This window comes from Streptomyces sp. NPDC002886, assembly GCF_042888445.1.
GTDB lineage: Bacteria > Actinomycetota > Actinomycetes > Streptomycetales > Streptomycetaceae > Streptomyces.
The window spans coordinates 959,722-1,184,943 of record NZ_JBIAPV010000001.1 but is presented as its reverse complement, the minus strand read 5'-3'; the positions used below and the strand labels follow the sequence as shown (position 1 = coordinate 1,184,943).

Annotated in this window: 201 protein-coding genes, 1 tRNA gene, 6 pseudogenes and 1 riboswitch (2 of these 209 cut by a window edge); of the genes and pseudogenes, 103 read left to right on the top strand and 105 right to left on the bottom strand. The window is 72.6% G+C overall.

The annotated features are described in order from the left end of the window. Positions 1-566: the end of an alginate lyase family protein gene (locus tag ACFYYB_RS05350; RefSeq protein ID WP_389433297.1), read on the top strand. 649 nt of this gene lie to the left of the window's left edge; 566 of the gene's 1,215 nt are visible here — the last part of the coding sequence; the start codon falls outside the window, past its left edge; it ends in the stop codon at positions 564-566. 9 nt (positions 567-575) lie between these two features. Here ACFYYB_RS05350 and ACFYYB_RS05345 read toward each other — a convergent pair whose 3' ends face one another. Next, the gene (locus tag ACFYYB_RS05345; RefSeq protein WP_389433296.1) at positions 576-1,499 is read right to left on the bottom strand and encodes an MBL fold metallo-hydrolase; all 924 of its coding nucleotides are present in this window, start codon (positions 1,497-1,499) and stop codon (positions 576-578) included. A 134-nt stretch (positions 1,500-1,633) separates the two neighbouring features. Here ACFYYB_RS05345 and ACFYYB_RS05340 point away from each other — a divergent pair, with 134 nt between their 5' ends. From ACFYYB_RS05340 to ACFYYB_RS05290, 11 genes are all read left to right on the top strand, one after another. After that, on the top strand, positions 1,634-2,062 hold the full coding sequence (locus ACFYYB_RS05340) for a MarR family winged helix-turn-helix transcriptional regulator (protein WP_389433295.1): 429 nt from the start codon (positions 1,634-1,636) through the stop codon (positions 2,060-2,062). 23 nt (positions 2,063-2,085) lie between these two features. Beyond that, entirely contained in the window at positions 2,086-2,484 is a 399-nt protein-coding gene (locus ACFYYB_RS05335; RefSeq protein ID WP_389433294.1) for a PPOX class F420-dependent oxidoreductase, read from the top strand. Between the two features lie 45 nt (positions 2,485-2,529). Further along, a complete protein-coding gene (locus ACFYYB_RS05330; protein ID WP_389433293.1) occupies positions 2,530-4,725 on the top strand; it encodes a hypothetical protein in 2,196 nt (731 codons plus the stop codon). 174 nt (positions 4,726-4,899) lie between these two features. After that, positions 4,900-5,742 (top strand): nitrilase-related carbon-nitrogen hydrolase, encoded by an 843-nt coding sequence (locus tag ACFYYB_RS05325; protein WP_389433292.1) that lies wholly within the window; start codon positions 4,900-4,902, stop codon positions 5,740-5,742. Next, a complete protein-coding gene (locus ACFYYB_RS05320) occupies positions 5,739-7,034 on the top strand; it encodes an aspartate aminotransferase family protein (protein WP_389433291.1) in 1,296 nt (431 codons plus the stop codon). The genes ACFYYB_RS05325 and ACFYYB_RS05320 overlap by 4 nt, the downstream gene beginning before the upstream one ends. 17 nt (positions 7,035-7,051) lie before the next feature. Next, positions 7,052-8,455: a dihydropyrimidinase gene (gene hydA / locus ACFYYB_RS05315; RefSeq protein ID WP_389433290.1), complete on the top strand. Its 1,404-nt coding sequence runs from the start codon at positions 7,052-7,054 to the stop codon at positions 8,453-8,455. Positions 8,456-8,490: 35 nt separating this feature from the next. After that, positions 8,491-9,504: a TIGR03842 family LLM class F420-dependent oxidoreductase gene (locus ACFYYB_RS05310; protein ID WP_389433289.1), complete on the top strand. Its 1,014-nt coding sequence runs from the start codon at positions 8,491-8,493 to the stop codon at positions 9,502-9,504. A gap of 129 nt (positions 9,505-9,633) precedes the next feature. Next, a complete protein-coding gene (locus ACFYYB_RS05305) occupies positions 9,634-10,920 on the top strand; it encodes an MFS transporter (RefSeq protein ID WP_389433288.1) in 1,287 nt (428 codons plus the stop codon). Positions 10,921-10,968: 48 nt separating this feature from the next. After that, complete coding sequence (locus ACFYYB_RS05300; protein WP_389433287.1) at positions 10,969-11,256, top strand: hypothetical protein; 288 nt, start codon at positions 10,969-10,971, stop codon at positions 11,254-11,256. Positions 11,257-11,512: 256 nt separating this feature from the next. After that, positions 11,513-12,991, top strand: a complete 1,479-nt coding sequence (locus ACFYYB_RS05295) for a cytochrome ubiquinol oxidase subunit I (protein WP_389433286.1) — start codon at positions 11,513-11,515, stop codon at positions 12,989-12,991. Continuing rightward, positions 12,988-14,040 carry a cytochrome d ubiquinol oxidase subunit II gene (locus tag ACFYYB_RS05290; RefSeq protein WP_389433285.1) on the top strand — a complete coding sequence of 351 codons (1,053 nt, stop codon included), beginning with the start codon at positions 12,988-12,990 and terminating at the stop codon, positions 14,038-14,040. The genes ACFYYB_RS05295 and ACFYYB_RS05290 overlap by 4 nt, the downstream gene beginning before the upstream one ends. Positions 14,041-14,100: 60 nt before the next feature. On the opposite strand, the gene ACFYYB_RS05285 is transcribed toward ACFYYB_RS05290, so the two are convergent. The 5 genes from ACFYYB_RS05285 to ACFYYB_RS05265 all read right to left on the bottom strand — a co-directional run bounded on the left by ACFYYB_RS05285 (position 14,101) and on the right by ACFYYB_RS05265 (position 18,300). Continuing rightward, positions 14,101-15,261: a 2-oxo acid dehydrogenase subunit E2 gene (locus tag ACFYYB_RS05285; RefSeq protein ID WP_389433284.1), complete on the bottom strand. Its 1,161-nt coding sequence runs from the start codon at positions 15,259-15,261 to the stop codon at positions 14,101-14,103. Continuing rightward, a complete protein-coding gene (locus ACFYYB_RS05280; RefSeq protein ID WP_389433283.1) occupies positions 15,258-16,271 on the bottom strand; it encodes an alpha-ketoacid dehydrogenase subunit beta in 1,014 nt (337 codons plus the stop codon). The genes ACFYYB_RS05285 and ACFYYB_RS05280 overlap by 4 nt, the downstream gene beginning before the upstream one ends. Continuing rightward, positions 16,268-17,221: a thiamine pyrophosphate-dependent dehydrogenase E1 component subunit alpha gene (locus ACFYYB_RS05275; RefSeq protein WP_389433282.1), complete on the bottom strand. Its 954-nt coding sequence runs from the start codon at positions 17,219-17,221 to the stop codon at positions 16,268-16,270. Before ACFYYB_RS05275 ends, ACFYYB_RS05280 begins: the two co-directional genes overlap by 4 nt. Next, entirely contained in the window at positions 17,218-17,445 is a 228-nt protein-coding gene (locus ACFYYB_RS05270) for an acyl carrier protein (protein WP_389433281.1), read from the bottom strand. The genes ACFYYB_RS05275 and ACFYYB_RS05270 overlap by 4 nt, the downstream gene beginning before the upstream one ends. Before the next feature lie 213 nt (positions 17,446-17,658). Next, on the bottom strand, positions 17,659-18,300 hold the full coding sequence (locus tag ACFYYB_RS05265; protein WP_389433280.1) for a ScbR family autoregulator-binding transcription factor: 642 nt from the start codon (positions 18,298-18,300) through the stop codon (positions 17,659-17,661). A gap of 154 nt (positions 18,301-18,454) precedes the next feature. Between ACFYYB_RS05265 and ACFYYB_RS05260 the strand changes: the two genes are divergently transcribed. Genes ACFYYB_RS05260 through ACFYYB_RS05250 form a run of 3 tightly spaced genes read left to right on the top strand, consistent with a single transcriptional unit; the run spans position 18,455 to position 20,667 of the window. Further along, positions 18,455-19,600 (top strand): ScbA/BarX family gamma-butyrolactone biosynthesis protein, encoded by a 1,146-nt coding sequence (locus ACFYYB_RS05260; protein WP_389433279.1) that lies wholly within the window; start codon positions 18,455-18,457, stop codon positions 19,598-19,600. Then, on the top strand, positions 19,564-19,881 hold the full coding sequence (locus ACFYYB_RS05255) for a LysR family transcriptional regulator (RefSeq protein ID WP_389433278.1): 318 nt from the start codon (positions 19,564-19,566) through the stop codon (positions 19,879-19,881). Before ACFYYB_RS05260 ends, ACFYYB_RS05255 begins: the two co-directional genes overlap by 37 nt. Before the next feature lie 3 nt (positions 19,882-19,884). Continuing rightward, positions 19,885-20,667: an HAD family hydrolase gene (locus ACFYYB_RS05250; protein WP_389433277.1), complete on the top strand. Its 783-nt coding sequence runs from the start codon at positions 19,885-19,887 to the stop codon at positions 20,665-20,667. Here ACFYYB_RS05250 and ACFYYB_RS05245 read toward each other — a convergent pair. After that, on the bottom strand, positions 20,645-21,232 hold the full coding sequence (locus ACFYYB_RS05245; RefSeq protein ID WP_389433276.1) for a TetR family transcriptional regulator: 588 nt from the start codon (positions 21,230-21,232) through the stop codon (positions 20,645-20,647). The genes ACFYYB_RS05250 and ACFYYB_RS05245 overlap by 23 nt on opposite strands. Positions 21,233-21,349: 117 nt before the next feature. Between ACFYYB_RS05245 and ACFYYB_RS05240 the strand changes: the two genes are divergently transcribed. From ACFYYB_RS05240 to aroC, 9 genes are all read left to right on the top strand, one after another. Further along, entirely contained in the window at positions 21,350-22,501 is a 1,152-nt protein-coding gene (locus tag ACFYYB_RS05240) for an acyl-CoA dehydrogenase family protein (RefSeq protein ID WP_389433275.1), read from the top strand. Positions 22,502-22,711: 210 nt separating this feature from the next. Further along, complete coding sequence (locus ACFYYB_RS05235; RefSeq protein ID WP_389433274.1) at positions 22,712-25,921, top strand: amino acid adenylation domain-containing protein; 3,210 nt, start codon at positions 22,712-22,714, stop codon at positions 25,919-25,921. Continuing rightward, positions 25,918-26,652, top strand: a complete 735-nt coding sequence (locus ACFYYB_RS05230; RefSeq protein WP_389433273.1) for an alpha/beta fold hydrolase — start codon at positions 25,918-25,920, stop codon at positions 26,650-26,652. The genes ACFYYB_RS05235 and ACFYYB_RS05230 overlap by 4 nt, the downstream gene beginning before the upstream one ends. A 24-nt stretch (positions 26,653-26,676) precedes the next feature. Then, a complete protein-coding gene (locus ACFYYB_RS05225) occupies positions 26,677-28,692 on the top strand; it encodes an anthranilate synthase family protein (protein ID WP_389433272.1) in 2,016 nt (671 codons plus the stop codon). Positions 28,693-28,748: 56 nt separating this feature from the next. After that, positions 28,749-29,927 carry a 3-deoxy-7-phosphoheptulonate synthase gene (locus ACFYYB_RS05220; RefSeq protein ID WP_389433471.1) on the top strand — a complete coding sequence of 393 codons (1,179 nt, stop codon included), beginning with the start codon at positions 28,749-28,751 and terminating at the stop codon, positions 29,925-29,927. Between the two features lie 46 nt (positions 29,928-29,973). Beyond that, positions 29,974-30,633 (top strand): isochorismatase family protein, encoded by a 660-nt coding sequence (locus ACFYYB_RS05215; protein ID WP_389433271.1) that lies wholly within the window; start codon positions 29,974-29,976, stop codon positions 30,631-30,633. Further along, positions 30,630-31,949, top strand: a complete 1,320-nt coding sequence (locus ACFYYB_RS05210) for a peptide ligase PGM1-related protein (protein ID WP_389433270.1) — start codon at positions 30,630-30,632, stop codon at positions 31,947-31,949. Before ACFYYB_RS05215 ends, ACFYYB_RS05210 begins: the two co-directional genes overlap by 4 nt. A gap of 109 nt (positions 31,950-32,058) precedes the next feature. Next, entirely contained in the window at positions 32,059-33,312 is a 1,254-nt protein-coding gene (locus ACFYYB_RS05205) for an MFS transporter (RefSeq protein ID WP_389433269.1), read from the top strand. Beyond that, positions 33,309-34,493 (top strand): chorismate synthase, encoded by a 1,185-nt coding sequence (gene aroC / locus ACFYYB_RS05200; RefSeq protein ID WP_389433268.1) that lies wholly within the window; start codon positions 33,309-33,311, stop codon positions 34,491-34,493. Before ACFYYB_RS05205 ends, aroC begins: the two co-directional genes overlap by 4 nt. A 152-nt stretch (positions 34,494-34,645) precedes the next feature. Here the strand turns inward: aroC and ACFYYB_RS05195 are convergent, their stop codons facing one another. Together ACFYYB_RS05195 and ACFYYB_RS05190 are read right to left on the bottom strand one after the other, a co-directional pair. Continuing rightward, a complete protein-coding gene (locus tag ACFYYB_RS05195; RefSeq protein WP_389433267.1) occupies positions 34,646-35,932 on the bottom strand; it encodes an ABC transporter substrate-binding protein in 1,287 nt (428 codons plus the stop codon). A 252-nt stretch (positions 35,933-36,184) separates the two neighbouring features. Next, positions 36,185-36,508, bottom strand: a complete 324-nt coding sequence (locus tag ACFYYB_RS05190) for a plasmid stabilization protein (protein WP_389433266.1) — start codon at positions 36,506-36,508, stop codon at positions 36,185-36,187. Between the two features lie 287 nt (positions 36,509-36,795). Between ACFYYB_RS05190 and ACFYYB_RS05185 the strand changes: the two genes are divergently transcribed. Beyond that, on the top strand, positions 36,796-37,158 hold the full coding sequence (locus ACFYYB_RS05185) for a hypothetical protein (RefSeq protein ID WP_389433265.1): 363 nt from the start codon (positions 36,796-36,798) through the stop codon (positions 37,156-37,158). Continuing rightward, positions 37,139-37,321 (top strand): hypothetical protein, encoded by a 183-nt coding sequence (locus tag ACFYYB_RS05180; protein ID WP_389433264.1) that lies wholly within the window; start codon positions 37,139-37,141, stop codon positions 37,319-37,321. Before ACFYYB_RS05185 ends, ACFYYB_RS05180 begins: the two co-directional genes overlap by 20 nt. Positions 37,322-37,417: 96 nt before the next feature. Here the strand turns inward: ACFYYB_RS05180 and ACFYYB_RS05175 are convergent, their stop codons facing one another. The 3 genes from ACFYYB_RS05175 to ACFYYB_RS05165 all read right to left on the bottom strand — a co-directional run bounded on the left by ACFYYB_RS05175 (position 37,418) and on the right by ACFYYB_RS05165 (position 44,762). Beyond that, entirely contained in the window at positions 37,418-39,853 is a 2,436-nt protein-coding gene (locus ACFYYB_RS05175; RefSeq protein ID WP_389433470.1) for a glycoside hydrolase family 3 C-terminal domain-containing protein, read from the bottom strand. A 291-nt stretch (positions 39,854-40,144) separates the two neighbouring features. After that, entirely contained in the window at positions 40,145-42,319 is a 2,175-nt protein-coding gene (locus ACFYYB_RS05170; protein ID WP_389433263.1) for a discoidin domain-containing protein, read from the bottom strand. Between the two features lie 232 nt (positions 42,320-42,551). Further along, positions 42,552-44,762 carry a discoidin domain-containing protein gene (locus ACFYYB_RS05165; protein WP_389433262.1) on the bottom strand — a complete coding sequence of 737 codons (2,211 nt, stop codon included), beginning with the start codon at positions 44,760-44,762 and terminating at the stop codon, positions 42,552-42,554. A 163-nt stretch (positions 44,763-44,925) separates the two neighbouring features. On the opposite strand from ACFYYB_RS05165, the gene ACFYYB_RS05160 reads away from it, so the two are divergent. Beyond that, positions 44,926-45,150 carry a hypothetical protein gene (locus ACFYYB_RS05160; RefSeq protein WP_389433261.1) on the top strand — a complete coding sequence of 75 codons (225 nt, stop codon included), beginning with the start codon at positions 44,926-44,928 and terminating at the stop codon, positions 45,148-45,150. A 970-nt stretch (positions 45,151-46,120) separates the two neighbouring features. On the opposite strand, the gene ACFYYB_RS05155 is transcribed toward ACFYYB_RS05160, so the two are convergent. Genes ACFYYB_RS05155 through ACFYYB_RS05140 form a run of 4 tightly spaced genes read right to left on the bottom strand, consistent with a single transcriptional unit; the run spans position 46,121 to position 50,739 of the window. Next, positions 46,121-47,476 carry a GH1 family beta-glucosidase gene (locus ACFYYB_RS05155; RefSeq protein ID WP_389433260.1) on the bottom strand — a complete coding sequence of 452 codons (1,356 nt, stop codon included), beginning with the start codon at positions 47,474-47,476 and terminating at the stop codon, positions 46,121-46,123. 32 nt (positions 47,477-47,508) lie between these two features. Further along, entirely contained in the window at positions 47,509-48,348 is an 840-nt protein-coding gene (locus ACFYYB_RS05150; protein WP_327309184.1) for a carbohydrate ABC transporter permease, read from the bottom strand. A gap of 55 nt (positions 48,349-48,403) precedes the next feature. Continuing rightward, complete coding sequence (locus tag ACFYYB_RS05145; RefSeq protein ID WP_389433259.1) at positions 48,404-49,399, bottom strand: carbohydrate ABC transporter permease; 996 nt, start codon at positions 49,397-49,399, stop codon at positions 48,404-48,406. Between the two features lie 20 nt (positions 49,400-49,419). Beyond that, the gene (locus ACFYYB_RS05140; RefSeq protein WP_389433258.1) at positions 49,420-50,739 is read right to left on the bottom strand and encodes an ABC transporter substrate-binding protein; all 1,320 of its coding nucleotides are present in this window, start codon (positions 50,737-50,739) and stop codon (positions 49,420-49,422) included. 183 nt (positions 50,740-50,922) lie between these two features. On the opposite strand from ACFYYB_RS05140, the gene ACFYYB_RS05135 reads away from it, so the two are divergent. Continuing rightward, on the top strand, positions 50,923-52,242 hold the full coding sequence (locus tag ACFYYB_RS05135) for an ROK family protein (protein WP_389433257.1): 1,320 nt from the start codon (positions 50,923-50,925) through the stop codon (positions 52,240-52,242). Between the two features lie 123 nt (positions 52,243-52,365). On the opposite strand, the gene ACFYYB_RS05130 is transcribed toward ACFYYB_RS05135, so the two are convergent. Continuing rightward, a complete protein-coding gene (locus tag ACFYYB_RS05130; RefSeq protein ID WP_389433256.1) occupies positions 52,366-53,742 on the bottom strand; it encodes an ABC transporter ATP-binding protein in 1,377 nt (458 codons plus the stop codon). A gap of 301 nt (positions 53,743-54,043) precedes the next feature. Between ACFYYB_RS05130 and ACFYYB_RS05125 the strand changes: the two genes are divergently transcribed. Continuing rightward, on the top strand, positions 54,044-55,081 hold the full coding sequence (locus tag ACFYYB_RS05125; protein WP_389433255.1) for a phosphotransferase family protein: 1,038 nt from the start codon (positions 54,044-54,046) through the stop codon (positions 55,079-55,081). Positions 55,082-55,107: 26 nt separating this feature from the next. Here the strand turns inward: ACFYYB_RS05125 and ACFYYB_RS05120 are convergent, their stop codons facing one another. From ACFYYB_RS05120 to ACFYYB_RS05110, 3 genes are all read right to left on the bottom strand, one after another. Beyond that, positions 55,108-55,815: a 4'-phosphopantetheinyl transferase family protein gene (locus ACFYYB_RS05120; RefSeq protein WP_389433254.1), complete on the bottom strand. Its 708-nt coding sequence runs from the start codon at positions 55,813-55,815 to the stop codon at positions 55,108-55,110. A 48-nt stretch (positions 55,816-55,863) separates the two neighbouring features. After that, positions 55,864-56,328: an iron chaperone gene (locus tag ACFYYB_RS05115; protein WP_389433253.1), complete on the bottom strand. Its 465-nt coding sequence runs from the start codon at positions 56,326-56,328 to the stop codon at positions 55,864-55,866. A 140-nt stretch (positions 56,329-56,468) separates the two neighbouring features. Beyond that, positions 56,469-56,924 carry a carboxymuconolactone decarboxylase family protein gene (locus ACFYYB_RS05110; protein ID WP_327303441.1) on the bottom strand — a complete coding sequence of 152 codons (456 nt, stop codon included), beginning with the start codon at positions 56,922-56,924 and terminating at the stop codon, positions 56,469-56,471. Between the two features lie 205 nt (positions 56,925-57,129). On the opposite strand from ACFYYB_RS05110, the gene ACFYYB_RS05105 reads away from it, so the two are divergent. From ACFYYB_RS05105 to ACFYYB_RS05090, 4 genes are all read left to right on the top strand, one after another. Next, on the top strand, positions 57,130-59,589 hold the full coding sequence (locus tag ACFYYB_RS05105; RefSeq protein WP_389433252.1) for a tetratricopeptide repeat protein: 2,460 nt from the start codon (positions 57,130-57,132) through the stop codon (positions 59,587-59,589). A 251-nt stretch (positions 59,590-59,840) separates the two neighbouring features. Continuing rightward, complete coding sequence (locus ACFYYB_RS05100; protein ID WP_389433251.1) at positions 59,841-60,050, top strand: hypothetical protein; 210 nt, start codon at positions 59,841-59,843, stop codon at positions 60,048-60,050. A gap of 191 nt (positions 60,051-60,241) precedes the next feature. Next, complete coding sequence (locus ACFYYB_RS05095) at positions 60,242-61,066, top strand: inositol monophosphatase family protein (RefSeq protein ID WP_389433250.1); 825 nt, start codon at positions 60,242-60,244, stop codon at positions 61,064-61,066. Positions 61,067-61,277: 211 nt separating this feature from the next. After that, entirely contained in the window at positions 61,278-62,699 is a 1,422-nt protein-coding gene (locus tag ACFYYB_RS05090) for a phytoene desaturase family protein (RefSeq protein ID WP_389433249.1), read from the top strand. A gap of 37 nt (positions 62,700-62,736) precedes the next feature. On the opposite strand, the gene ACFYYB_RS05085 is transcribed toward ACFYYB_RS05090, so the two are convergent. Together ACFYYB_RS05085 and ACFYYB_RS05080 are read right to left on the bottom strand one after the other, a co-directional pair. Then, positions 62,737-63,879 carry an aromatic acid exporter family protein gene (locus tag ACFYYB_RS05085; RefSeq protein WP_389433248.1) on the bottom strand — a complete coding sequence of 381 codons (1,143 nt, stop codon included), beginning with the start codon at positions 63,877-63,879 and terminating at the stop codon, positions 62,737-62,739. A gap of 57 nt (positions 63,880-63,936) precedes the next feature. Continuing rightward, positions 63,937-65,136 carry an anion permease gene (locus ACFYYB_RS05080; protein ID WP_389433247.1) on the bottom strand — a complete coding sequence of 400 codons (1,200 nt, stop codon included), beginning with the start codon at positions 65,134-65,136 and terminating at the stop codon, positions 63,937-63,939. Between the two features lie 380 nt (positions 65,137-65,516). Between ACFYYB_RS05080 and ACFYYB_RS05075 the strand changes: the two genes are divergently transcribed. Beyond that, complete coding sequence (locus ACFYYB_RS05075; protein ID WP_389433246.1) at positions 65,517-66,020, top strand: MarR family winged helix-turn-helix transcriptional regulator; 504 nt, start codon at positions 65,517-65,519, stop codon at positions 66,018-66,020. 41 nt (positions 66,021-66,061) lie between these two features. Here ACFYYB_RS05075 and ACFYYB_RS05070 read toward each other — a convergent pair whose 3' ends face one another. Then, on the bottom strand, positions 66,062-66,241 hold the full coding sequence (locus tag ACFYYB_RS05070; protein ID WP_389433245.1) for a hypothetical protein: 180 nt from the start codon (positions 66,239-66,241) through the stop codon (positions 66,062-66,064). 199 nt (positions 66,242-66,440) lie between these two features. On the opposite strand from ACFYYB_RS05070, the gene ACFYYB_RS05065 reads away from it, so the two are divergent. The 4 genes from ACFYYB_RS05065 to ACFYYB_RS05050 all read left to right on the top strand — a co-directional run bounded on the left by ACFYYB_RS05065 (position 66,441) and on the right by ACFYYB_RS05050 (position 70,750). Beyond that, entirely contained in the window at positions 66,441-67,781 is a 1,341-nt protein-coding gene (locus ACFYYB_RS05065) for a cation:proton antiporter (protein WP_389433244.1), read from the top strand. A gap of 61 nt (positions 67,782-67,842) precedes the next feature. Beyond that, positions 67,843-68,355 (top strand): O-acetyl-ADP-ribose deacetylase, encoded by a 513-nt coding sequence (locus tag ACFYYB_RS05060; protein WP_389433243.1) that lies wholly within the window; start codon positions 67,843-67,845, stop codon positions 68,353-68,355. A 62-nt stretch (positions 68,356-68,417) separates the two neighbouring features. Beyond that, positions 68,418-68,975, top strand: a complete 558-nt coding sequence (locus ACFYYB_RS05055; RefSeq protein WP_389433242.1) for a TetR/AcrR family transcriptional regulator — start codon at positions 68,418-68,420, stop codon at positions 68,973-68,975. Between the two features lie 89 nt (positions 68,976-69,064). Further along, positions 69,065-70,750, top strand: coding sequence for an alpha/beta fold hydrolase (locus ACFYYB_RS05050; protein ID WP_389433241.1), 1,686 nt, complete (start codon positions 69,065-69,067; stop codon positions 70,748-70,750). A gap of 39 nt (positions 70,751-70,789) precedes the next feature. On the opposite strand, the gene ACFYYB_RS05045 is transcribed toward ACFYYB_RS05050, so the two are convergent. Beyond that, the gene (locus ACFYYB_RS05045; RefSeq protein ID WP_389433240.1) at positions 70,790-71,278 is read right to left on the bottom strand and encodes an Lrp/AsnC family transcriptional regulator; all 489 of its coding nucleotides are present in this window, start codon (positions 71,276-71,278) and stop codon (positions 70,790-70,792) included. Positions 71,279-71,413: 135 nt separating this feature from the next. Here ACFYYB_RS05045 and ACFYYB_RS05040 point away from each other — a divergent pair, with 135 nt between their 5' ends. Continuing rightward, positions 71,414-72,391, top strand: a complete 978-nt coding sequence (locus ACFYYB_RS05040; RefSeq protein ID WP_389433239.1) for a DMT family transporter — start codon at positions 71,414-71,416, stop codon at positions 72,389-72,391. Next, complete coding sequence (locus ACFYYB_RS05035) at positions 72,384-73,598, top strand: aromatic amino acid transaminase (RefSeq protein WP_389433238.1); 1,215 nt, start codon at positions 72,384-72,386, stop codon at positions 73,596-73,598. The genes ACFYYB_RS05040 and ACFYYB_RS05035 overlap by 8 nt, the downstream gene beginning before the upstream one ends. Before the next feature lie 24 nt (positions 73,599-73,622). On the opposite strand, the gene ACFYYB_RS05030 is transcribed toward ACFYYB_RS05035, so the two are convergent. The 3 genes from ACFYYB_RS05030 to ACFYYB_RS05020 all read right to left on the bottom strand — a co-directional run bounded on the left by ACFYYB_RS05030 (position 73,623) and on the right by ACFYYB_RS05020 (position 76,385). Further along, positions 73,623-74,570 carry an MASE1 domain-containing protein gene (locus ACFYYB_RS05030; protein WP_389433237.1) on the bottom strand — a complete coding sequence of 316 codons (948 nt, stop codon included), beginning with the start codon at positions 74,568-74,570 and terminating at the stop codon, positions 73,623-73,625. 103 nt (positions 74,571-74,673) lie between these two features. Next, on the bottom strand, positions 74,674-75,498 hold the full coding sequence (locus tag ACFYYB_RS05025) for a PP2C family protein-serine/threonine phosphatase (protein WP_389433236.1): 825 nt from the start codon (positions 75,496-75,498) through the stop codon (positions 74,674-74,676). Positions 75,499-75,614: 116 nt separating this feature from the next. Continuing rightward, entirely contained in the window at positions 75,615-76,385 is a 771-nt protein-coding gene (locus ACFYYB_RS05020) for a maleate cis-trans isomerase (protein ID WP_389433235.1), read from the bottom strand. A 201-nt stretch (positions 76,386-76,586) separates the two neighbouring features. On the opposite strand from ACFYYB_RS05020, the gene recQ reads away from it, so the two are divergent. The 3 genes from recQ (at position 76,587) to ACFYYB_RS05005 (ending at position 81,477) form a co-directional block, all read left to right on the top strand. Continuing rightward, the gene (gene recQ, locus ACFYYB_RS05015) at positions 76,587-78,647 is read left to right on the top strand and encodes a DNA helicase RecQ (protein WP_389433234.1); all 2,061 of its coding nucleotides are present in this window, start codon (positions 76,587-76,589) and stop codon (positions 78,645-78,647) included. Between the two features lie 139 nt (positions 78,648-78,786). After that, positions 78,787-80,838: a SpoIIE family protein phosphatase gene (locus tag ACFYYB_RS05010; protein ID WP_389433233.1), complete on the top strand. Its 2,052-nt coding sequence runs from the start codon at positions 78,787-78,789 to the stop codon at positions 80,836-80,838. 57 nt (positions 80,839-80,895) lie between these two features. Further along, entirely contained in the window at positions 80,896-81,477 is a 582-nt protein-coding gene (locus tag ACFYYB_RS05005; RefSeq protein WP_389433232.1) for a GNAT family N-acetyltransferase, read from the top strand. A gap of 68 nt (positions 81,478-81,545) precedes the next feature. On the opposite strand, the gene ACFYYB_RS05000 is transcribed toward ACFYYB_RS05005, so the two are convergent. Together ACFYYB_RS05000 and ACFYYB_RS04995 are read right to left on the bottom strand one after the other, a co-directional pair. Continuing rightward, entirely contained in the window at positions 81,546-84,380 is a 2,835-nt protein-coding gene (locus ACFYYB_RS05000; protein WP_389433231.1) for a SpoIIE family protein phosphatase, read from the bottom strand. Beyond that, positions 84,377-85,381, bottom strand: a complete 1,005-nt coding sequence (locus ACFYYB_RS04995) for a GlxA family transcriptional regulator (protein WP_389433230.1) — start codon at positions 85,379-85,381, stop codon at positions 84,377-84,379. The genes ACFYYB_RS05000 and ACFYYB_RS04995 overlap by 4 nt, the downstream gene beginning before the upstream one ends. A gap of 196 nt (positions 85,382-85,577) precedes the next feature. Between ACFYYB_RS04995 and ACFYYB_RS04990 the strand changes: the two genes are divergently transcribed. After that, on the top strand, positions 85,578-86,270 hold the full coding sequence (locus tag ACFYYB_RS04990; RefSeq protein ID WP_389433229.1) for a cysteine hydrolase family protein: 693 nt from the start codon (positions 85,578-85,580) through the stop codon (positions 86,268-86,270). A gap of 98 nt (positions 86,271-86,368) precedes the next feature. Here ACFYYB_RS04990 and ACFYYB_RS04985 read toward each other — a convergent pair whose 3' ends face one another. Then, a complete protein-coding gene (locus ACFYYB_RS04985) occupies positions 86,369-87,517 on the bottom strand; it encodes a glycerate kinase (protein ID WP_389433228.1) in 1,149 nt (382 codons plus the stop codon). Between the two features lie 144 nt (positions 87,518-87,661). Between ACFYYB_RS04985 and ACFYYB_RS04980 the strand changes: the two genes are divergently transcribed. The 4 genes from ACFYYB_RS04980 to ACFYYB_RS04965 all read left to right on the top strand — a co-directional run bounded on the left by ACFYYB_RS04980 (position 87,662) and on the right by ACFYYB_RS04965 (position 91,355). After that, entirely contained in the window at positions 87,662-89,449 is a 1,788-nt protein-coding gene (locus ACFYYB_RS04980; protein WP_389433227.1) for a BCCT family transporter, read from the top strand. Between the two features lie 37 nt (positions 89,450-89,486). After that, positions 89,487-89,990 (top strand): NUDIX domain-containing protein, encoded by a 504-nt coding sequence (locus ACFYYB_RS04975; RefSeq protein ID WP_389433226.1) that lies wholly within the window; start codon positions 89,487-89,489, stop codon positions 89,988-89,990. A 52-nt stretch (positions 89,991-90,042) separates the two neighbouring features. Continuing rightward, positions 90,043-90,471: a hypothetical protein gene (locus tag ACFYYB_RS04970; protein WP_389433225.1), complete on the top strand. Its 429-nt coding sequence runs from the start codon at positions 90,043-90,045 to the stop codon at positions 90,469-90,471. 62 nt (positions 90,472-90,533) lie between these two features. Further along, positions 90,534-91,355 (top strand): class I SAM-dependent methyltransferase, encoded by an 822-nt coding sequence (locus ACFYYB_RS04965; protein ID WP_389433224.1) that lies wholly within the window; start codon positions 90,534-90,536, stop codon positions 91,353-91,355. 15 nt (positions 91,356-91,370) lie between these two features. Here the strand turns inward: ACFYYB_RS04965 and ACFYYB_RS04960 are convergent, their stop codons facing one another. The 11 genes from ACFYYB_RS04960 to ACFYYB_RS04910 all read right to left on the bottom strand — a co-directional run bounded on the left by ACFYYB_RS04960 (position 91,371) and on the right by ACFYYB_RS04910 (position 104,812). Then, positions 91,371-91,892, bottom strand: a complete 522-nt coding sequence (locus tag ACFYYB_RS04960; protein ID WP_389433223.1) for a methylated-DNA--[protein]-cysteine S-methyltransferase — start codon at positions 91,890-91,892, stop codon at positions 91,371-91,373. Positions 91,893-91,928: 36 nt separating this feature from the next. Next, positions 91,929-93,428: an AlkA N-terminal domain-containing protein gene (locus tag ACFYYB_RS04955; protein ID WP_389433222.1), complete on the bottom strand. Its 1,500-nt coding sequence runs from the start codon at positions 93,426-93,428 to the stop codon at positions 91,929-91,931. Positions 93,429-93,680: 252 nt separating this feature from the next. Beyond that, positions 93,681-94,463: a CDP-diacylglycerol--serine O-phosphatidyltransferase gene (gene pssA / locus ACFYYB_RS04950; protein ID WP_266912559.1), complete on the bottom strand. Its 783-nt coding sequence runs from the start codon at positions 94,461-94,463 to the stop codon at positions 93,681-93,683. A 73-nt stretch (positions 94,464-94,536) separates the two neighbouring features. Continuing rightward, positions 94,537-95,193 (bottom strand): phosphatidylserine decarboxylase, encoded by a 657-nt coding sequence (locus ACFYYB_RS04945; RefSeq protein ID WP_266885018.1) that lies wholly within the window; start codon positions 95,191-95,193, stop codon positions 94,537-94,539. 185 nt (positions 95,194-95,378) lie between these two features. Continuing rightward, the gene (locus ACFYYB_RS04940) at positions 95,379-96,584 is read right to left on the bottom strand and encodes an acyl-CoA dehydrogenase family protein (protein ID WP_327303412.1); all 1,206 of its coding nucleotides are present in this window, start codon (positions 96,582-96,584) and stop codon (positions 95,379-95,381) included. A 4-nt stretch (positions 96,585-96,588) separates the two neighbouring features. Then, entirely contained in the window at positions 96,589-97,101 is a 513-nt protein-coding gene (locus ACFYYB_RS04935; protein ID WP_053681718.1) for a MaoC family dehydratase, read from the bottom strand. 5 nt (positions 97,102-97,106) lie between these two features. Continuing rightward, positions 97,107-98,081: an HpcH/HpaI aldolase/citrate lyase family protein gene (locus ACFYYB_RS04930; RefSeq protein ID WP_389433221.1), complete on the bottom strand. Its 975-nt coding sequence runs from the start codon at positions 98,079-98,081 to the stop codon at positions 97,107-97,109. Continuing rightward, positions 98,078-100,174, bottom strand: coding sequence for a protein meaA (locus ACFYYB_RS04925; protein ID WP_389433220.1), 2,097 nt, complete (start codon positions 100,172-100,174; stop codon positions 98,078-98,080). The genes ACFYYB_RS04930 and ACFYYB_RS04925 overlap by 4 nt, the downstream gene beginning before the upstream one ends. 31 nt (positions 100,175-100,205) lie before the next feature. Beyond that, positions 100,206-101,543 (bottom strand): crotonyl-CoA carboxylase/reductase, encoded by a 1,338-nt coding sequence (ccrA, locus tag ACFYYB_RS04920; protein WP_389433219.1) that lies wholly within the window; start codon positions 101,541-101,543, stop codon positions 100,206-100,208. A 421-nt stretch (positions 101,544-101,964) separates the two neighbouring features. Beyond that, positions 101,965-102,792, bottom strand: coding sequence for a TetR family transcriptional regulator (locus ACFYYB_RS04915; RefSeq protein ID WP_327303409.1), 828 nt, complete (start codon positions 102,790-102,792; stop codon positions 101,965-101,967). A gap of 187 nt (positions 102,793-102,979) precedes the next feature. Next, a complete protein-coding gene (locus ACFYYB_RS04910; protein WP_389433218.1) occupies positions 102,980-104,812 on the bottom strand; it encodes a 3-hydroxyacyl-CoA dehydrogenase family protein in 1,833 nt (610 codons plus the stop codon). 567 nt (positions 104,813-105,379) lie between these two features. Between ACFYYB_RS04910 and ACFYYB_RS04905 the strand changes: the two genes are divergently transcribed. Then, a complete protein-coding gene (locus ACFYYB_RS04905) occupies positions 105,380-105,952 on the top strand; it encodes a HEAT repeat domain-containing protein (protein ID WP_389433217.1) in 573 nt (190 codons plus the stop codon). A gap of 132 nt (positions 105,953-106,084) precedes the next feature. On the opposite strand, the pseudogene ACFYYB_RS04900 reads toward ACFYYB_RS04905, so the two are convergent. The 3 genes and pseudogenes from ACFYYB_RS04900 to ACFYYB_RS04890 form a co-directional block, all read right to left on the bottom strand. Further along, positions 106,085-106,495 (bottom strand): annotated as a pseudogene (locus ACFYYB_RS04900) (RidA family protein); the annotation flags it as partial. 24 nt (positions 106,496-106,519) lie between these two features. Further along, complete coding sequence (locus ACFYYB_RS04895) at positions 106,520-108,127, bottom strand: alpha/beta hydrolase (protein ID WP_389433216.1); 1,608 nt, start codon at positions 108,125-108,127, stop codon at positions 106,520-106,522. A 124-nt stretch (positions 108,128-108,251) separates the two neighbouring features. Beyond that, a complete protein-coding gene (locus ACFYYB_RS04890) occupies positions 108,252-109,286 on the bottom strand; it encodes an Rv2578c family radical SAM protein (protein ID WP_389433215.1) in 1,035 nt (344 codons plus the stop codon). 118 nt (positions 109,287-109,404) lie between these two features. On the opposite strand from ACFYYB_RS04890, the gene ACFYYB_RS04885 reads away from it, so the two are divergent. From ACFYYB_RS04885 to ACFYYB_RS04860, 6 genes are all read left to right on the top strand, one after another. Beyond that, a complete protein-coding gene (locus tag ACFYYB_RS04885; protein ID WP_389433214.1) occupies positions 109,405-110,193 on the top strand; it encodes a hypothetical protein in 789 nt (262 codons plus the stop codon). 74 nt (positions 110,194-110,267) lie between these two features. Then, on the top strand, positions 110,268-110,711 hold the full coding sequence (locus tag ACFYYB_RS04880) for an SRPBCC family protein (protein ID WP_389433213.1): 444 nt from the start codon (positions 110,268-110,270) through the stop codon (positions 110,709-110,711). A gap of 173 nt (positions 110,712-110,884) precedes the next feature. Continuing rightward, the gene (locus tag ACFYYB_RS04875) at positions 110,885-111,718 is read left to right on the top strand and encodes a M55 family metallopeptidase (RefSeq protein WP_389433212.1); all 834 of its coding nucleotides are present in this window, start codon (positions 110,885-110,887) and stop codon (positions 111,716-111,718) included. A 1-nt stretch (position 111,719) separates the two neighbouring features. Then, positions 111,720-113,087: a M20/M25/M40 family metallo-hydrolase gene (locus ACFYYB_RS04870; protein ID WP_389433469.1), complete on the top strand. Its 1,368-nt coding sequence runs from the start codon at positions 111,720-111,722 to the stop codon at positions 113,085-113,087. Beyond that, positions 113,084-115,156, top strand: coding sequence for a prolyl oligopeptidase family serine peptidase (locus ACFYYB_RS04865; RefSeq protein WP_389433211.1), 2,073 nt, complete (start codon positions 113,084-113,086; stop codon positions 115,154-115,156). Before ACFYYB_RS04870 ends, ACFYYB_RS04865 begins: the two co-directional genes overlap by 4 nt. A 33-nt stretch (positions 115,157-115,189) precedes the next feature. Further along, on the top strand, positions 115,190-115,429 hold the full coding sequence (locus tag ACFYYB_RS04860) for a DUF1049 domain-containing protein (RefSeq protein ID WP_389433210.1): 240 nt from the start codon (positions 115,190-115,192) through the stop codon (positions 115,427-115,429). Positions 115,430-115,478: 49 nt separating this feature from the next. On the opposite strand, the gene ACFYYB_RS04855 is transcribed toward ACFYYB_RS04860, so the two are convergent. Then, complete coding sequence (locus ACFYYB_RS04855) at positions 115,479-116,195, bottom strand: hypothetical protein (protein WP_389433468.1); 717 nt, start codon at positions 116,193-116,195, stop codon at positions 115,479-115,481. Positions 116,196-116,235: 40 nt separating this feature from the next. Between ACFYYB_RS04855 and ACFYYB_RS04850 the strand changes: the two genes are divergently transcribed. Both ACFYYB_RS04850 and ACFYYB_RS04845 read left to right on the top strand, forming a co-directional pair. Beyond that, positions 116,236-116,805 carry a GNAT family N-acetyltransferase gene (locus tag ACFYYB_RS04850; RefSeq protein WP_389433209.1) on the top strand — a complete coding sequence of 190 codons (570 nt, stop codon included), beginning with the start codon at positions 116,236-116,238 and terminating at the stop codon, positions 116,803-116,805. A gap of 4 nt (positions 116,806-116,809) precedes the next feature. Next, positions 116,810-117,709 carry an arginase family protein gene (locus ACFYYB_RS04845; protein ID WP_389433208.1) on the top strand — a complete coding sequence of 300 codons (900 nt, stop codon included), beginning with the start codon at positions 116,810-116,812 and terminating at the stop codon, positions 117,707-117,709. A 94-nt stretch (positions 117,710-117,803) separates the two neighbouring features. Here ACFYYB_RS04845 and ACFYYB_RS04840 read toward each other — a convergent pair whose 3' ends face one another. Further along, positions 117,804-118,355 (bottom strand): DinB family protein, encoded by a 552-nt coding sequence (locus ACFYYB_RS04840; protein ID WP_389433207.1) that lies wholly within the window; start codon positions 118,353-118,355, stop codon positions 117,804-117,806. Positions 118,356-118,468: 113 nt separating this feature from the next. On the opposite strand from ACFYYB_RS04840, the gene ACFYYB_RS04835 reads away from it, so the two are divergent. From ACFYYB_RS04835 to ACFYYB_RS04810, 6 genes are all read left to right on the top strand, one after another. Next, entirely contained in the window at positions 118,469-120,451 is a 1,983-nt protein-coding gene (locus tag ACFYYB_RS04835; protein ID WP_389433206.1) for a DUF5107 domain-containing protein, read from the top strand. Between the two features lie 190 nt (positions 120,452-120,641). After that, positions 120,642-121,970: a sensor histidine kinase gene (locus tag ACFYYB_RS04830; protein WP_389433205.1), complete on the top strand. Its 1,329-nt coding sequence runs from the start codon at positions 120,642-120,644 to the stop codon at positions 121,968-121,970. Beyond that, the gene (locus ACFYYB_RS04825; protein ID WP_389433204.1) at positions 121,967-122,641 is read left to right on the top strand and encodes a response regulator; all 675 of its coding nucleotides are present in this window, start codon (positions 121,967-121,969) and stop codon (positions 122,639-122,641) included. The genes ACFYYB_RS04830 and ACFYYB_RS04825 overlap by 4 nt, the downstream gene beginning before the upstream one ends. A gap of 183 nt (positions 122,642-122,824) precedes the next feature. Next, positions 122,825-123,115 (top strand): SHOCT domain-containing protein, encoded by a 291-nt coding sequence (locus ACFYYB_RS04820; RefSeq protein WP_389433203.1) that lies wholly within the window; start codon positions 122,825-122,827, stop codon positions 123,113-123,115. After that, the gene (locus ACFYYB_RS04815; RefSeq protein ID WP_389433202.1) at positions 123,112-123,903 is read left to right on the top strand and encodes an ABC transporter ATP-binding protein; all 792 of its coding nucleotides are present in this window, start codon (positions 123,112-123,114) and stop codon (positions 123,901-123,903) included. Before ACFYYB_RS04820 ends, ACFYYB_RS04815 begins: the two co-directional genes overlap by 4 nt. Further along, positions 123,900-126,476, top strand: coding sequence for an ABC transporter permease (locus ACFYYB_RS04810; RefSeq protein WP_389433201.1), 2,577 nt, complete (start codon positions 123,900-123,902; stop codon positions 126,474-126,476). The genes ACFYYB_RS04815 and ACFYYB_RS04810 overlap by 4 nt, the downstream gene beginning before the upstream one ends. A 31-nt stretch (positions 126,477-126,507) precedes the next feature. Here ACFYYB_RS04810 and ACFYYB_RS04805 read toward each other — a convergent pair whose 3' ends face one another. From ACFYYB_RS04805 to ACFYYB_RS04795, 3 genes are all read right to left on the bottom strand, one after another. Further along, positions 126,508-127,023: a dihydrofolate reductase gene (locus ACFYYB_RS04805; RefSeq protein ID WP_389433467.1), complete on the bottom strand. Its 516-nt coding sequence runs from the start codon at positions 127,021-127,023 to the stop codon at positions 126,508-126,510. Between the two features lie 104 nt (positions 127,024-127,127). Continuing rightward, entirely contained in the window at positions 127,128-127,925 is a 798-nt protein-coding gene (locus tag ACFYYB_RS04800; protein ID WP_389433200.1) for a thymidylate synthase, read from the bottom strand. A 63-nt stretch (positions 127,926-127,988) separates the two neighbouring features. Beyond that, entirely contained in the window at positions 127,989-128,435 is a 447-nt protein-coding gene (locus ACFYYB_RS04795) for a nuclear transport factor 2 family protein (RefSeq protein ID WP_327303386.1), read from the bottom strand. Between the two features lie 170 nt (positions 128,436-128,605). Here ACFYYB_RS04795 and ACFYYB_RS04790 point away from each other — a divergent pair, with 170 nt between their 5' ends. Together ACFYYB_RS04790 and ACFYYB_RS04785 are read left to right on the top strand one after the other, a co-directional pair. Further along, a complete protein-coding gene (locus ACFYYB_RS04790) occupies positions 128,606-129,175 on the top strand; it encodes a PadR family transcriptional regulator (RefSeq protein WP_327303385.1) in 570 nt (189 codons plus the stop codon). Further along, positions 129,162-129,977, top strand: a complete 816-nt coding sequence (locus ACFYYB_RS04785) for an SGNH/GDSL hydrolase family protein (protein WP_389433199.1) — start codon at positions 129,162-129,164, stop codon at positions 129,975-129,977. The genes ACFYYB_RS04790 and ACFYYB_RS04785 overlap by 14 nt, the downstream gene beginning before the upstream one ends. Before the next feature lie 18 nt (positions 129,978-129,995). On the opposite strand, the gene ACFYYB_RS04780 is transcribed toward ACFYYB_RS04785, so the two are convergent. Further along, the gene (locus tag ACFYYB_RS04780) at positions 129,996-130,874 is read right to left on the bottom strand and encodes a methyltransferase domain-containing protein (RefSeq protein ID WP_389433198.1); all 879 of its coding nucleotides are present in this window, start codon (positions 130,872-130,874) and stop codon (positions 129,996-129,998) included. 212 nt (positions 130,875-131,086) lie between these two features. Here ACFYYB_RS04780 and ACFYYB_RS04775 point away from each other — a divergent pair, with 212 nt between their 5' ends. The 3 genes from ACFYYB_RS04775 (at position 131,087) to ACFYYB_RS04765 (ending at position 134,290) form a co-directional block, all read left to right on the top strand. Next, a complete protein-coding gene (locus ACFYYB_RS04775; RefSeq protein WP_389433197.1) occupies positions 131,087-131,659 on the top strand; it encodes a TIGR03086 family metal-binding protein in 573 nt (190 codons plus the stop codon). 118 nt (positions 131,660-131,777) lie between these two features. Next, complete coding sequence (locus tag ACFYYB_RS04770; protein WP_389433466.1) at positions 131,778-133,085, top strand: aminotransferase class I/II-fold pyridoxal phosphate-dependent enzyme; 1,308 nt, start codon at positions 131,778-131,780, stop codon at positions 133,083-133,085. Positions 133,086-133,171: 86 nt separating this feature from the next. Then, positions 133,172-134,290 carry an MBL fold metallo-hydrolase gene (locus tag ACFYYB_RS04765; RefSeq protein ID WP_389433196.1) on the top strand — a complete coding sequence of 373 codons (1,119 nt, stop codon included), beginning with the start codon at positions 133,172-133,174 and terminating at the stop codon, positions 134,288-134,290. A 134-nt stretch (positions 134,291-134,424) separates the two neighbouring features. Here the strand turns inward: ACFYYB_RS04765 and ACFYYB_RS04760 are convergent, their stop codons facing one another. Beyond that, positions 134,425-135,072 carry a DedA family protein gene (locus ACFYYB_RS04760; protein WP_389433465.1) on the bottom strand — a complete coding sequence of 216 codons (648 nt, stop codon included), beginning with the start codon at positions 135,070-135,072 and terminating at the stop codon, positions 134,425-134,427. Between the two features lie 5 nt (positions 135,073-135,077). Further along, the gene (locus ACFYYB_RS04755; RefSeq protein ID WP_389433195.1) at positions 135,078-135,848 is read right to left on the bottom strand and encodes an MBL fold metallo-hydrolase; all 771 of its coding nucleotides are present in this window, start codon (positions 135,846-135,848) and stop codon (positions 135,078-135,080) included. 145 nt (positions 135,849-135,993) lie between these two features. Here ACFYYB_RS04755 and ACFYYB_RS04750 point away from each other — a divergent pair, with 145 nt between their 5' ends. The 5 genes from ACFYYB_RS04750 (at position 135,994) to ACFYYB_RS04730 (ending at position 142,253) form a co-directional block, all read left to right on the top strand. Next, positions 135,994-136,398, top strand: coding sequence for a hypothetical protein (locus tag ACFYYB_RS04750; protein ID WP_389433194.1), 405 nt, complete (start codon positions 135,994-135,996; stop codon positions 136,396-136,398). 168 nt (positions 136,399-136,566) lie between these two features. After that, entirely contained in the window at positions 136,567-138,678 is a 2,112-nt protein-coding gene (locus ACFYYB_RS04745; protein WP_389433193.1) for an alkaline phosphatase family protein, read from the top strand. A gap of 65 nt (positions 138,679-138,743) precedes the next feature. After that, positions 138,744-139,193, top strand: coding sequence for an SRPBCC family protein (locus ACFYYB_RS04740; protein ID WP_389433192.1), 450 nt, complete (start codon positions 138,744-138,746; stop codon positions 139,191-139,193). Positions 139,194-139,371: 178 nt separating this feature from the next. Next, entirely contained in the window at positions 139,372-140,433 is a 1,062-nt protein-coding gene (locus ACFYYB_RS04735) for an ATP-binding protein (RefSeq protein ID WP_389433191.1), read from the top strand. Beyond that, positions 140,430-142,253 (top strand): hypothetical protein, encoded by a 1,824-nt coding sequence (locus ACFYYB_RS04730; protein ID WP_389433190.1) that lies wholly within the window; start codon positions 140,430-140,432, stop codon positions 142,251-142,253. The genes ACFYYB_RS04735 and ACFYYB_RS04730 overlap by 4 nt, the downstream gene beginning before the upstream one ends. Positions 142,254-142,271: 18 nt before the next feature. Here ACFYYB_RS04730 and ACFYYB_RS04725 read toward each other — a convergent pair whose 3' ends face one another. Further along, positions 142,272-143,843, bottom strand: coding sequence for an RNA polymerase sigma factor (locus ACFYYB_RS04725; protein WP_389433189.1), 1,572 nt, complete (start codon positions 143,841-143,843; stop codon positions 142,272-142,274). A 213-nt stretch (positions 143,844-144,056) separates the two neighbouring features. Beyond that, complete coding sequence (locus tag ACFYYB_RS04720) at positions 144,057-144,818, bottom strand: class I SAM-dependent methyltransferase (protein WP_389433188.1); 762 nt, start codon at positions 144,816-144,818, stop codon at positions 144,057-144,059. Between the two features lie 89 nt (positions 144,819-144,907). Then, positions 144,908-145,008, top strand: a riboswitch (ZMP/ZTP riboswitch). A 100-nt stretch (positions 145,009-145,108) separates the two neighbouring features. Here ACFYYB_RS04720 and ACFYYB_RS04715 point away from each other — a divergent pair. Together ACFYYB_RS04715 and ACFYYB_RS04710 are read left to right on the top strand one after the other, a co-directional pair. Further along, positions 145,109-145,954, top strand: a complete 846-nt coding sequence (locus tag ACFYYB_RS04715; protein ID WP_356507154.1) for a bifunctional 5,10-methylenetetrahydrofolate dehydrogenase/5,10-methenyltetrahydrofolate cyclohydrolase — start codon at positions 145,109-145,111, stop codon at positions 145,952-145,954. Positions 145,955-146,090: 136 nt separating this feature from the next. Continuing rightward, positions 146,091-147,617, top strand: coding sequence for a peptide MFS transporter (locus tag ACFYYB_RS04710; protein WP_389433187.1), 1,527 nt, complete (start codon positions 146,091-146,093; stop codon positions 147,615-147,617). Positions 147,618-147,696: 79 nt separating this feature from the next. Here ACFYYB_RS04710 and ACFYYB_RS04705 read toward each other — a convergent pair whose 3' ends face one another. The 4 genes from ACFYYB_RS04705 to ACFYYB_RS04690 form a co-directional block, all read right to left on the bottom strand. Beyond that, positions 147,697-148,875, bottom strand: coding sequence for an MAB_1171c family putative transporter (locus ACFYYB_RS04705; RefSeq protein ID WP_389433186.1), 1,179 nt, complete (start codon positions 148,873-148,875; stop codon positions 147,697-147,699). A 7-nt stretch (positions 148,876-148,882) separates the two neighbouring features. Next, entirely contained in the window at positions 148,883-150,331 is a 1,449-nt protein-coding gene (locus ACFYYB_RS04700) for an NAD(P)/FAD-dependent oxidoreductase (RefSeq protein WP_389433185.1), read from the bottom strand. 104 nt (positions 150,332-150,435) lie between these two features. Next, positions 150,436-151,002, bottom strand: coding sequence for a toxin-antitoxin system, toxin component (locus ACFYYB_RS04695; protein WP_389433184.1), 567 nt, complete (start codon positions 151,000-151,002; stop codon positions 150,436-150,438). Further along, positions 150,999-152,060: a hypothetical protein gene (locus ACFYYB_RS04690; RefSeq protein WP_389433183.1), complete on the bottom strand. Its 1,062-nt coding sequence runs from the start codon at positions 152,058-152,060 to the stop codon at positions 150,999-151,001. Before ACFYYB_RS04690 ends, ACFYYB_RS04695 begins: the two co-directional genes overlap by 4 nt. A gap of 281 nt (positions 152,061-152,341) precedes the next feature. Between ACFYYB_RS04690 and ACFYYB_RS04685 the strand changes: the two genes are divergently transcribed. Further along, positions 152,342-152,761 (top strand): hypothetical protein, encoded by a 420-nt coding sequence (locus ACFYYB_RS04685; protein WP_389433182.1) that lies wholly within the window; start codon positions 152,342-152,344, stop codon positions 152,759-152,761. Here the strand turns inward: ACFYYB_RS04685 and ACFYYB_RS04680 are convergent. Both ACFYYB_RS04680 and ACFYYB_RS04675 read right to left on the bottom strand, forming a co-directional pair. Continuing rightward, the gene (locus ACFYYB_RS04680; protein ID WP_389433181.1) at positions 152,750-153,601 is read right to left on the bottom strand and encodes a helix-turn-helix domain-containing protein; all 852 of its coding nucleotides are present in this window, start codon (positions 153,599-153,601) and stop codon (positions 152,750-152,752) included. The genes ACFYYB_RS04685 and ACFYYB_RS04680 overlap by 12 nt on opposite strands. Positions 153,602-153,638: 37 nt before the next feature. Further along, positions 153,639-155,444 (bottom strand): FAD-dependent oxidoreductase, encoded by a 1,806-nt coding sequence (locus ACFYYB_RS04675; RefSeq protein ID WP_389433180.1) that lies wholly within the window; start codon positions 155,442-155,444, stop codon positions 153,639-153,641. Positions 155,445-155,654: 210 nt separating this feature from the next. Here ACFYYB_RS04675 and ACFYYB_RS04670 point away from each other — a divergent pair, with 210 nt between their 5' ends. Beyond that, positions 155,655-155,960 (top strand): 4a-hydroxytetrahydrobiopterin dehydratase, encoded by a 306-nt coding sequence (locus tag ACFYYB_RS04670; RefSeq protein WP_327303364.1) that lies wholly within the window; start codon positions 155,655-155,657, stop codon positions 155,958-155,960. Between the two features lie 19 nt (positions 155,961-155,979). Further along, entirely contained in the window at positions 155,980-156,738 is a 759-nt protein-coding gene (locus tag ACFYYB_RS04665) for a class I SAM-dependent methyltransferase (protein ID WP_389433179.1), read from the top strand. Positions 156,739-156,855: 117 nt separating this feature from the next. Here ACFYYB_RS04665 and ACFYYB_RS04660 read toward each other — a convergent pair whose 3' ends face one another. The 9 genes and pseudogenes from ACFYYB_RS04660 to ACFYYB_RS04620 all read right to left on the bottom strand — a co-directional run bounded on the left by ACFYYB_RS04660 (position 156,856) and on the right by ACFYYB_RS04620 (position 168,236). Continuing rightward, positions 156,856-157,323 carry an RICIN domain-containing protein gene (locus tag ACFYYB_RS04660; RefSeq protein ID WP_389433178.1) on the bottom strand — a complete coding sequence of 156 codons (468 nt, stop codon included), beginning with the start codon at positions 157,321-157,323 and terminating at the stop codon, positions 156,856-156,858. Positions 157,324-157,330: 7 nt separating this feature from the next. Then, positions 157,331-158,179: an aldo/keto reductase gene (locus ACFYYB_RS04655; RefSeq protein WP_327303361.1), complete on the bottom strand. Its 849-nt coding sequence runs from the start codon at positions 158,177-158,179 to the stop codon at positions 157,331-157,333. A 141-nt stretch (positions 158,180-158,320) separates the two neighbouring features. After that, positions 158,321-159,094, bottom strand: coding sequence for an ABC transporter ATP-binding protein (locus tag ACFYYB_RS04650; RefSeq protein ID WP_389433177.1), 774 nt, complete (start codon positions 159,092-159,094; stop codon positions 158,321-158,323). Continuing rightward, positions 159,091-161,871 (bottom strand): ATP-binding cassette domain-containing protein, encoded by a 2,781-nt coding sequence (locus ACFYYB_RS04645; RefSeq protein WP_389433176.1) that lies wholly within the window; start codon positions 161,869-161,871, stop codon positions 159,091-159,093. Before ACFYYB_RS04645 ends, ACFYYB_RS04650 begins: the two co-directional genes overlap by 4 nt. Positions 161,872-161,887: 16 nt before the next feature. Continuing rightward, positions 161,888-163,153 (bottom strand): ABC transporter substrate-binding protein, encoded by a 1,266-nt coding sequence (locus ACFYYB_RS04640; protein ID WP_389433175.1) that lies wholly within the window; start codon positions 163,151-163,153, stop codon positions 161,888-161,890. A 145-nt stretch (positions 163,154-163,298) separates the two neighbouring features. Further along, positions 163,299-165,122 (bottom strand): AMP-dependent synthetase/ligase, encoded by a 1,824-nt coding sequence (locus tag ACFYYB_RS04635; protein WP_389433174.1) that lies wholly within the window; start codon positions 165,120-165,122, stop codon positions 163,299-163,301. A 149-nt stretch (positions 165,123-165,271) separates the two neighbouring features. Then, the gene (locus ACFYYB_RS04630; protein WP_389433173.1) at positions 165,272-165,931 is read right to left on the bottom strand and encodes an NADPH-dependent F420 reductase; all 660 of its coding nucleotides are present in this window, start codon (positions 165,929-165,931) and stop codon (positions 165,272-165,274) included. 83 nt (positions 165,932-166,014) lie between these two features. Then, positions 166,015-166,911, bottom strand: a pseudogene (locus tag ACFYYB_RS04625) (LLM class flavin-dependent oxidoreductase). Between the two features lie 473 nt (positions 166,912-167,384). Then, on the bottom strand, positions 167,385-168,236 hold the full coding sequence (locus tag ACFYYB_RS04620; RefSeq protein ID WP_250740698.1) for a LysR substrate-binding domain-containing protein: 852 nt from the start codon (positions 168,234-168,236) through the stop codon (positions 167,385-167,387). Between the two features lie 212 nt (positions 168,237-168,448). Between ACFYYB_RS04620 and ACFYYB_RS04615 the strand changes: the two genes are divergently transcribed. From ACFYYB_RS04615 to ACFYYB_RS04605, 3 genes are all read left to right on the top strand, one after another. Beyond that, positions 168,449-169,501: a bile acid:sodium symporter family protein gene (locus ACFYYB_RS04615; RefSeq protein ID WP_389433464.1), complete on the top strand. Its 1,053-nt coding sequence runs from the start codon at positions 168,449-168,451 to the stop codon at positions 169,499-169,501. A 9-nt stretch (positions 169,502-169,510) separates the two neighbouring features. Further along, entirely contained in the window at positions 169,511-169,942 is a 432-nt protein-coding gene (locus tag ACFYYB_RS04610) for a (2Fe-2S) ferredoxin domain-containing protein (protein WP_389433172.1), read from the top strand. 118 nt (positions 169,943-170,060) lie between these two features. Next, positions 170,061-170,330: a hypothetical protein gene (locus ACFYYB_RS04605; RefSeq protein ID WP_389433171.1), complete on the top strand. Its 270-nt coding sequence runs from the start codon at positions 170,061-170,063 to the stop codon at positions 170,328-170,330. 90 nt (positions 170,331-170,420) lie between these two features. Here the strand turns inward: ACFYYB_RS04605 and fdhD are convergent, their stop codons facing one another. Next, positions 170,421-171,254 carry a formate dehydrogenase accessory sulfurtransferase FdhD gene (gene fdhD, locus ACFYYB_RS04600; RefSeq protein ID WP_389433170.1) on the bottom strand — a complete coding sequence of 278 codons (834 nt, stop codon included), beginning with the start codon at positions 171,252-171,254 and terminating at the stop codon, positions 170,421-170,423. A gap of 205 nt (positions 171,255-171,459) precedes the next feature. Between fdhD and ACFYYB_RS04595 the strand changes: the two genes are divergently transcribed. Further along, positions 171,460-172,401 carry a beta-ketoacyl-ACP synthase III gene (locus ACFYYB_RS04595; RefSeq protein ID WP_389433169.1) on the top strand — a complete coding sequence of 314 codons (942 nt, stop codon included), beginning with the start codon at positions 171,460-171,462 and terminating at the stop codon, positions 172,399-172,401. On the opposite strand, the gene ACFYYB_RS04590 is transcribed toward ACFYYB_RS04595, so the two are convergent. Then, the gene (locus ACFYYB_RS04590) at positions 172,388-173,605 is read right to left on the bottom strand and encodes a low temperature requirement protein A (protein ID WP_389433168.1); all 1,218 of its coding nucleotides are present in this window, start codon (positions 173,603-173,605) and stop codon (positions 172,388-172,390) included. The genes ACFYYB_RS04595 and ACFYYB_RS04590 overlap by 14 nt on opposite strands. 260 nt (positions 173,606-173,865) lie before the next feature. On the opposite strand from ACFYYB_RS04590, the gene ACFYYB_RS04585 reads away from it, so the two are divergent. Next, positions 173,866-173,950, top strand: a tRNA-Leu gene (locus tag ACFYYB_RS04585). 159 nt (positions 173,951-174,109) lie between these two features. Here ACFYYB_RS04585 and ACFYYB_RS04580 read toward each other — a convergent pair. Continuing rightward, positions 174,110-174,844: a pyridoxamine 5'-phosphate oxidase family protein gene (locus ACFYYB_RS04580; protein ID WP_389433167.1), complete on the bottom strand. Its 735-nt coding sequence runs from the start codon at positions 174,842-174,844 to the stop codon at positions 174,110-174,112. A gap of 35 nt (positions 174,845-174,879) precedes the next feature. On the opposite strand from ACFYYB_RS04580, the gene ACFYYB_RS04575 reads away from it, so the two are divergent. Both ACFYYB_RS04575 and ACFYYB_RS04570 read left to right on the top strand, forming a co-directional pair. Then, complete coding sequence (locus ACFYYB_RS04575) at positions 174,880-175,470, top strand: MepB family protein (RefSeq protein WP_389433166.1); 591 nt, start codon at positions 174,880-174,882, stop codon at positions 175,468-175,470. Between the two features lie 39 nt (positions 175,471-175,509). Next, entirely contained in the window at positions 175,510-175,920 is a 411-nt protein-coding gene (locus ACFYYB_RS04570) for a DUF4440 domain-containing protein (protein ID WP_389433165.1), read from the top strand. A gap of 91 nt (positions 175,921-176,011) precedes the next feature. Here ACFYYB_RS04570 and ACFYYB_RS04565 read toward each other — a convergent pair whose 3' ends face one another. The 7 genes and pseudogenes from ACFYYB_RS04565 to ACFYYB_RS04535 form a co-directional block, all read right to left on the bottom strand. Then, on the bottom strand, positions 176,012-177,154 hold the full coding sequence (locus tag ACFYYB_RS04565) for an agmatine/peptidylarginine deiminase (protein WP_389433164.1): 1,143 nt from the start codon (positions 177,152-177,154) through the stop codon (positions 176,012-176,014). A gap of 91 nt (positions 177,155-177,245) precedes the next feature. Then, positions 177,246-178,081: pseudogene (locus ACFYYB_RS04560) on the bottom strand (ABC transporter ATP-binding protein). Beyond that, entirely contained in the window at positions 178,078-179,145 is a 1,068-nt protein-coding gene (locus tag ACFYYB_RS04555; RefSeq protein ID WP_389433163.1) for an ABC transporter ATP-binding protein, read from the bottom strand. Before ACFYYB_RS04555 ends, ACFYYB_RS04560 begins: the two are co-directional and overlap by 4 nt. Continuing rightward, complete coding sequence (locus ACFYYB_RS04550) at positions 179,142-179,996, bottom strand: ABC transporter permease (RefSeq protein ID WP_389433162.1); 855 nt, start codon at positions 179,994-179,996, stop codon at positions 179,142-179,144. The genes ACFYYB_RS04555 and ACFYYB_RS04550 overlap by 4 nt, the downstream gene beginning before the upstream one ends. After that, positions 179,993-180,952, bottom strand: coding sequence for an ABC transporter permease (locus ACFYYB_RS04545; protein WP_389433161.1), 960 nt, complete (start codon positions 180,950-180,952; stop codon positions 179,993-179,995). Before ACFYYB_RS04545 ends, ACFYYB_RS04550 begins: the two co-directional genes overlap by 4 nt. Then, positions 180,949-182,643 carry an ABC transporter substrate-binding protein gene (locus ACFYYB_RS04540; protein ID WP_389433160.1) on the bottom strand — a complete coding sequence of 565 codons (1,695 nt, stop codon included), beginning with the start codon at positions 182,641-182,643 and terminating at the stop codon, positions 180,949-180,951. Before ACFYYB_RS04540 ends, ACFYYB_RS04545 begins: the two co-directional genes overlap by 4 nt. A 113-nt stretch (positions 182,644-182,756) precedes the next feature. Beyond that, entirely contained in the window at positions 182,757-183,770 is a 1,014-nt protein-coding gene (locus tag ACFYYB_RS04535) for an agmatine/peptidylarginine deiminase (protein ID WP_389433159.1), read from the bottom strand. Positions 183,771-184,013: 243 nt separating this feature from the next. Here ACFYYB_RS04535 and ACFYYB_RS04530 point away from each other — a divergent pair, with 243 nt between their 5' ends. Both ACFYYB_RS04530 and ACFYYB_RS04525 read left to right on the top strand, forming a co-directional pair. Beyond that, positions 184,014-184,586, top strand: coding sequence for a TetR/AcrR family transcriptional regulator (locus ACFYYB_RS04530; RefSeq protein WP_389433158.1), 573 nt, complete (start codon positions 184,014-184,016; stop codon positions 184,584-184,586). An 87-nt stretch (positions 184,587-184,673) separates the two neighbouring features. Beyond that, on the top strand, positions 184,674-185,249 hold the full coding sequence (locus ACFYYB_RS04525) for a GNAT family N-acetyltransferase (RefSeq protein WP_389433157.1): 576 nt from the start codon (positions 184,674-184,676) through the stop codon (positions 185,247-185,249). 47 nt (positions 185,250-185,296) lie between these two features. Here ACFYYB_RS04525 and rpmF read toward each other — a convergent pair whose 3' ends face one another. From rpmF to rpmG, 5 genes are all read right to left on the bottom strand, one after another. Next, positions 185,297-185,467 (bottom strand): 50S ribosomal protein L32, encoded by a 171-nt coding sequence (gene rpmF, locus ACFYYB_RS04520; RefSeq protein ID WP_389433156.1) that lies wholly within the window; start codon positions 185,465-185,467, stop codon positions 185,297-185,299. A 78-nt stretch (positions 185,468-185,545) separates the two neighbouring features. Then, complete coding sequence (rpsR, locus tag ACFYYB_RS04515; RefSeq protein ID WP_389433155.1) at positions 185,546-185,785, bottom strand: 30S ribosomal protein S18; 240 nt, start codon at positions 185,783-185,785, stop codon at positions 185,546-185,548. A gap of 46 nt (positions 185,786-185,831) precedes the next feature. Further along, on the bottom strand, positions 185,832-186,974 hold the full coding sequence (locus tag ACFYYB_RS04510) for a CobW family GTP-binding protein (RefSeq protein WP_389433154.1): 1,143 nt from the start codon (positions 186,972-186,974) through the stop codon (positions 185,832-185,834). Continuing rightward, entirely contained in the window at positions 186,971-187,219 is a 249-nt protein-coding gene (locus tag ACFYYB_RS04505) for a type B 50S ribosomal protein L31 (protein ID WP_389433153.1), read from the bottom strand. The genes ACFYYB_RS04510 and ACFYYB_RS04505 overlap by 4 nt, the downstream gene beginning before the upstream one ends. A gap of 63 nt (positions 187,220-187,282) precedes the next feature. Beyond that, on the bottom strand, positions 187,283-187,447 hold the full coding sequence (gene rpmG / locus ACFYYB_RS04500) for a 50S ribosomal protein L33 (protein ID WP_389433152.1): 165 nt from the start codon (positions 187,445-187,447) through the stop codon (positions 187,283-187,285). Positions 187,448-187,515: 68 nt separating this feature from the next. Between rpmG and rpmB the strand changes: the two genes are divergently transcribed. The 5 genes from rpmB to ACFYYB_RS04475 all read left to right on the top strand — a co-directional run bounded on the left by rpmB (position 187,516) and on the right by ACFYYB_RS04475 (position 191,989). Beyond that, the gene (gene rpmB, locus ACFYYB_RS04495; RefSeq protein ID WP_389433463.1) at positions 187,516-187,752 is read left to right on the top strand and encodes a 50S ribosomal protein L28; all 237 of its coding nucleotides are present in this window, start codon (positions 187,516-187,518) and stop codon (positions 187,750-187,752) included. Beyond that, positions 187,752-188,057: a 30S ribosomal protein S14 gene (gene rpsN / locus ACFYYB_RS04490; protein WP_389433151.1), complete on the top strand. Its 306-nt coding sequence runs from the start codon at positions 187,752-187,754 to the stop codon at positions 188,055-188,057. Before rpmB ends, rpsN begins: the two co-directional genes overlap by 1 nt. Positions 188,058-188,211: 154 nt before the next feature. After that, on the top strand, positions 188,212-190,614 hold the full coding sequence (locus tag ACFYYB_RS04485; protein ID WP_389433150.1) for a pectinesterase family protein: 2,403 nt from the start codon (positions 188,212-188,214) through the stop codon (positions 190,612-190,614). A gap of 125 nt (positions 190,615-190,739) precedes the next feature. Continuing rightward, positions 190,740-191,267, top strand: coding sequence for a SigE family RNA polymerase sigma factor (locus ACFYYB_RS04480; RefSeq protein ID WP_389433149.1), 528 nt, complete (start codon positions 190,740-190,742; stop codon positions 191,265-191,267). Beyond that, complete coding sequence (locus ACFYYB_RS04475) at positions 191,264-191,989, top strand: hypothetical protein (RefSeq protein ID WP_389433148.1); 726 nt, start codon at positions 191,264-191,266, stop codon at positions 191,987-191,989. The genes ACFYYB_RS04480 and ACFYYB_RS04475 overlap by 4 nt, the downstream gene beginning before the upstream one ends. Before the next feature lie 49 nt (positions 191,990-192,038). Here ACFYYB_RS04475 and ACFYYB_RS04470 read toward each other — a convergent pair whose 3' ends face one another. The 5 genes from ACFYYB_RS04470 to ACFYYB_RS04450 all read right to left on the bottom strand — a co-directional run bounded on the left by ACFYYB_RS04470 (position 192,039) and on the right by ACFYYB_RS04450 (position 199,789). Continuing rightward, positions 192,039-193,718 (bottom strand): urease subunit alpha, encoded by a 1,680-nt coding sequence (locus ACFYYB_RS04470; RefSeq protein WP_389433462.1) that lies wholly within the window; start codon positions 193,716-193,718, stop codon positions 192,039-192,041. A gap of 80 nt (positions 193,719-193,798) precedes the next feature. Beyond that, positions 193,799-194,539: an urease subunit gamma gene (locus ACFYYB_RS04465; RefSeq protein WP_389433147.1), complete on the bottom strand. Its 741-nt coding sequence runs from the start codon at positions 194,537-194,539 to the stop codon at positions 193,799-193,801. 92 nt (positions 194,540-194,631) lie between these two features. Continuing rightward, on the bottom strand, positions 194,632-195,807 hold the full coding sequence (locus ACFYYB_RS04460) for an agmatine/peptidylarginine deiminase (protein ID WP_389433146.1): 1,176 nt from the start codon (positions 195,805-195,807) through the stop codon (positions 194,632-194,634). Positions 195,808-195,954: 147 nt separating this feature from the next. Further along, positions 195,955-196,536 (bottom strand): TetR/AcrR family transcriptional regulator, encoded by a 582-nt coding sequence (locus tag ACFYYB_RS04455; RefSeq protein ID WP_389433145.1) that lies wholly within the window; start codon positions 196,534-196,536, stop codon positions 195,955-195,957. A 61-nt stretch (positions 196,537-196,597) separates the two neighbouring features. Further along, positions 196,598-199,789 carry an NACHT domain-containing protein gene (locus ACFYYB_RS04450; RefSeq protein ID WP_389433144.1) on the bottom strand — a complete coding sequence of 1,064 codons (3,192 nt, stop codon included), beginning with the start codon at positions 199,787-199,789 and terminating at the stop codon, positions 196,598-196,600. 121 nt (positions 199,790-199,910) lie between these two features. Between ACFYYB_RS04450 and ACFYYB_RS04445 the strand changes: the two genes are divergently transcribed. Further along, the gene (locus tag ACFYYB_RS04445) at positions 199,911-201,620 is read left to right on the top strand and encodes a protein kinase (RefSeq protein WP_389433143.1); all 1,710 of its coding nucleotides are present in this window, start codon (positions 199,911-199,913) and stop codon (positions 201,618-201,620) included. A gap of 409 nt (positions 201,621-202,029) precedes the next feature. Here ACFYYB_RS04445 and ACFYYB_RS04440 read toward each other — a convergent pair. Together ACFYYB_RS04440 and ACFYYB_RS04435 are read right to left on the bottom strand one after the other, a co-directional pair. Continuing rightward, a pseudogene (locus ACFYYB_RS04440) lies at positions 202,030-202,845 on the bottom strand (IclR family transcriptional regulator C-terminal domain-containing protein); the annotation flags it as partial. A 779-nt stretch (positions 202,846-203,624) separates the two neighbouring features. Further along, complete coding sequence (locus ACFYYB_RS04435) at positions 203,625-204,152, bottom strand: sigma-70 family RNA polymerase sigma factor (RefSeq protein WP_327303326.1); 528 nt, start codon at positions 204,150-204,152, stop codon at positions 203,625-203,627. Between the two features lie 313 nt (positions 204,153-204,465). Between ACFYYB_RS04435 and ACFYYB_RS04430 the strand changes: the two genes are divergently transcribed. Beyond that, positions 204,466-206,655 carry a hypothetical protein gene (locus ACFYYB_RS04430; RefSeq protein ID WP_389433142.1) on the top strand — a complete coding sequence of 730 codons (2,190 nt, stop codon included), beginning with the start codon at positions 204,466-204,468 and terminating at the stop codon, positions 206,653-206,655. 288 nt (positions 206,656-206,943) lie between these two features. After that, positions 206,944-208,659 carry a methionine--tRNA ligase gene (metG, locus tag ACFYYB_RS04425; RefSeq protein ID WP_389433141.1) on the top strand — a complete coding sequence of 572 codons (1,716 nt, stop codon included), beginning with the start codon at positions 206,944-206,946 and terminating at the stop codon, positions 208,657-208,659. A 119-nt stretch (positions 208,660-208,778) separates the two neighbouring features. Here the strand turns inward: metG and ACFYYB_RS04420 are convergent, their stop codons facing one another. Together ACFYYB_RS04420 and ACFYYB_RS04415 are read right to left on the bottom strand one after the other, a co-directional pair. Next, the gene (locus tag ACFYYB_RS04420; RefSeq protein ID WP_389433461.1) at positions 208,779-210,299 is read right to left on the bottom strand and encodes a YfcC family protein; all 1,521 of its coding nucleotides are present in this window, start codon (positions 210,297-210,299) and stop codon (positions 208,779-208,781) included. A gap of 32 nt (positions 210,300-210,331) precedes the next feature. Then, positions 210,332-211,729, bottom strand: a complete 1,398-nt coding sequence (locus ACFYYB_RS04415) for a M20/M25/M40 family metallo-hydrolase (RefSeq protein WP_389433140.1) — start codon at positions 211,727-211,729, stop codon at positions 210,332-210,334. A gap of 271 nt (positions 211,730-212,000) precedes the next feature. Between ACFYYB_RS04415 and ACFYYB_RS04410 the strand changes: the two genes are divergently transcribed. Both ACFYYB_RS04410 and ACFYYB_RS04405 read left to right on the top strand, forming a co-directional pair. After that, on the top strand, positions 212,001-212,588 hold the full coding sequence (locus ACFYYB_RS04410) for a hypothetical protein (RefSeq protein ID WP_389433139.1): 588 nt from the start codon (positions 212,001-212,003) through the stop codon (positions 212,586-212,588). A 60-nt stretch (positions 212,589-212,648) separates the two neighbouring features. Further along, positions 212,649-213,425 carry a hypothetical protein gene (locus ACFYYB_RS04405; protein ID WP_389433138.1) on the top strand — a complete coding sequence of 259 codons (777 nt, stop codon included), beginning with the start codon at positions 212,649-212,651 and terminating at the stop codon, positions 213,423-213,425. 37 nt (positions 213,426-213,462) lie between these two features. Here the strand turns inward: ACFYYB_RS04405 and ACFYYB_RS04400 are convergent, their stop codons facing one another. The 3 genes from ACFYYB_RS04400 to ACFYYB_RS04390 all read right to left on the bottom strand — a co-directional run bounded on the left by ACFYYB_RS04400 (position 213,463) and on the right by ACFYYB_RS04390 (position 215,931). Next, positions 213,463-214,644, bottom strand: a complete 1,182-nt coding sequence (locus ACFYYB_RS04400; RefSeq protein ID WP_389433137.1) for an MAB_1171c family putative transporter — start codon at positions 214,642-214,644, stop codon at positions 213,463-213,465. Further along, positions 214,641-215,198, bottom strand: a complete 558-nt coding sequence (locus ACFYYB_RS04395) for a toxin-antitoxin system, toxin component (protein WP_389433136.1) — start codon at positions 215,196-215,198, stop codon at positions 214,641-214,643. The genes ACFYYB_RS04400 and ACFYYB_RS04395 overlap by 4 nt, the downstream gene beginning before the upstream one ends. A gap of 64 nt (positions 215,199-215,262) precedes the next feature. Continuing rightward, entirely contained in the window at positions 215,263-215,931 is a 669-nt protein-coding gene (locus tag ACFYYB_RS04390; RefSeq protein WP_356514608.1) for a helix-turn-helix transcriptional regulator, read from the bottom strand. 224 nt (positions 215,932-216,155) lie between these two features. On the opposite strand from ACFYYB_RS04390, the gene ACFYYB_RS04385 reads away from it, so the two are divergent. The 4 genes from ACFYYB_RS04385 (at position 216,156) to ACFYYB_RS04370 (ending at position 221,478) form a co-directional block, all read left to right on the top strand. Continuing rightward, complete coding sequence (locus tag ACFYYB_RS04385) at positions 216,156-217,145, top strand: helix-turn-helix domain-containing protein (protein WP_389433135.1); 990 nt, start codon at positions 216,156-216,158, stop codon at positions 217,143-217,145. 64 nt (positions 217,146-217,209) lie between these two features. Further along, complete coding sequence (locus ACFYYB_RS04380; RefSeq protein WP_389433134.1) at positions 217,210-218,559, top strand: 6-phospho-beta-glucosidase; 1,350 nt, start codon at positions 217,210-217,212, stop codon at positions 218,557-218,559. A gap of 35 nt (positions 218,560-218,594) precedes the next feature. Beyond that, positions 218,595-220,727: an MDR family MFS transporter gene (locus ACFYYB_RS04375; protein WP_389433133.1), complete on the top strand. Its 2,133-nt coding sequence runs from the start codon at positions 218,595-218,597 to the stop codon at positions 220,725-220,727. A gap of 91 nt (positions 220,728-220,818) precedes the next feature. Next, a complete protein-coding gene (locus ACFYYB_RS04370; RefSeq protein WP_389433132.1) occupies positions 220,819-221,478 on the top strand; it encodes a GPP34 family phosphoprotein in 660 nt (219 codons plus the stop codon). 24 nt (positions 221,479-221,502) lie between these two features. On the opposite strand, the gene ACFYYB_RS04365 is transcribed toward ACFYYB_RS04370, so the two are convergent. Both ACFYYB_RS04365 and ACFYYB_RS04360 read right to left on the bottom strand, forming a co-directional pair. Continuing rightward, complete coding sequence (locus tag ACFYYB_RS04365) at positions 221,503-222,027, bottom strand: NUDIX hydrolase (RefSeq protein ID WP_389433131.1); 525 nt, start codon at positions 222,025-222,027, stop codon at positions 221,503-221,505. 184 nt (positions 222,028-222,211) lie between these two features. Then, positions 222,212-222,376: pseudogene (locus ACFYYB_RS04360) on the bottom strand (ATP-dependent DNA ligase); the annotation flags it as partial. 58 nt (positions 222,377-222,434) lie between these two features. Between ACFYYB_RS04360 and ACFYYB_RS04355 the strand changes: the two are divergent. Continuing rightward, on the top strand, positions 222,435-222,572 hold the full coding sequence (locus tag ACFYYB_RS04355) for a hypothetical protein (protein ID WP_389433130.1): 138 nt from the start codon (positions 222,435-222,437) through the stop codon (positions 222,570-222,572). Between the two features lie 160 nt (positions 222,573-222,732). Here ACFYYB_RS04355 and ACFYYB_RS04350 read toward each other — a convergent pair whose 3' ends face one another. The 3 genes from ACFYYB_RS04350 to ACFYYB_RS04340 form a co-directional block, all read right to left on the bottom strand. Further along, complete coding sequence (locus ACFYYB_RS04350; protein ID WP_389433129.1) at positions 222,733-222,921, bottom strand: hypothetical protein; 189 nt, start codon at positions 222,919-222,921, stop codon at positions 222,733-222,735. Positions 222,922-222,997: 76 nt separating this feature from the next. Next, the gene (locus ACFYYB_RS04345) at positions 222,998-223,198 is read right to left on the bottom strand and encodes a hypothetical protein (protein ID WP_389433128.1); all 201 of its coding nucleotides are present in this window, start codon (positions 223,196-223,198) and stop codon (positions 222,998-223,000) included. Positions 223,199-223,305: 107 nt separating this feature from the next. Beyond that, complete coding sequence (locus ACFYYB_RS04340; protein WP_389433127.1) at positions 223,306-223,524, bottom strand: hypothetical protein; 219 nt, start codon at positions 223,522-223,524, stop codon at positions 223,306-223,308. A gap of 274 nt (positions 223,525-223,798) precedes the next feature. On the opposite strand from ACFYYB_RS04340, the gene ACFYYB_RS04335 reads away from it, so the two are divergent. After that, complete coding sequence (locus ACFYYB_RS04335) at positions 223,799-223,999, top strand: hypothetical protein (protein WP_389433126.1); 201 nt, start codon at positions 223,799-223,801, stop codon at positions 223,997-223,999. A gap of 129 nt (positions 224,000-224,128) precedes the next feature. Here the strand turns inward: ACFYYB_RS04335 and ACFYYB_RS04330 are convergent. From ACFYYB_RS04330 to ACFYYB_RS04315, 4 genes and pseudogenes are all read right to left on the bottom strand, one after another. Then, a pseudogene (locus tag ACFYYB_RS04330) lies at positions 224,129-224,592 on the bottom strand (hypothetical protein). A 74-nt stretch (positions 224,593-224,666) separates the two neighbouring features. Then, positions 224,667-224,891 carry a DUF397 domain-containing protein gene (locus tag ACFYYB_RS04325; RefSeq protein WP_389433125.1) on the bottom strand — a complete coding sequence of 75 codons (225 nt, stop codon included), beginning with the start codon at positions 224,889-224,891 and terminating at the stop codon, positions 224,667-224,669. Between the two features lie 51 nt (positions 224,892-224,942). After that, complete coding sequence (locus ACFYYB_RS04320) at positions 224,943-225,065, bottom strand: hypothetical protein (RefSeq protein WP_389433124.1); 123 nt, start codon at positions 225,063-225,065, stop codon at positions 224,943-224,945. 102 nt (positions 225,066-225,167) lie between these two features. Continuing rightward, on the bottom strand, positions 225,168-225,222 hold the 3' end of the coding sequence (locus ACFYYB_RS04315; RefSeq protein WP_389433123.1) for a hypothetical protein. The gene runs 158 nt beyond the window's last position; the window shows 55 of its 213 coding nt (coding positions 159-213); the start codon falls outside the window, past its right edge — the gene reads right to left on this strand; its stop codon occupies positions 225,168-225,170.

Genomic DNA, 225,222 nt, shown 5'->3' with positions numbered 1-225,222 from the left:
CCGCCCTGGGCATTTCGGTGTTCCTGGAGGACCGGGCCGTCTTCCAGGAGTCCCTGGAGCGGTTCCGGGAGCGGGTCCCGGCGTACTTCTACCTCAAGCGGGACGGCGCGCACCCGCTGCCCCCGCCGCGCACCGCCATCGACTCGCCGGACAAGGTGACGGCGTACTGGTTCGGCCAGGGGACGTACGTGGACGGTGTCGCCCAGGAGACCTGTCGCAACCTGATGCACGTCGGCTACGCGCTCGCGGCGTCCGCGCACATCGCGGAGACGGCCTGGCACCAGGGCGTCGACCTGTACGGGGAGCAGGGCGAGCGGCTCCGGGCGGCACTGGAGTTCCACGCGAAGTACCAGCTGGGGGCCGAGGCTCCCGGATGGCTGTGCGGCGGCAAGCTCGAGCGCACGATGGGACCCGACCTGGAAGTCGCCCTTCAGCACTACGCGGTGCGGACCGGAGCGAAACTCCCGTACACCCGCGAGCTGGTCGAGAAGACCCGGCCGGCCGGGACGGACGACCTGTTCGTGGCGTGGGAGACCCTCACCCACGGGGAGGCGGTGCGGGGGTAGCCGGCCGGGCTACGCGTCGACGGGGCGCCAGGCCGGACCGTCCGCCTCCCCGTCCTGCCGCACCTGCCCGAAGACCACGTCGGCGAAGTGGCCGCCGAAGCCGATGGTGCCCGGCTCCGCCAGTTCGGCCACGAGCCGGCGGCGGTGGGCGGCGGTCCGGGCGAGGTCGTGGTCGAAGGCCGAGGACCAGTCGGGGTGGTCGATCTGGATCGGCGAATGCACGGCGTCGCCGAAGGCGATCAGGCGCCGGCCGCCCCCGGTGATGACGTATTCGGCGTGCCCGACGGTGTGGCCGGGGGTGATCCGCACGTGGACCCCGGGGAAGATTTCCTGTCCGTCGGCAAGCGTGCTCACGCGCGGTGCGAGGGCCGCGACCCGCTCGGCCGTACCCTCCGCCGCGAGGAGGTCGAGCCGGTCCCACTCGGGCGCGGCGATCAGGTACTCGGCGCGGGAGAAGAGGGGCTCGACCTCGCCGGGGGCGGGGTGGACGGCCCAGCCGATGTGGTCGGAGTGGAGGTGCGTGAAGGCCACCGCCTCGATGTCCCCGGGGGCGAGGCCGAGTTCGGCCAGGGAGTCCGGGAGCGTGCCCCCGTGGATCGCGGCGACGGGGCCGTCCGGGGCGCGGTGCGTCTGCGGTCCGAAGCCCGCGTCGATCAGCAGCGCCCGCCCGCCGTGCTGCACCAGGAGGGCGCCGACGCTCGCCACGAGGTGGCCCGCGGGGTCCAGGTACTCCGGGTGGGCGCTCCACACCTCGTCGGTGGTGTCCGGGAGCAGGGGCAGCGGCCGCAGCCGTACGTCGCCGTCGGGTACGTAGGAGACCTTCGTGTCGCCCAGCCGCAGCGAGCGGATTCCCGAGGGGCGGTGCAGGCGTTCTTCGCGGGTCGCTGTCGTGGTCGTGGTCGTGGTCGTGGTCGTGGTCGTCAAGTCGGGCATCGGAGCTCCTTCGTGAGGGATCGCCAGGTTTCCGTCGGCCGGTCTGCCGGAGCGGTGAGGCCAACCATAAACATCAAGTTTGAATCATTCAAGTTGTAAATATTCTGGCTTGAGGGACTTGTTAAACTGGGGCCATGACGACACCTCCCGAGCACCAGGCCATCGCCGAGCGGCAGCTGTGCGGGCTGGTGGACGGGCTGGCCCACCGGATCGCCGAGCACGTGCGGGAGCGCGCCGCCACTCTGGGTCTCACCGCGTCCCAGGCCACCGCGCTGCGGGAGATGAGCGGGCCGATGGCCATGCGCGAGCTCGCCGAGCGCATGAGCTGCGAGCCCTCCAATGCCACCTTCGTCGTGGACAAACTGGAGAAGCTGCTCCTGATCGAGCGGCATCCGCACCCCACCGACCGCCGTGCCAAGCAGCTCGTCCTCACACCCGAGGGCGCCGCCCTGCGCACCCGGCTCCTCGACCTCCTCTCCGTGGACTCGCCGGTGTCCGGGCTCGCCCCGGAGGAGCAGGGCCTGCTCAAGAGCCTGCTGGAACGAGCCGTCACCTCCCGCTGACCGGGCCGCGTAGGGTCGGGCGCATGACGATCGAGGAGCTGGGCAGAGCGAGGTACGTCAGTCTCACCACCTTCCGCAAGAACGGCACGGCGGTGGCCACGCCGGTGTGGGCGGTGGCGGACGGCGAAGAGCTGTACGTGTGGACGCGCGACGACGCGTGGAAGGTGAAGCGGATCCGCAACGACGGGCGGGTCACGGTCGTGGCCTGCGACGTGCGCGGGCGGGTGGCCGAAGGCGCCACGGTCGCCGAGGGTGAGGCGCGGCTGCTGGACGCGGCCGGGCTCACGCGGGTGCGAAAGCTGATGGGACGCAAGTACACGTGGCAGTTCTGGATGCTGGACGTGCCGGCCGCGATCGTCCGGCGCGGGCGGCCGCACATCGCGATCGCGGTCAGGCTTGCCCCGCCCGCCGTCAACCTTTGAGACTCCTGTAGCCCGCCCGTAACACGGGTGGGATCCAATGCGGGGATGGAGACCGCGACTTCGCAGGTGATCGGACAACTCTCCGGATACATGCGGGGGTTGACGCAGCGACTGGATCCCGGGGCGGGCTGGTACGGAGAGTTCCTGCGGCGGGACCCGCAGGGGATGCGGGCCTGTCTGGACGGGGCCGCGATGCCGCCCTGGGACGTACTGGAGTCACTGCTCGGCGACTTGGCCGCATCGACGGGCGCGACCGCGCTCGCCCGGGAGACGCAGTACGCGGCCGGTCTGCGGGCCGCCGCCGTCGGGATCTGGGACCGGCTGCCGGGCGGCGTGGAGGAACTGCGCACGCTGCTCGCCTCGGCCGCGGAACAGCGGGCCCAGGCCCGGGAGGGCCTGCGCGTGCTGTCGGCGCTGCTCGCGGAAACGGCGGACCCGGCGCAGGCGCAGGCCCTGTCCCGGGAACTCTCCTGGATCCGCGACGACGCCGCCCGCGCGGCGGCCCGCCACGATGACCTGACGGCCCGCCTGGAGGCGGTGGCCCCGGGGACCGCCGTGCGCCCGGAGGGCGACTGGCCCGGACACCCGGCGCAGGCGCGGCCGGAGCCCCTGAACTCGGTGCCCGCACAGCGCGCCGCGCCGTCCCCGGGAGTGGTGCCCGCCGGTGCGTGGCCGGGCCCGCGGGGCGCCGACGCGCGGCCGGGTTCGCGGGATGCGGAAGGGTCCGGGGGGCCGGCGCATGCGCAGGGCGGGGCCGCGGGTGCTGTACCGGGCGCTGGGCCGGGCCCTGCCTCGGGCCGGGTGTCGGGCGGGGCTGCGGGCGCTGTACCGGGCCGGGCGCGGGACGCGGCTTCGGATGCGACAGGGATCCGGGCGGCGGGCGCGGAATCCGCCCCGACGTCCACCCCGGCATCCGGCGCGGCATCGGGTCCGGTGCCGACAACGGTGGGGGAGCCGGTCGGGCGGGCCGAGGGGCGGTGGCTGCGCGGTGCGCGGCGTAGCGGCGGGGCCCGGTACGCGGGGGCGGCGATGCCCGAAGCCGAGGTCGTCACAGTGCCCCCGGGGCACCCTTCGTCCACCCCGCCCCTGCGCGGCGCCCGCTTCGGGCGGCCCACCCGCGCCTCGGGCGAGCCGGCCTCGGCGGGGGAACCGGGGTCGGGGCACGCCGCCCCGCACGCGGGCTCCGAAGGCCCGCTCTCCGGACATCCGTCCGCCGCCGCGGGCGAGGGCGGCCACGCCGGATCCGGGCCGACGGGTGGACAACCCGCAGCCGCGCAGCCGGAGGCGGCCTGGAGCCCGGCTGCCGCCTGGCCGGACGGCGACTCCGACTCCGATTCCACGGGCCAAGGCGACCGCCGGCCCACCACCCCGGCTTGGAGCACGGGGCACGACCCCGCGCCAGGCAGCGGCCCCGCCCCCGGCAGCGACCCTGCGCCCGGCAGGGCTCCCGCACCCGGCTGGGCTTCGGCCTCCGGCTCGGGCCCCCGGCCGCATCCGCAGGGCGAGCCCGATCCGTGGCCGGACCGCGCCCCCGACGGCTCCACCCACTGGCCCGCGCCGCCCACTGCCGCCGGCCCGCACGGTGGCGCCGGGGTGTGGGACGCCTCGACCTCTGCCGCCGACCCGCACGGCGCGCCCGCCCCGTGGCAGGCCTCCGCCGCCGGTCCGCAGGGCGTGTCCGGTGGCTCCGCCCCGGGCGGCAGCCCGCACGGCGGGCCCGCCCAGTGGGGCGGGGTGCCCCGTGGCTTCGTGGAGGGGCTCGTGGCCCTGCGGGCGCAGGGGCGGAGCGGGGAGGCGCACGCCCTGCTCTGCGAGGCCGCCGCAGGGCCCGCCGAGCAGCTGGTGCGGCTCGGGGAGGAACTGGGGCGGGCCGGGCTGGCCGCGGACTGGGCCAGCCTGCTCTGGGAGGCGGCCTCGCTGCCGCCCGCCCGCTTCGCCGCGGCCGCCGCCGCGCTCGGGCCGGCCGACCGCGAGGCCCTGCTGCGCCAGGGCGCCGCCCGCCCGGCGGCCGAGATCGCCGAGGCGGCCCTCGTGCTCGCCGAGGGCGGCCACACCCCGGAGGCCGACGCCCTGCTCGCCGCCTTCGTCCGGGTCCGCACCGCCGAGGAGTCGGCCCGGCTCGCCCGCCGTGACCCCCGATGGTTCGCGCCCCGGCTGATCCGCGCCGCCGAAGCCCTCTCGGGGGCTCATCACCGCGACCTGTTGCACGCCCTTCGAGTCGCGAATCTGCCCGTCGCCTGACCGGAAACGACCACGTGCCGACGTAACTCCTGCGTTTGGTGATCCACTACTCCAACCGCGCAACGCGGTCTTGCCCCGGGCCTGGCCGAGGCCTACCTTCAACTCCCTACGCGCAGCCGTCGTACACCCTCTACGTGCGTAGAAGCCGGCGTACCCCGTCGCGAGGAGCAGCTCATGGCCCAAGTCGTCCGCGCCGCACTCGTCCAGGCCACCTGGACCGGAGACACCGAGTCGATGATCGCCAAACACGAGGAGCACGCCCGCCGGGCCGCTGCCCAGGGCGCCAAGATCATCGGCTTCCAGGAAGTCTTCAACGCCCCCTACTTCTGCCAGGTCCAGGAGCCCGAGCACTACCGCTGGGCCGAGGCCGTCCCCGACGGCCCCACCGTCCAGCGGATGCAGGCACTCGCCCGCGAGACCGGCATGGTGATCGTCGTACCGGTCTTCGAGCTGGAGTCCGAGGGCTTCTACTACAACACCGCCGCGGTCATCGACGCCGACGGCAGCTACCTCGGCAAGTACCGCAAGCACCACATCCCCCAGGTCAGGGGATTCTGGGAGAAGTACTACTTCCGCCCGGGCAACCTCGGCTTCCCCGTCTTCGACACCGCGGTCGGCCGCGTCGGCGTCTACATCTGCTACGACCGCCACTTCCCGGAGGGCTGGCGCGAACTGGGCCTCAATGGCGCCCAGTTGGTCTATAACCCGTCCGCCACCTCCCGTGGCCTGTCCGGGTACCTGTGGCAGCTGGAGCAGCCCGCCTCCGCCGTCGCCAACGAGTACTTCGTCGCCGCCATCAACCGCGTCGGCCAAGAGGAGTACGGCGACAACGACTTCTACGGCACCAGCTACTTCGTCGACCCGCGCGGCCAGTTCGTCGGGGAGGTCGCCAGCGACAAGGAAGAGGAACTCCTCGTCCGAGACCTCGACTTCGACCTCATCAAGGAGGTCCGCGACCAGTGGGCCTTCTACCGCGACCGCCGCCCCGACGCCTACGGAGGGCTCGTACAGCCGTGACCAACCCGATCCCCCTGCACAGCCGGCACCGCTCCGTCCTGCCCGACTGGCTCGCGCTCTACTACGACCGCCCCATCGAACTCACCCACGGGGAGGGCCGCCACGTCTGGGACGCGGACGGCAACCGCTACCTCGACTTCTTCGGCGGCATCCTCACCACGATGACCGCCCACGCCCTGCCCGAGGTCACCAAGGCCGTCGCCGAACAGGCCGGGCGGATCATCCACTCCTCCACCCTCTACCTCAACCGCCCGATGATCGAACTGGCCGAACGCGTCTCGGCGTTGTCCGGCATCCCCGACGCCCGGGTCTTCTTCACCACCTCCGGCACCGAGGCCAACGACACCGCCCTGATGCTCGCGACGACGTACCGCCGGTCCAACCAGATCCTGGCGATGCGCAACAGCTACCACGGCCGGTCCTTCTCCACCGTCTCGATCACCGGCAACCGCGGCTGGTCCCCGACCAGCCTCTCGCCGCTCCAGACGTACTACGTGCACGGCGCGGTCCGCACCCGGGGCCCCTTCGCCCACCTCGACGACACCGCCTTCACCGCCGCGGCCGTCGCCGACCTGGAAGACGTACTGGGCCAGGCCCGGGGCGGGGTCGCGGCCCTCATCGCCGAGCCGATCCAGGGCGTGGGCGGCTTCACCTCCCCTCCCGACGGGCTCTACGGGTCCTTCCGCGAGGTCCTCGACCGGCACGGCATCCTCTGGATCAGCGACGAGGTGCAGACCGGGTGGGGCCGGACCGGCGAGCACTTCTGGGGCTGGCAGGCCCACGCCCAGAACGGGCCGCCGGACATCATCACCTTCGCCAAGGGCATCGGCAACGGCATGTCCATCGGCGGAGTCGTGGCCCGGGCCGAGGTGATGAACTGCCTCGACTCCAACTCCATCTCCACCTTCGGCGGTTCACCGGTCACCATGGCGGCGGGCGTGGCCAATCTCGGCTACCTCCTCGAGCACGACTTCCAGGGCAACGCCCGCCGTGTCGGCGGTCTGCTGCTGGAGCGGCTGCGGGCCGTCGCCGCGACCGTGCCCGCCGTACGCGAGGTACGCGGCCGGGGCCTGATGGCCGGACTGGAACTGACGAAGCCCGGCACCGACCAGGCGGACCCGGACGCGGCCGCCGCCGTACTGGAGGCCGCCCGGAAGGGCGGCCTGCTGCTCGGCAAGGGCGGCGGCCACAACACCAGCGTGCTGCGCATCGCGCCGCCGCTCTCCCTCACCGTCGCCGAGGCGGAAGAGGGCGCCGAAATCCTCGCCGAGGCCCTCCGCATCCTCAACTAGCACCGGGGGAGACGTACATGAGCAGCATCCGCACCCTGATCCGCGGCGGCCTCGTCATCACCGCGTCCGACGAGCTGCACGCCGACGTGCTGATCGAGGACGGCCGCGTCGCCGCCCTCGCTGCACACGGCACGGCGGCCGCCGAGACGTGGACGGCCGACCGGACGATCGACGCGAGCGGGAAGTACGTCATCCCCGGCGGGGTCGACGCCCACACCCACATGGAGCTGCCCTTCGGCGGCACCGCGGCCTCCGACACCTTCGAGACCGGCACCCGCGCCGCCGCCTGGGGCGGCACCACCACCATCGTGGACTTCGCCGTCCAGACACCGGGCCACGCCCTGCGCGAGGGCCTCGACACCTGGTACGACAAGGCCGACGGCAAGTGCGCCGTCGACTACGCCTTCCACATGATCCTCTCGGACGTCAACGAGCGGACCCTGAAGGAGATGGACCACCTGGTGGGGGAGGGCGTCACCTCCTTCAAGCTGTTCATGGCCTACCCGGGGGTCTTCTACAGCGACGACGGCCAGATCCTGCGCGCGATGCAGCGGGCCTCGGGCAACGGCGGGCTGATCATGATGCACGCCGAGAACGGCATCGCGATCGACGTCCTGGTCGAACAGGCCCTGGCGCGCGGGGAGACGGACCCCCGCCACCACGGCGAGGTCCGCAAGGTCCTCCTGGAGGCGGAGGCCACGCACCGCGCCATCCAGCTCGCCCGGGTGGCGGGCTCCCCCCTGTACGTCGTGCACGTCTCGGCGGAGGAGGCGGTCGCTGAGCTCGCGGCGGCCCGTGACAAGGGCCTGCCGGTCTTCGGGGAGACGTGCCCGCAGTACCTCTTCCTCTCCACGGACAACCTGGAGGAGCCGGACTTCCAGGGCGCCAAGTACGTCTGCTCCACGCCACTGAGGCCGCGCGAGCACCAGGCGGCGCTGTGGCGGGGTCTGCGGACCAATGACCTCCAGGTGGTCTCGACAGACCACTGTCCCTTCTGTTTCCGGGGCCAGAAGGAGCTCGGCCGCGGCGACTTCTCCAAGATCCCGAACGGGCTGCCGGGGGTGGAGAACCGCATGGACCTCCTCCACCAGGCCGTCCTGGACGGGCGCATCAGCCGCCGCCGCTGGATCGAGATCGCGTGCGCGACCCCGGCCCGGATGTTCGGCCTCTATCCGCAGAAGGGCACCATCGCGCCGGGTTCCGACGCCGACATCGTCCTCTACGATCCGCATGCCGAGCAGGTCATCTCCGCCGAGACGCACCACATGAACGTGGACTACTCGGCGTACGAGGGCAAGCGGATCACCGGACGCGTCGACACGGTCCTCTCGCGCGGCGAACTCGTCATCGACCGCAGGGAGTTCACGGGCCGGGCCGGCCACGGGGCCTTCATTCCCCGCTCCACCTGTCAGTACCTGTAAGCCGCAAGCCCGCACGCAGCAAGGAGCAGCCAGCCATGGACTTCGGCCTCGTCCTGCAAACCGATCCGCCCGCCTCCCAGGTGATCAGCCTCATGAAGCGCGGCGAGCGCAACGGATTCCGCTACGGCTGGACCTTCGACTCCGCGGTGCTCTGGCAGGAGCCGTTCGTCATCTACAGCCAGATCCTCGCCAACACCCAGCGCATGCACGTCGGTCCGATGGTCACCAACCCGGGCACCCGCACCTGGGAGGTGACCGCCTCCACCTTCGCGACGCTGAACGACATGTACGGCAACCGCACCGTGTGCGGGATCGGCCGCGGGGACTCGGCGATGCGGGTCGCCGGCCGCGCGCCGAACACCCTGGCCCGGCTCGGCGAGGCCATCGACGTCATCCGTGACCTGGCGGAGGGGCGTGAGGCCGAGGTCGACGGGAAGCCGCTGCGGATCCCGTGGATCCGGGACGGAAAGCTGCCCGTCTGGATGGCGGCGTACGGGCCGAAGGCGCTGGCCCTGGCCGGGCAGAAGGCGGACGGGTTCATCCTGCAGCTCGCGGACCTCTACCTCACCGAGTGGATGATCAAGGCAGTACGGCAGGCCGCCGTAGAGGCCGGCCGGGACCCGTCCGCGATCACCATCTGCGTGGCCGCCCCGGCGTACGTCACGGCCGACGACTCGGCGCAGGCCCTGGCGCACGCCCGTGACCAGTGCCGCTGGTTCGGCGGCATGGTCGGCAACCACGTCGCCGACCTGGTCTCCCGCTACGGGGAGCACTCCTCGATGGTTCCGGAGGAGCTGACGGAGTACGTCAAGTCCCGCCAGGGCTACGACTACAGCCACCACGGCCGCGCCGGAAACCCGTCCACCGACTTCGTCCCCGACGAGATCGTGGACCGCTTCTGCCTGCTGGGCCCCGTCGAGGCCCACATCGAGAAACTCCGCGCCCTGCAGGCCCTCGGCGTCCATCAGTTTGCCGTCTACGACATGCACGACGCCCGCGAAGCCACCATCGACGCGTACGGCTCCGACATCATCCCGGCGTTCGGCTGACAAGACCCCGAATCGCAGAGGCGGGCGGACCCGGTCGGTGACGGTGGGCGTGTCATCCCGACGGGGCGACGTTCGGCACGGTAGATCAGGCAGGACCCTCACCGAGCCAGACACCGCCCCGGAGGTTCCATGCCGAAAAGCGGCGCGCCCCGCATCGACGTCCCGAGTGAGGCCCCGGCGCGGGCGTCGCTCGTGCTGGCGTCCCTGATCATCGTTGCCGCAGTGGCCAACCTGAACCTGTCGGTGGCCAACGTGGCGCTGCCCGCGATCGGGAAGGCCTTCGACTCCTCCCAGAGCTCGCTGAACCTGGTCGCCGTGGGGTACTCACTCGGCCTGGCCGCATCGGTCCTCTACCTGGGTGCGGTCGGCGACCGCCACGGGCGCAAGCTGCTGCTGCTCCTCGGCACCGCCCTGTCCGTCCCCGCCTGCCTGCTCGCCGCGTCCGCGCCGAACGACACGGTCCTGGTGCTGGCCCGGATCCTCGGCGGGCTCTCGGCCGGCATGGCCTACCCGACCACACTGGCGCTGATCACCGCCCTGTGGGCGGGGCCCGGGCGGACGAAGCCGATCGCGCTGTGGTCGGCCCTGGGCGGCGGGATCTCCATGCTCGGGCCGGTGATCGCGGGCGCGCTGCTCGAACGCTTCTACTGGGGATCGGTGTTCCTGATCACCCTGCCCCTCGCCGTGGTCGCGCTGGTCATGGCCCTGCTGTTCGTCCCCGCGCACGCCAACGAGTCGGCCGAACCGGTGGACAACCTCGGCGGCATCCTGTCCGTCCTCCTGATCGCGGGACTGGTGCTGGCGATCAATTTCGCCGCCGTCCCCCACCAGGGCGCCCTGGTCATCGGGCTCGTCGTGATCGCCCTGGCCGCCGGAACGGCGTTCTTCCTGCGTCAGCGCCGGGCCCCCAACCCGTTGTACGACCTCCACATCGCCGGACGGCGCACGTTCTGGGTCGCCGCGTGCGCGGGAATCATCGTTTACGGCGCCATGATGGGATCGGCCTTCATCAGCCAGCAGTACCTGCAGAACGTGCTCGGGTACGACCCCGTCGAAGCCGGGGCCTCCATCCTTCCCCTCGTCGTGATGATGGTGCTCGTGGCGCCACGGTCCGCGAAGCTGGTCGAGACGCGCGGCGCCCGCACGACCCTCCTGATCGGCTACGCGTTCCTCTTCCTCGCCTTCGGCTGGATGCTGCTGTTCTGGGGCGAGCACAGCCACTACTGGCACATCGGCCTCGCCTACGTGCTCACCGGTATCGGCGCCGGCCTCGCCGGGACGCCCGCCTCCCACTCGCTGACCGGATCGGTGCCCGTGCGGCGGGCCGGCATGGCCTCCGGCACCGCCGATCTGCAACGGGACCTCGGCGGGGCCGTCATGCAGTCCGTCATGGGCCTGCTCCTCACCGCCGGCTAGGCCTCGGCCTTCAACGCGGCGATCACCGCCTCCCGCGAGAGCAAGGAGGTGTCGGACCAGGTCCAGAGCGAGCTGACGAAGTCGTTCGCCTCCGCCGGGCAGGTCGCCCAGCAGCATCCCCACTACGCCGACCAGATCGTCGAGGCAGCACGCCGGTCGTTCCTCCACGGCGACGACTGGGCGTACGCCGTCGGCCTGGCCGCGATCGGCCTGGGCGCCATGCTGATCTTCTTCATGTACCCGCACCGGGACGCCGAGCGGGAACTCCTGGGGCGCTACTACGCCGAGGACTCCGCCTCCGCCGCCACCGAGAGGGCGAGCGGACCGGGAGCCTGAGAGCCGTACGGTCAGCCGGTCGCCGACCGTGCCTCCCGCACCCCAGTTGAGCCGTTCGGTTCGGGAGAACACCCCATTGGGTCAGTGGCAGTCGTGCCACCGGGCCATGGCAATCCGGTGGTGCTGTCGTGGTGGCGCGGATTGCGTGTCCCCGCCAGTACCCAGGGAGCGGTTCAGTGGAAGCCAGCAGCAGTGACCGTGGCCGAACGCCCGTTGTTCCTCCTCCGGCCGTCCGGCACGAACTGCCGAGGCTCACATGAACAGCGCGATCGCGATCCTGGCGGACACCCCTGCGCAACTGCTCCCCGCCCGCCAGCTCATGGCCTTCACCCTGGCCTCCCACATCCTGCTCGTTCCCTTCGGCGTGGCTCTTCCCGCCATCACCCTGCTGATGCACTACCGCGGGCTGCGCAAGGGAGATCCGGTCGCCCTGCTGCTCGCACGGCGCTGGTCGGCGGTCATGGCGGTGCAGTTCGCCATCGGCATCGTCACCGGGACCGTGCTCTCCTTCGAGTTCGGCCTGCTCTGGCCGGGCCTCATGGGCCGGTGGGGCGATGTCTTCGGCCTCGGGTTCGGGGTCGAGGCGTGGGCGTTCTTCCTGGAGGCGATCCTCATCGCCATCTACCTCTACGGCTGGCGGAGACTGAAGCCGTGGACGCACTTCTGGCTGGCCCTGCCCCTGCCGCTGACGGCACTGCTGGGCGCGTTCGGCATCATCGCCGCGAACTCCTGGATGAACACGCCGCGCGGCTTCTCGCTCGACGCGGGCGGCAACCCCGTGGACATCGACGTCCGCAAGGCGATCTTCACGCCGATCTTCGGCCCCGAGTACTGGCACTTCGTGGCGGGTGTCGTCCTCACGGCGGGCTACGTCGTGGCCGGGGTGTACGCCGTGGGCTGGCTGCGCGGCCGGCGTGACCACTACCACCGGCTCGGCTTCACCGTTCCGTTCACCGTCGCCGCGATCCTCACCCCCGTGCAGTTCGTGCTCGGGGACTCCATCGCCCGCTCGGTGTTCCAGGAGCAGCCGGTGAAGTTCGCCGCCACCGAGTTGGTCTGGAAGACCGGCACCCACCAACCGGAGTACCTGTTCGGACGCCTGCATGAGGACGGAACGGTCTCCGGCGGGCTCAAGTTCCCCCAACTGGACTCGATCCTCGCCGGTTTCAGTCCGGACACCCGGGTGACGGGTCTGTCGTCAGTCCCCGCGAGCGACCGCCCCACGGCGGCCCAGGCCACGATCGCCCACTGGGCGTTCGACATCATGGTGTCGATCGGGAGCGCGCTCCTCCTGCTCGCGTTCTGGTACGGCTGGTGCTGGCTGCGGCGACGCGACCTGCCGACTTCCCCATGGTTCTTCCGGTGCGCCGCCGTGGCGGGGGCGGCCTGCCTGCTGACGGTGGAATGCGGCTGGATCACCACCGAGGTGGGGCGCCAGCCCTGGATCGTGTACGAGAACATGCGGGTGTCCGAAGCCGTCACGGACACCCGGGCCGCGTCGCTGTGGACGATGCTCGCCATCGTCATCGTGGTCTACGCACTGATCTTCGGGACCTTCCTGGGCGTCCTGCTCAAGATGCGCACCCGCTGGCGGATCGCGGACGAACAAGAGGGCGCTGCCCAGGCCGCCGGCACTCCGGAAAGCGACGCTCCCTACGGGCCCCGCCGGGCGACCGTCGCGGCCGCACCGGATCACGATCACGGTTCCGCTCGTGGTGACGGAGGAGGACGATGATCCAGGACGTCGTGGCCTGGGTGCTGCTGGCCGCGGTCGCCGCCTACGCCTGTGCGGGCGGGACGGACTACGGAGCCGGGTTCTGGGACCTCTTCGCGGGGGGCACAGTACGGGGCAAGCGGCCCCGGTGGCTGATCGACCACGCCATGGAGCCCGTCTGGGAGACGAACAACGTCTGGCTCATCTTCGTCCTGGTGTTCATGTGGACGGGTTTTCCGGTCCTGTTCCAGACGCTCTTCACCGCCATGTGGCTACCCCTGGCGCTCGCGGCCCTGGGGCTCGTCCTGCGCGGTGCCGGCTTCGCCCTCCGCAAACCCATGACACGCCTCGCGCACCGCAAGATCTACGGCAGGACGTTCGCCGTCTCCTCCCTCCTGGTGCCCTTCTTCCTCGGGGCGGTCGTTGGCGGGCTGGCCACGGGCCGGGTCGCTCCGGGGACGAAGGCGTCCGCTGACGCGTGGACCAACGGGACCTCCGTGCTCTGCGGCCTGCTCACCGTCGCCGCGACCGCCTTCCTGGGGGCGGTGTTCCTCACCGCCGACGCCCGCCGCTTCGACGCCCCCGACCTCGTTCACTACTTCCGGATGCGGGCCTGGTACGCCCTCGGGTTCATCGCCGTCCTGACCGCCGTCGGCCTCGTCGTCACGCACCACGACGCGCGCTACGTCTACGACGGTCTCACCGGCGGCGTCGGCCTGGCCTTCGTCCTGGCGGCCGCCGTCTTCGCCGCGGCCACGGCCGGGCTGCTCCACCGCACGGCCACGGGCTGGGCGAGGATCACCGCGGTCGGGAGCGTCGCCCTCGTCGTCATCGCCTGGGGGCTGGCCCAGCGCCCCTATCTCATCCCCACCTCGCTGACCGTGGACCAGGCGGCCGGAGCACCGACGACACTGCGCTGGCTGCTCCTGGTCACGGTCATCGCGATCGTGCTCGTCGGACCGCCGCTGGTCCTGCTCTACCGCCTGGACACCAGCGGCGCCCTGCAACCCCTCGCCGACGACGACCTGCGCCGCACGGCCGTGAACCGGGATCCGGGCCGGCACCGCTGACCACCGCTTCCGTGGTGGCCCGCGGCTCCCGGCCCGTCGCCGCGTGCCTGCTTCCTGCCCTCAGCCGACCGTCGCCGCCGGCTCCGCCGCACGTTCCAACTCCGGCGCTTGGAGGGCGCTCTTGAGGGCCTGGAGGAACTGAACCGCCTCCCTGCCGTTGACGACCCGGTGGTCGAAGGCCAGGCCCACGTGCACGTACCGGGCGGCGACCACCGCGTTGTCGGCGGTCAGTTCGAGCACGGTCTGTACGGCGCCCAGCGAGACCATGCAGGTCTGGCCGGGGAAGATGATGGGCTGGGTCAGCAGCACGTCCTCGTCGTTGTTGAGCGACAGGGTGATGGCCGCGCCCATGAGTTCGCTGCCGCGGAAGTTCCCGCGCAGCGCCGAGAAGCGGAAGTCCTCCAGCTGCTCGGCGACTTCGACCGCGGAGAGCCGGTCCGCGTCCCGTACGACCGGGATGTACAGGCCGTTGCCCAGGTCGACCGTGACGCCCACGTGGGACTGCTCCGCGAGCAGTGCGTACCCGTCCTCGTCGTAGGTGGCGAAGAAGGCTGGGAAGGCCGCGCGCAGCGCGGCGAGCTGGGTGATCAGCACGGCGGGCAGACCGATCGCCGTCCCCGAGCGGGCCGAGAGCTCCTTGGCGGCCGCCTCGGCTGCGTCGACCCTCATCCGTACGACGGTGAAGGACGCCGGGACCGTACGGTGCGACTCGGTGACCACCGCGCCGATTGCCCGCTGGTGCTGACTCAACTCGATTCGGTTGGAAGGAAGTTCATCGGAGGCTCCGCGGCGCGCCACGAGCGCCTCGACGTCGGAGCCCTTGATGATCCGCTTGCCGAGGGAGCGCAGCTCCTCCTCGGTGACGCCGGACTCGGCGGCCTGGGTGCGTGCCTGCGCCGTGAGGACGAAGTCCGCGCCCTCCCCGGAGGTGTCCGTACGGGTCGCGGCGGCTGCCTCGGCGGCGGCCAGGAAGGCGTCGCGGGCGGCCGCATCGGCGAAGATCCGGCCGATCACGGCGCCGGGCGGCACCTGCTCGCCGGCCTTGACCGCCTGGTGCAGCACTCCGTCGTGCTCGCTGACCAGGTCCTCGGCGGCCTTGGACGTCTCCAGCGTCAGAAGGTCGTCGTCCTTCGTGACGGTGGCGCCGTCCTCGGCGAGCCACTCGACCAGGTCGTACTGGGCGTCGTTGTTGTTCAGCTTGGGAACGGTGATCTCGATCATTGAGCCAGCTCTTTCAGGGCCAGTTCCAGGGACTCGCTGCTCACCAGGACGTCGCGCTCCAGGTGGAGGGCCGTCGGGATCACCGAATCCGCGGAGTGGACGAGACGGACGGGGGCGCGGAGGCTGTCCCAGCAGGTGGAGTACAGCTGGTGGGCGACTTCGGCGCCCCAACTGCCGCCGGGCGGGGCGTCCTCCACGACGCAGACGCGGCCCGCTCGTGCGACGGGCTCCGCCAACAGCCTTGCGTCGAACGGGTAGAGGGCGGACGGTACGTAGATCTCGCAGGCGATCTCGTGCTTCAGGAACAGCTCGCGTGCCGCGTCGACGGCGCGCTGGGCCAGGCCGCCGGGCGCGACGATGACGAGTTCGGGGGCGGTGTCCTCGATGAACAGCCGGGCCACCGGGAAGGGGTCCTCGCCGGTGAACTCCAGCGAGAACAGGTCCCCGACCGGGCCGCCTTGGTGGCGGCGCTCGGTGTAGAGCACCTTGTCCTCGAAGAAGATGCAGGGCTTGCCCAGCTCGACCATCCCTTCCACGACCTTCGCGTTGTCGTGGAAGGGCGACAGCTCGAACAGGTGCAGATCCGGTACGCCGAGGAAGTGCTTCTGCGGGCTCTGGCTGTGCGTCGGGCCGTAGCCGCGCCGGCCGCCGACCGGGCAGCGCACCACGAGGTGCATCGGGTGGGTGGCGCCGTACATGGAGACGGACTTGGCGGAGAAGTTCACGATCTGGTCGAAGGCCAGCGTGATGAAGTCCCCGAACATCATCTCGGCGATCGGCTTGTTGCCGGTGAGGGCGAGGCCGTTGGCGACGCCCAGGATGGCGTTCTCGCTGATGGGCGTGGTCAGCACCCGGTCGGTGAAGCGGTCCGAGAGCCCCTTGGTGATGTTGAAGGCACCGCCGTACGGGTCGAGGACGTCCTCGCCGATCAGATAGACGTCCTCGTGGGACTCCATCACCCGGTGCATGGCCTGGTTCAGGTTCTCGCCCACGCGCTCGTTGCGCTTCATGCGGTCTCTCCAGCCACCAGCGGGCGTGCCAGGACATCGGCGGCCACTCCGGCGATCAGTTCTCGTTGCTCTTCGTCGTGCCGGTCGAAGCGCTCGGGGTCCTCCGCGCGCAGCGCGTCGTACCAGTCGCGCGCGCGGGCCGCCTCGATCTCCCGCGCCGGGCGGGTGTCGTCGCCCTTGCTGTGCGGGCCGAGCCGTACGGTGTCGAACTCCACGACGAGCGGCATGTGCTGGTGGCGCACCCGGTCGATGAGCGGGGCCAGCTCGGCGCGGATGTGGCGTACGTCGTTGCTCGTCACCCGGTGGTGGTCGACGTCGAAGGCGCGGGCCCGGCCCGCGACCGTGCCGGCCATGTTGACGCTGCCCGGCGTGGTCTGGGAGATCCCGTTGTTCTCGACCACCACCAGCAGCGGCAGCTCCCACAGCCGGGCGATGTTCAGGGCCTCGTACACCGAGCCCTCGCCCCAGGTCCCGTCGCCGATGTAGACGACGGCGACGTGCGGCAGGCCGGCCCGCTTGAAGTGCAGTGCCGCACCCGCGGCGACCGGCAGGCTCTCGCCCTGGATGCCGGTGGACAGGTAGTTGTCCCGGAAGATGTGCTGGCTGCCGCCCACGCCCCCGCAGACGGCTCCTTCGCGGCCGGTGATCTCGGCGAGCAGCCCGGCGGGGTCGGCGAACCGGGCGAGGTAGTGGCCGTGGCCCCGGTGGTTGCTGAAGAGGAAGTCGCCGGTGGAGAGCAGCGGATTCAGGGAGACCGGGATGTACTCCTGGCCGAGACAGGTGTGCGTCGTACCGTTGAGCTTCCCTTCCGCGAACAGGTCGAGCAACTTCCACTCGAAGTGCCGGATCATCAGCAGGGAGGCGAGGTCGCTGTCCCTGAGGGAGGCGAGGTCGCCGTCCCTGAGGGGGGCCGGCGCCGTACCCGACGGGGCCTGCTCGGTGAGCGTCACGCCGCCACCCCCTTGCTCAGCAGCACCTCGCGCACCGCGCCGACCGACTTCATGGCGCGCAGGTCCTGCCGCGAGAAGGCGACCTTGTACTGCTCTTCCAGGGTGACGATCAGCTGCATCTGCTTCAGGCTGTCCCAGCGGTCGTCGCGCACAGGGCCCAGGCTGTCGTCGACTTCCCCCAGGGGTATGGCGAGCACATCCGAGATGACCGCTTCAAGCTTCATAAGGCAAGCACTCCAGAAATCGCGATGGCAACCGAGTCCCTCGGGCCGACCACCACTAAATCCAACCTTCGCGAAGGTTTCAAATAAGATCGGGAATCTCGATGGAAGCTGCCGACGGCCCGAACGGTGACGTCGGGCCGTCGGCCGGACGGCCCTCTGGCGGCCGGACGACCCCTGGTGTTCGGACCGGCCGTCTGGTGTTCGGACCGGCCCTCAGGCGGTGACGCCGGCGAAGATGATGTCGCGGAGCTCGGCGTAGCGATCCATCAGGTCGGCCCGGCCGGTGAGCACGTCGGAGATGTGCTGGGTGCCGAAGAACGCGGCGACGAGCACGCGGGCCAGCGCCTCGGGGGAGGTGTCCGGGCGCAGCTGGCCGGTCTCGACCGCGGCGGCGGCCAGCGTGGTCAGCAGTTCCTGCCAGCCCACGTACGGCTGGGGGAGGTCCGCCTTGATCAGCGAGCGCTCGATCTGCAGCCGGGCGCCGGCCTGGACCATCGTGTCATCGCGGAAGAGTTCCGCGGTGCGGTCCAGGACGGTGATCATGATGTCCAGCGGCGAGCGCTCGGACTCCCGCACCTCGGTCACCAGGGGCGCCCAGTGGGCGTAGTGCTCCTCGACCACGGCGACCGCCAGGGCCTCCTTGTTGGTGAAGTGGAAGTAGACCGCGCCCTTGGTCAGCCCGGCCCGGGTGGCGACGTGTTGCAGCGTCACCACCGGGTAGCCCTTCTCCTTGAACTCCTCGGCCGCGGCCCACAGGATCTGCTCCCTGGTCCGGTGGGCGCGCTCCTGCTTCAGCTCGCGGGCCGGCTGCTGGCGCGTCGAGCCGATGCTGGTCGTGGTGTCGCTGCTGTTCATGACGTGTCCCTGTTGCTCTCTGGGGCTTCTGTCGACCCCCCGATAAGGCGCTTCGGAAACTTTCGAGGGTTGCAATATACCTTCCGGCAGGTTTATTTTCGGTCCGATAATCGGACGCACTTTGCCGAGGATCGATCTACCTGGGGGTTCCGTCTTGCTGTCCAGTCCTTCACTCGCGCCCGGCCCGGTCTCCCGCGCCAATCTGCCGCGCCTGCCCCGGCAGGCGCCGCCTGGATCCTCGCCCCGGAGCGGTGCCCTGACCTTCGACCGGACGGTCCCGCGTTCCCTGGTCCACCGCGCCTCGGTGGCCGAGGTCTTCCTCACCGACGGCCGCCGCGGCGACGGCAACCGGGTGCGGATCGCCGCACAGTGGCCCCGCCACCACGCGCTCTACCAGCCGGACGCCGAGGGCAGCAGTGACCCGCTGCTGCTGGTGGAGACCGTCCGGCAGGCGGCCATCTACACCGCGCACCGCTTCTACGACGTCCCGCTGACGCACAGCTTCATCTTCCGGGACCTCGACTTCCACCTCGTGGACCCCGGTGCCCTGGTGGTGGGAGGCGAGCCGCTCCCTCTCGTGCTCGACGGCAGCTTCGTGCCCGAGGCCCACCCGTCCGGGAACCGCATCGGAGCGCGCTTCGAGGCGTGGGTGGAGACCGGCGGCCGCCGCTGCGCGCGGGTGTCGGTACGACTGCTCGCGGTCGGCGCCGAGTTGTACGGGATGCTGCGCAACCGGCGTGCCCCTGCGGCCGCCCGCGGTCGCGATGCGGCGGCCGACACGGTCGGCGCGCAGCCCCGTATGCTCGACGCCGCCGAGGCCGGACGGCAAGGGCAGGAGAACGTCCTGCTGTCCGTCGACCGGACGGCCGCCCCGGGGCGGTACCTCATGCGCGTGGACCGCGACCACCCCGGCTACTTCGAGCACTCTTGCGACCACGTGCCCGGCATGGCCCTGGTCGAGGCGTTCCGGCAGGCGGGATGCCATCTGGTCGGGGCCGGGCGGGAGTCGGCGCACGACGGGCCCGGTCACCGGGCCGCTCCGTGGTCCCTCGCGTTCTCCGAGGTCCGTTTCGACGCGTTCGGTGAACTGCGCGAGCCCACCGTGATCAAGGTCGTCGGCGGTGTGGCGGCCCTGCCGTCCACGGGCCGCCACGGGCTGCGCCGCGTCCAACTGGAGGCCGTCCAGGGGGACCGCACCATCGCGCGCAGCACGGCCCTCTACCGTCCGCGGGTTGCCGTCGAGCCGTCGGGGGAGGGGAACTCGTGGAACTCCAGCACCTCCGCGCCTTCCGCGAAGTAGCGCGGGAGCTCAGCTTCACCCAGGCGGCGAAGAACCTGCACTGCGCACAGTCCACGGTCACCGGCCAGATCAAGATCCTGGAACAGGACCTCGGGGTGGAACTCTTCCACCGGCGGGGCCGGCTGCCGGTCGAACTCACCGAGGCGGGTGCACTGTTGCAGCCCCGTGCGGAGCAGATCCTGTGCGCCGTCGAGACCACCGTCCGTGAAGTCCGCTCGAGCCGGGCGCCGTCGCAGGGGCGGTCGGCCGGCAGCCGGCTCCGCCCGCTGACGAGGGTCTAGCGGGTGCCCCGCCACGAGCCGTCGCCCATCGCCTTCTTCGACGTGGACGAAACGCTCATCACCGTCACGAGCATGATCGGCTTCCTGGACTTCCACCCGGAGCGCGAGGGCGCCGGATCCTCGGATTTCGACCGGGCGCGCGCCGACCTGCTGGCCCGGCGGGAGCGCGGAGTCGCGCGCGAGGAACTCAACCGCGCGTACTACCGCCTCTTCGCGGGCTGCTCGCAGGAGTCGCTGGCCGCGGCCGGCCGGGCGTGGTTCCGGCAGGAGGCCGCCAAGGGCGGCCTCCTGCACCGGCCGACGCTCGCGGCGCTGCGCCGCCACCGACGCGCCGGCCACCGCATCGCACTGGTCTCGGGGGCGCCCCGCCCTTGCCTCGAGCCGCTGGCCGAGGCGCTCGGCGGAGCTCTCGTGCTGTGCGCGGGTCAGCGCAGTGCGGGCGGGGTGGTCACGGGGGAGATCGACGCCCCGGTGATCGGCGCGGAGAAGGCCGTACGGGCGAGCCGGGCCATGCGGGCGTTCGGGGTCGATGCGGGCGACTGCTTCGCGTACGGCGACCACTCGAGCGACCTTCCGCTGCTCTGCGCGGTGGGGCACCCGGTGGTCGTCGGCGACGATCCGGTGCTGATCGCCCGCGCCGGCCGCGAGGGCTGGCCCGTGCTGCCCGGCGTCCGCGGCGCGGGCAGCGGGGGCGGTGCGGCCGGTGCAGACGACGCGTGCAGCGCGGCCGGTGCGGGCAACGCGGGCGGTGCGGCCGGGCCGGTCAGGCTGCCGCGGGCCGGATGAGGAGCAGGATCAGATCCCACACGGCGAGGACTGGCTGGTGCCTGGCGTCGGCCACGCCGGCGGACGTGATCTGGTGCATGCCGAGTACGAGGGCGAGCAGCAGTCGGCTCAAGGGCTCCGCGTCGAGTGCGGGGTCGATGACCCCGTGCAGCTGCGCGTCCCGGACGAGACGGGAGATGGTGGCGCCCAACCCGCACAGGAAGGCGGGGGTTTCGCCGAGGGCCCGCGCGTCCTCGGTGGCCAGGCGCAGGCCCGCCGTGAACCGTACGTCCTCCTGGACGTGCCGGGTCAGTCCCAGCAGCAGGGCGCGCAGTCCCTCCTGGGGTTCCTGCCCGCACTGTTCGGCGGTGCGCAGCAAGTCCCCCCAGCTCTCCTCGAAGAGCCGGACCAGCTCGTCGGCCAAGGCCTCCTTGGAGGAGAAGTGGCCGTACACCGCCCCCTTGGTCAGCCCGGTGTGCTTCGCCACGATCTGCAGATTGGTACGGGCGAAACCGTGAGCCGCGAACTCCGTGGCGGCCGCGTCCAAGACGAGCGCGTGTGTACGTCGCGACCTGTCCTGTTTCATCGGAGGGAGGCCTCCTTGCCCACCTCAAGTGCCCCGGAAGCGTTGGGGCATGAACCTACACCCAAAAACATTCGTCTGTGAATTCTTTCTTTGACAGCCGCCAAGGAGGCGCCACTCATGTCCAGTCAACTGTCGTCCGCGACAACGCCCCCGCCGGCAAGCCGACGTGCCGCAGCGGAGGCGGCCCGACGGGCGAAGGAGTCCGAACGGGACAGGGATCTGCACCCCGCCGTGGTCTCGGCACTGTCCGAGGCGGGATTCCTCAGGCAGTTCGTACCACGGCGCTGGTCGGGCTCGGCCGGAACGTTCGCCAACATCATCGAGGCGGTGGCTGTCGTCGGGGAGGAATGCCCCTCCGCGGCCTGGTGCGCAGCGCTGCTGGCGGCCCACGGTCGACTCGCTGCCCACCTGCCGCAGGAGGCGCAAGAGGAACTGTGGCAGGAGTCGCCCGATGTGTCCATAGCGGCTGCCGTGGTGCCGCCGTCCGGCGAACTCGCCAAAGTCCCCGGTGGCTGGCGGTTGTCGGGCCGCTGGGCCATGGCCAGTGCGGTACGCCATGCGCGGTGGGTGCTGCTCGCCAGCGTGGAGGAGACCCCCGAAGGCCCCCGCCAGCGCATCCTCGCCGTACCGCGCGCCGACGTGACGATCCACGACACCTGGCGCAATGCCGGACTGCGCGGCACCGGAAGCCACACCGTCAGCGTGGACGGCGCCTTCGTACCCGTACACCGCGCCATGACGCGCGAGGACCTGCTGGCCGGCTCGCCGGAGCCGGGGGCGGCCGGCTGTCACCGCGTCCCGTTCCCGCTGGTGGCCTCGCTGCTCTTCGCCGCACCCGCGTGGGGGGCTGCCCGGGGAGCGCTGCGCGCCTGGACCGCGATCACCCGCGAGCGGCGGACCCCGGACGGCCGCCCGGCGCTCGAGGACGGCACCCACCAGCAGGTGCTCGCCCGCTCCTCGGCCGAGATCGACGCCGCCGGGCTGCTGCTCGAGGCGGCGGCCGGGCGCGCCGACCGGGCGGCCGACCCCGGGGCGGACCCCGCGGCGCAGGTGCCGCTGAACCTGCGCGACTGCGCCGTGGCGATCGATCTGCTGGTCACCGCCGTGGAGCGGCTCTACCGCAGCGCGGGGGTCCGGGGTCAGGACGAGGACGGCGACCTCCAGCGCTTCTGGCGCGACGTCCACGCCATCGCCGGCCACGGCTCGGTGCAGCTGGCCCCGGCCGCCGCGGCCTATGCCCGGCAGGTGATGGCGGCCGCGGCCCGCTGACCGGCCGGCCGGCCCGGCCGCCCCGTCACGCACACGCCTCGCGCCCTGCGCCCGGCCCGCCCCGATCGATCCGGGGTGGCAGGGCGCAGGGCGCGTCCGTGTGCGGCCCGCTTTCGATCGGCGTCCCCGATTACATTTGAAACCTTTGCGAAGGAATGATTCTGTGAGGTCTCCCGCCGGTGCCGCCCCGCATACCCGTGAGGTCTTCCTGTGCAGAACTCCCAGATGTTCCCGGTGACCGAGGCCCAGCTCGGGCTGCTCGTCATCGACCGGACGGTTGCCGCCCGCAACCTCTACAACATCGTCCTCGAATTCCGGCTCGACCCCCGCATCGGGGCCGAGGAGCTGAGCGCCGCGCTCGCCAAGGTGACCGCCGTACAGCCCACGCTCCGACTGGGCCTGCACGAAGCGCCCTCGCCACATGCCGCGCTCATCGGACCGCTGCCGCCCGAACGGCTTCCGCTGGAAACCGAGCAGGTGCCCGCGGCGCGATTCCCGGGCCGTCGCAGCGCACTGCTGGAGCAGCTCTCCGCCCACGTCTTCTCCCTGGACTCTCCACCGCTCTTCCGCGCGGCCCATCTGCGCAGCGAGGACGCGTCCGCGGCGACGCTGCTGTTCGCCGTCCACCACACGGTCTTCGACGGTTTCTCCGCCGGACCGTTCACCGGTGACCTGACCGCCGCGCTCGCCGGCACCCTCGACGTGGAGGCGCTGCGCGCCGGCCGTGAGGGCGCACTGCGCGCCGAGCTCCAGGCGCAGCTCGCCGCCGCGGCCGAGGAGGAGACCGAGGAGGAAGCCGCCGCACTGGCCGCCCGGCTGGCGACCATCCGCGCGACCGAGCTCTACCCCCGGCCGGGCCGCCCGACCGAAACCGACTTCGCGGGCGCACGCATCGAACTCCCTTTGACCGCCGAGGAGTCCAAGTCCGTTGACGCGGCCTGCCGGACGCTAGGCGTCACCCCCTTCACCTTCTTCGCGGCCGTGTACGCGGCGGTACTGGCCCGGCACTCCGGCGGCGACTGCGCGACGCTCGGCGCCACCTTGATGTCCCGGCGGACCCTCGGCTCCTTCGGCCTGTGCGGCTTCTTCGTCAACACCCTGCCGATGGCCGTTCCGGTCGAGTGGACCTCCTCCTTCGAGGAGTTCGTCGCCAAGGTGGTGGACGAAGAGGTCGAGGACACCAAGTTCCGGTCCCACATCCCCTTCAACCGGATCGCCGCGCACTGTGCCCCGGACCGCTCCAGCAACCGCAACCCGGTCTTCTCGGCGCTGCTCGCCATGCAGGACAGCACCGTGGTCGAGCCGGGAGGCCCCGTCCTGTCGGTGCGTCAGCACGGCAACGGAACGGCCAAGTTCGACCTGCTGCTGTTCGCCACCCCCACCCCCGGCGGCTGGCTCCTGGAGCTGGAGCACGACCTGGCGCTGCTGCCGCCCGCGGTGGCGCAGGGCATCGCCGACTCCCTGCGCGAAGCGGTGGCGAGCGCGGCCCGCAACCCGGGCCGCACCCTCGCCGAACTGTTCAGCGACGCCGGACCGGTCCCGGCCGCGGAGCCGGCCCGAGCCGGTGACTACGCCACCGACCACGCCACCGGCCACGCCACCGTGTACGAGTGGGTCATGGCCACCGCGGCCGCACACCCCGAGCTGACGGCGATCACCGCGGACGGCGCCACCACCACGTACGGCGAACTAGCCCGGACCGTACGGGCCCTCGCGCGCGGGCTCGCCGAACAGGGTGTCGGCCACGAGAGCGTCGTCGGCGTCGCCACCCGGGGGCTGACCGAGACCGTGGCGAGCGTGCTGGCGATCCTCGAGCGCAGGGCCGCGTACCTACCCCTCGACCCCCAACTTCCTTCGGAACGCCTCGACACGATGACGGCCCAGGCACACTGCCGGCTCGTGGTGGGCGAAGGGACCTTCGGGACGGCCGCCGTGCTCACCCCCGAGCAACTGGCGGAGTCGGGCCGGCGGAGCGGCGGGCCGCGGGGGAGCGCCGAGGCGTCCACCGGCGCTCGGGGCCCCGGCGACCCGGTCTACACCATGTTCACCTCGGGCTCCACCGGGCGGCCCAAGGGTGTGCTCATGGGCAACGGCGCCCTGGTCAACCTGACCCGCTGGCAGCTCGACGTACTCGCCATGGACGAGACCACGCGCTTCATGCAGTACGCGCCGATCGGTTTCGACGTGTCCTTCCAGGAGATCTTCCCGACCCTGGCCGCCGGCGGCACGCTGGTCTCCCGCGAGCCGGTGGACCGGCGCGACCTGCCCTCCCTGGTGCGGAGGGTGGCCGAGACCGGGGTGACCCACCTCTACCTTCCGGTGGCCGCGCTGCGCCCGTTCGCCCTGGCCGCCGACGAACTGAACGAAGAGCTTCCGACTCTCCGTCACGTTTGCGTGGCGGGCGAGCAGTTGCAGATGGACGGAGCCGTCCAGGGCTTCTTCGCCCGGCGGCCGCGCGTCGGACTGTTCAACATGTACGGGCCCACCGAGACCCACGTCGTCACGGCGCAGGAGCTGACCGCCGACACCCAGCCCTGGCCCGCCCACGTGCCGATCGGCCGCCCGATCCCGGGCGTCGGCGCCCAGGTCGTGGACGTCACCGGGCACCTCGCCCCGGCCGGCGTGCCGGGTGAGCTGCTGCTCGGCGGCGAATGCCCCGCCCAGGGCTACGTCAACGACCCCGAACGGACCGCGGAACGCTTCGTCCCCGACCCGTACGGCACCGGCCCGGACGCCCGCCGCTACCGCACCGGCGACCTGGTGTTCCGCGACGAGCGAGGGGTGCTGGTGTACGCCGGACGGGACGACCACCAGGTCAAGATCCGGGGCCACCGGGTCGAGCTCGGCGAGCTGGAGAACGCGGCCCTGACCGTCCCCGGCGTCCGCGCGGCGGTCGCCGCGGCCCACAAGGAGGGTGCGCAGCGGGAGTTGGCGCTCTTCCTCGTGCCCGACAAGGAGCGGACCGCCGCCCCCGCCACGGTGCGCGCCGCGCTCGCCGCGACGCTGCCCTCGTACATGGTCCCGGCCCACGTCCTGCCCGTGGCCTCCATCCCCACCAGCCACAACGGCAAGCTGGACCGGGCGGCGCTGCTGCGCGCACTGCCCGAACTGCTCCTCGCCGCACAGCCGCAGCACGCGGACGGTGCGGATGGCGCGTACGACACGGAATCCGGCGCGGCGGCGGGCCTCGACTCCTCGCTCGTCGAGGGCCTGTGCGCGATCTGGAGCACGGTGCTCGACCGGCACGTGAGCGCGCACCGCTCGCTCTTCGACCAGGGGGCGCACTCCCTGAACGTACTGACCGCCCTGACCCGCGTCGAGAACCAGTACGGCGTACGGATCCCGGTCCTCGACTTCTTCAAGACACCCACGATCGTCGCCCTGGCCCAGGCGGTCGCGGCGCGGAGGAACCGGGCATGACCACGCACCCACCCCTGCTCATCCCGCTCGGCGAGAGCGAGGGCGGCGAGCCGACCGTCCTGCTGCCCGCCGCCGGCGGCGGCATCGGCCCGTACTTCCCACTGGCCGGCGAACTCCTCCACCGGGGCCCGGTCCACGCCGTCCGCGCCCTCGGTCTGCTCCCCGGCGAGCGGCCCGACCGCGACGTACCCACCATGGTCGAGCGCTACCTCGCCGAACTGCGCGCCCTGCCCCGGCCGCCCCGCCATCTGGTCGGCTGGTCCCTCGGGGGCGTACTGGCCTGGGAACTGGCCGGCCGCCTCGCCGAGGACGGCGCCGCCGCCCCGGCCGTGATCATGGTGGACAGCTACGCCGAGCTCCCCGCCCGGCCCGCCACCGACCAGGACGCGCTGCTGGACCGCATCGGGCGGTCCATGGGGCACCGGCAGGGCGAGGAGGACGGCACCGCGGGCGAGGAGGGCCGGCGGCTGCGCGAAGTCGCCGCCGCGCACCTGGAAGCCGCCCACGCCCACCGGGCCTCCGCAGCTCTCACCGGACCCGCGCTGCTGATCTCCTGCACCGCCGACCGGCACTCCGACCAACTCGGCCAGTGGGCGCGGCGCGCACCGCGACTGCGCGTCCGCGAGTTGGAGTGCACCCACTTCGAAGCGCTGGACGCCACCCGCGCACCCCTGCTCCACCACCACATCGACGGCTTCCTGACGGATCTCGCGCAGGACTCCGAGGGCTGACACGGTTCGACAAGGAATAACGACATGGTCACCAAGAACACCGGCCCACTCGACGGAGACGTCACCGTCCCTCTCGACGGCACCCCCTTCGCCCTACTGCACCGCCCGCACGCGACCGGCCCCGACCGGCTCGAACTCCTCCTCGGGGACGTCACCACGGTCGAGCGCCTGGACGCCCTTCCCCTGGACGAAGACGCCCCGCACGGCGACGCCCCGGACCCGGACCACTCCGCCGCCGGCCACGAACTGCTGGCGTTGCTCCCGTACCGGCAGATAGCCGAGCGCGGCTACACCTGCACCGACGACGGCGCCCCGCTGACCGTCCTCAAGGTGCGCGAGCAGCACGCGCTGCCCACCGGCCGGTTCCTGTCCGAGCTGTCCGGCGGGCCCCTCGCCCTGCGCGACGAGGAATTCGACATCCCGGACGGCGAGTACGCGCAGATCGTGCGCAAGGTGATCGCCGAGGAGATCGGCCAGGGCGCGGGCGCGAACTTCGTCATCAAGCGCGCCTTCACCGCCACCATCGACGGCTACACCCCGGCGGCCGCCCTCACCTTCTTCAGCCGGCTGCTCGCCCGGGAGGCCGGCGCGTACTGGACCTTCCTGGTCCACACCGGGCAGCGGACCTTCGTCGGGGCCTCGCCCGAACGGCACGTCAGCCTGGAGTCGGGGACGGTCACCATGAACCCGATCAGCGGCACCTACCGCTATCCCGAGACGGGATCCACCGTGGACGGCGCCCTCGGGCTGCTCGCCGACCGCAAGGAACGCGAAGAGCTCCAGATGGTGGTCGACGAGGAGCTCAAGATGATGGCCCGGATCTGCGATCCGGGCCTGCGGGTGGAGGGCCCCTTCCTCAAGGAGATGGCCCGCCTCGCCCACACCGAGTACTTCATCAAGGGCGAGAGCCGCCTCGACGTCCGCGACATCCTGCGCGAGACGATGTTCGCCCCGACCGTCACGGGCAGCCCGGTGGAGAGCGCCTGCGAGGTGCTGCACCGCTACGAACCCCGCGGCCGCTCCTACTACAGCGGGGCGCTCGCGCTCGTCGGCCGGGACGGCGCCGGGCGCCGGGCCATGGACTCCGCGATCCTCATCCGGACCGCCGAGATCGATGCGGACGGCCGGCTGGAGATCGGGGTCGGCGCCACGCTGGTGCGACACTCCGACCCGCAGAGCGAGGTCGCCGAGACCCACGCGAAGGCCGCCGGACTCCTGTCCGTCCTACGGGAGCGTCCGGCCCCGGCCCCGGCCCCCGCTCCGGCCGGCGCCTCCGAGGCGCCCGCCTCCTCCGAGGCGCCCCGTCGGCTCGGCGAGCACCCGGAGGTCCTGAAGGGGCTCGCCTCGTACAACGAACGGCTCGCCCGTTTCTGGCTGGACCCGATGCCCCCCGGCGCGTACGAGGCCCCCGAGCTGGCCGGGCTGCGCGCGGCCGTCGTGGACCACGAGGACACCTTCACCGCGATGCTCGCCCACCAACTGCGTTCCCTGGGACTGTCGGTGACCGTCCACCCCTGGCGCGAGGCCTCCGAAGCGGCCCTGGCGCAGGCGGACCTGGTGGTCCTGGGCCCCGGGCCGGGCGACCCCCGGCGCACCGAGGATCCCAAGATCGCGACCGCGAACCGGCTGGCCGGCCGACTGCTGGCCGACGGGACCCCCTGCGTCGCCGTGTGCCTGGGCCACCAGGTCGTGTCCTCGCTGCTCGGCATCGAACTCGTCCGCAAGGAAACCCCCAACCAGGGCCTCCAGCAAGAGATCGACTTCTTCGGGCGCCGGGCCCGTACCGGCTTCTACAACACCTTCGCCGGCCGCTCGGCCACCGACCGCCTGACCTCCCCGGCCGGCCCCTTCGCGGCCGACGTCGTCGAGGTCAGCCGCGACCCGCACACGGGTGAGGTCCACGGCCTGCGCGGACCGGGCCTCGCCACCGCCCAGTTCCACCCCGAGTCCCTGCTGACCGAGGACGGACCCGCGCTGCTCCACCAACTCGTCACCGCGGCCCTCGCCACCTCGACCACCTCACCCGGGAGCAACCGGTGAACACCCTGAACACCCTGACCCGCCCGCGTCCGCGCCCCCGCCACACGGACGCGGCCCTGCTGCCGCTCGCCGCCGACGAACACGAGCTGCTGCGCGCCCTGCCCGCGGCCCAGCAGCCGCACTGGCCCGACCCCGACCTCCTGGCCAAGGCCGGCCGCGAGCTGTGCGACAGCCAGCCGCTCGTCACCTCGCGGGAGATCCTGCGCCTGCGCACCCTGCTCGCCGACGTCGCCACCGGCAAGGCCCTGGTCGTCCAGACCGGCGACTGCGCGGAGGACCCCGCCGACCGGACCCCGGAGGCGGTGGCCCGCAAGGCAGGCCTCGCCGAGTGCCTGGCCGGTGTGCTCCAGGCCCGCTCCGGACTGCCGGTGCTGCGCGTCGGGCGCATCGCCGGACAGTACGCCAAGCCGCGCTCCCAGCCGATCGAGCGCCAGGGCGACCTCGAACTCCCCGTCCACCGAGGGCCGATGGTCAACGGTCCGGAGTTCGACCCCCTGTCGCGCACACCCGACCCGCTGCGCATGCTCGACTGCCACCAGGCGGCCGGTGACGTGCTCGGCCTGCTGCGCGAAGGTCGGGACGGCCAGGGCGGCGCTCCGCTCTGGACCAGCCACGAGGCCCTCGTACTCGACTACGAGCTGCCCCAGCTGCGCCGAGACGCCTACAACCGGACCTTCCTCACCTCCGCCCACTGGCCGTGGATCGGCGAACGCACCCGCCAACTCGACGGAGCGCACGTCGCCTTGCTGGCCCAGGTGGCCAACCCGGTGGCCTGCAAGGTGGGCCCCGCCATGCAGGCGGCCGAACTGCTCGCCCTGTGTGAACGCCTCGACCCCAACCGCCAGCCCGGACGGCTCACCCTGATCCCCCGGCTCGGCGCCGACCTCGTCGCCGAACGCCTTCCCGTCCTGGTCGCGGCGGTACGGGACGCCGGCCATCCGGTGATCTGGCTGAGCGACCCCATGCACGGCAACACCACCACCGCCCCGAGCGGCCACAAGACCCGGTCCGTCGCCGCCGTCGTCCGCGAGGTCCAGGGCTTCCACTCGGCCGTGCTCCAGGGGGGCGGCGTACCGGGCGGACTGCACCTGGAAGCCACCGCCGCCCCGGTCGTCGAATGCTGGGCGGACGAAGCGGAGCTCGGCTCCCTGGGGGCCGCGTACACCACCCTGTGCGACCCCCGTCTCAACCTCGGTCAGTCCATCACCGTCGCCGAGTCCTGGCCCCACCAGTGAAAGGTCACCAACTCCCGTGACACTTCCGGGCATTGCGCCCTATCCCATGCCCCTCGACGCGGAACTCCCGGCCAACAAGGCCGACTGGAAGGTCGACCCCGACCGTGCGGTCCTGCTCATCCACGACATGCAGCGGTACTTCGTCGACGCCTTCCCGGCCGGCACCGACCCCGTCACCTCCCTCACCGCCAACGTCCGCACGCTGCGCGAGCAGTGCGCCGCCCAGGGCGTTCCCGTGACCTACACCGCCCAGCCCGGAGGCATGAGCGAGCAGGACCGCGGCCTGCTGCGGGACTTCTGGGGACCGGGCATGACGGTCGGCCCCGAGCAGCGCGAGGTCGTCGACGGCCTCGCGCCGCGGCCGGGCGACCAGGTGTACACCAAGTGGCGCTACAGCGCCTTCCACCGCACCGGTCTCCTCGAGTTCCTCCGCGAGCAGGGCCGCGACCAGCTGGTCATCTGCGGGATCTACGCCCACATCGGATGCCTGGCGACCGCCGTCGAGTCGTACACCAATGACATCCAGACCTTCCTGGTCGCCGACGCCGTGGCCGACTTCACCGCGGAGGACCACCGCATGGCCCTGGACTACGCCGCCGGCCGCTGCGCCGTGGTCCTGCCCACGCGGACCGTCACCGACCAGATCCAGCAGAGCCGGCAGCCCGACCGGTCCGCCCGGCTCGCAACGACCCCGGAGATCCGATGAGCACCCTGTTCATAGCCAACAACCGCACCGCCCAGATGGTCGGCGACCTGGCGGAGCTCACCGCCGAGCACCGCAGGACGGCCGGCGTGACCGCCCAGCGCATGATCTGGTACGCCGCCGAGGGCGATGTCCTCGTCGTACCGCACGTGCCCAGCGAGGAGTTCCTGGCATACGTCGCCGCGCTCACCGGGGCGGACCGCGACCGGATCACCGTCCTCGCGCCGCCGGCGGGCGGACTCGGGGTCGACGTCCTCACCCCGGACCGCTGGGAAGACCGGGAGTTCGTCGAGGAGCTGCGGCGCGCGACCGGCGAGTCCGGTGTCGCCCGGGTCTTCCCGATCTACTACGACAGCCCGGTCGTGGGACTCGCCCACTCCCTCGAGCTCGGCGCGACGACCCCCGGATTCCGCTACATCCACCAGGGCGGCGGACAACTCCTCAACAGCAAGGCGACGTTCCGGGCCCTGGCCGCCGGCATCGGCAACCCCATTCCGAACGGCGTGGTGGCCTTCACCCGGGCCGAGGCGGAGGAGTTCCTGTGGGAGCTCCTCGAGCGGGGCCGCCACGCCATCGTGAAGAAGGACTTCCACGTCGCCGGCTACGGCAACGCCATCCTCAGCGGCGACGCCGACGTCACCCCGATCGGCGCCCCCGAAGTCACCGTACTGAACGGCCGGGAGGACCTCGCCCGCCACCTGGACCAGCGGTGGGCCTGGTACTCGGACGACGACAGCCGTCCGGTGGTCGTCGAGGACTACACCCCCGACAGCGTGCCCGTCTACGCGGAGTTCCGCATCGGCGAGGAGGGGACCGAGCTCTTCGGACACGGCGAGATGCTGATGGGCCCGATCTTCAACGGCCTGGTCATCCCGGCGAAGTCGGCCGACCACCCGCGCTTCCCCGCCTTCCTGACCGAGGCGCACCGCCTGTGCGAGACGGTGCGCGCCATGGGCTACCGCGGTCCGATCAGCGTGGACGCCATCGTCACGCCCGGCGGCGAGATCCTGATCAACGAGTTCAACGGGCGCGTCGGCGGCTCCACCCACATCAACTACCTGGCCGAACAGCTCGTGGGACCGGACTTCCTCCGGGAGCGCATCCTCATCCAGCGCCATCACTGGCAGGTGCCGTCCTTCCGCGAGGCCGTCGACCGGATCCGGGAGCTGGGCCTGGCCTTCGACCCCGAGTCCCGCACCGGAGTCGTCATCACCTCCGACGACAGCAGGGACGGCGGCACGGTCGAGTACTGCCTGGTCGCCGAGGACATGACGGCCGCGGAAGAGATCGAGGAAGCGCTGTCCCGTCTGTTCGTCTGACGAGCGGGCGGGCATCCGGACGACGATCCCAGCAACGACGATCCCCTGCAACGAGGATCCCCTGCAACGGCGATCTCCTGCAGCAAAGAAGCGGAAGAGAAGAAGGACCATGAGTTACCGGAAGATCCTCACGGGGAACGTCCTGCTGTGGATGGCCGCCGCCTTCGTGGGCAGGCTGCCCATCGCCGTCGCCCCCCTGGGCCTGGTGTTCCTCGTCCGCGACACGGACGGCGGCTACGCGCTGGGGGCGACACTGGCCGCCGCCTACGTCCTCGGCGAGGTGCTGGGATCGGTGGTGCTCGGGGCCTGGATGCGCCCCAAGCGGCTCCACGTCCACCTGGCCGCCGGGATGGTGGTCGGCGCCGCCGCCTTCGCCGGGCTCGCCCTGTTCCCGGAGACCTCGGTGGTGGTGACGGCCGCGCTGGCCTTCGTCGCGGGCGCGGCGCCGGCCGCGGGGCCCGGCGGAATGCGCTCGATGCTGATCGCACTGGTGGACAAGGCGGACGAGTCCCGTGCGCTGAGCGCCGAGACGGTACTGACCCAGATCACCTGGGGCGGGGCACCCGCGCTCGTCGTCGTCCTCGCGGTGAACCTCTCGCCGAGCGCTCCCATGGCACTGGGAGCGGTCGGGTTCCTCGCGGCCGCGGTCATCCTCTTCCTGCTCCCGACGTACCGGCCCCAGGACGAGGCCGCGCGGCAGGACGCCGGTCAGGACTCCGGTCAGGGCGCGGACGGCAAGCAGGCCAAGGCCGCCGGCCGGGGACGGGTGCTCGCCTCCGCCTGGCCGATCTACCTCACGAGCGCCGGCGCGATGTCCATGCTCGCCACCGCGGAACTGGCCCTCACCCCGCTCCTGGAGTACCGGCACCTCACCGTCAACTGGGCCGGCGCCCTGCTCGCCCTGTTCTCCCTGACCAGCGCGGCCGGCGCGTTCCTCTACGGCCTGCGGACCTGGCCGGGCACGGTGCGCGGCCAGAGCCTGGTCTTCCTGCTGATCACCTCGGTCTGCGTGGCGCTGTCCGCGGTGTTCACCAGCCTCGTCGGCATCGCCGTCGCCTTCCTCGCGGCCGGCGTCTTCCAGGCGGGCGTCATGGTGACCCGCAGCATGAGCCTGCGCCAGCGCCTTCCGGAGCACGCCCACACCGCCGGCTACTCCATCCAGTACGCCGTCCAGGGCGTCGGCTACACCATCACCGCGTCCGTGGCCGCGACCGTCCTGTCGGGCTCGACCCCCGTGGTCGCCATCCTCGGAGGCGTGGGGATCACCGTGCTGCTCACCCTGGTCAGCGCGGCCGCCGAGCTGCGCCGCCGTCCCGAACGGGACGCGCAGCCGCGGGCCGTGCGCGAGGAGGCCGTCAGTTGAGCAGGCTGCGCTGGCTCACCGCGGGGGAGTCCCACGGACCGGCACTCGTGGCGACCCTGGAGGGCCTGCCCGCCGGCGTCCCGATCACCACCGAGGCCGTGGCCGGCCACCTGGCCCGGCGGCGGCTCGGCCACGGGCGCGGTGCGCGGATGAAGTTCGAACGCGACGAGGTCACCTTCCTCGGCGGTGTCCGGCACGGCCTGACGATGGGTTCGCCCGTCGCGGTCATGGTGGGCAACACCGAGTGGCCCAAGTGGGAGCAGGTCATGTCCGCCGACCCGGTGGAGCCGCGGATCCTCGCGGACCTGGCCCGCAACGCCCCGCTGACCCGGCCCCGCCCCGGGCACGCCGATCTGGCCGGCATGCAGAAGTACGGCTTCGCCGAGGCCCGCCCGGTCCTGGAGCGCGCCAGCGCCCGGGAGACGGCGGCCCGGGTGGCACTGGGAGCGGTGGCGAGGTCGTACCTCAAGGAGACGGCCGGCATCGAGATCGTCTCGCACGTGGTCGAGCTCGCCGCCGCCAAGGCCCCGTACGGCTCGTACCCGATCCCCGCGGACGTGGACCGGCTGGACGAGGACCCGGTGCGCTGCCTCGACGCGGACGCCTCGAAGGCGATGGTCGCCGAGATCGACCGGGCCCACCGGGACGGGGACACCCTGGGCGGTGTGGTGGAGGTCCTGGCGTACGGAGTACCGGTCGGCCTGGGCTCGCACGTCCACTGGGACCGCCGTCTGGACGCCCGCCTGGCCGCCGCGCTCATGGGCATCCAGGCCATCAAGGGCGTCGAGGTCGGCGACGGATTCGACCTCGCGCGGGTCCCGGGGTCACGGGCCCACGACGAGATCGTGCGGACGCCGGACGGCATCCGCCGCACCTCCGGCCGCGCGGGCGGCACCGAAGGCGGCCTGACCACGGGCGAGGTGCTGCGCGTACGGGCCGCGATGAAGCCCATCGCGACCGTGCCGCGTGCGCTGGCCACCGTCGACGTGGCCACGGGCGGGGCCGCGGCCGCGCACCACCAGCGCTCGGACGTCTGCGCGGTCCCGGCCGCCGGCATCGTGGCCGAGGCCATGGTCGCGCTCGTGCTGGCCGACGCCGTCGCGGAGAAGTTCGGCGGCGACAGCGTGCCGGAGACCCGCCGTAACCTGCGGTCCTACCTGGACGCCCTGGTCGTCAGGTAACCCGCGGCGGCCCCGTACGCCCGCTCGTACGTCGGCCCACTACGCCGCAGGACCCGCAGCCCGGGCCGGAAACGGCCCGGGCTGCGGCCGTGTGGGGCCCCTACGCGCAGACCAGCGCCCGCCCGCCCGCACAGCCGTGGGCGTGCGGGCCTCTAGCCGCCCGCCTTCCGGGCTCCCTGGGCGATGTCGGCGAGCACCTTGGCCGGCCGTCCATCCTGTCGAACCGCCGCACCGATGTTCTTCTTGAAGTCGGCGTTCACCACGGCCCAGGACTTCTTGCCCACCGGGTACAGGCGTGAGGACGGCAGCGCGCGCAGGAACACCTTGAGCGGTGCGGTCCCGGGATCGTCGGAGTCGAGCATCCGCCGGTAGCCGGAAGTCGTCACCGGCAGCAGCCCGTACTTCGTGATGAAGGCCGTGACGTTCTTCTCCTCGTACAGGAAGTCGAGGAACTGGCCGGCTTCCTTCGGGTGCCCGTTCTTGAAGGCCATGACCCAGTCGGCGACGCCCATGGCCTGCGGCTCGGAGGAATCCGCGGTGGGCAGGGCGATCATCCCGAGCTTGATGCCCTTCGCGGTCGCCTGCTTCACCAGGGTGGGGTGGCCGTTGAGGATCCCGACCTCCCCGCGGGTGAAGGCGTCGAAGGCCTTCTGGCGGTCAAGCCTTCCCGGTTCGTCCGGTCCGGTCAGCCCGGCACCGACCAGGTCGTCCCGCAGGAACTCGAACGTCTTCACGTTCGCGGACGAGTCGATGACGTAGCTCTCGGAGTCGTTCGTCATGCCGCCACCGCCGGCGAGCATCCACTGCATCGCCTCGGCCTGTGCCTCCTCCGGACCCAGGGGCAGCGCGATCGGCGTACGCACCCCGTCCTTCTTGAGCTTCTTCGCCGCCGCGGTCAGGTCGTCCCAGCTCCGGGGCTGCCACGACGTGCCCTTGGTGATGACACCCGCGTCCTCCAGGAGTTTCGTGTTGTAGAACATCAGCCGGGTCGAGGCGACGAACGGCAGACCGTACTGGTCGCTGCGGATCTTGCCCGCTTGCGCGAGCGGCGTCAGCAGGTCGGCCTCCGTGCGCACCGAGAGGAGTTCGTCGGCCGCGTACAGCTTTCCGGCCGCGGCGTAGTCGGCGTAGGCGCCTATCTGCGCGATGTCGGGCGCGTGGCCCGCCTGGACCATTTCGGCGACCTTCGCGTCCACGTCGTTCCAGGACAGGACGCTCACCTCCACCCGTACGCCGGGATGCGCCTGTTGGAAGCTGTACGCCAGCTCCTTCCAGTACGGCTCGGAGGAGTTGGCGGGGCTGTCACCGTAATCGGCGGCCACGACGCGCAGCACCACCTTCGCGGATCCCGGATCGTCCGCCATCCCGCAGCCGGCCAGTACCACCACTGCGAGACAGCCGGCTCCGGAAGCCCACAGTCCACGACGCTTCACCCTCATGACACACCCTTCTTCGCGCCTTTGCAGGGCGTAGGTCTACACCACTTTCACGCCGCCTTCACAGGGTTCTGCATGAACGAGTCCGCACCGTGGCCGCGCCAAATCCCGTCACATGGTGATCAGTTGTCACCAAAACGAACCTTCCGGCCTACTGTTCTGCCGGAAACCGGGCGCCTGCGCATCCCCCATGAGAGCTACGAGAACTGTCCCTGCGCGGGTGATCCCCAGGGAGCCGCGGATTCCTGCTGGTGGTCAGTGCCCGAGGGCGCGCTTGAGCTGGGCCTTGTCCATCGTGGATCGGCCCTCGATGTTGCGCTGCTTCGCCTCGTTGTACAGCTGCGCCTTCGTGGGGCCCCGAGCGCCGCTGTGGGAGTGCTGACCGCCTCGCTTCGATGAGGACATGTCCTCGATCGAGGAGCGGCTGGCGGTCTTGGACTCGCCGGAACGGGCTCGTTCCTTGTTGACCGTGCGGGCCGCGATCTCCTTGGCCCGCTTCGTGCTCTCGCCGCGCCGCTCGGCGCTCTCCTTGATGTGCTCGTACTGCCGTTCCCGCTTGGGGCTTGAACCACGAGGCATGACCGCTCCTCGGCTCGTCGGGTGCCGGCCCGCCGGCGGATCCGCCGGACCCGCCCCGCGCCTGCCCACATCGGCGCGACGCACACGCGGCGGAGAGGGTCAGCCGGACGGCGGCAGGAGGGGCCTGGCGGGGGAAACGGGATCCTGGGCGGCGGATGTGAGCCGGGTCCGGGGGTAGCCGGAGATCATGGGCGCAACGCCAGGGTCCACGGGCCGCCATCGCGGACTGTGACCGGGTGCCTACGGACGAGCCCCGCCCGCGAAGCAGGAAGAGAGGCAGAACCAGGATGACCGAGGACGCCGCGAACGAGCCGCACACCCCCTCCGACGCGGAGCGTGCGGCTCGCGCCGAGGTACGGGCGCGGGCCACCGGCCTGACCCACCACGACGCCGAGCTGGCGCTCGAAGCCGCGGAGGCGACCGCCACCGAGGCGGCCGGGGGCGATCTGGAGGACGCCGACGCCGCGACCCGCGCCACCGTCGCGGAATGGCGGCGCATCACGGAGCTGCTCTTCGACCACCGCGGCCCGTACTCGCCCGATACGGACGCGTTCTTCCAAGGCCAGCTGACAGCCCGCGAGGCCCACGCCGACTCCGAACAGGACTCGGGCGGGAGCGGCCCGTCGCACCGTGGGCAAGAGCAGTGGTGACGATCTGAACTTCGGCCAGAAGGTCATCGGTGGCCTGATCGGAACCGTGAGCAACGTCCACATCGGCTCCTTCGGCCATGGCATCGGTGGTCCTGTCGAGCCCGCGAACCGGGACACCGCGGCGGCCGTCGCAGAGGTGCTGAGAACGCTTCTCCAGAACTGAGGTCCCTCCCGCGGTACTGGAAGGCCGAGAAGGCCGAGCGTCATGCCGCCGACCGCGGTGGCAGCCCCTGGGGGCCGCCACCGGCAGCGCCGGGGGTCACCCGGCTTCCTGGATCTCCACCGCCGCGCTCCATGCCGCGTCGCCGGCCGAGCGGCCGACCAAGATGTCGTAGGTCCCGGGTTCCGTGCGCCAGGCGCCCTCGGTCGGGGACCAGTGCCGTAGGGCCCGCGGCGGGATTTCCACGACGGCGGTCGCCGAGGTGCCGGGTTCCGCGTGGACCGCGGCGTAGCCGGCGAACCAGCGGACGGGCCGCTCGACGGTGGAGTCCGGGCGGGCCAGGTACACCTGCACGACCTCGCGGCCGGGCCGGGTGCCCGAGTTGCGCACCGGCACACGGACCGTGAAGGGGGACCCTTCCGAGACCACGTCCGGGGCCCGGACCGTCCCGTACTCCCAGGTGGTGTAGCCCAGGCCGTGGCCGAACCAGTAGGCGGGCTCCCGGCCGGCGAGCAGCCAGGCCCGGTGGCCGATGTGCACCCCTTCCTCGTACGCGAGCCTGCCTTCGTCCGGCTGTGTCCGGGTGACGGGTGCGTCGGTCAGGGCGGCCGCCCAGGTGGTGGGGAGGCGGCCGGCCGGCTCGGCGTCCCCGAAGAGGAGGTCGGCGAGCCCGGTTCCGGCCTCCTGTCCGGGGAACCAGGTGAGGAGGGCGGCGCCCACCTCATCGCGCCAGGGCAGTTCGACCGGGCCGCCGCTGTTGACCACGGCGATCGTGCGCCGGTTGACGGCCGCCACGGCGCGGACCAGCGCGTCCTGGTGGCCGCCCAGGGAGAGGTCGCCGCGGTCGTGGCCCTCGGTCTCGGTGTGTTCCGTGGTGCCGACGACCACGATGACGGCGTCCGCGTCGCCTGCCGCCCGAACCGCTTCGGCGAGCGCGGCCGCCGCCTCGGGCTCCGGCGGCGCCGCCGCGACGATCGTGGCGCGCCCGGCTCCGGGGACCAGTTCGCGCCGGGCCGTCAGAAGGACGGGCCGCGTCGTGTCCAGGGTCGCCCGCACCGTGTGCAGGGGCGGGTTCACGTGGACGATGGCCGGGTCGTCGGTGGTGCACGGGAACGCGTCGTCCAGCAGGGTCCGTTCGCCGAGGGTGAGGCTCATGCGGCCGAACCCGGCGATGCCGAAGGTCCATTCGCCGGTCGTCGGCGGTCGCAGGAGCGCGCTGATCTCCACGGTCCGTGCCTCAGGACCCACGGGCGGCTCCAACTGGGTGCCGGACAGCCGGTGTTCCACGTGGAGTTCGCGACCCGCCTCGTCCAGGACGCGCAGCAGTACGCCCGGCTCGCCCGACCGCGGGTCGGCGCACCAGTCGGCGCCGAGGGGCGCCGGGGGAACGCCCAGTCCCGGGCCCGGCACGTGCACGACCTGGGCCAGGCCGTCCAGCCGGGCGCGGATCCCGTCCAGGGGAGTGACCACCCGCGAGGGGAAGACCCCCGCGCTGCCTCCGCCCTGCACCCGCGGGGAGGCGGCGTGCACGCCGATGACGACGACCTTCCTCAGCGACGCCGGGTCGAGCGGGAGCACCTCGCGGTTGGTCAGCAGTACGCATCCGGCGGCCGCGGTGCGGCGCAGCAGCGTCCGCGTGTAATCCGGCCCGAAAGCCGCGGTGCGAGGGTGCCGGTCCGGCTCGAGCGCCCCCACGCGTCCGGCCAGCCGCAGCAGGCGCCGCACCTTCTCGTCCACGGCCTCCTCGGGGACCTGGCCGTCCCGCACGGCCCGGACGAGGGAGGCTTCCCACGGCCCCTGCGGTCCCGGCATCGCCAGGTCGAGCGCGGCGAGGGCCGGTTCCCGGGTCGACCGCAGGGCGCCCCAGTCGGAGACCACCACCCCGTCGAAGCCCCAGTCGCCCTTGAGGGGCTGCGCGAGCAGCGGACTGGCGGTCATGGTCGCGCCGTTCACGCCGTTGTAGCCGGCCATCACGAGCCAGACGCCCGCCTCTACGGCCGCCTCGAAGGGAGCCAGGTACACCTCGCGCAGCACCCGCTCGGAAACCCGTACGTCCACGTGCATGCGGCCGGTCTCGGAGTCGTTGGCCACGTAGTGCTTGGCCGTGGCCGCCACCCCCGCCGCCTGGATGCCCCGGATCAGCGCCGCGCCCGTACGGCCCGTCAGGACGGGATCCTCCGAGAAGCACTCGAAGTGCCGGCCGCCCAGCGGAGTGCGGTGCAGGTTGAGCGTGGGCGCCAGGACCACGTCCACGCCCTTGCGGACCGCCTCCGAGGCGAGCAGGCCCCCCAGCTCCTCGACCAGGTCCTCGTCCCACAGTGCGCCGATCGCGGACGCCGAGGGCAGCAGCGCGGAGGTGAGCCGCTCGTCCCAGGCCTCTCCCCGCACCCCGGCGGGGCCGTCGGACGTCACCATCTCGCGCAGACCGACGGCCTGTTCGCCGGCCGTGCGCCAGGTCGTGGCCCCCGACAGCAGCCGCACCTTCTGCACCAGATCGAGCTTCTCCAGTAGTCGATCGAGCGTGTCCTCGCTCATCCCCACCCCGTCCCCGCTCATCCCCACCCCGTCCCCGCTCATCCCCGCCCCGTCCTCGGCCATCCCCATCCCCACCCCATTCGCGTGATGCGCTCCCCACCTGTGGGAGAGCGCTCTCCAAGCTTTGGTGCATACGGCGTGCACCGTCAAGTACCCCCGGGTCCCCATCCCGGCAAAAGGAAGAAGACCCGGCCCTCCCCGTTGTTCAGGCGGGGAGGGCCGGGCCCGTACGGAGGGCCGGCCGGGTCAGGGCAGCCGGTACTCCGCGTTCAGTACCGCGCCGTCAGCGGGTCAGCTGTAGACGCCGAACTCGTGGAGGGAGTAACCCCATCCGGTGCCGCGTGCGGTCAGGTTCAGTCGCACGTGGCGGGCGTTCGCCGACACGGTGATCGTGTCGATGTCACCGTTGCCGGTCGTGGTGGTGTGGACGGTGCGCCAGTTGGTGCCGTCGTCCGAGAGCTGCACCTCGTAGGACTTGGCGTAGGCGGGGTCCCAGACGAGCTGCAGGGTGCGGATCGCCTTGGAGGCTCCGAGGTCGACGCTGATCCACTGGGGATCGCTCCAGTCGCTGGCCCAGCGGGTGACGGTGTTGCCGTCGGTGGCGTTGGCGGCGGGGCAGGGGCAGTCGCCGTAGGAGGCCTGCGAGGAGGAGGCGGTGGTGGGCTTGTTGAGGGCGAGGTTCGTGCCGCTCACGGGCGGGGCGACCACCTTGACGGACTTGGTCTCGATGCCCGCGTTGCCGCGGCCGTCCTCGGCCTGGATGTACACCTTCCAGACGCCGAGCTTCTCGGGAGCGGTGACCGCGAAGGTCCCGTTGCCCGTGGAGCGCCACTGCGCCTCGACCAGGCGCTTGTCGCCGTTCGCGTAGTTGCCGCTGAGGAAGACCTTGTACGTCAGGGGGTCGTTCTGCGGGTCGGTGATGTTGGCGCGGACGGTGAACTCACCGCCGGCCGGGGCGTTGGAAGCCTTGTCGACGACCATGTTGCTGATGACCGGCGGCGTGTTGTCGCCCGCCGTCGACCCGGTGTACGCCTTCTTCACCGCGTAGTACGAGAGCCTCTTGAGCCCGTCGGGCAGCAGGTTGAACCAGATGCCGCCGAAGTCGTGCTCGATGCCGTAGTGGAACATCGTGGCGCCCAGCGCCACGCCCTGGTGACCGGTGATGCAGTTCCAGGCCGTGGTGTATCCCTCGGCGGTCTGGACGTCGGTCTTCTGGTCGGGGATGCCGTTCGCGTCGTTCGGCACCTCCCATTCGCCGGCCGGGCCCGTCTCGGTGATGATGTAGGGCTTGTTGTAACCGCCGTTCACCCAGTCCTGCTTCACCCCACAGATGTCTCCGTAGGAGTTCATCGAGTACAGGTCGAGGTCCGGGGATTTGCGCTTGTAGTACGGCCACGCGCCGGTCCAGGCGTCGGTCGAGGTGACCGGGTGATCCGGGTCGATGGAGTGGATCTTCTTGGCGACGTCGTTCACGAAGGTCGTGTACGCGTTGCGCTGCGCTTCCAGTTCGGTGCCGCTGTAGCAGTTCTGCAGGCCGAGGACGGACTCGTTGCCGACGTTCCACATCAGCGTGGCCGGGTGCGACTTGTAGGTGTCCACCCACTTCGCGAACTCGGTCAGCATGTTGCTCTTGTACGCGGCGTCCGTGACGTAGTTGACGCAGCCGCCCGAGCCGGGGCCGCCGCCGGGCTGCAGCCAGAAGCCGTTGATGACCCGGACGCCGTTCGCCGCTGCCGTGTCGAGCAGGGGCTTGCTCGACGCGTCCGTGCCCCAGGTGCGGATGGTGTTGACGCCCATGGACTTCACGTCGGGCATGTACTTCGGGGCGTCCGCGAAGGACGGGCCCCAGGTGAGGCCCTTGACCGTGTACGGCTGCCCGCCGACGGTCAGCTGCCAGTTGCCCTGGGAACCGGCCACGCGCACGGCGCCCTGGGCCGGGGGCTCCACCGAGGTGGTGCCGTAGACCTGGAACTCCCAGAGGGAGTAGCCGTAACCGCCGGAACGGACCAGGCCGTTCATCCGTACGTAGCGTCCACTGCCGGAGATGGCGATCTCGTCGGTGCCGCCGTCGCTGCCGGTGACGGACTTGGCGGTGCGCCAGTTCGTCCCGTCGTCCGAGACCTGGATCTCGTAGTTCTTGCCGAACGCGCCCTCCCACGTGAGGACGACCCGGCTGAGGCTGCGGCTCGCGCCGAGGTCGACCTGGATCCATTCGGCGTCGCGCCACTGGCTGGCCCAGCGGGTGCCGGTGAGGTTCCCGTCGAACGCCGCGGCCGCGGAATAGCCCTCGCCCTCCTGGGAGGAGGCGGTGGCCGGCTTGCCCTGGGAGAGCAGGGTTTCCGCCGCGACCGCGGTGGGGGCGCCGACCAGGGTGAGCGAGGACGCGAGCAGCGCGCCCAGGCTGACGAGGGCGGCCGCGCCGCGCGTGCGGCGTGGACTGGTCCTGATGGTGGGAGGGGGGAACATTGCGGCTCCTGGTGTCAATGAGGGGGAATGCCCCTGGGCCGGGGCGCGGAGATCGGTTCACCCGGCCCAGGGGAGTCGAGCGCGCCTCCGGCGGGTCGGCGGAGACGGTCGGGCGGTGGTGCCCCCGGGCCGCGGCGGCAGGGCGGAAACCGGGCCCGGGGTGTTGTCGGCCGGTTCCGTCGGGTGGGCGGAACCGGAGGGGAGGGGAAGCGGGGAGCGGGAAGCGGGACGGCTAGGGGTACGAGACCACCGTCGAGGGGACGGTCGAGGTGCCGGCCGGGACCGTGGACGCACCGGTGTCGTTGATGACGTGCTCGTAGTGGCCGTTGCCGCCGAGCGACACCGTCAGGAGGCTGTGGAACTTGACGCCCGGCTTGACGGGGGCCTTGAAGCCGTGGTCCTGGCGGATGTTCGGGTCCACGTTGTAGTTGCAGTAGCTGCCCAGGCCCCACGCTTCGTGGGTGGTCACCGAGTCGTCCACCCGGTAGGCGGCGTAGCCCTTGGTGGCGCCGTTCTGGATGGCGGCCTGGTTGGGGGCGTCGTAGGCCTTCTCGTTCTGGTAGAAGACCGTCTTTCCGCGCTCGCCGTACCACTCCACGTCGTACTTGTTGAAGTGCTCGACGAACAGGCCCGTGGCCAGGACGTCGTCACCGTTCACCCGGACCCCGTAGTCGGCGCGGTTGGTCTCCCAGCCCACGCCCTCGCCGTGGTCGGCGCGCCACACCCAGGTGTGGTCGATGATGGCGTCGTCGCTGTTGACGACGACGCTGGTGGTGGCCTTGCCCGCGCCCGCCCCGCCGACGCGGACGTACACGTCCTGCACGGTGGTGGGGTTGGCGGCGTGGTCGGCGGAGGAGTTCTGCGGTCCGAGTTCCAGCAGGGTCGGAGAGTTGACCGGTCCGGCATCGATCAGGAAGCCGGCGAGACGGACGCCGTCCACGTCGGCGACCTTCATCGCGGTCACCCCGTTGTCCGGGATGATCGTGGCGAGGCCGAGGCCGAGCACGATGGTGTTCGCGCGGTTCACGTTGATGGTCTGATCAACGTGGTAGACGCCGGGCGTGAACAGCAGGTTCAGGCCCTGGGCCAGCGCCCGGTTGATCGTGGCGGCGGTGGCGCCGGGCTTGACCACATAGAACTGGCTGAGCGGGACGGACTCGCCCTGCGGGGTGCCGTTGGCCCAGGTGGTGCCACGGGCGTTGGTGCGCTTGGCCGGCGCGAACACCTTGTACTCGGTGCCGTCGACGTAGAGGTAGGGCTTCTCGCGGGAGACGGGCGTGGTGTCGAGCGTGGTGTAGCGGGGCTCCGGGAACCCGGTGGCCGGAGCGCCCTCGACGCCGGAGAAGGTCTGGTTCCACACGCTGTTGGACCAGCCGCCGATGGTGCTGTCGCGGGTGTACCACTGCTGCTGCGAGTAGTTGCCGACCTGACCGTCGACTTTGGAGTCGGCGATGTAGCCGCCGCTGGCCCAGCCGTAGCCGTTCGGGGCCAGGTTGAGCGCGCCCTTGACGTGCATGCGGCGGAAGCTGGATGCCTGGGACACCGCCCACCGGTTGGTGCCGCTGACCGGGTTGACGGTCAGGCCCTCCGCACCGCGCCAGAAGTTCTGGGTCGCGTTGCCGTTGAACCAGCCCGCGTCGACCGTCACGTCACCGTTGATGGTGGTGTCGCCCGGGCGCAGGCCGAGGCCGGCGATCTGGGTGTAGAAGCCGATCTGGGCGTTGATGTTGTTGTACGTGCCCGGCTTGAGGAGGAAGGCGTGGCGGCCGCTGCCGAACTGCGCCGACTCCTGCTCCTGGAAGACCTGGTCCAGCTTGGCCTGGATGCCGGGCGTGGAGGGGTCGACGATGTGTACGTTCGGTCCCAGGTCGCCGCCGCCCGGGAGGGTCGGGCCGCCGCCGTCGCCACCGGAGCTGCCGAACACCTTGAACTCCCAGAGCGAGTAGCCGTAGCCGGTGGCCCGGGTGACGCCCTGCATGCGGACGTAGCGGGCGGTCCCGGTGATGTTCACGGTTTCGGTGCCGCCGGCGCCGGTGGTCGTGGAGTATGCGGTGGACCAGTCGGTGCCGTTGACGGACAGCTCGATCCGGTAGGCCTTGGCGTAGGCGGCCTCCCACTGCAAGACGACCTTGCTCAGCTCGGTCGCCGCCCCGAGGTCCACCTGCAGCCACTGGGCGTCGGAGGCGGCGCTCGACCAGCGCGAGCCGTTGTTCCCGTCCACGGCGTCGGCCGCGGGGGTGCCGTAGTGCTCCTGGCTGGAGGCGGTGACCGTCTTGCCCTGGGACACGGGGGCCGGCTCGGCCGAGGCGGCGGGGGACGAGGGTGCCAGCGCGAGCAGGCTGCCGAAGAGGGCGGTCGTGACCGCCCCGGCGATCCCCCTCCGGGGGGAGACGGGGCGTCGTCTGCGGGGCGACGCGTCGACAGGTATGCCGGTAGCAGGCATCGGTGCTCCTTTAACGAACATGAAACGGGAGAGCGCTCTCCAGACCTTGCCCGTAACACGATCGACCGGTCAAGGAGCTTGACGCCTTTTCTTTCGTCTTTCATTAAGTGCAGAGGTGGGGGAGGGCGGGCGCGTGGGCCGCGAGCGGCGGATGCTGGGAGGCATGGCCGACCAGACGCAGGTCACCGTTCACCCCGTCGTCCCCGCCGGTGGCCGGCGGGTGACCGCACACGTCGGGGGCGCCGATTCGGTGCTCGGCGTGGCCCACGGAATGTCCGACGTGGTCGAGTTCCTGCGGCGGGCCGGATGGCTCGACGAGGAGGACTGGCCGCCGGTCGTATGGCGTGGCGGAGGGCCGGAGGTCTGGGGAGACCCGCCGGAGGGCTAAGGGTGACGGGGGGCCGCGCGGCCGCTCTGGGGCGCGGCAGGGGCGGGGAGTCGCGCTCGCCGTGGCGCCGGGCGGGGAGCCGCGTGCGTGCGTCGTGGCCGGGCCGGGTCGGGGCGCCCGCCCGCACGCGGGCGCACGGCAGCCCTCCCGTGGGGAGCCGGGAGGGCGCTGGGCCCGGGATGGTCCGGAGCCACACCATAAGCACCGGAACATGCGGGCCGGTAGGCATATGACAGGAGGCGCTCCGGATACTTCATCCGCCGCGCAGGGGGCGCCTGGGACGCCTGCGGCTGATGGGGCATCCTTCGCTGGCCGAAGTGCCGGGAATCCGGCCACCGGCCGCACTCGCCGTCGTGCGCGTCGCTGGAGGCGATCGCCGGGGAGGGGGGGGCGGAGGGGCGTACGCCGGGACGCCGGGACGCCCGGACGCCCGGCTGGGCGTACCGGCCGGGCGTTCTCGGTGGGCGTTCTGGGTGGGTGGGGACGGCCTACGGGCCTGCGGCCCTGCGAGGCCTACGAGGTGTGCGGCCTGCGGGGCGTGTGGCCCTACGAGGCTTGCGGCCCTGCGGGGCGTGCGGGGCCTGCGGGCGTGCGGGCCTACAAGGCCTGGGGCCCTGCGAGGTGGGCGGCCTGCGGAGCGTGCGGCCCTACGGCCCTGCGGGGCCTACCTGGCATGCGGGCATGCGGGGCGTACGGCCCTGTGATGCGTGCGGGCCGGCGGCCCCGCGAGGCCTGCGCTGTCCACGAGGCGTGCGGGCATGCGGGGCGTGTGGCCCTACGAGGCCTACGAGGCCTGCGGCCCTACGAGACCTGCGGCCCTGTGGCCCTGCGAGGCCTGCGGGGCCTACCTGGCGTGCGGGCCAGTGGGGCGTGCGGCCCTGCGGTGCGTGCGGGCCTGCGGCCCTGCGAGGCCTGCGGGGCCCACGAGGCGTGTGGGTCCGCAGGGAACGGTTGCGCCCCGCCCGCCCGGCTACGCGTGGAGTCGGCCGTGGGCGCGGACGAGGTCCGCGTAGCGGTGGCCGCTGGTCTTCATGGTGCGCCGCTGGGTCGCGTAGTCGACGTGGACGAGGCCGAAGCGCTTGTCGTAGCCGTAGGCCCACTCGAAGTTGTCCAGCAGGGACCAGGCGAAGTAGCCGGCCAGCGGGGCTCCCTGACGGGCGGCGCGGGCACAGGCGGCCAGGTGCTCCTCGAGGTAGGAGGTGCGACCGGGGTCGTCGACCGTGCCGTCGGGGCCGACGGTGTCGGGGAACGCGGAGCCGTTCTCGGTGACGTACAGCTTCCGCACGCCGTAGTCGTGGGTGAGGCGCAGCAGCAGGGATTCGATGCCGCCGGCGTCGATCTGCCAGTCCAGGCCGGTGCGCGGGACGTCCGGGAGACGCACCTCGCGGGCGAAGGGGACCGGGCCGTCGGCGTCGTTGGTGACGGTGGCGGGGAAGTAGTAGTTGAGGCCGTGCCAGTCCAGGGGCGCGGCGATCGTCTTCAGGTCGCCCGGGCGTTCCGGCAGCTCCACCCCGTACAGCTCGCGCATGTCGGTGGGGAACCCGCGTCCGTAGACCGGGTCGAGCCACCAGCGGTTGGTGTGCCCGTCCATGCGGACGGCGGCGGCGATGTCCTCGGGGCCGTCCGTGGCGGGGACCACCGTGGAGTGGTTGGTGACGAGGCCGATCTGCGCGCCGGGTGCTGCGGCACGCAGGGCCTGGGTGGCCAGGCCGTGGCCCAGCAGCAGGTGGTAGGAGGCCCGGACGGCGGCGGTCAGGTCGGTCAGGCCGGGGGCCATGCGGCCTTCGAGGTGGCCGATCCAGCCCGAGCAGAGCGGTTCGTTGAGGGTGGCCCACTGGGTGACGCGGTCGCCGAGGCGTTCCGCGACGGCGGTGGTGTAGGTGGCCAGGTGTTCGGCGGTCTCGCGGACGGTCCAGCCGCCGCGGTCCTGCAGGGCCTGGGGGAGGTCCCAGTGGTAGAGGGTCACCGAGGGGGTGATGCCGGCTTCCAGGAGCCCGTCGATCACCTTGTCGTAGAAGTCGAGGCCCCGGGCGTTGACCGGTCCGGAGCCGTCGGGGACGATGCGCGGCCAGGCGATCGACATGCGGTAGGCGTTGGTGCCCAGCCGCTTCATGAGGGAGATGTCCTCGGGCCACCGGTGGTAGTGGTCGCAGGCCTCGTCGCCGGTGTCGCCGTTGTCGATCTTTCCGGGGGTGTGGGAGAAGGTGTCCCAGATGGACGGCCCGCGGCCGTCCTCCTTGACTGCTCCTTCTATCTGGTACGCGGAAGTGGCCGTGCCCCAGGCGAAGTCCTGAGGGAAGGCGCCGAGGTCAATGGAATCCGACACAGCAAACCTTTCGAAGGTCATGGAAGGAGCGGCTACTTGACGGCGCCGGCGGTCAGCCCGGTGACGAGGTAGCGCTGGAGGAGGAGGAAGCCGCCGACGACGGGCAGGCTCACGACGAGCGAGGCGGCCATGACCTGGTTCCAGTACACGTCGTTCTGGGTCGAGTAGCCCTGGAGGCCCACGGCGAGGGTGCGGGTCGCGTCGTTGGTCATCACCGAGGCGAACAGCACCTCGCCCCAGGCCGTCATGAAGGCGTAGACGGCGACGGCGACGATGCCGGGGATCGCGGCGGGCACGATGACGCGGAAGAGGGCGCCGAGCGGACCGCAGCCGTCGACCTTGGCGGCTTCGTCGAGGTCCCGGGGGACCGAGTCGAAGTACCCGATCAGCATCCAGATCGAGAACGGCAGCGAGAACGTCAGGTAGGTGAGGATCAGTCCGGCGCGCGAGCCGAACAGCGCGATCCCGGTGGCGTTGCCGATGTTGACGTAGATGAGGAACAGCGGCAGCAGGAAGAGGATGCCGGGGAACATCTGCGTCGAGAGCACCGTGACCGTGAAGACCCGCTTGCCGCGGAAGGAGTAGCGGCTGACGGCGTAGGCCGCGAAGATCGCGATGATGACGGAGAGCACGGTCGCCGAACCGGCCACGATCAGCGAGTTCATGAAGTAGTCGCCGAGCGGGACGGTCTTCCAGATGTCGAAGTACGGCTGGACCGTGAGGCCCGAGGGGATCCACTGGAACTTCCCCGACACGTCCTGCAGCGGCTTGAGCGAACTGGAGATCATGACGTACACCGGCAGCAGGACGAACCCGGTGAGCAGCGTCAGGAAGACCAGCCGGCTCACGAGGAACGACTTGGGGGGCGCCATGGGCGACCGGGACTGCGACTGGGACTGCGACCGGGACCGCACCGCCTGAGTGTGCCTAGGCATCGCTGGCGCTCCTTCCTCGGGAGGTGAGCAGGAGGTAGAGGCCGGTCACCACGAGCAGGAACAGCAGCAGCAGGACGGACATCGCGGAGCCGGTGCCGAAGTTCCAGGTCTGGAACGAGGACTGGTAGATGTGGATGGAGATGAGGTCGGCCGAGGCCGGCGCCGATTTGCCGAACAGGACGAACGGCGTGTTGAAGTCGTTGAACGTCCACAGGAACAGCACCAGGATCAGGACCTGGTTGACCGGGCGCAGCGAGGGGAGCGTGATCCGGCGGATCTGCTGCCAGACGCCGGCCCCGTCCAGGGCCGCGGCCTCGTATATCTCGCGGGGGATGTTCTGCAGGCCGGCCATCATGATGAGGAAGGCGAAGGGCCAGCCCTTCCAGACGGAGACGACCAGCAGGGTGACGAAGGCGTTGTCGCCGATGAGCCAGAACGGCGGGCTGTCGGTGAGCCCGAGCTGGTCGTGGATGACGTGGTTCACCAGGCCGTTGTCGCGCTGGAACATGAAGGCCCAGGTGATGACGGCGGCGTAGACGGGCAGCGCGTACGGCACCAGGAAGATGGTGCGCAGGATGCCGCGGCCCTTGAACGTCTCCTGCATGAAGATCGCGGCCGCCGTGCCGATCAGCCAGCACAGGCCCACCGAGAAGAAGGTGAACAGGCACGTGGTGAAGAAGGAGCTCAGCAGTGCCTCGCCGACCGGTGCGTCGAAGTCGACGGTCAGGGAGTAGTTGTCCAGGCCGGACCAGGGCGCGCTGCCCCAGTCGCGCAGGTAGAACTGGGTGAGCTCCTTGAAGCTGACCACGATGCCGATGACCATCGGGATCAGGTGGACCAGGAGTTCGAGGACGAGTGCGGGGAGCAGGAGCAGGTACGGCAGGGAGATGCGGCGGAGCCGCCCGGAGCGGCGCGTGCGCGGCGCCGCTCCGGGCTGGTTCTTACCTGCCGTCCGCTTGCCCGTACGAGGGGGTGCGGTGGTGGTCATGAGGTATCCGGTATCCGTGCCTACTTCTTGGGCATCTGCTGCTGGGCCTTCTCGAGCTTGGCCTTCACCGACTCCACCGTCACCGGGCGGCCCGCCGCCGCGTCGGCGAAGAGCTCCTTGACCGCGGTGCCCACCACCGTCTCGAACTGCGACTCCTCGGGGACCTGCGGGAGGGCGGAGGCGCTCTTGGCGAGGGTGTCGCGCAGGACGGCCAGGCCGGGGGTGTTGAACGCGGGGTCCGTCTGCGCGGACTTGACCGGCGGGATGGAGCCGTAGGCCTTGTTGAGGACCTTCTGCTCCTCGTCACCGGTCATGAAGTTGACGAACTTCGTGGCGCCGTCGATGTTCTTGGTGTTCTTGAAGACGGCCATGTTGATGCCGGCGACCATGGAGTTGGTGGACGTGCCCGTCCCCGGGGCACCGGACTGCACGGGCGCGGGTACCACGCCCCACTCGTCCTCCTTCATGCCCTGTGCTGCGAAGGTGGCCGACGCGGTCTGCCACAGCACCATGGCGGTCTTGCCCTTGGCGAAGTCGCTCAGGGACTGGTTCTGGGAGTACTCGGCGTTGCCCTTGGCGACGATCTGCGCGTCGGCCATCAGGTCGACGTACTGCTTCACGGCCTTGACCGCGCCGTCGGAGGTGAAGTCGGCCTTGCCGTCCGCGGTGAAGAAGTCCGCGCCGTGCTGCTTGCCCAGGACGAAGACCTGGTGGATGTTGTTCGACAGGTTGGAGCCCTCGACACCGAGTCCGGCCTTGCCGTCCTTGGTCAGCTGCTTGCCGGTGGCGATCACCTCGTCCCAGGTGGTCGGCGGCTTGGTGACGCCCGCGTCGGCGAAGGCCTTCTTGTTGTAGTAGAGCGCGTAGGCCATCGAGTACAGCGGTACGGCCGCCGGGTCCTGGCCCTGGACGCCGGTGGACCCGAGCGCCGACTCCACGAAGCGGTCCTTGCCGCCGATCTTCTCGAAGTTCTTTGCGTCCCACGGGAGCAGCGCGCCGCTGGCCTGCAGCGAGGCGCTCCAGGTGTTGCCGATGTTCAGGACGTCGGGGCCCTGGCCGGAGGTGGTCGCGGTCAGGATGCGGTTGAGCAGGTCGCCCCACGGCACGACTTCGAGCTTGACCTTGATGCCGGTCTGCTTCTCGAACTTGTCGAGCTCGGGCTGGAGGACCTGCTTGTCGACCTCCAGGCTCGATCCCTGGTTGGAGGCCCAGTAGGTCAGCGTCTTCGGCTGCTCGTTGGACCCGCTCCCGTTGGTGGAGTCACCGCCACCACAGGCGGCCGCCCCGAGGACGAGGGAGAGGGTGACGGCGCCTACCGCTGCGACTCTGATTCTGCGCATGGCTCCATGGGCCTTTCAGGAAGGAACGGGATGCCGACTGCGGGGTGGGGGCGGACGTTCCGCGGTCAGCCCCCAAAACCACATGGCTTAATTTAGGATGTGAGTTAAACCTCAAGCGAAGCACTCGTCAAGAGCGTTCACGCAGGTATCTTGCAGGTACGGGCATCGATGACAGGGGACAGAGTGCGAGTACGCAGCGGCCGGACAGTGCGTGACCTGCGGCGGGAGAACCGGACCGCCGTATTGCAACGGTTGTATTTCGACGGCCCCCTGAGCCGCTTCTCGCTGGGTCCCGCCACGGGGCTGAGCTCCGGATCGATCAGCAACGTGGTCGCGGAGCTGGTCGGTGACGGCCTGGTGGAGGAAGCCGGGAGCGTCGAGTCGGCCGGTGGACGCCCCCGGACCCTGCTCCGCGTCAGCCCGGAGAGCGGCTACATGATCGGCGTGGACGTGGGGGAGACCCGCATCCGCATCGAGCTCTTCGACCTGACGCTGACCGAGCTCGCCCGCGTGGAACGGCCCCTGGAGGTGGCGGGACCCCGCCGCATCGACCGCTACGACGTCGCCGTCGTCGTGAGGCACCTGCGCGAGGGCATCGCCGAGGTGCTGGACGCGGCCGGCATCGCACCCGAGCGGCTCCTCGGCGTCGGCATCGGCGTTCCCGGCATCGTCGCCAGGACCGCGGACGGCGCGGTCGTCCACGGCCAGACCATCGGCTGGGACGCCGTTCCCCTGGAACGGATGCTGCGCGACTCCCACCTGCTGCCCGAAACCGTCCCGTACTACATCGACAACGGGGCCAAGACCCTCGGCCAGGCCGAGATGTGGTTCGGCGCCGGGCGCGGGGCGCACAACGCCGTCGTCGTGCTCTTCGGCTCCGGCGTCGGCGCCTGTGTGGTCAGCGACGACACCCGGACCGGCCGCGCCATCGAGTGGGGCCACCTGACCGTGCGCGTTCGCGGGCGCCGCTGCCGCTGCGGCGCCCAGGGCTGCCTGGAGGCATACGCGGGGGCCGAAGCGCTCCTGGAGCGCTGGGCGGAGGCCGGCGGCTGCCCGCCGACCGACGCCGACGAGGAGACCGCCCTGACCGCGATGCTCGCCGCGGCCTACCCCTCACCGGGCGCGGACGGCGTCACCCCGCAGGCCGACGCGACGGCCCTGGCCGTCCTGGAGGAGACCGCCGAGTACCTCGGCGCGGGGTTCTCCGACCTGATCAACCTCTTCCAGCCCGAACGCATCCTGGTCGGCGGCTGGGCCGGCCTGCAGCTCGGCACCCGCTTCCTGGACTCCGTACGGTCCTACGCCACCTCCTACGCCCTGTCGTACCCGGCCGCCAACGTCCGCGTCGACCTGGGCACCTTCGGCCCCGACGCCGTCACCGTCGGCGCGGGCATCCTGCCGCTCGCCGACTTCTTCGCCCGCGGCGGCCACCGCGCGGAACCCGAACGCGAGGAGCCGCTGCCCGCCTGGCGCACCACGCTGCAGGAGCGGGCCGCGCACTGAAGCGGGCGGCGCACTGAAGCGGGGTGCGCTGAAGTGGCGCGCGTTGAAGTAGCGCGCGCTTCAGTGGCGCGCGCCGAAGCGGCGCGCACGGAACCCGCGGCCCCGCGGCGGGCCGGGTGCGCGCTACCTCTCCAACGGCGCGAGCCCGTCCCCGGCCGGCGACACCCGGCGCCCCGCATGGTCGAAGACGTACAGCTGCGCGAGATCCACCAGCAGCGGGATCTGGGCACCCACCCGGACCCGGACATGCGGTCCCGTACGCACCACGAGGTCGCTGCGCACCGCCCCCAGCCGTTCGGGAGCGGGGCCCGCGTCGGGTCCCCGGGTGGATTCCGGCTGCCCGTCCAGGACGGCCACCGACCCCGGCCCCGGCCCCGCCGCCGCCCCCGACAGCCGTCCCACGGTCCGGTCCCTGAGCCGGCCGAAACCGCTCTGCTGCCGCCTGAGGCGGCGCCGGGGAGCGGCCGGGTGGCGCGCCGACTCCAGCTCCGCCACCCCCGCTGGGCGCGAGCCCGTGTCCACGTGGACCAGGGCCTCGTGCCCCTGGTACTCGACGTGCTCGACGATGCCCGTCATCGCCACCTCGCCCGGCCGTGCCTGGCTCGGCGGGGCGATCCTGACCGCCTCCGAGCGCAGACCGACGATGACCGGACGCCCCTGCTGGATCCGGAGCAACTGGTGGTCCGGGCTGAGGGGTTGGGGGAAGGCGAGCCGGTGGCGCCCCAGATCGATCCACATGCCCGAGCCCAGCGGCGCGTGGACGACGGCCTGGAGCAGGCTGATCCGGGGCGTTCCGATGAAGGCCGCGACGAACACGTTCGCCGGCAGGGCGTAGGTGTCCCGCGGTGAGCTGACCTGCTGCAGGACGCCGCCGCGCATGACCGCCACCCGGTGGCCGAGGGACATGGCCTCCGACTGGTCGTGCGTGACGTAGACCGTGGTGACACCCAACTCGGCGGTCAACCGGGCGATTTCGGCCCGCAGGTGGCCGCGCAGTTTCGAGTCCAGGCTGGAGAGCGGCTCGTCCATCAGGAACACCGACGGCTGCCGGGAGATGGCCCGGCCCATCGCCACCCGCTGGCGCTCGCCGCCGGAGAGCTGCCCGGGGAAGCGGTCGAGGAGGTCTTCGATGCCCAGCATCCGCGCCGTGGCCTCCACCTGGGGTTCGTGGTCCCCGCGGGGATCGCGCAGCTTCAGCGGGAAGCCGATGTTCGCGCGACCCGTCATGTTCGGGTACAGCGCGAAGCTCTGGAACACCATCGCGATGTCCCGCGCGCTCGGCGGCATGTGGTTGGCGTACTCGCCGTCGAGGTAGAGCGCGCCCTCGGTGATCTCCTCCAGCCCCGCGATCATCCGCAGGACGGTGGACTTGCCGCAGCCCGAAGGCCCCAGCAGAACCAGGAACTCGCCCGGTTCGACGGTGAGGGAGACGCGCTCGACGGCGAGGGAATCGCGCCCGTATCTCTTGCTGACATCGCGCAACGCGATGGAACGACTCATAACGATCCGCCCGGGGCTGGGATGGGGAGGGGGAGGGGGGTGGGGGAGTTGAGGACAGAAGCTAGCTCAGGCCACCCCGTGAGGGAACGCCTTGGCGCAACCTCGCGCAATCCAGCCACGGCCCGAGCGTGCGATGGGGGTCGCATGCCGGGAAAACTCACCCTTTTCGTACGCGAGTTGAGGGCCGTTCCTTGACCTCGACCAAGGGCGGGCGTTAGGTTCCCGCCATGGGAGAGCGCTCTCCCTCAGTCGGTCCGCTCCCATGGACGGTGGACTGCCCGCCGGCCGGAGGACTCGCGCGATGAAGCGGACGCTGACCGACGAGCAGATCGCCCGCGCGGCCGCCCACGCCCTGGGCCCCGGCGCCGAGGTGCTGAGCAGCCGTGAACTGGCGGGCGGCACCTTCAATTCCGTCCATCTGCTGACCCTGGCCCCGCCGCACGGCGAGCGGCGGACACCGGTCGGTGGGGGAGGGGACCCGCCGGCGGGAGGGGGGCCGGTCGTGCTCAAGGTCGCACCGCCCGCCGGTACCCCTCTCATGACCTACGAGCACGAACTGATGCGCACGGAAGCCGAGTTCTACCGTCGCGCCTCGGCCGTGCCGGGCCTGCCCGTGCCCGTGGTCATGGCCGCGGGCTTCGACCGGAGCGCCCTCGACGCCGACTATCTCCTGATGACCCGTCTGGAGGGCCTGCCCTGGAGCGAGTTGCGCCCGGGGATCGACGCGGAGGAGCAAGCCAGGCTGCGTACCGACCTGGGCCGCCTCCTGCGCGGGCTCCACGAGGTACGGGGTTCCTCCTTCGGCTACCCGTACGGGAATCCGCCGGCCGGCGGCGCGGCGAGCTGGCGGACGGCCTTCGAGGGCATGCTGGCCGACGTCTGCGCGGACGCCCGCCGCTTCCGGCCCCCACTGCCCGTCGACCCCGACGAGGTCCTGGGCCTCGTCCGCGCCCGCGGCCGGCTCCTCGACCAGGTGGCGGTCCCCTCGCTCGTCCACTTCGACCTGTGGGAGGGCAACATCCTGCTCGCGGAACGGGGCGGACGCCTGGAGATCACCGGAATCCTCGACGGCGAACGCTCCTTCTGGGGCGATCCGCTCGCGGACCTCGTCTCCACCGCGCTCTTCGACGACATCACCCGGGACCCGGCCTTCCTGTCCGGCTACCGCCCCGCCCCGCTCACGCCCGACGAGCGCCGCCGGATCGCGATGTACCGCGCCTACCTGGCCCTGATCGTCCTCGTCGAAGGTGTCCCCCGCGGCCACGCCCCACAGGCACGGACCCCCCTGACCGCCCTGGCCACCGCAGACCTCCGTGCCGCCCTGGATTTCCTGCGGTAGTCCTTCCGGTCTTCACCGGCCGGTCCTCACCGGCCGGTGGTCACCGCCACCGCGGCGGTGAAGCCCGGGGGGACGGCCACGTCCGTCAGGGACCATCCCGGTAGGCCGGTCGCCGGGGTGTCGCCGGTGCCCACGTAGTCGAGGGCGAGGCCCCGGCCGAGGCCGATGCCCAGGCCCTTGAGGTACGCCTCCTTGCGGGCCCAGAGGCGGCCGAAGGCCGCGGGCCGTTCTTCCGGTGCCAGGGCCTCCAGCTCCGCGGTCTCCCGAGGGTGCAGCTGCTCGGCGAGCTCGGCCACGGCCGATGCCTCGGGCAGCGTCTCCACGTCGGCCCCCACCGGCGCCGGGCCCACGGCGAGCAGCGCGAGCCGGTCGCTGTGCGACAGGGAGAAGTGGACGGGTCCGTCCTCGGACACCGGCCGGCCGTGGGGGCCGCCGCACCCGGGGCAGGGCGCGCGGGTGATCCGTACCCGGCCCGGGGGCAGGTCCAGCCAGGACCCGAGCAGCATCCGCAGCGCCACGTGCGAGGCGACGTAGCGGCGCCCGTCCTCCTCGTGCTTGAAGCCGGCCGCCCGCAGCTGCTCGGCAAGGTCCAGGACCTCCGGGGCCAGCCGCGCGGCCGCGCCGTCCCGGTCGTCGGTGTCGACCAGCCACACGGTGGTCGCCGCGGTCGGCGGCGGCGCCTGCCCGGCGGGAGGGAACTGCGAGCCGATCGTGAGGACATGGGGCGTGAGCACGATCGATCGGTCTCCTCGGTGCGGCGCCGGTCGCCGGCAGGTCTCGGCTCAGTATGCCGCCTTCTTCACGAGCGTACCGATCAAGGCCTCGTCCGCGGCGGTGAGCTGCGGCAGGGCGAAGGAGGTCGGCCACATGGAACCCTCGTCGAGGTGCGCATGGTCGCTGAAGCCGAGCGTCGCGTAGCGCGCCTTGAACTTCTCCGCGCTCTGGAAGAAGCAGACCACCTTGCCGTCCCGGGCGTACGCGGGCATCCCGTACCAGAGCTTCGGCGCGAGGCCGGGCGCGCTCGCCTTGACGACCGCGTGGATCCGCTCCGCCATGACCCGGTCGGAGTCCCGCATCTCGGCGATCTTCGCGACCACGGCGGCCTCCTCCTCCGCCGCCTTGTCGGCGCGGGATCCGCGGCGCGCGGACGCCGCCTTCAGCTCCTTGGCGTGCTCCTTCATCGCGGAGCGCTCCTCGTCCGTGAATCCGTCGAACGTGCTCTGCGCGGGCTTGCGGGTGGTCGTCATGGCGGTGTTCCTCACGGGAGTCGGGGCGATGGGTGATGAGGTGACGGGCAATGGGGCGATGAGGTGACGGGGTGACGGGGTGATGGGCGATGGGTGCTGAGGTGACGGGTCCGAGCGTCGTGGCAGGGGCGGCGACGTGCTCAGCCCCAGGCGCCGGCGATCTGGCGGGTGGTGGCGTTGATCCGGTTGAACATGTTCGTGACGCTGATCATCAGGACGATCGCGGCGAGCTGCTTCTCGTCGAAGTAGGTGGCGGCCGTGTCCCAGACCTCGTCGCTCACCGCGTCGGGGCGGTCGGCCAGCCGGGTCGCGGCCTCGGCCAGCAGCAGGGCCGCCCGCTCCTCCTCGGTGAAGTACGGGGTCTCGCGCCAGACGGCGACCGTGGCCAGCCGCTCGTCGCTCACCCCGGACTTGCGGGCGGCCTTGGCGCCGCTGTCGACACAGGCGCTGCACCCGTTGATCTGGCTCACCCGCAGGTGCACCAGCTCCAGGGTCTGGGCGTCCACCCCACCGGTGTGCACGGCCTTGAAGATCTCCTGGATGGGCTGCATGGCGCCGGACAGGACGACGGCGGGGTTCTGCATGCGGGACTGCATCTCGGTGTGCTCCTCTTGCTCGTGTTCCGGTCCTCCGGTTTCCCGGTCTTCCGGTTCCCCCCTCGGGGTGTGACTCCATAACAGCCGCAACGGCCCGCGGTGGCGATGACGGTGGGACACCCTGGGACAGGCGGAACATCCTTGACCTGCGAAGACGGGGGCCCGGATAATTCGGGCGCGGTGGGACAGGGATACGGGGGGAACCGTGGACACGGAACGGCGGTCGGCCGGGGCCGGCCCGCAGGACGAGCTGGCCGCCCGGCTGCGGCTGCTCCAGGAGCTGTCCGGGCTGGGCGTACGGGCCCTCGCGAGGGAGCTGGGACTGAGCTCCTCCTCGCTCTCGCGCTACCTCGGCGGCCAGACGGCGCCGCCCTGGACCGCGGTGGTCGCCCTCTGCCGACTGGTCAAGCGCGACCCCCGCCCACTGCGCCCCCTCTGGGAGCGGGGTTCCTCCCCGGCGCTGCCGGCGCCCCCGAAGGCCAGCCGTCAGGTCCAGCCGAGGCCCCGCAACGATCTGCCGCGCGACGTGGCCGACTTCACCGGACGCGAGGCCCAACTCGCCGCTGTGGTGACTGCGGTGGACAGCCACCGGGGCGTGGCCGTCGACGGCATGGCGGGCGTGGGCAAGACCTGCCTCGCGGTGCACGCCGCGCACCGGCTCGCCGCCGACTACCCGGACGCCCAGCTCTACGTGGACCTGCACGGCTTCACCGAAGGCCGGGCCCCCCTCGATCCCGACTCGGCGCTGCGGATGCTGCTCGGGGCGCTCGACGTGCCGTCCGAGAGGGTCCCACAGGAGGGCCTCGAGCAACTGGCGGCCTGCTGGCGCGCGGAACTGGCGGGCCGGCGCGCCCTCGTGGTCATCGACAACGCCGCCGACGCGGAGCAGGTCCGCCCGCTGCTGCCCGGCGCCGGTGACTCCGTCGTGCTGATCACGAGCCGCAACCGGCTGCTCGGCCTGGACGAAGTGCCCCCGGTGTCGCTGGACGTGCTCAGCCCCCTGGAGAGCGCCGAACTGCTCGCCCGGGCCAGCGGGGACACCGGCGGCCCCGGAGGCCGCCTCGCCCGCGAACCGGATTCCGCCGCCGAGGTGGTGCGGCTGTGCGGCCACCTGCCGCTGGCCCTGCGGCTGGCCGCGGCCCGGCTGCGGCACCGGCCGGGCTGGACGGTGGGCATCCTCGTGGAGCGGCTGGCGGAGGGCGCGAGCGAGTTCGACACCGCCTTCGCCATGTCCGTACGGCAACTGGAGCGGAACCAGGCCCGGTTGTTCCGGACCCTGGGCCTGCTGCCCGGCGGCTCCTTCGACGCGTACGCCGCCGCGGCCCTGGCCGACGTACCGCTGCGCGACGCCCGGGAGATGCTGGAGGACCTGGTCGACGCGCACCTGGTGCAGCAGCCCGCGGCGGGCCGCTACCGGCTGCACGACCTGGTGCACCAGCACGCGCGGGGCGCCTGGGCCCAGCAGGACTCCCCGGCCGAGCGGGAGCGGGCGCTGGGCCGCTTCCTCGACTACTTCGTGCACGCCGCGGCCGCGGCCGACGCCGCGATGCCGGTCCTCTCACCGGGCCGGGCGCCCTCGGCGGGCCGGCCCCCGGCCGCACTGCCGCGCTTCGCCGACAAGCACGCGGCCTGCGCCTGGCTCGCCTCGGAGTACGAGACGATGATCGCCGCCTTCGAGACGGCCGTCGCCGTCAGGGCGGACGTGCACGTGTGCGAGCTGCCGCGGTTCCTGCGGGCGTACTTCGCGCGGCGTTGCGGTACGACCCACCTCAACCACCTCTTCGAGCGCTCGCTGGCCGCCGCCGAACGCCTGGGGGATCCGCTGCGCCTGGCGGAGGCCTACAGCGACCTGGGCTTCGCGCGCTACAACGCGGGCCGGATGACCGAGGCCGCCGCCGCGTACGAGGCGGCCGGACTCCGGGTGGCCGAGGCGGGGGACACCCGCGCCGAAGCCGAACTGGCCCTGCGCCGCGGCTATCTGAGCTGGGACCGGGGGAGTGCCGGGGAGCCGCTCGAACTCTTCCGGCTGGCCGGGAAGCTGTACGGGGACGCCGGCCTCCCGGCGGGCGCGGCCCACGCGGCCGCCTCGGAAGCCTGGGCGCTGCTCCAGCTGGGGGAGCGCGAGGAGGCGGCGCGCCGGGCCCGCGAGGTGCTGGAGGTGTCCCACCCGGACCCGGCGTGGCCGCCCGCCCTGACGGCCCGCATCACCCTCGGCATGGCCATCGCGGCGCAGGACCCCGAGGAGGCGTCGGAGCACCTGCACCGGGCGCTGGCCCTGGCCCGCGAGGACCGGCACGTGAACAACGAGGCGTGGTCCCTCAACTGCCTGGGCGTCGCGCTGAGCCGGATGGGCCGGTACGAGGAGGCCCTGGCCGGCCACCGCGAGGCGTTCGCGCTGCTGGACGAGCTGTTCGAGGAACACTGGAAGGTCCGCTTCCTGGGCGGCTACGCCGAGACCTGCCGGCTCGCGGGGCTGCCCGAGGAGGCCCTGCGCCTGCACCGCCGGACCCTGGAGCTGGCCCCCGGGCTCGGCTGCCGCCACGAGGAGGCGCTGGCGCACGAGGGGATCGCGGCCCTGCTCGACGACACGGACCCGGCCGCGGCGGCGGAACACCGCGCGGCGGGACGCTCGCTCCGGGAGGAGCCGACGGCGGGGGTGCGCTGAGGGGCCACGACGGCCGCGGCCTTCTTCTCCGGCTTCGCCGACGGCGCGGCCGGAGCCGGCGCCTGGGGGGCGGGTTCCTTACCCGCCCTCGGACTGCCCTCGCCGCCGAACGGCGCCCCGGCTATGTCAACCACCTCTTCTGCCTGCACCGTTAGGCAGGAGAGGGGATCAACCCGCAACGTCCGGAGGCGAACTGGCAGACTGTTCCGGAGCCGGCCCGACCAGGGGCCGGCCGGACCCGGGGGACCAGCATGAACGTTCGAGCCGCCGCCATAGCCGCCACCGCCGCCTTCGCCCTGGCCGGGCTGGGAGCGGGCCCGGCCTTCGCGGACAACCACATCAGCGTCGCGCCGCAGGGCCAGGACGGGGCCTTCGAGCACCTGAACCCGCAGGACCAGCACCTGCTGGGTGACCAGGGCCCGAAGTTCCTCCTGGGCCAGGACGGCGCGTTCGAGCACTGATCTCGCGGCCCGCGGCGAAGACCGCCGAGGCGGTCGCGGAGGTGGCCGCGGCGCACGGGCCCGTCGGGGCTCAGGAGGCGGACCGGTTCCGGTCCCGTCCGGCGCCGCGTTCACCCGCGGTCCACCCGGGGTCCGGCCGCTCGCCGGGTCCGGCGGTGGGGTTTGTCAGCCGGGCGTGCTTTGCTGGACGCATGATCGATGAATTCCTCGCCCGGAACCTGTCCGACGTCGACGAAGCCGTGCGCAACGCGGCGGCGATCGAGATCATGCCGAGGTTCCGCCGGCTCGCGGATCACGAGGTGGACCAGAAGAGCGGCCCGCACGACCTGGTGACCGACGCCGACCGCATGGCCGAGGAGTACCTCACCGCGGCGCTGACCAAGCTGCTGCCCGGCTCGGCGGTGGTGGGCGAGGAAGCGGTGCACGCCGACCCCGGGGTGTACGGGGCGCTGCGCGCCGACGCCCCGGTGTGGATCGTGGACCCGGTCGACGGGACCCGGCAGTTCGTGCACGGGGACGCGGCGTTCTGCACCCTGGTCGCGCTCGCGCACCGCGGGGAGCTCCTCGCCTCCTGGACCTTCGCCCCGGCGCTGGAGGAGATGGCCACCGCCGTGCGAGGACAGGGCGCGTACGTCAACGGGGAGCGGATCCTGAGCGGTTCGCCGCGGCCCGGCGACGAGCTGCGCGTCGCGACCGCGCACCCGCTGTACACCACCGAGGACGAGCGGCGCGTCCTGGCGCGCCTCGACGTGCCCGGGGTGGCCTCCCGGGCCTGCGGTTCGGCGGGCCTGGAGTACCTGAAGGTGGCCCGGGGAGAGATGGACGGCCTGGCCTTCAACTGGCCCTCGGCCTGGGACCACGCGGCCGGCCTGCTGCTGGTCGCCGAGGCGGGGGGTTCCCAGAGCACCGTCGACGGGGTCCCCTTCCGGGTGGACCGGGACAACGCCCTGCCCTTCGCGGTCGGCCGGGACGAGGCCACGGCCGTACGGATCCGGGACCTGCTGCGGGGCGCGTGACACCGCAGCCGGGCCCCGCCCGACGACCGCGGCGGCGGCCGGGCCCGCGCCCGGCATCCGGCCGGACCGGCGGCTGAGCCCGCCGCCCGGCCGACCGCGAAGGACCGGCCGCTGAGCCCAGGGCGAACGGAGTCGGCGCGGATCGCGAAGCCGCCTATGGACAGGCGCAATACCCTGGGGGCGGTGGCGCCGCCGGACGAAGGAGTCGCAAGTGCCGTCGATCCTCGATGCGGTCGTGGTGGGGGCCGGGCCCAACGGGCTGACGGCCGCCGTGGAACTGGCCCGGCGCGGGTTTTCCGTGGCCGTCTTCGAAGCCGCGGACACCGTCGGCGGCGGGGCCCGGACCGAGGAGCTCACCCTCCCCGGCTTCCGGCACGACCCCTGCTCGGCGGTGCATCCGCTGGGCGCCGGCTCCCCGGTCTTCTCCACGATGCCCCTCAAGCGGTACGGGCTGGAGTGGCTGCACGCCCCGCTGCCCATGGCCCACCCCTTCGACGACGGCACCGCGGCCGTGCTCTCCCGCTCCGTCGCGGAGACGGCCGCGTCCTTCGGGCCCCGCGACGCGGGAACGTACCGGCGGCTGGTGGATCCGTTCCTCGGGAAGTGGGACACCCTGGCCCGCGATTTCATGTCGCTGCCGGATACCGCGCTGCCCCGTGACCCGCTCACCCTCGCCCGCTTCGGGCTGGCCGGGCTGCCGCCCTCCACCTGGCTGCTGAGCCGCTTCCGCGACGAGCGTGCCCGCGCCCTCTTCGCCGGGCTCGTCGCGCACGTGATCGCCCCGCTCGGCGGGATCGGGACCAGCGCCGTCGGCCTGGTCTTCGCCCTCGCCGCGCACGCGAACGGCTGGCCGATGCCGCGCGGCGGCTCGCAGTCGATCTCCGACGCCCTCGCCGGGTACCTGCGCGACCTCGGCGGAACCGTCCACACCGGGTTCGAGGTCAAGCGGCTCGACGACCTGCCGCCGGCCCGGGCGTACGTCTTCGACACCTCCCCGACCGCACTGGCCCGCATCGCGCGGCTCGGCCGGGTCTACGACGGCTACCGCTACGGCGCCTCCGTGTTCAAGCTGGACTACGCCCTGGACGGCCCCGTCCCCTGGACCGCCGAGGAGCCCCGCCGGGCCGGCACCGTACAGATCGGCCCGCGCACCCGCGACATCGACGCGGCCCTGCAACTGGCCTCCGGCGGCCGGGCCCCGCGCACCCCCTTCCTCATCGCCGCCCAGCCCAGCCTGGTCGACCCCGGCCGGGCGCCCGAAGGCAAGCACACCTTCTGGGTGTACGGGCACGTACCGGCGGGCTGGAACGGCGACCTCACCGACGCCGTCGAGCGCCAACTGGAGCGCTTCGCACCCGGGTTCCGCGACCTGGTGCTCGCCCGCGCCACGGCGGGCCCGCCGCAGCTCGCCGCCCGCAACCCGAACTACGTCGGCGGCGACATCGCCTGCGGAGCCGCCTCCGGGCTCCAGCTCCTGCTGCGTCCCAAGCTCACGCTGTCCCCGTACAACACGGCGCACCCGGCCGTGTTCCTGTGCTCCTCGGCCACCCCGCCGGGGCCCGGCGTCCACGGCATGTCGGGCCACAACGCGGCGAAGGCCGTCTGGCGCCACCTGCGCGCGAAGGGCGCCTGAGGGCGCGCTCCGCCTGAGGCCCGGCGCTGGAGACGACCTAGCCGAAAGCGGCCTTGTGGGGGCCGATCGCGGGGTCGAGTTCGTGGAGCATCTTGCGGGCGTCCTCCAGGATCCCGGCGGTGCACAGGACGCGCCAGTCCGCGTAGGCGGGGGACTGCGCCAGCGCGGTGCGCAGGAAGCCGGTCTCGGCCTCGCCCAGCAGCGCCGCCAGGCGGGCCCGCAGCTCGGGCGAAGGGGGTTCCTCCCGTACGTGTACGTCGGCCAGGTCGCCCAGCATCGCGGCGAGCGAGGCCAGTACCCCGTCCAGCCCGGCCGGGGCGTCGGCCCGCAGGGGCAGCAGCGGCTCTTCGTGCTGTGCCCAGTGCAGGGCGGGCGGCCGGCCTTCGCGGAAGGTCAGGTTGTACAGGCCGCGGGTGATCCCCCGGACCTGGTGCCCGACGTGGTCGAGGCACTGGGTGGCTTCGGCGAGACGGTCCAGGCGGGGCCGCGCGAACCGGCCGCGCGGACGCCAGCGGACCGCGTCCTCGGCCTCGCGGACGGCCCGGCGCACCGCGTCGAGCTCCTTGGACAGGGAGCGGGCCCGGCGGACCCAGTCCCCGGTGCGCGCGGCCCAGTCCTCCTCGGCCAGGCCGCGGGCGATCTCGGCCAGCAGCGCGGCCATCTGCCGGTTCAGGCGGGCCAGTTCCTCGCCCGCGCGGCGGGTGAAACCGGGGGCGGGCAGGGCGAGGCCGACCACCGTGCCGACGAGCACGCCGACGACGTTGTCCTCCAGCCGCGAGGCTCCGTACCCGAAGGAGGTGGCGGCGCCCATCACGAGTACGGCGGTGAGCGCGATCTGGTGCATCTGCGAACCGAGGTTCATCAAGCGTCCCGCGTACATGCCGACGAGGACCACGAGGAGGACGCTCACCGTGTTCGTGCCGATGGAAGCGGTGGCCGCCACTCCGAGCAGGAAGCCGAACAGGATGCCGGCCGCCCGCTGCAGGCTCTTGCGCGCGGTGGCGAAGGGCGTGGTCTGGGTGGCCAGGATGGCCCCGGCGGGGGCCAGCGAGGCCGCGTCGGAGTGCAGCAGCACGGAGGCGATCCACCAGGCGAGTCCCGCCGAGATCGCCGCGCGCACGACCATGCTTCCGTCGCCGAAGCCTGCGGTCATCCGGGACCGCAGGCCCTCCGTAGTCACCGTGCTGCCCGATACCTTCACTTTGGTGACCTTACGTCACGAGATGCGGAGCCGGGCTCAGACGGTCGCGGCCGAGGCAGGGGTGGTGGCGGGGGGCGCGGCCGCCTCCGGTGCGACGCTCCGCGCGGTGACGGCCGTACGGCGGGACCGGGCCCAGAAGGCGAGGGTCGCGCACAGCAGCAGGGCGGCCGTGGTGTCCTGGCCCCAGGCGCCCTGCTCCGTGAGCAGGACGGCCAGGGCGGCGACGAGCCCCGCCGCGGGCAGCGTGAGGACCCAGGACACGAGCATGGCCCGCACGGTCTTGCGGCTCAGGACCCCGTCGGGGGTGGCGAGCCCGGCCCCGGAGACGCTGCCGGTGACGGCGTGCGTGGTCGACACCGCGAAGCCCAGGTGCGAGGAGGCCAGCAGCACCGCCGCCGCGCTCGTCTGGGCCACGCAGCCCTGCCGCGGGCCGAGCCGGGTCAGGCCGGTGCCGAGCGTACGGATGATGCGCCAGCCGCCCGTGTAGGTGCCCAGGGCCATCGTGAGCCCCGCCGCCACGATGACCCACAGCGGGGGCCCGGACCCGGCGGGCAGGGAGCCCGCCGTGACCAGCGTCAGCGTGATCACGCCCATGGTCTTCTGCCCGTCGCCGGTGCCGTGCGCCAGGGACACGAGGGCGGCCGCGAGCACCTGCCCGGCGCGGGCTCCGCGGCCCGCCCCGCCATCCGTCCCGCGCTCCGCTCCGCCCTCCGGCGCGAGCCCCGCCCGGTCCGCGCCGCGTTCCGGTCCGCTCAGCCGCCCCGCCGCGCGCGTGGCGGCGTACGCGACGAGTCCGCCGATCAGCGGAGACAGTGCGGCCGGGACGAGGATCTTGCCGACCACGGCCATCCCGTTGACCCCCTGGAGGCCCACCGAGGCGACGGTGGCGCCGATCAGCCCGCCCACGAGGGCGTGCGAGGAGCTACTGGGAATTCCGAGCAGCCAGGTCGCCAGATTCCACAGGACGGCTCCCGCCAGGGCGGCCAGGATGACCGGCGGCCGTATTCCGGCGTGCTCGTCGATGATGCCACCGGAGATCGTCTTGGCGACCGCCACCGATACGAACGCACCGGCCAGGTTGCACACCGCGGACAGGGCCACGGCGATCTTGGGGCGCATGGCGCCGGTGGCTATCGCGGTGGCCACGGCGTTCGCCGTGTCGTGGAATCCGTTGGTGAAGTCGAAGAGCAGGGCCACGGCGATGGTGACCGCGATGAGCGTCGTGGAGGAGTCCATGAGTGCGTGTCTCTGCGAGTCTCTGAAGTGGAGTGGGACGTCAGAACCATAGGCCTGTCGACCGAGTCGAATCGGCCTCCACGGTGAACGGAAAGCGAATAAGGCGGCGTTAAGCATAGGGATGCAAAAATGCCGGGAAAGTGTGCAAAGAATTCCGCCGCGCATTCCGCCCGCTACCGTGGCGGCAGCGGCTTCCCGGCCTTATGGCCCGCGCGGGGCGGGACTTTCCGCCTTTTCTTCGGCGCCCGGTGGATGGGTGCCCTATGTAATCCTTGCGTGGGGGATTCGGGATTCGGGATTCGGGATTCTGGACTCGGGTCCCGGGCATGCGGCGCGGCCGTCCCCGGCCGCCGCGGCGGAGCGCGAGTAGCGTGGTGGGCATGGCACCCATGCCGGGCACGCCCGGCGCCCCGGACGCCCGGCCCGGCGCGGACTCGCCCGAAGCCCGGGCGCTGACCGCAGCCGTCACCCGCCTGCGCCGCGCGCTGCGCGCCTCGATCCGTACGGAGTACCCCTGGGAGCAGCTCCCCATGGCCCAGGTGGAACTCCTCCAGGTCTGCGTCGAACACTCCCCGGTCCGCGTCAGCGAACTCGCCGCCCGCCAGCGCCTCGCGCAGTCCACGGTGAGCGGACTCGTCGCCACGATGGCCACGAACGGGCTGGTGACCCGCGAGGTGGACAGCGAGGACCGGCGTGCCGCGGCCGTCAGCGCCACCGACGCCGGCCGGCTGCGGCTGGCCGCCTGGACCGGCGCCCACGAACGCCGCCTGGAACACGCGCTGACGGCCCTGTCCGATGTCGACCGCACGGCGCTCAGCGAGGCCCTGCCGGCCCTCACCCGCCTCGCCGCCCGCCTGGAGGAGGCGGACGGCAGGGGCGGGTAGGGGCGGGTAGGGCGGACGCGAGGCGAGCCGGCCCGGAGCCGCTACGGATTCACGGTCGCCTTGGTGCTGAAACCGCAGCACTCGAAGGTCCGTACCGGCGCGTCCGCGGTCTGCGTGATCTTCACGCCGTCGAGCACCGCGTCCGTGTCGACCGCCGACGCGATGACCGCCACACCGTGCACCCCGCCCGTGATCCGGTCCTTGGGACCGTGAACGCGCACCGTGGATCCGGGGGGCCCCGGGACCCGTCGGTCGAACGGGGCGAGGTCCCCAAGTCCGAGGTCCCCAAGTCGCCCCGAAATGGCAGAGCTTCGACGTGTCTTCGGGCTGTCGCGGTATGTCTCCTCCAGCGCCACGCGACGAGTTGTGAGGAGTCTTCGTGATGATGGGTTGCTCTGCCTCCGTGCCCGGGAACGCGCTGTGACCGAGTCCCAGGCCGTCCACCTCTTCCTGGGCTTGGCCGTGATCCTGGGTCTGGCACGGGCGATGGGGGCGCTGGCCCGCAGATTCGGTCAGCCCGCGGTGATCGGTGAGATCCTCGCCGGGGTGCTGCTGGGGCCCACCCTGTTCGGCAGCCGGCTCTCCGGTGTCGTCTTCCCCACCGAGGTACGGCCCCTGCTCGGCGCGCTCGCCGCAGTGGGTGTCGCGCTCTTCATGTTCGTCGTCGGCAGCGAGCTCGACCTCGGCATCCTGCGCGGCGGGGGACGGGCCACCGTGTGGACGTCCCTCTGCTCGACCGTGCTGCCGCTGGTGATGGGCGCCGCCCTGGCGTGGGCGCTGGTGTCCTCGCCTCACGAAGGCCCGTCCACCGGCTTCGTGCTGTTCTTCGCGGTCGCGATGTCCGTGACGGCGTTTCCCGTACTCGCGCGGATCATCGCCGACCGCGACCTGGCCGGCACCCGCGTCGGTGCCATCGCCCTGGCCTGCGCCGCCATCACCGACCTGCTCGCCTGGACGCTGCTCGCCGTGGTGGTCGCCATCGCGACGGGCGAGCGCTTCGACTGGCGGCCGGCGCTCCTGGTGCCGTACGCGGTGCTGATGGTCACCGTGGTCCGCCCGCTGCTCCGCCGGGCGGCCCGGACGGTCCCGGAGGCCGAGCCGGGCGGCCGGGCGGGCAACGGGAACTTCCTCGCCCTCGCGCTCGGCGGGCTCCTGGTGTCGGCCGCCTTCACCGAATGGCTGGGGCTGCACTACATCTTCGGCGCGTTCCTGTTCGGTGCCGTACTGCCACGGGGAACGGACGGCGGACTCCGCGACGGAGTGCTGCAACGGGTCGAACCGCTGTGCGGCACGCTCCTGTTGCCCGTGTACTTCGTCCTGTCCGGCCTGAAGGTCGACCTCTCCCGCCTGAACGCGTCGGACCTCGGTCAGCTGGCCGCCATCCTGGCCGTGGCCGTCACCGGGAAGTTCGCCGGCGCGTACGTCGGCGCACGCGCCGGAGGGCTGGACGGCCGCCACGCGGCCGCGCTCGGCGCCCTGCTGAACACGCGCGGACTCACCGAACTGGTCGTTCTCGGCGTGGGTCTGGAGCTCGGACTCCTGGACGCGAAGCTGTACTCGCTGATGGTGGTGATGGCGGTGGTCACCACCGCGCTCACCGGTCCGCTGCTGGGCCGGATCCTGCCCGCCACCACGACGGCCGGAGCCGCCTCCGCCGAAGCCGTCACCGTCAAAAGCGCCTCCGCCGGCACCCCGACCCGGCCGGAGCCGCGTAACGTCCCTCCGCAGAACCGCGAAGTGACCGAGACGACATCTCGCTGATCCCACGGCGCAGGCCCGATGCGGCATGCCGCATGCCGTATCGGCGAAGGAAGGAAGCCTGATGCCGCGCATCACGCTCGTTCAGGGCGACATCACCGCCGAGGAGGCCGACGCGGTGGTCAACGCCGCGAACTCCTCGCTCCTCGGCGGCGGCGGGGTCGACGGAGCCATCCACCGGCGCGGCGGCCCGGAGATCCTGGCCGCCTGCGAGGACCTGCGCCGCTCCCACTACGGGAAGGGCCTGGCGACGGGGCGGGCCGTCGCCACCACGGCCGGTCGGCTCCCGGCGGAGCACGTGATCCACACGGTCGGCCCGGTCTGGTCGCGCGAGGAGGACCGCTCGGAGCTGCTGGCCTCCTGCTACCGGGAGTCCCTTCGGGTCGCCGACGAGCTGGGAGCCCGTACGGTCGCCTTCCCCGCGATCTCCACCGGCATCTACGGCTGGCCGATGGACGACGGGGCGCGGATCGCGGTGGAGACCGTACGGGCGGCCCGGACCGAGGTGGAGGAGGTGCGGTTCGTCCTCTTCGACGAGCGGGCCTACGAGGCGTTCGCGGCAGCGGTGGACGACTGACCGGCTCGGCCGGACCGCGAGGGGCGATTGAAAGAATATGTAGATCGGTCTAGTGTTGCGCCATGGGACAGAAGGGTGCCGAGACGCGCGACCGGCTGCTGGATGCGACGCAGGAGCTGATCGAGACCGGGGGATACTTCGGCGCCGGGCTCAATCAGGTGATCGCGGCCAGTGGTGCGCCCCGCGGCTCGCTCTACTTCCACTTTCCCGGCGGCAAGGACCAGTTGGTCGGCGAGTCCGTCCGGCGGGCCGGGGGAATGATCGGCGATGCCCTCGGAGGGCTGGCCGACTCCGGTCCGTCCACGGCGGAGTTCGTCGGCGGGGTGCTGCGGCACCTGGGTGACCGGCTGGAGGAGTCGGGCTGGCGCAAGGGGTGTCCGGTGGCCACCGTGGCGCTGGAGATGGCCGCCACCAACGACCGGTTGCACGAGGCGTGCTCGGAGGTCTATGCCTCGTGGGAGGAGGCCCTGCGCGCACAGCTGGCGGGCCGTCCGGACGCCGACGACCTCGCCGTCACGATCCTGGCCCTGGTGGAGGGGGCGCTCCTGCTGGCCCGGGCGCACCGAAGCAGGGGGCCGCTGGACAGCATCTCCCGTCAGATCGGCGCCCTGCTGGCCTGACACGGCCCGCCGCGAGAGGCGGGCTTCTTTTTTTTGACCTAGAAATATGTAGACCGATCTATTCGAGTCAGATCCATTCAAGGAGTCTCATGGACGCGATCGTCTTCGGCGCGACCGGCTTCATCGGCCGCTCCCTCGTCGCCGAACTGCTCACCCGGGGCAAGCGGGTGGCGGCAGCCGTGCGCACCGACACCCTCACCCCCTGGCTGACCTCCCAGGGCGTTGACACGCGCGGGCTGGACATCGTCACCGCCGACATCACGCGACCGCTCTCGGGGCTGCCCGAGGTGCGCGACGTCTACAACGCCGCCGGCCGCTTCGCCTTCGGCCTGGGCGTGCGGGAGGCGCGGGCGACCAACGTCACCGGAGCGCTCAACGTGCTCGAATGGGCCGCGGAACTGCCCGGACTGCGGCGGCTGGTGCACATCAGCGGGTACCGCGTGAGCGCGTCCGAGGGCCACCCCGACTACGCGGCGCTGGGAGCGTACGAGGCGTCCAAGTTCGAAGGTGATCTCGCGGTGCGCGCCCGGGCTCACGCCCTGGGGGTCCCGCTGACCATCGCGAACCCCAGCACCGTGATCGGGCCGGGCCAGTACATCGGCCTGGCCGCCCTCGTCGAGGACCTGTGGAACGGCCGGCTTCCCGCCCTGCCCGGCGGACGCGATACCTTCCTGCCGATCACCACGATCGACTATTTCGTACGGTTCCTCGCGGAGGTCCCCGCATCGCCCGCGGGGGAGCACTACTGGGTGCTCGACGACAGCACCCCGCTGCTGCCCGAGCTGATCGGCACGATCGCCGACCACACCGGCGTACGGGCACCCCGGCGGACCGTTCCCGCCGGCCTCCTGCGGCGCCTGCCGAGCAAGCTGACCGGTGCCGATCCCGAGACGCTGGCGTTCCTGTCCACCGACCGCTACCCGACGGCCCCCGCCCGCGCCTTCGCGGCGAGCGTCGGCCTGGAGGCGCCCCCGGCCGCCGAAGCCCTACGCGGGTGGGCCGACGAGCTGGTGGCCGCCCGGTTCGGCGCCGCATCGCCCTGGCTGAAGCCGTACGGCTTCTCCGACGTGGCGGGCAGCCGTGCCTGGGTGAGCGGCGAGCGGCACCGCCCCGACCACGTCCTGTTGCACGGACTGCCGATGAACGCCGACCTCTGGGCGCCCCTCGCCGCCCACCTCCCCGGCCCGGTCCTGGCCCCCGACCTGCCGGGCCTGGGCCGCTCGGCCGCCACGGCCGGGCCGGTGGACGCGTGGCTGGCCGATCTGCTGGGCCCGGTGCGGACGCGCCCCACGCTGGTCGCACACTCCCTGGCCTGCGGACCCGCGCTGCGCTTCGCCGTCGATCACCCGGACCGCATCAGCGGACTCGTGCTGATTTCCCCGGCGTTCCTGCAGGCACCCGCTCCCCGGCTCGCCCGCTCGGGCCTGGCGGCGGCGATGATGCGCCGCATGTCCGCCGCCCGGCTGGCCCGGACGCTGGGTGTCCCCGAGGGAGCGGAGGTGGAGAGCGCCGCGGCGGACCTGCGCCGTCGCGGCGTGGCGCGCCGTGTGGTCGCGGCCCTGCGCACGGACGTCGCCGGACGCCGGCGGTCGCGGGCGCTGCTGGACCGGGTGACCGTCCCGGTCCGGATCGTCGTGGGCTCGGCCGATCCGCTGGTCGAGGCCGTCGGTCACCCGGTGGCCGAGATCGACGGGGCCGGGCACTACCCCCAGCTCACCCACCCCTCGCAGGTCGCCCGCCACCTCGCCGCCGTCTCCGCTCCGATCGGCGGATGACCGGCCGGGCCCCGTGAGCGGGTGGCCGCCGGGATCGGCTCAGGAGGACGGTGCTCGCCTCGATGTGCCCGGGGCGGGCCGCGGGTACGTCCTGGACTGCTTGACGCTGCCGTACGCGAAGCTCGACTCGATCGAGGCGATGCCGGGGATCGCGTGGATCGCGTGGCGCACCAGGGCTTCGTAGGCTTCGAGGTCTTCGATGACCACGCGGAGCAGGTAGTCGCTGCTTCCCGCCATCAGGTAGCAGTCCTGGATGTGCTCGATGACCGCGACGTGCTCTTCGAACAGCCTCACCGCTTCCGCAGTGTGGCGTTCGAGGCGGATCCGGACGAACACGGTGACCGGGAGTCCGAAGGCGACCTGGTCGACCATGGCGGTGTAGCCGCGGATGAGGCCCGCTTCCTCCAGGCGTCGAACCCGGCGCAGACAGGGCGACGGGGAGAGCCGGACGCGGTCGGCGAGATCCTGGTTGGACAGGCGTCCGTCGGCCTGCAATTCCCTGATGATTTGCAGATCGACTGCATCCACGGCCACTCCTTGGCAGATTCTGCCCCAAACGTATGTCTGAGAGGCAGAACTGGCAATCGGCTGCCCCGCCCGAAGCTCTAGCGTTGCTCTCGAACGGGCCGGACCGGTCCGCTCTCAGAGGCTGGAGCAATTTCCTTGGTCGCGACGAACACCACCCCGGCGACCGCGCCTCCCGACGCGGCGGGCCCGAAGGCCGGACACCCCGGCCGGTTCGGGCTCTCCCCGCAAGCCGAGGGCATGCTGGCCCTCCTGCTGACCGTGGCGATCTGGGCGGCCTTCGCGCTCAGCGCCCGCGCCCTGAGCGCCTCCTCCCTCCTGCCGGCCGACGCCGCCCTGTTGCGGTTCGGCGTCCCCCTGCTCGTCCTGCTCCCGGCCTTGTGGCGGCGCCGCCACCGCATCGCCGCGGTGCGGCCGGGCGTCGCCCTCAAGATCATCTGCGGTGCGGGGGTGCCCTTCTTCCTGGCGGCGATGCACGGCGGCGCGCTCACCTCCGCGGCCTTCGTCGGGTCGATCGTCCCCGGGATGGTCCCGCTGTTCGTCTCCGGGATCATGGTCCGCCGCGGACACGGGGTTCCCCGGGGAACGCAGGCGGCCGGGCTCGCGCTGATCGCGTCCGGTGTGGTCGCCCTCGTCTGGCGCCACGTCGTTCCGGTGGACACGGACGTCCTCGCGGGTACCGGCACGCTCCTGGTGGCCAGCGGGCTGTGGGCCCTCTACACGGTGGGACTGCGCGAGGTGGACCTCGATCCCGTCGGATCGATCGGTCTGCTGTGCCTTCCCTCCTTCGCGGTGATCGGAGTCCTCGTCCTGACCGGGGTGCTCCCGACGGGCATCGCGCACGCCGCGGGCAGCGACATCATGCTGTTCCTGGTGGTGCAGGGACTTGGAGTGGGGCTCTGCGCGGGCCTGCTGTACGCCTTCGCCATCCGCAGGCTGGGCGCCGAGCGCAGTTCCGTCGTCGGCAGCCTTAGCCCCGTCGCCGTCGTCCTGCTCGCCGTCCCCCTGCTCGGCGAGTCCCCGAGCCTCGCCGTGCTCGTCGGAGTGCCCCTCATCACCTCCGGCGTCGTCCTCGCCAACCGCCGCCTCCGATCCAAGGTTCCCGCAGATGCTTGAGCTCCTCCCGCCGCCGCCCACCGACCCGCTGTGGGACCTGACCTACGAGTTCGGCGCAGACGACCGGCCCGAACGCATGAACCTCGTCCTCGGCGTCTACCGCGACCAGTCGGGAACCACACCCGTCATGGCCGCCGTGCGCGAGGCCGAGATGCGACTGGCGCAGCGCTCGGAGTCCAAGGAGTACCGCGGGCTCTCCGGCAACACCGCCTTCAACCGCTCCCTGACGGACCTCGTCCTGGGCACCGGCGGACCGGCCGGCCGGGCCGCGGCCGTCCAGACCGTCGCGGGCTCCGGCGCACTGCGGCTGCTGGCCGATCTGATCTTCCGGACCCGCCCGGGCGCCACGGTGTGGGTCAGCGATCCGGCCTACGTCAACCACCGGCCCATCCTGGAGGCCGCCGGGCTGAAGGTCCGCCCGTACGGCTGGCGCGACGCCGGGGGCGGCTTCGACGCGGCCGGCGTGCTGCGGGAACTGCGGGACGCCCGGCGGGACGACGTGGTCCTGCTCCAGGGCTGCTGCCACAACCCCACGGGTGTGGACCCCCTCCCCGAAGAGTGGGAGGCGCTGGCCGAGTCGGCCGTCCGCGGCGGCTGGGTGCCCTTCGTCGACCTCGCCTATCACGGGCTCGGCGACGGCCTCGAGGCCGACCTGCTGGCCACGCGGATGCTGGCCGAGCGCGTACCGGAAATGCTGATCGCGGTCAGCTGCTCCAAGAACTTCGGCCTCTACAGCGACCGCGTCGGCTGCGCGATCGTTCTCGGCGCCTCGGGCCGGACCGTGCGGCACGCCGAGACGTCCTTGCAGAACGCGGCCCGGACGCTGTATTCGATGCCGCCCGAGCACGGCGCGGCCGTCGTGACCACGATCCTGGAGGACGAGGGCCTACGGGCCGCCTGGCGGGCGGAACTGGACGTCATGAGGGGCCGGATCATGGCCAACCGAGCCGATCTGGCAGCCCACTTGAGTGCGCTGGGCCGTGCGGAACAGGCGCGGTCGCTGGCCCGGCAGAAGGGGATGTTCTCCATGCTGCCCCTCACACCGCACCAGATGCTCCGGCTGCGCCGGCAGCACGCCGTCTACGGCACCACCTCGGGGCGGATCAACATCGCGGGGATCCCGGCGCACCGGATCCCCTGCCTCGCGCAGGGGATCGCGGCGGTGCTCGACGCGGCCGACGCGCCGCGGGTGATCCTGCCGGCCTAGGCCGCCTTCGGGCGGCTGCGCCGGTCAGTCCTTCGGCGGGGCCAGGCGGGCCACCACCTCGGCCAGGTCCTCGCAGACTTCCTCGATCTTCAGGCGGACGTTGTCCTGCTCGGTGACAAGGGCCGCCAGCAGCAGCGCGGTCAGGGCGGCCGCTCCGTTGAGCGCCTGGAGGTTGACCATGACCTCGAAGAGGGTGTGGCCGGCGAAGGGTCCGGTGCGGTCGGTGGCCGCCGTGATCGCGATGACGGACACGAGCAGGGCGCACGGTGCGCTGCCGGGGAGCCGGAAGCGCACCGCTGCCCAGATCAGCAGGGGAAAGACGAGGAAGAGCAGGGACAGGGAGCTGCGGGTCGCCGTGAGGGTGACGGCGCCGACCGTGACCGCCAGGGCCGCCGCCTCGGCCGCCCGGGACGGGTCCCGGGGCAGCCGGACCCGGCGCAGGACCAGCAGCAGCGGGGTCACCAGGAGGATGCCCATGGTGTCGCCGGCCCACCAGGCGGACCACACCGGCCAGAAGCTCGGCAGCGGCAGGTCGCCGGTGAGCACGAGCGTCCAGGTGCCGATGCTGGAGCTGATCAGCATCGGCACCAGGCCGCCGAGGAAGACCAGCGCCAGCCCGTCCCGCAGCCGGTCCAGTTCGGAGCGGAAGTCCGCCCGGCGCAGCAGCGCGTAGGCGCACAGCGGAGCGAGGGTGTTGCCCGCGAGGATTCCGAGATCGACGAGATCGAACGTACTGATCCGCTCGATGGCGAGGTAGGTCCCTAGTGCGATGCCCGGCCAGATCCGGGGCCCGAACCACAGCAGGGAGGCGAGGGCGATCCCGGTGGGCAGCCACAGGGGCGTGACCACCGCCCCCTCGACGCTCACGTGCAGCAGCAGGCCGAGCCGACCGGTCGCGTAGTAGGCGACGGCGACCCCGAGGATCCGAAGGAGGGCTTCGGCCGGACGTCGCCATTCCACGGTGCGCACCACTGCATCAGACAACGGCCCGGGCGCCCCGGCAGGGCGTGACACGCGCGGACGGGCGGCTGGTTGCGGTGGCGGTGGCGGTGGCGGTGGCGGTCGCGGTGGCGGGTCAGCGCGGTCGGGCCGCGTCGTGGCTGAGGACGAGTACGGCGGCATCGTCGGCGTGGCCGGTGAAATCGGTCACCTTCATCACCTCGGCGGCCAGTTCGCCGGGATCGGCCCCCGCCCCTTCCCCGGCGATCCGGGCCACGCGCTCCAGCCCCGCCTCGATCGGGAACGACGGCCCCTCGACCACCCCGTCGGTGACCAGGACGATGGAGCCCGCCTCCGTCAGCCTCCGGCGGGTCACCGGGTACCGGGCCCCGGCGACCGTGCCCAGCGGAGGACCGCCGGCGTCCTCCGCGATGCCGTACCGGCCGTCGACGGTGGCCCAGACGGTGGGGACGTGGCCGGCCCGGGCCGTCTGGAGCTCCCACGTACGGGGATCGAAGCGGAGCAGGCTACAGGTGGCGAACAGCTCGCTGTCCAGCGAGAGCAGCACGTCATTGGCCTGACTCAGCACCTCGCCGGGATCGAGGACGACGGCGGCCACGGCGCGCAGGCACACCCGGACCTGCCCCATGAAGGCGGTGGCCGCCACGTCGTGCCCCTGTACGTCGCCGATGGAGAAGGCGAGGGCCCCACCCGCCAACCGGAAGCCGTCGTACCAGTCACCGCCGATCTCCAGGCCGCGCCGGGCGGGCGCGTACCGGGCCGCGGTCCTCAGCCCCGGCAGTACGGGCAGGGAGGCGGGCAGCAGCTCGCGCTGCAGGGCCTCGGCCAGCTCCACCCGGGCCTGCTGCAGCTCCGCGCCTTCCCGCGCCTGTGCGGTGAGCCGGCCCAGCATGCTCAGCAGATCCGCGCTGGCGGGCCGGGCAGGCCGACGCGGGGTCACGGGCCGCTCCGGGATACGTCCATGTGCCTCTGCTTCCGCTGCGCGAAAGACCCGGGCCCATCATATTTCGGCCGGGCCCGCGGCGCGCACGCGGCCGGGGGAGGTGCCGGAGGCTCTCAGGGCGTCGAGAACAGCCGGCCGTAGTCCGTGACGGGGGTCGTCGGGGTGGCCGCCGCGCGCAGGGCCGCCCACAGGAGGGTCTGGTTCGCGGTCAGCACCGGGCGGCCCAAGGTGGCCTCCAGGGCCGCGATCGCCCCGACGGCGCGGAAGCCGTTGCCGCCGATGACGACGGCGTCCGCCGTGTCGGGGACGTGCGCGGCCACCCAGTCGTGCAGGGCCCGCGGCCCGATGAGGGTCTGCCCGCTGGGCAGGCCGCAGGGGGCCGCGTACGGGACCTCGAACCCGGCGTCCTCGTAATAGCCCCGGCCCAGATCGTTCAGCGTCTCGTCGAACCACGGCGGGTCCACGAGGGCGGGCCGGCCCACGCCCAAGGCCCGCAGCGCCTCGACGGTGGCGGCGCAGGTGGCGACCACGGGCAGCCCGTGGGTGCGCTCGCGGAGCCGGTCCAGCATGTACCCCTCCCCGCGCGGGCCGATGACGTAGGCGGAGCTGGTGAAGGCATAGGCGATCACCGACACCGGGGCGGCCGCCAGCAGCTCGGCGGCGTCGTCCAGGTGCGGGTCCTCGGCGAAGGCCCGTACGGGGGCCAGCGGAATGGTGGAGTCCATCGCACCGCCGCGCCCCATCGCACGGAACGGCACCCGCGCGGTGTGCAGGCCCACGTCGGCGGGAGCCATGGCGCGCAGCTCCGACTCGGGGCCGACATCGGCGTGCGGGGTGAGGACGCCGAGGCGGACGAGCACGTCCCACCCGTCGGGCTGCCACATCGCGTGTTCCTCTCGGAGGCCGGGAGACATACGGGAGATCTTCTACTGTGTCACCGGTCGGGCCGTCGAGGTGTCCGGCCGCGCCGCCGGCTGCGGGACGGGGTGCGGGGCCGGGTGTGGGGCGGTGCCTCCCCTCCCGGATATCCACAGGGCCGAGACGATCCGGGCGGATGTGTCCGAGGAGGTCGCTAGGCTTCTGGGATGACCACTTCGGAAGCAGCCGTCGATATCCCCGACGCCCAGCAGGTGCTCCACCGCGTCTTCGGGTACGACTCGTTCCGCGGCGAGCAGCAGCAGATCATCGAGCACGTGGCCGGCGGCGGCGACGCGCTGGTCCTGATGCCCACCGGCGGCGGCAAATCGCTCTGCTACCAGATCCCGGCGCTGGTCCGAGAGGGCACCGGAGTGGTGATCTCCCCGCTGATCGCCCTGATGCAGGACCAGGTGGACGCCCTCAACGCGCTCGGGGTGCGGGCCGGGTTCCTCAATTCGACGCAGCTGTCCGACGACCGGCGCGCGGTCGAGCAGGCCTTCCTCGCGGGCGAGCTCGACCTGCTCTACCTGGCGCCCGAGCGGCTGCGCACCGAAGGGACGCAGCGGCTGCTCGATCGGGGCACGGTCTCGCTCTTCGCCATCGACGAGGCGCACTGCGTCGCCCAGTGGGGCCACGACTTCCGGCCCGACTACCTCGCGTTGTCCATGCTGCACGAGCGCTGGCCGAAGGTGCCCCGGATCGCGCTGACCGCGACGGCCACCGAGGCCACGCACGCCGAGATCGCGGCGCGCCTGGGTCTTGAGGAAGCCCGCCACTTCGTGGCCGGCTTCGACCGGCCGAACATCCAGTACCGGATCGTGGCGAAGAACAACCCGGTCAAGCAGCTGCTGGAGCTGATCCGCACCGAGCACCCCGGGGACGCCGGGGTCGTGTACTGCCTCTCGCGCGCCTCGGTGGAGAAGACGGCGGCGGCCCTGGTCGAGCAGGGCATCGACGCCGTGCCCTACCACGCGGGCATGGACTCCCGGGCGCGCGCGGCGAACCAGTCGAAGTTCCTGCGGGAGGACGGGGTCGTGGTGGTGGCCACGATCGCGTTCGGCATGGGCATCGACAAGCCGGACGTGCGCTTCGTGGCCCACCTGGACCTGCCCAAGTCGGTCGAGGGCTACTACCAGGAGACCGGCCGCGCCGGCCGCGACGGCGAGCCGGCCACGGCCTGGCTGACGTACGGGCTCCAGGACGTGGTCCAGCAGCGCAAGATGATCGAGGGCTCCGAGGGCGACGAGGCGCACCGCCGCGCGCTGGCCGGACACCTGGAGGCGATGCTCGCGCTGTGCGAGACGGTCGGCTGCCGCCGGGTGCGGCTGCTGGCCTACTTCGGGCAGACCGGCGCGCCGGACTGCGGGAACTGCGACACCTGCCTGACGCCCGCCGAGTCCTGGGACGGCACGGTCGCGGCGCAGAAGCTGCTGTCCACGGTGTGGCGGCTGGCCAAGGAACGGCGCCAGAAGTTCGGCGCCGGCCAGATCATCGACATCCTCCAGGGCAAGAAGACGGCCAAGGTCATCCAGTTCGACCACGACGGCCTCTCCGTGTTCGGCATCGGCGCCGACCTGGGCACCAACGAGTGGCGCGGGGTCGTCCGGCAGCTGCTGGCGCTCGGACTGCTGGCGGTGGAGGGCGACTACGGCACATTGGTGCTGACCGAGGCCAGCGGCGAGGTGCTGGGCGGCCGCCGGAGCGTCCCGATGCGCAAGGAGACGGCGCCGCCGGCCGGTTCCTCCCGCAAGGAGTCCGGGTCGCGCTCCGGGAAGGGCAGCCGGGTACCGGTCGACCTGCCGGCCGCCGCCGTCCCGGTGTTCGAGTCCCTCCGGGCGTGGCGCGCCGAGACCGCGCGGGAGCAGGGCGTACCGGCGTACGTCGTCTTCCACGACGCGACGCTGCGGGAGATCGCGACGCAGCTGCCCACGACGGTCGCGGAGCTGGGCACGGTCAACGGAGTCGGCGAGGCGAAGCTCGCCAAGTACGCCGAGGGCATCCTGCAAACCCTGGGCGGCGCGCGTCCCGAGCCGGGCACGGGCGGCGCGGCGGCGCAGACCCCGGCCGCCCCGGCCCCCCGGACGGCCGCGGCCCCCCGGACCGCCCCGGCCGCCGCTGCGGCCGGGGCGGCCGTGCCCGCCCAGGCGCAGCAGGCCCCGCGGGCGGAGGAGTCCCTCTTCGGCCCGGAGGACGAGGACATCGACCCGCCCTGGGACGACTGGGAGTAAAGGACGGGAGCAGAAGATGGGGGGAGCGGCGGCCCGGCCGCCGCGAGCCCGCCCGTCCGGCCGGACACAGCGCCGGTCGGCTGAGGCTCGGATAGGGTGAATCGGTAGGAATCGGGCCCCCTGGGGTGAGGTCGGCGCATTGGACACGTACCAGGAGACGAGCGAGGTACCGGACCAGCCGGTGGCTGCTGTCGGGTACGCGGGCGTACTGAGCGAGCTGCTGCCGATCGCCCTGTGGCGGGAGGACGCCGACGGGCTCGTCGTCGAGTGGTCGCTGGCCGCCCAGGACCTGCTCGGCCACCGCCCCGAGGACATCCTCGGCCGGCCGGGCTCCGACGTGCTCGTCCCCGACGCCAACCACGAGCTCGCCGACCAGCTGACCCGCCGGGTCCAGGCCGGGGAGACGGTCGTCGGCACCCTGCCCGTGCGCCACCGCGACGGACACCAGGTCCCCATGGAGATGTGGATCCTGCCCTCCCCGGATCCGCAGGGGCGCACCGGCTCCATGCTCATCGCCGTGGAGACCTCCGAGGTCCTCGGGATGCGCGATTCGCTCGCCGCGCTGCAGAGCCTGTTCACCCAGTCGCCGATCGGCCTCGGCACCCTCGGCCCCGACCTGCGCTTCCTGCGCGTCAACGACGCCCTCGCCCGGATGAACGGGGTGTCCGCCGCCGAGCACATCGGCAAACGGCTCACCGAGGTCGTGCCGGGGGTCAACGCCGTCGCACTCGAACGGCTCATGCGCAAGGTGCTGGAGTGCGGCTCCGCCGTCGTCGACGTCCGCCGCACCGGCCGCACCCCCGCCGACCCCGACCACGACCGGACCTGGTCCTGCTCCTACGCCCCGCTGCTGGACGGCTCCGGGCGGCGGCTCGGGCTGATCGCCTCCCTCATCGACATCACCGACGGGCAGCGCGCCCAGGCGGAGGCGGAGCGGGCACGCAGCAGGTTCGCCCTGCTCGCCGAGGCCGGTACCCGCATCGGCACCACGCTGGACCTGGGGCAGACGGCCCAGGAGATCGTGGAGGTGCTGGTACCGCAGCTCGCGGACTCGGCCGACGTACAGCTCCTGGAGGCCGTACTGGACCCGGACGAGGCCGGCGCGTCCACCCGGGGCCTGCTGCGCCGCCTGGCCGCCCTCTTCCCGGACCCGGCCGCGCCCACCGCCAAACTCGTCGCCGGGCAGACCTTCCAGATCCCGGCGCACACCGCCTACGAGCAGGTCATCACCGAGGGCCAGGCCATGAACCTCTTCACGGCCGACATCCCGGCCCTGATCAAGGATCCGCGCGCGGCCGCGCTGCGCGCCTACCTGGCCACCCTCGGCTGCGCCCGGATGGTCCCGCTGGTGGCCCGCGGGCGGGTGCTCGGGGTGGTGGTGGTGACCCGGGTGCGCGGGCGCGACGTCTTCGACCACGAGGACTGCGTGCTCATCGACGAGGTGGTGGCCCGGGCGGCCCTGAACATCGACAACGCCCGGATGTACACCACCCAGCGCGCGGCGGCCCTGACGCTGCAGCGCAGCCTGAGCAACAACGCGCTGCCCGAGGTCGCCGGCCTGGAGCTGACCGGTCGCTACCTGCCGGCCAGCGACCACGACGTCGGCGGGGACTGGTTCGACGTGATCGAGCTGCCGGACGGCCGGACCGGACTGGTGATCGGCGACGTGATGGGCCACGGCATCCACGCGGCCGCCGTCATGGGCCAGCTGCGCACCGCCGTACGTACCCTGGCGCGGCACCAGGTGACCCCGGAGCAGATGCTGCGCTCGCTGGACGCGGTGGTGGCCGACCTCGGCGAGGACGAGATGGCCACCTGCGTCTACGCCGTCCACGACCCGGTGACGGGAGCGTGCGTCATCGCCCGCGCCGGACACCCGCCGCCGGCCGTGGTCACGGCCGACGGGGCCGTGACCTTCCTGGACGGCCCGCCGGGAACCCCGCTCGGCACGGGCGGACGGGAGTTCCGCACGGAGGAGGTCCGGCTCGCCCCGGGCAGCCTGCTCGTGCTCTACACGGACGGCCTCATCGAGTCCCGGGACCGGGACCTGGACGAGGGGATGGCGGGGCTGGCGGACGCCCTGAGGGGCGCGGGGGAGCCGCTGGAGGCCCTGTGCGACACGATCCTCGAGCGCCTCCTCCCGGAGGCCCCGCAGGACGACGTGGCCGTACTGCTGGCCCGGATGCGTTGATTGCACTAGTTCGATATTGGTTTGTATCTAGCGCAACCTGGAGCTATCTTCGCTGCCATGTCTGCCAAGTCGCCGTCCCCCATCACGCTCACCGGCCGCCACGTCCGCCTGGAGCCGCTGACCAGGAGCCACCTCCCCGACCTGTACGAGGCCGGCGGCCGCGACGAGGAGGTCTGGCGCTGGCAGGGCGGCCCCGCGCCGCAGACGCGGGAGGAGCTGGGCGACAGGCTCGACGACGTGCTCGCGGGCGACTACCTGCCCTTCGCCGTGATCCACCTCGCGAGCGGCAAGGCCATCGGCTGGACCACGTACCTGGACATCAGCCCGGTTGACGAACGCCTGGAGATCGGCTGGACCTGGTACGGGCGCGCGTACTGGCGCAGCGCCGTCAACACCGAGTCCAAGCTGCTCCTGCTCACGCACGCCTTCGAAGACCTCGGCATGGGCCGGGTCCAGCTCAAGACGGACCACCTCAACACCCGCTCCCAGGCCGCCATCGCCCGCCTCGGCGCGCAGCGCGAGGGCGTCCTGCGCCGCCACCGCCGGCGCCCGGACGGCACCTGGCGCGACAGCGTGTACTTCTCCCTGCTGGCCGACGAATGGCCGGAGACGAAGGCCCGGCTGGCCGCCCGGCTCTGAGGTCCGAGCACGCCCGGCTCCGAGGCCCGCACGCCCGGTCCCGAAGCCCGGCCACCGCCATCCCCCCGCTACCAGGCCAGGTCCTCCAGGGCCTCCAGGTCCACGACGGACGGGGGCGCCGGCTCCGCCCCGCCCGTCAGGGGCAGCTCCGCCCAGATCACCTTGCCGCGGTCCGTGTAACGGGTGCCCCAGCGCTCCGCGTACTGGGCGACGAGGAACAGGCCGCGCCCGCCCTCGTCGGTCGTGGCCGCGTAGCGCAGGTGCGGTGAGGTGCTGCTGCCGTCGGAGATCTCGCAGATCAGCGTGCGGTCCCGGAGCAGCCGGACCCGGATCGGCGGGGTCCCGTAGCGGATGGCGTTGGTGATCAGCTCGCTGAGGATGAGCTCGGCGGTGAAGGTGACCTCCCCCAGGCCCCACTCGGTGAGCTGCGCGGAGCCCGCCCGGCGGACCCGGGACACGTCCGAGGGGTCCGGGAGCACCTCCCACTCCGCGATCCGGTCGGCCGGGAGCCGCCGGGTGTCGGCGATGAGCAGCGCGATGTCATCGCTCGGCGCCGGGAACAGCAGCGAGGCCAGTACGTCCGAACAGGCCTGATCGGGGCTCCGGTCCTCCCGGGACAGGGCCTCGGTCAGCAGGGCGAGGCCGGTGTCGAAGTCCCGGTCCCGGTCCTCCAGCAGCCCGTCGGTGAACAGGACGAGCCGGCTCGCCTCGGGCAGTCGCAGCTCCACGGCCTCGAAGGGCATCCCGCCGACGCCCAGCGGCAGCCCGATCGGCAGCTCGGGGTACTCGACCCGGCCGTCGGGCCGGACCAGGGCCGGGCCGGGGTGACCGGCGCTGGCCATGGCGCAGTGGCCGGACACCGGGTCGTACACCGCGTACAGGCAGGTGGCGCCGGTGACGCTCGCGGACTCGCCGTCCCCGGCGCCCTCGTCGGCCGAGGACTCGTCCTGGTCGATCCGGTCGATCAGCTCGTCGAGGTGGCCCAGCAGCTCGTCGGGCGGCATGTCGAGCGTGGCGAAGTTGTGCACGGCGGTCCGCAGCCGGCCCATGGTGGCGGCGGCGTGCACCCCGTGCCCCACCACGTCGCCGACGACCAGCGCGACCCGGGCCCCGGCGAGCGGGATCACGTCGAACCAGTCACCGCCCACGCCCGCCTTCGCGGGCAGGTACCGGAAGGCGACGTCCACGGCGCTCAGATCGGGCAGCACCCGCGGCAGCAGACTGCGCTGGAGGGTCACCGCCACCGCGTGCTCGCGGGTGAAGCGGCGGGCGTTGTCGATGGAGACCGCGGCCCGCGCCGCCAGTTCCTCGGCGAAGGACAGGTCCTCCTCGTCGAAGGGCTCGGGGGTGTCGGCCCGCCAGAAGTTGGCCATGCCGAGGACCACCCCGCGCGCCTGGAGCGGTACGGAGATCAGCGAGTGCAACCCGTACTCCAGAGCCACCCGGGTGCCGTCTTGATCCTGGGCCCGCCAGCCGAAGGCGGCGGTCAGGTCGGCCGCGAGGACACCCCGCCCGGCGTCCAGGGCCGCCGACATCGGCGCGGTCGCCACCACGAAGCGGATGACGTCGCCCACCGGCTGGAGCGGGGAGTCGACGCGGATCCCGCTGATGGCGGCCCGGCGCATCTCGGTGTGCGTGCCGCCGCCGGGCTCCTCGCCGCGCAGCACCGGCTCCAGCAGCTCGACGGTGACGAAGTCCGCGAACCGCGGCACCGCGACCTCGGAGAGCTCCTCGGCGGTGCGCACCACGTCCAGGGTGGTCCCGATGCGCACGCCGGCGTCGTAGAGCAGCTGGAGGCGGTCACGGGCGACCGCGGCCCGGCCGGAGAGCGCGGCGAGCTCGGTGGAGTCGCGCAGGGTGGTCACGGTGCCCGTCGGGCGGCCCCCGTAGGGCTTGGTGGGGCGTACGTTCACGGCGAGGAGCCGGTCGCCCGCCCGGTGGACCTCGTCGGTGGCGGCCCGCCCGGAGGCCAGCAGCGCGGCCGTCGGCGGATCGAGGCCGAGCTCGCCCACGTGCCGCAGCTCGGCGTCGTCGGGCAGGTCGAGGAGACGGCGGGCCTCGTCGTTGGCGAGCAGCAGCCGGCCCTCGGCGTCGATGATCAGGACGCCCTCGCGGACGGCGTGCAGAACCGCTTCGTGGTGTTCGTTCATCCGGGTCATCTCGGCCTCGCCGAGGCCCCGGGTCTGGCGCCGCAGCCGGCGGCTGACGAGGGCCGCGCCGCCGGTGCCCAGGAGCAGGGCGGCCGCGGCCGCGCCGAAGAGCAGGGGCAGCTGGCCCTCGACCCCGTCGCCGACGTTCCCGACCTCGATGCCGGTGGCGACCAGGCCGACCACGGTGCCCGTGGAATCCCGTACGGGGACCACGGCGCGGACCACGTCGCTCGGCTTCCCCTCGAACGTCTCGGTGAAGGGCTGTCCGGCCGCGGCGCGCGAGAGGTCGCCGGTGGCGCGCTGCCCGATCAGCTCGGGCCGGGAGTCGGTGTACCGGATCCCGTCGGTGGTCATGACGGCGATGAAATCGACGCCCGAGGCCCGGCGGGCGCCCTCGGCCAGCGGCTGGAGCTCGGCGGTCGGGTCGGCGGACTCCAGGGCCGCCGGGAGGCCGGGGGCGTGCGCGAAGGCCTCGGCGGCGGCCAGGGAGCGGTTGCGGGCGTCGCGCTGGCTGTCGTACCGGGCCTGGAAGAACAGGGCCGTGGCGGCGGCCGTGATCAGCACCAGTACGAGGACGGCCTGGAGCGCGAAGACCTGGCCGGCGACGCTGCGGGCGCCGAGCGAGAGGTGCGCGAACAGCCGGGACCGACGGGAGCGTCCGGGCCCGGTTCCGGGTGGGGACCCGTCCTCGGGCGGGGGCTCGTCCCCGGGCGCTCCTTCGGAGCCCCTGGGTGGCCCAAAACGTCCGGTCATGAGCCATTTCTAACACTGTCGGCGTGGTTTGGGGGAGGCCCAGGGGGTCCTGGTGCGGTAGCGGCCGCGCGGTACGCACGGGGGCTCGTGCCGACGTACGAGGTGAAGTGCTGGCGGAAGGTGACCTCGCTGGCGAATCCGGCCCGCCGGGCCACCTCGGTGACCGGGTGATCGGTGCGCTCCAGCAGTTTGCGGGCTTCGTCCAGACGGTGGCCCAGGAGCCATTTGTGCGGGGTGGTGCCGGTCGCCGCGGCGAAGTGCCGGGCGAAGGAACGCGGCGACATCCCGGCCCACCGGGCCAGGGTGGCCACGTCCAGCGCCTCGTGCAGCCGTCCGAGCGCCCGCTCCCGTACGAGGGCCAGTGCCTCGGCGGTCCGGTCGGCGACCGGGGTCGGGCGGTCCAGGTACTGGGCGTGCTCGCCGGTGCGGAAGGGGCCGGTCACCATCGCGCGGGCGATGGCGGCGGCCGCCTCGGAGCCGTGGGCCTCGCGGACCAGGTGCAGGCAGAGGTCGATGCCGGAGGCGACTCCGGCGGAGGTCCACAGCCCGTCGTCCCCGACGTAGAGCGGGGCCTCCTCGACGCGCACGGCGGGGTACCGGCCGGCCAGCGCCGGGGCGAGCGACCAGTGCGTCACGGCCCGGCGGCCCGCCAGCAGCCCGGCCTCGGCGAGTATGAAGGCGCCCGCGCACAGGGCGGCCACCACGATGCCCCGGGCGTGGGCGTCCCGGAGGGCGGCGAGCACCGGCTCGGGCGTCGGGTCACCGGGCCGGTCCAGCGCGGGGACCACGACGAGGTCGGCGCGGGCGAGCCAGTCGAGCCCGCGGTCCGGGGTCAGGGAGAGCCCGCCGGGGAGCGGGATCGGGCCGGTGTCGAGGGCGCACCGGCGCAGCTCGAAGGGCGGTACCCCGCGGTGGCCGCGGTCATGCCCCCAGACCTCGGTGATGACGGCCAGGTCGAAAGCGCGGATGCCGGGCTGGGCGACGATCGCGACGCGGTGCATGGCCGAGAGTCTGCCACGGAGGCCCGCCGGAAGGGGAGGCCCGAGCCCCCGGAAAATGCCGCCGAGACGCCCCCGACCTGGGACGGAGCCCCGCCGGGGACCTCGCCGGGGCCGGACTGCCACGGTGGCAGGATCCCATCGGTTCCCGGTCCGGGCGGTACTGGTCCGAGGGGGAGGCGGCGCCCAGGATGAGGGCATGACGAACGAGACCGCACCCGAGACCGCCACCGCCGCCACCGAGGCCGCGGCCACCACCACCGCCGCCACCGAGGCGGCGACCACGGCCACGACCGCCGTCGAGATCGCCGCGAACAGCGCCCTCTTGGTCATCGACGTCCAACAGGGCTTCGATGACCCCGACTTCTGGGGCCCGCGCAACAACCCGGCCGCCGAGGGGAACATCGCCGCGCTGATGGACGCCTGGCAGGAGACCGGCCGCCCGGTCGTGCTCGTGCAGCACGCCTCCCGCACCGCCGGATCGGTCCTCGCTCCCGACCAGCCCGGGTACGCCCTCAAGGACTTCGTCGCCGAGCGGGCCGACGGGGCGGCCCTGCGCGTCACCAAGTCCGTGAACTCCTCCTTCTACGGCACCCCGGACCTCGCCGACTGGCTCACCGCCCAGGGCGTCGGACAGCTCGTCGTCTCCGGCATCCAGACGAACATGTGCGTCGAGACCACGGCCCGGATGGCCGGGAACCTGGGCTACGAGGTCCTCGTGCCGCTCGACGCCACCCACACCTTCGACCTGGCCGCCGAACCCGGCCCGGACGCGCCCCGGCTGACGGCCGACCAGCTCGCCACCGCCACCGCGGTCAACCTCCAGGGCGGCGGCTTCGCCCGCATCGTCACCACGGCCCGGCTCCTCGCCGCGGCCAAGGCCCAGGCCTAGGCCCGGGCGTCCCGTGGGAGAACGTCCGGCCCCCGTACACGCCGACGGCCCGGACCCCCGTCAGGGGGTCCGGGCCGTCGGACAGGGCGGACGCCTCGTCAGAGGACGTCGGCCGCGATGTTCTCCGCCACCCGCTCCAGCAGCGGCCCCGCGTTCGGGATGCTCACCGCCGGATCCGGCTCGAGGTCCGTGAGCGGGTAGGCCTTCCGGATGCCCGCGGCCTCCAGCGCCTCCTGCGAGAGCAGCAGGCGGCCGCAGACCGCGACGACGGGCTTGCCCGCGGCGCGAGCCGCCGCCGCGACACCGGCCGGAGCCTTGCCGTGGAGCGTCTGCTCGTCCAGCGAACCCTCACCGGTGATGACCAGCGTGGCCCGCTCCAGCGCCGGCGCGAAGCCGAGCACCTCCAGCATCAGCTCGATGCCGGGACGGAACGAGGCACCGAGCAGCAGGGCCCCGTAGCCGATGCCGCCCGCACCGCCCGCGCCGGGCGAAACCGCCGCCTCGGCGGCCAGGGAGCCGATCGACTTCTCCAGGACCACCGCGAAGTGCGCCAGCGCCGCGTCCAGCGTCGCCACGTCCTCGGGCGACGCCCCCTTCTGCGGGCCGTAGACCGCCGGAGCGCCCTTCGGACCCGTCAGAGGGTTGTCCACGTCGCTCGCCAGGACGAAGTCGATCTCCTTGATGCGGGGGTCGACGCCCGACAGGTCGGCCGAGGCCAGCCCGGCCAGCGCGCCGCCGCCCGGACCGACGGGTTCACCGTTCGCATCCAGGAACACCGCGCCCAGCGCGGCCAGCATGCCCGCACCGCCGTCGGTGGTGGCGCTGCCGCCCACACCGAAGACGATCGAGCGCGCTCCCGCGTCGAGTGCGGCCTTCAGCAGCTCGCCGGAGCCGTAGGTGGTCGCCGTCAGCGGGGCGAAGACACCCGTCGGCAGCAGCTGGAGGCCGGAGGCCTCCGCCATCTCGACCACCGCGGTGCCCTCGCGCAGCGCGAAAGCGGCCGTGACCTGGTCACCGAGCGGTCCGGTGACCCGTACCTCCCGGCGTTCGAAACCGGCCGCCACAGCGGCCGCGACCGTACCGTCGCCGCCGTCCGCGACGGGGAGGGTCTCGATCTCCACGCCCGGTACGGCCTTGCGCAGGCCGGCCGTGACCCGCTCCGCGACCTGAACGGCCGTGAGCGAGCCCTTGAATTTGTCCGCGGCGATGAGCACGCGCGCGGTCTCAGTTACTGCTCCGTCCGTCACCTTGCTAATCCCTTGCTATCGAACAGTGCAGTCGCGCCACCCATGAGCCTATCCGGAGGATCCTCCTATGCCCATGCGTGGCCTGGGCCACACACGGCGCGGCATGCCCCTAAATAGGGATATACGCCTGCATAGTGTGGCCGCATGAGCACGGATTCACTGGAACAGCCACGTCCGGATTCCCCAGGGGGCGGGTCGCGGGGCCCCGGCGACGGCACGGACGGCGCTCCCGACCTCACCGTCGTCACCATCGGGGTGATCGCGGTCCTGGCGGTCGTCGCCTGGGCCGCGCTGGGCAAGAGTTCCTTCGACTCGGCGTCGAGCACCGCACTGGCCTGGGTGCTGAGCAACTTCGCGTGGCTCTTCGTGATCGCCGCCGATGTGTTCCTCGTCATGTGCGTCGTGCTCGCGATCAGCCGCTTCGGGCGGATCCGCCTCGGCAGGGACGACTCGGAGCCGGAGTTCACGAACCTCGCGTGGATCGCGATGATGTTCAGCGCCGGCATGGGCATCGGGCTGATGTTCTACGGGGTGGGCGAGCCGCTCACCCACTACCTGAACCCGCCCCCGGCCTCAGGCGCGGCGCCCGGCACCGGCGACGCGGCCCGCGCCGCGCTCGACTACTCCTTCTTCCACTGGACCCTCACCCCCTGGGCGATCTACGGCATCGCCGGCCTCGCCCTCGCCTACGCGACCTTCCGCAAGGGCCGCGGCAACCGCCTCAGCTCCGCCTTCGTCCCCCTCATGGGCGAGGAGCGCGCCAACGGCTGGCAGGGCAAGGCCATCGACCTGCTCGCCGTCTTCGCGACCGTCTTCGGCACCGCGACCAGCCTCGGCCTCGGCGCCCTCCAGGTGGCCAAGGGGCTCAACATCACGACGGGGATCGAGGACTCGACCACGGTCGAGCTGATCATCATCGGATCCCTGTCGGCCGCATTCGTGCTCTCCGCCTTCTCCGGGCTGCACAAGGGCGTCAAATGGCTCAGCACGATCAACATCGTGCTCGCCGCGGCCCTGATGGCCTTCGTCTTCGTCCTCGGCCCGACGGTCTACATCCTCGACGTGATCCCGGCGAGCGTCGGCAGCTACCTGCACGAACTCCTCCCGATGGCCACCCGCACCGGGGCCTTCACCGACAGCGAGTGGCTCGGCGCGTGGACGATCTTCTACTGGGCGTGGTGGCTCTCCTGGGCGCCCTTCGTCGGCACCTTCATCGCCCGCATCTCGCGCGGCCGCACCATCCGCGAGTTCCTCGTCGGCGTGCTCCTGGTGCCCAGCGGCGCCACCGTCGTCTGGTTCTGCGTCATGGGCGGCACCGCGATCCGCCTCGACTCCACCGGCGTCGCCGACATGGCCGCCAAGGCCAAGGAGGGCACCGAGGCCACGCTCTTCGCGATGCTCGACGCGCTCCCGCTCGGCGGGGTCACCTCGTGGATCGCGATGCTCCTGGTGATGACGTACTTCGTCACCAGCGCCGACTCCGCCTCCCTCGTCATGGGCTCCCTCACCAGCCGCGGCTCCCTGCACCCGCCGACCTGGCTCGTGGTCACCTGGGGCGTGCTGATGGCCTCCGTGGCCGCCGTGCTCCTCGTCGCGGGCGGCCTGAAGTCCCTCCAGACGGCGACCATCCTGGTCGCGCTGCCCTTCGTGGTGGTGATGCTGGTCCTGTGCTGGGCCCTGGTGAAGGAGCTGCGCGAGGACCCGGGTGCGGGCCCCGTCCGCCACCACCCCCTCCACGGGATGCGGGACGCGGTCAAGGCCATGGTCGGCGACGCCATCACCGAGCAGGGCCCGGCCCGCCACCCCCGCCTGCGGCGCGTGGCGGAGTCGAGGAACCGCGACCGCGAGGACGGCTCCGGAGGCGGAAGCGCCGGCGGCACGGGCGGCGGCACCAGTGGCGGCACCGGCGGCGGGTCCACCCCGGAAGGGTGATCCCCACGGGCCCGGGGCGGCTCGGTAGGGTTGCGCGGTGACCACCACCACGGATGACTACGCCACCTACATCGCGAGCCTGCCCCGGGTGCTGGCCGGAGCGGCCGCCCTGTTCCGGGACGCCGAGGGCCGGGTGCTCCTCGTGGAGCCCAACTACCGGGAGGGATGGGCCCTGCCGGGCGGCACCATCGAGTCGGACACGGGGGAGTCCCCGCGTACGGCCGCCCGCCGGGAGAGCGCCGAGGAGATCGGCATCGACGTGCCGCTCGGCCGGCTGCTCGCCGTCGACTGGTCGACGGGCCCCGGCCGGCCCCCGCTCGTCGCCTACCTCTACGACGGCGGCGTGCTCGACGCCGCACAGCTCGCCTCCGTCAAGCTCCAGGAGGAGGAGCTGCTCTCGTGGCGGCTCGTGGATCCGGCCGAGCTGACGGACCATCTGCTCGGCTCCCTGGGCCTGCGCACCCAGGAGGCGTACCGCGTGCTGCTGTCCGGCGAGGGCACCGTGGAGCTGGAGAACGGCCGCAGGCCGCAGGCCTCGTAGCCCCTCCCGCTCGTTATTCCGTGCCTACACCGAGCAGGACAGAATTCAGCAGATGATCACGATGTACGCCTGGCCCAGTACCGCCGACGGGCCCGACGCCCTGCCCATGGTCCACTTCACCACCGACCAGCAGGAGGGCGGCGAGGTCACCCCCGAGGGGGTCCCGGTCTGGATGTTCGACACCGCGATCCGTGACGGCGGCTGGGCGCAGTTCACCGACTTCGAGGCCTGGTCCGTACCGGCCGAGGGCTGGCAGGCCTTCTACCGCCGCGAGGACGACGTCCTCGCCGTCACCGGCCCCGGCGCCTGCGAGGGCTGGTACCAGGGCGGCCTCGGCGCCGACGCCGACTGGGTCGGCGCGGCCGCCGCCCAGCAGAGCGTGGTCCTGCTCGCGGCCCCCGTCCAGCACCCGTCCCTGTACGCCTACGCGGTCGAGGCCGGCGCCGGCTTCGCGCTGCTGGTCCCGCTGGTGGTCATCTAGGCCGTCTGACCGGCCCCCGTCTCCGACGTGTGGTGTCCCCGGCCCCTTGCGACAATGGGCCCATGACCGGCACAGGGCCCCGGCACCCGGGGCGCTACGGCGAGCGGGTCTTCCGCCCCGAGGCCGCGGGCGAGGGGGACCGGATCGACCTCGGCTCCCTCACCTACGACGCCATCACCATGGCTCGGCTGCGACAGCTGGGCGTGGGCCCGGGCTGGAGCTGCCTCGACATCGGGGCCGGCACCGGGACGGTGGCCCGCAGGCTGCTGGAGGAGGCCGGCGTCGCGGAGGTCCTCGCCGTGGACCGGGACGTACGGTTCCTCGCGGCGCACCCCGTACCGGGGCTGACCCCGCTCCAGGCAGACGTCACCGCGGACGGATTCTCCCCCGGCCTCTTCCGGCTGGTCCACGCCCGCTTCGTCCTCATGCACCTGCCGGACCGGCCGCGGCTGATCTCCCGGCTCGCCGGACTCCTCGCACCCGGCGGGGTCCTGGTGATCAGCGACGCCGTGGACCTGACGACAGAGTCCGCGCCCCGCACCCCGTACACCGACGCGATGCGGGTCATGTGGCGGGCGCTGCGCGAGGGCATCGGGACGGACGTGTCGGAGGTGGTCCACCACCCCGAGCTGCTGGAGGCGGCGGGGCTGGATTCGGTGGCGGCCGAGATCCACGTACCACCGTTGCTGCCGGGCAGTGCGATCAGCCGGTTCTGGGCGGACACCTGGGACCGGGCCCGGGCGGACATGCTGGCGACGGGGCTCCTCGACGAGCACCGGCTCGCCGAGGCCGTGCGGTTGCTGGAGTCGCCCGGGTACGCGGGGCTGTCGCCCGGCATGCTCACGACCTGGGGCTGGAAGCCCGGAGCGCCCGGAGCGGCGTAGGCGCGCGCGACGCCCTCACCCACCGGCGCTCTGGAGCTGCTCGGTCCCCGACTCGAAGGCGAGCAGGCGTACCTTGCGGTCGATGCCGCCGCCGTAGCCCGTCATGGAGCCGGAGGCCCCGATGACGCGGTGGCACGGCACGATGATGCCGACCGGGTTCTTCCCGTTGGCCAGGCCGACCGCGCGCGAGGCGTTCGGCTTGCCGAGCTTGGCGGCCAGTTCCCCGTAGGACCAGGTCTGCCCGTAGGGGATCCGTACGAGCTGCTCCCAGACGCTGCGCTGGAACTCGGTGCCCTCCAGCCGGACCGGCAGGTCGAAGGCGGTGAGCTCCCCGGCGAAGTACGCGGTCAGCTGCCGCACCACCTCCGGGAAGGGGGCCTCGCCTTCCGCGACGCGCTCCCCGAAGGCCTCCTCGGCCGGGCGGTGGCGCTGCCCGGTCATGTAGAGCCCGCAGAGGACCCCGTCGGCGGCGACGAGGGTGAGCGGCCCGTAGGGGCTGTCGACGACGGTGTGCTGCTTGGCGGTACTGCTGCTCATGATGCTCGTACTCCTCGGAAGTCGGTGGGGTCGGGGTCAGACGGGCAGGACGTTGATGGCGTGGTCCTCGGTGGCCCACAGGTACTGCACGGCGTACGCGCGCCAGGGCCGCCAGTGCGCCGCGCGGGCGGTCAGCGCCGCGGGCGTGGAGGGCAGGCCGAGCGCCTTCGCGGCCCGCCGGATGCCCAGGTCGGCCGGGATGAAGGCGTCGGGGTCGCCCAGGGCCCGCATCGCGATGATCTCGGTGGTCCACGGCCCGAAGCCCGGCAGCGCCCCCAGCCGTGCGCGGGCCGCCTCCCAGTCGCTGTCGATCCCGAGCGGGAGCGAGCCGTCGGCCAGGGCCGAGACGAGCGTGGTGAAGGTGGTCCGCCGGCTGCGCGGCATGGCCAGGGATTCCGGGTCCATCCCGGCCAGGGCCTGCGAGGTGGGGAACAGGTGCGTCAGCCCGCCCTCGGGGTCGGGATCGGCCACCGGCTCGCCCAGGGCGCGCACCAGGCGGGCCGCGTGCGTACGGGCCGCCGCGGTCGACACCTGCTGGCCGAGGACGGCCCGTACGGCGAATTCCTCCGCGTCGACGGTGCGCGGCACCCGGCGGCCGGGAGCCTTGGCCACGAGGGGGGCCAGCAGCGGGTCGGCGCGCAGCTGCTCGTCCACGGCCTCGGGGTCCGCGTCGAGGTCCAGGAGGCGGCGGCACCGGCTGATGGCGATGGTGAGGTCGCGCAGGTCGGTGAGGGCGAGCTTGCAGCCGATGTGGTCCGGCTGCGGGGTCAGGGCGACGACACCGGTGCCGTACGGCAGCCGCAGCGTGCGGCGGTAGGCGCCGGCCCGCCACTCCTCGACCCCGGGGACGGCGGTCGCGGCGAGGTGTCCGAAGAGGTTGTCGGGGGTGAGCGGGGCGCGGAAGGGGAGCCGCAGGCTGATGGTGCCGGGCACCTGGGCGGCTCCGGCTCCGGCACCCGGGGCGGCCCCCCGGCCCGCGGCCCGCGTCCGGAGCTCGCTCGGGGCCAGGGCGAACACCTCGCGGACGGTGTCGTTGAAGGTCCGGATCGAGGAGAAGCCGGCGGCGAAGGCGATGTCGCCCATCGGGAGCCCGGAGGTCTCGATCAGCAGCCGGGCGGTCTGCGCGCGCTGCGCCCTGGCCAGGGCGAGGGGCCCGGCGCCGAGCTCGGCGTTCAGCTGGCGCTCCACCTGCCGGGAGGAGTACCCCAGCCGGGTGGCGAGCCCGGGGACGCCCTCGCGGTCGACGACGCCGTCCTGGATGAGGCGCATGGCACGGGCGACGGCGTCGGCGCGGGCGTTCCACTCGGGGGAGCCGGGCGAGGTGTCGGGCCGGCACCGCTTGCAGGCCCGGTACCCGCTCTGCTGGCAGGCGGCGGCGCTGGGCAGGAAGGTCATGTTCTCGACCTTGGGCGGTACGGCGGGGCAGCTGGGGCGGCAGTAGATCCCGGTGGTCCTGACGGCGGTGAAGAACCATCCGTCGAACCGGGCGTCCTTCGACTGGACGGCCCGTACGCAACGCTCCGTATCGGTGTACATGGCTCCCATCCTCCCGGGTGGGCCGTCCCCGGGCTGGCGGTTTTCCGACACCAAGCCTACGCGCGCTCCGCCTCTGGTCCCGCCGCCGCTTCCCCGCCGCACGGGGCCCGCCCCTTCCGCCGGAGCGGCACGAGCCGCCCCACATGCCCCGCGGGCGGCCCCCGTGCGGCGGCGTAGGCGCCCCCGGGCATGCGGAAGGGCCCCTGGCCGCCTGGGCGGCGGCCGGGGGCCCTTGCGTGCGTGCGGCGGAGGCTACGGGGCCTGGGTGGCCCTCGCCTCGCGACGGTTGTGGCGGAACGTGTTCGCGCGACGGGTCGTCGCGAACAGCGGGATGGTCGCCGCCAGAGCGATCTGCAGCGCGCAGCCGGTCTGGAGCAGCAGCCCGCCGCCCGGCGCGTCGAACGCCCACGCGGCCAGCAGACCCATCGCCGCGACGATCCAGCTCAGCATCGCCACCGCGAGGACACCCCGCGGCTTGGGGTACTCGACCCGGCTCACCATCAGCCAGGCCACGCCGACGATCGCCAGCAGGGTCGGGATGAACGGCAGCTCCAGCAGCACGATCGAGACGACCGTCAGCGCACCGAAGGGGCTCGGCATGCCCTGGAACATGCCGTCCTTCATCGCCACGCAGCTGAATCTCGCGAGGCGCAGGACGACCGCCAGCAGGACCACGATCGCCGCCAGCGCCGACATCTTCTGCACGGCGTCATCGGCGACCATGCCGTAGACGAGCACAAAGTACGCCGGAGCCAGGCCGAAGCTGATCAGGTCGGACAGGTTGTCCAGCTCCGCGCCCATCGGCGAGCTGCGCAGCTTGCGGGCCACGATGCCGTCGAAGAGGTCGAAGACCGCGGCGAGCAGCATCAGTATCACGGCGGTGGCCGCGCTGCTGCGGGCCATGCCCGACTCGCCGCTGCCGGTGAGGTGCGGGATGAGGATCCCGGTGGTGGTGAAGTACACCGCCATGAATCCGCAGGTCGCGTTGCCGAGGGTGAGGGTGTCCGCTATCGACAGCCGCAATGACAGCGGCATGTCGTCCTCGGTGGACTCCTCCTCGGCAGCCTCCGGCACCCAGCCGGTCGCCGGCGTCGCCGGGGTTTCAGGTTCAGTCACGGTCAATTCGGGTCACCCCCGCGGTGGTGGCCTGTCCGACCTCGACCGCGACCTCGACGCCCTCGGGGAGGTAGATGTCGACGCGGGAGCCGAAGCGGATCAGACCGATGCGTTCGCCCTGCTCCACCTTGGTGCCGGCCGGCAGGTACGGGACGATGCGACGGGCGACGGCGCCGGCGATCTGCACCATCTCGATGTCGCCGAGTTCGGTGTCGAAGTGCCAGACGACGCGCTCGTTGTTCTCGCTCTCCTTGTTGAACGCCGGAACGAATCCACCGGGGACGTGCTCCACGGACGTCACCGTGCCCGCGAGGGGCGCCCGGTTGACGTGGACGTTCAGGGGGCTCATGAAGATCGCGACGCGGGTGCGCCCGTCCTTCCACGGCATGATGCTCTGCACCACACCGTCGGCGGGCGAGATGACCCTGCCCTGCGTGATCTCACGCTCGGGGTCGCGGAAGAACCACAGCATGCCCGCCGCGAGCGCGGTGGTGGGCACGGCCACGGCCGCCCAGCGTCCGGACTTGCGGGCCCGGACGAGGCTGACGGCGGCGGTGGCGACGGTCGGCAGAAGCCACGGCGATGCTCCGCGCGCGAGGCGTCCACCGAGGAGGCCGACGCGAGGTGCAGAGGTTTGGCTGTGGGGCATGGATGACCTTCGTAGCGGGTGATGCCGCGCCGTAAACGGGGGGACGGGACGGCGGCTTTACTGGAATGCTATCGGTTGCGCGCAACAACTGGGCAAGCCAGAAGCCGAGTCGATGGCCCTGAGCCAGTGACTGCTAGTGACTCTTTCGCGGGAAACCACTGGATGATTTACCCCAAAAGGGACTTTCAGCCCTGGAGCCGGTACTCCTCGAGCAGGCGTCGCCCGATGATCATTTTCTGGATCTCGGCGGTACCTTCACCGATGAGCAGCATGGGCGCCTCGCGGTAGAGGCGCTCGATCTCGTACTCCTTCGAGAAGCCGTAGCCACCGTGGATACGGAACGCGTCCTCCACCACCTCCTTGCAGTACTCGGAGGCGAGGTACTTCGCCATCCCTGCTTCGAGGTCGTTTCGTTCCCCGGAGTCCTTTTTGCGTGCTGCATTGACCATCATCGCATGGGCGGCTTCGACCTTGGTAGCCATCTCGGCCAGCTTGAACTGGATCGCCTGGTGCTCGGCGATGGCCTTGCCGAAAGTGTGACGTTGCTGGGCATACGAGACACCGAGCTCGAACGCACGCTGTGCGACGCCGCAGCCACGGGCCGCCACGTTGACGCGGCCGACCTCGACCCCGTCCATCATTTGGTAAAACCCTCGGCCGGTCTCGCCGCCGAGGACCCGATTGGCCGGAATGCGCAGTCCGTCCATGATGAGCTCGGTCGTGTCGACGCCCTTGTAGCCCATCTTGTCGATCTTGCCCGGGATGGTCAGGCCGGGCCGGACCTCACCGAAGCCGGCCTCCTTCTCCACGAGGAAGGTCGTCATCGACTTGTGGGGCGCGGTGCCCTCCGGGTGTCCTTCGTCACTGCGCACCAGAACGGCCACCAGCGTGGACGTGCCGCCGTTCGTCAGCCACATCTTCTGGCCGTTCAGGACGTACTCGTCACCGTCCTTCACCGCCTTCGAGGTGATGGCCGACACATCCGAGCCGAGCCCCGGCTCGGACATCGAGAACGCGCCGCGCACCTCGCCCAGAGCCATCCGCGGGAGGAAGTACTCCCGCTGCTCCTGCGTCCCGTGCTGCTTGAGCATGTACGCCACGATGAAGTGCGTGTTGATGATGCCCGAGACGGACATCCAGCCGCGCGCGATCTCCTCGACGCACAGCGCGTAGGTGAGCAGCGACTCACCCAGGCCGCCGTACTCCTCCGGGATCATCAGGCCGAAGAGGCCGAGTTCCTTGAGGCCGTCGACGATCTGCTGCGGGTACTCGTCCCGGTGCTCCAGCTCGGTCGCGACCGGGATGATCTCCTTGTCGACGAACTCCCGGACGGTCTTGAGGATGTCCCTCTGGTCGTCCGTCAGGCCGGCGGTCTGGGCAAGTCGGCTCATGGTTCTACTTCCCCTGTTCCTTCAGCGTGGGGCGGCCGGGCTGCTCGCCGCCGCGCTCCTTGATGTACGTCTCGGTCGGGACCATCACCTTGCGCCGGAAGACGCAGACGAGGGTGCCGTCCTGCTTGTAGCCCTTGGTCTCCACGTAGACGATGCCGCGGTCGTTCTTCGACTTCGACGGGGTCTTGTCGAGGACCGTGGTCTCGCCGTAGATCGTGTCCCCGTGGAAGGTCGGCGCCACGTGCCGCAGCGACTCGATCTCCAGGTTGGCGATGGCCTTGCCGGAGACGTCCGGCACCGACATGCCCAGCAGCAGCGAGTAGATGTAGTTGCCCACGACGACGTTCTTGCCGAAGTCGGTCGTGTTCTCCGCGTAGTTGCTGTCCATGTGGAGCGGGTGGTGGTTCATGGTCAGCAGACAGAAGAGGTGGTCGTCGTACTCCGTGACCGTCTTTCCGGGCCAGTGCTTGTAGACCGCGCCGATCTCGAACTCTTCGTAGGTGCGTCCGAACTGCATGGTGCCTAGCCCTCCGGGATCTCGAACTTGGTGGTGCGCTGCATGCCGGCGGCGCGGCCCTTGCCGGAGATGACCAGCGCCATCTTGCGGCTGGCCTCGTCGATCATCTCGTCGCCGAGCATCGCCGAGCCCTTCTTGCCGCCGGCCTCGGAGGTGCACCAGTCGTACGCGTCGAGGATCAGCTCGGCGTGGTCGTAGTCCTCCTGGGAGGGGGAGAAGACCTCGTTGGCCGCGTCGACCTGGCCGGGGTGCAGCACCCACTTGCCGTCGAAGCCCAGGGCCGCCGCGCGTCCGGCGACCTCGCGGTAGCCGTCGACGTTCTTGATCTGGAGGAAGGGGCCGTCGATCGCCTGGAGGTCGTGCATGCGGGCCGCCATCAGGATCCGCATCAGGATGTAGTGGTAGGCGTCCGCGCCGTAGCCGGGCGGCTGCATGCCCACGACCAGGGACTTCATGTTGATGGAGGCCATGAAGTCGGCCGGTCCGAAGATGATGGTCTCCAGCCGCGGCGAGGCGCCGGCGATCGCGTCGACGTTCACCAGGCCCTTGGCGTTCTCGATCTGCGCCTCGATGCCGATCTTGCCGACCTCGAAGCCCATCGTCTTCTCGATCTGCGTCAGGAGGAGGTCGAGCGCCACGACCTGCTGGGCGTCCTGGACCTTCGGCAGCATGATGCAGTCGAGGTTCTGGCCGGCGCCCTCGACGACCGTGATCACGTCGCGGTACGTCCAGTGCGTGGTCCAGTCGTTGACGCGCACCACGCGGGTCTTGCCGGTCCAGTCGCCCTGGTTCAGCGCGTCCACGATCGTGTGGCGGGCGCCCTCCTTGGCGAGCGGGGCGCAGGCGTCCTCCAGGTCGAGGAAGACCTGGTCGGCCGGCAGGCCCTGGGCCTTCTCCAGGAACCGGGGGTTGGAACCCGGCACCGCGAGGCAGGAGCGGCGCGGCCGCAGCCGGTTGACCGGGGAAGGGGGCGTGGTCATGCGGGGACCTCCGTGCTTGCGGTGATGTCGGTGAAAGCGGTGTCGTCGGCGTCGCCGATCGGGTGGAGCTTGTTGGCCTTGCGGATCTCGTCGACGATTTTGCCGATGATCTCCGTGATGCCGAAGTCCTTCGGGGTGAAGACCGCCGCCACCCCGGCCTCCTTGAGCGCCACGGCGTCGGCATTCGGAATGATGCCTCCGAGGACCACGGGGATGTCACCCGCCCCCGCCGCGCGCAGGCGTTCCAGCACGTCAGGGACGAGCGCGCTGTGCGAGCCGGACAGGATGGACAGTCCCACGCAGTGCACGTCCTCGGCCAGGGCCGCCGAGGAGATCTCCTCGGGGGTGAGCCGGATGCCCTGGTAGACCACCTCGAAGCCGGCGTCGCGGGCCCGTACGGCGATCTGCTCGGCGCCGTTGGAGTGCCCGTCCAGGCCGGGCTTGCCGACCAGCAGGCGCAGCCGGCCGGAGCCCAGCTCGTCGGCCGTACGGGAGACCTTCGCGCGGACGAGGGCCATGGGGGTTCCCTCCTCGGCGGTCACGGCCACCGGGGCCGAGGAGACCCCGGTCGGCGCCCGGAACTCCCCGAACACCTCGCGCAGGGCGCTCGACCACTCGCCGGTGGTGACACCGGCGCGGGCGCACTCCAGGGTGGCTTCCATGAGGTTCTCGTCCCCGGCGGCGGCGTCCTTCAGCCGGTCCAGGGCCTGCATGACGGTGGGGAAGACGAACGGGTCGCCGCCGCCCTGCCGGTCCGAGGACTCCTGGCGCTCGGCCTTCCAGCGGCCGATGCGCTCGACGGTCTGGGCCTCCAGGGCCCCGTCCACCGTCATGATGGCGCCGTCCAGGTCCGCGGTGAGCGGGTTCTCCTCGGTCTGCTGGAAGCAGTTGACGCCGACGATCTTGTCCTGGCCGTCCTCGATCCGGGCCCGCCGCTCGGCGTGCGAGGAGACCAGCTCGCCCTTGAGGTACCCGGACTCGACGGCCGCCATCGCGCCGCCCATCTCCTGGATCCGGTCGATCTCGGCCAGGCACTCGGTCACCAGGGACTCGACCTTGGCCTCGATCACGTGCGACCCGGCGAAGATGTCCTCGTACTCCAGCAGGTCGCTCTCGTGGGCCAGGACCTGCTGGATGCGCAGCGACCACTGCTGGTCCCAGGGCCGGGGCAGGCCCAGCGCCTCGTTCCAGGCCGGCAGCTGCACGGCGCGGGCGCGGGCGTCCTTGGAGAGGGTCACCGCGAGCATCTCCAGCACGATCCGCTGGACGTTGTTCTCCGGCTGCGCCTCGGTCAGGCCCAGGGAGTTGACCTGGACCCCGTACCGGAAACGGCGCTGCTTCTCGTTCTCGATGCCGTAGCGCTCGCGGGTGACCTTGTCCCAGATGCGGCCGAAGGCGCGCATCTTGCACATCTCCTCGATGAAGCGGACGCCCGCGTTCACGAAGAAGGAGATCCGGGCGACGACCTCACCGAAGCGCTCCTCGGGCACCTGCCCCGAGTCGCGCACCGAGTCGAGCACGGCGATCGCGGTCGACATCGCGTACGAGATCTCCTGGACCGGGGTGGCCCCGGCCTCCTGGAGGTGGTACGAGCAGATGTTGATCGGGTTCCACTTCGGGATGTGGTTGACCGTGTACGCGATCATGTCCGTCGTCAGGCGGAGCGAGGGCCCGGGCGGGAAGACGTGCGTCCCGCGCGAGAGGTACTCCTTGACGATGTCGTTCTGGGTGGTGCCCTGGAGCTGGGCGATGTCCGCGCCCTGCTCCTCGGCGGCCACCTGGTAGAGCGCCAGCAGCCACATGGCGGTGGCGTTGATCGTCATCGAGGTGTTCATCTGCTCCAGGGGGATGTCCTGGAACAGCCGCCGCATGTCGCCCAGATGGGAGACCGGGACCCCGACCCGGCCGACCTCGCCGCGGGCGAGGATGTGGTCGGGGTCGTAGCCGGTCTGCGTCGGCAGGTCGAACGCGACCGACAGGCCGGTCTGGCCCTTGGCGAGGTTGCGGCGGTACAGCTCGTTGGACGCCTCGGCCGTGGAGTGGCCGGCGTACGTCCGCATGAGCCACGGACGGTCCTTCTGGCGCTCTGTCATCTCAGGCTGTCCCTTTGGCCTTTGAGGGGTCTCAGATGTTGCGGAAGCGGTTGATCGAGTCGAGGTGCGTCGCCCGCATCTCGTGGTCCCGCACGCCCAGTCCCTCTTCGGGGGCCAGGCAGAGCACGCCGACCTTGCCTTGGTGGAGGTTGCGGTGGACGTCGTAGGCGGCCTGGCCGGTCTCCTCGAGGGAGTAGACCCGCGACAGGGTGGGGTGGATCTTGCCCTTCGAGATCAGGCGGTTGGCCTCCCAGGCCTCGCGGTAGTTCGCGAAGTGCGAGCCGATGATCTTCTTCAGGGACATCCACAGGTAGCGGTTGTCGTACTCGTGCATGTAGCCCGAGGTCGAGGCGCAGGTGGTGATGGTGCCGCCCTTGCGGGTGACGTAGACGCTCGCGCCGAAGGTCTCGCGGCCCGGGTGCTCGAAGACGATGTCGATGTCCTCGCCGCCGGTGAGCTCGCGGATGCGCTTGCCGAAGCGCTTCCACTCCTTCGGGTCCTGGGTGTGCTCGTCCTTCCAGAACTTGTAGCCCTCGGCGTTGCGGTCGATGACCGCGGTGGCGCCCATCGCCCGGCAGATGTCGGCCTTCTCCGGGGAGGAGACCACGCAGATCGGATTGGCGCCGCCGGCCAGCGCGAACTGGGTGGCGTACGAGCCGAGCCCGCCGCTGGCGCCCCAGATCAGGACGTTGTCGCCCTGCTTCATGCCGGCGCCGTTGCGGGAGACCAGCTGGCGGTAGGCGGTGGAGTTGACCAGGCCGGGGGAGGCGGCCTCCTCCCAGCTGAGGTGGTCGGGCTTGGGCATCAGCTGGTTCGACTTGACCAGTGCGATCTCCGCCAGGCCGCCGAAGTTGGTCTCGAAGCCCCAGATGCGCTGCTCGGGGTCGAGCATCGTGTCGTTGTGGCCGTCCGAGGACTCCAGCTCGACCGACAGGCAGTGCGCGACGACCTCGTCGCCCGGCTTCCAGGCGTTGACGCCGGGGCCGGTGCGCAGGACGACGCCCGCGAGGTCCGAGCCGATGATGTGGTACGGCAGGTCGTGGCGCTTGGTGAGCTCCGAGAGGCGCCCGTAGCGCTCCAGGAAGCTGAAGGTGGAGACCGGCTCGAAGATCGAGGTCCACACGGAGTTGTAGTTGACCGAGGACGCCATGACGGCGACCAGGGCCTCGCCCGGGCCCAGCTCGGGGAGCGGGACCTCGTCGAGGTGCAGGGACTTGCGGGGGTCCTTCTCACGGGTGGTGAGCCCGGCGAACATCTCCGCCTCGTCCTTGTGCACGGTGATCGCGCGGTACGAGTCGGGGAGCGGCAGGGCCGCGAAGTCGGCGGCCGTCGCGGCCTGCGACTGGATCGCGTCCAGGATGTCCTTCACGGTGATGCCTCCGGCCGTGCGCTGATGAGGGTGCGCTGAGGGGATCGGGGTGCGTTGAGCCGCGGTGCGGCGTAACGGTGGTTTTCGGGGCGCCGTCGATTCGGCTGGGGTGGAGCTGCGCGTTGCCTGTGGTGGGGCGGTGCGGGGGCCTGGTGACGCAGGCATCCGGGGCGCGTTCCGTACCGAGTGGGCTGGACCGCGGGGACATCCGGACGAGATTCAACGTATGGCACCCCGTGTCACTCAGCAAGGCACCGCGTGCCAAAACTTTCTCTCATTTGCCGATTGACCTGCACGGATGAGCGATGATCGATCAGAGTTACCCGCGAGTAGGGGCAACTCGGACAAACGAAAGCGGCCGCCCCCGGAACGGGAGCGGCCGCTGTGACATGTGTCGCCCGGAGGTGTCCGGGCGCATCGGCTATTTGTTTCTGAGTGCCTCTTCGATGGTCCGCATGACCTCGTCCAGCGGGGCGTCCGTGCGGGCCACCGCCACCAGTACCTCGCCCTGCGTACGCACCGAGGCCGGCGCGGCGACGGGTTCCGGCACGGGCGCCGAGCTCAGCGTGCGCCCCGCGCCGATCCCCGAACCGAAGGTCTTGCGCACGATCGAGAAGGCGTGGTCGAGCTGCGCCTCCACGTCGCCCTGACCGCCCGCCCGCAGCCAGCGCCGCAGCACGTGGTTGTGGGCCGTGACCACCGCCGAAGCGGCGACCTCCGCCAGCAGCGGGTCGTCGTTGCCGTCGTGGTGGTCGGTCTCGTCGAAATGGGCCAGCAGGTAGCGGGTGAACAGCCGCTCGTAGCGGGCTACCGAGGCGATCTCCCGTTCCCGCAGCGCCGGCACCTCGCGGGTGAGCCGGTAGCGCTCCACCGACACCGCCGGCGAGGCGGCGTACATCTTCATGACTTCCTTGATCCCCCGGCACACCGTGTCGAGCGGGTGCTCGTGCGCCGGGGCCACGTCGAGGACGGCCTCGGCGCGGGTCAGGGTGTCGTCGTGGTCCGGGAAGATCGCCTCTTCCTTGGACCGGAAGTGCCGGAAGAAGGTCCGGCGCGCCACCCCGGCCACCGAGGCGATCTCGTCGACCGTCGTGGCCTCGTACCCCTTGTTCGCGAAGAGCTCCATGGCGGCCGCCGCGAGCTCGCGGCGCATCTTGAGCCGCTGCGCGGCCGCCTTGGTACCGGCCGGGGTCTCCGGGGCGTCGGAGACCGCGGAGGCGCGGGGTGAGGTCTTGGCGGGCTGGGACATAGAGCGAAAGTACTTCATTTGCGCGGGAGAGCGCTCCCGAGGGGGGTGGGGCGGGGATGGATGCGGGGGAGGGCCGGCACTGGGCACACAGTGCTCCTCGGGAGGGTGTGTCCGCCGTGAGGGTCCGGCGGACCCGAGCAGCCCTCCCCACGCATCCTGCTCTTGGGGCTCCTGCGCCTGCCGCGGATTACCGGCGGGGGGCGTACTCACGGAATCCGCGGCCGGTCTTCCGGCCCAGGCAGCCGGCCGCGACCAGGTGCTCCAGCAGCGGGGACGGGGCCAGGCCCGGGTCGCGGAACTCCTTGTGCAGGACCTTCTCGATGGCCAGCGACACGTCCAGGCCGACCACGTCGAGGAGCTCGAAGGGCCCCATCGGGTAGCCGCCGCCCAGCTTCATCGCCGCGTCGATGTCGTCGATGCCGGCGTAGTGCTGCTCGACCATCTTGATCGCGTTGTTGAGGTACGGGAACAGCAGCGCGTTCACGATGAAGCCCGCCCGGTCCCCGCAGTCCACCGCGTGCTTGCGCACCTGACCGCAGATGCCGCGGACCGTGGCGTGCACGTCGTCGGCGGTCAGGACGGTCCGGACCACCTCGACCAGCTTCATCGCCGGGGCCGGGTTGAAGAAGTGCATGCCGATCACGTCCTCGGGACGCGAGGTCGCACGGGCGATCGCGATCACCGGGAGCGAGGAGGTGGTGGTGGCGAGCACCGCACCGGGCTTGCAGGCCTTGTCCAGCGCCCGGAACAGCTCCTGCTTCACCTCCAGGTCCTCGGCGACGGCCTCCACGGCCAGGTCCACGTCCGAGAACGCGTCCAGTGAGCCCGCCGCCGTGATCCGGCCCACGGTGGCGGCGGCGGCCTCCGGCGTCAGCCGGCCCCGGTCCACCGCGCGGGCCAGCGACTTGCCGATCGCGGCCTTCGCCGCGTCCGCCTTCTCCTGGCTGCGGGCCGCCAGCACGACGGGGAAGCCGGCCTGCGCGAAGACCTGCGCGATACCGCTGGCCATCGTGCCCGAACCGGCCACGCCGACCGAGTTCACCGGACGGCTGGCCCGGACCAGGTCCCCGTCCGGCGGGGTCTGCAGGTCACGGATGACGACCTGGCTGCCCGGGGCCTCGTACGTGTAGAACCCGCGCCCGGCCTTCTGCCCGGTCAGGCCCGCCTCGGCGAGGTGGCCGAGGATCGGGGCGGGGGCGTGCAGCCGGTCGCCCGAGGCGCTGTACATGGCCTCCAGGACGGTCCGGGCGGTGTCCACGCCGATCAGGTCGAGCAGCGCGAGCGGGCCCATCGGCAGACCGCAGCCCAGCTTCATGGCCGCGTCGATGTCCTCGCGGGAGGCGTACCGCGACTCGTACATGGCGGCGGCCTGGTTGAGGTAGCCGAACAGCAGGCCGTCGGCGACGAAGCCGGGGCGGTCGCCGACCGCGACGGGCTGCTTGCCGAGCTCGAGGGCCAGCGCGGTGACCGCCTCGACGGCCGGCGGGGCCGTCAGGACGCTGGAGACGACCTCGACCAGCTTCATCGCCGGGACCGGGTTGAAGAAGTGCAGGCCGACCACGCGCTCCGGGCGCTGCGACTCGGCGGCCATCCGCGTCACCGACAGGGCGTTGGTGCCGGTCGCCAGGATCGCGGTGGGCCGGACGATCGCGTCGAGCTCGCGGAAGATCCGCTGCTTGAGCTCGTAGGACTCGGGGACCACCTCGATGACCAGGTCGGCGTCGGCGGCGGCGCCCAGCTCGGAGAAGGTGCGGAAGCGGGCGAGCACCGCCTCGCGCTCCTGCTCGGTGAGCTGCTCCTTGGTCACGGAGCGGGCGGTGGTCGCGGCGAGGGCCGCGGTGGCCCTGCGGGCGGCGGCCTCGCTGACGTCGATGCCGATGACCTCGCGGCCGGCCCGGGCGAGGACCTCGGCGATGCCGGAGCCCATCGTGCCGAGACCGACCACGGCGATGGTCTGCAGGGCGGGGCGGACGGGCTGGGAGGAGGGGGAGGGCTGACCGGACGTGGACGGAAGGTCCATCGCGGGACTCCAGTGGAAGAGGGTGACGACTGAGGGGGCGCGCGGAGCACGGCGCGCGCGGAGGCCGTACGGGGATCCGTGCGGTACGGGAAGCCGTGGGTACGGCAATCCGTGCGTACGGGAATCCGTGCGGATGAGCGGAAGAGCGCGCGCGGGAGCACGTGGAAAGCCGTGCGCACGGCGTGCGGAGAAGCCCGGGGCTCCCGGATGACCGGGGATCGCGGCGGAACCGGGGAACCCGGGGGAACCAGGGAACCCGGCGGCAAGGAGCCGGTGGGGCTGAAGCGGCGGAGCCCTGTCCCGGGGTCACGCCGTGAGGTGGTGCAGAAGTCGTGCAGAACCGACTGGCACGAGGTGGCTGCGTCACCAGGCCGCCCTCGTACGTGTTGTAGGGACAGTAACCCGTCCCCAACTGCTCCGCCAGAGCGCGCAGATGTGACCTGTACCGCCCAAATGTACCGATCATCGATCATCGATCAACCGGGTGTTCGAAGGCCCGGCCCCCGGGTGGTCACCCGTGTCGGGGAACCCGGCGCGGCGTCCGCCGGGGCCGCCTAGGGTGGCCGGGTGAACGACGTGTTGGAGCGTCTGCGGGCGGAAGCCGCGCGGGCACCGGAGTACGAGGCGCAGTACGCGGCGCTGCTCGCGGCGGACGCGGACGGCCTGGCGGCATCGCTGACCTCCGCGGGGCTGCCCCTGTGGGCCCGCGAGCTGGCCGCGTACCGGCTGGGGCTGGCCGGCGACCGGCGCGCCTTCGAGTCCCTGGTCCTGCTGCTCAACCACCGGGACCCGCCGCGCTGCGAGGCGGCCGCGCAGGCGCTGGCCGTCCTCGGGGACCCGCGCACCGCCCGCGCGGCGGCGGCGCTGGCCACCAACGAACTGCGCACGGCCTACGCCCTGCACCCGGTGCGGCTGCTGGCGGCGCTGCGCGCCCCGGAGTCCGCCCCGGCGCTGATCCGCACGCTGTCGCGGCTCCTCGCGCCGCACGACCCGTACTGGCGGGTGGCCCTGGCCTGCGTGGAGGGGCTGGGCGCGCTGGCGGACGAGCGGGCCCGGGAGGTCCTGACCCGGGCCCAGTCGCACCCCCGGCTGGCCGTGGCGGCCACGGCGGCCCTGCGGGGGCTGGGCGCGACCGCCTAGAGCCTGGACCGGTGGGCCTCAGCCGGCGAAGCCGGTCTTGAACCCGGTCCCGAAACCGGCCCGGGAGCCGGTCCGGAAACCGGACTCGGACTCGTCGGCGGCGGAACCGGTCCCGCTCCCGCGCCCGGTCCGCTCGGGCAGGACCGCGAAGGCCTCGATCTCCATCAGCAGTTCGGGCCGGAACAGCGCCGCCACCTGGACCGCCGAGGAGGCCGGGAGGCGGTCCGGGGCGATCACCTCGTCGCGGGCCTCCCGTACGGCCGGGAGGTGGGCGATGTCCGTGACGAAGTACGTCAGCTTCACCACGTCCTCGAAGCCGGCCCCGGCCGCGGCCAGGCACCGCCGCAGGTTCTCGAACACCTGCCGGGCCTGGGCGGCGGGATCGCCCTCCCCGACCAGCTCGCCCTTCTCGTCGAAGGCGCACTGCCCGGACACGGCGACGAACCGCCCGGTGCCCCAGACGACGTGGCTGTAGCCGGCGCCCGGGGCGACGCCCTCGGGCGCGGCGATGCGGGTGAGGTGGTTGTCCTGTGAGGTGGTCATGGGCACGATCTTGCCCGCCGTACGTCAGCCCCGGAAGCCCAGCAGGCCGTGGAGCGCCGCGCCGCCCGCCGAGGGCGGGACCGCGCGGGTCGCCGGGATGGGGGTGGGGGCGGGCGGTGCGGGGCAGACGGCGTCCGCGGCCTTGCCCGTCAGCAGGTACGAAGCCAGCTTCTCGTCGAGGCACTTGTTGCCGCTCAGGGCGACTCCGTGGTTGCCGCCGCCCTCCTCGACCACCAGCGCCGAGCCCGCGAGCTTGCGCCGCATGCTCACCGCACCCTCGTACGGGGTCGCCGCGTCCTCGGTCGCCTGGAAGAGGAGCGCCTGCGGGAGCGCCGAGTTGGTGACGTCCGGGGCCTCGAGCGGCTCGCCCGGCCAGAACGCGCACGGGGCGTTGTACCAGGCGTTGTTCCAGGTCATGAAGGGTGCCTTGGCGTGCGTGCGCCACATGTCGGCCCGCCACTGGTTCCAGTCCCTGGGCCAGGCCGAGTCCCGGCACTGCACGGCCGTGTACACGCTGTAGCTGTTGCCCGCCGAGGGCTCCACCGCACCGAACTTCTCGTACGCGGAGACCAGCGGCTTCGGGTCTCCCTCCACCGCGTACGCGGCGAAGGCCGTCGCGAGGTGGGGCCAGTAGCCGTTGAAGTAGCCGCCCGGCATGAAGGTGTCCTCCAGCTCCGCCGGGCCCACCTTCCCGCCCGCCGGCGCGGTGCGCAGCACGGTCCGCATCTCGTACCAGCGGGCCTCGACGGCGGCCGGGTCGGTGCCGAGGTGGTACGTGGAGTCGTACCGGGCCACCCAGGCCAGGAAGGCCTTGTGGCGGGAGTCGAAGGCCTGGTCCTGGGCGAGGTTGTCCTCGTACCAGACCCCGGCCGGGTCGACGACGGAGTCCAGGACCAGGCGGTGCACGCGGTCGGGGTGGAGCTTGGCGTACACCGCGCCCAGGTAGGTGCCGTAGGAGTAGCCGAAGTAGCTCAGCTTGTCCGCGCGCAGGGCGGTGCGCAGGACTTCGAGGTCGCGGGCCGCCGAGACCGTGCCGATGTACGGGAGGACGTCGGCGTGCTTGGTCTGGCAGGACTCGGCGAAGGACTTCACCCGCTCCAGGTTGGCCCGCTCGGTCTCCTCGTCCAGCGGTACGGAGTCGGGCCGTACGGGGGTGAAGTGGCCGGCGCCGCAGTCCAGGGCGGGCTCGCTCTTGCCGACGCCGCGGGGGTCGAAGCCGATCACGTCGTACTGGGCCGCGACGTCCTTGGGCAGCGCGGAGGCGATGAAACCGGCCAGCGTGCGACCGCTGCCGCCGGGCCCGCCGGGGTTGACCAGCAGCGGGCCCTGGGAGCGGGCGGCCGTGTGGGGGACCCGGGTCAGGGCCAGGGAGATCTGCCGGCCCGCCGGGTTCTCGTGGTCGAGGGGGACCTTGAGGGAGGCGCACTGGAGCGTCGGGTAGCGGGAGGTCGCGCAGTCGGACCACTTCAGGGCTCCGGTGACCGGGGCCGCCGCCGGTGCCGCCGCCGGGGCCGCGGCCGTGACCGGGCTCGCCAGGGCGGCGGCGATGGTGGACACCGCGAGCAGGACGGCGGCGCGCCGCAGGGCGGGACCGGGCTTGCTTGTCTTGGGGCGCAGCATCGGGTGCAGCATGGGGCCTCCCAGCCGAGGGTTCTGGGCGGAATCGTCCCGGAACCTGCGCCCGAAAGGGGGGATTGTGGGCCCCGATTGGCCCGATGTGATGACCCTTCAGTCGATCGTACGGTCCTACGGGCGCTCAGAGCAGGCTGAGCTGGGTCGGCCCGGGCGCGGGCGCGGAGCCTTCCGGCCGCTCCGGTACGACGATCCGCCGGGCCGGTCCGCGGCCGCCGGGGCCGATGTCGAATTCGGCGGCGAGCTCGTGGACTTGGCGGGTGATCATCCGCTGGTACCAGGTCGGCGCGTACGAGCCGCCCGCGTACATCCGCTCGTACCGCTCCACCAGGTGGGGGTGGTGCTCGCCCAGCCAGGCCGCGAACCACTCGCGCGCGCCGGGGCGCAGATGGAGTACGAGGGGTGTCACGGAGGTCGCGCCCGACTCGGCGACGGCCCGGACGGTGGCCCGCAGCTGTTCCGGGGAGTCACCCAGGAAGGGGATCACGGGGGCCATCAGCACCCCGCACTCGATGCCGGCGTCGGTGAGGGTGCGGACGGCCTGCAGCCGGGCGGCGGGGGAGGGGGTGCCGGGTTCGACCGTGCGCCACAGGGCGGTGTCGGTGAAGCCGACGGAGACGGAGATCCCGACGTCGGCGACCGCGGCGGCCTCCTGGATGAGGGGGAGGTCGCGCAGGATCAGCGTGCCCTTGGTGAGGATGGAGAAGGGGTTGGCCCGCTCCCGCAGCGCCTCGATGATCCCGGGCATGAGGCGGTAGCGGCCTTCGGCGCGCTGGTAGCAGTCCACGTTGGTGCCCATCGCGATGTGCGCGCCGCTCCAGCCGGGGGCGGCGAGCTCGCGGCGCAGCAGCTCGGGGGCGTTGGTCTTGACGACGATCTGGGAGTCGAAGCCGATCCCGGTGTCGAGGTCGAGGTAGCCGTGCGTCTTGCGCGCGAAGCAGTACACGCAGGCGTGACTGCATCCCCGGTACGGGTTCACGGTCCACTCGAACGGCATCCGGGAGGCGCCGGGGACCCGGTTGACGATCGAGCGGGCCCGGACCTCGTGGAAGGTGATCCCGCGGAACTCGGGGGTGTCGACGGTGCGGGTCACGACGGAGTCGGCGCCGAAGAGCGCGGCCGGGCCCGTGGGGCCCGCGGTCAGGTTGTCCCAGCGCATGGTGCGCCTCCCTCGGTAGCTCGGCTCCGAGAATAGAACAAGTGTTCCCATGATCGTGCGGAGCGGATATCCCTTTGAGCTCGCAGGGTCGGCGTGAGAGGTTCGCCGGATGGCGAGAATGGGGATTGTGGTGTGCCTCCCGGGCGAGGATCGGAGCAGGCTCGAAGAGGCGCTGGGCGAGGCGATGGCCCCGTTCCGGCGGGAACGTGACCGGGCTGAGGAGCTCGAGATCTGGGACGGGTGGTACATCCGGGGTGGCCTCGACGGAGGAGGCTTCGAGCTGCTGCCGGGCTACGCGGACGACCCACGGCTCGTGCACGAGGGCCCGGGGCCCAGCCTGCCCGGCCGGTGCGCCGGCGGTCCGCGGGAGGCGATGGCCCTCGCCGAGATCCGGGCCGAGGGGGCCGCCCAGGCCGGGGCGGCCTGGGACCTGTGGCAGGAGCTGGTTCCGCTCCACCCGCCGTTCGTGCCGGAGCGCCCGGGGCGACTCTGGTCGAACCCCGAGGAGTACCGGACCGAGCTGCGGGCGCGGGCGGAAGCCCGGGTCGCCTTCGACGCCCAGCCGCTGGTCCTCGCCTATCGCGAGGGCGTGGCGGCCCTGCAGGCCGCGCACCGGGGCCACGACCTCACCGGCATCCTCCACGGAGGCTCCGTGCACTCCGTCTCGCACCTCGGGAAGCGGGAGTTCGTGGACGAGGAGACAGCGTGCCTGCCCTACTTCCCCTACGTACTCACCCTCGACGGCTGGTGGTGCGGAGAGGACGGTCCCGTCCACGGCGCTTGCGACGGCCCGGCGTCCTGTCCGCACCCCGCGCCGACCGTGGAGCCGCACCGGTACGGCGCCGCGCGCTACCTGGAGGCCCTGCCCGGAGACACCCTCCTCGTCCGCGTGCGCTGCCACCTCTGACCCGGATTTGGGCGGCCGGGCCGGAGGTGGTTGGCTTCGCGGTGACGAGCGAACACAACTGCTGGAGGAACGCCATGGCGCAGGTCGAGGCCACCACGGAACGCATCATCGGGGCGGACGCGGAGACCGTGTTCGACGCGCTGGCCGACTACACCGGGACCCGGGGCAAGGTGCTGCCCGAGCACTTCAGCGAGTACGAGGTGCTCGAGGGCGGCGACGGCGAGGGCACCCTCGTCCACTGGAAGCTCCAGGCCACGAGCAAGCGGGTCCGCGACTGCCTGCTGGAGGTCACCGAGCCCACCGACGGCCAGCTCGTGGAGAAGGACCGCAACTCCACCATGGTCACCACCTGGACCGTCACCCCGGCGGGCGAGGGCAAGTCCAAGGCCGTCGTCACCACCGTGTGGAACGGCGCGGGCGGCATCGGCGGCTTCTTCGAGCGCACCTTCGCGCCCAAGGGTCTGGCACGCATCTACGACACCCTCCTCGCGAACCTGGCGGCCGAAGTCAAGGGCTGAGCAAGGCCGTTGCCGGTGAGGCCGGGGACCGGGCCTCACCGGATCGGGTGAAATGAGCCCGCCCGGGGCCACGCCCCCCGGCCCGGCGCGCCCGGGGGGCGTGGCCCCGAGGTCCGGCGGGGGCGGAGAGCTAGGGTGGATCCCTGAGCGCTACCGACCGCCCGGGGGGCCCGATGAAGATCCTCATCTCCGCCGACATGGAAGGCGCCACCGGCGTCACCTGGCCCGCCGACGTGCTGCCCGGGACCCCGCAGTGGGAACGCTGCCGGAGCCTGTTCACCTCCGACGTGAACGCCGCCGTCCTCGGGTTCTACGACGCCGGCGCCGACGAGGTCCTCGTGAACGAGGCCCACTGGACCATGCGCAACCTGCTGCTGGAGAAGCTCGACGCCCGCGTCGAGATGCTGACCGGCCGCCACAAGTCCCTCTCCATGGTCGAGGGCGTCCAGCACGGCGACGTCGACGGCATCGCCTTCGTCGGCTACCACACGGGCGCCGGAACCGAGGGCGTGCTCGCCCACACCTACCTCGCCAACTCCATCACCGGGGTCTGGGTCAACGGGACCCGCGCCAGCGAGGGCCTGCTCAACGCGCACGTGGTCGCCGAGTACGGGGTCCCCGTCGTCCTGGTCACCGGAGACGACCTGACCTGCGCCGACGCCGCCGGATACGCCCCGGACGCGGTGACGGTCGCCGTCAAGGACCACGTCTCGCGCTACGCCGCCGTCTGCCGCACCCCGGCCCGTACGGCCGCCGACATCCGGGCCGCCGCCAAGGAGGCCGCGGCCCTCGCCGTCCGGTACGAACCGGTGCCGGGCGGGCCGTTCGCGGTGGAGGTCGAGTTCGACGCCGAGCACCTGGCGATGGCCGCCACGGTGGTGCCCGGAGTCGAGCGGTCGGGTGAGCGTAGGGTCGCGTACGGCAGCGGGACGATGTACGAGGGGATCCGGACCTTCAAGGCGGTCACCACGATCGTCTCGGCAGCGGTGGAGGAGCAGTATGGCTGACATGTCCGAGCCGGGCGGGAACACCCCCGAGCGCCCCGACGTCCCCGCCACCCCCGTCGACGGGGTGGCGCTCGACGAGGCCGTGGAGTTCACCTCCGGCCTGATCCGCATCGACACCACCAACCGCGGCGGCGGCGACTGCCGGGAACGCCCGGCCGCCGAGTACGTCGCCGAGCGGCTGGCGGACATCGGGCTGGAGCCCGTGCTGCTGGAGCGCACCCCGGGCCGCACCAACGTGGTGGCCCGGATCGCGGGCACCGACCCCACCGCCCCCGCCCTCTTGGTCCACGGCCACCTCGACGTGGTCCCGGCCGAGGCCTCCGACTGGAGCGTGGACCCCTTCTCGGGCGAGATCCGGGACGGGGTGGTCTGGGGCCGCGGCGCCGTGGACATGAAGAACATGGACGCGATGGTGCTGGCCGTCGTACGGGCCTGGGCGCGGGCCGGCGTGCGGCCCCGGCGGGACGTGGTGATCGCCTACACCGCCGACGAGGAGGACAGCGCGATCGACGGCTCGGGCTTCCTCGCCGACCACCACACGGAGCTCTTCGAGGGCTGTACCGAGGGCATCAGCGAGTCCGGGGCCTTCACCGTGCACGCCGCGCCCGGACAGGCCCTCTACCCGATCGCCGCCGGCGAACGCGGCACCGCCTGGCTGAAGTTGACCGCGACCGGTACCGCCGGGCACGGCTCCAAGCCCAACCGGGCCAACGCGGTCAGCCGGCTCGCCGCCGCCATCGCCCGCATCGGCGAGCACGAGTGGCCGGTCCGCCTCACCGACACCGTCACCGCCTGCATCACCGAACTGGCCGCCCTGCAGGGGATGTCGGTGGACCCGCGGGCCCCCGGATTCCACCTCGACCAGATCCTCAACAAGCTCGGCCCGGCCGGCGCCCTCGTCGAGGCCACCGTCCGCAACAGCGCCAACCCGACCATGCTCAGCGCCGGTTACAAGCTCAACGTCATCCCCGGCACCGCCACCGCCTACGTGGACGGCCGGATGCTGCCCGGCGGCGAGGCCGAGTTCATCGCCACCCTCGACGAACTCACCGGCCCGGACGTGCGCTGGGAGTTCCACCACCGGGAGGTGGCCCTCGAAGCCCCCGTGGACGGGCGGACCTACGGGATCCTGCGCGAGTCCGTCGAGGCCTTCGATCCCGAGGGTCACGTGGTGCCCTTCTGCATGGCGGGCGGCACCGACGCCAAGCAGTTCTCCCGGCTCGGCATCACCGGCTACGGCTTCTCCCCGCTCAAGCTGCCGCCCGGCTTCGACTACTGGTCCCTCTTCCACGGAGTGGACGAGCGGGTGCCCGTCGACGCCCTGCACTTCGGGGTCCGCGTCCTCGACCGAGCCCTGCGCGCGCTGTGACGCCCCCGCTGACGCCCTCGCCGGCGACCCCGCGCGGCGACGGCACCGCGCCCTACGGCAGCTGGCCCTCGCCGATCGGCGCCGCGCTCGCAGCCTCCCTCGACGGGAGGCCCGAGTACGTCGGCGCGATCGGCGCCGAGGTGTGGTGGACGGTGCCCCGGCCGGCCGAAGGAGGTCGCCGCGCCCTGGTCCGCCGGCCCGCGGACGGCGGGCCCGCCGTCTGCGCGCTGCCCGCGCCGTGGAACGTGCGCAGCCGGGTCACCGAATACGGCGGCCTGCCCTGGGCGGGCGCCGAACGGCCCCTGGGCGGGCCGCTGGTGGTCTTCGTACACTTCGCCGACCAGCGGCTGTACGCGTACGAGCCCGACGCGCCCGGCAGTCCCGCGCCGCGGGCGCTGACCCCGCTCTCGACGGTCGGCGGCGGGCTGCGCTGGGCCGACCCGGTGCTGCGGGACGGCGAAGTCTGGTGCGTGCTCGAGGAGTTCACCGGGACCGAGCCGACCGACGTGCGCCGCGTACTGGCCGCCGTACCGCTGGACGGGTCGGCCGCCGAAGACCGTTCACTCGTAAGGGAGTTGACCGACGACCGGTACCGGTTCAGCACCGGGCCCCGGCTCTCCCCGGACGGGCGGCAGGCGGCCTGGCTGGTGTGGGACCACCCCCGGATGCCGTGGGACGGCACCGAGCTCCGGCTCGCCGAGGTCACCCCGGACGGCCGGCTCGCGCGGGCCCGTACCGTGCTCGGCGGACCGGAGGAGGCCGTCGCGCAGGTCGAGTGGTCCACCGGCGGAAGCCTCCTCGCGGTGAGCGACCGGGGCGGCTGGTGGAACCCGTACCGGGTGGACCCGGAGACGGGCGAGGCCGTCAACCTGTGCCCCCGGGAAGAGGAGTTCGGCGGGGCGCTGTGGAAGCCCGGCCTGCGCTGGATCGCGGCGCTGCCCGACGGACTGGTCGCCGTCCTGCACGGCCGGGGCTCCTCGGTGCTCGGCGTGCTCGACCCGGAGAGCGGGGACCTCGTCGACGCGGCCGGGCCGTGGACGGCCTGGCAGCCCACGCTCGCCGTCAGCGGCGACCGGGTCTACGGGGTCGCGGCCAGCCCGCGCAGCGCGTACGAGGTGGTGGAGCTGGACACGGCCACCGGGCACGCCCGGGTGGTGGGCGGCCGCGGCTGCGGCACGGCGGAGGCGGAGCCGGGGGACGCGGCAGCCGGGTCGGGGCCGGCCGACCGGGCGGACCCCGCCTACTACCCCGAGCCGCAGAGCAGGACCTTCTTCGGCCGGGGCGGCCGGGAGATCCACGCCCACGTCTATCCGCCGCACCACCCCCTGCTGCGCGCCCGGGCCGACGAGCTGCCCCCGTACGTGGTGTGGGCGCACGGCGGCCCCACCGACCACGTGCCGCCCGTACTCGACCTGCACATCGCCTACTTCACCTCCCGCGGCATCGGCGTCGTCGAGGTCAACTACGGCGGCTCCACGGGCTACGGCCGGGCCTACCGGGAACGGCTGCGCGAACAGTGGGGCCTGGTCGACGTCGAGGACTGCGCCTCCGTGGCGCGGGCCCTGGCCGCCGAGGGCACCGCCGACCCGGACCGGCTCGCGATCCGGGGCGGCAGCGCGGGCGGCTGGACGGCCGCGGCCTCGCTGGCGTCGACCGACCTGTACGCGTGCGCGGCGATCATCTACCCGGTGCTGGACCTGACCGGCTTCGCCGCCGAGACCCACGACCTGGAGTCCCGCTACATCGACGGCCTCGCCGGCCCCCCGCAGACCCTGGCCCTGCTCAGCCGCGAGCGCTCCCCGGTGGCCCGCGCCGACGGGATCACCGCGCCGTTCGTCCTGCTCCAGGGCCTGGACGACCCGGTCTGCCCGCCCGCGCAGGCGGAGCGGCTGCTGGCCGCGATGCGCGGGCGCTCGGTGCCGCACGCGTACGTCGCCTTCGAGGGCGAGGGGCACGGTTTCCGGCGCGCGGACACGATGGTCCGGGCCCTGGAGGCGGAGCTGTCGCTGTACGCGCAGGTGTTCGGGTTCGAGCGGGCGGACATCCCCCGTTTGGCCCTGTCCGACTGAGCCCCCGGGCCGCGGCGCCCGGACGATGGGGCCATGAGCTCCCACACGTCCAAGAGCCGCGGCAAGGGTCGAGGGCCGATCACCCCGGGCCGCGCGGGCATCGTCGCGCTCGCGGTGCTCACTTTGGTGTTCATCTTCGAGAACACCCGCTCCACCAAGATCCGGCTGCTGATCCCGCAGGTGACGATGCCGCTGTACGTCGCCCTGCTGATCGCGGCGGTGCTGGGCGGACTGTGCGGCGCGTACCTCGCCCGACGGCGCAGGCAGCGGTAGCGGACCCGCCGCGCCGGTCCGGGTGGCGGGCCGGCGCGGCTTTCCCGGATCAGTCCGAGTGGAGCCAGACGCGGAGCGGGCCGATGGCGGTGAAGCCGTGGCGCACCGCCGTGTCGAGGTCGTCCCCCGACTCGTAGCCGACGACCGCCAGGCCGGGCCAGAGCGAGGCGGTCAGGGTCAGCGCGCCCGTCCAGGCCTCGTCGTCCGGGGTGCCGTCGGCGCTGAAGACGTTGGATATGCCGACCACCCGGTCGGTGCGGTTGACGGCGGCCCCGGCCAGGATCCGGCCCCCGGCGTCCCGCCCCGCGAGGAAGGCGATCTCCTCGGTCCCTTCCGCCTCCGCGTCGAGCAGCCCCGGGTGGAACAGTCCGGTGCTCTCCTCGCCGTCCCAGGCCGTCTCCCACGCCTCCAGCTCCGCGGGGCCGGAGATCCGGCTCCACTCCAGGGCCGGGGCGGCGGCGGGGGCGGACGCGGGGCGGTGGATCCACTCGGCGCCGAAGAGGACCTCGAAGCCGGCCGGGGCCAGGTCGAGCACGGCGAAGCTGTCCTTGACGGAGGCGCCCGGAGCGCCGGTGTCGATCCCGGCGAGCAGGGCGGCCGTATCGGTGTCCCGGGTGAGGGTGACGGCGTCCGGGTAGTAGAGCGGGGTCCGGCGCGGGCTGCTCCAGGCCCGGTCGGTGAACCCGCCGTCCCGGCAGACGGCGGCGCACCACGCGGCGTTGTTGTACGCGGCCGCGCGGAGCAGCTCTTCGGTGTTCGGGGTGATGATCACATCGGGATCCTGCCACAGGCCCTAGCCTGGGGCGATGTCATATTTCCCGTACCTCGTGGAGGGTGCCCGGATCGGGTTGCGGCCCTACCGGCCCACCGACGCGCGGGAGTTCACCGCCCGGACGCGCGAGAGCCGGGGGCTCCACCACCCCTGGCTGTCACCGCCCGCGACCGAGGAGGCCTACCAGGCGTACGCCGCCCCGCTGATCGCCGCCGTGGGCCGGGCCGGGTTCCTCGTGTGCGAGCGGGAGTCGGGGGCGATCGCCGGGTTCGTCAACGTCAACAACATCGTCCTCGGGGCCTTCCGCTGCGGCGCGCTCGGGTACGGGGCCTTCGCGCACGCGGCGGGACGGGGTCTCATGCGCGAGGCGCTCGGCCTCGCCGTCGGCCACGCCTTCGCGGCGGACGGTCTCGCGCTGCACCGGCTGGAGGCCAATATCCAGCCGGGAAACACCGCCTCGATCGCCCTAGTCCGAGCCCTCGGCTTCCGCCTGGAGGGGCTGTCCCCGGACTTCCTCCACGTCGACGGCGCCTGGCGGGACCACGAACGCTGGGCGCTCACGGCCGAAATGCCGTGTCCCGGCGCCCCGCATCGCACAGGATGATTCCATGCGAACCCTCGTGCTCCTCGACGCACCGTCCAACCTAGGGCTCCGCCCCCCGGCCCCGGGCACTGTTCCAGGCGTCTACAAACTGGCCGGGGCCCTGCGCGAACAGGGTCTGCTGGCGCGGCTCGGCGCGCGCGAGGGCGGGGTGGTCGTCCCGCCGCGCTACGACCGCGGGGACTGGAAAGAGGGCGACGGGGTGTTCCACGCCGGGCCGCTGGCCGCCTACACCGTCGCCCTCGCCGACCGGATCGAGGACCACCTGCGCTCCGGGGAGTTCCCCGTCGTGCTCGGCGGCGACTGCTCCATCCAGCTCGGCGCCTCCCTGGCCATGCGGCGCCTCGGGCGGTACGGCATCGCCGCGATCGACGGCTCCGCCGACTTCCGCCACCCCGGCAACGAGGCCGTGAACGGGCCCGTCGGGGCGGCCGGCGGCGAGGAGCTGGCGCTGGCCACCGGCCGCGGCCAGGCGGACCTCGCGGACCTGGAGGGCCTTCGGCCCTACGTGCGCGACGAGGACGTCCGGCTCTTCGGGCTGCGCGACGGGGACCCGGACCTGCCCGAGCTGCGCGCCGCCGGGATCTTCGCCGCCACGGTGGGGGCGATCCGCGACCGCGGCGCCGGGCCGGTGGCCCGTACCGCCCTGACGGGGCTGCAGCCTCCGGCCACCGCCGGGTTCTGGCTCCACCTGGACGCCGACGTACTGGACCCGTCCGTGATGCCGGCCGTCGACAGCCCGGACCCCGGAGGCCTGATCCCCGACGAACTCGCCGAACTGCTCGGGGTGTTGATCAGCTCCCCGCGCTGCGTCGGACTCAACGTCACCATCTACGACCCGGACCTGGACCCGGACGGGCGCGCGGGCGCGCTGCTCGCCGACCTGGTGGCCGGGGCGTTCGCGTAGGTCGCCCCCGTCGGTCCGAACCCCGCTGGTCCGGACCTCGCCGGGCCGACCGGCCGACGGGCTCCCGCGTGCGGGGAGCCCGCGGGCCGGCCCGTCAGACTCCGATCGCGCCGTCGATCCGCTCGCGCAGCAGGTCCGCGTGGCCGTTGTGCCGCGCGTACTCCTCGATCATGTGGATCAGCACCCAGCGCAGCGAGACCTCGCCCCGCCACACGTCCTTCCCGGACACCTCCAGGTCCGGCGCCCGCCGCGTGAACGCCTCCGCGAACTCCACCTCCGCGTCCCACGCCTCCCAGGCTTCCCGGATCACCCCGGGCGCGGCCACCGCGCCGTCGAAGTCCCCGTCGGGGGTGGCCGCGGACCAGAACCGGAGCGCGACCTCCTGCCCGTCCAGCACCTGGCGGAACCAGCGGCGCTCCACGTCCGCGAGGTGGCGGACCAGGCCCAGCAGCGACAGCGTGGACGGTTCCACCGACCGCTCTGCCAACTCGGGTCCCAAGTCGGCGCACTTGAGCCTGAGCGTCGCGCGCTGCGCGCCCAGCACGTCGAGGAGCATCGCTCGTTCGTCGCCCGTCGTCGGCCCCGTGAACCGGCCCTCGGACTCTTCCCCGTCGAAGAGCTGACCTCTTCTGATCGCCTCACTCATGACCGCCATGATCGGACACCGGCCCGTGCGGGAGAAGGTTTTGCGTAATCCTGACCGGTGGTGATCCGCCGAATCCCTGTGCACCGGCGGCCGTGGCGTGTTCCATTTCCCTCATGGCCACCACCGTCCGCCGCTCCGTACTGACCCTTCCCGCAGCCCCGTTGGGTCCCGAGAACCCACTGCCCGCCCTCCGCGCGTCCGGCGGGGTCCACACGCTCGACGACCGCTCCCGCGAGGGCCTGCCGCGCGACATGGCACGCCAGATCGGTTACGAGCCGCTGCGCTCGCTGCTGCCCGTCCGGATCCGGGACGGATACCAACGCCAGCGCACGGAGGGGGACTTCGAGACGATCGTCATCGAGAACGAGCACCTGCGCGTCACCGTCCTGCCCGGGCTCGGTGGCCGGATCCATTCGCTCGTCCACCTCCCCACCGGACGCGAACTGCTCTACCGCAACCCGGTGTTCCAGCCCGCGAACTTCGCGCTGAACGGCGCCTGGTTCTCCGGTGGCATCGAGTGGAACCTCGGTGCCACCGGCCACACCACCCTGTCCTGCGCCCCGCTGCACGCCGCGCTCGTCCCGGCGCCCGACGGGGGAGTCATGGTCCGCCTCTGGGAGTGGGAGCGGCTGCGCGACCTGCCCTTCCAGGTGGACCTGTGGCTGCCCGAGGATTCGGAGTTCCTCTACGTAGGCGTCCGCGTGCGCAATCCGCACGAGCGGCCCGCGCCCGTCTACTGGTGGTCCAACATCGCCGTGCCCGAGGACGCCGGCACCCGCGTCCTGGCCCCGGCCGACGAGGCCTGGCACTTCGGATACGAGCGCTCCCTGCGGCGGATCCCCGTACCCGGATGGGAGGGCGCCGACCGGACGTACCCGCTGCGCAGCACGTACCCCGCCGACTTCTTCTACGAGGTCGACGCCGGGACCCGGCCCTGGATCGCCTCCCTGGACGCCGACGGGCGGGGGCTCGTCCAGACCTCGACGGCCCGGCTGCGCGGCCGCAAGCTCTTCGTCTGGGGAGCGGGCGAGGGCGGCCGGCGCTGGCAGGAGTGGCTGACCGAGCCCGGCACGGGCGGGTACGCGGAGATCCAGGCCGGGCTCGCCCGGACCCAGCTGGAGCACGTACGCCTGGAGGCGGGGGCGGAGTTCAGCTGGCTGGAGGCCTACGGGGCCCTGTCCGCGGACCCGGCGGCCGTGCACGGGGACGACTGGGCGGCGGCCCGCGCCGCGGCCGGCACCGCGCTGGAGGCCGCGCTGCCCGGACCGGCCGTGGACGCGGCGTACGAGGCGTGGCGCGGGCACGCCGACACCGAACCGGGGGAGCGGCTGGCCGCCGGCTCCGGCTGGGGCGCGCTGGAGGTCCTGTGCGGGGGCCACAAACTGCCCGGCACCCCCTTCGCCGAGGACACCCTCGGCGAGGACCAGGCGCCCTGGCTGGAGCTGTGGCGCACCGGCGTCTTCCCCGCCCCGCGCCGGGTGGCTCCGCCCGGTCCGAGCCTGGTCGCCCCGCACTGGCGGGACATGCTGGAGACGGCCCCGGCGGACCCGCTGACCGAGTACCACCTCGGGGTCGCCCAGTGGCACGCGGGGGACATCGCCCAGGCCGTGCGCAGCTGGGAGCGCGGGCTGGCGCTGGCCCCCTCGCGGTGGCCGCTGCTGAGGTGCCTGGCGGTCGCCGACGACCTGGCCGGCGACCCGGCCCGGGCGGCCCGCTGGTACGCCGAGGCCTTCGAGGACCTGGCCCACGAGAGCCGGGGCGGCGAGAGCTGGCTGGCGGCCGAATCGGCGCTGGGCCGGGAGGCACTGGCGTCCCTGCTGGCGGCGGGACTGCTGCCGCAGGCCCGCTCCGTGTGGGACGGGCTGCGCCCCGCCCTGCGCGAGGAGGGCCGCTTCCGGCTGTCGGCGGCCCGGCTGCTCGTGGCGGAGGGCCATGTGCGCGCGGCCCGGCGGGTCTTCGAAGAGGGCTTCGAACTGCCCGACCTCCGCGAGGGCGAGGAGACCCTCGCCGAGGTCTGGTCCACCCTCACGGACTGCCCGCTGCCGGCCGCGTACAACTTCCGGATGCGCCCGCCGGGGGACCGGGCGGGGGACTGAGGCCGGTTTCGGCAGGCCACGCCGTGGTCAAAGCGGTGTGGGCTCGAGACGCGGCCACGTGCCGGTCGGTGCCCAGGACGGCGGCCGCGTGCAGCGCCGGGTACCACCCCGCGTACTACCTGGGGAGTACGCGGGAAACGCTACGCCGGAGTGACGCGGGCCAGGCCCGGTAAGGCCTAGCGTGGGCGGTATGGCAGAGCAGCGCGAGCGCCCGGGGGTTCCTCCCTGGCAGCGATGGGTGGAGCGGACCGGGCGGGGCCCGGCCTGGCGCTCCTCGCTGCTCGTGGCCGTCTTCGCGCAGGTCGGCTCGGGCTGGGCCGCGCAGCAGCAGAGCGGGCGGGTGGCCCTGGACGGCTTCGCGCGGCTCCTGCTGCTGCTCGGCCCGCTGCTCCTCGTGTGGCGGCACCGGTACCCGGTGGTCGTGGCGTACGGGGTCAGTGCCGTCACCCTGGTGTACATCGGCGCCGGCTTCCCGTACGGCCCGGTGTTCATCAGCCTGGCCCTGGCCTGCTTCGCCGCCGTCATCGCCGGACGGCGAAGAGCCGCCTGGGGGGCCGTCGGGCTGGTCTGGGCCGGTCATCTGGCCATCGGGCACCTGCTCTACCGCCGGCTCCCGCCCGCCGGGGACGGCCCGGCGCCCTGGGCGCAGGAAATGCTCGTCACCGCGTGGGTGCTCGCCATCCTCGCCGTCTCCGAGCTCGTCCGCATACGCCGGGAGCAGTGGGCGCTGGCCCGGGCCGAGCGGGCCGCGGCCGAGAAGCGCCGGGCGAACGAGGAGCGGCTGCGCATCGCCCGTGAACTGCACGACGTCCTCGCCCACAGCATCTCGGTGATCAACGTCCAGGCGGGAATGGGGCTCGCCCTGCTCGACTCCGATCCCGAGCAGGCCCGTTCGGCACTGACCACCATCAAGGCGGCCAGCAAGGAGGCACTGGGCGAGGTCCGGCAGGTCCTCGACACCCTGCGCACTCCCGGTGACGGCGACGCACCGCGCGCGCCCGCCCCCGGTCTCGACCGGCTCCCCGAACTGGTCGAGCAGGCCGCCGCGGCCGGGCTGAGCGTCGACATCGCGACGGTCGGGGACGCGAGGGCGCCCGCGCCCGGGGCGGATCTGGCCGCCTTCCGCATCGTGCAGGAGGCGCTGACCAACGTCGTGCGGCACTCCGGGTCGCGCACCGCCCGCGTCCGCCTCTCCTGGCGGCCCCGCCTCCTGGAGCTGCGCGTGGACGACGACGGGCCGGCCACGGGCGGTCCCGCGGGCGGCAGCGGCAACGGGCTCGTGGGCATGCGCGAGCGGGCCGCGGCCCTCGGCGGCACCATCGAGGCCGGCCCGCGCCCCGACGGCGGCTTCCGCGTGATCGCCCGGCTCCCGTTGCGGGCCGAGGCGGAGTCCGAGGCGGAGGCGGAGCCCGAGTCCGAGGCCCGGGCCGCCGCGGAACCGGAGGCCGACCCCGGCGCCGCACCGAAGGCCGTACCGAAGCCCGTTCCGAAGGCCGCCCCGCCCCAGGAGGATCCGTGATCCGTGTTCTGCTCGCCGACGACCAGCTCCTCGTCCGGGCGGGGTTCCGGGCCCTGCTCGACGCGCAGCCGGACATCGAGGTGGCGGGAGAGGCCGCCGACGGCGACGAGGCCGTCCGCCTGGTGCGCGAGCTGCGCCCGGACGTGGTCCTGATGGACATCCGGATGCCTGTCTGCGACGGGCTCGCCGCCACCCGGCGGATCACCGGGGACGCGGAGCTGGCCGAAGTCCGGGTGGTCATGCTCACCACCTTCGAGCTCGACGAGTACGTCTTCGAGGCCCTGCGGTCCGGAGCCTCGGGCTTCCTCGTCAAGGACACCGAACCGGAGGAACTGCTGCGGGCGGTCCGGGCGGTGGTGGGCGGTGACGCGCTGCTGTCCCCGGGTGTCACGCGCCGCCTGATCGAGGAGTTCGCGGCCCGCTCCAAGCAACCCGCCGCCGACGGAGCGGGCCTGGGCCTGGACCGGCTCACCGAGCGGGAGCGCGAGGTGATGGCCCTGGTGGGCCTCGGCCTGTCCAATGACGAGATCGCCCGGCGCCTGGTCGTCAGCCCGCTCACGGCGAAGACCCACGTCAGCCGGACCATGGTGAAGCTCGGCGCCCGCGACCGCGCCCAGCTGGTCGTCTTGGCCTACGAATCGGGCCTGGTCCGACCCGGCTGGCTCGGCTGACCCTCCCTTTCCCCGGCCCGCCCGGCCCCCGCCCTGCCCCGTACTCCCTCGGTGGTACGCGCGGTGCAGCCGGCCGTACGACGACCCGGACCCCCTCCCGGAGCCAGTCTCGGAGTGTGACGCAGACGTCGACAGACGTCGGTAGACGTCCGCACCCGCGAACTTCCGAGGAGCTGAACCGAGATGAACACCCTCACCACCCTCGCGTACGACGGGCCCGGCCCGTGGATCCTGTTCTTCCCGCTGATCTGGGCGGCCGTGGTGGTCGCCGCCGTCACCGTGCTGCGCCGCACCGTGTGGCGCGGCCGCCGGGGCCCGTGGCAGACGCGCGCGGCCGCGTACGGCGAGCAGTCCCCGATCGCGGTCCTCGGCCGGCGCTTCGCCTCCGGGGAGATCGACGAGGACGAGTACTGGCGGCGGCTGTCCGTCCTGGACGAGCAGTTCGGCCGCCTCTCCAAGGGCGGTGCGGCATGAGGACCGCCACCGCGCCGGGCGACGGCGGCGGTGTCGCCGCCCGGGTCGTCGATGCCGTGAAGGTCTACGGCCGGGACGACACCGAGGTACGGGCCCTGGACGGGCTGAGCGTCGACTTCCCGGCGGGCCGCTTCACGGCGATCATGGGACCGTCCGGTTCCGGCAAGTCCACCCTGATGCACTGCGCCGCCGGTCTCGACACCCTCACCTCCGGATCCGCCTCCATCGGCGGTACGGATCTCGGCGCACTCGACGACCGCGCGCTCACCCTGCTGCGCCGCGAGCGCGTCGGCTTCGTCTTCCAGGCCTTCAACCTGATCCCCACCCTCACCGTCGCCGAGAACATCACGCTCCCGCAGGACCTCGCGGGCAGCCGCCCGGACGCGGCCTGGCTCGACGGCCTCATCGACGTCGTCGGCCTGCGCGACCGGCTGCACCACCGGCCCGCCGAGCTCTCCGGCGGCCAGCAGCAGCGCGTCGCGGTGGCCCGCGCCCTCGCCGGCAGCCCCGATGTCGTCTTCGCCGACGAGCCGACCGGCAACCTCGACTCCCGTTCCGGCGAGGAGGTGCTCGGGCTGCTGGGCCGGGCGGTGCGCGCGATGAACCGTACGGTCGTCATGGTCACCCACGATCCGGTGGCCGCCGCCCACGCCGACGAGGTCGTCTTCCTCGCCGACGGGCGCCTGGTCGACCGGATGGCGGGTCCCACCGCGGACCGGGTCCTGGACCGGCTGAAGTCCTTCGACACCCGCCCCCCGACGGCGGCCGTCCCGGGGGAGGAGTCATGAGGACGAGCGCCACCCGCACCGTGCTGCGGCTCGCCGCGGCCTCACTGCGCGCGCACAAGCGGCGGTTCGCCGGGACCTTCACGGCCGTGCTGCTCGGCGTCGCCTTCCTCGCCGGGACGCTCCTCATGGGCGACACCCTCCGCGCGAGCTTCGACGGCATGTTCGCCGGCGCGGCGAGCGGCACCGACGCCGTGGTCCGCGGTTCCCGTGTGGTCACCGTCCAGGGCGAGGCCCAGGGCACCCGGCAGCCCGTACCGACGGCGCTCGTGGAGGAGATCCGGCGCATCCCGGGCGTGGCCGCCGCCGCGCCCGCCATCCAGGGCGCGGGGCAGCTCGTCGGCTCCGACGGCAAGCCGATCGGCGGCCAGGGGCCGCCCACCCTCGCCGGGAACTGGATCGAGGATCCGGAACTCAACCCGTACCGGCTCGCGGAGGGCAGAGCGCCCGAGCGGACCGGAGAGGTCGTCGTCAACCGGGCCGCCGCGGACAAGGGCGGACTGCGACTCGGCGACACGACCGTGCTGCGCACGCCCGATCCGGTCCCGGTGACGGTCGTCGGCCTGGCCACCTTCGGCGGCGCGGACGGCATGGGGCAGGTCACGTACACGGGGATGACCCGGGCGGACGCGGAGAGGTACCTGACCCCGGCGCCCGGTCAGGCGGCGTCCATCCAGGTGCGCGCGGGTCCGGGAACCGGTCAGAGCGAGCTGGTGGAGGCGCTCACCGCGGTGCTGCCGCAGGGCGTGGAGGCGATCACCGGGCAGGAATCGGCCCAGGAGAACACCGACATGATCTCCGGGCGGTTCCTGACCCTCTTCACCACCATGCTGCTCGTCTTCTCGGGCATTGCCCTGCTCGTCGCCACCTTCAGCATCCACAACACCTTCGCGATCGTCGTGGCCCAGCGCACCCGCGAGAACGCCCTGCTCCGCGCCCTGGGCGCCTCCCGGCGCCAGGTCGTCGGCGGCACGCTGGCCGAGGCCGCGGTCGTGGCGTTCGCCGCCTCGGCCGCCGGACTGCTCGGCGGCGTCGGCATCGCCGCAGGGCTCCAGGCGCTCTTCCCCGCCATCGGATTCCCCTTCCCCGAAGGGGACTTGGTGATCAGCGGCCCGTCGATGCTGATTCCGCTCGCGGTGGGGGTCCTCGTCTGCCTCGGCTCGGCCGTGCTGCCGGCCGTACGGGCCGGACGGACGGCGCCGCTGGCCGCGCTGCTCGACAGTGCGGTGGACCGTTCCGGGGCCTCCCGGTCCCGTACGGTCACCGGCGCGGCGCTGGGCACGGCCGCCGTCGGCCTGCTCCTGACGGGGGTGTTCGCCGTACCCTCGCTGTGGCTGTCCGGGGCGGGCGCGGCGATGGCGACGGCCGCGTTCGTCGTACTGGGTCCGGTGGCGGCCTCGTCCGCCGTCCGGATGCTCGGCCGACCGCTGGAACGGCTGCGCGGGGTGACCGGCGTCCTCGCGGCGCGCAACGCACGGCGCAGTCCGAAGCGGACCGCGTCCACTGCGACCGCGTTGATGATCGGGGTCGCCGTCGTCTGCCTGTTCACCGTCTTCGGCGCGTCGCTGAAGGCGACGATGGACGGGGCCGTGTCGCGTTCCTTCGCCGGTGACGTGGCCGTCAGCGCCCCGGCCTTCGGCGCGGGCGGCAGCGGCCTGAGCCCGAAGCTGGCACCGGCCCTCGCGGAGCTGCCCGAGGTGGCGACCGCGGTGGGCCTGGGCAAGGGGGTCGCGGAGGTCGACGGCTCGGGGCGGGAGCTGACCGTCACCGACCCCGCCGCGCTCGCGGCCGGCCTCGACCTGGGCGCGGTGTCGGGAGGGCTCGACGCGCTGGGACCGGACGGCATCGCGGTGTCCGGGAAGGAGGCCGCGCGGCGCGGCTGGCGGCCCGGAGGCACGGTCGCACTCGCCTTCACCGACGGGCAGCGGCAGACCTTCACGATCCGCGCGGTGTACGAGCACTCCGAGCTGGCCGGCGACTACGTCATCACCCGAGCGGCCTGGGCGCCGCACCGGGCGCAGGACACCGACTCGCTGGTCAGCGTCACCTTCAAGGACGGGGTGTCGGCCGCGGCCGGTACGGCGGCGGTCGAGAGGACGGCCGCGCTGTACGGCGGACCCGAGGTCCAGACGCGTGCGGAGTACGCGCGGTCGGCGGCGGGCGGCATCGACATGATGCTCACGCTCGTCTACGCGCTGCTCGGCCTCGCCGTGCTGATCGCCCTGCTGGGCATCTCCAACACGCTGACCCTCGCCGTCCACGAGCGCACCCGCGAACTGGGGCTGCTCCGGGCGGTCGGTCAGACCCGGGGCCGGCTGCGGGCCATGGTCCGCTGGGAGTCGGTCCTGGTCGCCGCCTTCGGCACGGCCGGCGGTCTGGCGCTGGGCGGCGTCCTCGGCTGGGTCCTGGTGAAGGCCTCGGACGGGGCGAGCGACAGCGCGTTCACCTTCGCCGTCCCGCCGCTGCAGCTCACCCTGGTCGCTCTGGTGGGCGTGGCGGCGGGAGTCCTCGCGGGCCGGGGCCCGGCGCGGCGCGCCGCGCGCCTGGACATCCTGCGCGCGGTCGCCACCGACTAGAGCGGCTCTTTCGGATCCCCGAGGGCCGGCCCTACCGGGCGTAGGTGCGGATGCGGTAGCGCAGGCCCGTCACCGAGGACTGCCAGCCGGCGTCCCCGGCGACGGTCCACGCCGGGTCCAGCTCCGGGGCGTGGGTGTCGCCGATGACCTGCGTGTCGACCTCGGTCACCGAGAGCATGACGGCGTGGGCCAGCGCGGCACGGTAGACCTCGCCGCCGCCGATCACCCAGCAGGCGGCGGCCGGGGCGGCCGTCTCCCGCTGCCCGGCTCCGGCCGCCGCGAGCTCCAGGGCCGCGTCGATGGATCCGGCGCGCTCCGCGCCCTCCGCGGCCCAGTCCGGATCGCGGGTCACCACGATGTTGCGTCGCCCTGCCAGCGGGCGGAACCGGACCGGCAGCGAATCCCAGGTCTTGCGGCCCATCACCACCGGATGGCCGAGGGTGGTGGCCTTGAAGTGGGCCATGTCCTCGGGCAGCCGCCAGGGGATCCCGTTGTCCGCGCCGATCACGCCGGCGGAGCTCTGCGCCCAGATCAGCCCGACGCTCATGCCCGTGCCCGCGGGGGTGTCCGTACCGAATCCGGTACCGGCGTCCGTGCCTGCGTCGGCGCCGGCGTCCGTGCCTGCGTCGGCGCCGGCGTTGGTGTCGAGGTTCATACCGCGACCGGGGCCTTGATGGCCGGGTGGTGCTGGTAGCCGGCCACCTTCACGTCGCCGTAGGCGTAGTCGAAGAGCGAGTCGGCCTGGTGCAGCTTCAGCTCGGGGAACTCGAACGGGGTCCGGGAGATCTGCTCGGTGACCTGCTCGACGTGGTTGTCGTAGATGTGGCAGTCGCCGCCGGTCCAGATGAAGTCGCCCGGCTCCAGGCCGGCCTGCTGCGCCACCATGTGGGTGAGCAGGGCGTAGCTGGCGATGTTGAACGGCACACCGAGGAACAGGTCCGCGCTGCGCTGGTACAGCTGGCAGGAGAGCTTGCCGTCGGCCACGTAGAACTGGAAGAAGGCGTGGCACGGCGCGAGCGCCATCTTCGACAGCTCGGAGACGTTCCAGGCGGAGACGATCATCCGGCGGGAGTCCGGGTCGCGGCGCAGGGTGTCGAGGACCTCGCTGATCTGGTCGATGTGCGAGCCGTCCGGGGTGGGCCAGGAGCGCCACTGGGCGCCGTAGACCGGGCCCAGGTCGCCGTTCTCGTCGGCCCACTCGTCCCAGATGGTGACGCCGTGCTCGCGCAGCCAGCCGACGTTGGACTCGCCGCGCAGGAACCACAGCAGCTCGTACACGATCGACTTGAGGTGCACCTTCTTGGTGGTGACCAGGGGGAACCCCTGCGAGAGGTCGTAACGCAGTTGGTGCCCGAAGACACTCCGGGTGCCGGTGCCCGTCCGGTCGGCCTTGGCCGTCCCGGAGGTGAGCACCAGCTTCAACAGGTCTTCGTACTGGGTATCCGCCACGGGCACCGAGTCTACTGGGCTGCCGCCGGAGGTCCTGTCAGCCGGTCGGGCCGGTCGGGCCGGTCAGCCGGTCACCACGCCGTCGGTGAGCAGGCCGGCCAGGACCGCCTCGCCGACCGCCACGACCGCCGTCTGGGGGCGGAGCATCACGGTGATCTCGTCGATCAGGCCCTCCGGCGTGAGGTGCAGCATGTCGATCCCGTGCACCTGCCGGTCGCCCACGGTGGTCCGGAACGGCAGCACGGTCGCCGGCCCCTCGGCCCCCTCCGCCCCGAACGGGACGCCGGCGGACTGCACGCTGCCGTCGAAGTGCCCGACGTAGTGGAAGCCCTCGAACGTCCGCAGGAGGACGCGGAAGAGGGCCAGCACCGCCGGCTTGCCCTCGAAGGGCTTCGACTTCACCGGGCTGTTGAGCCGGACGTCGTCGGTGAACAGCGCGTCCAGTGCGGCGAGGTCATGGCCGGCCACGGCGGCGCGGAAGCGGTCGGCCGTGCTGGTGTCGGTACTCATGAAGACTCCTCGATAGTCACCGATGTGATTACTCATTTTCTTGACTATCATGGCCGGGCGTCCTTGAGAAGACGGCGTCCTTGAGAAGACGGCGTCCCTGAGAAGACGGTGTCTTTGAGAAGGCGGCCTTGAGAAGAAGTTGCCGCGCACGATCCCGAGGAGACCGACCGATGGCATTGCGCCACGCCGTACTGGCGGCGCTGCTCGACGAGGAGCTGAGCGGCTACCAGCTGGCCAAGGCGTTCGGCACGGGCGTGGCCAACTTCTGGCACGCCCTGCCCCAGCAGCTCTACACCGAGCTGGCCAAGCTGGAGCGGGAGGGCTTCATCGCGGGCCGCGAGGTGGTCCAGGACACCCGGCCGAACAAGCGGCTGTTCCAGGTCACCGACGCCGGACTGGCCGAGCTGGAGCGCTTCACCGCCGCCGAGACCAAGCCCTGCGTCATCCGCGACGACCTGCTCGTGAAGGTCCAGGCGGCCGAGCACGTCGACACGGCGGGGCTGATCGCGCAGCTCGCGGAGCGGACCGCCTTCGCGACGGCCAAGGCGGAGCTGTTCGAGAAGCTGCTGCGCTCGATGCGCGGCGAGCGCACCGAGGAGGAGTTCCTGCGCCACGGCGCACGGATCGGCCCCTACCTCACCTGCCTGCGCGGCCTGGAGTTCGAGCGGGCCAACCGGGCCTGGTACGAGCGCACCACGATCATCCTGAACGAGAGGCGGGCATCCCGTGGAGAGCACTGAGCAGCGACGGCCGACCGGGCACGCCCGGTACGCCCGGTACGTGGCTCTCGGCGACAGCCAGAGCGAGGGCGTGGGCGACGGGGACGACCGCACCGGGCTGCGCGGGTGCGCCGACCGGCTCGCCGAGCAGCTCGCGGTCCACGAGCCCGGTGTGCTCTACGCCAACCTGGCCGTACGGGGCCGCCTCGCGGCGGGGGTCCGCGAGGGGCAGCTCGGGCCGGCCCTCGCGCTCCGCCCCGACCTGGCCACGGTGGTCGCAGGGGTCAACGACGTGCTGCGGCCCCGGTTCGACGCCGACGAGGTCGCCGGGCACCTGGAGGCGATGTTCGCCGCGCTCACCGCGCAGGGTGCCCGCGTCGCCACCGTCACCTTTCCCGACATCGCGAAGCTCGTGCCGCTCGCCAAGGGGGCGGCCCCGCGCGTCACCGCGCTGAACGACCGGATACGGCGGGCCGCGGAGCGGCACGGGGTGGCCGTCGCGGACTTCGCCCGCCACGAGGCCTCCACCGACCCGCGGATGTGGAGCGCGGACCGGCTGCACGCCGCCCCGTCCGGCCACGCGATGATCGCCGCCGGGGTCGCGCACGCCCTGGGGCTGCCCGGCAGCGACGATGCGTGGACCCGCCCGCTGCCCGGCCCGGCTCCCGCCGCCCCGGCGGGCCTGCGGGGCGCCGCCGGGGAACTGCGGTGGGCCGTGGGCTTCGCCGGGCCCTGGATCGGGCGGCGGTTGCGCGGGCGCTCTTCCGGAGACGGCCGTACGGCCAAGCGGCCCGAGCTGCTCCCCGTACGCCTGGCGGCCTGACGGGCGCACCCGCCGGGGTCAGGCGCGGCAGATGATCTCGCCGTTCAGTACGGAGAACCAGGCGTCCGGGTCCGCGCCCCAGGTGTGCCAGGCGTCCGCGACGGCCGACAGCTCCGACCGCGTCGCGTGTCCGCCACCGGTCGCGATCCCCGCGTAGGCGGAGGCCGTCGTACGGTCCGCCCACAGCGCGGACCACCAGGCGGCCTCCTCCGCGGTCGCGTAGCACCACGAGGTCGCCGTACAGGTCACGTCCGTGAAGCCCGCCTCCCGCGCCCACGCGCGCAGGCGGCGTCCGGCGTCGGGCTCGCCGCCGTTGGCGCGGGCCACCCGCCGGTACAGGTCCAGCCACTCCTCCAGTCCCGGAGTCGCCGGGTACCAGGTCATCGCCGCGTAGTCCGCGTCCCGCGCCGCGACGATCCCGCCCGGCCGGCACACCCGGCGCATCTCGCGCAGCGCCTGGACCGGATCGCCCACGTGCTGCAGCACCTGGTGGGCGTGGACCACGTCGAAGGAGTCGTCCGGGAAGTCCAGCGCGTGGACGTCGGCCGTGGCGAACTCGATGCCGGTCAGGCCGCGTTCCTTCGCGTACGCGGCGGCCTGGTCGACCACGTCCCGCGCCGCGTCCACCGCCGTGACCCGGCCCCCGGGCCCCACCAGCTCCGCCAGGTCCGCCGTGATCGTGCCCGGGCCACAGCCCACGTCCAGAACGGCCATCCCCGGGCGCAGCGCGCCGATCAGGTACGCGGCGGAGTTCTCGGCGGTGCGCCAGCGGTGCGAGCGCAGCACCGACTCGTGGTGTCCGTGGGTGTAGACCGCGGTCTCGTGCGCGGGCTCCGCGGGGTGAGCGGCGGCAGCGGCGTCCGTGGCATCAGGGGCAGTGGCTTCAGCGGCGTTCATGGACGTGCTCCTTCGTCGTCGAAAGTGCTGTCGAGGCCTGTCGAGGCGTTGGTTTCACCGTAAGGGATCAGTTCGTCATCTGAGATGTGCGTTTTGACATGTGGACACCCTCCTTGTGTGCCAAGGGGATTGACCGAGTGGGTGGCAGGCGGGGGCCGGGGCGAGGACAGTGAATCCGGGGGGAACGGGGGGAACGAAGGACGGTGAGAGCCATGCCGGACCCGTTGCTGGAGCGGCACGCCGAGGCGCTGCGGCTCTTCGGTCGGTACGTCCACTCGGTCTCGGACGCGCAGTGGGACGCGCCGACACCCTGTAGCGAATGGAGCGTGCGCGAGCTGGTCAACCACGTCACCGCCGAACAGCTCTGGATACCGCCCCTGGTCACCGACGGCCGCACCGTCGAGGACATCGGCGCCACCTTCAACGGCGACGTGCTCGGTACGGATCCGGCCGCCGCCTGGGACGAGGCCTCGGCCGCCGCGCACACGGCCTTCGAGATCCCCGGCGCGCTGGAGCGCACCGTCCGGCTCTCGTACGGGCCCGCGCTCGGCTCGGCGTACTGCTCGGAGCTGACCGCCGACTGCGTGGTCCACACCTGGGACCTCGCGCGGGGCATCGGCGCCGACGACCGGCTGCCGGACGGCCTCGTCGAGTTCTCCATCAAGGAGGTCATGCCGTACGCGGACGGGCTGGCCGCGAGCGGCATGTACGCGGCTCCGCTGGAGGTGCCGCCGGGGGCGGACGCCCAGACCCGGCTGCTCGCGCTGCTCGGGAGGAGCGGCTGATGCGCGACGGCCGGCGCACAACGGCCGACGCACAACGGGCGACTATGGACGAATAACCGTATAAAGGCATGGTTGGGAGCGCGGGAACGGCAGGGAGAGGTGGCGCGCGGTGTCGGGGATCCAGCGCACGACGGCCGAGGGCCGGGGCCAGGTCCGCTACGGTCCGCCCGCACCCCAGCCGGGCCTGCCCGTGCTGCCCGAGCTCACGGCCGTCCTCGCGTCCGCCGCCTGGCGTTCGGCGCCCGAGCCGGCCGGCGGGGGAGTGCCCGTACGGGCCGCCGCGGCCCGGCACTGGGGCAGACGCGGCCTGCCCACCGACCCCGACCACGTGGCCGCCGGACCCGGCGCGCCCGCCCTGCTGCTCGCGCTCCTCGGCGCCTACGGCGGCGACGTGATGCTGCCCCGGCCCTGTCCCGCCTGGTGGACCCCGCAGGTCCGCCTGCTGGGACGGCGGGCCTACCACGTGCCGACCCCGGCCGAGTGCGGCGGCGTGCCCGACCCGTACGCCCTGCTGGAGACCGTGCGCCGGGTGCGCGCCGAGGGCGGCGACCCGCGCGTGCTGCTGCTGTCCGTCGCCGACGACCCGACCGCGACCGTCCCGCCGCCCGAGCTGCTCCGGGAAGCCTGCGAGGCCGCCGCGTCCGCCGGGCTGTTCGTCGTCAGCGACGAGACCTGGCGCGACACCGTCCACCGGCCGGTCCACGGCCGCCTGGGCGGGCCGGACGGCCCGCCCAGCCCGGACGGCACGGGTACGGAGACCCCCGGCGGGCTTCCGGGCACCCGCGACCGGCTCGTCGTGCTCAGTCCCGCCGAGATGCTGCCGGACGACACCGCCGTACTCATGGACCTCTCCGGCGCCCTGCTGCCCGCGGGCTGGCCCGCCGCCGTCGTGCGGTTCCCCGGTACCCCGCGGGGTACCTGGCTGCGGGCCCGGACCCTCGACGTGCTCACCGCCACCGGCGGGTTCGTCGCGGGTCCCGTCGCCGGGGCGGCCGCGCACGCCCTCGACGAGCCCCCCGCGGTCGCGGGCCGGGCCGCGGCGGCCGCCGCCCTGCACGGCGCGGTGGCCCGGGCCGCGCACCGGGAACTCCTGGCCGCCGGGGCGCTGGCCCGGCCCCCGCAGGCCGGCCGCCACCTCTACGCCGATCTGACCCCGCTGCGCTCGGGGCTGGCCCGGCAGGGGGTCGGCGACGCGATGGAACTGGAGGACTGGCTGGGCGGACGGCTCGGCGCGCCCACGCCCGGCGGGCAGCGGTTCGCCGACGAGGCCGTCGCCCCGCGGGTCCGGCTGTCGACCGGGCCGCTGCTGGGCGCCACCCCGGAGGAGCGGCTCGCGGCGCTCACCGCGACCGACCCCCTCGCCCTGCCCCACGTACGGGACTCCCTGGCCCGGCTCCGGTCGGTCCTGGCCGGACTGTCCGACTGACCTGCGCCGTGGCCTCCGTCCTGGAACCCCGTCCTGGAACCCCGCCCTGAAACCCCCGACTGCCGCCGGTGAACGGAGACTTCTCGATGAGGGATCAGACGGACGCCCCCTCGGCCTCCCGGGCCGTGGCAGGCCGGGACGTCCCCCCGACGGCTTCCCGGGGCGGCGCCGGTGCCGATGCCGACGGCAGTGCCGGTGTCGGTGCCAGTGCGGGCCTCCGGCACGCGAGGCCTCGGCCGCTCGGGGAACACCGGCTGTGGCCGCGCTCGTTCGCGGACCGGCTGACCACCCCGCTGCCGGGGCTGCGCGCGTTCGCCCGGCTCGCCCGCGAGGGCGCCTTCCGGCCGGGCCCGGAGGGGCTGCGCGGCATCCCGGACCTGCCCTACGAGCCCGCTCCGCTGCCCGCCGTGGCCACCGGGTCGGTGTCCGTCACCTGGGCCGGGCACGCCAGCTGGATCCTGCGGATCGGCGGGCTCACCGTACTGACCGACCCCGTCTGGTCCCGGCGGATCCTCGGTACCCCGGCCCGGATGACCCCCGTCGGGGTGCGCTGGGAGGAACTGCCGCCGGTCGACGCCGTGGTGATCAGCCACAACCACTACGACCACCTCGACGCCCCCACCCTCAAACGCCTCCCGCGCGCGACGCCGCTCTTCGTCCCGGCCGGTCTCGCCCGCTGGTGCCGACGGCGGGGGTTCACCCGGGTCACCGAACTCGACTGGTGGGAGTCGGCCGAACTGGGCGGCGTACGGTTCGAGTTCGTGCCGGCGCACCACTGGTCGAAGCGGTCGCTGCTGGACGCGTGCCGGACGTTGTGGGGCGGCTGGATGATCGGCGTCGCCGACGGGCGGGCGGGGGCGCCGGAGGCGGCGAAGAAGGTGTACTTCGCGGGAGACACGGGCTACGGGCACTGGTTCGGCGAGATCGGGCGGCGGCACCCCGGAATCGACCTCGCGCTGCTCCCGATCGGGGCGTACGCCCCGCGGTGGTGGCTGCGGGACGTCCACGCGGACCCGGAGGAGGCCGTGCAGGCCTGTCTGGACCTGGGGGCGAAGCGGATGGCTCCGATGCACTGGGGGACCTTCGTGCTCTCGTCGGAGCCCGTGATGGAGCCGCTGCAACGGGTGCGGGCCGCGTGGGCCCGTACGGGCCTGCCCCGGGAGCACCTGTGGGACCTCCCGGTCGGGGCGTCCCGGGCCCTGTAGCCAGGGCTGCGGGCCGGGCGGCCCTGCGGGGCTGTCCCCTACCCGCCCTTCCACCGTTCCCCGGGGCCGCGCCCCGGACCCGGCGGGGCCGCGCCCCGGACCCCGCGCCTCAAACGCCGACGGGGCTGGAAGTGTCAGCCTCCGGGACGGATGCGGCGCCACAGGGCCGGGGCCGCGCTGATGAGGAGGGTGAGGGCCACCGCCAGGGCCACGCCCTTCCAGGGTTCCGCGAAGAGGGAGCCGCCGACGATGCCGATGAGGCCGTAGGTCGCCGCCCAGGCCAGGCAGGCGGGGCCGTCGCCGCGGGCGAAGCGGCGCAGGGGGAGTTCCGCGAGCAGGCAGGCCAGCATCACCGGGATGCGGCCGCCGGGGAGCAGGCGCGAGACCACCAGGACCAGGACGCCGTTCTCGTCGAGCTTGCGCTGCGCCTGCGCGAGGCGTTCCGGGGTCGCCCGCCGCCGCAGGGCCTCCAGCCACCGCGAGCCGTTCCGCGAGCGGACACCGCGGCGGCCCAGCCAGTACAGCGCCATGTCCCCGGCGAAGGCGGCCAGCGAGGACACCCCGAACACCAGCAACAGCCCGAAGGGGAGGGAGTCCTGGTGGAAGGCGACCACCGCCGCCGTACTGACCAGCGCGCCGGTCGGGATCACCGGCACCAGCGCACCCAGCGCCACCAGCACGAACAGGGTCGGGTAGCCGATCGCCTGCTGGGTGGACTCCGGCGGGACCTGCGAGGCCGCCTCCGCGAGCTGGGCCAGGGGCAGGGACACAGCCAGGGGCAGGGCGCTCACGGCAGCCGCACCCGTTCACCGTGCGCGGGCACGCGGACCGACACCTTCGGCGCCTCCCGCCGCGCACACCGTACGAACTCCTCGCCCGGCGCGTGGAACTCGTGCGGCCGCACCGCGTCCATCCCGATCGGCCAGTACGTGCCCCAGTGCACCGGAACCGCCGCGGCCGGCGCCAGCAGGGCCAGGGCCCGCGCCGCACCCGCGGCGTCCAGGTGCCCCGGGCCCAGGTTGGGTCCCCAGCCGCCCACCGGCAGCAGGGCCACGTCCACCGGTCCGACCTCGTCGGCCATCGAGTCGAACAGGCCGGTGTCCCCGGCGAAGTAGGTCCGCGAGGCGCCCTCGATCACGTACCCCAGCGCGGGCGCGAGCCGGGGTCCGAACGGCAGCCGCCGCCCGTCGTGCCGTGCGCTGACCACCCGGACCCGTACGCCGTCCCGCACCTCCACCGTGTCGCCCGGCGCCACCTCCGTGACCGGCAGCCCCCGCACCCCGGCTATCCGCGCCAGCCCCGGCACCGCTCCCGGTGCCCCGCGGGGCACCAGCAGCCGGGTCCCGCGCGCGAGGCGCGCCAGCGAGGGCACGTGCAGGTGGTCGGCGTGCAGGTGCGAGACGAGCACCGCGTCGGCGACCGCCGCCTCCGGCGGGGGCACCGCCCCGCGACGGCGCCTCAGGTGTGCCAGACGGCGTGCGAAGAGCGGGTCCGTGAGCAGCCGGACACCGGAGTCCTCGACCGTGCACGTGGCGTGTCCCCACCAGGTGATCTCCACCGGCCGCTGATCCCCTCCCTCGCATCCCGCGCCCCGCTTGCCACCGGGTTCCGTCCGAGCCTAAAGGCTGCCCGCCCAAACCGCCCGGAACCGGGGCTCCACGCCCCCTCCTCCCCGGCGGCGGATCGGAGTAGGGTCGGGCGGCATGGATGAGCTGCGCGTGGCCGCGATCGCCAGCCTGGCCCCGCTGGAGGATCTGGACACGGATCCCTTCGCCGTCGACACCCGGAGCCAGCACGCCATGTGCGCCCGCTGGGCGGCCGACCGGGGCTACGTGGTGACCCGCGAACTCTTCGTCTACGGGCTGCGCGCCGACCACTGCGGGCTGTGGAACGACGTCGACGCCGGCCGCGTCGACCTGTTCGTCACGGCCAACCACCGGGTGCTGACCCGCGCGCTGCGCTCCGTCGACGAGTTCACCGCCGAGTGCGCGCGGCGCGGCGTACGGCTGGAAACCGCCGGTCTCGACGAGCCGCGCTACACCTCCGCGATGAAGGCCGAGGTGCACCGCCGGCTCTCCATGCCGACCGCCGGATACGACGGCACGTAGGCGCGGGCACCGCCCCTCGCGTTCCCCGGCGCGTCGCGCCCCCGCGCCCGTACGCACATCCGCCGCCCGTGTCACCCGGCCGGGCGGGCGCCGTTGTGCGAGCCTGGACACCATGGGACGGGGGCTCGTCGGCGCGGTGCGGGCCAGGGTTGGTGAGGCGGGTCGGGCGTGTTGCGAGGCCGGTGGCGGAGTACGGGCGGCGCCCTGGTGCGCGTGGTCATCGTCTGGGCGGTGTCCACCCTCACCATGCTCGTCCTGGCCGGAATCCTCCCCGACTTCCGGCTCCAGGCGGGCGCGGGCGGTGACCGCGACAGCATCACGCAGATAGGTCTGACGGCCGCCATCGGCGCCGGTGCGTTCGGTCTGCTGAGCGCGCTGGTGTGGCCGGTCCTCGTACGCGCCCTGCTGCTCGTGCCGGCCCTGGTGCTCGGACTGCTCGTGTTCTTCCTCAACGGCTCGCTGCTGCTGCTGGCGCTCAGCCTGATCCCGGCCGGCCGCGGCGAGGCGGACCCCGAGACGGCGGTGGTGGTCGCCGCCGTGATGTCCGCCGTCGCGTCCGCGACCTCCACGGCCCTCGCCGTACGGGACGACGAGGCCTACCGGCGCCGGCTCTACCGGCTCGCCGACCGCCGCCGGCGCCGCCAGCGCCGCGAGGGCGCGCCCGGGGCCGACGAACGCGCCCCCGGGGCGGTGTTCCTGCAACTCGACGGGGTCGGGTACGAGGTGCTGCGGCGGGCGGCCGGCAGCGGCCTGATGCCGACGGTGGCCGACTGGCTCGACCGCACCCACCGTGTGACCTCCTGGCGCACCGACTGGTCCAGCCAGACCGGCGCCAGCCAGCTCGGGATCCTGCACGGCTCCAACTTCGACGTCCCGGCCTTCCGCTGGTACGAGAAGGACACCGGCGAGGTGGTCGTCTGCAACCGGCCCACCAGCGCGGCCGAGCTCCAGCGGCGGGCCGTCGAACGCACCGGGGACGGGGGCCTGCTCACCCTCGACGGCGCCAGCCGAGGCAACCTCTTCAGCGGCGGCGCCGGCCAACTGGCGCTCGTCCTGTCGGTTTCCGCCCGGCGGGGGCCGCAGAACCGCTCCCGCGCCGGCTACTTCGCCTACTTCTCCGACCCGGCCAACGCGGTCCGCACGGCGCTCTCCTTCGTCGCCGAGGTGGTCCGCGAGATCACCCAGTCGCTGCGCCGCCGCCTGCGCGGGGACCGGCCACGGGTCTCGCGCGGCGGGCTGTACCCCTTCATCCGAGCTTTCGCGACGGTGGTGGAGCGCGACGTCGTGGTCGCCGCGGTGATCGGCGACATGCTGGCCGGGCGCGCCGCGGTCTACGCCGACCTGGTCGCCTACGACGAGGTCGCCCACCACTCCGGCCCGCGCTCGCGGGACACCGAGCAGGTGCTCGCCCGGCTCGACCGCAGCCTCGCGCTGATCGCCCGGGTCGCGGAGCACGCGCCGCGCGAGTACCGGATCGTGCTGCTCTCGGACCACGGCCAGAGCCCGGGGGAGACCTTCCTGGCCCGGTACGGGCTCACCCTGAAGGACCTGGTCCGCGCGGGCTGCGGGCTCCCGGTGTCCCGGAAGGCCGGCCGCACCCACAGCGGCGCCGAGGCACGAGCCGCCGTACGGGCCGCCCTGCACCGGCCGGTGGAGGAGACCGACGAGGAGGCGCGTCCCGGGTCGGGCCCGGACCCGGTGGTCCTGGCCTCGGGCAACCTCGGGCTGATCTCCTTCCCGGACCTGCCCGGGCGGGCGTCCAGGGAACGGATCGAGCGGGCGTACCCGGCGCTGCTCTCCACCCTGGCGAACCATCCCGGGGTCGGGTTCCTGCTCGTCGACGGGACCGTCCTGGCGGCCGGCGGGGCCGAAGCCCGGCTGGACGAGCCCGGCGCGGCGGAGGAACTGCTGGCCCCCTTCGGCCCGGGCGCCGCGCGGGCGGTCCGGCGGACCGACACCTTCCCGCACGTGGCCGACGTGATGGTGAACTCGGCCTACGACTCGGAGACGGGCACGGTGCACGCCTTCGAGGAGCAGATCGGCTCGCACGGCGGCCTGGGCGGGGAGCAGGGCCACCCCTTCTTGATGTGGCCGGTGGAACTGTCCGAGCCGGTGTTCCGGCCGGACGGGGAGCTGGTGGGCGCGGAGGCGGTCCACGAGGTCCTGCGCCGCTGGCTCACCGAGGCGGACGGCCCCCAGGTCCCAGTGCCCCCGGAGGTGCCCCCGGAGATCTCCGTGGCCCAGGGCACGGACCCGGCGCCCGCGCCCCAGAAGCCCTAGGCCGGCCGCCGGCCCCGGGCGTACTTTGGAAACAGAGTCCATCAGGGGGGCTCCGAGGGGTCGCCATGTCCGCGATCAGCAACACCATCGACATAGACCGCAGTCCCGAGGACGTGTACTCGTACATCACGGACCCCACGCACCTGCCGGAGTGGCAGGACAGCGCCGTCTCGGCGGTGCCGGTGGGAGACCTTCCCGTCCACGTGGGTTCGAAGGTCCTGGTCACCCGCCAGATCGGCAGGCGCGCGATCCCCACGACCATGGAGGTCCTGGAGATGGACCCGCCGAGGAGCTGGCACTTCCACGGGGTCGAGGGGCCGGTCCGGCCGGACGTACGGGGCCGCATCGAATCCCTCGACGGAGGCACCCGCTCGCGCGTGACCATCGCCGTCGACTTCGAGGGCCACGGCCTGGGCCGGGCGCTCGTCCCGCTCGCGGTCAAGCCCATGGTCCGCAAGGAGATGCCCCGCAGCGAGGAGAAGCTCAAGCACCTGCTGGAACACTCCGCGGCCTGAGCCCGGCGCTCCAGAGCTGAGGGCTCCGGGCTGAGGGCTCCGGGCTGAGGGCTCCGGACGGACGCCCCGGGGAAAACCGGATGCTTCGGGACACGCGGTACGCCCACACTGGGCGCACCGCGTACCCGGACCCGGTCCGGTGCCCCGTATCCCGGACTCCCTAAGGACATCCCCACCCGTGCAGGCTGCCGTCACCGTCACCCCCGCCCAGCTTCCCGAACTGCTCCTCGGCCTCGCCACCGTGCGGCCCGTGTTCCTCTGGGGGGCGCCCGGCATCGGCAAGTCCTCGCTCGTGCGCAAGTTCGCCGACTCGCTGGGACTGGAGTGCGTGAGCCTGCTCGGTACCCAGCTGGCGCCGGAGGACCTGATCGGCGTACCGCAGATCCGTGACGGGCGTTCGGTGTTCTGCCCGCCCGAGGCCATCGCCCGCGAGGAGCCGTACTGCCTCTTCCTCGACGAGCTCAACGCCGCGGGCCCCGACGTGCAGAAGGCCTTCTACTCCCTGATCCTCGACCGGCGGATCGGTTCCTACGAGCTGCCCGCCGGCTCCATCGTCATCGGCGCGGGCAACCGGGCCACCGACAACGCCCTGGCCCGCCCCATCGCCTCCGCGCTCGTCAACCGGCTCACCCACGTGCATCTGAACGCCTCCGCCGGTGACTGGCTGGTCTGGGCCGGCGAGCACGGCATCCACCCGTGGGTCACCGACTACCTCACCGACCGGCCCGACCACCTGTGGTCGCAGCCGCCCAAGACGGAGGAGCCGTTCTCCACGCCGCGGTCCTGGCACATGCTCTCGGACGCCCTGCACTCCTTCGGCCAGGGCCTGGACGAGACGACCCTCAAGGTCATCGCGCACGGCACCCTCACCCCGGCGCACGCCGTCTCCTTCTGCGGCTACGCGAAGATCGTCCGTCACTCCTTCGGCATCGAGGCGATCATGAAGGGCGACGCGAACTGGCCCACCCGCCTCGCCGACCGCGACCTGCTCTACTACCTGGCCGACGCCTTCCGCGGCCGGCTGGTCAAGGAGCTGCCCGCACGGCGCGAACACGTCTCGCCCGCCGTCCGGCAGACCGCGTACCGGGCCAAGTCCCTCCTCGTCCAGCTCGCCGAGATCTCCGTCGAGGTCGCCCAGACCGTCATCGCGGACGACGCCGACGGCCTGCCCGTGCTGCCCGCCTGGTTCCTCGTCGAGGCGGCCCGCGACATGCCGCGCCTGGTCGAGGCCCGCCGGTGACCCGCACCACGGGCACCACCCGCAAGAAGGCCGGCAACGCCAAACCCGACCCCGCCGACCAGGCCTTCGCCGAGGGCCTCGCCCTGGTCAAGCGGAACCCGGCCCTCGCCGCGGTCTCCGCCACCATCTGCCGGCAGGCCAAGTGCGCGGCCACCCCCGCCGGGGGACTGGCGGCCGTCGACTCCAACGGCACCGTCCACGTCCACCCCACCCGGCGCGTCACGCCCGGGGAATGGGCCTGGACCCTCTCCCACACCCTGCTCCACCTCGGCTTCGGACACGTCCCCGCCGCCCAGGACGAGCACCGCCCCCAGCCCGACCGCTTCGACCTGGCCGCCCGCTGCGCCGTCGTCAACCGCTTCCTGGCGGGCTTCGCTCCCGGCTGGACCCCGGAAAGCCTGTCCGCCGAGCACCCCGGCGGCGACGAAGAGCTGCTCGCCGCCCGCTGGCGCCGCGACGGCATCCCCGCCGCCCACGAGCACTGCGGCACCGCCGGAGACCACCCCGACCAGGTCCTGGTGACCTGGCGGGCCTGGAACACCACGGTCCCCGACTGGGAGACCGCCTTCGCGCACGCCCTGACCCGCAGCGTCTCGGCCGCCATGGACGAGGCCGGCGGCCGCCGCGACCGGGTGACCGGGGAGCATGTCCGCCTCCGCCCCTGGGACCGGGCCCTGAACTGGTTCGTCTCCTCGTACCCGCTGCTCGGTGGGCTCGCCGCCGGGCTGAAGATCGTCGCCGACGCCGAGCTGGCCCGCGCCCAGGGCATCGACATCGCCGCCGTCAGCGCGAGCGCCGGGGAGATCTACGTCAACCCGCTGCGCTCCTTCACCGACGGGGAATGGCGGTTCATCCTGGCCCACGAGATGCTGCACGCCGCCCTGCGCCACGGGGAGCGCCGCGGCGCCCGCGATCCGTACCTGCACAACGTGGCCGCCGACTACGTGGTCAACGGCTGGCTCGTGGAGATGGCGGTCGGCGAGATGCCCGAAGGGCTGCTCCACGACCCGGAGCTGGGCGGCCTCTCCATCGAGGAGGTCTACGACCGGATCACCACCGACCTGCGCCGCATGCGCCGCCTCGCCACCCTGCGCGGCAAGGGCCGCGGGGACATCCTGGGCGAGCCGCTGCCGCACCCGGGCAGCTGCCCGTACACGGACCTGGACGAGTTCTACCGGCGCGGCCTGGTCCAGGGCTTCGACCTGCACGCGTACGGGGAGCGCGGACTGCTGCCCGCCGGGCTGATCCAGGAGATCCGGGCGCTGGCCCACCCGCCGGTGCCGTGGGACGCGGCGCTCGCCCGCTGGTTCGACGAGTACGTGCCTCGGCCGGTGGCCGTACGGTCCTACGCGCGCCCGGCCCGCCGGCAGGCCTCCACCCCGGACATCCCGCGCGCGGGCCGGTACTTCCCGCCCGAAGAGGTGGCCCGCTGCACCTTCGGCGTGGTCCTCGACACCTCGGGGTCGATGAACGCCGCCCTGCTGGGCAAGGCGCTGGGCGCCATCGCCTCGTACGCGGAAGCCCGCGACGTACCGGCCGCCCGCGTCGTGTTCTGCGACGCGGCGCCGTACGACGCGGGCTATCTGCCACCCACCGAAATCGCCGGACGGGTCCGCGTACGCGGCCGGGGCGGCACGGTCCTGCAACCGGGAATCGACCTGCTGCACCGGGCGGAGGACTTCCCGCCCGGCGCTCCGGTCCTCGTGATCACGGACGGCGAGTGCGACACCCTGCGGATCCGGCGGGAGCACGCCTATCTGATCCCGCAGGGTGCCTCCCTGCCGTTCACGCCCCGCGGGCCGGTCTTCCGACTGGCCTGAGGGGCGTGGACCCCGGTTTTAGTCGAGGTAGTCGCGCAGCACCTGCGAGCGCGACGGGTGACGGAGCTTCGACATGGTCTTCGACTCGATCTGGCGGATGCGCTCACGGGTGACCCCGTACACGCGGCCGATCTCGTCGAGGGTCTTCGGCTGGCCGTCGTTGAGGCCGTAGCGCATGGAGACCACGCCCGCCTCGCGCTCCGAGAGCGTGCCCAGGATGGACTGGAGCTGCTCCTGGAGGAAGGTGAAGGAGACCGCGTCGGCCGGCACGACCGCCTCGGAGTCCTCGATGAGGTCACCGAACTCGCTGTCGCCCTCCTCACCCAGGGGGGTGTGCAGGGAGATCGGCTCGCGGCCGTACTTCTGGACCTCGATGACCTTCTCGGGGGTCATGTCGAGTTCCTTGCCCAGCTCCTCCGGAGTGGGCTCCCGGCCGAGGTCCTGGAGCATCTGGCGCTGGACGCGGGCCAGCTTGTTGATGATCTCGACCATGTGGACGGGGATGCGGATGGTGCGGGACTGGTCGGCCATCGCACGCGTGATCGCCTGCCGGATCCACCAGGTGGCGTACGTGGAGAACTTGAAGCCCTTGGTGTAGTCGAACTTCTCCACGGCGCGGATCAGACCGACGTTGCCCTCCTGGATCAAGTCCAGGAAGAGCATGCCGCGGCCGGTGTAGCGCTTGGCGAGGGAGACCACGAGGCGGAGGTTGGCCTCCAGCAGGTGGTTCTTGGCCCGGCGGCCGTCCTCGACGAGGATCTCCAGCTCGCGCTGGAACGCGGGCTTGTGGTCCTCCTCCTCTTCGAGCTTGTACTCGGAGAAGAGACCGGCCTCGATGCGCTTGGCGAGCTCCACCTCCTGCTCGGCGTTGAGCAGCGGCACCTTGCCGATGAGCTTGAGGTAGTCCTTGACGGGGTCGGCGGTGGCGCCGGCGACCATGACGGTCTGGGCCGGGGCGTCGTCCTCGTCGTCGTCGGACAGGACGAAGCCGGCGCTGCCGCCCGTCTTGGGCGTCTCCTTCTCGTCGCCCTCGTCCAGGTCCTCGGCCGCCCAGTCCTCGCCCTCGGCCACGGGGGCGTCGCCCTCGTCGCCGTCCTTGGCGGTCTTCTTCGTGGCGGCCGTCTTCTTCACGGCGGTCTTCTTCACGGCGGTCTTCTTGACCGCACGCTTCTTCGGCGCGGCGGCGGCCTCTGCCGCCACCTCCTCCTCGGTCCCGGAGGCCGACGGGTCGGATATCGCCGCGGCGGTGGCGGGGGCCGCCGTCTTGCGCGCACCGATCAGGCGCGGCGGGGCGGTGGCCTTCTTGGCGACGCGCGCCGGGGCGGCGGCCGCCTTGCGCGCCTTCTTGGCGGGAGCCTTCGTGGCGGGGGCGGCGCTGACGTGCAGCGCGACGCCCTCCTCGTCCAGGACCTGGTTCAGGCTGCGCAGGACCCGCTTCCACTGGTCCACCGGGATGCGGCCGGCCTCGAAGGCCTGGCGCACGTCATCACCGTTGATGTGACCCTGCTCGCGGCCGCGCTCGACAAGCGCGACCAGGGCCTCTGATTCGGCGATTTCCGTGGGGAACGTACGGGACGGGCTGAGCGACACAAGGAGCCTCTCGTTGCGAACAGATAAGGGGTGGCGGGACATCATCGCGCGAACTCGGGAAACAGACCCGAGGGGGGTCTGTATTCCGGGCCGCACGAGGACACCTGTCGGTTCATCGCATGCCCGAGTAGATTCGTTACGCGCTGAATTGAGTGACCTGCGCCACGCCGTGACCGGAGACCCGGTCGCGGGTGGTCGCGTCCGCCCGTTTTGTCAGCCCGTTTTGCGGGCTTCGATGAGAAAACGTGCGGTGTGTGCGACGAACGGGCCCTCGTGCGCGATCTGTTCGTGCAGCTCGCGCAACCGGTCCCGATGCTGCCCGACCGTGAAGCCCGGCACCATCCAGATCACCTTCCTCAGAAAGTAGATCACGGCTCCGATGTCATGGAACTCCGTCCGGAGCCGCTCGGAGCGCAGATCGACCACCTCCAGTCCCGCCTTCGTGGCCGCGGCGACCGCGTCGTCGGGGTGCCGGCCCCGCCGGACCTCCTCCGGCTGCGGGCCCAGGAAGTACTCCACGAGCTCGAAGACGCTCGCCGGCCCGACCTGCTGGGAGAAGTACGTGCCGCCGGGCTTCAGCACCCGCGCGATCTCCTCCCACCAGACCGTCACCGGATGGCGGCTGGAGACGAACTCGAAGGCCTCGTCACCGAACGGCAGCGGCGGCTCGTCGGAGTCCGCGACCACCACGGTGCCCAGCGGGTGCAGCAGCCTTGTCGCCTTGTCGATGTTCGGCGGCCACGATTCGGTGGCCACCGTGAGCGGGGGCAGGGGCCCGGCTCCGGCGAGCACCTCCCCGCCACCGGTCTGGATGTCCAGGGCGGAGCCGACCCGCGCCAGGTGCCGGGCCAGGAGGCCCTGGTAGCCCCAGGAGGGGCGCTGTTCGGTGGCGCGTCCGTCGAGCCAGGAGAAGTCCCAGCCGTCCACGGAGACGGATTCCGCTTCCGCGACGAGATGGTCGAAAGTGCGCGTCATCCCTCGATCTTCCCAGGTCCGGCCCCGGTCATCCACCGGATTGCCGGGCAGGGGCCCACGCCCGGACCCGCGGGGGTTCGCCTACACTGGGCGCGGGCCGTGACTGGCGTTCGGGTGGATCACCACCGGGGAGCGGCCCGGCGTACTCCCGCATCTGGTACGTCGACTGCCGCGCGCCTGGGCGAACCGCGATCCCGCAGCGACGCTCAGGAGCCCCCATGACCACTCAGACGACCGCCCAGACCGTTTCCGCCACCCCGGACGTTCCCGGCGCCCAGGCCGCCCGGCTGATGGACGGCACCGCCCTCGCCCGCCGCATCTCGGAGCGGACCGCCGAGTACGCCGCGAAGATCACCGAGCGCACCGGTACCGCGCCGTGCCTGGCCACCGTGCTCGTCGGCGAGGACCCCGCGTCCGTCACCTACGTCCGGATGAAGCAGAACCGCTGCGCCAAGGCCGGCATCACCTCCCGCCACGTGGAGCTGCCCGCCGCGACGACCACCGAGGAGCTCGTCGCCACCCTGACCGCCCTCTCGGAGGACCCGGAGATCAGCGGCATCCTGCTCCAGCACCCCGTCCCGCACCACATCGACGAGCGCGCCGCCTTCGAGGCCATCGCCCCGGGCAAGGATGTCGACGGGGTCACCATGCACTCCTTCGCCGCCATGGGCTTCGGCCTGCCGGGCTTCGTCTCCTGCACCCCCGGCGGCATCATGCGGCTGCTGGAGGCCTACGACGTGGACCTGACCGGCAAGCACGCCGTGGTCGTGGGCCGCAGCGCGATCCTGGGCAAGCCCGCCGGGATGCTGCTCCTGGAGCAGAACGCCACCGTCACCTACTGCCACTCCCGCACCGTGGACCTGCCGTCCATCGTCCGCCAGGCGGACGTGCTGGTCGCCGCCGTCGGCAAGGCCGAGTTCATCCGCGGCGAGGACATCAAGCCGGGCGCCGTGGTCCTGGACGCCGGCTACAACGAGGGCAACGTCGGCGACGTCCACTTCGAGTCGGCCGCGGCCCGCGCCTCCCTGATCACCCCGGTCCCGGGCGGCGTCGGCCCGATGACCATCGCGGTGCTGCTGGAGCAGACCGTCCAGGCCGCCGCCGCGCAGGCCGGTCTGGCCCTCGCGGACCTCTGACCCGCGCCCTGCTCCCTCCGCTACGACGAACGCCCCGGGCCCTTCGGTCCGGGGCGTTCCGTTTCCCGCGGTAACAGGCCGAAAGGCCGATCCCGGTCCGGTGTCGCGGGGCTCCACTGAATATGTGAAGCCTTCGATGGATATGCAGAAGCCCCCGGCGCCGGACGCAGCACCGGACGCGGCGGCGGTGGGCGGGAAGCGCCACCCGCGCGGACTCGCCACCCTCGTCCTCGCCGAGCTGTGGGAGCGTTTCAGCCTCTACGGCATGGTCGCGATCCTCGTGCACTTCCTCGCCGCCTCCCGCGGCCACGGCGGCATGGGCCTCCACGAGGGCACCGCCGAGGCCGTGGAAGGCGTCTACATGGCCATGATCTCGCTGCTGGCGCTGCCCGGCGGCTGGATCGCCGACCGCTTCCTCGGCGCCCGGCGGGCCGTCTTGTGGGGCGGTGTGGTCATCATGGCCGGCCACGTCCTGATGGCCGTCCCGAACCCGGTCTTCGTCTGGCCCGGGCTGGTCCTCATCGTCATCGGCACCGGCCTGCTCAAGCCGAACATCTCCGCGCTGGTCGGCCGGCTGTACGCCGCCGACGACGACCAGCGGCGCGACGCCGGCTACTCGATCTTCTACATGGGCATCAACCTCGGCGCCGTCATCGCCCCGCTCGTGGTCGGCTACCTCGGCGAGGAGGTCAACTGGCACCTCGGCTTCGGCGCCGCCGCCGTCGGCATGGCCATCGGCCTGGTCCAGTACGTCCTCGGCGGCCGGCGCCTGTCGGAGCAGCTGCGCGCCGAGCCCGTGGTCCGGCTCACCGCCGCCGAGCGGACCAAGATCCGCAGGTCCTCCTCGTACGGCCTGGTCTTCACCGCCGTACTGATCACCCTGCTGGCGGCCTCGCACGCGCTGAGCATCGACAACATCACCTTCGTACTGACGATCGTCGCCGTCGTGGTCCCGGCGGGCGTGCTGCTCTCGATGTACCGCAGCCCCAAGATCGACCGGGTCGAGAAGACCCGGCTGCGGGCCTACGTCTGGCTCTTCCTGGCCGCCACGCTGTTCTGGCTGGTCTACGACCAGATGGGCAACGAGCTGAACCTGTTCGCCGCCCAGAAGACCGACCTGTCCCTGCTCGGCTGGCACATCCCGGCGAGCTGGACCCAGTCGCTGCCCTCGCTGTTCGTGATCATCCTGGCCCCCGTCTTCGCCGCCTTCTGGGTGCGCCGGGGCAAGCACATGAGCACCCCCTTCAAGTTCGGCCTGGCCCTGCTGCTGACCGGCGCCTCCTTCGTGGTCATGTCCGGCGCCGCGGCCATCGCCTCCAGCGGGGTCAAGGTCTCGCTGATGTGGCTGGTGGGCGTGTACGTGATCCAGGTGATGGGCGAGATGTGCCTGAGCCCGGTCGGGCTCTCGGTCACCACGAAGCTCGCCCCGCGGGCCTTCACCAACCAGATGATGGGCGTGTGGTTCCTCGCCGCCGCCACCGGAGACGCGATCGGCGCGCAGCTGCCCCGGCTCGACGCGGTCATCGGCCAGAGCTGGAACTTCCTGTGGCAGGGCGCCATGGTGATCGCGGCCGGTGCGGTGATGGTCTTCTTCACCAAGCGGCTCAAGGTCCTCACGGGCGAGGCGGCGGCGAGCCGCGAGGCGGTCGCGGTGGCGGCCTGACGGCTGCCTGGGGGCGCCCTGATGGCTGCCTGACGGCACCCTGACGGCGGCCTGGGGGCCGCCCCGCCGGTGCCCCGGCTCAGAGGCGGGCCGCGGCCCGGCTGCGGGCCTCCGCCACGATGGGCGAGGTGTGGAACTCCCGGGCCAGCTCCGTCAGCGGCCGGGACCCGAGGCGGCAGGGCTCGGCGGGACCGCGGCCCGGGGCCGGTTCCACCCGGCCGGCGGCGGTCCGGCGCCGGCACGCGACCGCGAGCACGGCCGCGTCGGCCACCAGTGCGGCGCCCCGCTCGCACCGGCCCCGGGCGAGCGCGGCCTCGTAGGCCTCGCTCCGGACGGCGGGGTCGAACCAGGAGGCGAGCGCCAACAGCCCGTCGTCGATCACCGATTCGCGGTGGATCAGCCGGATCCCCACCGGGGACCACCAGGTCAGCGGGACCGTCCTCACACTGGACGAGGCGAAGCCGTTCAGAGCCTTCCACAGCGGCCGCAGCCGGCGGTACTGGCTGAAGTCCTGCCAGGCCGCCGATTCGCCGACCAGGGGCACGATGAACCCGATCCCCACCAGCAGGGCCGCCGCGGAGGCGAGCGGCGGCGCGAGGTGGGTGGACAGCCCGTCCCAGTCGCGGCCCGACCAGCGGGCTCCGACCGCCGCCCACTTCGCGACCAGGTAGCCCACGTCCATCACCATGCCGAACATCAGCAGCGCCAGCCCGGTGCGCAGGGCCCGTAGCGCCGGGTCCACGCGCCGCAGCCACTTCCGGCACAGCAGGGACAGCGCCGTGCTGCCCACGGCGTGGGCCGTCAGGTAGAGCGCGATCATCTCGCGGATCCACGGGGTGTTGGCGTAGTACGTGTCCAGGTCCCGCAGCCGCTCCACCGGCGCGTCCCCCATGACGAACAGGAAGACGATCGTCACCACGACGGCGCCGTACGCCACCACCGTGATCCGGGTGGCCCGCAGGACGCCCGGCGTCGGGCCGCCACTCCAGTGCAGGACCAGCACGATGCAGGACGCGGAGAACGCGGTGAGCACGCTGTAGACCAGGGGAGCAGAGAAGTTGACGACTCCGGTGAGGCGGTTGACCGCGGCGATCGTCGGCGGACCGGACAGGAACATGGCGAGGGAACCGACGACGAGCAGCGTGCACACGGCACGCATCAACGGCTGGTCCCAGCCGTCGCGCAGCGTCGGAGCCTTGATGACCAGTGCCAGGACGATCACGAACCCCGGCACGTAGAGGATGAGCCCGTCCGACATCGGGCGGCTAGCGGGCTTCGACGGGGTCGGCCCCTTGATCCAGTCCCGCGAGGCTCCGCTCGGCCGCCGTCAGCGGCGGGGCCTTGAGCGCGCCCGGCCCCGAGGCGCGCAGGACCTGCCAGACCACCGAGGGCCTGACCCAGTGGGTGGGCGGGCCGGTCATGGTGATGACCTCCAGGAAGGCGTCGGTCAGCCCCTCCCGGGTGGTGGCACCGGTCATCAGCCGGGAGACGTAGGAGTTGAGCAGGCCGGCTCCGGCGCGCGGCCGCATGCCGGTGGCGCCCGGGTACAGGATGTCCTGCGAGGTGGCGAGCGCCCAGGCGGTGGCCACCTGCGGAGCGAGGGCGCGCTGCGCCGCCATGCCGAGGGAAGGCTGGGCCAGGCCGCCCTTGGAGCGCAGCAGGGCGCGGACGGCGAGCAGGCCCTGGGCCGCGACCGTCATGCCCTGGCCGTAGAGCGGGTTGAAGGTGGCGACCGAGTCACCGACCGCGAAGAAGCCGTCGGGGAGCTCGGCCTCCTCGAAGAAGAGCCGGCGGTTGGCGGTGTCCTGGGTGACGGCGACGTCGGTGAGCGGCTTCCTGCCCTCCAGGAGCTCGCCGACGATCGGGTCGCGGATGCCCTTGGCGAACGGGATGAACCCGTCGGGGTCGCCGGTGGGCCGGTCGCCCCGGGTCCCGGAGAGGGTGGCCTGCCACCGGCCGTTCTCGATGGGGACGATCGTCGCGGTCCGACCGGGGACCGGGACCCGGGGGTCGGACCGCACGTTGACGATGGGGAAGCCGATCTCGTGGGCTCCGGCGGGGGCCTCGAAGATCCTGGTCGCGCAGACGAGGCCGGAGTCGACCTCCGCCTGCCGGACGCCGTCCACGCCGAGCGCCCGGAGCCAGGTGCGGGCCCGCGAGCCGCGGCCGCTCGCGTCGACCACCAGATCGGCGGTGATCAGCCGGCCCGCTTCCTCCGGGGTGTCGACGCGGACGCCGGTGATCCGCGCGGCGGTGCCCTCCAGGGAGCGGACCCGGCTGCGCTGGAGCATGGTGACCCCCTCCAGGGCGATCACCCGGGCGCGCACCACCGAGTCGAGGAGGTCGCGGCTGCAGGAGATGGTGAACTGCTTCTCCCCGTACCGGGGGATCCAGCCCTGGGCGGTCTTCATGACCAGGTCGGTGGGCAGGCTGCGGCGGATCGCGCCCGCTTTCGTCCAGTCCTCCATGATGCCCGGCAGGATGTCCGCGATGGCGCGGGCGCCGCCCGACCACATGACGTGGACGTGGCGGGCCTGCGGCAGTCCGCGCCGGGGCTCCGGGAGCTCGGGCAGGGTGTCCGCGTCGATGATGGTGACCGTCGCGTGCTCGGCGAGGACGGCGGCCGCCAGGAGGCCGGCCATGCTGCCTCCGATGACGACGGCGCGGCGGGGCGGCGAAGACCGGGTGGGGTGGGGCGGGGAAGGCTGGGTCATCGTGTGGTGCTCTCTGTCAGGGCCGTGCGCGTGCGCATCGGCGAAGTAGGTGCGTTGGCGGGAAGGCGGTGGTCAGCCGCCGGTGGGCATGCTCCGGGGCCCGCTCAACGTCCACAGCCGAACGAGGTCTTGATGCGCTCGATCGCCTCGGGTACCTGTTCTTCCCGGGGTGGTGGCAGGAAGGTCTTGAGGATCTTTCCGAGGTGCAGGCCGAAGGTCTCCGCGCGGATCTCCGCGGGATCGCTGCCGTCGGCCCGGGCGGCCGCCTGCCGCAGTACGGTGCTCAGCCCTTCCTCGGAGTGCAGCAGTTCCGCCAGGCCGCCGCCGCGGCCGGTCAGCCGGGCGGCCACCGCCGTGCCCTCGCCGTGCCGGTCGCAGGTGCCCTCGTCCAGGTGCCACAGCTCGTGGCAGGCGATGACGAGCTGGTGCTCGGGGCGGGTGCGTTCCTCGATGACGAGGAGGTCGCGGTCCTCCATCTCCAGCCACAGCCCGCTCGCGGTATCGGGTGGGAAGGCGGCGAAGCGGAACAGCACCGGCCGGTCGCGGTCGCGGCCGCGACCGTACGCGGCGCACAGGCCGCCGATGATGCCGGGGGCGTCCGTGTTCGGAGCCAGGCGCGCCGCCGCCAGCAGATCCGCGCCGAGCTTCCGCATGGCCCGTGTGGTCCTCATCGCGCTCTCCCTCCGGCACTGCGGTCGTCGGTGCCGCTGGTGTCGCTGGTGCCGCTGGTGTCATCGGAGCGGCCGTTGCCGTCCGAGCGTCCCAACTGCCCCTCCCGCGCGAGCAGATCGTCCAGGTGGTCCGCCAGGGCCTTCCAGCCGCCCGGGGAGAGCCGGCCCGCCCGGGTCACGATGCTGCGCACGTCGTGCGCCCGCATCACGGCGAGCATCGGATTCTCGGCGGGCCGTTCCGCGGATTCCAGTTCGCGCTCGATCCCGGCGAGGGCGACGCTCAGCGCCTCGCTGTCCGGGGCCAGCAGGAAGCCGCTCTCGACCCCGTAGAAGCGCTGGATCCCGGCGGCGGCCGCCAGGTTGGGGAGCCCCTCGCCCTGGGCGAGACGGGTCAGCGACTGGCCCGAGGCGTCGAAGGAGCCGGCGATGGCGGAGAGGGAGTGGGCCTGTCCGTCCGCACGGGGGCGGGTGCGGCGCAGGTGCTCGAAGCGCCGGCGCACCTGTTCCTTGAGCGGGAGCCGGGGCGGCGTGCCGTCGAGCGTGAGCCGGATGTCCTCCGGGGTGATGCCGGTGAGGTACGAGAGGCGGTCGAGGTCGTCCGGGGCTCCCTCGGCCCGGCCCCCGGGCCCGGCGGTGGCCAGGGCCCGCTCCACCGCGCTCTTGCTGTCGGCGAGCAGGAATCCGGGATAGACCCCGAAGAACCGCTGCACCCCCGCCGCATGGCCGAGCCGGGGCAGTCCGGTGCCCGCGTTGAGCGGGCCGAGGGAGGCGCCGGGGGCGTCGAAGTCCTCGGCGATCGCGGCGAGCGACCACTCCTTGCCGTGTTTGTCGCGCCGGGTGGCGCGCAGCCGCAGGAAGCGCTGGTGCACCCGGGCGCAGAGCGGCAGTTCGGGGACCGTCCCCGTCAGCACCGCGGGGACGCGTTCCGGTGCGACTCCGGACAGGTGGCTGAGCCGTTCCACGGCGAGCACGCGATCCGGGTCCTGGCCGTGGCGCTCCGCCGACGCCACGACGCGGGCCCGGGCCGCGGTCAGGTCGGATCGGTCGGCGGCGCGCACCAGGCATTTCTCCGTCAGCAGAGAGAAGGATCGATGTGGTTGCTGTGCGTGAAGCCTAGCCCCCCGGTGTGTGGCCGAACAGGAGTACCCCCCACCTTTCTTGCCGTCCGGCTCAAAAAAGGTGGGGCCCGAGGGCGCGCATTACTTCCCGGGTAATCGACCGGTGCGGGCCCCGGCGGCACAGTGGAGCCATCGGGTTCCGGGGCCGCGCACTCGGCTCCGGGGCCCGGGTCGTCCGTACCCCACCAGCACAACCGACCCTCGACGGAGGCTGATCAGCCATGTCCGCAATCCTGCTCACCGCTGTATCCCGCACCAGCGTCCCGCAGACCGCGCTGCGCCGGTTCCTCGCCCTCGACTCCGTCGTCACCACCGGCAACGGGCTCGCCTACGTCGCCTTCTCCGCGCCCCTGGGCCGGCTGCTCGGAGTCGGGCAGGGGCTGCTGCTGGGACTCGGGGTGTTCCTGGTGCTCTACGGGGCGGGCGTCGGCCTGCTGGCCTCGCGACGGCAGCCCCCGGTCTTCCCCGTCCGGCTCGTCATCGAAGGCAACTACGCCTGGGCCGCGCTCAGCCTTGTCTCCCTCGTCGTCTGGTTCGCCCCCACCACCGCCGGGGCGGTGTGGATCCCGGCGCAGGCGCTCACGGTCGCTTCCTTCGCCCTCCTCCAGCAGCTCGCGCTGCGCGCGGACTCAGGGCGCTAGTGACCGCAGGTACTTCACCGTCGCCGGGTCGGCCGGCAGGAGGGTCTCGATGGCCAGCTCGGCGACCGTCACGTCCATGGGGGTGTTGAAGGTGGAGATGGAGGACACGAAGGAGAGCAGGTGCCCGTCGTGCTCGATCCGCAGGGGGAGCGCGAGGTACGCGACGGCCTCGACCGGGCCGTCCCCGTACGCGCCGTCCCCGTACGCGCCGTCCCCGTACGCGCCGTCCTCGCCGAATCCCTGCGTCCCCGCGGGCGGCGGATAGGCCGACACCTCCTCGTACAGCGCGCGCAGCGGCGCCGACCGGGCCAGTGCGATCTGCCGCTCCATCTGGGCGAGCAGGTGTCCGCGCCACTCGCGCAGGTTGCGGATCCGGGGGGCGAGGCCCTCCGGATGCAGGGTCAGCCGCATCACGTTGAGCGGACCGGCCAGCAGGTGCTCCGGCATGCCCTCCATCAGCATCAGGATGCCCCGGTTGGCGGCGACCACGTCGTAGGTGGCGTCCACCACCACCGCCGGATACGGCTCGTAGGCGGTCAGCAGCTGTTCCAGCCCCTCGCGCAGCACGTTCATCGAGGGGTCGTCGAGCGGAGTGTGGGCGTACCGGGGCGCGTAACCCGCCGCCACCAGAAGGGCGTTGCGGTCGCGCACCGGGACTTCCAGGTGGTCCGCGAGGCGCAGCACCATCTCCTCGCTCGGCCGGGACCGGCCCGTCTCCACGAAGCTGATGTGCCGGGAGGAGGAATCGGCGCGGCCCGCCAGCTCCAGCTGGCTGAGCCCGCGCCGTTCCCGCCAGGTGCGCAGCAGGGCGCCTACCGTCAAGGACGCAGCGGTCGTCATACCGCGACGTTAGCCCAGCCGGGGGACGGCGGCCCGTTCACCCCACGTCGAACACGTTCCGCAGGCCGAGACGGTAGCGCCACAGGTCGTGCCGCTTGGCGGACTCCACTTCGGGGGCCCGGTAGAGCCCCCGCACCGTGCACCGGGTGGCCGGTGAACCATCCCTGTCCAAGAGGGAGTTGACGGCCGCCCGGGCCGAGGCGTTGGCCCCCTCCATCGTCGCCAGGTCGATGTCGACGGACACGTAGTCCCCGCTGAGGAAGAAGTTCGGGATCCGGGTTCCGGCGCTCGGCCGGTTGTGGAAGGTCCCGGTCGGGTGGATCAGCAGCTCGTCCTGGTTGGTCGGACGGGGCGTGCCGAGCCCGTCCACCCCCGGGTCCAGGAACCACGAGTGCAGCTTTCCGTCCGACAGCGGGGTCTTCCCGGTGTCGTTGAGCGAGGCCTTCAGTTGCGCCCACACCTCGCGGGCGACCTCCTCGCGGGTGCACTGCTTGGCCGTCTTCCCGTAGAGGATCCCGGGCTTGTCCCACTCGGAGATGTCCACCGACAGGCAGTCCACGGCCGCGCCGTCCCCGTAGTCGGCGGGGAAGTTCCGCGACGGCCAGTGCTCGGCCTGCTGGATCGCCGTCAACGACCAGGGGGAGTCGATGCAGTTGAGGTGGCCGTGCACCAGGGGCGCGCGCTCCGTGAGGTAGAACTGGATGCCGGTCATCCAGTCCGTCTGCAGCAGGTCGCACCGTCCGAGCATCGGGTCGGCCGCGCGCAGCGCCGGGCTCCAGGTGCGGCGGGCGTGTTCGACCGGCAGGGCGCTGACGTAGTGGTCGGCGGTGACCGTCCGGGTGGCACCGGCGGGGTCCTCGACGAGGACCCCGCTCACGCGGCCGTCCCCGTACCGGACCTCGCGCACCGTCCAGCCGATCCTGAACTCCACGCCCAGCGTGCGCAGATGGGCCTCCCATGGATCGATCCACGCTTCGTTGGTGGGCAGGTTCAGGATCCGGTCCGGCGGGCCGTCGGCGCCGCGGCCCAGCAGGTTGAAGACGAAGGCCTCGCCGAGCGTGCCGACGGTGCGGGTCGAGGCCTCCTCCGCCTTGGTGGCCACGATGTTGCGGGTGACGCCGATCGCGAGGATCCGCTGGTACTCGCTCGACATCCGGGCCGCCCGGGTGAACTCCCACCACGGGGTGCGCTCCCACTGCTCGTCGCGCCGCTGGTCGCAGCTGGTGAGGAAGACCAGGGCGCGGTCGACGAAGTACGCCGTCTCGTGGAGCGGGAGGCGGACCAGCGACTGGAGGATGCCGGTGAGGGCCCGGCGCAGCTCGTCGGGGGTCAGCTCGGCGGGGGAGGAGCCCGGCCAGGGGATGGGTGCGCGCAGGTCCTCGCGGCCGGCCGCCCGGGCGAACATCATCTCGCGCGGGGCGACCAGGTTGTCCCAGACCCCGTTGGCGTTGCCGGGGAAGGGGATGCGCCGCATCGTGTCCGGCAGGTTGTGGTAGATCCCCGGGATGAAGCGGAAGCCGTGCTCGGCGGGGAGCGGGCGGCGACCGCCCCGGGCGCTGCCGGGGACGTCCATGCTGCGGGCCTTGCCGCCGAGCGCCCGGCGCTCGTACACGGTGACGGCGTAGCCGCGCTCGGCCAGCTCGTGCGCGGCGGTGAGGCCGGCGACCCCGCCGCCGAGGACGGCCACGCGGCGCGCCGGGCCGGCCGCGGCGGGGCCGGTGGCGGCGGCCTCGGTGGTGGCGGCCTCGGCCGTGGCCGGGAGGATCCCGGCGGCCGATAACGCGCCCGCGGTGGCGGCGGCCCCCGTGATGAAGGTGCGCCTGGAGTTTCCTGTGCGCGTCACGTCGATGCTCCCTCGATCGTCAGTTACCAGCGGTAACAGTCACGTCCGGCGCAGGAGCATAGGGGCGGCGCGATGGTCACGGAAGGCGCGGAAGCACCCGCACGCACTATGGCGCGAAAGCCTCCCTCCGGCCCAGGCTGTGGGAACCTTGACTCCACGTCAGGTCCATGGGGCAGTCGCTCACGTCGTGTACGGGGAAGGAGCCTGCGGATGTCGAGAGAGCCGCTTTCGCAGAAGGAGATCGAGGACCGGCTGCGGGAGCTCCCGGGCTGGGCCTTCGAGGACGACCGCATCATCCGCACGTACCGGCTGGGCAGCCACTTCGCGGCGAGCGCGCTGGTCAGCCATATCGCAAGCGTGCAGGATGAGTTGAACCACCACTCCGATCTCACCCTCGGCTACAACACCGTCCGTCTCGCCGTGAACACGCACGACGCCGGAGACTCCGTCACCGACGCCGACTTCGCCCTCGCCGAGCGCGTCGAATCCCTGGCTCCCGCCCACGGCGCCGCCTGATCCCGGAAGCACACACCTGATGCCCCTGCCGCGACCGCTCCTCGACTACGACGCCGAAGCCGAGGCCTACGACGCCACCCGCGGCGGGGTCCCGCGCGCCGAGGCCGCCGCCAAGGCGGTCCTCGGCCTGCTCCCGCCGGACACCGGCACCCTGCTCGACCTCGGCTGCGGCACGGGCATCGTCACCAGCCGCATCGCCGCCGCCCGCCCGGGGCTGCGCGTCCTCGGCGCGGACACCTCGTACGGGATGGCCGCCAAGGCGCGCTCCCGGGGGATCCCCGTGGTGCTGGCCTCCGGGACCCGGCTGCCGTTCCGCACGGGCTCGCTCGACGCCGTCGGCGCGGTCTGGCTGCTGCACCTGCTGCGCTCACCGGGCCTGGTGGCCGCAGTGATCGCCGAGGCCGGGCGGGTGCTGCGGCCCGGCGGGGTGTTCGTCACCACCGTCGACAAGGCCGCCGCCCACGACGTGGGCAGCGATATCGACGCCGTGCTCGCCGAGCACCTCACCGCGACCCCCGCCGACTCCGCCGAGGCCGTCACCGGCCATGCGGCCGCGGTGGGCCTGCACCCCGCCGGGGAGGCCCTCTTCACCGGCCACGGCCAGGGCCGCACCCCGCGCGGGGCCGCCGCCGCGCTGCTCGCCGGACGGTACGCCTCCCAGGTCCACCCGCGGGGCATCACCCCGCGCGAACTCGCGGACCGGCTGGAACTCCTGCCCGGACCGGACGCCCCGCGCGCGGAGCCGACGTACCGGCTGCACGGCTTCGTACGGGCCTGACGGGTGGGGCGGGCGGGGCAGGGGCGGCGGCGGGCGACTGCCGGCCACTCCTGCTCCCGCCGCCCGTGCTCCCGCCGCCCCTGCTCCCGCTTCCCGCTTTCCGTCGCCCGCCGACCGTCAGGCGGGTTCCAGGCGCCACCACTGTGCCGGGGAGTCGGTGTCCTCGCACTGCCGGGCCCCGCCCTCCGCGTCCGCCTCCAGCGGCAGACCGCTGATGGCGGCGATCAGCGAGACCACCCCGGGGTCGTCGAGGTGCTCCTCCACGACCCACTCCTGCGCCCCGAAGGCGTTCGCCTTCCACACCTGGACCCGGGTGCCGCTCTCGGTCGAGGCGTTCGCGACGTCGAGCCGCTTGCCGTTGTGGACGCTGACCAGGTGGAAGATCCCGCCGCCGCTGTGCACCGGAGTGATCTCCCACTGCCGGGCCGCGGCCGGCTCGCCGTCCGGCCCGACCCGGACCCGGTTGCCGCTCTCGACCTGCAACAGCAGCCCGCTCGCGGCATTGCGGATCCGGTAGACGCCGTCGGGCGCCTCCGTCGTATCGCGCGCCGGTTCGTCCGCCGTCCCGCTCGTGGGCTCGCTCACCGGCGGCTCAGAAGTCGAACTCGGCCGGGTCGGGACCGATCCGGCGGCCCGCCCCGTCCGCGCCGATCGCGTCCAGCGCGGCCACGTCCGCGGCGTCCAGCTCGAAGCCGAAGACGTCCAGGTTCTCCCGGATGCGCGCCGGGGTCACGGACTTCGGGATCACCACGTTGCCCAGCTGGAGGTGCCAGCGCAGGACCACCTGCGCGGCCGAGCGGCCGTGCTTGGCGGCGATCGCGGTGACGGCGGGCAGGGTGAGCAGGTCCTTGCCCTGGCCGAGCGGGGACCAGGCCTCGGTGGCGATGCCCAGGCGCGCGTGCAGGGCGCGCAGCTCGGTCTGGGGGAGCAGCGGGTGCAGCTCGATCTGGTTCACCGCCGGGACCAGGGAGCTTTCGGCGCCGAGCCGTTCCAGGTCGGCCGGACGGAAGTTGGACACGCCGACGGCCTTGGCGCGGCCGCTCGCCGCGATCTCCTCGAAGGTCTTCCAGATGGCGAGGAAGTCGTCGCGCATCGGGCGCGGCCAGTGGATCAGGTACAGGTCGATCTCGTCGAGGCCCAGCTTGGCGAGCGAGGCGTCGAACTCGCGCAGCACGTTGTCCCGGCCCCAGGTCTCGGACTTCCCGTTCCACAGCTTGGTGGTGACGAAGAGTTCCTCGCGCGGCACACCGGCGGAGGCGATGGCCTTGCCGGTGCCCTCCTCGTTGCCGTAGATCGCGGCCGTGTCGATGCTGCGGTAGCCCGCCTCCAGTGCGGTCCGGACGGCCTGTTCCGCCTCGGCGTCCGGAACCTGCCAGACGCCGTAGCCGAGCTGGGGCATGAGCGTGCCGTTGTTGAGCTTGATGCCGGGGACCTGGTTCACGTCGGTCGTTCCCTCTGGTCGTCGCTGATGCTGTACGACCGGCGACAACCGGCCCCCGGTGTGGCCTATTCCCGCCGTACGGGTGAATTCATACGGCGGAAACAGGACGGAACGGGACGGGACAGGAACGGGCCCGTGGCCCTACGCCCCCAGGTACGCCTCCCGGACCAGCGGGTCGGCCCGCACCTCGGCGGCCGTGCCCTCGGCGAGCACGGTGCCCAGGTCCAGGACGACCACCCGGGTGCAGAGGTCCATCACGAAGGCCACGTTGTGCTCGACCAGCAGCACCGCGCAGCCCTCCTCGACGGCGAGCCGGCGCACGACCGCCGCCAGCTGCTCGCGTTCGGGGGCGGACATGCCCGACGCGGGCTCGTCCAGGAGCAGCACCCGGGGCGGATCGGCCACGGCGCGGGCCAGCTCGACCATCCGGGCCCGCCCCACCGGCAGCCCGCCGGCGTACGCGTCCCCGAGCGCGCCGATGCCGCAGTCGGCCAGCACCCGCGCGGCCCGCTCCCGCCGCTCCCGCTCCCGGCGGCGCCGGGTGGGCGAGGCGACCAGATCGGCCGCGAGACCGCCGCCCCCGCCCCGCCACTCCTGCGCGACCAGGACGTTGTCGGCCACGCTGAGCTGCCCGAACAACTGCTGGCGCTGGAAGGTCCGGCGCATCCCGTGCCGGGCCCGCCAGACGGGGGAGCGTCGGGTGACGTCCACCCCGTCGAGCAGCATCCGGCCCTGGTCGGGCCGCCGGATCCCGGACAGCACGTCGAACAGGGTGGTCTTCCCGGCCCCGTTCGGCCCGATCAGCCCGCACACCTCGCCGGCCCGGATCCCCAGGTCCACGCCCGTCAGCGCCCTGACCCCGCCGAACCGGACACTGATGCCACGGGCCTCGAGCACATAGGGGTCCTCTCTCATGTCGCCATCCCCAGGTAGGCCTCGGTCAGCCGGTCCGCCTCCACCTCGGAGCGCGGGCCGCACCAGGAGACCCGGCCCTGCGCGAGGTAGGCGACGGTGTCGGCGATCCCGAGGATCTCGGCCGCCTTCTCCTCCACGAGCAGCAGCGCGGTCCCGGCGGCGCGGAGCTCCATGAGCAGCCCGTACACCTCGTCCACCACGCGCGGGGCGAGCCCGAGTGAGGGCTCGTCCGCGATCAGCACCCCGGGCGGCCGCTGCAACAGCGGTGCGAGCGCCAGCATCTGCTGCTCCCCGCCGGACAACGACCCGGCGGGGACCGTACGCCGCTCGCGGAGCCGGGGGAACCGGTCGTAGACGGCGTCGCGTTCGGCCGCGTCCCGCAGGTAGAGGGCGAGGTTCTCCTCGATGCTGAGCGAGGGGAAGATGCCCCGGCCTTCGGGCGCCAGTAGCACCCCGGCCCGGGAGCGGCCCACAGCGCCGTGCCGCGTGGCGTCCCGCCCGCCGACGAGCACGGTCCCGCCGGTGACCGGCAGGGCTCCGGCCGCCACCCGGCAGGCGGTGCTCTTCCCGGCCCCGTTGGGCCCGAGCACGGCGAGGATCTCGCCGCGCCGCACGACGAGGTCGACGCCGTGCAGCACGAGCCCGCCGTCGTACCCGGCGGTGACGCCGCGCAGCTCCAGGGCGGGCCGGATGGATCCGGACCCCCCGGCCTTCGAGGAGCCGGGGTCCGGGGCCGGTGCCCCCGACGGGTCCGGGCGGAGCCCGGTTTCGGGAGGGGGCGGGGTGGGGGAGAGCTCCGCAGGGCCCGCCCCGACCCCACCGCCGACCCGGGGCGCGGGAACGGCTCCGGCTGCGGCCGAGGCCACGGCTCCCGCCCGACGCCGCGCGAGCCGCACCGGCACCGCCGCGCAATACCCGTCGGGATCGTTGGCCAAGGCCAACCCCGCCAGGCCGAACAGGATCACCGGCAGGTGCGCCGACTCCGTCACGTAGTCCGCCATCACCCGCGGAGCGACGGCGAAGACCAGCCCCGCCACCACCGCGTACTGCGGCCTGCGCACGCCCGCCGCGACGACCACCGCCAGCCACACCAGCCCGGTCATCGCCGTGAAGTCCGTAGCCGTGATGCGGGTGTTGTACGAGGCGTACATCACGCCCCCGAAGCCGGCCAGCCCCGCCGACAGCGTGAACAGCAGCAGCTTGGTGCGCAGCACGGACACCCCGGAGGCCATCGCGGCCGCGGGAGCCGACCGTACGGCGAGCATCGCCCGGCCCGAGGGGGAGCCCCGCAGCGCGCTCAGCCCGGCGGCGACCGCCGCGACCAGGAGGACCAGCGCCACCCCCAGCGCCCGGTCGTCGGACAGATCCACCGGCCCGATGACGGGACGCGGGACGGACCACCCGGAGTCGCCGTTGCGCAGCCACCGCATCTGGAAGAGCACCTGGTCCGCCAGGAAGGCCAGGGCCAGCGTCGCCAGCGCCAGGGAGCGCCCGCCGAGCCGTAGCGCGGGCAGCGCGACCAGGGCTCCCAGGACGGCGGCCACGCACGTGCCGACCGCCAGCGCGGCGATGAACGGCCACCCGCGGCTCATCAGCAGTCCGGCGACCAGCGCGGCCCCGGTCACGAAGGTGCCCTGCGCCAGGGACACCATCGCGCCGAGCCCGGTGACCACGGTGAAGGACATGAACACCAGGGCCAGCGCGAGCCCCTGGGCGAGGAGTCCGCTCCAGAAGGGGGTGGTCACGGTGTAGAAGGCCGTGGCGAGCAGCGCCGCGCCCGCGGCCCACACCCCCCACCGCCGCGCCCATGGCGCCCCGGCCAGATGGTCGGGCGAGGCCACGTCCACGGCGGCGGTTCCGGCGGCGCGGGCCCGCCGGGTGAGCACGAGCAGTCCCCCGAACAGGATCAGGAAGGGCACGGCCGTCCTGAAGCCGGTGACGGAGTCGGCGAAGGACGCGTAGCCGACGACCAGGTTCTGCAGGACGCCGAGGCCCAGCCCGCCCGCGAAGGCGAGCGGGACGGAGGCGAACCGCCCGATGACGGCCGCCGTGGCCGACACGAACAGGAACAGCGTGAAATCGTGCGCGGACAGCCCCAGCAGCGGGGTCGCCAGGACGCCCGCGAGCCCGGCCAGCCCGGAGGCGATCATCCACGCCACCGAGGACAGCCGGTCGGCGTCGATCCCGCGCAGCTCGGTGAGCGAGCGGTTGTCGACGGCGGCCCGCAGCCGCAGCCCCAGCCGGGTGTGCCGCATCAGCACCCACAGGGCGACCGCCACCAGGGCCGTGGCCACCCAGGTGATCAGCTGGTCGGAGTCGATGCCCACGTCGGCGGTGAGCTGCCAGGACGTGGCCGGGCTCGGCCCGACCCCCGGCAGCCCGAACTGGTTCTCCGCGGGCTTGAGCGGAGCTCCCGCGTCGGTCAGGAGTTCCACCGTCCACAGCCCGGCCGCCGGCAGGGCGACCAGCAGCCCGATGGTGGCCACGATCTGCGCCGTCTCGCCGACCCGAGCGAGCCGCCGGAACATCAGCCGGTCCAGCGCCCATCCGAGCCCGGGCGCCAGTACGAGGACCACCAGCAGCGCCGCCGGGACGGCCGGCCAGCCGAGCCCGGAGTGCAGTTCGTAGAAGGTGAGCGCGCAGAGGTAGGCGGTGGCCCCGTGCGCGAAGTTGAACAGCCCGGACGCCGAGTACGACAGCACCAGCCCGGTGGCGAGCAGTGCGTACAGGGCGCCGGACACCAGACCGCTCAGTACGAAGGCGAGCAGATCTCCCATTCCGTTTCCCGCACCCCTACTTGAAGGGGATGGGCTCGTAGCACTTGAACGGTACGGAGACCTCGTACGCGCCGTTCTTCAGCTGGACGAGCGCCCCGCAGCCGAAGCTGTCCTTCTGGCCCTTGGGCTCGGCGCGGTTGCCGACGAGGGTGTCGGTGTCGGAGAAGCCCTGCGCGGCGGCCTGGAAGGACTCGACGGTCAGGCCCTTGCCCGCCTTCTGCGCGATGGACACGAACAGGTCGGCCGACATGTACCCGGTCAGCATGTGCATGTTGAGCGGCACTTCCAGCCCGCCCGACGCGGCCTTGATGTCGGCCTTGAACTGGGCCATCTTCGGGTTCGTCGACTCGAACGGCTCGAACTGGAGCAGGACGTGCACGCCGTCGAGGGCCTGCTTGGTGGCGTCCTTGGCGAGCAGACCCGGGTCGTAGTCGGTCGGGTCGGAGAGCAGGCCCTTGTACCCGCTGCGCTTGAGCGAGGTGAACAGCCCGATGTTGTTGGGGGTCTGCATGACGGATACGACCGCGTCCGGGGCCTTCCCGTCGTTGCTCCCGAGGATCTCCTTGACGTACGCCGACCAGTCGCTCGGCACGGCGGTGCCGGGCACCGAGGCCTTGGCGTAGGAGACCTTGAACCCGGCGCTGGTGAAGCCCTGCTGGAAGGTGCGCACGCCGAACTTTCCGGCGTCGCTGTCGTTGGCGATGATCGCGACCGACTTGCCCGCGGCGCCGCCGAGGATCTGGGCGATGCCCTCCGGCCAGGTCTGGTTGATGGTGCCGCCGGGGGTGGGGACGAGGCAGCCGTTGAATCCGTAGATGTACTTGGGGCCGCAGAAAGAGGGGAGCGTGCCCCAGCCGAAGGTGGGCACCTTCTCCTGCTCCAGGAAGTCGGCGCCGCTGAAGGTGACCGAACTCATGGGGGAGATCGCGAAGACCTTGTCCTGCTGCACGAGTTTGCGGGCCGCGGCCAGATTCTTGGCGGGGTCCTGCCCGTCGTCCTCGGCGCCGATGTAGTCGATCTTGAGACCGTTGATCCCGCCCTCGGCGTTGGCCCTCATGTAGCGGGCCTTCGCCCCGAGGTCGGTGGCCTTCTTGCTGTAGCCGCTGGCGCTGGTCATCGACACGATGCCGCCGACCTTGATGGAGTCGGCGGTCACCCCGCGGGAATTGCCGCCGGCCACTCCCGGCTTGTCGGTGGAGGTGCCGTTGGAGGCGGAGTTGCAGGCGGAGACGAGCGCGAGCGCCGCCGCCGCGGCGGCCAGGGTGCGGATCGGTCGCAACATGTGGTGGATCCCCTCCGGTCGGAATCCCCGCATTCTGTGCGTGACCTGACGCATCGTCAATATCAACGACAAGTAAAGTGACGACCCGTCAGGTAACGGTTCGGGCCGTGGGCGTGATCGCGGCGGGCCGGGCCGGCGGCGCCCGTCAGGACGGGTAGAGGGCCGCCACCTCCTTGGCGTAGACCTTCTCTATGGCCCGCCGCTTCAGCTTCAGCGAGGGCGTCAGCAGCCCCCGTTCCTCGGTGAACTGCTCGCCGAGGACGCGGAACGTGCGGATCGACTCGGCCTGGGAGACCAGCGTGTTGGCCGCCACCACCGACCGGCGGACCTCCGCCGTCAGATCGGGGTCCAGCACCAGCTCCGCCTCCGGCAGCCGGGGGCGGCCGCGCATCGCCAGCCAGTGCGCGACCCCCTCCATGTCCAGGGTGAGCAAGGCCGCGATGTACGGCCGGTCGTTGCCCACCAGGACGCACTGCGAGACGAGCGGATGCGAGCGGACCCGCTCCTCCAGGGCGGCCGGCGCGACGCTCTTGCCGTTGGAGGTCACCAGGATCTCCTTCTTGCGCCCGGTGATCGTGAGGTACCCGTCCGCGTCGAGACGTCCCAGGTCCCCCGTCGCCAGCCAGCCGTCCCGCAGGACGGCCTCCGTGGCGTGCGGGTCGTTCAGGTACCCGGAGAAGACGTGGGCGCCCCGGAGCCAGATCTCCCCGTCGTCGGCGATGTGCACCGTGCCGCCGGGGATCGGCCGCCCGACGGTGCCGTACTTGACGGCCCCGGGAGGATTCGCGGTCGCCGCCGCGCAGGACTCCGTCAGCCCGTAGCCCTCGAAGACCGTGACCCCGGCGCCCTCGAAGAACAGCCCCAGCCGGCGCGACATCGCGGAGCCGCCCGACATCGCGTACCGCACCCGGCCGCCCAGCGCCTCGCGGACCTTCCCGTACACCAGCTTCTCGAAGAGCTGGTGCTCCACGCGCAGCTTCGCCGAGGGCCCCGGCCCGACGCCGAACGCCCGCTGCTCGCGCGCCTCCGCGTACCGTACGGCCGTGTCCACCGCCCGGTCGAAGGGCCCCGTCCGGCCCTCGCTCTCGGCCTTGCGGCGCGCGGCGGCGAAGACCTTCTCGAAGACGTACGGCACCCCGAGCACGAACGTGGGCCGGAACGCGGCGAGGTCCGGCAGGAGTTCGGCCGCCGCCAGCACCGGCTGGTGTCCGAGCTTCACCCGGGCGCGGACGGCCGCCACCTCCACCATCCGCCCGAAGACGTGGGCGAGCGGCAGGAACAGCAGAGTGGAGGGCTGCTCACCGGGCCCGGCCCGGAAGACGGACTCCCAGCGGGTCACCATCGTGTCGGCCTCGAACATGAAATTGCCGTGGGTCAGCACACAGCCCTTGGGGCGTCCGGTGGTCCCCGAGGTGTAGATGACGGTGGCCGTCGCATCGGGCGTCACGGCGCTCCGGTGGCGGTGCACGACGTCCTCGGCGACCTGGAGCCCGTCCTGGACGAGCCCGTCCACGGCGCCGGCGTCCAGCTGCCACAGCCGGCGCAGCATCGGCAGCCGCTCGATCACCGACCCGACGGTCATGGCCTGGTCCTCGTCCTCCACCACGCAGGCCGTGCACTCGGAGTCGTAGAGGATCCAGTGCACCTGCTCGGCGGAGGACGAGGGGTAGACGGGGACGGGCTGGGCTCCGATCGCCCACAGGGCGAAGTCGAAGAGCGTCCACTCGTACCGGGTGCGGGACATGATCGCGACCCGGTCCCCGAAGCGGATGCCCTGTGCCAGCAGCCCCTTGGCGAGCCCGAGCACCTCGGAGGCCAGCTCGCCGGAGGTCACGTCCCCCCAGACCCCGTCCGACTTCCGGCCGAGCACGACCCGGCCGGGGTCCTCGTGGGCGTGCAGGAAGACGGCATCGGCCAGACCGCCGACGGGCGAGCCCGTGACGACCGGCGGGACGGTGGTCTCGTGCAAGGCCCGCTCCTCTCCGTACGGCGCGGCGACGCTATCCCACGCCCACCCGCCGGTGATCACGGAAGGCAGACCTCCACAAGACCTCCCCAGCGGTGCGGACGGGTGGTGCGCTCACGTGGCGTGGTCAGGCGGTGTGGCCTGTGGTGCGGTCAGGCGGTGCCCTTGGCGGTGACCACGGCAAGGTTGAAGTCCACCGGGCCGAGCACCCCGTAGAGCCGCAGCCACAACCCCATCAGGGCCTCGGTGGCGCGGGCGCTCGACAGGTCGCCGAGATCGGTGATCTGCTCGGGCGCCCAGCCGAAGGAACGCAGGAGCGCGGTGGTCTCGGCCTTGGCGTCGGCGTCGTCGCCGCTCACGAACACGGTGTGGTGGCCCGGTACCCGGCTCGGCTCGACCATCACCGCGTTGTTCATGGTGTTGAGCGTCTTGACGATCCGCGCCTCGGGGAACGCCTTCTGGAGCTGCTCTGCGACGCTGTGGCCGTCCGGGGTGACCACCCGGGGCGGGAACCCCTCCGAGAAGTCCAGCCCGTTGGAGACGTCCACGACGGTCTTGCCGCGGAGGTTGCCGGCCCCGGCGGCCTCCAGCACGGCGAGGGAGACCAGCCCGCCGGTCGCGTTGACGACGAGCTCGGCGCGGGCGGCGGCATCGGCGAAGGTCCCGTGGCCACCGCCCGTCTCGGCGGCCCACCGCGCGGCTTCGGCGTTGTCCGCCGTCCGGGACCCCATCGTGACCTCGTGCCCGACCGCGACCAGCTTCCCCGCCAGCCGCTGGCCGACCTCGCCCGTACCCAGTACCGCGATCTTCACGTGCGTCCCCCTGCTCGTTCTGTTCGTTCTGTTCTTTCCCTACGAATTCCCGCCACACCGCTCCCGGTTGGCGTACGGCGACCCTAAACGCACGGCGTCGCGAACGGCAGCACATTCGGCCCGGCGGCCGTTCGGGTTACCAGGTCAGGAGAGTGGGGGCGCGACCTCGGCCGCGGTCCACTCCACCGCCTCGCCGAGCCGGCCGGCCGCGACGGGCAGCCACATCGCGCAGGTCGCAAGGCCCGCCTCGGCCAACTGCCCAGGTCGTCGACGACGCTCGCCGCGGCGACCCCGAGGGGCCGCCACGGCCGCGGGGATCCCGGGCGGGGCGAGGAACGCCGCCAAGGCGAGGACCAGCCGGTCGCGAGCGCGCGCAGCCGGCGCCGCACGTCCGCGACCTCCGCCGCGTCGGCGCCGGCGCCGTACCAGCCGTCGCCGAACCTCAGCGCGCGGCGCAGGGCGGCGTCCCTGCTGCCGCCGACCCACCGGGGCGGGCCCCCGGGGGCGACCGGCGGCACGCCCAGGCGTGCGGCGCGCAGGGGCGTGAACGGCCCGTCGAAACCGCTGGTCCGGCGCGATCACAGGGCCCGGGCGGCCGCGAGATGGCCGTCGGTGCGGGTGCCGCGCTCGCCGGCGGGGATCCCGACGGCGTCGAACTCCTCCGGGTTCCAGCCGACGCCGACTCCCAGGAGCAGGCAGCCGCCGGACACGACGTCGAGGGTGGCTGCCCGGTTGGCGAGCACCAGCGCCGGATGGGAGGGCGGGACGAGCACCGACGCCAGCAGCCGCAGCCGGCTGGTGGTGCCCGCGACGGCAGACAACAGGACCAGCGGGTAGGTGTCGAGGCCGAACCCGCTGTCCAGGAGACGGTTCCCGACCGCGACGTGATCGAAGCCCCTCTCCTCGGCGCGGAGCACGCAGCGCCCGTCGTCGAGCGGCCGGAGCGGCGGGAGGGAGACGCCGAGGTACGGCGAGGGCATGGAACGGCCGTCCGGCGAGATCCGACGCCGACCGACCGCACACCCGGCCGCCGCCCATGCGCTCGCCGCCAACTCCCGTGACACGCGGATCCATTCCACCAGCCGCCGCTGAGCCCCCGGCGGGACCACGGGCCAGGAAGCGCCGCCGCCCGGAGGATCTCCCGTCGGGGGAGCGGTCCCGGTCCGCCGGCCGCTGGCTTGGGGGCGGGCCCCGACCGCAAGCCGCACTGAGGGTCCCGGCTGCGCCGCACGGGCTGCGCCGCACGGGCTGCGCCGCACGGGCTGCGCAGCCCGTGCCGCGCAGCCCGTGCCGCGCCGCCGCCCGGAGGATCTCCGGTCAGGGGGAGCGGTCCCGGTCCGCCGGCCGCTGCCTCGGGGGCGGGCCCCGACCGCGAGCCGTACTGCGGGTCCCGGCTGCGCCGCACGGGCTGCGGGGCAGCCCGGCTGCGCCGCACGGGCTGCGCGGCGCCCCGTTACGCCGCGCGCGTCAGGCGGTCCGCGCCCGACAGGATTGCCGCGGCCAGGGCTTCCGCGGCCGCTGAGCTGCGGGGGCCCCGTAGGAGGGCGAACTCCACCGTTCCGAGGTCCGGGAGGCCGCCCACGCGGACCAGGCCCGGTGGGATGAGTCCGCGGGTGTGGGCCATCACGCCCAGCCCCGCCCGCGCCGCCGCGATCAGGCCGCTCAGGCTGCCGCTCGTACACGCGATCCGCCACGGCCGCCCGTCCGCCTGCAACACGTCCAGCGCCCGCGCCCGCGTGATGCCCGGCGGCGGGAAGACGATCAGCGGAACCGGCCGGTCCGGGTCCACCCGCAGCCCCTCCGCCCCGATCCACACCATCCGGTCCCGCCACACCAGCCGGCCCCGCTCATCGCCGTCCCCGCGCCGCTTGGCGAGTACGAGGTCCAGCCGCCCCGCGTCCAGCCGCTCGTGCAGGGTCCCCGACAGCTCGACGGACAGCTCCAGCTCCACCTCGGGGTGCTCGTGCCGGAAGGCCTCCAGGATCTCCGGCAGCCGGGTCAGCACGAAGTCCTCGGAGGCGCCGAAGCGCAGCCGGCCCCGGATCCGCGTCCCGGCGAAGAAGGCCGCCGCGCGCTCGTGCGCCTCCAGGATCGAGCGGGCGAAGCCGAGCAGCGCCTCGCCGTCCTCCGTGAGTTCCACGCTGTGGGTGTCGCGCAGGAAGAGGGGCCGGCCGGTGGCCTCCTCCAGCCGGCGCACGTGCTGGCTGACCGTGGACTGGCGGACGCCGAGCCGGGCGGCGGCCTGCGTGAAGCTCAGGGTCTGGGCGACGGTGAGGAAAGTGCGCAGCTGAACGGGGTCGTACACACCGCCCACCCTACTCCCGCTCATCACGTTCCGTGATGACAGTGAGAGTGGTGTACGGGATTCCCGATCACCACCTGACCCCCGAAGATGGAAGGGAAACCGAGTCCGACTCCGCCTTTGCCCCTAGGCCGTCTCTTTTTCGGATCTTGCTCGGCCGACAAGATCCGAAAGAGACGGCCCAGCCCTCCCACCGTCAGCAAGTGAGCATCCGCATGCGCCGCCCGCACCTTCCCGCCCGGCTCCCCGTGGACCCGTTCATCATGGGTCTGCTCGCCACCGTCGGCCTCGCCGCCCTGCTGCCCGCCCGCGGCGCGGCCGCCTCCGTGGCCGAGGCCGCCTCCACGGCGGCGGTGGCCCTGCTCTTCTTCCTCTACGGCGCCCGGCTCTCCACCCGTGAGGCCCTCGACGGCATGCGCCACTGGCGGCTCCACCTCACCGTGCTCGCCTCCACCTTCCTGCTCTTCCCGCTCCTGGGCCTCGCCGCGCACGCCCTGGTCCCCACCGTCCTCACGCCGCCCCTCTACAGCGGCCTGCTCTTCCTCTGCCTGGTCCCCTCGACCATCCAGTCCTCCATCGCCTTCACCTCGATCGCCCGCGGCAACGTCCCGGCCGCGATCTGCGCGGGCTCCTTCTCCAGCCTCATCGGCATCTTCCTGACCCCCGTCCTCGCCGCCGGCCTGCTCGGCAACAGCGCGGGCGGCTTCTCCCTCGACTCGCTGGTGAAGATCGTCCTCCAGCTGCTCCTGCCGTTCCTCCTCGGCCAGGCCCTGCGCCCCTGGGTCGGCGGCTTCCTCGTCCGCAACAGATCGGTCCTCGGCCGCGTCGACCGCGGCTCGATCCTGCTCGTCGTCTACACCGCCTTCAGCGCCGGCATGGTCGCGGGGATCTGGCACCAGGTCAGCCTCCCGCGCCTCGGCGGTCTGATGGCCGTGGAGGCGGCCATCCTCGCCGTGATGCTGCTGGTCACCTGGTACGGGGCCAAGCGCCTCGGATTCACCCGTGAGGACCGGATCGCCATCCAGTTCGCGGGGTCGAAGAAGAGCCTGGCCGCCGGACTCCCCATGGCCAGCGTGCTGTTCGGAGCGCAGGCGAGCCTCGCCGTGCTGCCGCTGATGCTCTTCCACCAGATGCAGCTGATGGTCTGTGCGGTACTGGCCCGCCGCCGCGCGCGGGACCCGCGGGCCACGGAGCGGACGGAACTCGCCGCCGGGCATGTGGCGGAGGTCTCGCACACCCCACAACACCCGGTCCCGCAGGCCCGGTAACGTGCGGCGGTGACCTGGATACGCCCGCTCTCCGCCCATGCCCCGCGCCCCTGCACCCTGGTGGTCTGCCGGGGATGCTGCTGCGGCGACCCCGTCAAGAACCCCGGCACCGACCACGTGGGACAACTGGCCCGGCTGCGCGAGGCCGCGGCGGCCTCCGACGGGCGCCTGGCCGTCCGTACGTCCGACTGCCTCGGCCCGTGCGCGCAGGCCAACGTCATCGTGGTCCAGCCCACCACGGAGGCCCGCCGCAGGGGCGCCCGCGCGGTGTGGTTCGGCTGGGCCCTGGACGACACGGCCACCGACGAGATCATCGCCTGGGCCGGAGCGGGCGGCCCCGGGGCCACCCCGCTCCCGGCGACCCTCGACCTGCACCGCATCGACCCCCCGGAACCGAAGCCGGCCGAGCCCGCTTCCCGCCGGGGCCGCCGCAAGCGGTGATCGGGGCGGTGTAAGGGCGGAGGGTCTCTGGGGGCGGAAGGCGTTAGAGCGAGGAAATGTCCGGTTCTTCTAGGTTCTGGGTGTCAGCAAGAAACCCCGAACCACCAGGGAGCACCCCATGAAGCTCAACAAGCGCATCGCCGCCGTCTCCGCCGCCGCTCTGCTCGCCACGCTCGCCCTCGGCGGAGCCGCCAACGCCGCGGACAACGCGAACGGCGCCGCCAAGGACGGCTCTGCTCACAGCCGCACGATCGAGGCCCCGGTGGGCACCCCGCACGTGGCCGCTAAGAAGATCGAGCCCGCGTCCAAGGGCAACCCGTACAGCCAGACCATCGAGGCCCCGGCGGGCACCGAGCACACCGGCGCCGGACACCTGGCCGAGAAGTAGCCCGTACGGGGCAGGGGCGGGGGCCGCACGACGGCCCCCACCCCTGCCCCGTCGGCGCACTGGCTGGCCGGGCCCCCGCCGGACCGCGGGTCACGCCGTCAGGTCGATCCGCTCCTCGCCCGCGTAGATGTTCATGTCCCCGCCCCGCAGGAACCCGACCAGCGTCAGCCCCGACTCCACTGCCAGGTCCACCGCGAGCGAGGACGGCGCGGAGACGGCCGCCAGTACGGGAATGCCCGCCATCACGGCCTTCTGCGCCAGCTCGAAGGAGGCCCGCCCCGACACCAGCAGGACGGAGCCCGCCAGCGGCAGCCGCCCGGCCTGCAGCGCCCGGCCGACGATCTTGTCCACCGCGTTGTGCCGCCCCACGTCCTCCCGTACGTCGATCAGCTCGCCCCCCGCCGAGAACAGCCCGGCGCCGTGCAGGGCGCCCGTACGCTCGAAGACCTTCTGCTCCGCGCGCAGCCGGTCCGGCAGCTCCCCCAGGAGTCGCGCGCCCACCCGTACCGGATCGTCCGCGAGCCCCGGGAACCGCGTCGCGGTGCGCACCGCGTCCAGGCTGGCCTTCCCGCACAGGCCGCAGGAGGAGGTGGTGTAGACGTTCCGCTCCAGCGTGATGTCGGGCACCGGAACTCCGGCGGCGAGCTGCACGTTCACCACGTTGTAGGTGTTCGATCCGTCCTCGGTGGCACCCTCGCAGTAGGTCACGGCCCGGACGTCCGACGCCGAGGCGAGCACGCCCTCACTGGCCAGGAAGCCCACGGCCAGCGCGAAATCGTCGCCCGGGGTGCGCATCGTGATGGCCAGCGGTTTGCCGTTCAGCCGTATCTCCAGCGGCTCTTCGGCCACCAGGGTGTCCGCCCGGGCCCCTGCGACGCCGCCCCGGATCCGGAGGACGCGACGGCGTTCGGTGACCCGTCCCATGTGATCAGTCCACCCGTTCTGTTCTCGTCGTACGCCTGGAGCACCCATTCTCCCGGATCCGCCCCGGGCACCTTCCCGGGCTGGAGCACCCTCGGGAAGCTCCAAATTCCGGGCACTGAATCCTGTCGGGTCACGCGCCCGTGTACCCATCAGTAGCAGGCAAAGCTGGTAAATCCTGACTGCCTTACAAGGGGGGACCCCGCCCATGACCGGTTCACGCGTGGTGGCGCTAGGGCACTACCAGCCCTCGAAGGTGCTCACCAATGAGGACCTCGCCACCATGGTGGACACCAACGACGAGTGGATCCGGTCCCGCGTCGGGATCAAGACCCGGCACATGGCCGGACCCGACGAGCCGGTCGACGAGCTGGCCTACCAGGCCGCGGGCAAGGCGCTCGCGAGCGCCGGTCTGACCCCGGACGACATCGACCTCGTCCTCGTCGCCACCTCCACCGCGATCGACCGTTCCCCCAACATGGCGGCCCGCGTCGCGGCCAAGCTCGGGATGGGCTCCAGCCCCGCCGTGATGGACATCAACGTCGTCTGCTCGGGCTTCACCCACGCCCTGGCCACCGCCGACCACGCGATCCGGGCCGGCGCCGCCACCCGGGCCCTGGTCATCGGGGCGGACAAGATGACCGAGATCACCGACTGGACCGACCGCACCACCTGCGTCCTGACCGGCGACGGCGCCGGCGCGGCCGTCGTCGAGGCCTGCGAGGAGCCCGGTATCGGCCCGGTCCTGTGGGGCTCGGTGCCCTCGATGGGCAACGCCGTCCGCATCGAGGGCACGCCGCCGGTCTTCGCCCAGGAGGGCCAGTCCGTCTACCGCTGGACCACCAGCCAGCTCCCCCCGCTCGCCCGCAAGGTCTGCGAGAAGGCCGGGATCACCCCGGAGGACCTGGCCGCGGTCGTCCTCCACCAGGCGAACCTGCGGATCATCGAGCCGCTCGCCTCGAAGATCGGCGCCGTCAACGCCGTCGTCGCCCGCGATGTGGTCGACTCCGGCAACACCTCGGCCGCCTCCATCCCGATGGCCCTGTCCAAGCTGGTCGAGCGCGGCGAGATCCCCTCCGGGGCGCCCGTCCTCCTCTTCGGCTTCGGCGGCAACCTTTCCTACGCCGGCCAGGTCATCAGCTGCCCGTAGCGCCCGCGCCGGAACGCGCGGTGGGCTCGGCTCCGGCCGGGTCCACGGCGGTGTCGGCGGCGGTGTCGGCGGGGGTGCCTGCGGCCCGGGCCTCCGCCGCCAGCGCGGCCACCAGGACGAGGACCAGCGCGGTCAGCTGCCAGACCGCCCCGATCCGCATGCCCGCCGCGGCGGTCGCCAGGACGGGCGCCACCGCGAGCGCCCGGAACCGTACCGGCCGGATGCCCAGCACCAGCCGGAAGGCGACGTCCCCGGCCAGATAGCAGGCGACCCCGCCCGCGAGCGCGAGGGCGGGCCCGGCCGGCAGCTCCTCGCCCAGGTGCCCGATGCTCTTCTTCACGCCCGCCGAGAAGGCGGCGATGCCCAGCAGCATCGGGATGAAGCAGTAGTAGTACGCGCGCAGCGCCAGCTTGAAACGCCTGTCCGGGGTCGTGTTCGTGAAGACGTGCTCGGCACGCCCCTCGTCGCGCACGAAGTACATCCACCACAGCGCGGCCCCGACGGCCAGCGTCAGGAACGCGCCGACGATGATCCCGAAGGTCAGCGGCAGCGAGCCCACCCCGATGCCGACCGCGATGATCGACTCGCCGAACACGATGATCAGCAGCAGCCCGTGCCGTTCCACGAAGTGCGCGGCGCCGATCCCCCCGAGCTGCTCCTCGATGGTCTTCCCCTCGGCGGCTTCGGCGGCCCCGGAGGCCGTCGCCCGCCGCGAGATGGCGGGCGTGACGAACTGGAACAGCAGGGCCAGGGCCCACAGGCCCAGGGCCGCCGCCCCGTCGAAGAGCCCGGCGGCGGTGACCGACAGCGCGGACAGCGCGTTCGGCATCGCGAACCACAGCACCCCGCGCCCGTGCGCCTGGCTGTACAGCGCGCTGTGAGTGATCACGACGACCAGGTAGCCGAGCCCGAAGGCGACCCCGCCGTCCCCGAAGGCCGTCGGCACGGCCAGGGCGCACACCAGGAACGCCCCCATGGCGAGCAGGATCAGCAGGCGGCGCACGGGCCGGTCGGGCGGTACCTGATTGGTGAGGTACGCGTAGCCGCCGTACATCCAGAACAGCACCGTGAAGATCAGCAGCACCCGCCCGGCGCCGCGCGGGGTGAGGTCGTCCGCGAGCAGCACCGTCAGCTGGGTGATGGTGAAGACGAAGACGAGGTCGAAGAAGAGCTCCAGCGTGCTGACGCGATGCTCGGACTCCATAGGTGATTCCCCCCTGAACTCGGATATGCGGCGCCCATCCGATCGCCTCGGCCCGCCCAAGTCCACCCGGTATCAGCATCCGGGAGTCCCAGCGCGGTGAGACGATGCGTCTCGCTCCGTCCGTACCGCCGGGCCTCGGGCATGCCCGCAGGTCAGCGCGGCGCGTCGGACCCGGCCCGGTCGAAATACCTGGTCGGAACCCCGTCGAACCTTTGCTATTGTTGTCCATGTCGCCGCGGGAAACCGGGGCCGACCACCTAGTCCGGGTGGCGGAATGGCAGACGCGCTAGCTTGAGGTGCTAGTGCCCTTTATCGGGCGTGGGGGTTCAAGTCCCCCCTCGGACACAAGAGGTCAACCGACCCAACAGAGCCGGTCAAAGCGACTGAACGTCGCTTTGACCGGCTCTGTCGTTGTGCGTGAACGTGATCTGGCCCCCTGCGCCTCGCAGGGGGCCAGATCTAGCGGGCGTGGGCGATCCGGAAGGACCCGGCCCGCCGGCGGCGTCAGTCGGTGGCGGGGCCCGCGGGCCCGACCAGGCGGCTCAGGTACTCGGGCAGGTCCACGCCGGGGGTGATGTCCTCGGCCGGGACCGGCGTTCCGTAGCTCCGGAGCAGCGGGATCCGGCCCGACCAGTGGGGCAGGCCCGCGTCCCGGGGTTCGTCGGCCGGGCCGCCGACGCGGGACTTCGCGGACACCTCGTTCAGGTCGAGGCGCAGTACGGCGACATCGTCCAGTTCCTCGGCGCTCGGCGGGCGGGTGTCCGAGGAGCGGCCCGGGACCACGTGCTCCACGATCGCCCGCAGCGCGCGGCCCTTCTCCTCGGGGTCGGTGACCGGGTGTGCGACGCCGTGGGCCACGACGGAGCGGTAGTTCACGGAGTGCCGGAAGGCGGACCGGCCCAGGATCAGCCCGTCCAGGTGGGTGACGGTCACGCAGACGTCCAGGCCGGCCCCGGCCAGGCGCACCGGCCCGGAGTGCACCGAGCCGTGCAGGTAGAGGTGCTCGCCGACCCGGGCGTAGAGGGTGGGCAGGACCACGGGCAGGCCGTCGCGGACGAAGCCCAGGTGGCACACGAAGGCCTCGTCGAGGATCGAGTGGACCAGGTTCCGGTCGTAGGACGCCCACTGCCGCATCCGGCCGGGGATGGTCCGCTCGGTCGGTGCGTACGAGCCCGTGGGGGCGGCGGGGCGGTCGGGTGTGCTCTTCACGGGACCTCCGTATGTGTGACGTTTCGTCATTTTTTCGTCAGTAGAGCGCATGACAAGGTGGGCCCATGATCAGACACCCCACCGCCGGGCCGGTTCCCTGGCCGGCCGCGGCGCCGGTCCACGGGGATCTCCGCGCGGCGAAGGCGCTCGTCTACGACCCCTGCGGGTTCACCTGCTCGCAGCCCGTTCCGGAAGCCGAGAGCGCCGAGTACGCCGCCCACACCTTCACGCTCGACGGGATCGCCGTCCGCTACCGCACGGCCAGGACGACGCCCACCAAGACGGGCCAGTTCGTCACCGTGTGGAAGAGGTCCCCGGACGGGCCCATCCAGCCCTTCGACGTCGCCGACGCCGTCGACCTCTTCGTCGTCGGCTCCCGCGGCCTCGACCGAGCCGAATTCGGGCAGTTCGTCTTCCCCAAGGACGTGCTCCGCCGGTACGGGGTCCTCTCGGTGAACGGCTCCGGCGGCAAGCGGGCCTTCCGCGTCTACCCGCCCTGGGCGACGACCGCCAACCGGTCGGCCGCCGCGGCGCAGGCCTGGCAGCTCGACCACTTCCTGCACCTTCCGGGGGACCGTCCCGCCGATCCGGCCCGCGCCCGCGCCCTCCATGGACTCAGTGCCGCCGGCCATTGCCCGGGAGCCGGCAGTGGGTGAAGATCGGCACGCCGGAATCTTCTTCCTCAGGAGGGGTGCGTGTCCGAAGTCAAGGCCGAACTCGACCAGCTGATGCGGCTGTTCCTCGGAGCCTTCGCCAACGCCGACGGCGGGCGGCCTGATCTGGGCGCCGTCCGCGAGGTGTTCATCCCCCAGGGGATGATCATCAAGAACATCGGGGCCGAGCCCGTGATCTACGACCTCGACGGATTCATCGAGCCGCGGGAGAAGATCCTCACCGACGGGACGCTGACGGAGTTCCGTGAATGGGAGGTCGCCGAGCGGACCGAGATCTTCGGGTCGATCGCGCACCGGTTCAGCGAGTACCGCAAGTCCGGATACCTCGACGGGGTGTGGTTCGAGGGCACCGGCCACAAGACCACGCAGTACGTCCGGACCCCCGACGGCTGGCGGATGAGCGCGATGGCCTGGGACGACGTCGCCCCGTAGCGCCTCGGTGCGCGCGCCCGCGGCCCCGTAGCCCCGTACGACGGACCGGCCCCCCGCGGACGGCGGGGGGCCGGACGTGTGGAGGGAGCGGTTACGCGACCGGCTGCTGCTGGGTCACGCAGTGGATGCCGCCCCCGCCCCCGCCCAGGCTGTCGGTGTTCAGCTGTACGACGACCCGGCCGGGGAAGAGCTGCTGGAGGGTCGCCTTGGCCGCGGCGTCGGCCCGGGTGTCACCGAACTGCGAGGAGATCACCGCACCGTTGCACACGTAGTAGTTGGCGTACGAGGCCACGAAGTCGGGGTTCGTGGAGCGGATCCGGTTGTAGTCGGGGCCCTGGAGTTTGGTGACCGCGATCGGGCTGCCCTGGGCGCTGGTGGAGGTGGACAGGATCTGGTACTGCTCGCGCGCGTCCTTGGCCCAGATGTCGTTGTCGCTCGCGAGCGGCATCTGGACCAGGCCCCGGCCCGCTTCGAGGAACCGGGACGTGGCGTCGACGTGGTCGTCGGTGATGTCCTGGCCGGAGATGCCCTTGAACCAGATCACCTTGGACGCGCCGTAGGCGGCGCACATGCCCGCCTCCAGCTGCGCCTGGCTCTTGTTGGGATTGCGGTTGGAGTTGATGAGGGAACTGCGCGTGGCCATGAGCGTGCCGGCGCCGTCCGTCTCCACCGAGCCGCCCTCGCCGACGAACGAGGTGGTGCTGAACGCCACCCCGGCGTAGGCGGCGACACGGCCCGCCACCAGGGCGTCCTTGGCGTGGCTCTGCTTGTTGCCCCAGCCGTTGAAGTTGGTGCCGAACGCGTCCACGCCGCCCGCCCCGTTGGTGCGGAACACCGGGCCGGTGTCACGTATCCAACAGTCGTCGACGGGGATCGTGCTGATGACGGTGACCGACGTCCCGCAGGCGCTCTTCGCCTTGGAGACGCTCGCGGGGTTGGCGAGCATCACGACCGGTTCGTACTTCGCGATGGTCTTCGCGATGAGCGCGATGTTGGCCTGCACCCCCGAGAGCTGGTTGCCCCAGATGGAGGTCCGGTCGGGCCACGCCATCCAGGTCCGGGTGTGCCGGACGGTCTCGCACGGTACGGCGAAGGCCCCGGCCGCCGAGGCCGCCGGCCGGCCGGCCGCGGAGGCCTGCCCGCCCACCGATGCCAGTGCGGCGCCCGCGACCGTGAGGCCGGCCGCGGCCAGGAATCCTCTCCTGTCCAGCTTCCCTGCTACATGCTCGTTCATCTCTGATCTCCGATCAGTCAACCGTGGATGCGCGATGGCGTGGAACGGGTGAACCGATGGGTCGCGGGCGCCGACGCACCCGCGACCCCCCTCACAAGGCGCGGCGCGCGGCGGCGATGCTCCGGGGGTCCCACCCCGGGCGGGGTACGGACTCCAGGAGCAGGCGCGTATAAGGGTGCTGGGGGTTGGCGAGGACCTCCTGCGTCGGACCCGACTCGACGATCCGGCCGCTCCGCATGACGATCACGTCATCGGTCACGCAGCGCACGACGCCGAGGTCATGGGTGATGAACAGGTAGCCGATGCCGGTCTGTTCGCGGATGTCGAAGAGCAGGTTCAGGATCTGCGCCTGCACCGAGACGTCCAGGGCGGCCACCGCTTCGTCGAGGACGAGGACGGCGGGCTCGACCGCCAGCGCACGGGCGATCGCCACGCGCTGGCGCTGCCCTCCCGACAACTGCCGGGGCAGTGCGTCCGCCTCGCGGGAACCGAGGCCGACCTGGTCGAGCAGTTCGGTGATCCGGCGCGCGTGGTCGGCGCCGGGGAAATGCAGGGCGAGGGTCTCCCGCAGGGCCGCGCCCACGGTGGTGCGCGGGTCCAGGGACAGGAAAGGGTCCTGGAAGACCATCTGCACCTCACGGGCCCGTGCGAGCCGGCGCGCCTTGCCGCGCGCGTGGTCGCCCCGGTCGCGGCCGTGGATCAGTACCCGGCCCTCGTCCGCGTGTTCCAGGCCACGATGCGGGCCGTGGTCGTCTTGCCCGAACCGGACTCGCCGACGATGCCCAGGGAACCGCCCTCGGGCAGCCGGAACGACACGTCGTCCACGGCCCGGACGTTTCCGTAGGTCCGGTGCAGGCCCAGGACCTCCAGGACGGTCTTCGTGGCGGCGGTCGTGGTGCCGGCGCTCGTGCCGGTGGCGGTGCTCATGGGTGGAGTTCCTTCTGCTGTGTCCCGGTCCGCTGTGTCCCAGCCCGTTGACGTTCCCGCTCGGCCATCAGCTCGCCGTGGTGGCAGGAGGCGAGCCGGTCCGGCGCACCGGCGAGCGGCAGCAGCGCCGGAGCCTCGCGGGTGCACACCTCGGTCGCGAGCACGCAGCGCGCGGCGAAGGGGCATCCGCTGAGCTCCTCCCGCAGGCTCGGCGGCCGGCCCTCGATCGCGGCGAGCCGCCCGCGGGGAGCGTCCAGCCGCGGGGTGGAGTTCAGCAGGGCCGCCGTGTACGGGTGCCGGGGCCGGGCGAACAGCTCGGCCGCCGGGCCCGATTCCACGATCCGGCCCGCGTACATCACGTACACCCGGTCGCTGATCGCGGCGGCGAGGCCGAGGTCGTGGGTGACGAACAGCAGCCCCGTGCCGAAGCGGTCGCGCAGGTCGCCGAGGAGGCCGATGACCTCGGCCTGCGAGGTGACGTCCAGTGCCGTGGTGGGTTCGTCGGCGAGGATCAGGGCGGGATCGCCCATCAGCGCGGCCGCGATCACGACCCGTTGCAGCATGCCGCCGGACAGCTGTCCGGGGTACTTGCGCAGCGCGTCCGCCGTGAGACCGACGGCCTCCAGCATGGCCACCGCCCGGTCCTCGGCGACCGCCTTGGTCGCCTTGGCGTTCAGCCGCAGGCTCTCCGTGAGGAAGTCGCCGACCCGGCGCATCGGATTGACCGCCGCCCGGGGGTCCTGGAAGATCATGGCCGCCGTGCTGGTGCGCAGCACCCTCAGCCGGCCCGGTGACATGGTGAGCACGTCGTCCCCGGCGACCCGCACCTCGCCCTCCGTACGGGCCCCTTCGGGCAGCAGCCGCAGCACGCTGCGCGAGGTCAGGCTCTTGCCCGAGCCGGACTCGCCGACCAGCGCCACGGTCTCCCGCGGGCCGACGGTGAGCCCGACGCCGTCGAGGACGGGCCGGACGGCCCCCGGCAGGTGCAGCCGCAGGCCCTCGATCTCAAGGGTGTTCAGTCCGGTCGGCGCCGTCTGCGTGTTCTGCGTGCTCGGTGCGTTCATCGCGCCCTCCTGGCGACCTTGTCGGCCCAGGCCTCGCCGACGACGTTGAAGGCGACCACGGTCAGCACGATGGCCAGGCACGGCACGATCGCGGAGAGCGGGTAGCCGGCCTGGATGGCGGCGTTGCCGTCGAAGACCATGCGGCCCCAGTCCGGGGTCAGGGCCGGTACGCCCAGCCCGAGGAAGGCGAGGCCGGCCAGGTCGATCAGGGCGTAGCCGAAGTTGATCGCGGACTGCGCGAGGACGACGGGCATGACCGCGGGGACCACGTGGCGCAGGCAGATCTGCGCCCCCGAGTGTCCTTGCACCCGGTACGCCTCGACGTAGGGGCGGGCGCGCTCGGCGAGCACGAGGGAGCGGGTCAGCCGGCTGACGTACGGCAGGTAGGCGATGGCCAGGGCGATGACGGGGGCGAGCAGGCCCTCGCCGTAGACCGAGACGATCAGGATGGCCAGCAGCATGCCGGGGAAGGCGAAGACCAGCTCGGTGCTGCGGGAGAGCACCGAGTCCAGCCAGCCGCCCCGCCAGGCGGCGGCGGTGCCGATCGCCACGCCGGCCACGGTGGAGAAGGTGACCACGCCGAGCGGGCCGAGGAGCGAGGTGCGGGCGCCCAGGGCCAGCCGGGAGAAGGTGTCGCGCCCGGAGGCGTCGACGCCGAGGAGGTGATCGGCGGAGGGGCCCGCCAGGGCGTTCGCGAGGTCCACGGCGTTGGGGTCGTAGGGCGCGATCCAGGGGGCGAGCACCGCGACGAGCACGACGACGGCGACGAAGCCCGTACAGAACAGGGAGAGGGGGGCGCGGGAGGTCCGGAGCCGGGCGAGGCCCGGCCGGCGCACCAGGACGGAGCTCACGAGGCCTTCTTCGCGGGGCCGAGGGTGACCCGGGGATCGACCAGCGGATGGAGCAGGTCGACGACGAGGTTCACCGTCATGAACAGCGCGACCATGATGAGGGAGATGGCCTGCACGGTGGGGAAGTCCTTGGTGGTGGTGGAGAGTTCGAGGAGCTGGCCGATGCCGCCCACACTGAAGGCGGACTCCACCAGAATGGTGCAGACCAGCAGGGTGGAGACGATGAGGCCGCCGGTGGTGAGCACGGTGCCCAGGGCGTTGCGGAAGACGTGCCGCCGGATGACCTGGCTCGTGGAGACGCCCCGGCTGCGGGCGACCGTGACGTGCTCCTGGCCGAGGACTTCGAGCATCGCGGCCCGGGTGACCCGGGCGAGCATGCCGATCAGGTAGAGCGCCAGGGCGACGGCGGGCAGGGTCAGGTGCCAGAGCATCCCCCCGAAGCCCTCGCCGGCGCCGCCGGTCGGGAACCAGCCCAGCTTCACCGCGAACAGGCCCTGCAGCAGGACCGCCGCGACGAACGAGGGGGTGCCGATGGCGACGGTTGTCGTCACCAGGATCGTGGAGTCGGCGGCCCCGCCGCGGACGGCGCCGATCCAGCCCAGGACCAGCCCGAACACGAGGACCAGTACGAGCGCCATCGAGATCAGCATCAGGGTGTTGGGCAGCCGGTCCGCGAGCAGCCGCGACACGTCCGTGCGGTACGTGATCGAGCGGCCGAAGTCGCCCTGCACCACCTGGCCGAGCCAGCTGAGGTAGCGCACCGCGAAGGGGTCGTCCAGGTGGTAGTGCTCATTGATCGCCTGCAGTGCCTCCGGGGAGGCCGAGCGGCCGCCCAGGAGGAAGCTCGCCGGGTTGCCCGGAGCCAGGTACAGCGCGCCGAAGATCACGAAGGAGGCGCCGAGCAGGGTGGCGGCCATCTCGGCCAGCCGCCGTACGGCGAAGCGCAGGAAACTCATCGCGCGGCCGCCCCGACGTCGGCGGCCCACGGGTAGTACAGGTACGAGATGGTGGTGGGCGCGCCGGTGATCCGCTTGTTCAGGAACACCGCGGTCGGCCACTCGGCGACCGGGATCCACAGGACCTGGTCGGAGGCCTTCTTCTGGAGTTCGGCGGCGGCCGAGAAGCGCTTGGCCGGGTCGGACTCGGCGCGGGCCTTGTCGGCCAGCGCGTCGTAGGACGGGTCGCTGTAGCCGGCGTAGTTCTGGTAGGCCCCGGTCTGGAAGTTGCTCAGCAGGTCCATCGGGTCGGTGATGGAGTCGTAGTACGTCTCCGGGAACATGTCGATGCCCTCGCGCGCGGCCGGGTCCGTGAAGAGCGAGGTGAAGGCGTTGGGCGCGATGGTCTTCAGCTGGATCTTCAGGCCGATCTTGGTGCCGGCGTCCTGGATCGCGGTGGCCAGCACCGAGACGTCCTGGCCGATCGAGCTGGTGGCCACGGTCAGCGTCTTGCCGGTGGCGCCGGCCTCCTCGATCATCCGCTTGGCCGCCTCGACGTTCTGGTCGGGGGAGGGCAGCGTGTCGAAGGCGGAGGCGCGGACGGCGGCGGGCGCGCCGGCCCAGATCGCCTTGGTGGTGAGCGAGCTGGTGACGGTGCCCGCGCCGCCCAGGCCCGCCTTGACGAAGCCGCGGCGGTCCAGGGCCAGGGCCAGGGCCCGGCGGACGCGGACGTCGCCGAGCGCGCCCTTCATGCTCGTCACGTTGACGTTGACGGTGCTGAGGCCCTCGCCGAAGTAGAGGGTGCCGGAGCCGCCGGCGCGCAGCCGGTCGTAGCTCTCGGTGGGGATCAGGTAGCCGCCGTCGGCCTCGCCGCTCAGCAGGGCGTTCGTCCGGGCGTTGGGGTCGGTGAGGAAGGTGAAGACGGCCTTCGCGGACTTGGCCTTGGTGCCCCAGTAGCCGTCGAAGCGCTGGAGCTCGATCGACTGGCCCTTGCTCCAGGTGCCCAGCTTGAAGGGGCCGGTGCAGTCCAGGCTGCCGGTGGTGCCGTAGTCCTCGCCCGCCTTCTCCACCCCGGCCTTGGAGGCCACGACGCCGGCGGCGGTCGCCATGTACTGGGGGAACTGCGAGTCGGGCTGCTTCAGCTTGACGGTCACCTGGAGCGGGCCGGTCTTGGTGACGGTCTCGACGTTGGAGAAGTTGCTGTTCCAGGCGGCCCCGTTCGCCGGGTCCATCTGACGGCCCAGGCTGTAGACCACGTCGTCGGCGGTCAGTACACCGCCGTCGTGGAAGCGCACGCCCGCGCGCAGGTCGTAGACCCAGGTCAGGTCATTGGGGTGGGTGGCCTTCTCGGCCAGTCCCGGAGCCATGGTGAGCTGCGGGGTCCACCGCATCAGGCTTTCGCAGACGTTCGACAGGATCGTGTTCGCCGGGTAGTCGAAGGCCGAGATGTAGTCCAGCGTCGGCGGTTCCGCGTACACGGCCCAGGTGAACGAGTCGAGCTCGCCCGCGGGGGCGGGGGTGCCGGCGGACAGCTTGAAGGCCGTGTCCTTCCCGCTCCCGCCGTCCTTCGGCGGGCCGGAGCAGGCGGCGACCAGGCTGAGGGCGGCCAGCGCGGCGACGGGGAGCGCGTACCGGCGCGAGGCGGGCGGGCGCGGGGCGGCCGGGCGGCCGGCGGACCTGGTGGCTCTGGACCAGGGAAGGGATCTGGGCATCGGTGCTCTCTCTTCCATGCGGGGCGGGGAGGTACGGGCGGGCGGCGAGCGGATCGAGGAGGGGAGGCTCGGGGCGGGCCGCCGGCCCGGGCACGGCGAAGGGGGCGGACCGGTCAGACGGTGCGGGCGGCCGCGGGGATCTGCTGGGTGATGCAGTGCACGCCGCCACCGCCGTACGCGATCACGCGCGAGCGGACTCCGACGACCTTGCGACCGGGCAGCGCGGCCGCGATGACGGCGAGCGCGCCCTCGTCCTCGGTGGTGCCGGCGACCGGGACGACGACCCCGCCGTTGGCGATGTAGAAGTTCAGGTAGCCGACCTCGGTCTCCTTGCCGTCGACCTCGACGAGGTTGCTCTGGGGCAGGTCGATGATCGTGAAGGGGCGGCCCGCGGCGTCGGTGGACCCCTCCAGGACGGCGCGGTTGACGCGCATGCGCTCGTAGTCGGGGTGCGCGGGGTCGCTCGGGAGCTGGACGACGACGGTGGCGGGGGCGACGAAGGCGCAGACGCCGTCGACGTGGCCGTCGGTCTCCGTGTCCAGCAGACCGCCGTACGGCAGCCAGATGACCTTGGTGACGCCGAGGCGGGCGATCAGCTCGGCCTCGATCTCCGCCTTGGTCATGTCCGGGTTGCGGTTCGGGTGCAGCAGGCACTGCTCGGTGGTGATCAGCGTGCCCTCGCCGTCGACCGTGATCGCGCCGCCTTCGAGGATCATCCGGGAGTCGACGCGGTCCACGTCCAGGTGCGCGAGCAGGGCCGCGGCGATCTTGTCGTCGGTGTCGTAGGGGAAGTGCTTGCCGCCCCAGGCGTTGAAGCGGAAGTCCACGCCCGCGCGGCTGCCGTCCTGCCCGAGCACGAAGATCGGGCCGGAGTCCCGGAACCAGGAGTCGTCGATCGGGAGCTCGATCACCTCGACGCCCTCGCCGCACAGCGCGCGGGCCTCGTCACCGCTGCCGGGAACGGCGACCATGGTGACCGGTTCGAAGGCGGCGATCGCGTTGGCCACGTGGGCGTACTCGACCTTCACCTCGTCGAAGACGTCACCCCACAGCTCCTGCCGGGTCGGCCAGGCCATCAGGCAGCCCTCGTGGTCCGTCCACTCGGCCGGCATGCGGAAAGTCGTCATGATCCACTCCTGTTTGAAAATTCAGTCAGTGTTCGTAAGGGGTGCCCGCATCCTCCACCGAACTGAAAATTCAGTCAATGCTTCTGGCCAAGCTGATGCGGAATCGGTCACACCGTGTGTCGGAAGGGCTGCGGAAGAGGCCCTGAATCGGCATGATCACGGCGCAACCGCCGGAAACGGGGTCCTGATGTTACGGTCAGGAAAAGCCCCAGGTGACGGAGTCGACGGGTAGAGTGACCCTTCGTGTCAGACCGTCGAACGGAAATACTCAGAGCCGCCACGCGAGTGATCGCGCGACGCGGCGTGCGCGGGCTCCGAGTGGGGGAGCTCGCCGCCGAAGCGGGCGTGTCCACCTCGCTGATCTACTACCACTTCACCGACCGTGCCGGGATCCTGCGCCGGACGCTGGAGTTCATCAGCGACCGCGCCGATCGCTACACGGCCGAACGCGAGGACGGCTCGGACGATCCGGAGAGCCCCCGCGACGAACTCAAGCGGACCTTGCTCCTCGAGCTCCAGGAGACCCCGGAGGTGCGGGAGAACAGCACCGCGTGGGGTGAGCTGAGGGCCAGCGCCGTCTTCGATCCCGACCTGCGCGAGGACGTGGCCAAGGCCACGCACAGCTGGGTCCACGAGATCTCGTACCTCCTCGCCCAGGCCCGCCCCGCCGGGACGGCTCCCCAGCACGCGGCCGCCGCCGAGCGCCTGACGGCCCTCCTCGAAGGCCTCAGCGTGCGGTGGCTGAGCGGCTCGCTGCCCCTGGACCACGCGCGCCTGCTCATGGCCGACGCGATCGACGGCGAGCTGGGCGCTTAGCCGTACGGACGGGTGTCGGTACGGACGGGTGTCGGTACGGACGGGAGGGCCGCCGATCACGGATCGGCGGCCCTCTAGGCTGCGGTCATGGATCAAGAAACGGGCGGCGCTGCCGCCGGAGCGGTGATCGTCGACGCCCTGGAGCTGATGTCCGACCCGGGGCGGGCGGCCCGGTTCGCCGGGGACGCGCACCGGATCCTGGCCGATCTGGTGGCCGGGGGCGCCGCGCTGGGCTGGGTCGAACCGCCCGGGCCGGACGAGGTGGCGCGGCTGCTCGACGGCGTCGTCGACGCCGTACGGGCCGGGGACGCGGCCCTGCGCTGCGCCTACCTCGCGGACCGGCTGGTCGGGCTCGGGTACTGGCAGCGCTACGCTCGCCCGACCCACCGGCCCCACGCCGACCTGGAGAAGCTCGCCGTCGCCGCCGGGGCCCACGGGCTTGGGCTCGGCCGGGCCCTGACCGCCGCCCTCGTCGAGGACGCCCGCCGGGCCGGGATCGAGGTCCTGACGCTGGACGCGCGGGGCGACAACACCCGGGCCCTGGGGCTCTACGCCTCCCTGGGCTTCACCGAGTACGGGCGGCTGCCCCGCTTCGTCGCCGTCGGCGAACGCCGCTACGACAAGGTGTTCTGCATGCTGGACTTCCGTACGCCCGCCCCTTAGGCCGTCTCTTTCGGATCGTGCCGGGCCGGGTGCGGGATCCGGCGCGCTCAGCCCTCGGGGCGGAGCAGGCCCCGCTCGTACGCCTTCACCAAGCGCTGCGGCACCTGGTACACCGCGCCGTCGACCGTGATCGGGACCAGCTGCGCGGCGGTCGCCTTCCACTGCGCGCGGCGGTGGCGGGTATTGCTGCGGGACGTCTTCCGCTTGGGAACGGCCATGGGTATCTCCTGGGTTGGGGTGGGGTGGTGCCAATCGGACCGTGCGGGCGGTCGCCGCCGCGCACCGCGTGCGAGGTCCTACCGGCTACTGGCGTACGGGAGCAGAGCCATCTCGCGGGCGTTCTTGATCGCGGCGGCGAGCCGTCGCTGCTGCCGCGCCGTGACCCGGGTGACGCGGCGGCCGCGGATCTTGCCGCGGTCGGAGACGAACTTCCGCAGCAGGTCGGTGTCCTTGTAGTCGATGTACGTGATCTTCGCCGCGTCCAGGGGGTTGGGGCGGGACTTCAGCGGCTTGTGGGGGGTTTGGCGGCGGGCCATGAGGGCTCCTTGGGTGGTGTGGGCGATCGATGCGCCGGCCGGTGGGTCAGGAGACGGGGGCGAGGAGCGAGTCGAAGGCGGCCGGCAGCTTGCGCCACTCCTCGCGCCCCGAGGCGTACTCGGCGTCGTCGAGCAGGCAGGACTCCAGGAGTCGCGCCAGCCCGTCGCGGTCGAGGCCGGGTGAGGTGAAGACGAGGTGCTGGCAGCAATCGCCGTGTTCCGGATGCCAGTCGAGCGAGGCGGCCGCTCTGCGCATCGGCGGAACCAGCTCCCAGGCGGCGTCCGGGAGGGAGGCCAGCCAGGGCCCGGCGCTCTCCACGCACAGGGCGCCGCCCGCGGCGTCCCAGGCGAGCAAGGTGTCGGGTCGGTCGGCGAGCCAGAACCGGCCACGACTGCGAGCGGCGGCGCAACAGAGGTCCTCCAGGGCCTCGTAGAGCCGTTCGGGGTGGAAGGGGCGGTGGTGGTGCCAGACGAAGGTGGTGACTCCGGCCTCCTCCGCCTCCTGCGGAAGCAAGGCGCAGGCCGGGTGCTGGGCGGCGGCCGCCGCTTCCACGTCGAAGCCGGCGAAGGCCGCCCGGGCCAGTTCCCCGGATCCGGCCGGTACCCGGAGCGCGGTCGGATGGAGCTGGGTCAAGAGGGCGAAGTCCTCGTCGTCGGCCTCCTCGCCGGCCACGAGGGCCAGTACGGGGGCGTACTCCAGCTGCCGGGCCCAGGTGTCCCCGACGGTGCGCTGGTCCGAGGCGGCTGCCGCGAGGCCCACGTCGGCCAGATCGTCCCCGTTGACGAGATAGGGCAGGACGAGCGCGGGGTCCACCGCGGTGATCACGCCGGTGAGGTCGAGTGCGCCGTCGCCGTGCCGGGCGACGACCTCGGCCATCGCCTTGGGCTCGACGGAGTCCCACAGCTCGACGACGGCCAGGCGCGTCGTTCCGCTGCCGGCCAGCCGTTCCAGCTCGGGGACCAGGTCCTCGCGGAGCGCGCAGCAGGCGCAGTCGTTGAAGAGCGGCGCCTCGCCCCGGGACAGTTCGCCCGAAGCGTCGCGCACGACGCGCAGCACGGTACCGGCGGGTGCGGTGGCCAGGTCGTGGTGGAGCGCGACGCTGCCGGGGACGGAGCGGAGCAGCCGGTCGACGACTTCCTTGCGGGCGTCGGCGTGGAGCCCGCCGACGATGACGACGGGCAGTGTCACTTGCCGCCTCCGTAGCGGCGCTCGAAGCGCTCGACGCGGCCGGCGGTGTCCAGGACGCGGGCGGTGCCGGTGTAGAAGGGGTGGCTCTGCGAGGAGATCTCGACATCGATGACGGGGTAGGTGTGGCCGTCCTCCCACTCGACCGTCTTCTCGCTGGTGGCGGTCGAGCGGGTGAGGAAGGCGAAGTCGGCGGCCCTGTCGCGGAAGACGACGGGTCCGTAGGCGGGGTGGATTCCAGGCTTCATGGCGTGTCCTTCAGGCAGGGGACGCGGGATGGGGACGCGGTACGGGCTACGGGCTACGGGGGGTCAGCGTTCTTCGCGGAAGTCGACGTGCCGGCGGAGCACCGGGTCGAACTTGCGCAGCACTATCCGGTCGGGATCGTTCCGCCTGTTCTTGCGGGTGACGTAGGTGTAGCCGGTGCCCGCGGTGGAGCGGAGCTTGACGATCGGGCGTACTTCGTTGCGTGCCATGGGGCTACTATACGGGAATGGAAATCGTTTCCAATAAGGATCCTCTTCGGAGAGAGGCAGGTCACCCTTTGTCCGCCCACTGCCAACTGACCGGCGCGCAGCCAGGCTTCGGCAACGCCATCTCGCACTCGCACCGGCGCACTTCCCGCCGCTTCGACCCCAACATCCAGAGCAAGCGGTACTGGCTTGCCGGTGAGGGGCGCCACGTCCGCCTCAAGCTGAGCGCCAAGGCGATCAAGACCATCGACGCGATCGGTGTCGAGGCCGCGGTGGCACGCATCCGCGCCCGGGGCGTGAAGGTCTGATGGCGAAGCAGAGCAAGATCGCGCAGAACGAGAAGCGCAAGGTGATCGTCAAGCGCTACGCCGCCCGGCGGGCGGAGCTGAAGGAGATCATCCGACGGTCGTCCTCGACGGACGCCGAACGGGGAGCGGCCGCGGCCGAGCTGCGCGAGCAGCCGCGCGACGCGAGCGCGACCAGGGTGCGCAACCGGGACGGTGTCGACGGGCGGCCCCGCGGTCACCTGCGGAAGTTCGGGCTGTCCCGCGTGCGGATGCGTGAACAGGCACACGCGGGGTTCCTGCCCGGAGTGACGAAGTCCTCCTGGTAGCGCCCGTGCGGCCGACGGAAGCGATCGGCCTTCGGCCGCCGCCGACGGGGCCGCCGCGGAGATGGCGGCAGGCCCCGGCAACCTTTCGGGCTCCGGCGGCAACTGAGGGGTGAACCGTGCGGAACAGCGCACCTCGTCCCAAGGAGCCACCCCCATGTCAGCTTCTCCCCACCGCCGGCCCACCGGACGCCGAAGGCTCGCCCTGGCCGGCGCGGCCACCCTGGTCGCCGCCGGTCTCGGCGCCGTACCGCTCGTCGTGCGGGCCGGCGCCGCGGCGCCCGCCGACCTCGCCCACGGCGTGCTGCCCGCCCGGGACGGCTGGGCCGCGAGCGGCTCCGGCACCACGGGCGGCCGGGCCGCGGCCGAGGCCCGCGTCTTCACCGTCTCCACCCGCGCCGAACTGGCGAAGGCCCTGGCCGCGGGCCCGGCCGGCGCCCCGCGGATCGTCCGCGTCAAGGGCCTGATCGACGCGAGCGCCGACGACAACGGGAAGCGCCGGAACTGCGCCGACTACGCCGCGGGCACCGGCTATTCGCTCGACTCCTACCTCAAGGCCTACGATCCCGCGGTCTGGGGCCGTACCAGACTCCCGTCAGGCGCCCAGGAGAACGCCCGAAGGGCGGCCCAGGCCAGGCAGGCCGCCCGCATGGTGTTCACGGTGCCGGCGCGGACCACCGTCATCGGCGTGCCCGGCACCGGAGCGGGCATCACCGGCGGCAGTCTGGTGGTGAAGAACGCCGACAACGTGATCATCCGCAACCTCTCGCTGACCGACGTCCGGGACTGCTTCCCGCAATGGGATCCGACCGACGGTTCCACCGGCAACTGGAACTCCGCCTACGACGCCGTCAGCCTGCGCGGCGCCACCCACGTCTGGGTCGACCACAACAGCTTCTCCGACCTCCCGCACCCGGACTCCGCCGATCCGGTCCGCTTCGGCCGCCACTACCAGGTCCACGACGGCGCCCTCGACATCACCAACGCCTCCGACCTGGTCACCGTCGGGTACAACAAGTTCGCCGACCACGACAAGACGATGCTGATCGGCAGCAGTGACCAGGACACCAAACTCCGGGTGACGCTCCACCACAACGTCTTCCAGGGCGTGGTCCAGCGCGCCCCGCTCGCCCGGGTGGGCCGGATCCACCTGTACGACAACTACTTCGACACCACGTCGTCCGAGGGCTACGCGCACAGCTACAGCGTCAACTCCCGCGCCGGCGCGCAGGTCGTCGCGCAGAACAACCACTGGAAGCTCTCCTCCGACCGGAAGGCCTCCCAGCTGTTCGGCGGCGACGGCACCGGAGCGATCGCGGGCAGCGGCAACCTCGTCGGGGGCGCCCCCGTGGACCTGGCCGCCGCCTACAACGCGGCCAACCCCGGGAGGAAGATCAAGACCACCGTCGACTGGAAGCCCACCCTCACCGCCGGACTGGAACCTGCCGCCGGACTGCCGAAGAAGCTCGCGGCGCAGGCGGGCGCGGGGGTCCTCACCGAGACCGGAGGCAAGGGGCCCGCCCCGTCCGGTCCCGCCCCGTCCGCTCCGGCGCCCTCCGCTCCCGCCCCCTCCGCTCCCGCCCCGTCCCGTCCCGCCGGCGGCGGCGGCCGTACGCTGACGGTCGCCGCCGACGGCTCCGCCGCCCACCGTTCCGTACAGTCCGCCGTCGACGCCGCCGCGGCGGGGGACACCGTCCTCGTGGCGCGCGGCACCTACCGGGAGACGGTGAACGTTCCCGTCTCCAAGCGCGGGCTGACGCTCAAGGGCGCCACCGGCAACGCCGAGGACGTCGTCATCACCTACGACAACGCCTCCGGCACGCCGAAGCCCGGCGGCGGTACGTACGGAACCGCGGGCAGTGCCACCGCGACCTTCTCGGCGAACGACATCACCGTCACCGGTGTCACGGTCCAGAACACCTGGGAGAGGTCGGCGCACCCGGGCGTCAAGGACACCCAGGCGGTGGCCCTCAACGCGTCCGGTGACCGCCAGACGTACGTCAACTCGCGCTTCATCGGGCACCAGGACACCGTGCTGAACTGGGCTCCCTCGGCCACCGGCCAGTACCGCCAGTACTTCCGCCACTGCTTCGTCGCGGGCGACGTCGACTTCGTCTTCGGCAACGCCACCGCCGTCTACGACCACGTCAACATCACCCTGCGCGACCGGGGCGCCGCGGCCGGCGGCCACAACGGCTACCTCGCCGCGCCGAACACCGACGCGGCCCAGCGGTACGGGATCCTCATCACCGACAGCACGATCAGCAGCCCCGCCCAGCCCCGGACCTACTACCTCGGCCGGCCCTGGCACCCCGGGGCGAGCGCGGTCGGGCAACTGGTGATCCGCGACACGAGCCTGCCCGCGGCCGTCAAGACGCAGGGGCCGTGGACCGACATGGGGGGCTTCTCCTGGAAGTCGGCCCGGTTCGCCGAGTACGCCAACACGGGCCCCGGTGCCGGAACCGGAGCCAACCGCCCCCAGCTCGGCCGGGATCAGGCGGCGCGTCACACCGCCCGCGCCTACCTGGCCGGTACCGACGGCTGGAATCCGACGGGCTGAGGGGCGCCGCCGTGCCGACCGGGCCCGGACGGACGGAAGCGTCGGAACGGCCACTCGAACGGACTGCTACTCTCCGGTACCTTCCCGAGATCGCCCCCGCCGCACCGAGAGGCCGTACCCAGGCCATGACCGAAGACGAGGCGGCCGCGGACTTCCACGTGTTCTTCGAACGCCACCACGCCGAACTCTCCCGCCTGGCCTACCTGCTGACCGGAGAGGCGGACGCCGCCGACGACCTCGCCGCGGACGCGATGGTCGCGCTCTGGCACCGCTGGGACAGGGCCCGCCGCGCCGACTGCGCGGCGGCCTACGCCCGCGGCGTCGTCGCCAACCTCGCCCGCAGCCGGATCCGGAGCACGGTGCGCGAGCGGCGGCGCGTCCTGCTGTTCTGGTCGCACCGCCCGGAGCGCACCGGCGGGCCGGACATGGCCGCGGTCATGGACGTACGGGCCGCGCTGGACAGGCTGCCGTTCCGCAAACGCGCCTGCGTGGTGCTGCGGTACGCCTTCGACCTCTCGGAGAAGGACACCGCGGCGGCGCTCGGGATATCGGTGGGTACGGTGAAGAGCCAGACCTCGAAGGGGACGGCGGAACTGCAACGGCTGCTCGGTGCCCGGGCCGCCGACGAGCTGGTGGGAGGGGGAAGCCGGTGACCGACGAGCTGCGCGGTCTGCTGCGGGAGAGCGCCGAAGCCCACCTGCCCGACCGGGCCCGCATCCTGGCCCGGGTCGGACGGGGCACCGCCCCCCGGCCCCGGAACCGGGAGCGCGTCCGCGTCCGTGTGCGTGCCCTGACCTGGCCGAAGATCGCCCTCGCGACCCTGGCCACCGCCGGCACCCTGACGGTGAGCGCCCTCATGGTGGTCACCACCCCGCACGCCCCGGACCCGCCACGGAACCCGACGGCCGCCGCCCCGTCTTCCGTCGCCCGTCCGGCGGCGCCGGTGGAGGGCAGCCGGACCGAGAACGGCCCGCTGTGGGCCGACGGTTCGGTCGACCCGCACAGCAACACCTACTGGGCGCAGAGCAACGTCACCCTCAAGGCGAGGGAGCCGCTCACTTCGCTCGTCGTCGAGTTGCGCATCGCCCTCACCGAGGGGGTGAGGGACACCGGTAGCTGGCGGACCCGGCCCGCCGCGGACTTCGACCTCTCCGCCCGGCAGGAAGGCGGCTTCCTCGTCTACCGGTGGACCCTGAAGCCCGGCAGGTCCGTCCCGTCCGGCGAGCACGTCTTCGCCGGCCAGTACGACCACGCTCCCGGCGGACGCGACGCGAAGGACGACACGTACCGGATCGATGCGACTGCCGGTGCCGGTGCCGGTGCCGGTGCCGGTGCCGCGGATGGCGGAGCGTCCGTGTGGGGCGGGTTCGCGTAGGGCGCGTGCCCGCTCCGCCGGTGCGGCCCGGTCGCGGACCGGGTGCGCCCTAGAGGAAGTAGAGCCTGCTCAGCGAGATGGAGTCGGCCGGCTCGGAGACCAGCGGCTCCCCGTCGAGCGACACCAGGCCGGTGCCGGGATGGACGTCGACGCTGCCCGTACGGCTGTTGCGGAGCATGTGCTTCGGCCCGATGCCCCGGGTCCCGCGGACCGCCACGCGGCGGCGCCGGGTGGGCATCATGTCGCCGTTCTGGACGGCCGCTTCCGCGACGAACGCCACGGAGATGTCGGCCGCGGTGGCCCCGTACGCGCCGAACTGCGGTCCCAGGACCAGCGGTTCGCAGCGGTCGGTCGACGCGTTCGGGTCGCCGGTGACCCCGTACGCCGGGAAGCCGCCCTTCAGGACCAGTTGGGGTTTGGCGCCGAAGTACTCCGGCCACCACATCACCAGGTCCGCGAGCTTGCCGACCTCGATGGAGCCGACCTCGTGGGACAGGCCGTGGGCGATCGCCGGGTTGATGGTCAGCTTCGCCATGTAGCGCAGCACGCGCTCGTTGTCGTCGCCGCTCTCGGCGGTGCCGTAGGAGCCCTCGCCGTCCAGCGGGCCGAGCTCGGCCTTCATCTTCCCGGCCATGGCGAAGGTACGGCGTACGGTTTCGCCCGCGCGGCCCATGCCCTGGGCGTCGGAGGAGGTGATGCCGATGACCCCGAGGTCGTGCAGGAGGTCCTCGGCGCCCATCGTCCCGGCGCGGATCCGGTCGCGTGCCATGGCGGCGTCGCCGGGCAGATCGACCTTCAGGTCGTGCGCCGAGACGATCATGCCGAAGTGCTCGCCCAGGGCGTCCCGGCCGAAGGGCAGGGTGGGGTTCGTCGAGGAGCCGATGACGTTCTCGACGCCGGCCATCTTCAGGACGTTGGGGACGTGGCCGCCGCCGCAGCCCTCGATGTGGAAGGCGTGGATGGTCCGGCCGTCCAGCACCCGCAGGGTGTCCTCGACAGACAGGCACTCGTTCAACCCGTCCGTGTGCAGGGCGACTTGTACGTCGTACTCCTCGGCGACCCGCAGGGCGGTGTCCAGGGCGCGGGTGTGCGCGCCCATGTCCTCGTGGACCTTGAAGCCGGACGCGCCGCCTTCGGCGAGGGCCTCGATCAGCGGGGCCGGGTCCGAGGAGGAACCGCGGGCCAGGAAGCCGATGTTGACGGGCCAGGCGTCGAAGGCGTTGAAGGCGTGCTTCAGCGCCCACGGGGAGTTGACGCCGACCGCCCAGACGGGGCCGAACTCCTGCCCGATGATCGTGGTGACCCCGGAGGCCAGGGAAGCTTCCATGATCCGGGGCGAGAGCAGGTGGACGTGGGTGTCGATGGCACCGGCGGTGACGATCATGCCCTCGCCCGAGACGATGGTCGTCCCGGTGCCGACCACGACGTCGATGTCGTCGAGGGTGTCGGGGTTGCCGGCCCGGCCTATGGCGTGGATGCGCCCTTCGCGGATGCCGATGCTGGTCTTGCGGATGCCGAGTACGGCGTCGATGACCAGGGCGTTGCTGATGACGATGTCGCAGGTGTCGCGGACGGCGGCGGCCTTCAGGTGCAGGCCGTCGCGGGCCGTCTTGCCGAAGCCGGCCAGGAACTCGTCCCCGGGCTTCTGGGAATCGGACTCCACGCGGACGATGAGCCCGGAGTCGCCGAGCCGGATCCGGTCGCCCGCCCGGGGGCCGTGGACGGCCATGTAGTCGTGGGGGTCGGTGCTGTCCGCCGGGGCGGCGCCCGGGCGGCCGTGGCAGCCCGCGGAGTCGAAGACGCTGCCGCTCATGCCTGCTCCTGTCCTTGTGCCTGTTCCCTGTGCGAAGTCGCGCTGTCTTCGTAGGAGGTGAGGTATCCCGTGGCCCGGGCCTTGGCCAGGGCGGCCTCGCGCGCTCCGGGCGCGTCCAGGGGGCCGTCGACGAGGCCGGCGAAACCGATGGCGACGCGCGCCCCGCCGATGGGCAGCAGCTCCACCACGACGGTGGCCCCGACGTCGAAACGGACCGAGGAGCCGGCCGGTACGGCGAGCCGGGTGCCGTAGGCGGCGGCGCGGTCGAAGGCGAGGCGCGGGTTCGACTCGAAGAAGTGGAAGTGCGAGGTGACGCTGATGGGCACGCTCGACGTGTTCCGTACGGCGACCCGGACGGTCGCGGCGGTGGGCCCGTAGCCCTCGCCGGCTCCGGGCAGGCCCGCGCCCGGGGCGTCGGCCCCGAGCGAACCCTCATGCCGGAAGGGGTCGTCGATGACGCAGAGCCTCGTACCGTCGTCGAAAACGGCCTCGACCTGGATCGAGGTGACCACGTCGGGCACCCCGGGCAGCACCTCCGCGGCGCTGAGCACGTGGCGGCCCGCCTCGATCGCCTCGGCCAGCCTGCGGCCGTCGCGCGCCGCCTCGCACACCGTGTCGGTGATCAGGGCGGTGGCCTCGGGGACGTTGAGCCTCACGCCGCGCGCGCGGCGGGCGCGGGCCAGTTCCGCCGCCGTGAAGATCAGCAGCCGGTCCCGCTCGGTGGGTGTCAGTCGCATACGGCCTCATCTGTGAAGGGAAGGGCGGGCCGCCCCGGTGCACGGCCGGCGCCGGCGTCGGCTGGTCTACCGGCGCCGGCGGCGGGCGGGCTCTACGGGCGCGGTTCGGCCATCGTGGAGCAGTGGATGCCACCGCCCCCGGCCATCAGCCGGTCGACGTTCAGCTGCACGACGGTCCGGCCGGGGAAGGCGGCGGCCAGGGCCCGCTTCGCCGCCGCGTCCTTCGCGGAGTCCCCGAACTGGGCGGTGATGACGGCCCCGTTGACCACGTGGAAGTTCATGTACGAGTCGACGAACTCGGGGTTCTTCGAGCGGGTGGTGTCGGGACCGTCGACCTTGATGACGGTCAGCCGCCGGCCCCGGGCGTCCGTCGCCGCGGACAGGATCGAGAACTGCTCGCGGGCATCGCGCGCCCAGACGTCGTCGCGGCCCGCCGGCGGCACCTGGACCATGACCACTCCGGGACGGATGAAGCGCGAGGTCACGTCGATGTGGTCGTCGGTGATGTCCTTGCCCTTGATGCCGGGCACCCAGATCATCTTGTCGGCCCCGTACGCGTGCAGGACGGCGTCCTCGACCTCGGCGCGGCTCCAGCCCCGGTTGCGGTTCTTGTTGACGAGGCTGCTTTCCGTGGCCATCACGGTCCCGTCGCCGTCGGTCTCGATCGAGCCGCCCTCGCCGACGAAGTCCGTCTTGCTGAAGGGGAGATGGGCCTCGTACGCGACGCTCTCCGCGGCGTGGGCGTCGTAGGAGTGGGCCTGCTTGTTGCCCCAGCCGTTGAAGTTCAGGCCGATCGCGTCGAGTCCGCCGCGGCCGTCCCGGCGGAAGACCGGCGCGATGTCGCGCATCCAGAGGTCGTCGGTGCCGATGGCGGTGGTCACGGTCACGCCCGGGCCGCACCAGGAGCGGGCGGTGGCGGCGGTGTAGGCGTCCGGGGCGCACATGACGACGGGCTCGTAGCGCGCGATCGTCTTCGCGATCAGCGCGATGTCCTCCTGGACCCCGGTCAGCGCGCGGCCGCCCCAGATGGACGAGCGCGAGGGCCAGGACATCCAGGTGCGGGCGTGGGGCACGTCGTCGATGTCCACCCGCCAGCGCTGGACCCCCGCGCTCGGCGCCCGGACCGCCCCCGGGACCGCGGCGGCCGCCGTCCCGAGCGCGACTCCCGCCGCTCCGAGTCCGGCAGCCCCCAGGACGATCCTGCGGGAGGGGGAGGAGCCGAAGAACCGGCCGAGGAGCGAGCGGCTGTCGTCGGGGGAGTCGGGCATCGAGGGGCCTCCGGATCAGGTGGGGGTACGGGCCGAGAGCGGCCATGGCCAGAACTCTGTCACTGACTGAAAATTCGGTCAAGACGCGGAGCGTGCGTGATCCCTTACCGGGGGAGGGTGTCCTACGGGGCCTGCGGCGCGGGCCGGTCAGTTACGGGCGAGGCGGTCCAGCTCGGCGGCGATGGAGGACACCATCAGCTCACGGGCGTGCGGCAGGGGCAGGCTGCCGCTGAGCCAGCGCGAGCTCAGCCCCTCCACCAGGGCGGTCAGCCGCTCGGCGGCACCGGAAAGGGCGGCGGCTCCGGCCATGGGGCGGACCTGCCCGAGCAGGTCGCCCACTTCCTGGATCCACACGCGGGTGGCGTCGGCGAGGTCTTCCCGCAGGTCGGGGTCGAACACCGCGCTGGCCCGCAGCTCTCCCCAGGCCGTGCTGTTCTCCCGCACCCCGGGGTCGTCCTGGAACTCCAGCAGGAGCGTCTGCTCCAGCTCGCCCAGGGCGTCGAGCGGCGGATCGCCGGGGTCCCGCTCCGTGGTGTACCGGCCGGCGCGGTCGTTGATGAACTCCAGCGTGGCGCGCAGGATCCCCGCGCGGTCCTTGAAGTGGTAGTAGATCAGCGCCGTGGACACGCCCGCCTCGGCGGCGAGCTCCTCCACGCGCAGGCCGCGGACGCCGCGCCGGGCGATGACCCGCGCGGCGCCTTCCATGATTGCCGTTCGACGATCAGCCACGGTCCGACACCTTACCCGGAGGGTGGTGGCCCGGGCGGATCGGGATTGACCGAAGGTCCTGTCAGTCGTGCACGGAGTGGAACAGCGTGCCGACCCGGCGGGAGAAGGCGCGACTGTTGATCCGGAGATTCCTGAAGGTGGGCATCTCCTCCACCGGAGACGTGTCGACCAGCAGGGCCGTTTCCCCGGGGAGACCGAGGGTGCGGAGGTTGGGCAGGACACGCGGCAGCAGGTCGATCACCTGCTGCACGCTCTCCTCGCGCTCTCTGTGCCAGAGGCGGAGATCGGTCACCTGCTCCAGCACCGTGCCGGGCGGGAGATCCGCGAAGGAAGACGCGTCCAGGCTCAGATCGTGGAGAACGGGCAGGCCGGACAGCACCTCCCAGTCTTCGGCCGAGGCGGAGGAAACGACGAAATCGAGGGACCTGAGCCCGGTGAAGCGGGACAGCCCCGCGAGCCCCGCGGTGCGGGCGGATCCCGTCACGAGGAGGTGCTGAAGAGGCGCTCTCGGATGGAGGCTCTCCAAGGACCAGTGCATGCGGGCGGACCCCAGGATCTGGAGCGTCGTGAGCTCCGGCAGGTGCTCCAGCACGCCCAGATCCATGGGTGCCTCACTGTGGATCTCCAGCGCCCGGATGGGGAGCCCGGCGAGAGGAGAGAAGTCGACGAGCGCCGGGCAGTCAGTGGCCGTGAACGACGAGAGTCGTGTCTGTCCGGCCAGGAACCCCAGATCCGTCACCGGATGGTGCAGGAGCCTGAGCTCGGCCACCGGATGCCGGGCGAGGTACGAGCCGAGCGCGGACGCGGACACGTCGGCCCTGACGTCCAAGGCGTCCACGCGAACTCCCAGCCGTTCCAGCTGGTGCAGCTGCGCATCGGAAGTGACGGTGTAGGCCAGTTCCTCCGGGTTCAGCAGCGCGATGACCTCCTCCGCGTACCGGGCGGTGTCGAACCGCGACCAGGACCATACGAGCTGGCTGCGGATCACGAGCGGGGAGTCCGATGCGGCGGCGTACCCGGTCAGGAAGGGCAGCGCGGCGTCGGACTCGACCCGGGTGGCCGCGACGACCACGTAGTACCCGTCCTGCGCAGCGACGGCGTCAGGGCCGGGGAGCAGGTCCAGGATCAACGGCCCCACTTCCCCCAGGGCGCGGGCCTCGTCCTCGCCGTTCGGCGGGATCAGCCTGGCGGTGCGTCCTTCCACCGCTTCGCGGACCGATGGCTCCAGCGTCGTGGCGTGCTCCAGGCAGGCGGCTGCCAAGAGATAGACGCGGAAGCGGACGCGGCGGTCCCCGGCGAGGTCACCGAGGCTCAGCATGTCCTCGAAGAGGGACACCCGTTCGCGGGGTCGGGCCAGGGCGACCGCCATGCGGATGACGTCCTCCCACTGGTCGTCGGCCGCGTGCGCGGCGAGCAGACCGAAGTCGCCCTCCTCCACCGCCGCCCGCGCGCCCAGGAAGTCCTGGAAGGTGCGGTGGACGAAGTGCACCGTGCCCGGGGTCGGTTCGCGGAGCAGGCCGCTGCGTTGGAGGAAGTGGTCGAAGACGGTCGGGGCGTCACCCAGTGCCGCGGCTTCGGGGACGGCGGGGAGGGCGCGGCCGATGATGTCCTCGGCCTGGGAGCGGTCCATCTCCGTACGGCCGTTCTTGATCAGCCAGTAGGCCAGGCGCTGGAGCAGCTCCAGCTGGGGCTCCTCCCGGAGATCGGGGACGTGCATGTCCCGCTCGCGGTCGCGGCGGCTGATCAGCATGGACAGGGCGGCCTCGTACAAGTCCTTCCGGCCGTGCGGGAGATAGCCCCGCCGGTCGCGGTGGAGCGCGCAGATCAGGCCGCACATCAGGGGGTTGGTGGCCAGCCGGCCGAGGTCGGCCTTCGTGCGGACCGCGGTGAGGAGCTGCGCCTCGTACGCGTCGAGTTCGGCCGCGGACTCGGTCCCGCCGCGGGCGGCCGCGTGCCAGCGCTTGATGAAGGTGGCGGTTTCGGCCTGCCTCATGGAGGACAGCGCCAGTTCGCCGAAGCCCTCCTCGGTGAGCCAGTCCTGGCCCACGGCCGACGGGCGCGAGGTGACCAGCCAGCGGTTGTCGCCGTCGTACGTGTCGATGAGGTCCCGCAGCCAGCGGCGGGTCCGTTCCCGTTCGGGCTCGGGGACCTCGTCGATGCCGTCCACCAGGACCAGCCCTCGCCCCGCGGTGAGCACCCGGTGTTCCCATCCCGAGGGCTGGGACCCGGCGAGGGGGCAGCCGGTCGCGGCGAGGAAGTCCTTCGGGGCCGGGAGCCGTTCGCCGTGGCGGGTGAGGGTGCGGAGCGGGAGCACGAAGGGGATCCGGCCGCGGAGGTAGGCCGGTCGGTCCGGGCGGTCCTGCTGCGCGGCGGTGACCGCCAGCCACTGGACGAGCGTGGTCTTGCCGGAGCCGGCCTCACCCCGCAGGAGGACGCGGGGGGTGCGGGCCAGTGCATGATCCGCGGGCTGGGGTTCCAGGGTTCGCCGCACCGCGAGGAAATCGTCCGCGGTCTCGTAGGCGTCCCACGAGATCTCCGAGCGTCCGAGGGGCGCCGCCTCCAAGCTCAGGTACGCCACGTCCAGCGGCCAGCGCGTGGGTGAATTGCTCAGGTCGATGCCGTAGATGGTGAGCTTGGAGTGCTTCTTCGCCACGTACGGCAGGTACGTCGTCTCGAACGCGGCGTCCGCCGCGTCGGGGAGCGGGGTACGACGGATCAACTCATCCGTCTTCGACGTCAGTTCGGCGACCGCCCGGGTCTGGCCGACCAGTGCGTGCGCCGTGAAGGTCTTGCGCTGGGTGAAGAACTCCAGGATGTGCAGCGAGGCGACGCCGAGCAGGGCCTCGTAGAAGTGCGTGGCGTCGGCGGAGAGGTGGCGTTCCGGGCGGTCCGCCGCGCGGCGCAGTGCGCGGGCGAAGGCCTCCGGGCCGAGGCGGACGGCGTCCACGTCCGTGATCGTGAGGTCGCCCAGGGCGTGCAGGGTCGCGGCGAGGGCGTCGGTGACGGCCTCGTGCTCGTCCTGCGGGATGCGGCGTTCGCCCGTGCTCAGGGCCTGCTGGACGAGGGTGGCGGCCAGGGTGCGTACGTCGGACTCGGTGAGGGTGCGCTTCTCGCCCTTGAAGGAGACGTACCCGGAGAGCCGGACCGGTTGGTCGACCAGCCCCGCCCCCGGGGCGTCGCTGACGAAGAACTTCCTGACGAGCGGGCCGATCACGGCCGTCGCCAACTTGAGCCCGATGGCTGCGGGTTCCACGTGTGCCCCCCGTAGAGCTGTGCCGGTGCCGCCCGACGCGATTCTAGAGTGCGCCGTGCTCGGGCCGCCGGGAGAGCGGGCTACGGCATCATGGCTCCGGGATCGGGTGAGGGGGAGCGCGGTGGCACAGGACGAGGTGCGCGGCAGTGTCGTGGTGGCCGGGCGGTACCGCCTGGAGGACCGGCTGGGCCGGGGTGGGATGGGCACCGTCTGGCGGGCCACCGACGAACTGCTCGGGCGCCCGGTCGCCGTCAAGGAACTGCACGCGGGCGAGGGCGACGGGGACGGTGCGGCCGCGGGGGCGCTGCGCGAGGCGCGGGCCGTGGCGCACGTGCGGCACCCCCACATCGTCGTGGTCCATGACGTCGTCGAGCACCACGGGCGGCCCTGCATCGTCATGGAACTGGTCGACGGCGGTTCCCTCGCCGAGCTCATCTCCGCCGGGAAGACCCTCACCCCGTTCGAGACGGCCAGGACCGCCCTCGCACTGCTCGGCGCCCTGACCACGGCGCACGGCAGGGGGGTGCTGCACCGGGACGTGAAGCCGGCCAACGTCCTCATGGAGGCGGGGACCGGCCGGGTGGTGCTCACGGACTTCGGCATCGCCCGGTTCTCCGGGGCCGCCACCATCAGCCAGACGGGCGCCTTCATCGGCTCGCCGGAGTACACCGCTCCCGAGCGGATGCGGGGCGCCGAGGCCGGACCGGCCGCCGACCTGTGGTCGCTCGGGACGCTCATGTGCGCCGCGCTGACCGGGGAGTCCCCCTTCCGCCGCGATTCACTGGGCGGCGTCATGCACGCCGTCGTCTCCGCGGAGATCCACCCGCCCGCCCAGGCGGGGCCGCTGCTGCCGGTCATCCAGGGCCTGCTGGAACGCGACCCGGAGCGCAGGATGGCGGCGGCCGAGGCGGACCGGCTGCTGTCGGCGTACCTGGCCGGTGGGAGCCCGGCCGAGCCGATGACCGTGCCGGCCGACCGCGGGCTGCCCGTACCCCCACCCGAACCCGGTCCCGCCCCCGCCGTACCCGCGTCGGCGCCGGAGTCGGAGGGGCTGACGGCCCCGGCCGTGGCTCCGCGTCCGACGGCCAGGCAGCGCTTCGCCACCCGGCCCGGCCTGCGCCTCGGGCTGATCGTGGCCACCGCCGTCCTGGTGGCGGCCGGCGCGGTGGTGGGCGCCGACCGGCTGAACCTGCTGTCCGGAGGGGACGGAGCGAACGAGGCGGGGCGGGGGTCGCGGGGCGCGCCGGCGGTCCCGGGCGGCGCCGCGAGTCCGTCCGTGACGGCAGGTCCGTCCGTGACCCCGAGTCCGTCCGTGCCTCCGGGCCCGGCCCTGGCCCCGGGCTCTTCCCCGGCCCCGGGCACGAGCGAGCCGCCCGCCGGGTACCGGACGTTCGCCGATCCGCAGGGCTTCGCCATCGCCGTGCCCGTGGGGTACCAGCGGGCCACCGACGACCAACGGGTCTTCTACGTCTCCCCGGACGGGGCCTTCCGCATCGGGATCCGGGTGAAGATGCCGGTGCCCGGCGGCCCGCTCGGCGTGATGCGGCAGGCGCACGCGAACGGTCCGGACACCAATGCCGGTTATCGCGACGGCACGGTCGTGCTGAAGATCCATCACGAACTCCCGGCCGCGCTCTGGGAATTCACCTGGAACGGCTTCGACCCGGCCCAGGGTGCCCGGCACACCTACGACCTCTGCTGGGACCAGAACGGCCGGATGTACGACATCTGGGTCTCCGCCCCGGTGAGTGAACTCGCCGATGCCAAGCGCCACTTCGAGATCGCCGTGGCCACCTTCGTCCCCGGGGCGCCCGTCTCCGTCACCCCCTGACCCCGCCCCCCCCGCGTCCCGGTCAGGTGCGCAGCACCACCAGCCCGTCGCACCCGTCGCGTCCGTCGCGCCGCCCGTCCGCCGTCCGCAGGCTGCCCGGGACCAGCGGGGCGAAGGTGCGCGGGAGGGCCAGGCCCGGGGTCGCGTCGTCCTGCCCCGCGTCGAAGAGGTACGCCGCCTCCGAGGCGCTGTCGCTGACCAGGTGCGGCCCGTCCGCCCCGCCCGTGGTCCGCGTCAGCGGGGTCCGGAACACCCTGCGCAGGTGGCGCAGGGTCTCCGCCGTGACCGGCACCGGCATCGAGGCGGGTTCCGGCTCCGCCCGTAGCTGCGGCCCGTCCGCCCCGGCAGCACCCTTCGCCGCAGCGGCCTCCTCCGGGGAGTCCGCTCCGTCCGGCGGGATCGCCCCCGCCAGCAGCAGCGCCAGGAGTACCGGAACCGCCTTGAGCCGGAGTGCCCCGGTGGCCCGGCCCAGCCGGTGCGCGTGCCCGCCGGGCAGGGACAGGGCGAGGCTGCCCGCCGCGTGGCCGAGCGCGAGGGGGACCGCCGCGCACACCACGCCGGGGGCGTATTCGCGCAGGTCGAAGACGGGCGCCCCGGGGGCCACCGCGTCGAGCGCGCTGAACAGGGCCCGGCTGTCGGTGATGGTCCGCTCGGTGAGCCGGGCGGGCCGGTGCCGGGCCACGTGGTCGGCACGGCCGTCGTGGTCGAGCTGGCTCAGCAGGCACTTGCCCACCGCGCTCGCGTGCGCGGCGTCCCGGAAGTCCACCCACTCCCGTACCGGCGGGGCGCCCGGCCCGTCCGCCATCTGGGTGATCCGGACCTCCCCCTCCGCGTACCGGCTCAGGTACACGGCCGCGCCCGCGCTGTCCCGCGCCAGGGCCAGGGTGCGCTGCAACTGGCCCGCCAGGCCCCGGCCGCCCGGGGCGGCGAGCCGGTCGAGGGCCGGCCCGGGGGCGTAGACCCCGACGCCTGGGCGGTACGCGTACTCCTCCTCGCAGAGCATCGACAGCAGCGGCGCGAGCTCCGCCTCGGCCAGGCCGGCCTCCCGCGCGAGCCGCCCGGCCCGCACGCCGAGCGGCCGTCGCCGCAGGACCCGTACGACGGCCAAGGCGCGCCGCGCGGCCGCGAGGGCCTCGCCCCCGCCGGGCTGGACGACGGTCCCGCGGGCAGCCGCCGTCAGCGCGGGGTGGCGCAGCGGGCCCGAGCCCAGCCGCCCCGGCCCCATCGGGCCCGAGCCCGGTCGGCCCGCCTCCGGCCGGGGCGGTCGGGGCGCGGTGGCCGGCGCGGGCGGCCGGAAGGCGTCGAGTGCCCGGGAGAGCCCGGGCCTCGGCAGCGGCACCGGGCCCAGGTCGGGGTCGTCGAGCTGGTCGACGTAGCGCAGGACGGCCGCCTGCGCGCACAGCCGTACCTCGCGGAGCTCCCGCCGTCCGCCGGGCCGGAAGCGGCGCCGGCCCAACTCCCGTGCCCAGAACCGGGCGTCGTGGTGCTCGCCGCGCCGGGAGTGGTCGAGGAAGAGGCAGTAGGCGGCGTGCGTGGTGCGGCTGCGCCCGGACCCGGCGGCGAACTGCCACCAGAACCGGGCCCCTTCGCGCAGACCGGCCAGGTGCAGCAGACAGCCGAAGACCACGGCTCCGGGCAGGTCGGCGTGTCCGCCGCTCTCGAAGGCGTCGAGCCGTTCCCTGGCCTCCGTGGCGCACACGGAGGCCAGACAGGCGGCCTTGAGGTCGCGTCCGGCCCGCTCGGAGTCCAGGGGAAGATCGCGCAGGGGGTCGCTCCAGCCCGGCGTGCGGCGCCGGGCGTGGGTGCCGCCGCGCCGGGAAGCCGGGGCGGGGCCCGGCCGGGGCGCCGCGGCGGTGGCGTCCGTGCCCCGCAGCAGCCGGGCCTCCGCCGCGCCCAGGTCGTAGTGCGGATAGCGGTCGCGCACGCTGGCCCGGGCCAGGAACTGCTCCAGGGAGCGCGGGAGTCCGCCGTCCTCGCGGCGGGTTCCGCGGCTCGTGTTGCGGTTCATGACTCGGCCGCGGTGTCGAGCAGCCGGGCGAGCCGCCGCTGGGCCTGGCCGAGCTGCGAGCGGACCGTGGCCTCGTCCACACCCATGATCGCGGCGGCTTCGCCGGGGGTGCACTGAAGTCCGTACCGCAACAGCACGGCGTCGCGCTGCCGTTCGGCGAGCCGGGAGACGGCGGAGTAGAAGCGGATCGTGTCGGTGAGCACCTCGTACTGGTCGGCTTGCGCGTGGGCCTCCTTGAGCGCCGCTTCGAAGGCACTGGTGTCCGTGGGCTCCGGCCAGGGGCTGCGGCGGAACTGGCGGTCGACCAGCCGCCGTTTGAGGACGGTCCACGCGTAGGCGTCGAGCCGGTCCATGTGCAGCATCCGCAGCCATTCGCACATGATCGAGTCGAAGGCGGCGTCGACCGCTTCCTCGGCCGCCGCGTCCGAGCCCAGCTGCAGGAACGCGAACCGCATGTAGGCCGGGCGCCGGTCGGCGTGGAAAGCCCAGTACGACAGGCGCGCCGTCGCGTTCCACTGGCTCATGGGCGCCGGCCGCCGTCGCCGGCTCGGCAGACCCACGGCCCCGCCACCGGACTCCTCCGGAAGACCGCTGCCATCGCTCACCGCTCCACCCCATCCCGTGTGCGGGGCAAGGAAATCAGCGCGGGCGCACTCGGAGGGCGCAGAGACGAAAGCTGGAAGAATTACGGTCAGTGATGATCGCGGATTGATCGATGTCGATCGCACGCGCGCTCAACCAGCGCAAACGCATATGCCGTTCTCCTGTGCGTCCGTTTCGTTCCCCGCCGGAGAGCACGGCGTGTGACCATCCCAAGATTCACTCGTTTGTCGGAGTGTGGGTACAACACAGCGATTCGGCTCCACCGCCGTGGAGCAGGCCGAGGCCGTCCTCGTCGAGCACTACCCCCAACTGGTACGGCTCGCCTACGTGACGCTCCCGGTCACCCTGGGCCGCCATACCCGGGTACTCCTCGCGCACAAGGCGGTCCAGCGAGCACTCCCGCGCGGCGGACGCGGCAGTACCCAGGCTCCGGCCGGGCCCGACGGGCCGGGCGGCCCCCTGACCGAGGTCCGCGTACGGGTCCTGCGCGCGAGCCTCGCTCCGACCGGCCGGGCCCGCCTCGCCGCGGCCGGGCTCGGGTGGCCGCCGGTGCCGCCCTTCGTCTGGGGGCTGCGGCTGTGGCCCCCCGCGGGCGGGATCGACGAGCCCGCCCGGGTGCTGGGCGCGGCGCCCGGGCCGGTCCGGGCCGCGTTCGTCCTGCACGGCATGGACGGCCTGCCCGAGGAGGCGGTGGCCCGGCTGCTCGGGCAGGCCGGGGTGGCCGACCCGGCGGACGCCGTACGGGAGGCGCTGGCCGCCTGGCGGGAGTGGGAGGACGCGGGGGCGGCGCGCGGCGGTGCTCCGGCGCCGGGAAGCGGAGCGTGGGCACGGCCGGCGGGTGCGGCGGGTTCTACGGGCGATGCCGGCTTTCCCGGTGCCGGCCTCCGCGGTGCCGGCTTCCGCGGGGCCGACTTCCGCGGGGCCGGCGGGAGCGCCGGTGGGGAAGCAGGGGGCGGCACCGCTGGGGAAACGCTCCTGCGAAGCCCGGGCGGCGCCGAGTTCGACGCCGCCGTCGTCAGTGCCCGCCCCACCGACCTGCTGCGCCGGCGGCGCCGTACCCGGGCCGGCTGGACCGCCGCGGTCGCCGTGGCCCTGGCCCTGGCCGCCGGGGCCCTCGCCGCCGACGGGTCGCCGCCCCGCCCCGAGGCCTCGCCGCTCGCCGGACCGGCCGTCGCCGCGGCACTGGAACCCGCCCGGCTGGTCCGCGTGCCCGCCGAGGCCTGGGCGGACACCGCCCGCGTCGATTTCACCGCCTGGCCCGCGCGCGGCGCCCGCACCGCCGACCGCGGTCTGCTCGCCCGGGCCCTGGCGACCTGGGCCACCCGGCCCCCGGAGGTGGCGGTGACGGCCGCGCCGGGGACGGCCACCGACGCACCGCTGCGCGCGCCGCAGCTCCTGTACGCGGGGGACGTCGCCGGGCGGGCCGTCGTACTGCTGCTCGACGGGGACCGGGTGGTTCGATACGGCGAGCCCGCTGAGGGCCCGGCGGGGCCGCGCGAGCGGGAGCTCGCCTTCGCCCGTACCGACGAGGCGAACGTGACCACCGCCGCCGCGCTGGCCCTGAGCCGTTCCCCCGGGAACGGGGGGAGCGCGGAAGGGGGCCGGGCCCGGTACCTGCTCGCGCCGTGGATCGCCCGGGCCGGCACCCGCGACCTGCTCCGGACGGGGGAGGGGACCAAGCCGCTGGCCGTCTCCGCCGACGGGGTCACCGAGGAGACCGCGGTCCCGCGTACGGCCGGCGACGACGGCTTCGGCGGAGCCTGCGCCGCCTGGCCCGTGCTCGAACTGACCTCCTCCGCCCGGATCGTGGAGAAGCACGCCTTCGTCCTCGCGGACCTGGGCGCGCTGACCCCCGTACACCTGACCTACACGCCGCTGCCCGACGGTCCGACGGCGGTGGCGGCGCGCCAGCCGCGCGAGGCCACCGGTCCTGCCGCCCGGGCGGCGTGGGCGCCGGTCGCCTGCCGGCTGCGGGAGTACCGCGCCGGCGGCGTACGGGCCGTCAACATCTGGGACTTCGCCGGCTCCGAACTCCCCGACGGCGCGGGCCGGGCCGTCTGGACGTGCACCCGTGCCTCCGGCTGGGCCGGTCCGGGTGACGTCCTGGTGCAGCTGCGCCTGCCGGCCGGAGCTCCGCAGGACGTGGCACGGTCCCGCGGGACCGCCGCGTGCGGGCGGTTCGGGCAGCACCTGCTCGCGGGCACCCGGTGGAGGTCGCCGGCCGGCCGCTGGTACCTGCTGGCGGCCGGCAGCCGCGAGGTCGCGGGCATCACGGCGGCCGGCTCCGTCCGCGCGGAGGCGGCCGGCCGGACCCTGGCCGTCCCGGTGGCCGGTCCGCAGGGTCCCGCGGCCACCCTGACGGGCAAGCTCGCGAGCGGCGCGCGGATCACCGCGATCGACGGCGCCCGGGGCGGCCGCGACTGACCCCGCGTCGCCCCGGGCGCCCTCCGGGACACCGTCCGCGGCCGCCGCGGACGGTGTCCCACCGGGGGTGGACGGCGGTTCGGGGGCTGCCCGGCCCGCTGTACCATGGCCGCAGCGCGAGGGCCGTGACGGAGTGGTCACAGTCCTCGCTTTTGCTTTTGCACCCCTCAGTTTTGCGCTGTACCCCCAGTCCACCCCGAAGAAATGCGGCGCGTGGCGTTTCGGCGGTTCGATACGATGAACCGCACGTCACGTCGTACCGGCATATACGAAATGGAGCATCCGAGGATGGCTCGACACCTGATCACCAGCGCGCTTCCCTATATCAACGGGATCAAGCACCTGGGCAACATGGTCGGGTCGATGCTTCCGGCGGATGTGTACTCCCGGTACCTCCGCCAGCGCGGCCACGACGTCCTCTACATCTGCGCCACCGACGAGCACGGCACCCCCGCCGAGCTCGCCGCCAAGGCGGCCGGCCTTTCGGTCGCCGAGTTCTGCGCGCAGGCTCACGACGCCCAGAAGGCGGTCTACGACGGCTTCGAGCTGTCCTTCGACTACTTCGGCCGCAGCTCCTCGGAGCAGAACCGCGAGATCACCCAGCACTTCGCGCGCCGGCTCCAGGCGAACGGCTTCATCGAGGAGCGCGCGATCCGGCAGGTCTTCTCGCCGGTCGACGACCGCTTCCTGCCGGACCGCTACGTAGAGGGCACCTGCCCGCACTGCGGCTACGACAAGGCCCGCGGCGACCAGTGCGAGAACTGCACCCGCGTCCTGGACCCCACGGACCTGATCGAGCCCCGCTCGGCCATCTCCGGTTCCACCGAGCTCGAGGTCCGCGAGACCAAGCACCTCTTCCTCCTCCAGTCCAAGCTGCAGGTCGAGGTCGAGGCCTGGGTCGCGGAGCACGAGGAGGAGTGGCCGCAGCTGGCGTCCTCCATCGCCCGCAAGTGGCTGACCGAGGGCCTGCACGACCGCGCCATCACGCGCGACCTCGACTGGGGCGTCCCGGTCCCGGCCGACACGTGGCCCGAACTGGCCGCGGACGGCAAGGTGTTCTACGTCTGGTTCGACGCGCCGATCGAGTACATCGCCTCCACCAAGGAGTGGGCGGACGCCGATCCGGCGAACCGCGACTACAAGTCCTGGTGGTTCGAGGCCGAGGACGTCCGCTACACCCAGTTCATGGCCAAGGACAACGTCCCGTTCCACACGGTGATGTTCCCCGCCACCGAGCTCGGCGTCCGCGAGCCGTGGAAGATGGTCGACTACGTCAAGGCCTTCAACTGGCTGACGTACTACGGCGGCAAGTTCTCCACCTCGCAGAAGCGCGGCGTCTTCACGGACCAGGCGCTGGAGATCCTCCCGGCCGACTTCTGGCGCTACTTCCTCATCGCCAACGCGCCCGAGTCCGACGACTCCTCCTTCACGTGGGAGCACTTCGCCGCCACGGTGAACAAGGACCTCGGCGGCACGCTGGGCAACTTCGTCAACCGCGTACTGACCTTCTCCCGCAAGAAGTTCGGCGACGAGGTTCCCGCCGGCAGCCCCGCCGGCGAGGTCGAGGCCAAGCTGGGCGCGCAGATCGCCGAGCTGCTGGCCGAGTACGAGGTCCACATGGACGCGCTCCAGTACCGCAAGGCCGCGGCCGCGCTGCGCGCCCTGTGGTCCGCGGGGAACGCGTACCTGGACGAGAAGGCGCCCTGGACCGAGGTCAAGACCGACCTGGACGGCGCGGCTCTCACCCTGCGCACGGCGATGAACCTCATCCACCTGTACTCGGTGGTCTCCGAGCCGTTCATCCCGGCCTCGGCGCGCGCCATGCGCTCCTCGTTCGACCTGGCCGACGACACGGCGACGTGGATCACCCCGGAGCAGGCCGCGTCCCTCGACGCGGTGCCGGCGGGCACGCCGTTCACGGTTCCGGCGGTGCTCTTCCCGAGGATCACCGAAGAGGACCTGGAGTCGTACCGCGAGCGCTTCGGCGGCAACCCGGAGGCCTAGCCCGCCCGGCCTTCCGGGCAGCGATACACGGCAGCACCACGCGCAGGGCGCGACCCCAACGGGGTCGCGCCCTGCGCGCGTTCCTCACGGCCGTACGCCGTCCGCCGGCGCCGACGGCGTCACATCGCGGCGCCCAGGGCCAGGAACCCGCAGATCATCACGAAGAGGATGCCGAGCAACGGCCAGACGAAGCGCAGGTACTTGTCGTAGCCGACCTTGGCCAGCGCGACGCCGCCGATGGTGACGGCGGTGGTGGGCACCCAGAGGTTCATCCAGCCGCTCGCCGACTGCCAGGCCGTCACCATCAGCGCGCGGGAGACGCCCGCGAAGTCGGCGAGCGGGGCCAGGATGGGCATGGTGAGCGTGGCGTGCCCGGAGGTGGAGGGGATCAGGAAGGCGAGCGGGAGGTTCACGAGGAAGACGATGATCGCGAAGATTCCCGACGAAGTCCCCTTCACCACGCCCTCGATGGAGTGCAGCACCGTGTCGGTGATCTGCGAGTTGTTCATGATGACCGTGACCCCGCGCGCCAGCATGATGACCAGGGCGGGCGAGATGAAGTCGGCGGCGCCCTGGATGAGCGTGGAGCTGAGCTTGGCCTCGCCCATCCGGGCCACCAGGCCGATGAGTACGGCCGCGCAGATGAACAGGGCCGCCAACTGGGCGAAGGACCAGTCCAGTTCCCAGGCGTACGGGGTCGCGTCCGCGTCGCCGGTGAGCGCGCTCGACCAGGGCACCACCGAGAAGATCATGAAGGCGAAGACGAGGACCAGGAGGACCAGGACGGTCTTGTGCAGCCGGGTCAGCTCCGGCTCCGCCTCCTCGTCGCCGGTGGCCTTCTGCTCCCGGTCCCCGGGCAGGAACCCGCAGATCGACTTGGAGGGGTCCTTCTGGACCCGTCGCGCGTAGCGGATCACGTAGAGGACGGTCACGGTGGTCAGCACGATCCACATGAGGAAGCGCAGCCCGATCCCGTCGCCGAGCGAGATGCCGGCCGCCGAGGAGGCCACGCCGGTCGCGAACGGGTTCACCGTCGAGCAGAGCACGCCGATGCCCGCGCCGAGGATGGCCGCGCCGACCGCGACCAGCCGGTCGTAGCCGAGGGCCAGCATCATCGGCACGAGCAGTCCGTAGAACCCGAGGGTCTCCTCGGCGAAGCCCTCCACGGTGCCCAGGACCGAGAAGACCACCATCACGGCGGCGATCAGCAGGGCGCCGCGGTCGCGCAGCCGGTGGGCGAGGCGGGCGATGCCGCGGTCGAGGGCGCCGGTGGCGAAGACGACGGTGATGAAGGCGCCGATGGCGAGCACGAAGAGGAACACGCCCGCGCTGCCGTACAGATCACCACTGAGGGTGGGGCCGACCTGGCCGGTCTTGGGGTCCTGGAGTCCGTAGAGCCCGTTGACGGGGGAGAGGAACAGGTCGTTCAGGCGATCGGTGAAGCTCTGCGTGCCGTCGACCCGGTGGTAGGTGCCGGAGACGGGGGAACCGCTGTCGTCGCGGTCGTACTCGCCGGCCGGGATGAGGAAGGCCAGCAGCCAGATCGCGACGGTGACGATGGCCAGGATGGTCAGCGCGCTGGGGAAGGAGAACTTCTTCGCGGGCGGCGGCTCCTCCGGCGGGGCCTGCACGGTCGGGATCTGGGGCGGGGCCGGGGGAGGGGGCGTCGTGGTCACTGCTCGCCTCCCGCGGACGGCGGGGCCTGCGCGCCGAAGTCCGCCGCGTACTCCCGGACGAAGGCGGCCATCGCCACCACCGTGTTGCGCACCTCGGACAGCAGCACCCGCTCGTTCGGCGCGTGCAGGTTGCACATGCTGTCCTGCGCGCCGAACAGCAGCACCTCCGCGTCCGGGGCGGCCCGCGCGAGGCCGTTCACCAGCGGGATCGAGCCACCCGTGGCCACGTACGAGGCCTGCGTGCCCCAGGCCTCCTTCAGCGCGGTCAGGGCCGCCCGGTAGGCCGGCCCGCCGGTGCGCGCCTCGAAGCCGGGGCCCGTGTCGCCCGGCGTGACGGTGAGCGGGATCCCGAAGGGGCGCTGCGCGCGCAGGTGCTTCACGAGCGCGGCGCGGGCCTCCTTCGCGTCCTGGAGCGGGTGGAAGCGCAGGTTCAGCTTGGCCCGCGCGTACGGGACCACGGCGGAGGCGGCGCCCGCCACGTCCGGGGCGTCCAGCCCGATGACGGTGATCGCGGGCCCGCTCCACAGCCGTTCGCCGAGCGAACCGGTGCCGATCAGCGGCAGCCCGTCCCGTACGGAGGCCAGCTCGCGGAACTCCTCCTCCGTGTAGGTCGTTCCCTCCCAAGGATCGCGGCGCAGCCCGGGCACCGCCACGTCCCCGTGCTCGTCGTGCAGGGAGGCCAGCGCCCGGAGCAGGACCAGCAGGGCGTCGGGGGCGGCTCCGCCGAACTCCCCGCTGTGCCGCGCCTCCGCGAGGGTGCGCACCTCCACCACCACCTCGCAGGCCCCGCGCAGACCGGTGGTCAGGGTCGGGGTGCCGGGCCGCAGGTTGCCGAGGTCGGCGATGACCATCGCGTCGCAGGCGAACCGGTCCGGATCGGTGGGCGGGTAGTCGTCGAAGGGGCTGCCGTACTCCTCCTGCCCCTCGATCACCAGCTTGATCCCGACGGGCGGGCGGCCGCCGTAGACCCGGAGCATGCCCAGGTGCGCGATCACGTTCGACTTGTCGTCGGCGATGCCGCGCGCCCGCAGGGCGCCGGGGACCCCGGCCACGGGCGTCGGTTCGAAGGGCGGGGAGAGCCACAGGGTCGGGTTTCCGGCGGGCTGGACGTCGTAGTGCCCGTAGAGCAGGACGGTCGGCGCGTCCGGGTGCGGGGGCGGGATCTCGCCGTAGACGACCGGGGCGGTGTCGGGGAGGTCGATCCGCTCGATGGTGGGGACGCCCGCCTCGCGCAGCAGGGAGACGATCAGGTCGTGCGCCTCCAGGACCGGCTCCGGAGGGTATCCGGGGAAGGCGACCGACGGGATCGACGCGAGCCGTTCCAGGTCGGCCCGGAGCCCGTCCATCAGGGCGTCGACCTGTGCTTCGAGGGTCTGCGAGCCGTCCGCGTCCACCTGCCACCGTCCCTGTGCTCCCCGGGGCGACCCCGCTGAGCCGCGGGATCGGGTTCTCCGATCATCGGCGGGGGGAGCGGCCCGCGCCGCGATGGAGTGGGCCGGGCGGGTGAACGCCGGCCGCCGGGGTCCGGACCCGGCCGGACCCGACATGGCGCGAAGTGGGCTGCCGGGGGCTGATCTTGACCTGTCTGCCGCGTGTCGAAGCCCGCCCGTGATCGTTTCTTCAGGCGTAGTCCCCATCCCTGCCGCTGAATCGGGAGAACGTGCGGTGACCGCTTGGCAGTACTTCGCCGGGGCCGGCCTGGTGGCCGCGCTCTGCCCGCTGCACGGTCACGTGGCGGTGGCCGGGGACGGCCACGGGCGCGGCGCCCGCGTCGACCTGTGCGTACCGGCCGGCGCGAAGCCCCGGCCGCCCGCGGCGCGGCCCACGGGGCCGGCTCCGGGTCCGGCCGCCCGGCCGACGCCCCGGGTGCCGCTGGTCCCGCTGCCCGGCCCGGCCGGGCCGACGGTGCGCCACCCGGGGCAGGGTCCGCTCGCCCCCGCGCCGCCCGGCGCGGCGGCGGAGCCCGCCCCGGGGCCGACGGCGCAGGCAAGGCCTCCGGCGGCGCAGCCGCGGGCGGCCGCGGCGGAGGTCCCCGGGGTGGCGCAGGCGGCTCCGGACGCGGCGGTGGTTCCGCGGCCGGTCGCAGCGGTGGCGGTGGCGACGGGGCGCTTCCACGTGCGCCCGTACCACTCGGCGGCGCTGGCCCGACGCGGCCCGGACGGCATGTCCACCCTGATGCTCATGGTCGTCGTCACCACCCCGGCCGTGCTCGCGGCCGTCGCGCTGCGGCCCCGCTCCCGGAGCCGCGGCTAGGGCCCGGCCCCTCCCCCTCCCCACCTTCAGTCCGCTCGTCTCGACCTACGGAGAACCCTCGTGTCCGAATGGCTGGTCCTGGCCATCGCCATGGCGCTCGTCTGCGCCCTCGTCCTCGCCTTCACCGCGATCCGGCACCGCCGGGTCGCGGACGACGAGGACACCAGCGAAACCCCCGACGTCCTCGAGTACATGGTGATGATGGTCGGCGTGGTCTACGCGATCGTCCTCGGCCTGGCCATCGCGGGCGTCTGGGAGGCGCGCGGCGCCGCCGAGGACAGCGTGCGCCGCGAGGCCCAGTCCCTGTACGAGGTCACCCAGCGGGCCGACGTCTACCCGGCCGCCGTGCGCGACCGGATCCGCGGCGAGGTCAACGCGTACGTGTCCCACACCGTCAGCGTGGACTGGCCGCGGCTGACCGCCGGGGCCCCGGTGTCACCGGAGGGCGGCGAACTGCTCGGCAAGCTGCGCACCGACGTCACCCACCAGAGCCCGGGCAACGAGCTCCAGGCCCAGGCCTACCAGCCGTTGCTGGACCACATCGCGGCCGCCGACGACGCCCGCCACGAGCGGACGCAGAGCGACGAGTCCACGCTGCCGGGGGTGGTCTGGCTGGGGCTGGTCGCGGGCGGGCTGGTCACCGTCGGGCTGATCTTCACCCTGCAGATCCGGCGTTCGGGCCGGGAACTGCTGCTCGCGGGGCTGTTCAGCGCGCTGATCGTGTTCCTGCTGTTCATGGTGTGGAGTTTCGACGCGCCCTTCGGCCGGGACGGCATCGACTCGGCGGCGCCGTTCCAGGACCTGTTCCCGACGCTGCCCCTGGCCGCCGGGCGGTGATCGCGGGTCACTGATCACCGGCCGGCCGGGCCGCGGTTCAGCCCCCCGACAGGGACGCCTGGCGGCGGCATTCGGCCACCACCCGGGAGTTGCGCAGCGCGTGGGAGATCCGCACGAGGTCGCGGGGGCCGTCGGCGGGCGGCGCCCCCTCGTCGCTGGCCCCGATGACCCGGCCCTCGGGGTCGGCCGCCCGGGCGCGCACGGCGGCCGCGACCATGGCGGCGTCGGCGACGGCCCGGGCGGTCTCCTCGTCGGCGCCGGAGGCGAAGGCCCGGGCCAGGACCGTGTCCCGGTGGTCCTGGTCGAAGTACGGTCCGAGGTGCAGGAAGCCGTCGTGGATGTCCGACTCTCGCTGGATGACGCGGATGTCGGCGGCGGACCACCAGGACATCTGGACCCCGACCGGGTTCTCGGGAGCGGCGATCCGGACCTCGTGCCACAGCGGGCCGAGCCGGCGGTACGTGGACCAGTTCTGCCAGCTGTCCGAAAGGCGCTGGCAGAGGAGTGGCAGCACGAAGCCGATCGCGCTGATGGAAGCGCCGGCGGCGGCGAGCGGCGGGGCGACGAAGGTGCTCAGGTCGTCCAGCCGGGGGCCGAGGCCGACCCAGCGCCCGATGACGGCGCTCATCTTGGCGGCGTCGTAGCTGAGGTTCAGGATGTAGCCGACGACGATGATCACCAGGCCGGTCCGGAGCCAGCCGCGCACCTGGAGGGACCAGCGCCAGCACATCGCGACCATGACGAAGGCGGCCATGTTGTGCGCGAGCAGGTAGAGGCCGATCATCTGCCCCAAGTACGGGGAGTTGGCGTAGTAGGTGTCGAAGTCGCGCAGCCGCTCGACCGGTGCGTCGCCGAGGAAGAAGAGCGTCATCAGGACCGCGATCACGGTGGCGTAGCCCAGGATCCATCGGCGGGAGATGCGCCGGGTCTGCTCGGGCGGGCCGCCGCGCCAGTTGACGATGAGGACCAGACACGACGCGCTGAACGCGCTGATCAGGCAGTAGACGAGCGGGGCCGAGAAGTTGGTGATCCCGGTCCAGCGGTTGACCGCCGCGATGGTGGGCGGGGCGGCGAAGGTGAAGATCGCACCGGCCAGCAAGAGCAGGGCGCACACTGTTCGCAGCAGCGGTTCACGCCAGTTGTGCCGTAGCGCCGGCAGCTTGAAGGCGAGTGCGATCGCCAGGGCCGCGGCCGGTATGTAGTAGTCCTTGCCGTTCAACGGTCGTTCCTGTGCCCCCGGTATCCGAGCGATGCCTCGATGCGGCCCGCCAGCTGATCTCGATGCGCCGGTGCGCGGTGGCTCGCCGATCCGGCGAGCCAGGTCCTGCACCGGCTGCCCAGCAGCAGGCCGAAGGTTTCCGCCTCGGTCTCCTCCTGCACGTCGGCGCGGGTGCGCGCCGCGACGCGGCGCACGGTCTCGCCGATGTCGGCCCCGTCCGAAAGCAGCCGGGCGGCGACGGCGGCGCCGTCGACGTGGTGACTGCAGTGGCCGGCCTTCATGTGCCACAGTTCGTGCCCGAGGATCACCAGTTGGTGGTCGGGCGCGGTGCGTTCCTCGATGACCACCAGATCGCGGTCCGCCATGTCGAGCCACAGGCCGCTTGCCGTTCCCGGCGGGAACGAGGCCATCCGGAACTCCACCCGGCGGCCGCGGTGCTTGCTCATGCCCTCACAGAGGGCGGCGTAGAGGTCCACGGGCTCCACGGGCGCGGTCAGGTTGATGCCTGCCACCAGCTCCCCGCACAACCGCCGCTGCTCTCTGCCTATGCTCACCGTTCTCCCCGTCGGCGTGGATCCGGATCAGGACTCAAGGATCAGACCCAGACTTTCGACTGGGTCAGGATTCGTTCGGTTTGACGCTTTCGAGGAGCATGTCCAGCCATTCGGTCACCTTGTCCCGGTGCTTGTCGCTGGGCAGTTGGGCGGCTCTCCAAGCGATGCCCCGTACGCCGTGGTTCTGGAGAAGTCTTGCCAGCGGATCGCCCGTCGAAGCGGCCGGAGCGGGTGCGGTTTCCCGGGCGCGTCCCGCGAAGTCCTGGAGCAGCTGTTGCTCGGTGCGCTGGAGGGCGTCGGTGAGCGCGTCCGCGTCATGGGCGGTGAGGAATCCGGCGTGCACTCCGAAGAAGCGCTGGATCGCGTCACAGTGTTCCATGGTCGGACGCCGGTCGCCGTTGATCAGGGCCCCGGCCTGCTGGCGGGACATGGCGGCGCCGTCGGCGATCTCCTGCTGCGTGTACCGGCGGCCGTTGGGCTTCACGCGGGTGCGCCGCAGGAGGTCGAGACGCTGGAGGAACCGGGTCTGGAGATCGGGCTCGCCGGCGGGACGGCCGTCCAGCAGGCTCCGCACCACGTCGGCGGGTACGCCCGAAGCCTCGGAGAGGCGGCGCAGGTCGAAGACCTGGTTCAGGTCGCGGCCCAGCTTGCCCGCGAGTTCTGCGACTCGCGTGACGGTGGCTGCCAGGAGCGTGTTGGCCACCGCGACGGGAGCCGGGAAGCCGTCTGTCACCAGTGGTTCTCCTAGATCGCGCGAGGTCGGGGTGCGGGCACGTGGTCGGCCTCTGGAATCTATCCGGTCCCGGTCCCTACGGCTAGAACGTGCCACATCTGTGGCGGGAACGAGCTGCCCGAAGGCTGGAATTGCCACAATAGTTGACACTCGAATGAAGTCGGTAGCAGGATCGCCACACGGAAATGAAGATCCAGACCGTAAGTAAGAGGGGGGAGCTCTCGGTGGCACATCTCGCAGCGGTGGGCCCGTCCGATGGCCTCGCCCACATCGGTGGGGAGCGCCTCGCGGGCGAGGAGTCCGCACGCGGCGCCGTGCGGTCGGAGCGACGCAAGGAGATTTTGCGCCAGCGCCGGGAGGAACTGGGGCTGAGTCAGGAAGACCTGGCGGCGCGGCTTCGCATCAGCGTGCGGGCGTACGGGAACTGGGAACGCGGCCTGGTCAAGGAGTGGACGGACCGCAAGCTGCTCGCCCTGGCCGAGGCCCTGGAAATGAGCGAGCGGCAGTGCTTCTGGCTCTTCCGGATCATGGTCGACCGCGAGCCGCCGCCCACCTGGCGCGCGGCCGAAGACAGCCGGCTGCCCGACGATCCGGCGCAGCGCGACTACTTGTGCGACTACGCGGCCCTCATGGAGGCCGTGCCGTACCCGAGTTTCCTCGTGGACCACCGCTGGGACGTGGCCCTGACCAACTCGGCGTTCGACCGGCTCTTCCAGTCGGTGCGCCCGCATCCGACCGCCCTGCCGGACGACAACTTCCTGCGCTTCGTGCTGTTCCACCCGGACGCCGCGGCCGTGCTGGAGGACCACGAACCGGCCTGGTGCGTACCGCTGCTGGCCCGGTTCGCGACGTCCCTGGCCGCCGCCCCCGACGACGAGGGGCTGCGCAGCATCCGTCAGGAGGTGGCCCGTGACCCGTTCATGGAGGCCGCCTACCGGTACGGAGTGCCGCACTGGCTGACGACCCACGGGGCCGAGGCCGCCGAACAGGACGGCGCCGTGCGCACCGTGCGCCACCCGGACCCGGGCTGGGGCCTGGTGCGTTGCCGGATGGTGGCGGAATCCGGCCCGATGCTCGACGGCATGGGGCTGACCCGGATGACGCTGGTCCTCTCCTCGCCGCAGGGACTGCCGACGGGCCCGCTGCCCAGCGGTCCGGGCACGCAGCAGCACCAGCCGCCGCGGCTGCGTGCCGTGCCGTCGCCGGTGGAGTGATCCGGCGGGGGAGACTGGTGCCACGACACCTTGGCACTGGAGCATTGCGGAAGGCGGTACGGGCGTGCGGCTGACGATCCTCGGCGGGGGCGGATTCCGGGTACCGCTCGTCTACGGAGCCCTGCTCGGCGATCACGCCGAGGGCAGGGTGTCGCACGTGACCCTGTACGACGAGGACTCCGGCCGGCTCCGTGCCATGGCCCGGGTCCTCGCGGACCAGGCCTCGGGGATCGCGGACGCCCCGGCCGTCACGGCCACCACCGATCTCGACGAGGCCCTGCGCGGCGCCGACTTCGTGTTTTCGGCCATTCGTGTCGGCGGGCTGGAAGGCCGCGCCGCCGACGAGCGGATCGCCCTGGCCGAGGGCGTACTGGGCCAGGAGACGGTCGGCGCGGGCGGGATCGCCTACGGCCTGCGGACGGTGCCGGTGGCCCGCGAGATCGCGCGCAGGGTGGCCCGTACCGCCCCCGACGCATGGGTGATCAACTTCACCAACCCCGCCGGAGTGGTCACGGAGGCCATGGCCGAGGAACTCGGGGACCGGGTCATCGGCATCTGCGACTCGCCGGTCGGACTCGGACGGCGGATCGCCCGGCTGCTGGGCGCCCGGCCCGAAGAGGCCTGGATCGACTACGTCGGCCTCAACCACCTGGGCTGGGTGCGCGGACTGCGGATCGGCGGACGCGACGAACTCCCGCGGCTGCTGGCCGACGCGCGGGCGCTGGAGTCCTTCGAGGAAGGTCGGCTGTTCGGGGCCGAGTGGCTGCGCTCGCTCGGGGCGATCCCGAACGAGTACCTGCACTACTACTACTTCAACCGTGACACGGTACGGGCCTACCAGGAGGTCAAGCAGACGCGCGGGGCCTTCCTGCGCGACCAGCAACGGGGGTTCTACGCCGAGGCCGGGCGGCCGGATACGGGTCCCGGGGCGGCGCTGGCCGCCTGGGACCGGACCAGGGCCGAGCGCGAAGCCACGTACATGGCCGAGAACCGCGAGGTCGCGGGCGTCGGCGAACGCGAGGAGAGCGACCTGGAGTCGGGCGGGTACGAGAAGGTGGCCCTCGCCCTGATGCGCGCCATCGCCCGGGACGAGCGCGCCACCCTCATCCTGAACGTCCGCAACCGCGGGACCCTGTCGGTGCTCGACGCCGAGGCGGTCATCGAGGTGCCCTGCCTGGTCGACGCCAACGGGGCCCACCCGGTCGCCGTCGACCCGCTGCCGCTGCACGCGGTGGGTCTGGTGACCTCGGTCAAGGCCGCCGAGCGGGAGGTCCTCGCCGCGGCGGCGAGCGGCTCGCGGGCGGACGCCGTCAAGGCCTTCGCGCTGCATCCGCTGGTCGACTCGGTCGGGGTGGCCCGGCGGCTGGTGACCGGATACGCGGCGGAGCACCCGGGGCTGGGCTACCTGCGCTGACGGGCCGCCGGGCTGCGCGGATGGGCTAACGCCGCATGCGGCCGGGCGGGTGCGCTGTGAGAGTGCGGAGTGTGACCACAGCCGAAGGTGCAGCCACAGCCGAAGGCGCGGCCCCCGCCATAGCCGCCGCGCAGCCGCCCGTCCTCGACCGGCGCTCGCGCAACATCGTGTTCGGCACGATCATGCTCGGCGTGCTGCTCGCGGCCCTGGACCAGACGATCGTGGGCACGGCGCTGCCCACGATCGTGGCGGACCTCGGCGGCGGCGACCACATGTCGTGGGTCGTGACCTCGTACCTGCTCACCGAGACGGTCGCGACCGTGCTCGTCGGCAAGTTCGGCGACCTCTTCGGCCGGAAACTGGTCTTCCAGGTCTCCGCCATCGTCTTCATCACCGGCTCGTTCCTGTGCGGCCTCGCGAGCAACATGACCCTGCTCATCGTGTGGCGGGGCATCCAGGGCATCGGCGCCGGCGGGCTGATGGTCACCGCGATGGCCCTCATCGCCGACGTGGTCCCGCTGCGCGAACGCGGAAAGTACCAGGGCGCGATCGGCGCCGTCTTCGGCGTCGCCACGGTGATCGGGCCACTGCTCGGCGGCCTCTTCACCGACCACCTGACCTGGCGCTGGGCGTTCTACGTCAACGTGCCGATCGCGATCCTCGTCGTCGTGGCGGCCGCGAAGACGATCCCCTCCGTACGCGCCGTCGGCAAGCCGGTCATCGACTACCTGGGCATCGCGATGGTCGCCATCGGCGCGAGCGCGCTGATCCTGGCCACGAGCCTGGGCGGGAACGAGTACGCCTGGAGCTCGCCGCTCATCGTCGGGCTCTTCGCGGGCGGCGTCCTGGCGCTGGCGCTGTTCTGCCTGGTGGAGATGCGCGCCGCACAGCCGATGCTGCCGATGCGGCTGTTCCGCAACCCCGTCTTCTCGGTCTGCTCCGTCCTCAGCTTCGTCGTCGGCTTCGCGATGCTCGGCGCGATGACCTTCCTGCCGACGTACCTGCAGTACGTGGACGGGGACTCGGCCACCGTCTCGGGCGTACGGACGCTGCCGCTCGTCATCGGCCTGCTGATCGCGTCGGTCTTCAGCGGCAACGTCACCAGCAAGACCGGGCACTACCGGATCTTCCCGATCGTCGGCTGCGCCGTGATGGGCCTGGGCCTCTACCTCCTCTCCCGGATGGGACCGCAGTCCGGCGCCTGGCTGGAATCCCTCTACATGTTCGTCCTCGGCACCGGCATCGGCCTGTGCATGCAGGTGCTGACCATCGCCGTGCAGAACACCGTGGACTACGCCGACCTCGGCACCGCGACCTCGGGCGTCACCTTCTTCCGTACGCTCGGCAGCGCCTTCGGGACCGCCGTCTTCGGCACGATCTACGCCAACACCCTGAAGCCCGCGCTGGCGAAGGGCGTGGCGGAGGCCGCGCGCGCCACCGGACAGGACCCGCAGCGACTCGCCGTCGCCGCGCAGAGCCCGCAGGGCGTGCACGGGCTGGATCCGGCGGCGGCCGGGCCGGTCATCAACGCCTACGCGGACACCCTGCACACCGTGTTCCTGTGGACCGTGCCGGTGGCGGTGGTCGGGTTCGTCGTCGCGCTGTTCCTCAAGCAGGTCAAGCTGCGCGACAGCGCCCGGGCCGGTTCCACGGACATGGGCGACGGCTTCGGCTCGCCCGCCACGGCCTCCGGGGACTCGGCGAAGCTGCTGGAACTGGCGGTCGGCAAGCTGGTGCGCACCATGGGGCCGGAGACGGCGCGCGGGATCGTGAACTCCTCCGACACCCGGCTGGACATGGCGGGCGCGTGGGCGGTCATGCAGGTGGACCTGATGACCCGCACCGTCGGCTACGCGAGCCTCGGACTCATCGCCTCGCGCCGGCACCTGCCCCCGGAGGTCCTGCTGCCGGTCTTCGAACGGATGGTGGACGAGGGCTACATGACGCGGCAGAACGGTTTCTACACGCAGACCCCGGCGGGGGAGCGGGAGGCGGGCGTCATCTCGGCCGCGTGGGCCCAGTGGCTCGGCGACCAGCTGGAGAAGGACCGGGGCCGACCGCGCAGCGCGGAACTGCGGGCCGCGGCGGACGCGATCGCGAAGCGCCTGCTCGCGGAGGACCTCGGGGACGGGAACTTCGCCCCGCGCGCGATGGCGGGGCGGCCGTAGGGCGGACGGGAACTCCCCGGCGGACCTGGACGTCTGGTGGTGAAAGGGGTTCTACGAGTTCCACGGGTTCTATGGGTGCGGGGGTGCCGGGATGCGGATCACACTGGCTGAGGAAATCATGCTGCTGTCGCTGGACGACGAGTCCGGGTCGGTCAAGCAGCGGCAGTCGGTCAACTGGGCCGTGGCGGGCGCGCTCCTGCTCGAACTGGCCCTCGCGGAGCGGATTCGGATCTCCGGCAAGTACCTGGAGCTGGTGGACGCGCCGCCCACCGGGGAGGAACTGCTCGACGGCCGGGTCGAGTCGATACGGGCCTGGATGCGCGGCCGGACCAAGCGCCGGGTGTCCCAATGGCTGACGAAGGACCAGGCCAAGGCCGTCGGCCCGGTCGTGGAGCGGCTGGTCGGGCGCGGGGTGGTCGTGGAGGAGCGGCGCAAGGCCCTCGGGGTGTTCCCGGTACGCCGCTATCCGGAGGCCGACGGGGCGGTCGAGCGCGAACTGCGCGAGCGGCTCGCCTCCGCGGTGTCCAAGGGAGCGGAGCCGGACGAGCGCACCGCGAGCCTCGTCGCGGTGATCCACGCGGCCGGCCTGCACGGCCTGGCCTTCCCGGGGATCCCGCGCAAGGAGATCACCGCACGCACGGCGGCGATCGCCGAGGGGCACTGGGCGGCCGAGAGCATCCGCGGCGCGATCCGCGACATGCAGCTGGCGATGGCCGCGGTCACCGCGGCGACGGTGGTGACCGTGACCTGAGACCCGCTGCCGCGCGGGCGCGAATCAGCCGTCGGCGGGTCGTCCCGGACCCCTCTCGGGGTCCGGTGCGGTGGTGGTCGGATAGTCGTATGACGGTACGTGTGGCAGGTGCGGCGTCAGGTCGGGCCGCCAGGCGCGCAGCACCGCCGCGGACGGGGCGTAGAGGGCCGCCGGGAAGTCGGCCGGGGCGAAGCAGGACCAGCGGGCGATCTTGTGAGGCTCGGTGACCGTGGCGGTGCCCTCGGCGGCCGAGGTGACGGCAGCGGCCGTCAGCTGGGTCCGGGCGGAGTCGGCGTCGAGCAGGACCGACACGATCCGGATCTCCTCGGGCGCGGCTCGCAGCGCGGTCTCCTCGGCCAGTTCGCGGGAGGCGGCCCGCTCGAAGCCCTCCCCGGGGTCGACCTTGCCGCCGGGCAGTTCCCAGCGCCCGTCGTGAGCCTGGCCCAGCAGCACCCGGCCGTCGTGACCGACCACGACCACGCCGACTCCTACGACGGCGTGGGGTCGGGGGACGGCGCGTGCGGTGGGCTCGCCGGGTGCTGTACTCATGGGCGTCCTTCGGTGGATCGGAGTGCCGGGCGGCGTGCGGTGCGGCCCGCCTGCGACCCTAGGTCCGAGCCGGACGGGCGCGGGTTCGCGTCCGAGCCGAGCCGGGCCGGGTGGAGCGGGAGCGGCTGACGGCGCGGTGACGGCCGGGTCCCGTGGTTTCCCCGGCGAGGCCGTGCGGCGGGCCTCAGGTCGCCGTCGTGCTCAAGACCTCGGCGAGGTCATAGCCGACGACCTCCTCCAGCTGGGCGTACGTACAGCCGCGCGGCTCCCGGTCCGGCCGCATGCGACGGAACTGCGCGGTATGCCGGAACCGGTCGCCCTCCATGTGGTCGTAGGCCACCTCGTACCGACGCCCTTCCAACGGCTCTCGACAGGCGAGGGCCGGAGCATGGAGGGAAGATCCGCACATGGGTCAGGTACGTCTACTGGGAGCGCTGCGCGAGTCGAAGGGGCGGGACTGGTCCGACTCCTTCGACGGCCAGGAGAAGGACGTGCAGGGCGTAGCCGCGAGGCATCGCGGCACCCCGGGGGGTGACCCCCGATGATCAAGCGATCCTGACCGGGACGTGATAGCAGCTCAGCTTGGCCCGGGGGTACCAACATGAGGGGTAGCCACCGGATAGCCCGGAGTAACGACAGTAAGTGACCGCGATCACGAAGAAGCCCCGCCGCCGGAGTGACGGGGCCCTGGCCGAGAGGGCCTATCTATCGCAGGCTCGCTACGTCGTCTCCGAGGGAGTAGAAGAAGACGCTTCCGTCACCCACACCATCATGCGACGGGACGAGGTAGCTGGAGAGTTCCTCACGCGGTTCGGCGGCCTGGGCCGTTCCGGCCACGGTCAGTGCAGCGCCTGCGAGGGCGACTGCTGCGAGTACACGCTTCGTGGTGTTCATGACGGCAGAACGAGCGCAACTGATCAAGGGCACGAAGAAGCCCCTCTGAAGAGGGGCGCGGGCACTTCGGTCGCGGCTAGGCGTCGTCCTCGTCGGTCTCTTCGGCCTCACCCTCGGTGGCACGGCTCGCCTCTTCGGCCGCGATGCGCGCCTTCCTGGCCGCGATCTCGGCGTCCGCCTGCTCAACGCTCATCGGGGGCCGCCCTCCCCAGCCTTCCAACAACTTCTCCCGCTCGATCGCTTCTTGCACCTGACTGCCCAGAACGCTGTCAGCCATCGCAACCATCCTTCTGCCGTAGTGGATCTTCCACGGCAGCGTGACAGACGGCCCGCCCGCCCCGCAGTGACTTGCGAGATATCAGTCCACAAGGGTGATCACGGCGATCACGGCGGTGAGTCGGCCCAGGTCTCAGGGCCTCCCCCACGCCATTCGAAGAGCGCTTCGTCAGTGAGGTTCACCGCGTCCGGGTCAGGGTGGCCGGCTTCCCGCAGGAACTCGACCACGTCACTCGCCTGATAGGCGGTCCCGAGGATCTGCCCGTCGTAGCGGACCTTGCGCCACCCCCGCTCGTCCGGCGGATACACGATTACGCGTCTCTCCATGGCCCCCAGCCTCCGGCAGGGCCGTGTCACCCGCATCCCGACCTTGAAGGAGGTTCCCCATGGCCAAGCGCGGACCAGTCCCCAAACGTTCCGATGAGCTTCTCGGCCATCATCCGAAATCCCGCTACGTGGTGCCTGGTGGTACCCCGGTTGCTATCCGTGTTTGGCCGCCAGCCTGAACTCACCCCGAGGGCTGGTGTAGCCGCCACATGCACACCCACCCAACCCGACGCGGGGCCTGCGTGCCCTGCGTGAACGAAGGACGAGTGATCCGATGACGAACGAAGCCCTGCTCCCTCACCTGGCTTACGCCAATGTGTCGGAGGACCGGCACTACCGTGTTTGGGTTCACAGCGTGGCCTTCGACCTTGCCAACGGTGTGCCGATCCCGGACAACACGAACTACGAGTCGTGCTTGGCCAAGACGCCCATCGAGCTTGAGCGGCTCTTCCGGTACGCGTGCGCAGACGGTTGAGACGACAGAAGCCCCGGCTTCCCTTGAGGGGAGGTCGGGGCCTTTTCGTGTTTGCAGTTGAGGCCTCCGCGGCACGGCCGGCAGAGGCAATGACCTGCGGTGTTCCGCGAGGTCCCCTCTCAACTCGTCCTAGCCCAGCGGGCAGGGTAAACCTGGTTCGGCGCGGTTCGGGGAACAGGTCACCAGAGCGACGGAGTGGAACACGGTGCCGTTGAGGTAGTGGCCAAGGGATACGTCTCCGCCCCACGTCAGCCGCTCCACAGCGGATCCGACCAGGACCACTAGGCGGGTTACGTCCCGCTCTGCTTCGGTGGCGAACCGTGGTGCGAACTCTGAGAGTTGGAGGCCCAGCCATTGGCTGGCCTCCTTCGGCTCCCTCCACGTCCCTCGGACCGTGGAGGGCGGCTTCATCAGCCAGTGGGCCGTCTGGATCGGCGGCATACCGGTCACGGGGAACTCGGCTACAGCCTGCCGGTACCGGTCGATGACCTCTTGCGGGCTTCCGGCACTCGGTGGCTTTCCAGGAGGGCGCCGGACACCTTCCTGTCGAAGTCCTGCTTCTCTCCGAGCCATGCGTAGCCGTGGTGGTGCACTGCTGCTCCGTTCCGAGAGATGACGACGGCCCCGCCCGTCGGCGTAGAGGGCGGGGCCGTCAGTTCAGGTGGTACTAGGCGGAGAGGTCGAAGCGCGCGGGGTCGATGCCCGCCGCGTCCAGTTCCGCCCTGGTGAAGCGCAGCGGCTCCGCGTCCGGCCGCTTGCTGTCACCCAGGGCCCAGGCGTCGGGGCCGATCTTGGCGAGGGTTACGCAGGCCTCGCCGTCGGGGTGGGTGTTGCCTCCGCACGCCTTCGAGAAGGCGGCCGTGTCGATGTCGAGCGTGTACAGGTCGGTCATCGTTGCCCTTCCTGATCTGCTTGACGGCCCAGTGAGGCCGTCTCCCGCCCCCTAGCGGGCGGAGGTCTCCGTGACACTCATGGCCTCGGCTATCCGCTCCACCACGTCAGCGGGCAACATCCCCAGGTGCACGTACGGGAGGCCGTTGTAGGTGACCGTGGGGCCGTATGCCACTCCACGCCGACTCCGGTACTCCGAGGGCGGCGAGTGCTGCCCGTATCGCTTCTGAAGCGTCGGTGGCCTTCGCCCGGCCATCCCGCCAGGTCTGCATCTCCATCAGGCGGCCACGGCCTGCACGCTCGGGCACTTGTTGTGCCTGTAGCTGACGGCG

What these genes read in the sequence shown, in the direction of transcription:
- ACFYYB_RS05230 (WP_389433273.1), top strand. Translation starts at nt 25,918, where the DNA reads ATGACCACGCACCCACCCCTGCTCATCCCGCTCGGCGAGAGCGAGGGC.
- rpsR (WP_389433155.1), bottom strand. Translation starts at nt 185,785, where the DNA reads ATGGCCCGCCGCCAAACCCCCCACAAGCCGCTGAAGTCCCGCCCCAAC.
- ACFYYB_RS04370 (WP_389433132.1), top strand. Translation starts at nt 220,819, where the DNA reads ATGCGGATCACACTGGCTGAGGAAATCATGCTGCTGTCGCTGGACGAC.
- ACFYYB_RS04665 (WP_389433179.1), top strand. Translation starts at nt 155,980, where the DNA reads ATGCCCCTGCCGCGACCGCTCCTCGACTACGACGCCGAAGCCGAGGCC.
- ACFYYB_RS05140 (WP_389433258.1), bottom strand. Translation starts at nt 50,739, where the DNA reads ATGCGCAGAATCAGAGTCGCAGCGGTAGGCGCCGTCACCCTCTCCCTC.
- ACFYYB_RS04505 (WP_389433153.1), bottom strand. Translation starts at nt 187,219, where the DNA reads ATGAAGCCTGGAATCCACCCCGCCTACGGACCCGTCGTCTTCCGCGAC.
- ACFYYB_RS05185 (WP_389433265.1), top strand. Translation starts at nt 36,796, where the DNA reads ATGACCGAGGACGCCGCGAACGAGCCGCACACCCCCTCCGACGCGGAG.
- ACFYYB_RS04775 (WP_389433197.1), top strand. Translation starts at nt 131,087, where the DNA reads ATGCCGGACCCGTTGCTGGAGCGGCACGCCGAGGCGCTGCGGCTCTTC.
- ACFYYB_RS04695 (WP_389433184.1), bottom strand. Translation starts at nt 151,002, where the DNA reads ATGAGGACCACACGGGCCATGCGGAAGCTCGGCGCGGATCTGCTGGCG.
- ACFYYB_RS04710 (WP_389433187.1), top strand. Translation starts at nt 146,091, where the DNA reads ATGGATATGCAGAAGCCCCCGGCGCCGGACGCAGCACCGGACGCGGCG.
- ACFYYB_RS04870 (WP_389433469.1), top strand. Translation starts at nt 111,720, where the DNA reads ATGTCCGAGCCGGGCGGGAACACCCCCGAGCGCCCCGACGTCCCCGCC.
- ACFYYB_RS04335 (WP_389433126.1), top strand. Translation starts at nt 223,799, where the DNA reads ATGACGAACGAAGCCCTGCTCCCTCACCTGGCTTACGCCAATGTGTCG.
- ACFYYB_RS04590 (WP_389433168.1), bottom strand. Translation starts at nt 173,605, where the DNA reads ATGGAGTCCGAGCATCGCGTCAGCACGCTGGAGCTCTTCTTCGACCTC.
- ACFYYB_RS04740 (WP_389433192.1), top strand. Translation starts at nt 138,744, where the DNA reads ATGTCCGCGATCAGCAACACCATCGACATAGACCGCAGTCCCGAGGAC.
- ACFYYB_RS04750 (WP_389433194.1), top strand. Translation starts at nt 135,994, where the DNA reads ATGGATGAGCTGCGCGTGGCCGCGATCGCCAGCCTGGCCCCGCTGGAG.
- ACFYYB_RS04605 (WP_389433171.1), top strand. Translation starts at nt 170,061, where the DNA reads ATGAAGCTCAACAAGCGCATCGCCGCCGTCTCCGCCGCCGCTCTGCTC.
- ACFYYB_RS04670 (WP_327303364.1), top strand. Translation starts at nt 155,655, where the DNA reads ATGTCGAGAGAGCCGCTTTCGCAGAAGGAGATCGAGGACCGGCTGCGG.
- ACFYYB_RS04680 (WP_389433181.1), bottom strand. Translation starts at nt 153,601, where the DNA reads ATGACGACCGCTGCGTCCTTGACGGTAGGCGCCCTGCTGCGCACCTGG.
- ACFYYB_RS04885 (WP_389433214.1), top strand. Translation starts at nt 109,405, where the DNA reads ATGGGGATTGTGGTGTGCCTCCCGGGCGAGGATCGGAGCAGGCTCGAA.
- fdhD (WP_389433170.1), bottom strand. Translation starts at nt 171,254, where the DNA reads ATGGGACGGGTCACCGAACGCCGTCGCGTCCTCCGGATCCGGGGCGGC.
- ACFYYB_RS05175 (WP_389433470.1), bottom strand. Translation starts at nt 39,853, where the DNA reads ATGAGCGAGGACACGCTCGATCGACTACTGGAGAAGCTCGATCTGGTG.
- metG (WP_389433141.1), top strand. Translation starts at nt 206,944, where the DNA reads ATGGCTCGACACCTGATCACCAGCGCGCTTCCCTATATCAACGGGATC.
- ACFYYB_RS05285 (WP_389433284.1), bottom strand. Translation starts at nt 15,261, where the DNA reads ATGATCGAGATCACCGTTCCCAAGCTGAACAACAACGACGCCCAGTAC.
- ACFYYB_RS04990 (WP_389433229.1), top strand. Translation starts at nt 85,578, where the DNA reads ATGACGAACGAGACCGCACCCGAGACCGCCACCGCCGCCACCGAGGCC.
- ACFYYB_RS04575 (WP_389433166.1), top strand. Translation starts at nt 174,880, where the DNA reads ATGATCAGACACCCCACCGCCGGGCCGGTTCCCTGGCCGGCCGCGGCG.
- ACFYYB_RS04545 (WP_389433161.1), bottom strand. Translation starts at nt 180,952, where the DNA reads ATGAGTTTCCTGCGCTTCGCCGTACGGCGGCTGGCCGAGATGGCCGCC.
- ACFYYB_RS04960 (WP_389433223.1), bottom strand. Translation starts at nt 91,892, where the DNA reads ATGAGCAGCAGTACCGCCAAGCAGCACACCGTCGTCGACAGCCCCTAC.
- ACFYYB_RS04365 (WP_389433131.1), bottom strand. Translation starts at nt 222,027, where the DNA reads ATGAGTACAGCACCCGGCGAGCCCACCGCACGCGCCGTCCCCCGACCC.
- ACFYYB_RS04470 (WP_389433462.1), bottom strand. Translation starts at nt 193,718, where the DNA reads ATGGCCGTCCACGGCCCCCGGGCGGGCGACCGGATCCGGCTCGGCGAC.
- ACFYYB_RS05190 (WP_389433266.1), bottom strand. Translation starts at nt 36,508, where the DNA reads ATGCCTCGTGGTTCAAGCCCCAAGCGGGAACGGCAGTACGAGCACATC.
- ACFYYB_RS04460 (WP_389433146.1), bottom strand. Translation starts at nt 195,807, where the DNA reads ATGCCCGACTCCCCCGACGACAGCCGCTCGCTCCTCGGCCGGTTCTTC.
- ACFYYB_RS04465 (WP_389433147.1), bottom strand. Translation starts at nt 194,539, where the DNA reads ATGCGACTGACACCCACCGAGCGGGACCGGCTGCTGATCTTCACGGCG.
- ACFYYB_RS05160 (WP_389433261.1), top strand. Translation starts at nt 44,926, where the DNA reads ATGGCCGACCAGACGCAGGTCACCGTTCACCCCGTCGTCCCCGCCGGT.
- ACFYYB_RS04980 (WP_389433227.1), top strand. Translation starts at nt 87,662, where the DNA reads ATGAGCACGGATTCACTGGAACAGCCACGTCCGGATTCCCCAGGGGGC.
- ACFYYB_RS04565 (WP_389433164.1), bottom strand. Translation starts at nt 177,154, where the DNA reads ATGAACGAGCATGTAGCAGGGAAGCTGGACAGGAGAGGATTCCTGGCC.
- ACFYYB_RS04820 (WP_389433203.1), top strand. Translation starts at nt 122,825, where the DNA reads ATGAACACCCTCACCACCCTCGCGTACGACGGGCCCGGCCCGTGGATC.
- ACFYYB_RS04935 (WP_053681718.1), bottom strand. Translation starts at nt 97,101, where the DNA reads ATGCAGTTCGGACGCACCTACGAAGAGTTCGAGATCGGCGCGGTCTAC.
- ACFYYB_RS05310 (WP_389433289.1), top strand. Translation starts at nt 8,491, where the DNA reads ATGGACTTCGGCCTCGTCCTGCAAACCGATCCGCCCGCCTCCCAGGTG.
- ACFYYB_RS05265 (WP_389433280.1), bottom strand. Translation starts at nt 18,300, where the DNA reads ATGAACAGCAGCGACACCACGACCAGCATCGGCTCGACGCGCCAGCAG.
- ACFYYB_RS04915 (WP_327303409.1), bottom strand. Translation starts at nt 102,792, where the DNA reads ATGTCCCAGCCCGCCAAGACCTCACCCCGCGCCTCCGCGGTCTCCGAC.
- ACFYYB_RS05270 (WP_389433281.1), bottom strand. Translation starts at nt 17,445, where the DNA reads ATGAAGCTTGAAGCGGTCATCTCGGATGTGCTCGCCATACCCCTGGGG.
- ACFYYB_RS04925 (WP_389433220.1), bottom strand. Translation starts at nt 100,174, where the DNA reads ATGACAGAGCGCCAGAAGGACCGTCCGTGGCTCATGCGGACGTACGCC.
- ACFYYB_RS05345 (WP_389433296.1), bottom strand. Translation starts at nt 1,499, where the DNA reads ATGCCCGACTTGACGACCACGACCACGACCACGACCACGACCACGACA.
- ACFYYB_RS05325 (WP_389433292.1), top strand. Translation starts at nt 4,900, where the DNA reads ATGGCCCAAGTCGTCCGCGCCGCACTCGTCCAGGCCACCTGGACCGGA.
- ACFYYB_RS04350 (WP_389433129.1), bottom strand. Translation starts at nt 222,921, where the DNA reads ATGAACACCACGAAGCGTGTACTCGCAGCAGTCGCCCTCGCAGGCGCT.
- ACFYYB_RS05050 (WP_389433241.1), top strand. Translation starts at nt 69,065, where the DNA reads ATGGACGCGATCGTCTTCGGCGCGACCGGCTTCATCGGCCGCTCCCTC.
- ACFYYB_RS04860 (WP_389433210.1), top strand. Translation starts at nt 115,190, where the DNA reads ATGAGCTCCCACACGTCCAAGAGCCGCGGCAAGGGTCGAGGGCCGATC.
- ACFYYB_RS04715 (WP_356507154.1), top strand. Translation starts at nt 145,109, where the DNA reads ATGGACGGCACCGCCCTCGCCCGCCGCATCTCGGAGCGGACCGCCGAG.
- ACFYYB_RS05095 (WP_389433250.1), top strand. Translation starts at nt 60,242, where the DNA reads ATGATCGATGAATTCCTCGCCCGGAACCTGTCCGACGTCGACGAAGCC.
- rpmG (WP_389433152.1), bottom strand. Translation starts at nt 187,447, where the DNA reads ATGGCACGCAACGAAGTACGCCCGATCGTCAAGCTCCGCTCCACCGCG.
- ACFYYB_RS05340 (WP_389433295.1), top strand. Translation starts at nt 1,634, where the DNA reads ATGACGACACCTCCCGAGCACCAGGCCATCGCCGAGCGGCAGCTGTGC.
- ACFYYB_RS04970 (WP_389433225.1), top strand. Translation starts at nt 90,043, where the DNA reads ATGATCACGATGTACGCCTGGCCCAGTACCGCCGACGGGCCCGACGCC.
- ACFYYB_RS05035 (WP_389433238.1), top strand. Translation starts at nt 72,384, where the DNA reads ATGCTTGAGCTCCTCCCGCCGCCGCCCACCGACCCGCTGTGGGACCTG.
- ACFYYB_RS04355 (WP_389433130.1), top strand. Translation starts at nt 222,435, where the DNA reads ATGGGTCAGGTACGTCTACTGGGAGCGCTGCGCGAGTCGAAGGGGCGG.
- ACFYYB_RS05295 (WP_389433286.1), top strand. Translation starts at nt 11,513, where the DNA reads ATGAACAGCGCGATCGCGATCCTGGCGGACACCCCTGCGCAACTGCTC.
- ACFYYB_RS05150 (WP_327309184.1), bottom strand. Translation starts at nt 48,348, where the DNA reads ATGGCGCCCCCCAAGTCGTTCCTCGTGAGCCGGCTGGTCTTCCTGACG.
- ACFYYB_RS05125 (WP_389433255.1), top strand. Translation starts at nt 54,044, where the DNA reads ATGAAGCGGACGCTGACCGACGAGCAGATCGCCCGCGCGGCCGCCCAC.
- ACFYYB_RS04875 (WP_389433212.1), top strand. Translation starts at nt 110,885, where the DNA reads ATGAAGATCCTCATCTCCGCCGACATGGAAGGCGCCACCGGCGTCACC.
- ACFYYB_RS04650 (WP_389433177.1), bottom strand. Translation starts at nt 159,094, where the DNA reads ATGAGAGAGGACCCCTATGTGCTCGAGGCCCGTGGCATCAGTGTCCGG.
- ACFYYB_RS04965 (WP_389433224.1), top strand. Translation starts at nt 90,534, where the DNA reads ATGACCGGCACAGGGCCCCGGCACCCGGGGCGCTACGGCGAGCGGGTC.
- ACFYYB_RS05005 (WP_389433232.1), top strand. Translation starts at nt 80,896, where the DNA reads ATGTCTGCCAAGTCGCCGTCCCCCATCACGCTCACCGGCCGCCACGTC.
- ACFYYB_RS04535 (WP_389433159.1), bottom strand. Translation starts at nt 183,770, where the DNA reads ATGACGACTTTCCGCATGCCGGCCGAGTGGACGGACCACGAGGGCTGC.
- ACFYYB_RS05280 (WP_389433283.1), bottom strand. Translation starts at nt 16,271, where the DNA reads ATGAAGCGCAACGAGCGCGTGGGCGAGAACCTGAACCAGGCCATGCAC.
- ACFYYB_RS04955 (WP_389433222.1), bottom strand. Translation starts at nt 93,428, where the DNA reads ATGTACACCGATACGGAGCGTTGCGTACGGGCCGTCCAGTCGAAGGAC.
- ACFYYB_RS04435 (WP_327303326.1), bottom strand. Translation starts at nt 204,152, where the DNA reads ATGAGCCAGTGGAACGCGACGGCGCGCCTGTCGTACTGGGCTTTCCAC.
- ACFYYB_RS05205 (WP_389433269.1), top strand. Translation starts at nt 32,059, where the DNA reads ATGAGTTACCGGAAGATCCTCACGGGGAACGTCCTGCTGTGGATGGCC.
- ACFYYB_RS04525 (WP_389433157.1), top strand. Translation starts at nt 184,674, where the DNA reads ATGGATCAAGAAACGGGCGGCGCTGCCGCCGGAGCGGTGATCGTCGAC.
- ACFYYB_RS04325 (WP_389433125.1), bottom strand. Translation starts at nt 224,891, where the DNA reads ATGACCGACCTGTACACGCTCGACATCGACACGGCCGCCTTCTCGAAG.
- ACFYYB_RS04720 (WP_389433188.1), bottom strand. Translation starts at nt 144,818, where the DNA reads ATGACGCGCACTTTCGACCATCTCGTCGCGGAAGCGGAATCCGTCTCC.
- ACFYYB_RS05170 (WP_389433263.1), bottom strand. Translation starts at nt 42,319, where the DNA reads ATGTTCCCCCCTCCCACCATCAGGACCAGTCCACGCCGCACGCGCGGC.
- ACFYYB_RS05245 (WP_389433276.1), bottom strand. Translation starts at nt 21,232, where the DNA reads ATGAAACAGGACAGGTCGCGACGTACACACGCGCTCGTCTTGGACGCG.
- ACFYYB_RS04615 (WP_389433464.1), top strand. Translation starts at nt 168,449, where the DNA reads ATGCGCCGCCCGCACCTTCCCGCCCGGCTCCCCGTGGACCCGTTCATC.
- ACFYYB_RS04485 (WP_389433150.1), top strand. Translation starts at nt 188,212, where the DNA reads ATGTCAGCTTCTCCCCACCGCCGGCCCACCGGACGCCGAAGGCTCGCC.
- ACFYYB_RS04910 (WP_389433218.1), bottom strand. Translation starts at nt 104,812, where the DNA reads ATGGACCTTCCGTCCACGTCCGGTCAGCCCTCCCCCTCCTCCCAGCCC.
- ACFYYB_RS04845 (WP_389433208.1), top strand. Translation starts at nt 116,810, where the DNA reads ATGCGAACCCTCGTGCTCCTCGACGCACCGTCCAACCTAGGGCTCCGC.
- ACFYYB_RS05225 (WP_389433272.1), top strand. Translation starts at nt 26,677, where the DNA reads ATGGTCACCAAGAACACCGGCCCACTCGACGGAGACGTCACCGTCCCT.
- ACFYYB_RS05305 (WP_389433288.1), top strand. Translation starts at nt 9,634, where the DNA reads ATGCCGAAAAGCGGCGCGCCCCGCATCGACGTCCCGAGTGAGGCCCCG.
- ACFYYB_RS04595 (WP_389433169.1), top strand. Translation starts at nt 171,460, where the DNA reads ATGACCGGTTCACGCGTGGTGGCGCTAGGGCACTACCAGCCCTCGAAG.
- ACFYYB_RS05330 (WP_389433293.1), top strand. Translation starts at nt 2,530, where the DNA reads ATGGAGACCGCGACTTCGCAGGTGATCGGACAACTCTCCGGATACATG.
- ACFYYB_RS04895 (WP_389433216.1), bottom strand. Translation starts at nt 108,127, where the DNA reads ATGCTGCACCCGATGCTGCGCCCCAAGACAAGCAAGCCCGGTCCCGCC.
- ACFYYB_RS05080 (WP_389433247.1), bottom strand. Translation starts at nt 65,136, where the DNA reads ATGGACTCCTCCACGACGCTCATCGCGGTCACCATCGCCGTGGCCCTG.
- hydA (WP_389433290.1), top strand. Translation starts at nt 7,052, where the DNA reads ATGAGCAGCATCCGCACCCTGATCCGCGGCGGCCTCGTCATCACCGCG.
- ACFYYB_RS04830 (WP_389433205.1), top strand. Translation starts at nt 120,642, where the DNA reads ATGGCAGAGCAGCGCGAGCGCCCGGGGGTTCCTCCCTGGCAGCGATGG.
- ACFYYB_RS04645 (WP_389433176.1), bottom strand. Translation starts at nt 161,871, where the DNA reads ATGGGAGATCTGCTCGCCTTCGTACTGAGCGGTCTGGTGTCCGGCGCC.
- ACFYYB_RS05115 (WP_389433253.1), bottom strand. Translation starts at nt 56,328, where the DNA reads ATGACGACCACCCGCAAGCCCGCGCAGAGCACGTTCGACGGATTCACG.
- ACFYYB_RS04850 (WP_389433209.1), top strand. Translation starts at nt 116,236, where the DNA reads ATGTCATATTTCCCGTACCTCGTGGAGGGTGCCCGGATCGGGTTGCGG.
- ACFYYB_RS04480 (WP_389433149.1), top strand. Translation starts at nt 190,740, where the DNA reads ATGACCGAAGACGAGGCGGCCGCGGACTTCCACGTGTTCTTCGAACGC.
- ACFYYB_RS04345 (WP_389433128.1), bottom strand. Translation starts at nt 223,198, where the DNA reads ATGGCTGACAGCGTTCTGGGCAGTCAGGTGCAAGAAGCGATCGAGCGG.
- ACFYYB_RS04540 (WP_389433160.1), bottom strand. Translation starts at nt 182,643, where the DNA reads ATGCCCAGATCCCTTCCCTGGTCCAGAGCCACCAGGTCCGCCGGCCGC.
- ACFYYB_RS04705 (WP_389433186.1), bottom strand. Translation starts at nt 148,875, where the DNA reads ATGTCGGACGGGCTCATCCTCTACGTGCCGGGGTTCGTGATCGTCCTG.
- ACFYYB_RS05240 (WP_389433275.1), top strand. Translation starts at nt 21,350, where the DNA reads ATGTCCAGTCAACTGTCGTCCGCGACAACGCCCCCGCCGGCAAGCCGA.
- ACFYYB_RS05100 (WP_389433251.1), top strand. Translation starts at nt 59,841, where the DNA reads ATGAACGTTCGAGCCGCCGCCATAGCCGCCACCGCCGCCTTCGCCCTG.
- ACFYYB_RS04790 (WP_327303385.1), top strand. Translation starts at nt 128,606, where the DNA reads ATGGCATTGCGCCACGCCGTACTGGCGGCGCTGCTCGACGAGGAGCTG.
- ACFYYB_RS04945 (WP_266885018.1), bottom strand. Translation starts at nt 95,193, where the DNA reads ATGCCCCACAGCCAAACCTCTGCACCTCGCGTCGGCCTCCTCGGTGGA.
- ACFYYB_RS04815 (WP_389433202.1), top strand. Translation starts at nt 123,112, where the DNA reads ATGAGGACCGCCACCGCGCCGGGCGACGGCGGCGGTGTCGCCGCCCGG.
- ACFYYB_RS04930 (WP_389433221.1), bottom strand. Translation starts at nt 98,081, where the DNA reads ATGACCACGCCCCCTTCCCCGGTCAACCGGCTGCGGCCGCGCCGCTCC.
- ACFYYB_RS05060 (WP_389433243.1), top strand. Translation starts at nt 67,843, where the DNA reads ATGCCGCGCATCACGCTCGTTCAGGGCGACATCACCGCCGAGGAGGCC.
- ACFYYB_RS05000 (WP_389433231.1), bottom strand. Translation starts at nt 84,380, where the DNA reads ATGACCGGACGTTTTGGGCCACCCAGGGGCTCCGAAGGAGCGCCCGGG.
- ACFYYB_RS04810 (WP_389433201.1), top strand. Translation starts at nt 123,900, where the DNA reads ATGAGGACGAGCGCCACCCGCACCGTGCTGCGGCTCGCCGCGGCCTCA.
- ACFYYB_RS04890 (WP_389433215.1), bottom strand. Translation starts at nt 109,286, where the DNA reads ATGCGCTGGGACAACCTGACCGCGGGCCCCACGGGCCCGGCCGCGCTC.
- ACFYYB_RS04340 (WP_389433127.1), bottom strand. Translation starts at nt 223,524, where the DNA reads ATGGAGAGACGCGTAATCGTGTATCCGCCGGACGAGCGGGGGTGGCGC.
- ACFYYB_RS04795 (WP_327303386.1), bottom strand. Translation starts at nt 128,435, where the DNA reads ATGAGTACCGACACCAGCACGGCCGACCGCTTCCGCGCCGCCGTGGCC.
- ACFYYB_RS04805 (WP_389433467.1), bottom strand. Translation starts at nt 127,023, where the DNA reads ATGAGCGTCGGGCTGATCTGGGCGCAGAGCTCCGCCGGCGTGATCGGC.
- ACFYYB_RS05195 (WP_389433267.1), bottom strand. Translation starts at nt 35,932, where the DNA reads ATGAGGGTGAAGCGTCGTGGACTGTGGGCTTCCGGAGCCGGCTGTCTC.
- ACFYYB_RS04555 (WP_389433163.1), bottom strand. Translation starts at nt 179,145, where the DNA reads ATGAACGCACCGAGCACGCAGAACACGCAGACGGCGCCGACCGGACTG.
- ACFYYB_RS04880 (WP_389433213.1), top strand. Translation starts at nt 110,268, where the DNA reads ATGGCGCAGGTCGAGGCCACCACGGAACGCATCATCGGGGCGGACGCG.
- ACFYYB_RS04835 (WP_389433206.1), top strand. Translation starts at nt 118,469, where the DNA reads ATGGCCACCACCGTCCGCCGCTCCGTACTGACCCTTCCCGCAGCCCCG.
- ACFYYB_RS05210 (WP_389433270.1), top strand. Translation starts at nt 30,630, where the DNA reads ATGAGCACCCTGTTCATAGCCAACAACCGCACCGCCCAGATGGTCGGC.
- rpmF (WP_389433156.1), bottom strand. Translation starts at nt 185,467, where the DNA reads ATGGCCGTTCCCAAGCGGAAGACGTCCCGCAGCAATACCCGCCACCGC.
- ACFYYB_RS05145 (WP_389433259.1), bottom strand. Translation starts at nt 49,399, where the DNA reads ATGACCACCACCGCACCCCCTCGTACGGGCAAGCGGACGGCAGGTAAG.
- ACFYYB_RS05130 (WP_389433256.1), bottom strand. Translation starts at nt 53,742, where the DNA reads ATGAGTCGTTCCATCGCGTTGCGCGATGTCAGCAAGAGATACGGGCGC.
- ACFYYB_RS04995 (WP_389433230.1), bottom strand. Translation starts at nt 85,381, where the DNA reads ATGCACCGCGTCGCGATCGTCGCCCAGCCCGGCATCCGCGCTTTCGAC.
- ACFYYB_RS04940 (WP_327303412.1), bottom strand. Translation starts at nt 96,584, where the DNA reads ATGAGCCGACTTGCCCAGACCGCCGGCCTGACGGACGACCAGAGGGAC.
- ACFYYB_RS05075 (WP_389433246.1), top strand. Translation starts at nt 65,517, where the DNA reads ATGGCACCCATGCCGGGCACGCCCGGCGCCCCGGACGCCCGGCCCGGC.
- ACFYYB_RS04765 (WP_389433196.1), top strand. Translation starts at nt 133,172, where the DNA reads ATGAGGGATCAGACGGACGCCCCCTCGGCCTCCCGGGCCGTGGCAGGC.
- ACFYYB_RS05110 (WP_327303441.1), bottom strand. Translation starts at nt 56,924, where the DNA reads ATGCAGTCCCGCATGCAGAACCCCGCCGTCGTCCTGTCCGGCGCCATG.
- ACFYYB_RS04640 (WP_389433175.1), bottom strand. Translation starts at nt 163,153, where the DNA reads ATGTTGCGACCGATCCGCACCCTGGCCGCCGCGGCGGCGGCGCTCGCG.
- ACFYYB_RS04780 (WP_389433198.1), bottom strand. Translation starts at nt 130,874, where the DNA reads ATGAACGCCGCTGAAGCCACTGCCCCTGATGCCACGGACGCCGCTGCC.
- ACFYYB_RS04580 (WP_389433167.1), bottom strand. Translation starts at nt 174,844, where the DNA reads ATGACGAAACGTCACACATACGGAGGTCCCGTGAAGAGCACACCCGAC.
- recQ (WP_389433234.1), top strand. Translation starts at nt 76,587, where the DNA reads ATGACCACTTCGGAAGCAGCCGTCGATATCCCCGACGCCCAGCAGGTG.
- ACFYYB_RS04840 (WP_389433207.1), bottom strand. Translation starts at nt 118,355, where the DNA reads ATGAGTGAGGCGATCAGAAGAGGTCAGCTCTTCGACGGGGAAGAGTCC.
- ACFYYB_RS04685 (WP_389433182.1), top strand. Translation starts at nt 152,342, where the DNA reads ATGTCCGCAATCCTGCTCACCGCTGTATCCCGCACCAGCGTCCCGCAG.
- ACFYYB_RS05215 (WP_389433271.1), top strand. Translation starts at nt 29,974, where the DNA reads ATGCCCCTCGACGCGGAACTCCCGGCCAACAAGGCCGACTGGAAGGTC.
- ACFYYB_RS05335 (WP_389433294.1), top strand. Translation starts at nt 2,086, where the DNA reads ATGACGATCGAGGAGCTGGGCAGAGCGAGGTACGTCAGTCTCACCACC.
- ACFYYB_RS04700 (WP_389433185.1), bottom strand. Translation starts at nt 150,331, where the DNA reads ATGACCCAGCCTTCCCCGCCCCACCCCACCCGGTCTTCGCCGCCCCGC.
- ACFYYB_RS05290 (WP_389433285.1), top strand. Translation starts at nt 12,988, where the DNA reads ATGATCCAGGACGTCGTGGCCTGGGTGCTGCTGGCCGCGGTCGCCGCC.
- ACFYYB_RS05020 (WP_389433235.1), bottom strand. Translation starts at nt 76,385, where the DNA reads ATGTGGCAGCCCGACGGGTGGGACGTGCTCGTCCGCCTCGGCGTCCTC.
- ACFYYB_RS05165 (WP_389433262.1), bottom strand. Translation starts at nt 44,762, where the DNA reads ATGCCTGCTACCGGCATACCTGTCGACGCGTCGCCCCGCAGACGACGC.
- pssA (WP_266912559.1), bottom strand. Translation starts at nt 94,463, where the DNA reads ATGCCGCTGTCATTGCGGCTGTCGATAGCGGACACCCTCACCCTCGGC.
- ACFYYB_RS05055 (WP_389433242.1), top strand. Translation starts at nt 68,418, where the DNA reads ATGGGACAGAAGGGTGCCGAGACGCGCGACCGGCTGCTGGATGCGACG.
- ACFYYB_RS04375 (WP_389433133.1), top strand. Translation starts at nt 218,595, where the DNA reads ATGCGGCCGGGCGGGTGCGCTGTGAGAGTGCGGAGTGTGACCACAGCC.
- rpsN (WP_389433151.1), top strand. Translation starts at nt 187,752, where the DNA reads ATGGCGAAGCAGAGCAAGATCGCGCAGAACGAGAAGCGCAAGGTGATC.